The sequence below is a fragment of the Amycolatopsis nalaikhensis genome (assembly GCF_030264295.1).
GTDB classification, from domain to species: Bacteria; Actinomycetota; Actinomycetes; order Mycobacteriales; family Pseudonocardiaceae; genus Amycolatopsis; species Amycolatopsis nalaikhensis.
Genome location: NZ_CP127173.1, coordinates 5,269,155 through 5,495,700, shown reverse-complemented (window position 1 = coordinate 5,495,700; position 226,546 = coordinate 5,269,155). Strand labels below are relative to the sequence as shown.

The following is a 226,546-nucleotide window of genomic DNA, read 5'->3' as shown; positions in this document are numbered from 1 at the left end:
GCTGCTCGGCGCCGGTCTTGTCCACGGTCGCGGCCGCGTTCCGGAACGCGCGGACGCGGTAGGTCGGCTCCCCCGCGCGCTCGAGCTGGAACGCGATCTCCCGCAACGCCCATGCCGGATCCATGGGACCTGTCTACCCCCTCCGGGGCAGTTCGTGCAGCTCGACGCCGGTCAGCTCGCCGTTCTCGACGCGCGCGGTCTGGTAGGTGCAGAACGGCTGGCGCCGCCGGTCGGTCGGCGAACCCGGGTTGAGCAGCCGCATCCCGGCGGGCGTCGTCGTGTCCCAGGGGATGTGGCTGTGCCCGAAGACCAGCACGTCGGTGTCCGGGAAGAGCGCGTCGCACCGCTGTTCACGGCCCTGCTTCGCGCCGGTCTCGTGGATCACGGCCAGCCGGACGCCGTCGAGGTCCGCCCGAGCGATCTCCGGCAGCCGCGCGCGCAACGCCGGGCCGTCGTTGTTGCCGTAGACGCCGATCAGCCGCTTGCTGCGCACCTCCAGCTCGTCGAGCAGGGCGACCTCGACCCAGTCGCCCGCGTGCACGACGACGTCCGCGGCGTCGACCTCGGCCCACACCTGCTCCGGCAGCGCGCGGGCGCGGGCGGGCAGGTGGGTGTCCGAGATCAGCAGCAGCCTCATCCGATGGCCTTGAGCACCCGGTCCAGGAACCCGCCGATGTGGTCGCGCAGCAGGGTCGCGGCGCCCTCGGCGTCCCCCTTCTTCGCCGCCGCCAGCACCGCCTTGTGCTCGGTCCACTCCTTCTTCCAGCTGGGGTTGGCCTCCCAGCCGACGACGCTGATCAGGGCCGCGCGGTCCTTGAGGTCGTCGAGGATGGTGACCATGAGCGGGTTGCCGCAGCCGCGGTAGAGGGCGCGGTGGAAGCGGCGGTTGAGCAAGCTCAGCGCGGCCTGGTCCTTGTCCGCGATCGCCGTCGACGCCTCCTTGAGCGCCTCCGCCGCGTCTTCGAGCAGGGCCGGGTCGCGCTGCTCGACCGTCCGGCGGACGGCTTCCGGTTCCAGGACCATCCGCACGTCGTAGACGGACTTCGCGAGTTCGGCGTCGACTGTGACCACCGAAGCGCCCTTGTACGGGCTGAACGTCACCAGGCCGGAGTTGGAGAGCACCTTGAGCGCTTCGCGGACCGGCGTCTTCGACACGCCGAGCCGCGCGGCCAGCTCCGCCTCGACCAGCGGCTGGCCGGGCACCAGCTCCCGGGTCAGGATGCCGCGGCGGATCTCCTCCAGGACCACCTCGGTCCGGGAGGCGGGCAGGCTGAACGTCCCGGTCATGGCGCGCTCCCTCGTCGTGTCGGAGCCCATTCAACCAGGACCGCGAGATCATATATCAGATGCCATACTGGATCGCATGAGGAACCCAGAGGAGCTCCGCAGCCACCGGTGGTTCGGCGGCGACGATCTGCGCGATTTCAGCCACCGCGCCCGGAGCCGTCAGCTCGGCTACAACCCGGAGGAGCACCTCGGCAAACCCGTCATCGGCATCCTCAACACGTGGTCGGACATCAACCCGTGCCACATGCACCTGCGCGAACGCGCCGAGCAGGTCAAACGCGGGGTCTGGCAGGCGGGCGGCTTCCCGCTCGAGTTCCCGGTGGCGACGCTGTCGGAGACCTACCAGAAGCCGACGCCGATGCTCTACCGCAACCTCCTGGCCATGGAGACCGAGGAGATCCTGCGGTCCTACCCGATCGACGGCGCCGTCCTGATGGGCGGCTGCGACAAGACGACCCCGGCGTTGCTGATGGGCGCGGCGAGCGCGGGGCTGCCCGCGATCTTCGTCCCGGCCGGGCCGATGCTGCGCGGGCACTGGCGCGACGAAGTCCTCGGCAGCGGCACCGACATGTGGAAGTACTGGGACGACAAGCGCGCCGGGCTGATCGGCGACGCCGAACTGTCCGAACTGGAACGCGGCCTCGCCCGCTCGCCGGGCCACTGCATGACCATGGGGACGGCGTCGACCATGACGTCGGCCGCGGAGGTGCTCGGCATGACGCTGCCGGGCGCGGCGTCGATCCCGGCCGTCGACTCGGCGCACCACCGGATGGCGGCGGCGAGCGGCGCGCGGATCGTCGGCATGGTCTGGGAGGACCTGACGATCACGCGGGTCCTGGACAAGCGCGCGTACGCCGACGCGATCACGACGGTGCTGGCGCTGGGCGGGTCGACCAACGCCGTGATCCACCTGATCGCGATGGCCGGGCGCAGCGGGATCCCGGTGTCACTGGCCGATTTCGACGTGCTCGCCCGGCGCGTGCCGGTGCTGGCGAACATCCGCCCCGGCGGCGACTGGCTGATGGAGGACTTCTACTACGCGGGCGGGCTGCCGGGGCTGCTGTCGCGGCTGACCGACCTGCTGCACCCCGAGCGCCTCACGGTCACCGGGCGCACCCTCGGCGAGAACCTCGCTTCGGCGCGCGTGCACAACGACGACGTCATCCGGCCGCGGGCGAACCCGGTGGCGGCCGAGGGCGGGGTCGCCGTGCTGCACGGCAACCTGGCGCCGTCGGGCGCGGTGATCAAGCACATCGCGGCCGAGCCGCACCTGCTGGCGCACACCGGCCCGGCGGTCGTGTTCGAGAACTACGCGGACCTCAAGAAGCGGATCGACGACCCGACGATCACGGCGGATTCGGTGCTGGTGCTGCGCGGTTCCGGCCCGCTGGGTGGGCCGGGGATGCCCGAGTACGGGATGCTGCCGATCCCCGCGCACCTGCTCGCCACCGGGGTGCGCGACATGGTCCGCATCTCCGACGCGCGGATGAGCGGCACGAGCTACGGCGCGTGCGTGCTGCACGTGGCCCCGGAGTCGCACGTGGGCGGTCCCCTGGCCCTGGTCCGCGACGGCGACCTGATCACCCTGGACGTGCCTGCGCGGGTGCTGCGGCTCGAGGTGTCCGATGAGGAGCTGGCGCGGCGGCGTGAGTCTTGGGTGGCACCCGCGCCGCGGTTCGAGCGGGGGTACGGCGCGCTCTACAGCGAACACATCACGCAAGCGGACGAAGGCTGCGACTTCGACTTCCTGGCCCGCGCGGGCCACAACCCGGAACCCGACGCCCGCTGAGGCCGGTCCCGAGCGCCCCAATGTGGCCTTGGGTGCGTCTGACGCACCCAAGGCGGCCTTCGGTGCGTCTGACGCAACCAAGGCCGCCTTGGGGCGCTTGAAGCCGGAGCCCGACGCCCGCTGAGGTTGCTTCGGTTAACCGTTCCGTGACCGGTTCATCCCCCGATAGGGCGAGTCGTACGGCATGTCCGGGTGCCCCGTACCCTGATCCCGTCACCGGCGGGATCCGGTGCCGCGTTGAAGGGGTGGAGAGTTGCCGTACGAACCGCGTTGGCCCGAGTCACACGGTGAGCAGACGGACGTCCTGCCGGTCGTCCGGCCCGAACCGGACCCGGAACCCCCGAAGAAGCGCTCCTTCCGCAAGGCCGGCTGGATCGCGGGCGGGGTCTTCGGCCTGCTCGTCGTGATCTACGGGGTCGACCTGCTGGTCAGCCAGGGCAGCGTCCCGCGCGGCGTGACCGTCGCGGGCGTCGACGTCGGCGGCATGGACCGCGACGCCGCCGAGCAGGAGCTGCGCGGCAAGATCGAGCCGCGCCTCACGCGTCCGCTCGCCGTCACCGCAGGCGACGTCCAAGGCACCCTGTCGCCGACCCTCGCCGGGCTGCACCTCGACTGGCCGCAGACCCTCGACCAGGCCGGCGAGCAGCCGCTGAACCCGTTCACGCGGCTCGCGTCGCTGTTCTCCAGCCGCGAGGTCGGCGTCGTCAGCCACGCCGAGGACGCGAAGCTCGCCGGCGCGCTGGAGACCCTGCGCGGCCAGGTCGACCGCGACCCCGTCGAAGGCACCGTGAAGTTCGAGGGCACCACCCCGGTCGCCGTCCCGCCGAAGCCCGGGCAGAAGCTCGACGTCCCGGCCGCGTCCGCCGCCGTCGTCGAGAAGTGGGCGCGCGGGGAGACACTGGCGCTGCCGGTCACGAGCACGCCCGTGCGCACCACCCCCGAAGGCGTCCAGGCCGCGCTCGACCTGATCGCGCGCCCCGCCGTCGCCGGCCCGCTGGTCGTCAAGGGCGAGGGCAAGAACGCGACGGTCAAGCCGGAGGCGATCGCCGCCGCGCTGAGCTTCGAGCCCGCCGACGGCGGCGGCCTCACCCCGAAGATCGACAACGCCAAGATCGTCGAAGCCGCCGGGCCGCAGCTGAAGTCCACCGAGAAGGAGGGCAAGGAGGCGACCATCGTCTTCGAAGGCGGCAAGCCCACGGTCGACCCCTCGACCGACGGCCGGACCATCGACTGGGACCCGAGCCTCAAGCCGCTGCCCGAGGTGCTGAAGAAGACCGACGGCCGCGAGGTGGCCGCCGTTTACAAGGACGCCCCGGCGAAGGTGACCACCGAGCAGGCGAACCAGCTGGGCGTCAAGGAGGTCGTCGGCGAGTTCACCACCGGCGGCTTCGCGCCCGACTCCGGCACCAACATCCGCGTCGTCGCGCAGAAGGTGAACGGCGCCATCGTCAAGCCGGGGGAAACCTTCAGCCTCAACGGGTTCACCGGCCCGCGCGGCAAGGCGCAGGGCTACGTCGAGGCGGGCGTGATCAAGGACGGCGCCCCGGGCCGCGAGGTCGGCGGCGGCATCTCGCAGTTCGCGACCACGCTGTACAACGCGTCGTACTTCGCGGGCATGAAGGACGCCGGCCACAAGGAGCACAGCTACTACATCAGCCGCTACCCGGCCGCCCGCGAGGCGACGGTGTTCCAGAACCCGAACGGGTCGAGCGTGATCGACCTCAAGTTCACCAACGACTCGCCGAACGGCATCGCGATCCAGGCGATCTGGACGCCGTCGTCGATCACGGTGAAGCTGTGGGGCACCAAGCGCTACACGGTCGAGTCGATCCCCGGCGGCCGCTCCAACCCGAGCGACCCGCAGGCCAAGCCGGGCCCGGCGGAGAACTGCCACGCCTCCAACGGCGCGCCCGGCTTCACGACGACGGACACGCGCGTGCTGAAGGACGCCGCCACCGGCCGCGAGGTCAGCCGCTCGACCCGGACGGTCCACTACAACCCGCAGCCGAAAATCACCTGCGGACCCTCCTAACGGCTGTTCACGCTGGGCGCTCGCGGACGTACCGTGAGTGTTCATGACGACGCGCGCGGCCGGGTTCCGGGACGTCCTCGGCGTGACCGAGTTCCGCGCGCTGTTCTCGGCCCAGCTCGTCTCGGTCACCGGTGACCAGCTGGCCAGGGTCGCGTTGTCGATCCTGGTGTACGACCGCACGAACTCGCCGGGCTGGGCGGCGCTGGCGTACGCGCTGACGTTCCTGCCGGACCTGGTCGGCGGGCCGCTGCTGGCCGGGCTGGCCGACCGCCACCCACCGCGGACGGTGATGGTCGTGGCGGACGCCGGACGCGCGCTCGCGGTGGCGGTGATGGCGTTGCCGGGGCTGCCGTTGACGGCGGTGGCGTGCCTGCTCGTGGGGGTCCAGCTGGTCAACCCGGTGTGGAGCTCGGCGCGGGCGGCGTTGCTGCCGCAGGTGCTGCCGGGCGACACGTTCGTGCCGGGGATGGGCTTGCTGATGATGCTGGTCCAGGCGGGCCAGGTGGCGGGGTTCGCGCTCGGCGGGCTGCTGGTGGCGTCGATCGGCACCGGCGGGGCGTTGCTGGCGGACGCGCTGAGTTTCGCGGTGTCGGCGGTGTTCCTGATGACCGGGGTGCGGTCCCGGCCGCCGCGCGAGTCTTCCGGCGTCCGGTGGTGGCGGCACGTCCGAGCGGGCTGGACGGTGGTGGTCGGCGACCGCCGTCGGCTCGCTCTCGTGGCTCTTGGGTGTATTTCGGGGATTTACATCGCTGGTGAGGCGATTGCCGCGCCGTACGCCGCGGAGCTCGGCGGGGGTGCCGTGGTGGTCGGGTTGCTGCTCGGGGCTTACGCGCTGGGGAACGTGCTCGGGATGGCGGCTTTGTCGCGGATCCCGCCTGCGCGACGGGGGCGGTTGCTGGGGCCGCTCGCGGTGCTCGCTTGCGCCGCGCTGGTCGGGTGCGCGCTGCGGCCGGATCTCGAGGGGACGCTGGCGTTGCTGACGTTGTCCGGGGTGGCCAGTTCGTACAACTTGATCGCCAACACGACCTTTGTGCAGTTCACGCCGGAGGCTCAGCGGGCTCAGGCGTTCGGGTTCGCGTTGACGGCGTTGCGGGTGTCGCAGGGGGTCGGAGTCGTGCTGGCGGGGGTCGCGGCCGAGCGGGTGGCGCCGCACGGGGTGGTCGCGGCGGCCGGGGTGATCGGCGTGGTGGCGGCCCTGGGCGCGGCGGCCCTGTGGCGGCGGGCGCAGGCGGAGTGATCCGGCTTGCGGTGGAGGGCGCGCGGCGGCGCCCACAGCCGAACCGCGGCCGCCGCGGGCAGCCGACCGCGACCGGGATTCCCGGTGACCGGCCCCACCCTCGAGGCCGGTCACCGGGGGCTGGTCAGGACCGCGTCCAGTCCGTCGGGATGCGGCGCGGGGTCCAGTCCGTCGGGCACTCGGGCAGCGGTGCCGCGCCGGGGCGGGCCCAGTCGGTCGGCGTGCGGCGGACCGTCCAGTCCGTCGGCAGCTCGCGGGCGGTCCAGTCCGTCGGCAGCTGCCGCGTGGTCCAGTCCGTCGGGATCGCGCGGGTCCAGTCCGTCGGGAGCTGGCGGGTCCAGTCGGTCGGCCGCTGCGCGCGGCGGCGGGACGGGACGATGTTCGCGTTGGGCAGGAAGTGCGTCATGACTTCTCCTGTTCGTGAGGGATCTTGCACGGTGGGTAACCGAACGGTAGCCTGACCGGCCTAGTGACACACCGCGTTCATTCGATTACAGTGACGATTTCCGCGAAGAGTTCCGTCCTGAGAAGAGGGGCGTTTCGTGGGATTGTCCGGGTCCCAAGGGCGAAAGCCCAGCTCAGAACGTCCACGATCAGGTCTCCGTACGTGGGCGATGTGGAAGCTGGCCACTCCGGTGCTCGGCTACGTCCTCGTCGTCGACGCGCTGGCCCTGGTCGCGGTCGTCGCCACGGCCGCGCTGGTGCCCGTCACCACGCAGTCGGTGCTCTGGTGTGGACTGATCCTCGCGGGCGAGGTCGTGCACCTCGAAGCGGCGCAACGCATCGAGCGCATCCGCGAGCTCGCCGCGGACGGCCGTCCGCACATGCACCTGCAGTCGATCTGGATCTTCGCCGGGCTGCTCCTGCTCCCGCCGCCGCTGGCCACCCTCGTCATCGTCGTCAGCTACGCCCATTCGTGGGTGCGCGTCTACAAGCGACGCGGGGTCATTCACCGGAAGGTGTTCTCCGGCGCCACCGTCATCCTCGCCTGCTTCGCCGCGGGCGCGGTGCTGACGGCGGGCACCGGCCACCTCGCGCCGTACGTGCCCTACCTGGACGGCTTCGGCGGGATGACCGCGCTGCTGCTGTCCGGCATCGTCTACTTCGGACTCAACTACGTGCTCGTGATCGTCGCGATCCTGATGAGCAACCCCGGAAAGCCGCCGCGGCAGGCGTTCGGCAACCCGTCGGACGTGCTGATCGTGCTGGCCGCCGTCGGGGTCGGCTGCGGGATCGCACTGGTGATGACCGTCCGGCCGTGGCTGCTGCCGGTGCTCATGGTGACGCCGGTGGCGCTGCACATCGGCCTGCTGCTGCCGCAGTTCCAGGCCGCCGCGCGGACGGACTCGAAGACCGCGCTGCTCGCCCCGGAGTTCTGGGTACAGCTGGCCCGCAACGAGCTGGCGCGCGCCGCCGAACTGTCCTCGACGGCGGGCGTCCTGATGATCGACATCGACCACTTCAAGGCCATCGACGACGGCAACGGCCACCTGGCCGGCGACGAGGTCCTGCGCGCGATCGCGGCGGCGATCCAGCACTCGGTCCGCGGCGGCGACTACGTGGGCCGCTTCGGCGGCGACGAGTTCGTGGTGCTGCTCCCGGGCGCGACGAGCACGGAGATCGCGGCCATCGCCGACCGCATCCGCGCGGCGATCGCCCGGATCGAGGTGCCGGTGCCGGTGGTCCGCCCGGGCAAGCCCGAGGTGATCAGCGGGCTGACGGCCTCGATCGGCGCGGCGGTCTACCCGGAGACGGCCACGGAGTACACGATCCTCCTGCAGGCCGCGGACGACGCGGTGTTCGCGGCGAAGGCGGCGGGCCGCGACCGCGTGGTCCTCGCGACCGCCCGCGCCGAGCTGACCCGCCCCGAAATCCCCGACGTGCTCTGACCCCGCCCCGAACGCCCCAATGTGGCCTTGGGTGCGTCTGACGCACCCAAGGCCGCCTTGGTTGCGTCTCACGCACCGAAGGCCACATTGGGGCGCTTGGTGCTACGGCAGGCCGGCGAGCGAGGCCTCGAGCGTGGCCGCGGACAGCTCGTTGTCCACCATGTCGCCTGCCAGGTACGCGCCGTAGGCGGGCAGGTCCAGGTGCGCGTGGCCGCACAGGGCCGTGAGGATCACCTTCTCCTCGCCGGTTTCCTTGCAGCGCAACGCTTCCTGGATGCACGCCGCCAGCGCGTGGGTCGGCTCCGGCGCCGGGATGATCCCCTCCGAGCGCGCGAACCGCACGCCCGCCGCGAAGCACTCCTGCTGCCCGATCGCGATCGCCTCGATCAGGCCGAGCTCGTAGATGTGCGAGATCAGCGGCGACATCCCGTGGTAGCGCAGGCCGCCGGCGTGGATCGGGTCCGGGATGAACTCGTGGCCGAGCGTGTGCATCTTGAGCAACGGCGTGAGCCCGGCCGTGTCGCCGAAGTCGTAGGCGTACTTGCCGCGCGTCAGCGACGGGCACGCCGCCGGCTCGACCGCGCGGATCACCGGGTCCATCCGGCCCGCCAGCTTCTCGCGCAGGAACGGGAACGCGAGCCCGCCGAAGTTCGAGCCGCCGCCCGTGCAGCCGACCAGCACGTCCGGGGTGTCGCCGGCCAGCTCGAACTGCTTGAGCGCTTCCTCGCCGATGATCGTCTGGTGCAGCAGCACATGGTTGAGCACGCTGCCCAGCGCGTACCGCGCGTTCGGGTCCTGGGCGGCCTGCTCGACCGCCTCGCTGATCGCGATGCCGAGGCTGCCCGTCGAATCCGGGTGCTCGGCGAGGATCGCCTTGCCGGACTCGGTCAGCTCGGACGGGCTCGGGTGCACCGTCGCGCCGAACGTCTCCATCATCAGCTTGCGGTAGGGCTTCTGGTCGTAGGACGCCCGCACCTGCCAGACCTCGCACTCCAGCCCGAACTGGGCGCAGGCGAACGCGAGCGCGCTCCCCCACTGGCCGGCGCCGGTCTCGGTGGTCAGCCGGGTGACGCCCTCGGCCGCGTTGTAGAACGCCTGCGGCACCGCGGTGTTCGGCTTGTGCGAGCCGACCGGGCTGACGCCCTCGTACTTGTAGTAGATCCGCGCCGGGGTGCCCAGCGCCTTCTCCAGCCGCCGCGCGCGGAACAGCGGCGACGGGCGCCAGAGCCGGTAGACCTCCCGGACCTCCTCCGGGATGTCGACATAGCGCTCCGCCGTCACCTCCTGCTCGATCAGCGCCTGCGGGAACAGCGGCGCCAGGTCGGCCGGGCCGACCGGCTCGCGGGTCCCGGGGTGCAACGGCGGTGGCGGCGGCTCCGGCAGGTCGGGGATGACGTTGTACCACTGGGTCGGCAGCTCGTCTTCGTCCAGGATGTACTTGGTCTTCTCAGCCATCGAGCCTCCTTGGTCGGCACCTCAACTTAGGACGCCACCGGCCGCGGAGCCAGTACGGTGATCGGGTGGTGAAGCCCGTCCTGATCGACGCACCGTCCAACCTGGGCCTGCGCCCGCCCGCCGAGGGCGCGGTGCCCGGCTGCTACAAGACGCCCGGCGTGCTGCGCGACCTCGGCATCCTCCGGCGGCTCGGCGCGGCCGACGGCGGGGTCGTGACGCCCGGGCGCTACGTCGGCACGTGGCGACCGGGTGACGGCGTCCGCAACTCGGCCGCCATCGCGGCCTACACGCGCGCGCTCGCCGAACGGGTGACGTCGGTCCGCGCGTCGGGCGGCTTCCCGGTGGTGCTCGGCGGCGACTGCTCGATCTCGCTGGGCGCGATGCTGGCGCTGCGCCGCTCCGGCCGGTACGGGATCGCCTACCTCGACGGCCACGACGACTTCCGCCACCTGGGCGTCGCCGAGCACGTCGGCGCGGCCGCGGGCGAGGACCTGGCGATCATGACCGGCCGCGGCGCGGACGAGCTGGCCGACATCGACGGCCTGCGCCCGTACGTCCGCGACGAAGACGTCGTCGTGCTGGGCGTCCGCGAGGCGGAGACAGCGCGGCTGCGCGCGGCGGGGATCTCGTTCGTCCCGTCGGAGCGGATGGTCGTCGCCGACGCCGTGGCCGCCGCGTCGAGCGCGTTCGCGGGCCTGGACGGGTTCTGGGTGCACGTGGACATCGACGTCCTCGACCCGGCCTACGTGTCCGCAGTGGACAGTCCGGATCCCGGTGGCCTCGACCCGGACACCCTGGTTTCCTTGCTGCGCGGGCTCTTCGCGCTCCCCGGCGCGGCGGGCTTCGAGCTGACCGTGTTCGACCCGGACCTCGACCCGGACGGCCACCAGGCCGCCTCGGTCGCCGACATCGTGGAAAGGGCGTTGCGATGAACCGCCTCGTGCTCGACGACGGAACGGTCGACCTGCCCGTGTGGCGGCCGCCGTCCGGCCGCGGTCCCGGCCTGGTGCTGATCCAGGAGATCTTCGGCCTGGACGACTACCTGCGATCGGTCGCGGCGGACCTGGCCGCCGCGGGGTACGTGGTGGCCGTCCCGGAACTGTTCTGGCGCACGGCTCCCGGCTGGTCGTCGACGCACGACGAAGCGGGGGTCGCGGCCTCGATGGAGGTGGCGGCCACGTTCCACCCGGGACTGGGGCTGTCGGACGTGCTGGCGACGGTCGCGCACCTGCGCGAGTCGCCCGAGGTGCGCGGCGGCGTGGGCGTGCTCGGCTTCTGCCTGGGCGGCTCGCTGGCGTTCTCGGCGGCGGCCGCGGGCGACCCCGACGTCGCGGTGTCGTTCTACGGCTCGACGGTGGCGGCGCAGATCGCGGAGCTGGCCAAGGTGACGTGCCCGATCCAGTTCCACTTCGGCGGGCAGGACCCGTTCATCCCGCGCTCGGACGTCCGCGTCGTCGAGGAGGCCGTGGCCGCGCACCCGGGCGCGGAGATCCACGTGCAGGAGGACGCCGGGCACGCGTTCCACAACAACGTGGCGCCGATGTTCCACCACCCCGAGGCGGCGGCGCGGGCGTGGGCGCTGACGACGGAGTTCCTGCGGCGCACGATGCCCGCCTGAGCCGCGGGCCGGGGCCGCCACCCGGTGTGCACCGGGCGGCGGCCTCGCGCACTAGGTGCGGTACCGGAACAGGATCCGGCCGCGGTCGAGGTCGTACGGGCTCAGCTCCACCAGTACCCGGTCGTACGGCAGGATCTTGATGTAGTTCCGCCGGATCTTCCCGCTGATGTGCGCCAGCACCTTGTGCCCGTTTTCGAGCTCGACCCGGAACGTGGCGTCGCGCAGGCACTCGACGACGGTGCCTTCCACCTCGATCCCGCCTGAGGACTTGGCCATCAGCGCACCACCAGCTCGAGGGCGCTGCCCGCGCGCCGGGCCCCGATGCCGTCGAACAGCGCGAGCGCGGCCTCGTTGGATTCCTTCACCTCGGCCGACGCCGTCGGGATGCCCCGGTCGTGGAAGCCGCCCAGCACATGGGCGAGCAGGGCACGGCCGATGCCCCGACGACGACGCCCGGCGCGGACCGCGACCAGGCCGAGCCGCGGCCGCCGCAGCGGCGCCACCCGGACCAGCCCGACGGCCCGGCCGGACTCCGCCGCGACGGTGAACCTCGGCAGGTCCGCCGCGGTCGGCCCGTCGGGGCGGGCCACCACCTCGGCGGGCATATCGGGCCAGTCGACCTCGGCGCGGAGCGCGTCGTCCAGTTCGCGCAGCGGCCCGAGGACGGCCGGGCCGACCGTCACGCCCGGCGGCGGGACGACGTCCCCCAGCCCGGTGACGGCCGGGTCGGTGGGCACGAGGTACTCCCACTCGCGGCGGCGGACGGTGAGCCCGGCGCGCAGCCACTGGGCCGTGAGTTCAGCGTCGGCCTCGTCGACCACTGTGTACAACGGCTTCGGCAGGCCGGGAAGCATCGCCTGGGCTAGCCGGTCGAAGACTTCGCCGTGCCAGGAGTCGATGCTGAGGAAGAGCCGCCCGTCGGGCCGGGGCGACGCTTCGCCGCGGCCGACCACGCGGTCGTCGTCCAGTGCGTGCCATTGCCGCTCGGAAACCCGCGTGATCACCACCGCGGGTCGTGCTTTCGAAGAGTTCATGGGATCGCCTTTCGGAGAGTGCCTTGTCCAGCGGCGCTCCCGGCAACCCCTACGTCAGTCGCCCGACCGTGACGACGAGGGGAGCACCCACATCGAAACAGCGTTCATGGGGCTCACCTCCTCGGGTGGAGTCACGGTCGGCGGGACGCTATCCCCGCCGGCTCCCGGCCGTCCACCGAATTAGCGCGGCAGACCGATCAGGAATCGAGAAGCGCTGGTCACCGGCCCGCGCCTAGCGTTACCGGCATGACATCGATCGACACCATCACCCTCGAGGTGGCCGACCCCGCCGCCGCCGAACGCTTCTACACCACCGCCTTCGGGCTCGGCTCGCAGCTGCGGTTCCGCGCCTCGGACGCCCCCAGCACCGGCTTCCGCGGGTTCACGCTGTCCCTGACCGTCGCCCAGCCCGCCGACGTCGATTCGCTGATCGGCACGGCGCTCGAAGCGGGCGCGACGACGCTCAAGGCGCCCGCGAAGTCCATGTGGGGCTACGGCGGCGTCGTGCAGGCGCCGGACGGGGCCATCTGGAAGGTCGCGACCTCGGCGAAGAAGAACACCGGACCGGCTACCCGCGAGTTCGACGCCGTCGTGCTCCTGCTGGGCGTCGCGGACGTGGCCGCGAGCAAGAAGTTCTACGCGAGCCACGGCTTCACCGTCGGCAAGAGCTTCGGCCGCGTGTACGTCGAGTTCGAGGCCGGGTCGAGCCCGGTCAAGCTGGCGCTGTACCGGCGCAAGGCACTCGCGAAGGACGCCGGCGTCGCGCCCGAAGGCACGGGCTCGCACCGGATCGCGGTCGCCGGCGCGGCCGAGGCGTTCACCGACCCGGACGGGTTCGCGTGGGAGACGACCACGGCGGCCGCCCGCTCCTGACCCGGCTTTCCCGGGACGGGCTCGGTCGCGGGCCTGCCCGGCTAACGGCAGACTGGCCGAGTGCCGGAACTGCCCGAAGTGGAGCTCGCCCGCCAGGTCCTCGCCGGCGCGCTCGGTCGTGAGATCCGCGACGTCGACGACCACGACGACTGGGTCTGCCGCCCGCACGCGCCCGGCGACATCGCCGCGGCGCTGCGAGGCGGACGGCTCACCGAGGCGCACCGCCGCGGCAAGACTCTCTGGTGCGAAACCGAAGGCGCCGACGGAGAACCCGGCCCGCACCTCGGCCTCCATCTGGGCATGGCCGGCCAGCTCCGGTTCGGTGGCGTGAAAGGGCCACCGGGCCGGTCGTACGACCGCGTCGAGAAGCCGGAGTGGTTCCGGTTCGGCATCACGTTCGCCGACGGCGAAGAGCTGCGGCTGTTCGACACCCGCCGCCTCAGCCGGGTCCGGCTCGACCCCGACCTCGACGCCCTGGGCCCGGATGCCGGGGAGGTGTCGCGCCGGGAGTTCGCCGAGCGCGTGGGGCGCGGCCGGGCGCCGGTGAAGGCGCGGCTGCTGGACCAGTCCGTGGTGGCCGGGATCGGGAACCTGCTCGCCGACGAAATCCTGTGGCAGGCCGGGGTGAACCCGGGCCGGCCGGTGCACGAGCTGACCGACGAGGAGCTGGCCGGGCTGCACAAGGCCCTGCGGAAGGCGTTGCGGGCCGCGATCCGGCGCGGCGGGGTACACACGGGCGAGATCATCGGGCACCGGCGGGCCGGTGAGCACTGCCCGCGGTGCGGAGCGGAGATGGTGCACGGGACGGTCGGCGGGCGGTCAACGTGGTGGTGTTCGAAGGAGCAGGCGGGGTGACCAACCCAACAAAGGAGCGGGGTGGTCATCCCGTCGCCTGAGGCCGTCAAAATCACTTTGAGCCAGGCCCGCAACTAACTACGCAGCGCGAGTGAGCTACGGAGGCTTGCGGGCCTGGCTCAAAGTGATAGGCCTCAATCAGGCGACGGGATGACCACACAGCGGCCCACCTCGAGAACGCGAGAGGACTACGAGGCCCCGGCCATCCCGGAGCCTGCCCGTCCGGCGAGGACATTCTTTTGATCTTTGAACCTGCGCCATCGAAAAAATGGCGGGCCCGACATCCCCCACCCCTCCTCGCGGAGTGTTCAGTCGACGGTTGAGCTTGTCAAGGCGGGAAAGCGTGCCTTGACAAGCTCAACCGTCGACTGAAGAGCGGCGAGGACGAGGGGCGGGGGAGGTCTGGTGATCTCGTGCCTGGCTTGCGTTGCCGGCCGCCGGTTCGCGACGAAGACGAGGGGGTGGCTTCGCGTTGCCGGCTGCCCGTTTGCCTCCCCCGTCGCGGCCACCGATCCGCTGCCCGAGGGTGCTCCATCGGCAGGTGCGCACCTTCGCGGGCGGTTTTTGTCGGTCCCTCCCGGTAACGTCGCGGACATGGCAACACTGGTCACCTTCCACGCCCACCCGGACGACGAGTGCCTCCGCACCGCGGGCGTCATGCGCAAAGCCGTCGAAGACGGGCACCGGGTCGTGCTCGTCGTCGCCACCAAGGGCGAGGTCGGCGAGGTGCCCGAGGGCTTTCTCGCCGAGGGCGAACAACTCTGGGAGCGGCGCGTCAAGGAATCGCACGCCGCCGCCGAAATCCTGGGGGTCGAACGCGTCGAGTTCCTCGGCTACCGGGACTCCGGGATGATGGGCGAGCCGACGAACGACGACCCCGAGTGCTTCTGGCGCGCCGACGTCGAGAAGGCCGCCGAGCAGCTCGCCGCGATCCTGCGCGAGGAATCGGCCGACGTCCTCACTGTCTACGACGACAACGGCGACTACGGGCACCCCGACCACATCCAGGTCCACCGCGTCGGCATGCGCGCCGCCGAGCTGGCCGGCACCGGGCGCGTCTTCCAGGCCACCTTCAACCGCGAGTTCATGCAACGCGGCTTCGAAGCGGCCGTCGAGCAGGGCCTCATGCCGGCCGAGGCCGCCCCGAAACCGCCGGAAAACGTCGAGTTCGGCAAGCCCGAAGCCGAGATCACCGCGGCCGTCGACGTCGCGAAGTACGCGCCCGTCAAGCGCGCGGCCATGCGGGCGCACCCGAGCCAGATCAGCGAGGACATGTTCATGCTCGCCATGCCGGACGACGCCTTCGCGTTCGCCTTCGGCACCGAGTGGTTCATCCGCGCGGGCCAGGGGCCGGGGATCACGGAGACGGACCTGATGGCCGGGCTCTGATCAGGCGAGCGCGGCGGTCACGTCCAGCTCGACCAGCTGGCCCGGGTACCCCAGCCGGGCCACGCCCAGCAGCGTGCTCGCCGACGTGAACGCCGCGCCGATCCCGGACGCCGTCAGCCGGTCCCACACGGCCGAAAGCGTCTCGCGGTCGTCGGTGGCCACGTAGATCACCGTGCGGACCACGTCGGCGGGCCCCGCGCCGGCGAAGGCGAGCGCGGCCGCCGTGTTGGCGACGACCTGGTCGGTCTGGGCGAGCACGTCGCCTTCGACGACCGTGCCGTCCGCGGTGAGCGGGCACTGGCCGGCCAGGTACACCGTGCGGCGTGCCTCGACCGACGTCACGTGGTGGTAGCCGGGTGGCGTGTGCAGGCCGGGCGGGTTCTGCCGTTCAATGGTCACAGCGGCATCATCGCCGGGCGGGCAACCGGATTTCGGGGAGGGCACGTGCGCAGGACCATCGACTGGGCGGACGGCGCGATCGTCATCATCGACCAGACGGCGCTGCCCGCCGAGTTCCGGCTGCTGGAGCTGCGGACCGTCGGCGAGCTGGTCGACGCCATCAAGCGGCTCGCCGTCCGCGGCGCCCCGGCGCTCGGGGCCGCGGGCGCGCTGGGGGTCGCGCTGGCCGCCCGCCTGGGCGGGGACGTCCGGGCCGACGCCGAGCTGATCGCCCATGCCCGGCCGACCGCGGTGAACCTCGCCTGGGGTGTCGGGCGCGCGCTGGCGAAGCTGGATGAGGGCGAAGACGCGGTCTTGGCCGAAGCGCTGGCCGTGCTCGACGAAGACGAACGGCTCAACAAGACGGCGTCCGCGCACGCCGCCGAGGTGGTGCTGGCCGAGTGTCCGCGCCGTCCGCTGCGGCTGCTCAGCCACTGCAACGCCGGGCGCTTGGCGACCGTCGGCTGGGGCAGCGCCCTCGGCGTCGTCTGGCACCTGCACGAACGCGGGCTGGTCGAAGAGGTCCTGGTCGACGAGACGCGACCGCTGCTGCAAGGCGCCCGGCTCACGGCGTGGGAGCTGGCCCAGGCCGGCGTCCCGTACCGCGTCCAGCCGGACGGCGCGGCGGCTGCCGCGATGGCGCGCGGGCTGGTCGACTGCGTGCTGGTCGGCGCCGACCGGATCGCCGCGAATGGCGACGTCGCCAACAAGATCGGCACGTACGGCCTGGCCATCGCGGCCCGCCACCACGGCGTGCCGTTCGTCGTCGTGGCACCATCGTCCACTGTGGACGGGAAGCTCGCGGACGGCGCGGAGATCGTCATCGAGGAACGCGACGCCCGCGAGCTCACCGAATACGCCGGAGTGCCGGTCACACCGCCGGACGCGCGGGTCTTCAACCCGGCGTTCGACGTCACGCCGCACTCCCTGGTCACGGCCGTGGTCACCGAGCACGGCCGCCTGACTCCCTAGGAGCGGGCTGAAGGGGACGTTCAGTGCATGTGACGCGAGGAAAGTCCCCTTCAGCTCATCTGATGCCAGCAAAGTCCCCTTCAGCGCGCCTTCGACCGGGTCACCAACCTAGGGGCGCGGGCCGATCTCGCGGCCGCCGTCGGTGACCGTGATCGCCATCGCCGGGCACGAGTCCGCCGCGTCCAGGACCGTTTCGTCCGCCTCCACCTCGGGCGTCGCCGGGTGCGCTACCGCGCCGTCCAGGATGAACACCTCCGGCATCAGCGCCGCGCACATGCCCGACCCGATGCAGGTGTCCTTGTCGACTTCCACTTGCCAGCTCATCGTCACCATCCGATCGGCATCGACCGCGGGCCGCGGACGAGCATCTGCGTCTTCCACACGATATCGCCGGCCAGGTGCAGGCCCGGCATCTCGGTGACCAACGCGCGCAACGCCTCCTGCAGCTCCAGGCGGGCCAGCGGCGCGCCGAGGCAGTGGTGGACGCCGTGGCCGAAGCCGAGGTGGTGGTTGTCCTCGCGGTCGAAGCGCAGCTCGTCCGCGTCGGCGAAGCGCAGCCGGTCGCGGTTGGCCGCGCCGACCGCCACCAGCACCGGCTCGCCCGCGCGTACCAGCACCCCGCCGACCTCGACGTCTTCCGTGGCGTAGCGGGCGAAACCGGCGCCCGCGCCCAGCGGCACGAACCGCAGCAGTTCCTCCACCGCCGCCGGGATCAGGTCCGGGTCGGCGACCAGCCGGTCCCAGTGCTCGTGCTGGTCCTGCAACGCGTAGACGAAGTTCGGGATCTGGCTGGCGGTCGTCTCGTGCCCGGCGACCAGAATGCCGACGCACAGGTCGACCAGCTCCAGCTCGGTCAGCCGGTCGCGGGTGTCGCGGGCCTCGATCAACGCCGTCATCAGGTCGTCCTGCGGCTGCGCGCGGTGTTCGGCGATCAGGCCGCGCATGTAGTCGCGCAGCTCTTCGCGGTTGCGCTCGAATTCCTCGGGCGTCAGGCCGCTGGTGGACAGCGCCGCGTCGCTCCAGACGCGGAACTTCGGCCGGTCGGCGACCGGGACGCCGAGCAGCTCGCAGATCACCGCGACCGGGATCGGCAGGGCATACCGATCGACGAGGTCGGCGGGCGGGCCGGCCGCCTTCATGTCCGCGATCAGCTCCGCGGCCAGCGAAGCGACGCGCGGCCGGAGCTGCTCGACGCGGCGCATGGTGAACGCCTTCGCGACGAGCGTCCGCAGCCGCGTGTGGTCGGGCGGGTCCATCTGCAGGATGCCGCCGTCCCGCTGGACCGGCGAGCGGCGCGGCGCGTCCTTCTCCTTCTCCATCGCCCGCGAGAACCGGCGGTCGCCGAGCACCAGCCGGGCGTCGGCGTACCGGGTGGCCAGCCACGCCGGCTCGCCGTAGGTCATCTTGACCCGGACCAAGCCCTCGGCCTCCCGGGCGGCGGCGTACGCCTCGTTGAGGTCGAGCCCCGCCTCCTCGTTGAACGGGTAGGCGAGCGGTTCGGTGTGGGTGACGGTCATGCGGAACCCCCGTGTCCGATGTGTTAAGCAATCCGCTTACCAACGCTAGCCTTCTCCGTGCCTCACGTCGAGCAGCAGCGCGATCACTGAACGTCACCGTCGTAACGGAAAGTTTCCGTCCGGATATCACCGTGCGCCATTGCCGGGTCACGAAGACCTAGGTTACGGTGACCTAGGTGTGGATCGAGATCCTCTTGCTGGCGAAGCTGGCCCGCGAACCGATGCACGGCTATGAGCTGCGCAAAGAGGTGGAGGCCTCGACCGGCCACACCTTGTCCAACAACTCGCTGTACCCGACGCTGCGGCGCTTCGTCGACGCGGGCGCGGTGAGCCGCAGCGCGGAGGAGCAGGAGGCCAAACCGCCGCGGCACGTCTACACGATCACCGACGTCGGGCGGGAGCTGCTGCACGACCTGCTCGCGGACTTCCCGGCCGAGCTGGCGCTCAACGAACCGGAGTTCCTGGCCAGGGTGGGGAACTTCGGCTGGCTGAGACCGGACGAACGGGCCCGGGTGCTCGACGTGCGGAAGCAGGCGCTGGTCGGCGAACACGCCCGGCTGACGGAGCTCGCGGCCGGGCAGGCCGACCCGTGGAGCCGCGCCGCGCTGCACCACGTGCTCGGCAAGTTCGACGCCGAGCTTCGCTGGCTTTCCGATCTGCAAACCGATCCGAGGAGAGACGCATGACCACCACCGAAGCGACGCCGCGCCTCCCCTTCGGCCGCGCGAACGCGCTCGAAATCGCCCCGGACTACGCGGCCCTCCGTCGCCAGGCGCCGGTGAGCCGGGTGCTGACGCCGGCGGGCGACCCGGCGTGGCTGGTGACGGCCTACGAAGAGGCCAAGGAAGTCTTCCGCGACAAGCGCTTCGGCCGGTCGCACCCGGCGCCCGAACAGGCGTCGCGGATCTCCTACGCCGCCGTCCAGGACGGGCCGAGCGGCGACTTCGAAAACGAAGAGCGCGAGCACAAGCGGCTGCGCCGGATGCTGGCACCCGCCTTCTCCGCGCCGCGCATGCGCGCCCTCGGCGACCGGATCGCCGAGCTGACCGACCGCTGCCTCGACGACCTGGCGGCCGCGCGGGCGGCGAACCCGGACGAGCCGGTCGACCTGACCGACTTCCTCGCCTTTCCCTTGCCGGTGCTGGTGATCTGCGAGCTGCTCGGCGTGCCGTACGCCGACCGCGAGCACTTCCGCGGCCTGTCCGAGCGGATCGCGATGATGGACGGCGGCGAAGACGCGCAGGCGGCGATGACCGAGTTCAAGGCCTACATGACGAAGCTGGCCGACGCCAAGCGCGCGAACCCGCAGCCGGACGTCATCTCCGACATGGTCGCGGTCCAGGCCGAGGACCCGACGTTCACCGACGACGACCTCGCCCGGATGGGCGCCGGCCTGCTGTTCGCCGGCCACGAGACGACGTCGACGCGGATCGCGATGGGCACCCTGTTCCTGCTCAGCGACACCGCCCGCCGCGACCGCTTCGCCGCCGACCCCGACGGCGAGGTCAACCAGACCGTCGAGGAGATCCTGCGGCTGACCGCCACCAGCGGCACCGGCCTGCTGCGGTACGCGCACGAGGACGTCGAGATCGGCGGGGTCCGGATCGCGCGCGGCGACGCGGTGCTCATCTCCAGCGACGCGGCCAACCGCGACGCGTCGGTGTTCGCCGACCCGGACGAGTTCGACCCCGGCCGCACGCCGAACGTCCACCTCGCCTTCGGCACCGGCGCGCACGTCTGCATCGGCGCCAACCTGGCCCGCACCGAGCTGCGGACGGTGTTCCCGAAGCTGTTCCGCCGCTTCCCCGGCCTGCGGCTGGCGGTGGGCATCGAGGAGATCCCCGTGCGCACCAACCGCGTCGCCGGTGGCGTCGACCGCGTCCCGGTGGAGTGGTGAGCCGTGAAGATCAGCGTCGACACCGAAAGCTGCGTCTCGTCCGGCCAGTGCGTGCTGCTCGCGCCGGAGACCTTCGACCAGAACGAGGAGGACGGCAAGGTCGTGGTCCTCGCGCCCGAGCCACCGGAGGGTGAGCGGGAGGCGGTCCGCCAGGCCGAGCTGACCTGCCCGGCCGCCGCGATCCGGCTGACCTAGGGAAAACCGCTGGACGGCGGGCCTAGCGTGGTGATCATGGCGACCTTCCCGGCCGCGTTCGACGCGCTCACCCGCGAAGCCCTGCTGCCCGCGGTCACCGCCTTGCTCGGCCGCACGGACGTCGTGCCGTTCACGGAGGGTTCGCTGCCGGTCTACGCCGTCGGCGACGAATCGGTCCTCAAGCTGTACCCACCGGTGTACCTCGACGAACTGCACACCGAGCGCACCGTGCTCGAGGTGCTGCACGGCACCCTGCCGACGCCGAAGGTGGCGGACTCCGGCGAGCGCGACGGCTGGGGCTGGCTGCTGATGGAACGTCTTCCCGGCCGGACGCTCAAGGAGCTGTGGCCGTCGATGTCCACAGAGGACAAGCGACGGCTGATGCCGGAGCTCGGCGAGCTGCTGGCCACGCTCCACGCGGTCGACGACCCGCGGCTGGCCGTCCTCGCGCCCGCCGACCGGACGGAGTTCGTCGCCGCCCAGCGCGACAAGGTCGTCGAACACCACCGGCGGAAGAAGTTGCCCGAGGCGTGGGTGGCGCGGATCCCGGCTTTCCTCGAAAGCGTCGATCTCGGCGCGCCGCCGGTGGTCCCGCTGCACACGGAGTTCATGCGCGACCACGTGATGATCGACGACGGCCGCATCACCGGGTTGTTCGACTTCGAGCCCGCGATGCGCGGCGCGGCGGAGTACGACTTCGTGGCGGTCGGCCTCTTCATCACCAGCGGCGACGGCGACCTGATGCGCCGCTTCCTCGACGGGTACGGGCAGCCGGTCGACCCGCGCCGCTGCCTGGCGTACGCGTTGCTGCACGTCTACAGCAACTTCTCCTGGTACTTCGAGGAACTCCCCGCGCCGCCCGAGCCGACGCTCGACGCCCTGGCTGAGTCGTGGTGGGGAACGGGCTCGTGAGTGAATAACAGTGTTCTAACACTGCTATTCACTCACGACCGGGGTAGGGCGCGGCGCAGGAGTTCCGCCAGGTGCACCGGCTTGCGGCCCGACTCCTGCTCGATCTGGGTCCGGCAGCTGAAACCGTCGGTGACCACGACCGTCTCCGGGGCGGCCGCGCGGATCGCCGGGAGCATCCGGTCCTCCGCCACCGCCTTCGAGACGTCGTAGTGGCCGCGCTCGAAGCCGAAGTTACCTGCCAGGCCGCAGCAGCCCGAGTCCAGCGTCGTGTTGCGGACGCCCGCCGCGGCGAGGGCCGACTCGTCCGCGTCGAAGCCGAGTACCGCGTGCTGGTGGCAGTGCACCTGCGTGATCGCGTCGACGTCGAGGGCCGCGAACGGGATCGGGGCCCGCGCCAGGAGTTCCGCGAACGTGAACGTCCGCGAAGCCAGCAGCGCGGCACGCGCGTCGCCCGGCATGAGCGCGGGGAGGTCGCCGCGGAACAGGGCCGTGCAGCTCGGCTCCAGCCCGGCCACCTCGTAGCCGTCTTCCAGGTACGGCGCCAGAACGGAAAGCGTCCGGTCCAGCACGCGGCGCGCGACGCCGAGCTGACCCGTCGACACCCACGTCAGTCCACAACAGACTCCGCGGTCCGGGAGCACGACGTCGTAGCCCGCCGCGGTGAGGACTTCGTACGCGGCGTCCAGCACGCCGGGCGTCAGGTAGTTGTTGAACGAGTCCGGCCACAACACCACGCGACGCTCCCCTGAGGCCTTCCGCCGCAGGTCCGCTCGCGACGACGTGAACGGCGAAGGCGCGAAGGACGGCAACGCGCGTTCCGGTGCGATCCCGCCCAGCCGCTTCACCAGCCGGGCCAACGAAGACTGGCCGACGGCGTTGGCCAGCCGTGGCATCCGGGAGCTGAGCCGCAGCCACATCGGCAGCCAGCCCATCGAGTAGTGCGACGCCGGACGCAGCCGCCGCCGGTAGTGCTGGTGCAGGAACTCGGCCTTGTACGTCGCCATGTCGACGTCGACCGGGCAGTCGGACAGGCATCCCTTGCACGACAGGCACAAGTCCAGCGCGTCCCGCACTTCCGTGGACCGCCAGCCGTCAGTGACGACCTCGCCGTTCAGCATCTCCGCGAGCAGGTGCGCCCGCCCGCGCGTCGAATGCTGTTCCTCGCGGGTGGCCCGGTAGCTCGGGCACATCACGCCGCCACCGCTGGTGTTGCGGCACTTGCCGACACCGACGCAGCGCCGCATCGCCTGGCCGAAACTGCCGCGGTCCTCCGGGTAGCCGAGGAACACACTGTCCTCAAAGGACGGCGAAGTGGCCCGGACGCGCAGGTCCGCGTCGACCTTCCGCGGCGCCACCAGGATGCCGGGGTTCATCCGCCCGGCCGGGTCGAAGATCGCCTTGAACCGCGCGAAGACGTCCAGCATTTCGGGGCTGTACATCCGGGACAGCAGCTCCGAACGCGCTTGACCGTCACCGTGTTCGCCGGACAGGGACCCGCCGTGCGCGGCGACGAGGTCCGCGGCCTCCTCCAGGAACCGCCGGAACCCCGCGACCCCGGACGCCGACAGCAGGTCGAAGTCCAGCCGCAGGTGCAGGCAGCCTTCACCGTAGTGGCCGTAGACGACGCTGCGCCGCCCGTGCGCGCGCATCAGCTCCTTGAACTCGCGCAGGTACGCACCGAGCCGCTCCGGCGGGACGGCGGCGTCCTCCCAGCCGGGCCACGCCTCCGAACCGTCGGCGAGCCGCGTCGCCAGCCCCGCGCCTTCCTCGCGGATGCGCCACAACCGGCGTTGCGCGGCCGGGTCGTCGAGGATGGTGAACCCGGTGAGGTCCAGGGATGCCGCCAGCTCCCGGGCCCGCGCGGCCGGGTCGTCCCCGGCCAGCTCGACGAACAGCCACGCGCCGCCCGGTGGCAGGTCACCGGCCCGGCCGGGCAGCATCGCGACCAGCTCGGCGTCCACGCCTTCGACCGTCAGCGGCGACCACGGCAGGATCGACGGCACCGCGTCCGCGGCGGCGATGTCCGAGGGGAACCCCAGCACCGCCAGCACCCGCCGCTCGGGCAGCCGGGCCAGCTCGACCGTCGCTTCGAGCACGGTCACGCAGGTGCCTTCGGAGCCGACGAGCGCCTTGGCGACGTCGAAGCCGTTCTCCGGCAACAGGTGCTCCAGCCCGTAGCCGGAGACGCGCCGCGGCCACGTCGAAAGTTCCTTGCGCAGCAACGCCAGGTTGTCGCGCACCAGCGCGCGCAGCTCGTCGAAGATCCGGCCTTCGGTCGGAACGTCCCGCCCGACGCGCAGCCGCGTCCCGTCGTAGAGCAGCACGTCCAGCTCGCGCACGACGTCGACCGTGCGCCCCCAGGCCACCGAATGCGACCCGCACGCGTTGTTGCCGATCATCCCGCCGAGCGTGCAGCGGCTGTGCGTCGACGGGTCCGGCCCGAACCGCAGCCCGTGCGGCGCCGCGACCGCCTGCAGGTCGTCCAGCACCGTCCCGGGCAGCACGCGGGCCAGGCGCGTCTCCGGGTCCAGCGACAGCACGCCGCCGACGTGGCGTGAAGTGTCGATCACCAGGCCCGGCCCGCACGCGTTCCCGGCGACGCTCGTGCCGCCGCCGCGCGCGATCACCGGCAGGTCACGATCGCGGGCGGCCGCGACCGCGGCGACGACGTCGTCGACCGTCCTCGGCAGCACGACCCCGCGGGGCACGTGGCGGTAGTTGGAGGCGTCGGTGGTGTACAGCGCGAGCGTGGCGGCGTCGGTGAGGATCTCCACGCCCCCATTCAAGTCGACGGGACGCCCGCGTACCTCTCCAGCCGGGTATGTCCGAAACCACACTCCGTGTGCGATCGTGGGCTCGTGACGGCAAAGGAGCACGTCGCCGAGTACAGCGCGGTGCTGGGCGAGCTGCTGCGCGAGCGCGAAAAGCTGCTCGGCACGCTCGACCGCGTCGCCGCCCTGCACGGGACCGCGCGCCTGATCCGCGAGACGGTCGGCGCGAAGGCCGGGTTCGTCGCCGAGCTCGACCGGCCCGAGCTGGCCGTGATCCGCTGGATGTCCGGCACCCGGACCGACGCGCTGCAGGACCTCGAAGTGCCCGTCGGCCAGGGCATCGGCGGGCGGGTCCTGGCGCTGGGCCAGCCGGTGCGGGTCGCCGACTACGTCAGCTCGCCCGCCATCACCCACCAGTTCGACGCGCAGGTGCGCGGTGAGGGCCTGGCCGCGATGCTCGCCGTGCCGATCGTCGCGCGCGGCGAGACCGTGGCCATCGCCTACGCGGCCATGCGCGAACCCGCCGACTTCGGCGACGACGCCGTGCTGCGGATGGTGGAGGTCGCGCGCGAGGCCGGGACGGCGTTGCACCTGGCGAAGGTCGCCGAGACCGACCGCACGGCCGCGGTCGCGGGCGAGCGGCTGCGGATGCAGAGCGCCCTGCACGACTCCGTCGGCGCGCTGCTGTTCTCCATCGGCGTCCAGGTGCGGGACCTGCACGCCGACCTGCACGAGATGCCCGGCCTGGAAGCGCGGCTGCGCCGGCTGGAGGGCGACGTCTCGGCGGCGGCCGGCGCGCTGCGGGAGTCGCTGCTCGCGCTCTCGGAGTCCAGCCCGGAGCGGGCGCTGCCGGTCGAGCTGGCCGAGCACTGCCGCTCGTTCCAGGCGCGCTGCGGCGTCCCGGCGCGGTTCGTGCAGCTCGCGGCCGTCCCGCCGCTCGACGCCGAACGCACCGCCCTGCTGGTGGCCGCGGTCCGGGAGGGACTGCTCAACGTCGAGAAGCACGCGCGGGCGTCCTCGGTGATCGTCAGCCTGCTGCCCAGCGACGACGGCGTCCAGGTGGTCGTCGCCGACGACGGCACCGGCGCCGAAGCCGTCCCCGGCAGCGGCATGGGCCTGCGGACGCTGGCCGAACGCGCCGCGCGGCTCGGCGGCCGGGTCAGCCTGGTCCGCGACGAGGACGACGGCTCCACGCTGCGCGCGTGGGTCCCGCTGGTGCGGCCGTGACCGCCGCGACCGTGTTCGTCGTCGACGACCACCCGGTGGTCCGCGACGGCGTGAGCCTGCTGCTGCGCTCGGACCCGTGCCTGAGCGTGGTCGGCTCGGCGGAGTCGGGACGGCTGGCCATCGAGCGGGTGGCGTCGCTGGCGCCGGACCTGATCCTGCTCGACCTGCGGCTGCCGGACATGCTCGCGCCGGAGGTCGTCACGGAGCTGCGGCGGGTGCACCCCGACGGCAAGATCGTCGTGTTCACCGCCCACGGCGACCACCAGGGCGTGCTGGCCGCGCTCGAGTCGGGCGCGCACGGCTGCCTGCTCAAGGACGCCGCGGGCGCGCAGCTGGTGACCGAGCTGCGCCGCGTGCTGCGCGGCGAGCGCGTGGTCGACCCCCGGATCCTGCCCGACGAAGGGCAGCGCTCGGACGCGCTCGCCCGCAGTGGCCTGACCCGCCGGGAGTACGAGGTGCTGCGGCTGGCCGCGCAGGGCCAGACGAACCCGGAGATCGCCGAATCGACGGGCTTGGCGCGCAACACGGTCAAGACGTACCTGCAGTCGGCCCTGCACAAGCTGGGCGCGCGCAACCGGGTGGAGGCGATCGGCAAGGCCAGCGAGGCCGGGCTGCTGTGAGATCCTCCGCCGGGTGACGATCGACCTGCACACGCACAGCACGGCCTCCGACGGGACGACACCGCCCGCCCTGCTGCCGCGGCTGGCCGCCGAAGCCGGGCTGACGGTGTTCGCCCTCACCGACCACGACACCTTTGCGGGCCTGGCGGAGGCGTCGGCCGCCCCTTCCGACATCGAGCTGATCCCCGGGGTCGAGATCTCCTGCCGCCTCGACGACGCCGAAGTGCACCTGCTCGGCTACTTCGTCGATCCCGGGCACGCGCCGCTGGCCGCCGAGCTGGAGCTGATCCGGTCCGACCGCGAGCGCCGCGCGGTGCGGATGGTCGAACGCTGCCGTGAGCTGGGTGCGCCGATCACGCTGGCGCAGGTGCGGACGATCGCGGGCGGCGCGCCGCTCGGGCGGCCGCACGTCGCCGCCGCGCTGGTGGCGTCCGGGGTCACGGCCGACGCGTTCACCCTCGACTGGATCGCCGACGGCGGCCGCGCCGACGTGCCGAAGCACGTGCTGTCCACGGTGGACGCGATCGGCCTGGTCCGCGCCGCCGGGGGCGCGGCCGTGCTGGCGCACCCGCGGTCAGTCAAACGCCGCGCTTCCGTTTCCGACGCGCAACTGGCGGCCCTGGCCGAAGCCGGGCTGGCCGGGATCGAGACGGACCACCCGGAGCAACCGCCGGAGGTGCGGGACCGGCTACGCACGGTGGCCGCGGACCTGAACCTGCTCACGACGGGATCGAGCGACTTCCACGGCGACCGCAAGCCGGTCCGCCTCGGCGAGTGCACGACGTCACCGGAAGTGTTGGCCGCACTACGCTCCCGCCGGTCGTGAGTGTTTAGGGCGGTTCTAACCGCCCTGAACACTCACGAGGGGCCGCGCCGTGTCCGTTTTGTGTCCGTCGGGGTCTCCAGGTGGGGGTGTCCGAGAGCCGCGCCTGATCGCAGGATGACCGCCACCGACCGTGACTCAGGTCACACGAGTGGAGGAGGCGTTTTGCGGCCTGGAGTGAGTTCGTGCTGACCGTCCGTGGTCTGCGGGTGCGGTACGGCCGGTCGACGGCCGCCCTGCACGGCATCGACCTCGACGTCCCCGCCGACGGCGTGCTGGCCGTGCTCGGCAGCAACGGCGCCGGGAAGTCCACTTTGCTCAGAGCCGTCTCGGGTACGCTCCGCATGCACCGCGGCGCGATCTCCGGTGGGGAGATCCACTATGACGGCCACGCGCTCGGCAAGCTCGACCCCGCCCGGATCGTCCGGCTCGGCGTCGTCGGCGTGCCCGAAGGACGGCAGGTCTTCGCCCGGATGACCGTCGAGGAGAACCTGCGTGCCGGCGGCATCGGCGCGCGGACCGCGGCCGACCGCACGGCCGCGCGCAAGCGGGTCGACGAGCTGTTCCCCGTGCTCGCCGAACGCGCCAAGCAGCGCGCCGGGCTGCTGTCCGGCGGCGAGCAGCAGATGCTCGCGATCGGCCGGGCCCTGATGTCCGCGCCGAAGCTGCTGCTGCTCGACGAACCGTCGCTGGGGCTGGCGCCGAAGATCGTCGAACAGATCGGCCGGACCATCCGGGAGATCCACGACCAGGGCACCGCGGTGGTGCTGGTCGAGCAGAACGCCGTGATGGCCCTCGACGTCGCCGACCACGCCGTCGTGCTGGAGGTCGGCCGGGTCGCGCTGGCCGGGACCGCCGCCGAGCTCGCCGCCAGCCAGGACGTCCAGCGGCTGTACCTGGGCGGGCACGCCGAGTCGGAGGAGACCGCGATGGCCGAAGCCGAAACCGCGCGCGAACGCCTCGCGGGCCGGACCCTGTCGAGGTGGGCCGGATGACGCCGCCCGAGTCGCCGACGTCGACCGAGGCTTCGGCCGGAGGCTTCGCCACCCGGACCCCCCAAGAGCTGCGCGTCGAGAACGTCGCCCTGCGGTTCGGCGGGATCCGGGCCCTCGACGACGTGAGCTTCACCGTCGCGTCCGGTTCGCTGCACGCGCTGATCGGGCCGAACGGCGCCGGGAAGTCCAGCTGCTTCAACGTGATCAGCGGGCTCTACCGGGCCAACGCCGGCCGCGTCCTGCTCGGCGGGACCGACCTCACCGGGCTCGCGCCGCACAAGCTCGCCGGGCTCGGCGTCGGGCGGTCGTTCCAGAACGCCGCCCTCTCCCCCGGCTCGACCGTGCTGGACAACGTCATGCTGGGCAGGCACGCGCTGACCCGCGGCGGGTTCCTCGAAGTCGGGCTGCGGCTGCCGTGGACGGTCCGCGCCGAACGGCGGCATTCGGCCAGGGCCAGGGAGATCTGCGACTTCCTCGGGCTCGGCCCGGTCGCCGACGTACCCGTGGGCGCGTTGCCCTACGGCGCCGTCAAGCGCGTCGACCTGGCCCGCGCGCTCGCCGTCGAACCCGTGCTGCTGCTGCTCGACGAGCCCGCGGCCGGGATGAACGCGTCGGAGACCGCGGAGCTGGCCGGCACCATCAGCGGGATCCGCGCCGAGCTCGGCATCTCGATCCTGCTCGTCGAGCACGACATGGGACTGGTGATGGGCATCGCCGACCGGGTCACCGTGCTCGACTTCGGCCGCCGCATCGCCGACGGCACCCCCGCGGAAGTCCAGTCCGACCCGGACGTCATCAAGGCCTACCTGGGCACGGAGGCGGCGTGAACACATTCCTGCAGCTCGTGGTGAACGGCCTCGGCAAGGGCGCGGTGTTCGCGTTGCTGGCGCTGGGGTTCGTGATCATCTTCAAGGCCACCGAGGTGGTCAACTTCGCGCACGGCTCGCTCGTGCTCTTCGGCGGCTACCTCGTCGTGGTGACGCGGGACGCGCTCGGCTGGGTCGGCGCGTCGCTGGTCGGCATCGTCTCCGCCGGGCTGCTCGGCCTGCTCGTGGAACGGCTGCTGCTGTCGCGGTCCCGGCACGCCGACGCGAACAGCCTGGCCCTGCTGACGATCGGCGTCGACGTCATCGTCACCGAGGAGATCGTGCGCCGCCTCGGCGTCACGCTGCCCTTCCTCGGCGGCGCCTGGGACGCGAAGCCGTTCCAGATCGGCGGGATCACGCTGTTCCGCACGCACCTGGTCGCCCTCGGCGTGGCCGCGCTGCTGATCACGGCGTTCTGGCTGGCCTTCAAGTACTCGAACTGGGGCGTGGCCATGCGGGCCCAAGCGGAGAACCGCGAAGCCGCCGCGCTGATGGGCATCCGCAGCTCCCGGGTCACCGCGACCGCGTGGCTGGTCGCCGGGCTGCTGGCCGGGGTGGCGGTGCTGTTCATCGCCACGCAGGACTTCTCCGGCGCCGGGCTGTCCCGCGGGACGCACTCGATCGCGCTGGCCGCGTTCCCCGCGGCGATCCTCGGCGGGCTCGACTCGACGGCGGGCGCGGTGGTCGGCGGGCTCGTCGTCGGCATCGTCGAGGCCCTGTCCGCGCAGTACGTCTCGTTCGACTTTTCCAAGAGCGCGGTCTTCCTGGTGATGCTGGTGGTCCTGGTGGTGCGGCCGTCCGGGCTCTTCGGGACGAGGGAGCGCACCCGTGTCTGAGAGTGCTGTGTCCGAAGTGGACAGCCCACCCGCGGTCGGCGCACCGGCCCCGCGGCCGCACCGCGACCCGGCGAAGCTGGTGCGCACCGCGGGCTGGCTCGTGCTCCTGGTCGTCCTGCTGGCCCTGCCGCTCTACCTCGACTCGGCCTGGCTGAAAGCCGGGCAGTACATGATGATCGGCGCGGTCGGCGCGATCGGGCTGACCCTGGTCGTCGGGCAGGCCGGGCAGCTTTCCCTGGCCCACGCGTTCTTCCTGCTCGCGGGCGGCACCGCCTACACCGTCCTGTCCGGACCGACCGGCGACGAGCGCGTGGTCGGCTTCGGCCTCGACCCCGGCCTGTCGCTGGTCGGCGCGGTGGTCGTCACCGCCCTGCTCGGGCTGGCCTTCGCCCCGGTCGCCGGCCGGCTGCGCGGCATCTACCTCGGCGTCGCCTCGCTCGCCCTGGTGTTCCTCGGGCTCTACTTCGGACAGTCGGCCGAAGAGCTCACCGGCGGCACGTCCACCGGGCGCACCCCGGCGTCGTTCTCGCTGTTCGGCTTCCCGTTCACCAACGACGGCCCCGAAATCACCCTGCTCGGCGTGCCGATCCAGCAGGCCGAACGGATGTGGTACCTGTTCCTGCTGCTCACCGTGCTCGCGTTCGTGATCGCGCGCGGCGCGGTCCGCGGCCGGGTCGGGCGGTCGTGGCGGGCCGTGCGCGACCACGAGGCCGCGGCCGCGGTGATGGGCGTCAGCGTGCTGCGCGCCAAGGCGGGCGCGTTCGCCGTTTCGTCGGCCTACGGCGGTCTCGCCGGCGCGATGACCGTGCTGTGGTTCGACATCCTCAAGCCCGACGAAAGCGAGTTCGGCACCTACGGCATCAACGTGTCCATCGCCTACCTCGCGATGGTCATCATCGGCGGGCTCGGCTCGGTGCCCGGCGCGCTGGTCGGCGCGCTGATCGTCAACGGGCTGCCGCAGGTGCTCGCCCTCTACTCGGCCGACCTCGGCTGGTTCACCGGCACCGGCGACGGCGCGCTGACCCCCATCCTCGTCAGCTCGTTCGTCTACGGTGCCGCGATCATCCTCGTCGTGCTGTTCGAGCCGGGCGGGCTCGCCGCGATCGGCCGCCGGATCACCCAGAGACGTCATCGCCGTCAACCCCCGGAGGAATCATGAAACGCACACACGCGGCGGCGGCGCTGGCGGCCGTCCTCGTCCTGTCCGCCTGCAGCACCAAAGCCGGTGACTCGGGCTCGTCGGGCTCGGACAGCTCCGGCGTCAAGACCGGCAAGGGGGTGACGGCCACCGAGGTCACGCTCGGCGTGATGACCGACAAGTCCGGCGTGTTCAAGAACCTCGGCCTCGGCATCACCCAGGGCAACGAGCTGTGGGCCAAGGACTTCAACGCGGCCGGCGGCGTCTGCGGGCGGCAGGTGAAGCTCGAGCAGGTCGACCACGGCTACAAGGCCGACACGGCGAAGACGCTGTACCCGCAGGTCGAGCCGAAGGTGCTCGGGTTCGTGCAGCTGCTCGGCTCGCCCGTGGTGGCCGCGCTGAAGCAGAACCTGGCCACCGACAAGACCGTCGCCGCGCCCGCGTCGTGGTCGTCGGAGCTGCTCGACAACCCGTACGTGATGATCGTCGGCACCACCTACGACCTGGAGATCATCGACGGCCTGTCGTACCTGCAGGAGCAGGGGCTGATCAAGGATGGCGACACGATCGGGCACGTCTACATCGACGGCGAGTACGGCAAGAACGGCCTGCGCGGGTCGCAGTTCTACGCGAAGAAGCACAACCTGACGGTCAAGGAAGTGAAGATCACCTCGACCGACAGCGACCTGACCAACGTCGTCACCGGGCTGAAGGGCGCGGGCGTCAAGGCGATCGTGCTGACCACCACGCCGACGCAGACCGGCTCGACGGTCGGGGCGAACAAGGCGCTCGGCCTGAACGTGCCGGTGCTGGGCAACAACCCGACGTTCGACCCGGCGCTGCTGAAGAGCCCCGCCGCCGGGGCGCTGGACAAGCTGACCATCGTCGCCAGCAGCGTACCGTTCTCGGCCGACCTGCCGAAGGCCAAGGACGTCGCGGCCAAGTACAAGGCGGCCTACAAGGAGACGCCGAACGGCGGGGTTCCCTACGGCTACGCGGTCGGCGAGGTGTGGGGCGCGGTGCTGAAGAAGGCCTGCGAGAACAAGGACCTCACCCGCGACGGCATCGCCGCGGCGCTCAAGCAGACGACGTCGGCGAGCACGGACGACCTGGTCGCGGCGCTCGACTTCTCCAAGCCGGGGACGCCGGCGACGCGCCAGGTCTACGCGGCCACCCCGGACGCCTCCGCCGAGGGCGGCGTCAAGTACGTCAAGCCGCTGTTCGAAGCGCCCGAGGCTAAGGAGTACGTGGCCCCGCACCAGAAGTGAGCCGGCGCCGGGCCAGCGCGGCCGCCTCGTGCAGCGGGGTGGTCGCGTTGGCCTTCGCGGCGTCCAGGAGGTCCGTGACGGTCTGTCCGATCGTCTCGACGCGGGCGAGCGCGGCCTCGTGGTCCAGCCCTTCGGCCTCCCGCGAAAGCGTGTACAGGATCCCGCCCGCGCTGGCGACGTAGTCCGGGATCCACAAGACACCGCGCGCGGCGAGGAGGTCGGCGACACCGTCGTCGGTCAGCTGGTTGTTGGCCGGGCCGACGACGAGCGGCGTGTCGAGCCGCGCCACCGTCTCGGGGCTCAGCACCCCGCCGACCGCCGCCGGGACGACGACGTCGGCGGTCAGGGTGAGCGCCTTCTCCGGCTCGACCCAGGTCAGGCCCTGGTGCACGGCGTCGGCGCGCTTGGCCGGGTCGAGATCGGAGACGACGACGTCGGCCCCGGCCGCCTGCAGGCTCGCCGCGAGGTGGGCGCCCACCGAGCCGTAGCCGCTGATCACCACCCGGCGGCCCGCCAGGTCCGCCGAACCGACCGCCGCCCGCAGCGCGGCGAGCACGCCGACGGCCGTCGGGCCGCTGGAGGACCCGGTGCCGCCCGCCGACTCCGGCGTGCAGTACGCGTACGGCGAGGCCTCGCGCAGGACGAGCATGTCGGCCGGGCCGGTGCCGACGTCCGGGCCCGCCCGGTAGGCGCCGCCGAACTCGGCGACCAGGTCGGCGTGGTCGAGCAGGACGGCCCGGCGCTCCTCGGGCGAGAGCACCCGCCCGGGCTCGGGCGCGATGACGCTCTTGCCGCCCCCGAACGCGAGCCCGGCGACGGCGCACTTGGCCGTCATGGCCGCCGACAGGCGGAGGACGTCGCCGATGGCTTCTTCGAGCGTGGCGTACGGCTTGAAGCGGCAGCCGCCGACGGCGGGGCCGAGCGCGGTCGAGTGGATCGCGACCATGGTGGGAATGCCGGATCGACGGCCGTTCCGGACTACGAGCTGCTCATGTGCGGTCATACCGTCAGAAGTTAGAGTGATCATCGGCCTTGTCGACTTGTCGCCGAACTAAATTCGGTGACGCGGAGGTGATCACGGTGCTCGACGAACTTGATTCGGCGATCGTGCGGCACTTGCAGGAAGACGCCCGGCAGACGAACCGCGACATCGCCCGCAAGGTCGGCATCGCGCCCTCGACGTGCCTCGAGCGGATCCGGCTGCTGCGCGAACGCGGCGTGATCCGCGGCTACCACGCCGACGTCGACCTGGCGAGCCTCAACCGCGGCGTCCGGGCGCTCGTCACGGCGCAGGTGCGGCCGTTGAGCCGGGCGGTCATCGACTCCTTCCAGCGGTCGATCGCCGAGCTGCCGGAGGTGCTGTCGGTGTACGTGACCGCGGGCAGCGACGATTTCCTGATCGAAGTGACCACCCCGGACATCGACGCGCTGCACGCATTCCTCACCGACCGGCTGGCGTTGCGCCGGGAGATCGTCGGGTTCCGGACGTCGATCGTTTTCCGCCACCTGCGCAAGACGACGCTTGAACCCCTTCCCTAGGGGTATCCGGGGATCACCCGGAAAGCCGCGACACGCCACCCCTACGTGCACCCCTGAAATACCCGGATTCGCACGCTGGGAGGCGGAAACTGTCGGTGGTGGGGCGTCTAATGAGCACGACGGGAAGGAGGCGCCGCCATGATCACCGAACTGAACCACCGTGAGCGGGCCACGTTGAGAGCCGTGGCCGGGGGCCACGCCGAGATCAGCTGCAGCTGCGAGCCCGACCTGTTCATCGACGGCCTGAGCTGCTGCGACCAGACCACCGTGCACCGGCTCGCGCGGCTCGGCCTGATCGCGCCGGCCCACCCCGGCAAGTGCGGCGAGCGCGTGCCCGCGCTGCTCACCGAGGCCGGTTCGCTGGCGCTGGGCGAGGTCCTCGCCACCGCCGCGTAATAGCGTTGCCACGCACCGGGGGCGCTGCCAGCATCACCCGATGCACGTATTCCTCGAAACCGAGCGGTTGATCCTCCGCCGGTTCACCGAGAACGACGCCGACGCGTTGTTCGAGCTGTACGACGACCCGGCCGTGATGAAGTACCTCAATGGGGGCGCACCGGCCAACCGGACGGAGATCGTCACCCTCGACCTCCCCGCGTTCCTCGGTTACTACGAGCGTTTCCCCGGTTACGGGTTCTGGGCGGCGATCGAGAAGAGCACCGGCGATTTCCTGGGGTGGTTCCATTTCCGCCCGCGGCCGCAAGACCCGGTGGACGAGCCGGAGCTGGGGTACCGGCTGCACCAGAAGGCGTGGGGCAAGGGCTACGGGACCGAAGGCTCGGCGGCGCTGCTCGCCAAGGGTTTCACCGAACTGGGGGTCAAGCGCGTCACGGCGTTCACCATGACGGTGAACCAGCGCTCCCGGCGCGTGATGGAAAAGCTGGGGATGCGGTTCGTCCGCACGTACTTCGAGGAGTTCCCCGAGCACGAGCGAGCCCCGGGCAGCGAACACGGCGAAGTCGAGTACGCCATCACCCGCGACGAATGGGCCGCCGCCCGCCGCTCGTGAGTGTTTAGGGCGGTTCTAATACTCCAGCTGTAGTTCGTGATCGGGTGCTGGGTTTTCGTGTCGTCGCTGGTAGTGGCTTTGCCGGGCGTGATGTTGGTGTCGTCGGCGCCAGGTGGACCAGGCCAGGATGTCGGCGACGCGGCGGGCTGGCTTGAGGATGAGCTGGGCGTAGAGGTGCCTGATCTCGTTGCGTGTCAACGGGATCAGGCCCTCATGCGGTTTTGTGTGGCGGGCATGGGCGGCGGCGATGGCGAGGAAGGCGTGGGCCAGCATGACCAGCGTGGTCCAGCGATACCAGGAGGTCCAGGTGCGGACCTGGTGCTCGTCCAGGCCGGTGAGTTCTTTGCCGGTCTGGAAGGTTTCCTCGATCGTCCAGCGACGCCCGGCAACGCGGGCGAGCTTGGCCAGCGAGACGCGGCGGGGGCTGTAACAGCGGTAGAACGCAGTCTCCCCGGTGCGCCGGTTGCGGCGCATCAGGATCCAGTGATAACCGGTGGTGCCCGCGGGGTGCAGCCGGATGCGGGCCCACAGGTAGTAGCGCCGGCCTTTCGCGCCCGCTCCGGCGGAGAGCTTCTGCCAGGCCCGTTTCGGCAGCGCGGCCGCCCGCTCATCAGCTCGCACGCTCTGCCTGCCGGGCCCGGGAATGCGATGGTCGCAGGCCACGGCCAGCACATAGGCCTGTCCGCGTTGTTCGAGCGGATCACGCAGGCCGGCAGCGTCTTTGCCGTAAGCCTCGTCCCCGGTCACCCACCCCACCCGCACGCCCGCGTCCAGCGCCCGGGTGATCATGGCCAACGCGAGCCGGGATTTCGTGGTGAACCGGGTCCCGGCGGGCACTCCGGCCCGGTCCCGGCGCCGGGGGTCCTCGGCCCAGCTTTCAGGCAGGTAGAGCTCACGGTCGATGAACGTATGCCCGGCCGGGGTGGAATACGTCAGGAACACCGACATCTGCGAGTTCTCGATCCGGCCCGCCGTGCCCGTGTACTGCCGCTGGACTCCGACCGACTCGGTGCCCTTCTTCAGGTCGCCGGTCTCGTCGATGACCAGCATCGCATCCTGATCACCCAGCTGCTCGACCACGACCTCGCGCAGGTCGTCACGAACCCCGTCCACGTCCCAGCTCGCGCGCGAGAGCAGGTTCTGCATCCCATGCGGGGTCGTGTCCCCGACAGCCTCGGCGATGGTCCAGCAGTTCACCCGAACCAGCCCGGCCAGCAGCCCCTGCACGAACCGCCCCGCGCGGCGACGCGACTCCACCCGCGCGAACCGGTGCCCCACCCGCACGAACATCTCACCCAGCAGCGACTGCCACCCCGCAGGGTCTACGCTGGCAGCCGCGGCCACCACATGATCTTGAGTTGTCTTCACAAACACCATGATCACGTGGTGGCCGCACCCATCTCACCGGCCCCCTCCAGCAAGATCACGAACTACAGCTGGAGTACTAACCGCCCTAAACACTCACGACGGGGTCAGCGGTAGACCTCGAACTCGTAGATGCGGGCCGCGCCGTTGCCGTCGTTGGCCGGGGTGGTGAGGTTCAGCTTCACGTACCGGGCCGACCGCGTCGTGATCGGGTGGTACGTGCGGCTGGCCCGCGACCCGGTCACCGACGCGACCGTCGTCCACGTGCTGCCGTCGGCCGAGGTCTGGATCGTGAACGCGCCGGTGTTCCAGCCCGTGGTCTCGCCGCCGAGCCCGGCGTGCTTGACCACGAACGCCGACACGTTCTGCGCGGACCCGAGGTCGACCTGCAGGAACTTCGTCGCGGCGAGCGTGCAGAACTTGCTGTTGTTCGCCAGGCTGCCGTCGAAGGCGTTGCCCGCGCCTTCGGCCGAGTTGCACGGCGTCGAGCCGGTGGCGGCCTTGCCCTGCGCCAGGTTCGTGCCGAGGTTCGGCGCGGCGGGCGGGGGCGTGAACCCGTCGTTGTACGACGGCGGGACGTCCGAGGCGTTCGTGCCCCACGCGCTCGGCGACGAGCCCATCGAGTAGTTCAGCGTCGACGCGCCCGCGATGTCGCCGTAGCGGATCCACGACTTGGTCGTCGCGGTCCCGTTGACGCTCAAGCTCTGCACGTACTGCGCGCCCTGACCCGCGCTGGTGCCGGTGATCTGGATCGTCCCGCTCGGGCGGATGATCGAGGCCGACGGGAACAGCGGGCCGTGCAGGGCCAGGACGTCCGCACCCGGTGTCGCCGGGTACATGCCCAGCGCGGCGAAGACGTACCACGCCGACGTCGCGCCGAGGTCGTCGTTGCCGGGCAGGCCGCCCGGGCCGGTGGTGAACGACTCGGTCATCACACGCCGCACCGCCGAACTCGTGCCCTGCGGGTAAGCCGCGTAGTTGTACGCCCACGGCACGCCGTGCTCGGGCTCGTTGCCGATGTAGAAGTACGGCTGGGTCAGGCCGCCGTTGAGCTGGGTGAAGTGGTGGTCGAGCCGCTGGACCGCCGTCTTCGGGCCGCCCATCAGGTTGATCAGGCCCTGGTAGTTGTAGGGCACCATCCACGTGTACTGCGAGGGGTTGCCCTCGGTGTACCCGCTGTTGCTCGACGGCACGACCGGCCACGCCCACGTGCCCGTGCTGCCGCGCGGCTGGATGTAGCCCGAGTCGGTGCCGAAGACGTTCTGCCACCACTGGGCGCGCTGCATGTAGGTGTTGTACTTCGTGGTGTCACCCACCGACTTCGCGAACTGCGCGATCGCGAAGTCCGACGCCGAGTACTCGAGCGAGTCCGACGGGTCTTCGTAGATGTAGTGGCGGCTGAGGTAGCCGCTTTCCCGGCCGCGGATCGACTGCCCCTGCGTCGTGCCGCCGTTGGAACTCTTGTCCATCAAGGTCAACGCGGCCGCCGTGTCGAAGCCGCGGACGCCGAACGCGTACATGCTGCCGACCACGATCGGGCCGGGGTCACCGGTCATCACGAAGTGCTCGTTGCTGTTGTGCGACCACTTGGGCAGCAGCCCGCCCTGCTGGCCGTCCAGCACCATCGACTTCGCGATGTCGCTCGCCTCGTTCGGGGCCACGAGCCCGATCAACGCGGCCCACGAGCGGTAGATGTCCCAGCCGGAGTAGTTCTGGTAGACCGGGTGCGACGCCGTGTGCACCGCCTGGTCGAACCCGCGGTACTGGCCGTTGGTGTCGCTGGCGATGTTCGGGTTCTGGAACACGTGGTAGAGCGCCGTGTAGAACTTCTGCAGGTCCGCGGCCGCGCCGCCGGTCACCTGCACGCGGTTGAGCACGCTGTTCCAGCTCGTGTCGGCCGCGCTTCTGATCCCGGCGAAGTCGAAGCCGGGGTTCTCGGCGGCGAGGTTCGCCTGCGCGTTGGCCAGGCTGACGAAGGAGATGCCGACCTTCGCCTGCACGGTGGTGTTGCTCGAGGTGTCGAAAGTGACGTAGCCGCCGGAGTTCGTGCCGCTGGTGCTCGCCGACCCGGCGCTCACGGTGCCGCCGAGCCAGGTGCCGAACCCGCTGGGCGCGCGGTCGAACTGGATGACGTAGAAGATCTGGTACGTCTTCGAGGAACCGCAGAAGCCGCCGCCGGTCACCGAGCCGGTGACCTGGCTGCCGCTGATGCTGATCGACCCGCTGCGGCTGCCCGTGGCGCTGCGGCTGGTGTTGACCAAGAGCCGCGCGGACGTCGTGTTCGGGTAGGTCAGCTTCATGAAGCCGGACCGCTTCGTGGCCGACAGCTCGACGGTGGTGTTGTAGGTGTCGAGCTTGTTCTTGTAGTAGCCGGGCGCGGCCGACTCGTTCGCCTTCGTGTAGCGGCCCGCGTAGCCGGTCCAGCCGGTGCCGGGCGACGTCCCGATCGCGCCGGTGATCGGCAGCAGGCCGAGGTCCTCGTTGTTGGGGCAGCCCGCGCCGTTGAAGTGGGTGAGGCTGAACTCTTCGACGCTGGTGTCGCTGTAGCGGTAGCCCGACGGCGAGGCGGTCGGGGTGTCCGGGCTGAACTGCACCATCCCGAACGGCACGGCCGCACCCGGGTAGGTGCTGCCGCCGGCACCGCCGGGCACCGGGTTCGGCGAGTTGCTGTTGTCGGTGCCGATGAAGGGGTTCACGTACTGCGTGAGGGCGAGCGTCGCGGCTTCGGCGGTCGCCGTGGTCGCGGCGAGCCCCGCGCCCACGACGGCGGCCGCGAGCACGGCGGCGCGCAGCCGTCTGGCGAGTGGTCCGGACATGGAACCTGTCCTCTCCTTGTCGCCCGACAACGTTGTCGGACACGGTGACAACGTTGTCAGCGCGCATGATGCGCCGACAACGTCCAGGGATCGAAGTGGTACCGGAACTCGGTGGCAGGACATGGTGCCACGAAAGGACCCTGACGCGGAAGCACCGAAAGTCCGTTGCGCGCCAAGCGGTTCCGGACCGGACCAGTCAGCCCCGGTGGACCACCCGCCCGCGCGGGCTGAAGGGGACGTTGCTGGCATCTGATGCGAGGAAAGTCCCCTTCAGCTCATCAGATGCGATGAACGTCCCCTTCAGCCCGTCACCCAGTGCTCGCCGAGTTCGGTCGTCGACGCCTCGCCGTTCGTCAAGTCCGCCAGCCAACTCGCGAACGTCTCCGCCTCGCCCGGCGCCAGCCCGATCTCGAACCGCGCCCGCTCGTCGAACCGCGTCGCGTGCACCAAGTACGGCGACGCGCGCAAGTCGTTCTCGAGACGGCCCGCGCGGTCGTAGCTCACCGAGACTTCCACCAGACTGAGACGCCGGTGTTCTAGTACACCAACAACTTCCACGGCGTCCGAAACGGACTGTCCGTACGCGCGGATGAGTCCGCCCGCACCCAGCAGCACCCCGCCGAAGTAGCGCGTCACCACCGCGACGGTGTCCGTGAGCTCCCGGCGGCGCAACACCTCCAGCATCGGCGTCCCCGCGGTCCCGGCGGGCTCACCGTCGTCACTGGACCGTTGCGTCCGCCCGTCCGGCCCCAGCACGAAGGCGTGGCAGTGGTGCCGCGCACCCGGATCGGCCCGGCGGCGGGCCGCGATGAACTCCCGCGCGGCCTCCTCCGACGTCACCGGAGCGAGCGCGCAGAGGAACCGGGAGCGCTTGATCTCGAGCTCGTGCACCCCGGAACGAGCCACGGAGAGATAACGATCAGTCATCGGACAAGTCCGCCATGCACTCAGCTTCTCACCCCGGAACCGGGCCGCGACACGTGCCCCAGGCCACTTGAGACAGACGTTTTCGCAGGTCAACGAGCATAAGGCCCGACCTTCGGGAGCCCCAGTCCGACATATGGGACTACCCTCGGGGACGTCAACGCAACCGTGGCATTTCCCACGCGGGGGCAACGACGTATGTCGATAACAGCGAATTCACACTATCGTCATAAGACCCGGCGAACCCGGGAGTAACACCGCGCGCTCACGTCGGCCCCCACCACAGTGGCCGGTTCGAGCGCGTGCGCAGGACCCGACATGTTCGGCTGCCCAGCGTTGTGCGGCCTCCCAGATGACCCGCGTCCGGTTTCCGAGCATCGACGCTCGGCCGGCGCAGCGCGGGCATCTTGCACTGCGACACACCAACGCCGACAACAGCAACTGTTCTCGACTGACCATCGCGGTACCGGACCACTTCGTTAACCGGTTCAGCTCGAACCACTCGATGGAGTGAGTACCGGTCGCGCCAACGCCTTGGGAGGCGGCCAGCCGTGACCCACCGTGCCAGTTCCCTGCCCCCGTCCCGGGAGCAGCTCAGCAACGCCGAGGCCGAGGGCCTCTACCGGAGCGACTACGAACACGACGCCTGCGGTGTCGCCTTCGTCGCCGACCTGACCGGACGTCGGGACCATTCGATCGTCGCCAAGGCCTTGGTCGCGTTGCGCAACCTGGAACACCGCGGGGCGCGGGGCGCCGAACCCGACACCGGTGACGGTGCCGGCCTGCTGATCCAGATCCCGCACGAGTTCTACCGCGACGTCGTCGACTTCGACCTGCCCGAACCGGGCATGTACGCCGTCGGCACCGCGTTCCTGCCGCAGGACGAAAAGCGCCGCGGCCGGGCCATGACGACCATCGAGCGCATCGCCGCCGAAGAGGACATGCGCGTCCTCGGCTGGCGCGAGCTGCCCGTGCACACCGAGCACTGCGGGCCGACCGCGGCCGAGACGATGCCGCACTTCACGCAGCTGTTCCTCGCCGCGCGCCGCCCGAAGCCGGAGCACGCGGACCCGCTCGCCATCGAGCGCAGCGCCTTCTGCGTCCGCAAGCGCGCCGAGCACGAGCTCGTCGAGGACGACGTGTACTTCCCGTCACTGTCCTCGCGCACGATCGTCTACAAAGGAATGCTCACCGAGCCGCAGGTCGAGCGCTTCTTCGCCGACCTGACCGACGAGCGCGTCACCAGCGCCATCGGCCTGGTGCACTCCCGCTTCTCCACCAACACGTTCCCGTCGTGGCCGCTGGCGCACCCGTACCGGTACGTCGCGCACAACGGGGAGATCAACACCCTGCGCGGCAACCGCAACTGGATGGACGCCCGCGAGGCACTGCTGGAGACCGACCTGATCCCGGGCGACCTCAAGCGGATCTACCCGGTCATCACCCGCGGCGCCAGCGACTCGGCGTCCTTCGACGAGGTGCTGGAGCTGCTCCACCTCGGCGGCCGCTCGCTGCCGCACGCCGTCCTGATGATGATCCCGGAGGCCTGGGAGAACCACCAGGAGATGGACCCCGCGCGGCGCGCGTTCTACGAGTTCCACTCGACGCTGATGGAGCCGTGGGACGGCCCGGCCCTCGTCGCCTTCACCGACGGCGCCCAGATCGGTGCCGTGCTCGACCGCAACGGCCTGCGCCCCGGCCGATACTGGGTGACCGACGACGGCCTCGTCGTGCTCGCCTCCGAGGTCGGCGTGCTCGACATCGACCCGGCGACGATCGTCCGCAAGGGCCGCCTCGAGCCCGGCCGGATGTTCCTGGTCGACACCGCGGCGGGCAAGATCGTCGAGGACGAGGAGATCAAGGGCGAGCTGGCCACCGCGCACCCGTACGACGAGTGGGTCGAGGCCGGTCTCCTGCACCTGGAGGACCTGCCCGAACGCGACCGCGAGATCCCGCTGCACGCCGCGCTCGTCCGCCGTCAGCAGGCGTTCGGCTACACCGAGGAGGAGCTCGAGGCCATCCTCGAGCCGATGGCCCGCACCGGCGCGGAGCCGATCGGCTCGATGGGCAACGACTCGCCGATCGCGACGCTGTCCAGCCGGCCGCGGCTGCTGTTCGACTACTTCATCCAGCTGTTCGCCCAGGTGACGAACCCGCCGCTGGACGCCATCCGCGAGGAGCTCGTCACCGCGCTCGGCACGCAGATCGGCGCCGAGCCGAACCTCCTCGAGGGCGACGCGTCGTCGTGCCGCCGGATCGTGCTGCCCTTCCCGGTGCTCGACAACGACCAGCTCGCCAAGCTGGTGCACGTCAACGACGACGGCGACCTGCCGGAGTTCCAGGCGGTCACCGTGCTCGGCCGGTACAACGTCCACGGCGGCGGCGAGGCGCTGGTCCAGCGGCTCGACGAGATCCGCGCCGAGGTTTCGGAGGCGATCGAGGACGGCGCGCGGCTGATCGTGCTGTCCGACCGCGGGGTCGACGAGAACCACGCGCCGATCCCCTCGCTGCTGCTGACCGGCGCGGTGCACCACCACCTCGTCCGCGAGAAGACGCGCACGCAGGTCGGCCTCATCGTCGAGGCGGGCGACGCGCGCGAGGTGCACCACATCGCGCTGCTGATCGGCTACGGCGTCGCCGCGGTGAACCCGTACCTGGCGATGGCGACCGTCGAGGAGATGGCCCACCAGGGCCTGATCCCGGGCGTGACGCCGAAGCAGGCGACGCAGAACCTGATCAAGGCGCTCGGCAAGGGCGTCCGCAAGACGATGTCCAAGATGGGCGTTTCGACCGTCGCGTCCTACACCGGCGCGCAGATCTTCGAAGCGATCGGGCTCGGCGAAGAGGTCATCGACACCTGCTTCGCCGGCACGACGTCCCGCCTCGGCGGCGTCGGCTTCGAGACCCTCGCCGACGAGGTCGCGAAGCGGCACAAGTACGCGTTCCCGGCCGACGGCGTCCGGGCGTCGCACCGCGAGCTCGAGACCGGCGCGGACTACCAGTGGCGCCGCGAGGGCGAGCCGCACCTGTTCAACCCGCAGACGGTGTTCAAGCTCCAGCACTCCACGCGCTCCGGGAAGTACGAGATCTTCAAGGAGTACACGAAGGCCGTCGACGACCAGGCCGAGAAGCTGCTGACGCTGCGCGGGCTGTTCGACTTCAAGTACGGCAAGCGCGCGCCGGTGCCGATCGAAGAGGTCGAGCCGGTCTCCGAGATCGTCAAGCGGTTCGCCACCGGCGCCATCTCCTACGGCTCGATCTCGATGGAGATGCACCAGACGCTGGCCATCGCGATGAACCGCCTCGGTGGCAAGTCGAACACCGGTGAGGGCGGCGAGGACGCGGAGCGCCTGTACGACCCTGAGCGTCGCTCCGCGGTCAAGCAGGTCGCTTCGGGCCGCTTCGGCGTCACGAGCGAGTACCTCGTCAACGCCGACGACATCCAGATCAAGATGGCGCAGGGCGCGAAGCCCGGCGAGGGCGGGCAGCTGCCCGGCGCGAAGGTGTACCCGTGGATCGCGAAGACGCGGTTCTCGACGCCGGGCGTCGGCCTCATCTCGCCGCCGCCGCACCACGACATCTACTCGATCGAGGACCTGGCCCAGCTGATCCACGACCTGAAGAACGCCAACCCGAACGCGCGCATCCACGTGAAGCTCGTGTCCGAGGTCGGCGTCGGCACGGTCGCCGCGGGTGTGTCCAAGGCGCACGCGGACGTCGTGCTCATCTCGGGTCACGACGGCGGGACGGGCGCGTCGCCGCTGTCGTCGATCAAGCACGCGGGTGGCCCGTGGGAGCTGGGCCTGGCCGAGACGCAGCAGACGCTGCTGGCCAACCGGCTGCGCGACCGCATCGTCGTGCAGACCGACGGCCAGCTCAAGACCGGTCGCGACGTCGTCGTCGCCGCGCTGCTCGGCGCCGAGGAGTTCGGCTTCGCGACCGCGCCGCTGGTGGTGTCGGGCTGCATCATGATGCGCGTCTGCCACCTCGACACGTGTCCGGTCGGTGTCGCGACGCAGAACCCCAAGCTGCGCGAGAAGTTCAGCGGCAAGGCCGAGTACGTCGTCAACTTCTTCGAGTTCATCGCCCAGGAAGTGCGCGAGTACCTGGCGGAGCTGGGCTTCCGGTCGATCGCCGAGGCGGTCGGGCACGCCGAGTTCCTCGACAAGCGCAAGGCGATCGAGCACTGGAAGGCTTCGGGGCTGGACCTGTCGCCGATCTTCCACGTGCCCGACATGGCCCCGGCCGGCCTGCGCCTGCAGCAGACCAAGCAGGACCACGGCCTGGAGAAGGCGCTCGACAACACGCTGATCCAGCTGGCCGAGGGCGCGCTGAACTCCGGTGACAAGGTGCGGCTGGAACTGCCGGTGCGCAACGTGAACCGGACCGTCGGCACCATGCTCGGCTCCGAGCTGACCAAGCGGTGGGGCGGCGAAGGCCTGCCCGACGACACCATCGACGTCACCTTCACCGGGACCGCGGGCCAGTCGTTCGGCGCGTTCGTGCCGAAGGGCATCACGCTGCGGCTGTTCGGCGACGGCAACGACTACGTCGGCAAGGGTCTCTCCGGCGGACGGCTGATCGTGCGGCCGCCGAAGGAAGCGCGGATCGCCGCCGAGGACCACATCATCGCCGGCAACGTCATCGCCTACGGCGCCACGAGCGGTGAGATCTTCATCCGCGGCAAGGTCGGCGAGCGGTTCTGCGTGCGCAACTCGGGCGCGCTGGCCGTCGTCGAGGGCGTCGGCGACCACGGCGGCGAGTACATGACCGGCGGCCGCATGGTCGTGCTCGGCCCGATCGGGCGCAACTTCGCGGCCGGCATGTCCGGCGGCGTCGCGTACGTGCTGGACCTGCCCGCGCACCGCGTCAACCCGGAGATGGTCGACCTCGACCCGCTCGACTCCGAGGACGCGGACTTCCTCCGCGAGACGCTGGAAAAGCACTACAACGAAACGGAATCCGCGGTCGCGCGGGAGCTGCTGGCCGACTGGGACGCGGGAGTCGACCGCTTCGGGAAGGTCATGCCGAAGGACTACAAGCGCGTGCTCGCCGCCCAGGCGCGGGCCGAGCGCGACGGGCGCGACGTGAACGAGGCGATCATGGAGGCCGCACATGGCTGACCCCAAGGGCTTTCTGACCACCACCCGCGAAGAGCCGAAGCGCCGCCCGGTCGACCTGCGGCTGATGGACTGGCGAGAGGTCTACGAAGACTTCGCCACGACGAAGCTGCAGAAGCAGGCGGGCCGCTGCATGGACTGCGGCATCCCGTTCTGCCACCAGGGCTGCCCGCTCGGGAACCTCATCCCGGAGTGGAACACGCTGACCTGGCGGGAAGACTGGCGGCAGGCGATCGACCGGCTGCACGCGACGAACAACTTCCCGGAGTTCACCGGCACGCTGTGCCCGGCGCCGTGCGAAACCGCGTGCGTGCTCGGCATCAACGACGACCCGGTGACGATCAAGCGGGTCGAGATCTCGATCATCGACCGCGCCTTCGACGAGGGCTGGGTGACGCCCGAGATCCCGGCGGTGCGCACGGGCAAGAAGGTCGCGGTCGTCGGGTCCGGCCCGTCGGGACTCGCCGCGGCGCAGCAGCTCACGCGCGCGGGCCACAGCGTCGTGGTCCTCGAGCGGGCCGACAAGATCGGCGGGCTGCTGCGCTACGGCATCCCCGAGTTCAAGATGGAGAAGCGCCGCCTGGACCGCCGTCTCGCGCAGATGGAGGCGGAGGGCACCGAGTTCCGGACGTCGGTGAACGTCGGCGTGGACATGCCGGTTTCGGAGCTGCTGGCCCACGACGCCGTGGTCCTGGCCGGTGGCGCGACCGACTGGCGCGACCTGCCGATCCCGGGCCGCGAGCTGGACGGCATCCACCAGGCGATGGAGATCCTGCCGCCGGCCAACCGGGTCGCGTCCGGGGACCTGGAGTCGTCGCCGTTCGACGCATCGGGGCTGGACGTGGTCGTGATCGGCGGCGGCGACACGGGCGCCGACTGCGTCGGAACGTCGCACCGCCAGGGCGCGCGGTCGGTGACGCAGCTGGAGATCATGCCCCGGCCACCGCAGTCCCGTTCGGACGCGCACCCGTGGCCGACGTACCCGATGATCTACCGGGTGTCCTCGGCGCACGAAGAGGGCGGCGAGCGGCTGTACTCGGTGAACACGCAGGAGTTCCTGGGCGACGACAACGGCCGGGTGCGGGCGCTGAAGCTGGTCGAGGTCCGCAACGAGGGCGGCAAGTTCGTGCCGGTGCCCGGCACGGAACGCGAGCTGCCCGCGCAGCTCGTACTGCTGGCGATGGGCTTCCTCGGGCCGCAGAAGAAGGGGCTGATCGAGGAGCTCGGCGTCGAGCTGGACGCGCGCGGCAACGTGGCCCGCGACAAGGCGTTCAAGACGAGCTTGGACAACGTGTTCGTGGCCGGCGACATGGGCCGGGGCCAATCGCTGATCGTGTGGGCGATCGCGGAGGGCCGCAGCGCGGCGGCGGGCGTGGACGCGTACCTGACCGGCCGGGACATCCTCCCGGCCCCGATCGCGCCGACGGACCGGCCGATCGCGTAAAGCCCGGCGTCGGCGGAGGTGTCAAAGTCGCCACCTCCGTCGGCGCTGTCCCACCTTTTCCTCGCCGAGCGACCTTCGCCCTTCTCCGCCGCGTCAGAACCGCGGCGGCTTGCGATGCAGCCGCCGGCGCCCGGTCGCCTCCGCGGCGAGGTCGATCGTCCGCTGGTGCCGGACCTTGTCGCGGGCTCGATCGAGGCATGAGCGCACCGTGCTCTCACTGATGCCGAGGCGGGCCGTGATGGCGTAGTGCGAGTGCCCCGCGGCCACCAGCCGCAACACCTCCACTTCCGACGACGAGAGTTCGTCGTCGCGGTGCCGTCCCGGGTGCCGGACGGCGTCGTAGTCGATCATCACCTCGGCAGCGGATGCCGAGAGGTACGTTTCACCCGCGGACACCGTCTTGATGGCGCCCAGCACGTCGGCCCGGGACGGGAGTTCAGCGAGGACACCCTTGGCTCCGGCGGCGATCGCGTCCAGTACCTGCGTCGGCGTGGCGGCGGTCGTCAACGCCAGCGCCACCGGGCGGTGGCCGAGCTCCGCGACTTCCCGGATCGTGGCCGAGCGCTCGATGTCCAGCAGGACGACGACGCGATCGGGCCAGCCACCGCCCTTCAGCCTGTCGGCGTACTTGACCAGCCCGGCGACGTCGCGGGAAACCTGGCTGTCGACCTCGATGCCGTGGCCGGCGTTCGAGCGCAGCCAGTGGTGCAGGGAACTCTCCGGCTTCCACCGGGGATCCTCGATCACCACCACCCGGATCGTTTCCCACGAGTACGCGGGAATCACCGGTGGCTTGGCCGCCGATCCGCCTTTGCCGAGCAGCTCGTCGGTCCGGGCGAGGATGTCGGCGACGACGTGCGGAGAGGGAGATTGGCGAATCCGCTGCGAGGCCGGGGTGCCGAGTGAGGACCGCTCGAGCAGCCGGAGGAATTCGGCGATGTCGGCGAGCTCGTCCGAACCCGCTCGCGCCGCGCCGGTGTCGGCGAGGCGCGCGCGCAGCTGCCGCAACGCATCGAGACCGGGCAACTCGTCGCGCCGGAAGCGGCCGCTTTCCGCCAGCCGTTCCAGCACCTTGGCGAGGCGCGCCGCCGTCGCCTGCAGCTGGAGCCGGTCCTCGATCTCGTCGCGCCGCTTGTCCATGTCGTTCATGCCTCACCTCGCCCCCGGTCACGGCGTCGCGCTTCTTTGCGATGCCGGTAGACGTGCCCTTCCGCCGCCCGCTCGGAAATCCCCAGTGCTTCGGCGGCTTCTTTCCGCGTTTCGGCGAGCAACGCGATTCTCGCGGCGATGCCCCGGGTCGTCGGCGTCATGCCGTCCAGGTAGTCCTACACCCGCAGCAGGTTCACGACCTCGTCCGCGGGATCGTCGTCCGCACGGAGTTCGGACTGGTACGCCGAAGGGAACCGCAGGGCGCGGGCGTCCGGGTCGTAATCGGCGGCCCAGCCTTTGAACGCGGTCGGGAACGAGCGCACGCAGGCGCCGATGAAGTAGGTCTTCAGCGACGCTCCACCTTCGGGTGACCAGCCGCCGCCGTGAAGGGCGTAGCGCTCGAACAACCGCAGGCCGTGGGCGATGGTCTCGCAGGCCAGCTCGAGCTGGTCATCGACGTGGCGGGTCAGGTACTCCCGGACCCGGCCCGAGGCGGCCACCGGCCGACCCGCACGCGCGCACATCGTGTAGATCATCTTGCGCCGGATGAAGGACTGGATGACCGGCACGGCGTAGGCGGCCAGTTCGGAGCGGAACACCTCGTACTCGACGCCGGCGAAGCCGCGCTCGGCCAGGAGCCGGTAGAGGTCGGCGTCAGCGCCGAGACGAGCCAGCCGGGTTCGGGCACGATCGGCCTCTTCCTTCTCTTCGGCGATCGTCTCGCCGCCGGTGTCGATCTGCTCCAGCAGGCCTTCCACGAAGCTGAACAGCTCGGCCGTGCCCGTCTCGGGTTGCAGGCGCCGCGGCGGCTGACCGCCGGCCGACCCCCCAGCCTTCGGCACCCCCGCCTCCCTCCTCCGCCGGATCCTGTGCGGCACGGACATGAACCTTCTAAGTCCCCGCGCGGCCGGCACCCCACGACTTTCCGCCGAACGAATTCTCGTGGGCTGACCAGCGGTTTCACCCCTACACCCAGATCATGGACAACCCTCAGTCTCCCACGCCGGGCCCGGCGGCACCCGACACCGTTCGGGGGTTGTCACGGTCCGACGCCGACTCGCCGACGCTGTGGAGCGGCGTCGTCGACGGCTGGGTCCGCGATCGCACGATCCGCCGGGACGCCCTGATCGCGTTGACGCTGGTGCTGATCGCGACCGTCGTGATCGCCTGCGCGCTCACGGGCGCGCTCGCCCCGCTGGTCAAGCAAGCGGTGCACGACACCGTCGTCCGCGTCGTGGCGGGCAGCCTGCTCACCGGGGCAACGCTCGGCTACGGCGCTCTTCGGCTGCGTCGCCGCCGGGGACGCGGCGACGAGCCGGGGGCCGGCGCCGGAACGGACAACCGAAATTGAGTGTCGGTGGCCAGGACGGGTGCCGTTCTGCGGATTCCGTTGACGATTCCACGTTCAACTTAATCTTTCGTGTGAATCCCGGAAACCGGTGGCACGGCGGCCACGCGACGCGGCACTCTGGATCCAGGGGGCACGGCCGGCGAAGGGGGCTTCGGCCGGCCGTGCACCGCCTTCGAGGCGGTTTACACGGAAGGGGACCCGAAATGAGTGTCGATCTGTCCACCACGCTGTCCTGGACCACGGCCACCGGCGATGCCGCGACCATGCTCGGCGAACTGCAGCCGAACATCCTCAAGGCCCACGTCCGCGACCACCTTTCCGCGTTGTTCCTCGCGTTCGGGGACGCCGCGGAGGCGCGGACTTTCCTGGTTTCGCTCACCGGGAAGATGAAGTCCGCCAAGGCGCACCTCGACGAGGTCGGTGCGTTCAAGGCCGAAGGCGCCGCGGGCACGCCGTACGTCGGCGCGGGGCTCACCGCCGCCGGTTACCGCGTTCTCGGGGTCGAGAACTTCCCGCAGGACGAGGCCTTCCTGCGGGGGATGGCCGCGGCCGAGACGCGGCGGAAGCTGAACGACCCGCCGCACTCGACGTTCGATCCCGGTTATCGCGGGGAAATCCACGCCGTCGTGCTGGTCGGGGACGCCACCGACAAGGCGATGACCGCGCGGCGCAACGAAATCCTCGGCCTGCTGCCGGATTCGGTCACCGTGCTGGCCGAAGAAACCGGGCTCGGCCGGGTCAACGCGCGCGGCGAGGGCATCGAGCACTTCGGGTACGTCGACGGCCGGAGCCAGCCGCTTTTCCTCACCGAGGACGTCGACGCCGAAAAGAACAACACCGACGGCATCAACGTGTGGAACCCGGCCGCCCCGCTTTCTCAGGTGCTGGTGCCGGACACGGCCGCGCCGGATCCCGGGGTGCACTTCGGCAGCTACTTCGTTTTCCGCAAGCTCGAACAGAACGTGCGGCGGTTCAAGCAGGCCGAGGCGGACCTGGCCGACACGCTCGGGCTGACCGGCGACGACCGCGAGCGCGCCGGGGCGATGCTCATCGGCCGGTTCGAGGACGGCACCCCGCTCACGACCCAGCGCGAGGACGGCGCGGAAAGCCCGGTGTCGAACAACTTCACCTACGACAGCGACCGCGCGGCGCTCAAGTGCCCGTTCCAGGCGCACATCCGGAAGACGAACCCGCGCGGCTCCGGCGGCGCGGAGGAACCCGCCGACGAGCGGCTGCACTTGATGGCCCGCCGCGGCGTCACCTACGGCGAGCGGCCGGACGACCCGAACGCCGACGTCCCACCGGCGGCGCGCCCGAGCGGCGGGGTCGGGCTGCTGTTCATGGCTTTCAATTCGGTGCTGGGCAACCAGTTCGAGTTCACGCAGGCGATCTGGGCGGACAACCCGGGCTTCCCGATCGTCGAGGGCGTGACACCGGGCCTGGACCCGGTGATCGGACAGGGCACGCGCGGCCCATCGGACTACACGGTGGACTGGGGCGGGTCGGCACAGCGCACGGCCGACCCGGTCCCGCAATCGGTGACCCTCCGGGGCGGCGACTACTTCTTCATGCCATCGCTGGCGTTCCTCCGCTCGCTCTGACTACCTTGGATCGTCCGGGAAAAGGGCGGCGAAGGGGGCGGGGTTGGACCGGCACGAACGGCTCAGCGCACTGCTGGACATGGTGGGGCAGCGGGAAAAGATCGACGTCGAGGAATCGGCGGAGGAGCTCGACGTCTCCCCGGCGACGATCCGCCGCGACCTGGACCACCTGGCGGGCCGCCAGCTGCTGACCCGCACCCGCGGAGGGGCGGTAGCCGGCAACGTGGCGTACGACCTCCCGTTGCGCCACAAGGCAGCACGCAAGGCACCGGAGAAGCAGCGCATCAGCGCAGCGGCGGCCGGCCTGGTCGAGCGCGGCATGGTGATCGGGCTCAACGGCGGCACAACGAGCACGGAGGTGGCGCGCGCGCTGGCGTTGAGCCCGGAGCTGGCGGGCAGCACGCAGGCGTTGACGGTGGTGACGAACGCGCTGAACATCGCCCACGAGCTGGCGGTGAGGCCGAACATCAAGATCGTGGTGACGGGAGGCGTGGCCCGCCAGCACTCGTTCGAGCTGACCGGGCCACTGGCCAGCCTGTTCCTCGACCAGATAACGCTGGACCTGACGTTCTTGGGAGTGGACGCATTCGACGCGGAGCGAGGGGCGTACGCACACCACGAGGGAGAGGCAAGCATCAACAGGTTGCTGGCGAGCCAGGCACGCCACGTGGCGGTGATAGCGGACGGAGGCAAACTGGGCGGCCACGCATTCGCCCGCATCTGCGACACGGCGATGGTCGATCAGCTGATCACGGATGCGGGCGCGGATCCGGAGCAGGTGGCGGCTTTCGAGGCGGCGGGGGTCGAGGTGCTGCTGGCCTGACCGGGCCCGGCTTCGTCGCGAACCGGCGGCCGGCAAAGCAAGTCAGGCACCAGATCACCGGCCCCGTCTTCGTCGCCAACCGCAGGCCGGCAACGTAACCAGGCACGAGATCACCGGCCCCGTCTTTGGCGTGAACCGGCGGCCGGCAACGCAAGCCAGGCACGAGATCACCAGGCCTCCCCCGCCCCTCGCCAACCGGCGGCCGGCAACGCAAGCCAGGCACGAGATCACCAGACCTCCCCCGCCCCTCGTCCTCGCCGCACTTCAGTCGACGGTTGAGCTTGTCAAGGCACGCTTTCCCGCCTTGACAAGCTCAACCGGCGGCTGAACACTCCGCGAAGAGGGGCGGGGGATGTCGGGCCCGTTCTCCCTCTTCGGGACGTTCAAAGACAAAGAATGTCCTCGCCGGACGGGCAGGCTCTGGGATGGCCGGGGCCTCGTAGTTCTCTCGCGTTCTCGTGGGGGCCGCTGTGTGGTCATCCCGTCGCCTGATTGAGGCCTATCACTTTGAGCCAGGCCCGCAAGCCTCCGTACTTCGGCTGCAGTAGACGAGGTAGTTGCGGGCCTGGCTCAAAGTGATTTTGACGGCCTCAGGCGACGGGATGACCACCCAGCTCCTTTGTCAGGGTTGGCTCATCGCCGCTGCGCGGCTCATAACTCCGCCAACCTGTCCATTGCCAGCAAGCCCGCCCCCAGCCTCCCCGCCTCGTCCCCCAGCTTCGCGATCCTCAGCTCCGGCATCTTCTGGAACGTCAGGTGCGCGGCCAGCCACTCCCGGACCGGCTCCAGCACGTAGTCCGCCGCCGTGAACAGCCCGCCGCCCAGCACGATCACCTCTGGACCCAGCAGCGTCAGCAACGTGCGGATTCCGTGGCCCAGCCCGTCCAATGCGTCCTGGACCACCGCCACCGCTACCTCGTCGCCTCGCCTTGCCTGCTCCACCACCTCGCGGGCTCCGTCCGCCGGGCGGCCCGTGCGCTCCGTGTAGCGCCTTGCTATCGCCGCCGCCGATGAGATTGCCTCCAAGCAGCCCACCGCTCCGCAGCCGCACTTCAGCGCGTGTCCCACGTCTATGTGCCCCACCTCGCCCGCCTGGCCGTGCGCTCGGTGGATGCGGCCGTCGAGCAGCAACGCCGCCGCGATTCCCGTGCCCACCGGGATGAACGCCGCGTTCGTCGCCCCCTGGCCCGCTCCCACCCGGAACTCGGCTATCCCGCCCGCCGTCACGTCGTGGCCGAACGCCACCGGGAGCCCCAGCTTGTCCTCCAGCAGCTCGCCGAAGTGGACCTCTCGCCAGTCCAGGTTGGCCGAGAAGTGGCAGATGCGGGTCTGCTCGTCGACGATCCCCGGCACCACCACGCCGACCGCCGCCGGCAGCTCCGTGCCCGCCTGCTCCGCCAGCGACGCCACGATCTCCGCCACCTGCGCGGCCAGCGCCGTCCCGTCCGCGCTGCGGGCCGTTTCCGCCCGCAATGCCGCCTTGGCCTGCAGCTGCTCGTCCAGCAACGCCGCCTTGACCGTCGTCCCGCCCACATCGAGGGCCGCCACCATTCGAGTCACCGCGGCATTGTCACATTGACGAGCCCGGAACGGCGGACCTACGCTCAACCGGCCAGACGAGGAGATTCCGGAACGCGGTGCAAGTCCGCGCGGTCGCGCCACTGTGACCCCCGCCAGGGGGAAGCCAGACCCGGACCCTCGTGACCGACCCCGATGAGGCCGCGAAAGCCCGAGGAGGCCACGCCCATGTCCCACACGGCAGCTCCCGCCGTCCCGCTCCCGATCCGCATCCCGATCCGTGAGATCGTGCCGTGGGCGGTGTTCGTGGTGCTCCTCGCCCTGATCGCCCTCTACTTCGTGAGCGCCGAACAGGGCGCCACCGCGGTCTTCGCGAACACCTACGTCCACGAGTTCGTGCACGACGGCCGGCACCTGCTGGCCTTCCCCTGCCACTGATCGGCGGGCACGCGCTCCCATGATGAAGACCCTGCTGGTCCGCGGCATGCTCGCGGGCCTGATCGCCGGCGTGCTCGCGTTCGGGTTCGCCTACGCCTTCGGCGAGCCGTCGGTGAACACCGCCATCGGGCTCGAGGAGTCCGGCGGCCACTCCCATTCGCACGACGCCGGCGCCGCGCCCGCCGAAGCGCACGACCACGAAGAGGAGCTCGTCCCCCGGGACGTCCAGAGCACCGTCGGGCTGCTCACCGGCGTGCTCGTCTACGGCGTCGCGATCGGCGGCCTGCTCTCGCTCGCCTTCGCGTTCGCCCAAGGACGGCTCGGCAACCTCCGCCCGCGCGTGACCGCGGTGCTGCTCACCGCGGGCGCGTTCGCCGTGGTGTTCCTCGTGCCGTTCCTCAAGTACCCGGCCAACCCGCCCGCCGTGGGCCAGCCGGGCACGATCGGCTCCCGCACCGAGCTGTACTTCGGGTTCGTCGCGGTGTCACTGTTGGCGGGCATCCTCGCGACGGTGTTCGGCCGCAAGCTCGCGGACCGCTTCGGGGCGTGGAACGGCTTCCTGCTGGCCGCGGCGGGCTACCTCGTCGTGATCGGCGTGGTCGCCTGGCTGATGCCGGCGGTCGACGAGGTCCCGGCCGAGTTCCCGGCGTCGACGCTGTGGAGCTTCCGGACGGCGTCCGTCGGCACGCAGGTGACGCTGTGGCTGGCGCTGGGCCTGACGTTCGGCGCCTTCGCGGAAAAGGCACTGACGAACAAGGCGGCCGTCGCCGCGTGAGCGAGCCGCCGGTCAAGCGGGACAGCCTGGCGCTGCCGTCGCTGATCACCGGCGTGCTGGGCTTCTTCGGCGTCACCGCGGTGCTCGGGGTGGTCTTCGGCGTCGTGACGCTGGTCCGCACGCGGCGGACCGGCGAACGCGGCCGGGGCCTGGCCATCGGCGGGATCGTCGCGAGCGTCGCCTGGATGGTCGCGATCCCGGTGGCGTCGATCCTGCTGCTGAGCGTCGCGCTGAAGGCGTCGAACACGCCGATCCTCTCGATGCGGCCCGACGACTGCTACAACGCGGCGCGCCCGGGCATCGACGCGGTGAAGGTGCCCTGCGCCGCCGAACACGACGGCGTCGTGCTCGACTCCTTCACCATGGCCGGGCCGCAGGTGCCCTACCCCGGCGACCGGAAGGTCCACGACACCGCGCTCAGCGTGTGCACGGACCGGCTGAAGAGCGCGCTCGGCGAGTCGGGCGTGTCCCCGGCCGAGCCGGTGATCGTCGGGTACGGCCCGGACGAAACGGCCTGGGCGGCGGGGATACGCGTCGCCGTGTGCGGGTTCGAGTCGCGCCAGGGGCCCTGGCGCGGCTGAGTCAGGGCGCGCCGGGCGGGACGAACGGGAGTCCCGCGGGTGCGCCCTGCTCCAGCACCCTCAGCAGCGTCGCCGTGTCGAGGTGGTCGTCGACGGCGTCGGCCAGCTTGTCCAGCATCTCTTCGCGCAGGTCGGCGAAGCCGGGGGCGCCGTGCGAAGGTGCCCAGGAGACACCGGCCTGGGCGGCGGCTTCGGTGAGCCAGGCGCGGCGGAAGGCGTCGTTTTCGAAGGCGCCGTGCCACATCGTGCCCCAGACGGCACCGTCGCGCATGCCGTCCAAAAAGGACTCACTCGGGGTCGTGGCGGTCGTCGTGCCGTGGTGGATCTCGTAGGCCTCGACCCGGGCGCCGCGCCACTCGCCGACCGGGCGGGCCAGGACCTTCTCGGCGGCGAACGACACCCGGGCGGGCAGCAAGCCGAGGCCTTCGACCTCGCCCGCGCCGGACTCGACATCGTCCACAATGGACTCGGCGAGCATCTGGTAGCCGCCGCAGATGCCGAGCACCGGGCGTCCGGCGGCGGCCCGGGCCGCGACGGCGGTGTCGAGACCCCGCTCGCGCAGCCAGCCGAGATCGCCGACGGTGGCCCGCGACCCGGGCAGCACGACGACGTCCGCCGCGGCGACCGTGTCGGGGTCGGCGGTCAGGGTCACGGTGACGCCGGGTTCGGCGGCGAGGGCGTCGACGTCGGTGGCGTTGGACGCGCGCGGGAACCGGACGACCGCCACGTGCAGGCCGCCGCCCTGGGCCTCGCGCCGCCAACCCGCCGCGGCGAGGGCGTCTTCCGAGTCGATCCAGACGCGGTCCAGCCACGGCAGCACCCCGAGCACCGGGCGGCCGGTCACCTTCTCGAGGCTGTCCAGGCCGGGGCGCAGCAGGCCGACGTCGCCGCGGAACTTGTTGACGACCCAGCCCGCGACGAGCGCCTGGTCTTCGGCCGACAGCAGGGCGAGGGTGCCGAACATGGCGGCCAGGACACCGCCGCGGTCGATGTCGCCGACGACGAGCACGGGCAGCCCGAAGCGCCGCGCGAGGCCCATGTTGACGTAGTCGCCGTCGCGGAGGTTGATCTCCGCGGGGCTGCCCGCGCCCTCGCAGACGACGACGTCGTAGCGGGCGCTGAGGTCTTCGAAGGCCCCGAAGGCGATTTGGGCGAGCCCGGCGCGGCCGGTGGCGTACTCCCCGGCTTCGAGGGTGCCGAAGGGCTTCCCGAGCGCGACGACGTGGCTGCGCCGGTCGCTGCCGGGCTTGAGCAGCACCGGGTTCATCGCGGCTTCGGGTTCGACGCGGGCGGCGCGGGCCTGCAGCCACTGGGCGCGGCCGATCTCGGCGCCGTCGGCGCAGACCATGGAGTTGTTGGACATGTTCTGGGCCTTGAAGGGCGCGACGCGCACCCCGCGGCGCGCGAGCCACCGGCAGAGCCCGGCGGTGACGAGGCTCTTCCCGGCATCGGACGTCGTCCCGGCGACGAGCAGGCCGCTCATCGGGCCACCCCCGCCGCCACCGCGGCCGCGGCCGCCCCGACCAGCCGCGACAGGCGCACGGCCCGCCGCAGGTCGGCCGGCTTTGGATCGCGTCCTTCGCCGAGGCGTGCCCGGCTCTCGACTTCGCCGCCGTAGCTGTTGGTCCCGCCGAGGCGGATGTCCAGCGCTCCCGCGAACGCCGCCTCGACCTGGCCCGCGTTCGGGCTCGGGTGCGCTTCGCCGTCGCGGCGCCAGACCCGCCACGCGTCCCGCGCCCGGCCGCCGGAGCACAGCACCGTGAGCACCGCGCCGAGGCGCGACGGCACCAGGTTCACCACGTCGTCGGCGCGGGCCGCGGCCCAGCCGAACCGGCGGTAGCGCGGCGACTTGTACCCGACCATCGCGTCGAGCGTATTCAGCGCGCGGTAGCCGAGCAGGCCGGGGATCCCCGCCACCGCGCCCCAGAACAGTGGCGCGACGACGGCGTCGGAGGTGTTCTCCGCGATCGACTCGGTGGCCGCGCGGGTCAGCTCGGCGGAGTCGAGCGTCGTCGCGTCGCGCGCACAGAGGTGCGAAAGCCGCTGACGCGCTTCGGGTACTTCGCCCGCTTCGAGCAGCCTGGCCATTTCGGTCCCTTCGGCGGCGAGGCCGCATCCGCCGAGGACAACCCACGTAGACGCAGCTATGAGTGCGAAGCGCGCGAAGGGGCTTCGCCGCGTCGCGGCTTGAAGCGCCACGCCCAGGCCTACGGCACTGAAGGTGCACAACCCCGCGTACACGGCTCCGCGCGGCTTTGAATCCGCCCAAATCCGGCGTTCGAGGTGAGCCGCGGCCGTCCCGAACAGGGCGACCGGATGCCCCCGACGAGGGTCGCCGAAGAGGGTGTCAGCGACGTATCCGGTAACGAGTCCGGCCGCGGTTGTCCCTAGACGGAGTGGCACGTGGCGCACGGTAGCGCGTGCACCACAATGCCGGGTATGACTGTGCCGAACGCCTCCGCGGGGAAGAAAACGTCGGCGGGCCTGACCTACCGGCTCGCCGGGTACCTCGAGACCCTGGCGCGCGCACTGCGCCGGTACGGCCGCGACGAAGGCAAGGTGCTGGTCCTCGGCGGCGTCCGCTCGGGGAAGTCGCGGCACGCCGAACGGCTCGTCGCCCACCACCCGCACCTCGTCTACGTCGCGCCCGGCCTGCCCGCGAGCGACGACGACCCCGAGTGGGCCGCGCGCGTCGCCGCCCACCAGGCGCGGCGGCCGGCGCACTGGAAGACCGTCGAGACCACCGACCTCGCCGGCGCCCTCCGGAAGGCGACCGAGCCGCTGCTCATCGACTGCCTCGGCACCTGGCTGTCGCGCGTGCTGGACGACGTCGGCGCGTGGAAGCAGAAGCCCGGGTGGGAGCACCGGCTGGACGACCGGCTCGAGGACTTCCTGGCCGCGTGGGCCGCGGCGCGGGTGCCGGTGGTCGCGGTCAGCAACGAGGTCGGCAGCGGTGTGGTGCCCGCAACGTCGTCCGGACGGCTGTTCCGTGATGTGCTGGGCGCACTCAACAACCGGGTGTCCGCCGACGCCGACCGGGTCGTGCTGGTCGTCGCGGGCCGGGCGCTCGACCTGTAGCCAGGAGGCGCCCGTGTTCGACGTACCCGTGCCCGACCCCGCCGCCCGCGCCGCCGCGCTGGAGCGGCTCGACGGCCTGGTCAAGCCGCTCGGCGCGCTCGGCAGGCTCGAGGAGATCGCCGCCTGGCTGGCCGCGGCGCACGGGAGCGTGCCGCCGCGGCCGCTGGACGACGTCCGCGTGGTCGTGTTCGCGGGCGACCACGGCGTATCGGCGCTCTCGGCGTATCCGCGCGAGGTCACCGCGGCGATGGTGCGGGTGTTCCTTGCGGGCAAGAGCGGCGTGAACGTGCTGGCCGCGCAGGTCGGGGCGAAGGTGCGGGTGGCCGACCTCGGCGTCGACTGGGACGGCGCGGACGTCCCGCCCGAAGTGACGGCCCACAAGATCCGCCGCGGCTCGGGCTCGATCGACGTCGAGGACGCCCTGGCGCCGGGCGAGGCGCGGGCGGCGTTCGACGCGGGCCGCGCGATCGCACGCGAGGAAGCCGGCGCGGACGTGCTGATCCCGGGCGACATGGGGATCGGCAACACGGCGATGTGCGCGGCGCTGGTGGCGGCCTCGCTGGGCCTGCCCGCGGCCGAGGTCGTCGGCACGGGCACGGGCGTGGACGCGGCGGGCCTGGAGCGCAAGACGGCGGCGGTCTCGGCGGCACTGACCAGGGCGGCGGGCCGCACGGAGGACCCGTTCGAGCGCCTGACGGCGTTGGGCAGCGCGTGCGTCGCGGCGACGGCGGGCTTCCTGGTCGAGGCGGCGGTCAGCAGGACACCGGTGCTGCTCGACGGCGTGTTCTCAGGCGCGGCGGCCCTGGTGGCGCGGGACATCGCACCGGGGGCCGAGCAGTGGTGGCTGGCCGGGCACCGCTCGACGGAGCCGTCGCAGGCGTTCGCGTTGAAGGCGCTGGGGCTGGAGCCGATCCTGGACTTCGGGCTCAGGCTGGGCGAGGGAAGCGGAGCGGTCCAGGCGGTGCCGACGCTGAGGGCGGCCCGCGCGATCCTGGCCGACATGGGCCTGCTGGCCGACTTGACGTGAGCCGCTGGGGTGACGCCGCACGGATGGCCGTCGGCACCCTGACGACCGTGCCCGTCCCGGCGCCGAAGGTCATCGACCCGGTGGTGGCGGGGCGGGCGATGGTGCTCGCGCCCCTCGCCGCAGTGCCGCTCGCCGCGCTCGCCGGGCTGGTCGTCTTCGCCGGGCAGGCGGTGCACCTCCCCGCGCTGGCCGTTGCGGCGCTGGCGCTCGGCGCGGTGGCGCTCGGCAGCCGCGGCCTGCACCTCGACGGGCTCGCCGACACCGCCGACGGCTTGGGTGCTTCGTACGACCGCGCCAAGGCCCTCGAGGTCATGCGCCGCGGCGACTCCGGGCCGACGGGGGTCGCGACGCTCGTGTTCGTGCTGCTTGTGCAGGTCGGTGCGCTGAGTGTCGTCGGCCCGGTGTCCGCGGCGGCGGGAGTGCTGGTCGGCCGGTGCACGCTCTCGATGGCCTGTGCGCGCGGGGTGCCGTCGGCCCGGCCCGAGGGGCTCGGGGCGACGGTCGCGAGGTCGGTCCCGCGTGCCGCCGCGATCGCCGTTGGCGTCGTCGCGGGCGGACTTGCCGTGTTGCTGCCCGGGCTGGCTTGGTGGCGCGGGCCGCTGGCTGTCTTGCTGGGCTACGCCGTGGCGGCCGCGCTGCTGGTCCGCTGCACGCGGCGGCTCGGCGGGGTTACGGGGGACGTCCTCGGCGGCTGCGTCGAAGTCGCCGTGGCCGCTGCGCTGCTCGCTCTCGTCTGAACATCTAAAGCCTCCGCAGAGGAACGAAATCCGTCGTTTCAACCTCCATCAAACGTGGAGATCGCACCCTCGAAACATCCACGGACACGAATCAGCATTCGAGCCGTCATACCCGAACAAACGAACCACCCTCCCTCACACGCGATATCGCGGGAGAATATTATTCGCTCATGAGTTCCGCTATCACAGAAGAAGATGATGTAGCTGAACTGAGCCTGAAGCTCGCCACACTGCAAGCACTTCTTCGACGTCATCGCAGTCGCCGCCAACGGGGCATCTTGGGGATCGTCCTGGGACTGACTTTCTTTGCTGGAGCATACACAATATGGCAACTGCTTCCCCCAGGCGACAGGTTAACACTGACGCTGACCTGCCTAGCAGGCGGCACAGCGTTGATTGCATATGGAATCTACGTCAAACGTTACCCAGATCTACAAATCAGCGACCGAGAATCTTTATTCTTAGATTTAAATAAGCATTGCTCGCAAGCCGACCTCGAACTCCAGTTTCAAAAAATCCGAAATCAGCGCCGTCGGACGTGGATCGCAACACCCGCAGACCATCAAAGCAGCTACGAGGACGACCTCGAATTCTACGTCGCAGAGCTACGCCGCAATAGTATCAGAAGCAGGCGCGCGAATCACGTCACGCAGATGACAACAATCATCGGGTCACTCGCCGCCACAGGGATATCCAGCCTCTCACTGTCAGTGACGGCACTACAATGGATATCGCCGATTATTACGTTCATCGTCGGGGCCGCGTCTGGTATTGCTGCATACTTCAAGTTCCGTGACCGCGGCTTCTACTCTCAACAGACTGCCAATGCGATCGATCAAGAAGTTGCCGCCTATCGATTGAAGATAAGGCGATACAAGGAAATTGACGATACGGAACGCGCACGCGAGATGTTCCTTGAAGAGGTACACCGATTGCGGGTCGAGCAAGAGAACCGCGAGCAAGATCTCGATCAACCCGTCAAAGTGAAGGGAGACGGCGAGTGAGGCTCCTAAAATGTGTCCCCATGACCTGCATTCTTACACTCGCCGGCTTAATTGCGTCGGGATGCGCAGCTGACTACGATGAACGCATTGAATACCTCCACAAAGTGGCCCTCAGGGGCGTCGAGGTGCATATTCTTCTGCAGAATCAGGGCGACAAAGTCAACGAAGACAACTGCAAGACAGCAAACAAGGCGCTGAACGATGACGCACCAGATACTACCGGTGGTCCGGACCCGAAAGTGTCGGAGGAATGGAAGCAGTTGGTCGAGCAGACGTTTCTGACTGCCTGCGTTTCCGGCAAGTACTGATGCTGATGTGCACGGCGATCAGTCGAGGCTCCGTCTGGCGCTAGTCCGTCGTCACTCGGTCGAGGGTCGCCAGGATGTTGGTCACCATACCTTTGGAGGTTTCCTGCAAAGGTGGCGACATCCCACAGCCTGGCTGCCCGAACCGCGCCTCGCTCCGCTAGCTGATACATCGGTTTCGCCCCAGTTCCACTGGCTCTCATCGGTAGCGGCTGCCACCCTTCCGGCGTTTACGAAACCCGGCGTAACGCGGCCAGGAAAGCGTCGGTGACCGCGCGGTCCCGGACGGCCAGGCGCAGGTGGTCCGGACCGAGCCCGGGAAACGTGTCACCGCGGCGGACGGCGTAACCCGCGTCGCGCAGCCGCGAGCGGAGTTCGGCGCCGCCGGGAACCCGGACGAGCACGAACGGGCCCCGCGGGTCGCCCAGGACGTCGACGCCTGCCGCCGTCAGGCCGGACACCAGGTACTCGCGGTCCGCTTCCGCCGCCACCGCAAGCTTTTCCGCTTCCTCCAAAGCGGACGGACGGCAGCACGCCACCGTTGCGACTCCGGCCAATGTGGACACCGACCACGGCACCTGGACCGCCCGCAGCCACGCGATGACGTCCGGCTCGGCCAGCACGTACCCCGCGCGCAACCCGGCCAGACCCCAGGTTTTCGTCAGGCTGCGCAGCACGACGACGCCGGGCGCGCCGGAAGCCAGGCTCTCCACCTCGCCCGGCACCGCGTCGAGGAACGCCTCGTCGACCACGAGCACCCGCCCGGGGCGGGCCAGGGAAAGCAACGAAGCCGCCGGGTGCAGTACCGACGTCGGGTTCGTCGGGTTGCCGACGAACACCAGGTCCGCGTCGTCCGGCACCAGCGCCGGGTCGAGCACGAAACCGTCCGCTTCGGACAGGACGACGCGCGAGACGGCGTGCCCGGCGGCCCGCAGCGCGGCCTCCGGCTCGGTGAACTGCGGGTGCACCACGACCGCCCGGCGCGGCCGCAACGCCGAAGCCAGCAACGTGAACGCCTCCGCGGCGCCCGCCGTGACCAGCACCTCCGACACCGGCCGCCCGTGCCGCTCGGCGACGGCCGCCTCGGCGTCCACAGGGGACGGATAAGCCGCCAGGGAGTCCAAAGCGGACGCCAGTTCCCGCCGCAGCCACGCGGGCGGGCGCGGCAGGCGGACGTTCACCGCGAGATCGATCAGCCCCGGCCCGACCTCGCGGTCGCCGTGGTGGTGCAGGTCGTAGTCAGCCATGTGCGAAGTCCCGGACCCGCGCCGCGAACCGCCGGGCCAGCTCCGGATACCCGGCCCAGTGGACGTGCAGGTAGGACGCGTGCAGGGTGGGCGTCGCGAAGCCGTCCAGCTGCCGGTCCCAGCCCCAGGCCGCCGAGGCGCCGTGCGACGGCGTCACCTCGGTGCGGTGGAACTCGTGCCCGGTGACGCGCTGCCCGGCCGTGGCCAGGAGGTTGTCCTCGACGGCGACCGCGCGCCGGTAGCCGAGCTTGCCGCGGGCGGTCATCTTCGCGTCGGCGGGCACCGCGCCGACCATCGGCACGCCGTCCAGGGACTGGCACAGGTACAGCAGGCCCGCGCATTCGGCGCTCACCGGCATCCCGCGTTCGATCGCGGAAGCCACTTCGCCGCGCAACGCCGTGTTCGCCGACAGCTCGGCCGCGTGCACCTCCGGGAACCCGCCACCGAAGTACAGTCCGGCGCACCCGGGCGGCAAAACACGGTCCCGCAAGGGATCGACGTCCACGACGTCGACCCCGCAGGCGGCGAGCAGCTCGACGTTCTCGGTGTAGCGGAAGGTGAACGCCGGGCCGCCCGCGGCCGCTACCGTCACGCGTGGACCGTCCACTCCGGACGGTTCCCACGCCGGTGCCGACAGCGGCGGGGCACCCGAGGCGATCCGGACGATCGCCTCCAGGTCGACGCCGTCCCGCACCCAGGCGGCCAGCGACGGCAGCACGCGCTCCGCCTCCGCGGCCCGCTCGGCCGCCGGGACGAGCCCGAGGTGGCGGCTCGGCGCGTGGATCTCTTCGTTGCGGTACAACGCACCCAGCAGCGGGACGCCGGTGGCCTCCAGCGCGGACGCGATCTCGTCGAGGTGCCGCTGCGAGCCCAGCTTGTTCAGGATGACCCCGGCGAGCCGCACGCGGTTGTCGTAGTGGGCGAACCCGAGCACGGTCGCGGCGACGCTGCGCGAGGCCGCCGACGCGTCCACCACCAGCACCACCGGCGCGTCGAGCAGCCGGGCGACGTGCGCGGTCGAGGCGTAGCCCTCGGTGCCCAGCGCGCCGTCGAACAACCCCATCACGCCCTCGATGACGGCGATGTCCGCGCCGCGGGAACCGTGGCGCAGCAAGGGAACCAGCCGGTCCTCGCCCTGGAGGAACGGGTCCAGGTTGCGCGCGGGCCGCCCGGTGGCGAGGGCGTGGTAGCTCGGGTCGATGAAGTCGGGCCCGACCTTGTGCCCGGACACGCGGTGCCCGGCCGCGCGCAGCGCCGCCATCAGCCCGGCGGCGATCGTCGTCTTGCCGTGCCCGGAACCGGGCGCGGCGACGACCACCCGCGCTACCACTCGATCCCCCGCTGGCCCTTCTGGCCGGCGTCCATCGGGTGCTTGACCTTCGTCATCTCGGCGACCAGGTCGGCGGCCTCGACCAGCTCCGGCGGCGCGTACCGGCCGGTGATGACGACGTGCTGGTGCCCCGGCCGCGAGACCAAAGTGGACACGACGTCGTCGATCTCCAGCCAGCCCCACTTGAGCAGGTAGGAAAACTCGTCGAGGACGTAGAAGTCGTGCGTCTCGGCGGCGAGGCGGCGCTTGATCTCCGCCCAGCCCTCGCGCGCGTTCGCCGCGTGGTCCTCTTCGGTGCCGGACTTGCGGGACCAGCTCCAGCCCTCGCCCATCTTGTGCCATTCGACCGGCCCGCCCTGGCCGGTGTCGTCGTGCAGCTTGCCGAGCGCCTTGAACGCGGCTTCCTCGCCGACACGCCACTTCGCCGACTTGACGAACTGGAACACGCCGATCGACCAGCCCTGGTTCCAGGCCCGCAGCGCCATCCCGAACGCGGCCGTCGACTTGCCCTTCATCTCGCCGGTGTGCACGGCGAGCAGCGGCCGGTTGCGGCGCTGGCGCGTGGTCAGGCCGTCTTCCGGCACCACGGACGGTTTTCCCTGCGGCATCAGGCGGCCTTCCCGGTCCGGGCGCGGACGGCGTTCGCGAGTGATTCGGCGGCGACGTCGGACAGCGGCACGTGCTCCGCGCCGAGGTGGGCGGCGAGATCGGCGGCGAGCCCGAGCCGCATCTTGCCGCTCTCGCAGTCCATGACGACGGTGGTGACACCGGCGAGCAGCCCGGCCGCGGCCTGGGCGCGCGCGACGGCGTTCTCGCCGCTGGTGGCGCGGCCGTCGGTGACGACGACGAGCAGCGGGCGGCGCCGCGGGTCGCGGATTTCCTCGACGCGCAGCACCCGCGCCGCTTCCAGCAGCCCTTCGGCCAGCGGGGTCCGGCCGCCGGTGGGCAGGCTTTCGAGCCGGGACGCGGCGGCGTCGACGCTGATCGTGGGCGGCAGCGCGAGTTCGGCCGCGGTGCCGCGGAAGGTGACCAGGCCGACCTTGTCGCGGCGCTGGTAGGCGTCGAGCAGCAACGAGAGGACCGCGGACTTGACCTCGCGCATCCGCGCCTTCGCACCCATCGAGCCGGACGCGTCCACGCAGAACAGCACGAGGTTGCCCTCGCGGCCTTCGCGCAGCGCGTACCGCAGGTCCTCCGGGCGCAGCTTCAGGCCCGCGCCGTCGCGGCCGCGGGACTTCTGGTGCGGTGCCGCGGCTTTGACGGTCGCGACCAGGTGCGGCCGCCCGTCGCGGACGGACGGCGGCTGGACGCCGATGGTCCGGCCGCTGTCGGTGATCGCGCGCGACCGGCGGCCGCGCTCGCCCTCACCCATGCCCTGGACGCGGAACACGCGCGCCTTGAACGTCTCCCCGGCGCCGACGGTCTTCTGCTGCCCGCCGCCGTTCTGCGGCTGCGGCTGCGGCTGCGGTTGCGGTTCGCTGCCCTGGGGAACGTCTTGCGGGGCTTCCTCCGGTGTCGAACCCGAGCCGGGGCCGTCGTCCTCGGGGCCGGGCTCCGGCGGCTGGGCGTCCTGGAGGGCCTGCTCCAGCTGCTCTTCGGAGATGCCCGGGGCGTCGAAGGGGTTGCGACGGCGCCGGTGCGGCAACGCGAGCCGCGCGGCGACGCGGACGTCGTCGGTGGTCACCTCGTCGCGCCCGGCCCAGGCCGCGTGCGCGACCGCGGTGCGCGCGGTGACGATGTCCGCGCGCATGCCGTCGACCTCGAAGGAGGCGCAGACCTCGGCGATCTGGCGCAGGGCGTCGTCGGGCAGCTTGACGGCGGGCAGAAGCCGTTGCGCCGCTTCGATGTCCGCGGCCAGCTTCGCGTCTTCGTCGGCGTACTGCGCGGCGAAGGCCTCGGGATCCGCTTCGTAGGCGAGACGACGCCGGACGACCTCGACGCGCTGCTCCGGGTCGCGGCTGGACGCGACCTCGACGGTCAGCCCGAACCGGTCCAGCAGCTGCGGCCGCAGCTCGCCTTCCTCGGGGTTCATGGTGCCGATCAGCACGAATCGGGCCGCGTGCGACACCGAGACACCCTCGCGTTCGACGGTCGCGCGGCCCATCGCGGCGGCGTCGAGCAGGGTGTCGACGAGGTGGTCGTGCAGCAGGTTGACCTCGTCGACGTAGAGGAGCCCGCGGTGCGCGGCGGCCAGCAGGCCGGGCTGGAAGTCCGTGACACCCTCGGCGAGCGCGCGTTCGAGGTGCAGCGAGCCGATGACGCGGTCTTCGGCCGCGCCGACGGGGAGTTCGACGAGCTTCGCCGGGCGCCGATGGCTGCTCGCGGCGTCGTGCGGGCCGTCGGGGCAGAGCGGGTCCGGGGCCGCGGGATCGCAGGAGAAGCGGCAGCCGTCGACGACGTCGACGCCGGGCAGGAGATCCGCCAGCGCGCGGACCATGGTCGACTTCGCGGTGCCCTTTTCGCCGCGCACCAGCACCCCGCCGACGGCGGGCGAGATCGAGGAGAGGACGAGCGCGAGGCGCAGGTCCGGCAGCCCGACGACGGCGGTGAACGGGTACGGCTTCAACAGCACTCCTGAGGTCGGCGACCGGCCGATCATCGCACAGCGCGCGCCTCGCTTAGGGTGGGAAATCGTGCGCGAAAAATCACGGTTGACGGTGGTCGGGATCGGGGCCGACGGGTGGCCCGGATTGTCCGAGACCGCCCAGGCCCTGGTGCTCGGCGCCGACGTCGTCATCGGGGCGCCGCGGCAGCTGGCGTACCTGCCGCCGGAGGTCACCGCGGTGGAGTGGCCGTCGCCGTTGCTGCCCGGGCTCGACGCGCTGCTCGCCGAGTACGAAGGCCAGCGCGTCTGCGTCCTGGCCAGCGGCGACCCGTTCCTGTCGGGGGTCGGCACTACCCTCGTGGCGCACGGGTACGAGGTCGACGCGCTTCCCGCGCTCTCGTCGGTGACGCTGGCCAGGGCCCGGCTGGGCTGGTCCGCCGAGGAGACCGAGGTGGTGACGATCGTCGGCCGTTCGTCGGCGCGCGTCGCTCGCGTGCTGGCTCCGCGGCGCCGGGTGCTCGTGCTGGGTGCCGACGCGACCGCGTTGCGTTCGCTGCTGACCGTGCGCGGGTACGGCGAGAGCGAGCTGACCGCGCTGGAGAACCTGGGCGGGCCCGACGAGCGCGTCTCCGACGGCTGGACGGCCGAACCCGGCCCGCTGACAGTGTTCGCGCTGGAGTGTGTGGGCCCGGCGTTGCCGCTGATCGGCATCCCGGACGACGTCTACGCCCACGACGGCCAGCTGACCAAGCGCGACCTGCGAGTATCGGCGCTGGCGAGGCTCGCGCCGAGCCCCGGCGAGCTGCTGTGGGACGTCGGCGCGGGCGCGGGCAGCGTCGGCATCGAGTGGTCGCGGCTGCACGGGCTGAACCGGGCGATCGCGGTCGAGCGCGATCCTGAGCGCGCGGAGCGGATCGGCCGGAACGCGGTTGACCTGGGGGTCCCGGAGCTGGAGGTGGTGACGGGCGAGGCACCGGAGGCGTTGAGCGCGCTGCCGGCGCCGGACGCGGTGTTCATCGGCGGCGGTGTGACGGTGCCGGGAGTGCTGGAGGCTTGCGTGGCGACGGGCGCGCGAGTGGTGGCGCACGGGGTGACGCTGGAGGCGGAGCAGGTTTTGGCGCGGGCGTACGAGCAGCACGGCGGGGAGCTGGTGCGGATCGGTGTCGAACGCGCGGCGCCGTTGGGTGGGTTCACGGGCTGGACCCCGGCTCGGACCGTGACGCAGTGGAGCAGCCGATGACCGGCGGGCTGAAGGGGACTTTGCTCGCATCTCATGCGATGAAGGCGCCCTTCAGCTCATCTGATGCGATGAACGTCCCCTTCAGCCCGACCTCCTGGAGCAGCCGATGACCGTCCACTTCATCGGGGCCGGGCCAGGTGCCGCCGACCTCATCACCGTGCGGGGCCGCGATCTGCTCGCCCGCTGCACCGTCTGCCTCTACCCCGGCAGCATGACCCCCACCGACCTGCTCGCGTACTGCCCGCCCGAAGCCACCCGGATCGACACCGCCGACCTGAGCCTCGAGCAGATCGTCGCGAAACTGGTCGAAGCTCACCAAGCCGGGCACGAAGTGGCGAGGCTCACGTCCGGCGACCCGTCGCTCTACAGCGCCGTCGCCGAGCAGATGCGGCGGCTCGACGCGGCCGGTGTCCCCTACGACGTCGTCCCCGGCGTGCCCGCCTTCGCCGCTTCGGCCGCCGTCTTGAACCGAGAACTCACCGTGCCCGAAGTCGGGCAGAGCCTCGTGATCACCCGCGTTCAGGCGCGGTCCACGAAGATGCCGCCCACGGAAACCCTCGCCGCCTTCGCCGCCACCCGGGCGACGCTCGCCCTGCACCTCGCCATCAACCACGTCGAGCGCGTGACCGGCGAACTCACCCCGCACTACGGCGACGACTGCCCCGTCGCCGTCGTCGCGCTCGCTTCGCAGCCCGGCGAGACCGTTGTGCGCGGGGTGCTCGGGGAACTCCCCGAACTCGTCCGGCGAGCCGGGATGACCCGCGCCGCCACCATCTTCGTCGGGCGGGTGCTCGGCGCCACGAACTTCCCCGACAGCTTCCTCTACTCGAGCGCCCGCGACCGGGCCGACCAACCGGAGTCGTTGTGACCGACCTTCGCTGGGGCCTGCTGGCCGCCGGGACCATCGCCGCCCACTTCGCCGAGGGCGTCGAGGAAAGCAAGCACGGCACGCTCGCCGCCGTCGGCGCCCGCGACGCCGGCCGCGCGCGGGACTTCGCCGCCCGCTTCGACATCCCGAAGGCCTACGGCAGCTACGAAGATCTCCTCGCCGACCCGGACGTCGACGCCGTCTACGTCTCGACGCCGCACGCGATGCACAAGGACTGGGCCATCGCCGCGGCCGAAGCGGGCAAACACGTCCTCTGCGAGAAACCGCTGACGATCACGGCCGCCGACGCCGAAGAGGTCATCGCCGCCGCGCGCGAGAACGACGTCTTCCTGATGGAAGGCTTCATGTACCGGCTGCACCCGCAGACGCGGCGGCTGGTGGAGCTGATCGCGAGCGGCGCGATCGGCGAGGTGCGCGCCGTCGACACGGCGTTCTCCTTCGACAGCAACCCCGAAGAGACCGCGCGCCTGGCCGACCCGGCGCTCGGCGGCGGCGGGATCCTCGACGTCGGCTGCTACTGCACGTCGCTCGCCCGGCTCGTCGCCCAAGCCGCCACCGGCGAAGCAGTCGTCGAGCCGACCGAGGTCAGCGGCATGGCGAGGCTCTCCGCGACCGGCGTCGACGAGTACGCGACCGGCCTGCTGCGCCTGCCCGGCGACATCCTCGCGACGATCTCCTGCGGCATCCGCCTGACCAGGGAAGACGGCATCCGCGTCTACGGCTCCCGCGGCCACCTCCACATCCCGCGCCCCGCGTGGATCCACCCGCTGCGGACGCCGGGCACGTCGCAGATCATCCTGACGCCCGCCGACGGCGAGCCGGAGGTCATCGAGGTCGAAGCGACGCAGGGTGTCTTCGCGCGCGAAGCGGACCACGTCGCCGCGCACGTCGGCGACCGGCAGGCCCCCGAGCTGAGCTGGGCGGAGACGCTGGCCAACCTGCGCACCCTCGACCGGTGGCGCGAGGCCGTCGGCTACGGGCGTCCTTCGTGATCCTCATCCTCGGCGGGACCGGCGAAGCGCGGCAACTCGCCGAAGCGCTCGTCGCGCGCGAAGTGCGCGTTGTCTCTTCGCTCGCGGGACGCGTCGCACGGCCCAGGCTCCCGGTCGGCGAAGTGCGCGTAGGCGGCTTCGGCGGTGTCGACGGCCTCGCCGCGTGGCTGCGCGAGAACGACGTACAGGCTGTCGTGGACGCCACGCACCCCTTCGCCGAGCGCATCGGCGCGAACGCGGCGAAGGCGGCCGAGATGACGGGCGTCCCGCTGCTGCGGCTCGCCCGGCCGGGCTGGCAGCCGGAGCCGGGCGACGTCTGGCACTGGGCCGACGACCTCGAAGACGCCGCGAAAAAGCTCCCCGAGCTGGGAAAACGCGTCTTCCTCACCACCGGCCGCCAAGGCCTTCCCGCTTTCGCGCACCTCGACGACCTGTGGTTCCTCATCCGCTGCGTCGACCCGCCCGAACCGCCGCTGCCGCGGCACCACGAACTGCTCCTCGACCGCGGGCCGTACGAAAAAGCCGCCGAACTCGAGCTGCTCCGGCGGGTCGACGTCCTGGTCACCAAGGACTCCGGTGGCACGCTGACCAGCGCGAAGCTGACGGCGGCCCGGGAACTGGGCAAGCCCGTCCTCGTCGTCCGGCGCCCGCCGCGGCCCGCCACCGAGACCGCCGAGACCGTGCCCGAAGCCGTCGAATGGGTCCTGCACCGATGATCGAAGAGTTCTACGAAGTCCTGCGCAAGCGCCGCGACGTCCGTGGCGAGTTCACCGGCGAGCCGATCCCCGAGGACACGCTGACCCGGATCCTCGAGGCCGCGCACGCCGCGCCGAGCGTCGGGCTCACCCAGCCCTGGGACTTCATCCTCGTCGACGACCACGCAACCCGCGAGAAGTTCGCGAAGCACGTCCACGACGAGCGCGAGATCTTCGCGAACCAGCTCGCCGAAGACCGCGCGAGCACCTTCGCGAACATCAAGATCGAAGGCATCCTCGAGTCGAGCCTCGGCATCGTCGTCACCTACGACCCCGCGCGCGGCGCGCCCGACGTGCTCGGGCGGCACGCCATCGCCGACGCCGGGCTGTACTCCGTGTGCCTGGCGATCCAGAACCTGTGGCTCGCCGCCACCGCGGAAGGCCTCGGCGTCGGCTGGGTCAGCTTCTACCGCGAGCCGTTCCTGAGCGAGCTGCTCGGCGTCCCCGACGGCGTCCGGCCGGTCGCGTGGCTGTGCGCCGGCCCGGTCAGCGGGCTCGAGACCGTGCCCGACCTGGAGCGCCACGGGTGGCGCAGCCGCCGTCCCCTGACCGAGGCGATACACCACGGACGGTTCACCCCGCGTGACCCGGGGGCTGCGTCAGCCGCCGACCTCTGACCCGTTAGCGTTGCGCCGATGCGTCTGATTGCCGTAGCGCTGGGGTTGCTCTCGGCCTTGTGCGCGCTGGCTTTCCCCTTCCTGCCGGTGGTGCAGGACACGGCGGAGGTCGTCTGGCCGACCGGCAGCGACACCCGCTCCGTCAACGCGCCCTTGACCGGGTACTGGGCGCAGGACCTGCGCGCCGAACTGCCGTGCGCGGCCATCCGCTCGGTCGACGCCCGCACCAACGGCCCGGGCCTGCTCTTCGCCACCGTGCCGGACGGGCGCACCGACCCGAAGGCGGGCAACGGCGTCGGCATGCAGCTGCGCGTCGACAACGGCGTGCTGCTCGCCTCCAGCCAGGGCCAGCAGATCGCGCAGCAGCCGCTGCCCGCCGAGAAGTGCGACGTCGAACTCGACGTCGACGCGACGCAGATGACCCTCGCCGTGGCCGGGACGCCGATCTTCCACGCCAACGGCGACGTCCGGCCCCGCGTGGTCGGCATCTACTCCTCGATCAACTCGAGCAAGGACCCGATCGCCGGCCTGCACGTCTCGGTCGTGCCGGACACGCGCTACCAGACGTCGCCGACCGCGCTGAAGATCGGCGTCGGCGTGCTCGCGGTGCTGTCGCTGATCGGCTGCCTGATCGCCACCTGGCGCCGCGACTCCGGCTTCGCCAGACGCGCGCCGCGCTGGGCGCCGGTCGGCTGGTGGCGGCTGACGCTGCGGGACACCACGGTGATCGTCGCGCTCGGCGCGTGGGTCTTCATCGGGCCGGTGACCTCGGACGACGGCTACATCCTCACGATGGCCCGCGTCACCGAGCAGACCGGGTTCCTGACGAACTACCACCGCTGGTTCGGTGTCGCCGAGGCGCCGTTCGGCTGGTTCTACCACGTGTACGAGCTGATGACGCACGTCAGCACGGTGCCGCCGTGGATCCGGCTGCCGTCGTTCCTGCTCGGCGTGCTCAGCTGGCTGCTGATCAGCCGCGAGGTGATGCCGCGGCTGGGCACCCAGATCCGCACCAGCCGCCCGGCCAGCTGGGCCGCCGCGACGGTGTTCCTGATCTGGTGGATGCCCTACAACAACGGCGTCCGCCCGGAACCGGTCGCCGCGCTCGGCTCGCTGCTGGCGATCTGCGCGGTCGAGCGCACGCTCGTGACGCGGCGGCTGCTGCCGCTGTGCCTCGGCCTGACCGCGGCCGGGTTCACCCTGGCCGCGACGCCGACCGGGCTGATCGCGGTGGCGCCGTTCCTGGTCGCCGCGCGGCCGCTGTTCAAGCTGATCCGCCAGCGCGCGAGCGAAAGCGGCTGGCTGCCGGTGCTGGCGCCGGTCGCCGCGGCCGGGCTGCTGGTGCTGGTCGTGGTGTTCGCCGACCAGACGTTCGCGACCGTGCAGGAAGCCACCCGGATCCGCACCCAAGTGGGCCCGAACCTGTCGTGGTTCCAGGAGCTCGCGCGCTACCAGCTGTTGTTCGAGAGCCTGCCGGACGGCTCGGCGCCACGCCGGTTCCCGGTGCTGCTGGTCGGGCTCTGCACCGCGACCTGCCTGGTGATGCTGCTGCGGCGCGGGCGCATCCCCGGCGCGTCGCTCGGCCCGGCGCGCCGCCTGATCGGCACGACGGCGTTGTTCTTCCTGCTGCTGGCCCTGACGCCGACGAAGTGGACGCACCACTTCGGCGCGTTCGCCGCGGTGGGCGCGTCGATGGCGGCGCTGACCGCGCTCGCGACGAGCTCGACAGTGCTGCGGTCCAAACGCAACCGCGCGGCGTTCCTCGCCGGGCTGCTGGTCGTCGCCGCGCTGGCCGCGACCGGCCCGAACACGTACTGGTTCGTCTCCCGCCTCGGCGTGCAGTGGACGAACGTGGCGCCGTCGATCGGCGGGATCCCGCTGTCGACGATCCTGCTGGTCGCGGCGGCGATCGCCGGGGTGTACGCGTTCGTCGAGAACGTCCGCGCGCACCGGCCGGGCGCGCCCGCACCGGTGCAGGAGGGCCGGCTGCGCGCGCTGCGGCTCGGGTCATTGTCGCTGGTGGTGGTGTGCGGCCTGGTGGCGGCGGGCGAGTTCGTCACGATGGCGTGGGCGATCCACAACCAGGCGGGCAGCTACAGCCTGGGCGCGGCGAACATCGGGCACCTGTTCGGCAAGAGCTGCAACCTGTCCGACCACGTGATGGTCGAGCGCGACGCGGCGACGAGCATCCTGCACCCGCAGTCCGAGCAGCGGACGGTGGCGGAGAAGGAGCAGCAGCCGGAGAACTCGCCGTTGCCGAACCCCGAGCAGGACAACGGCCGCGTCCAGACGGGCTTCCACACCCGCCCGGTCGACGACAAGGACCCGCTGGCCGAGCCCCCGCACGGGTTCACGCCGGAGACGGTGCCGATGTGGTCGAGCTTCCTCGACCCGGAGACGCGCGCGGGACGCCTGCGCAGTGACTGGTACGCGCTGACGGAGAAGCCCGCGGACGGCCAGATCGTGGTGGCGACAGCGGGCGCGGCCAGGCGCCCGACGTCGGTCAGCCTCGACTACGGCGTCAACACGCCCGACGGCGTGAAGATCGTCCGCAGCCAGTTCATGCTCCCGCCGGGAGCGGGCACGGGCGGCTGGAACGACACCCGCATCAACCTGCGCGACCTCCCGCCGGAGACGAACGCGGTCCGCGTCAACATCGTGGACAACGACCTGACGGAGGACGGCTGGATCGCGGCTTCGGCCCCGCGCGTCCCGACGTTCACGACGCTGACGGACCGGATCGGGTCCAAGCCGGTGTACGTGGACTGGCCTGCTTCTTTTGTGTACCCGTGTGTTCAGCCGGTGACGTCCCACGACGGGATTTCGCAGGTGCCGGAGTACCGGATCACCGCCGGTGGGCTCGCCGATGAGGCTCAGTGGGCCTCGTCGACGAACGGTGGGCCGATCGGGTGGCTGGAGGAGCTGGCCGAGGAGCCCGAGGTGCCGAGCTATCTGATCGGGCAGCCGAGCCAGTCCTGGGGACAGCTGCTGCAGATCGAGCCGTTCACCGAGGGGATCGCGCCGACGGTGGTGCACGGGGAGAAGACCGTGCCGGGTTGGTGGTCGCCGGGTCCGGGGCCGCGGCAGCCGAACGGCAAGGACCCGACGCGCTGAGTCAGGGCTTGCGCCAGGCCTGACGGCGGTGGAGGCGGAACCCGGCCCGCGCCAAATTGGCCGCACTAGGCGAGTCGGGGCGGGCCGTGGCCACCGCCAACGTGCAGCCCTCCGCGGCCGCCACCGCCAGCCGGCGGTGCAGCAGCTTCACCTGCGCGCCGTGGCCCCGGTGCGCCCGCAGGGTCGTTGCCGCTCCCAGTACGGCGACCTCCTCGTGGATCGTCATGCCCGCCGCCGCGATCGGTTTTTCCCCCTCCACCAGGAGGAACCGCCGGACCGCCGGGAGCCGGTGCTCCGCCGCCATGAACCGGGCCACCACTCCGCGCGTTTCAAAGCCTTCCAGCAGGACACCCACGAAGACCTCGGCGTCGACCACTTCCGAAGGCACCGCCCGACGCCGACGCAGCCGTCGAGTGGCCAAGAGGCGGTCGTCCGCCCGGACGTACCCCGGTATCGGGAGCCCGTCGGTCACCACCGTCGGCTCGACGCCGTTCCACACCGGATCGTCAGCCAGCTCGGCCGCCGCCTTCACCGTCGACGGCGTCACGCCCGACACCGTCGACAGGTAGCCCAGTGCCGGGTCGCTCGCCAGCACCGCGAACAAGCCCGCCCGCTCCCACACCCGGAACCGCCCCGGCACTCCCGCGGCCGGTGCCGCTTCGCAGGCCAACGCCATCCTGCGGTGCAACGCCCGCTCCGCCCGGCTCACGTCGGACGGCACCGCTACCCGCACGGCGGGTCGTACGGCAGGCCCGGGAAGTACGTCCCCCACTCCGCCGGGGTGATCTTCGGCTCCGCCAGGCCGCAGATCTGCCGGGCCACGCGCTCGGGATCCAGTTCCAGCAGCCGGATCGTGCCCGCTCCGACCGCGACCCGCTGCCCGTCGGGCGTCAACGCGACCGAGTACGCCGACTCGCCGAACGCGCTGGTGCCCGCCGTCTCGACCGGGTGGGCCGGGTCCGACACGTCCCACAGCCGCATCGAGCGGTCGTAGCTCGCGGTCGCGACCTGGGTTCCCGACGGGCCGATCGACACGGCCGCGACCGTGTCGGTGTGCCCGCGCAGCGGCGCCAGCAGGCGGGGCTCCCCCGAGATGTCCCACAGGTACGCGTTGGCGTCCGTGCTCCCGCCGGCGAGCAGCCGCCCGTCGCGGCTCATCGCCAGGGACAGGAACGCCCCGGTTCCCGCGGTCAGCGTCGCGGTCAGGCGCGGGTGCCGCCGGTCCGCGACCGCCCACCGGGTCACCGCCGGGGTGGCGCCGCCGCGGGCCGCGTACAGCGTCGAGCCGTCCGGGGTGAACTTCACCGACCACACCGTGCCGTCCGGGCTCGGCAGCGTCACCGGGTCGGCGATGCGGGCCGGGTCGGCGACGTCCCACAGCTCGATCGGCCCGTCGTCGTACCCCGCGGCCAGCGTCCGGTTGTCCGGGCTGAACGCCAGCGAGTACGTCGGTTTCGTCGCCGCCTGCGCCACCAGCTTCGGCTGCTCGGGCCGCGTGACGTCCCAGCGTTGCAGTACCCCGCTCGAGCCGGTCAGGGCCGCGAGCGCGAGGCTGCGGCCGTCGCCGCTCGGGACGATCGCCGTGACCTCTCCCGGGACGCCCGGCAGGCGGGCGGCGAACCGGGGCGGCCGATCGGGCTCGACCGTCCACAGCTGCGCGCCCTTGCCGGTGGTGACCAGCAGCCGTCCGCTGTCGTCGAACCGGACGCAGCAGCCGCCCCGGGCGGCGAGGTCCACCAGCGCCAGGTCCTGCAGCCGCAGCGTGCGGTCGGCGGACGCGGTGAGCAGCATCCCGCCGGTGAAACCCAGCCAGGTCACGGAGTTCGTGTGCCCGCCGAGCGTGATCAACGGGACCGGCGCGCCGGGGTCGGTGACGTCGAACAACCGCGCCGAGGGGTCGCCCGCGGCCGCCAGCGTGCGGCCATCGGGGCTGAACGCGACCACCCAGACGATCCCGGTGCCGGGCACCGTCGACCGCAGCCGCGGCGCGCTCGGCGTGGAGACGTCCCACAGCCGCACGGTCGTGTCCCAGCTCGTCGTCGCGAGCAGCCGCCCGTCCGGGCTGAACGCCGAAGTGTTGACCAGGCCGGTGTGGCCGGTCAGGTCGGCGAGCCGCCGCGGCCGGGCCGGGTCGGCGACGTCCCACAGCACCTCGACGCGGCCCGCGGTGCTCGTGGCGAGCACGCGGCCGTCACCCCGGAACGTCGCCCGCTGCAGGTTCGGCCCGAGCGTCGAGACGGTCTTCGGCCGCGCCGGATCGGTGACGTCGGTGAGCCGGACGGTCCCGTCGTCCGCGCCGGTCGCCAGCAACCGCCCGTCGGGGCCGAACTCCGCGCTGAGCTGCCGGCCCCGCTGGGGCTCGGTCGAGCCCCGTGCCACCGGCGCGCGCGGGTCGCTCAGGTCCCACAGCCGGAACACGGGGTCCGCGGTGCCGGTGACGAGCGTCCGGCCGTCGCGGCTGAGCGCGACCGGGTTGCGGGCCGGCAGGTTCGCGAGCAGGACGGGCTGACGCGTCCCGCGCAACGACCACACCCGCACCTTCCCCAGGTCCGACGCGGTGACGAGCAGGCGCCCGTCGCCGCTGACCGCGACGCCCTGGTCGAAGCCGACGCCTTCCGGCGCCAGGCTCAGCCGGCCGGCGAACGGCGTGCTCATCATGCCGAGCAGGCCGTCGCGCGTCTCCGGCAACGACGCCAGCCGGTAGGCCGCGAGGCTCAGCTGGACCGACAGGGCGGGGTTGGTCTGCCGCAGGTTCGCCGCGTCGCCGACGGCTTTGCGCGCCAGTGCGACGTTCCGCTGGTCGGTCGCCGTCCCCGTGGCGTGGACGGCGAAGCCGGTCGCGACGGCGGCGAGGACCAGCAGCACGCCCAGCAGCGCCGCGAGCTGGCGCAGGCGCCGGGTGCGACGGCGGACCGCCGCGGCCTCGGCCGTCTCCTGGGCCCGCGCGGCGTCGAGGAACGCCTGCTCCCGGGCGGTGAGCGCGCCCGGCGATCGGGCCGCCCACTCGGTCGCGAGGCCGAGCCGGGTGCCGCGGTAGAGGCTGCCCGCGTCGCGGTCCAGTGACTCCCACAGGTCGGTCGCCTCGGCGAGCTGGCGGTGCAGGCGACGGCCTTCGCGGTCCTCGGCCAGCCAGTCCTGCAGCCGCGGCCAGCTGCGGATCAACGCCTCGTGCGCGATCTCGACGCCGTCGCGGTCCAGGGCGAGCAGCCGGGCCGCGGCGAGCCGCTCGAGGACTTCGGCCGTCGCGGGGTCGTCGTCGAGCTCGCGCCGGGGCAGCCGCCGCTTCGTGTCCTCCGTGCCGTCGCCCGGCGCGGTGAGCCGGAGGAAGATCTGCCGGGCCTTGGCCTGGCGGTCCGCGTCGAACTCGCCGTAGACCGCCTCGGCGGTGTGGGCGATCGCGTCGCGGATGCCCCCGGCGGCTTCGTACGCGGCGAGGGTGAGCGTGATGCCCTGACGCCGCCGCCAGGTCTCCAGCAACGCGTGCGACACGAGCGGCAGCGCCGCCGGACGGCCCGCCGCGTCCGCCACCAGCGTCGTGACCAGCGCGGACTCCACCTGGCAGCCCTGCCGGACCGCCGGTTCGACGATCGCGGTCCGCAGCTCGTCCGCGGTCATCGGCCCGACCAGCACCTGCGCGTCCCGCAGCGCGTCGACGAGGCCGGCGTGCCGCCCGCAGTGCCCGTAGAAGTCGGCGCGGACGCCGATGACGACCCGGCTGCCGTGCTCGTCGGCGGCCCTGGCCAGCAGCGCGTCGACGAACCCGGCGCGCTCGGCGTCGTCGCGGCAGAGGGTGAACAGCTCCTCGAACTGGTCGACGACCAGCAGCCCGCCGGTCTCGGCGACGGCCTTCGCGCACCGGGTCATCGGGTGCTCGCCCGGGGTGCAGACGACCGCCGGGCCGTCCCCGGCCAGTCCGGCCCGCAGCAGCGACGACTTCCCGGACCCCGACGCGCCGAACACGCCGACGAACCGGCGTTCGCGCAGTTTCGCGGTCAGCTCGGCGATCAGTTTTTCCCGCCCGAAGAACCGGCTCGCGTCCGTGCGCTGGAAAGCGGTCAGCCCGAGGTACGGCGTTTCGGTCTCCGGTCCGGGCGGCCGGGCGGCGGCGACGTCCGCGGCGACCGCCCGCCAGCGCGTCTCCCATTCCTCGACGTCCCCGCCGCACGCGGAGACGTAGGCCGTGGTGAGCGCGAGCCCCGGCAGCTTGCGCCCGCCCGCGGCCTCGGACAGCGCCGCCGCCGAATAGCCGGCGCGCGTGGCCAGCGTCCGGTAGGTCGGCCCGCCCGCCTCCGCCCGCAGCCGCCGCAGCCCGGCGGCGAACTCGACGACGGCGTCGTCACCCGGCCCGAGCGGCCGTTCGCGTCCCGCCACCCCTGCCCCCCGTTCTGTCTTGGTCATTGTTCACCGGAAGCGGCCCGACACTGGACAAGATTTCCGCGCTAGAACCGTCCGTGTGATGACGCGCAGCCTGGGGAAACTGCTCACAGTCGTCGCCGCCGGCGTGCCGGTGGTGCCCGTGCCGGGCGACGGTATCGAGGTGGTCGGGCCGGTGTCGCCGGACCCGGGCGCGGTCCTTCGCGCCCTTTCGGCCGCCCGTCCGGACGTCCTGCTGCTGCGGCCGGCCGATCGGGCCGGGCTCGCCGTGGTCCGCCACGCGCGGCCGACGCCGGTGCTCGTGCTGACCGCGCCGGACGCGGGCGAGCTGGTGGTCGCGGCGATGCGGGCCGGCGCCCGCGGGCTGCTGCACGAGGACGCGGGCCCGGCCGACCTGGCCCGGGCGATCCGGGTCGTCGCGGGCGGCGCCGCGGTGTTCGGGGAGGACGCCGCCGCCCGGCTGTACGCGCGGCTCACCGGTCCCCCGCCGTCCCTGCCGGACCTGACCGCCCGCGAGCGCGAGGTGCTCGGCCTGCTCGCCGACGACCTCGGGAACCTCGCGATCGCCGCGCGGCTGAACCTCGCGCCCAAGACCGTCCGCAACGTCGTCTGCGGCATCCTGGCGAAGTTCGGTACCGCCGACCGGGCGATCGTCGGCGCCCGTGCGCGCGAAGCCGGGCTACCCTGAGTGGCGGTATCCGCGCGGCAACAATTCTTTTCCGGTTAACGGATTTTATTCGCCAAGAATGTTCCGCCCGAAATATCCGTTACCCGCATCGACTCGATCACGAACCTTTTCAGGTCCCATTCACGGAACTAGTTTTCTCCTCGCCCTTCCACCGTCGCAGGGGCACCTTTTCGCGAGGAGGACCAGCGATGCGCACACCCGCGTCCCGGTTGGCCGCACTGGCCGTCACGGCCGTGACGACCGCCGGGCTCCTGATCGGAGCCGCCGCGGCCTCGGCGAGCGACCGGACCACTCTGCCGGGCAGTGTCCCGGCCTGGGCCACGTCGTCCGCCCGTGCCGGAGCCGCCGATACGGCGGACAACGTCGCGTTCCGCGTCTACCTCGGCTGGGCCGGTGACGCCGCCGCGTTGGCGAGCCGCGTTTCGACGCCGGGTTCGGCCGACTACGGCCGGTTCCTGACCGCCGCGCAGTTCCGGCAGCGGTTCGCGCCGTCGCAGAACGACGTGAGCGCGGTGCAGCAGTGGCTGCGCAAGGCCGGGTTCAACGTCGGCTACACGCCGGGCAACCACCGGTACGTGCAGGCCGAAGGCACGGTCGCGCAGGCCGCGGCGGCGTTCGGCACCACCTTCGGCGAGTTCAAGGTCGCGGGCAAGACGCTGCGCGCGCCGGAGAAGGAACTGTCGCTGCCCGCCGGGCTGCCCGCGGGCATCACCGCGGTGGTCGGGCTCGACGAGTCGTCCGCGCTGATCCAGCCGTCGGCCGGACCGGCCGCGACGCCGTCGCCCGCCTTCGTCAACGCCCCGCCGTGCTCGGTCTACTACGGCGAGAAGACGACCGCGACCACGCTGACCCCCGACGGCATCAAGGTGCCGGACGCCTACGGCCACCCGAACCCGTGGGCGCCGTGCGGGTACACGCCTTCGCAGCTGCAGAGCGCGTACGGCGTCCAGCAGGCCATCGCCGCCGGGAACAACGGCGCGGGCCAGACCGTCGCGATCATCGACGCCTACGCGTCCCCGACGATCCTCTCCGACGTCAACACCTACTCGCGCCTGCACGGGCTGCCGCAGCTGTCGGGCAACCAGTTCACCCAGGTGGCGCCGCCCGGCGTGTACAAGCGGCCGCAGAACCCGGCGCAGGACCCGCAGGGCTGGTACGGCGAGGAGACCCTGGACGTCGAGGCGGTGCACAGCATCGCGCCGGGCGCGAACATCGTGTACGTCGGTTCGCCGAACAACTACCAGGACCTCGACGCGGCGATGAACCACGTCGTCGACCAGCACCTGGCCTCGATCGTGACGAACTCCTACGGGTTCTCGACCGAGCTGCTGCCGCCGGGGTACGTCAAGCCGTTCAACGACACGCTCATCGAGGCGGCGGCGACCGGCATCGGCGTCTACTTCTCCAGCGGGGACAACGCCGACGAGACCGATGGCATCGCCGCGAACTTCCCGAACGCGACGCCGGACTGGCCCGCGGTGAGCCCGTGGGTGACCGCGGTCGGCGGGACGTCGCTGGGTGTCGGCGCGGGCGGCGAGTACCTGTTCGAGACCGGCTGGGAGACCGGGCGCTCGACGCTGACCAACGGCACCTGGGTGCCGACCCCGCCGGGTGAGTTCTTCGGCGGCGCCGGCGGCGGCACGAGCCGGCTGTTCACCCAGCCCGCGTACCAGGCCGGGGTGGTGCCGAACAGCATCGCGACGGCGAACGGCGCGCGGCCGCGGCCGATGCGCGCGGTGCCGGACGTGGCCGCGCTGGCCGACCCGAACACCGGTTTCCTCATCGGGCAGACGCAGGCGTTCCCGGACGGCTCGGTGAAGTACAGCGAGTACCGCATCGGCGGCACGAGCCTCGCCTCACCGCTGTTCGCCGCCTTCGTCGCGCTCGCGCAGCAGCAGGCGGGCCGCACGTTCGGCTTCGCCAACCCGCTGCTGTACGCGAAGGCGGGCACGTCCGCGTTCCACGACGTGCGGCAGCCGCCCGCGCCGATGGCGGTCGCCCGGGTCAACTACAACAACTCGGTGGACGCCTCGGCCGGGTACTCGGCGGCGAGCCTGCGCTCGCTCGACGCCGACGCCGTGCTGACCATCCACGTCCGCGACGGCTACGACGACGTCACCGGCGTCGGCACCCCGAACGGAGCCGCGTTCCTGACCGGCCTCGGCTAGCGGGCTGAAGGGGACGTTCGTCTCATCTGATGAGCTGAAGGGGACTTTCCTCGCATCTGATGCCAGGAAAGTCCCCTTCAGCCCGTCCTAGTAGCTGCGTGGGGTCCAGACGACGCCGCCGTCCACGCGGGTGCGGCTGGACCCCACGATCAGCAGGCAGCGCATGTCCACTGTGGACGGGTCGAGGTCGCCCAGCGTGGTGGTCCGGATGTCCTCTTCCGGCCCGCCGACGTCCCGCGCCACCACCACCGGCGTCTCCGGCGCCCGGTGGCGGAGCAGCACGGCGCGGGCGTCGGCGAGCTGGGTCGTCCGGGACCGCGACGCCGGGTTGTACAGCGCCAGCACCAGGTCCGCCGCGCCCGCCGCGTCGAGCCGCTTCTCGATGATCTCCCACGGCTTGAGCCGGTCGGAGAGGGAAAGCACGCAGTAGTCGTGCCCGAGCGGCGCGCCGACGCGGGACGCGGCCGCCTGCGCCGCCGTCACGCCCGGCACGATCCGGACCCGGACGCCCGCGCCGTGCCCGGCGGCGACCTGCTCCAGCACCGCCGACGCCATGGCGAACACCCCGGGGTCGCCGGAGGAGACCACCGCGACCCGCGCGCCGGAAGCCGCCAGGTTCAAGGCTTCGACCGCCCGGTCCGCTTCGACGCGGTTGCCGGACGCGTGCCGCTGCTGCCCGGCCTTCTGCGGGACCCGGGCGACGTACGGGCCGTACCCGACGACGTGCTCGGCCGCGGCCAGCTCCGCCGACGCTTCCGGCGTCAGCCATTCCGGTCCCGCCGGGCCGAGGCCGACGACGACCACTTCGCCGCCTTCTCCGTTTTCGTGAGCCGGAGCCGGAGCCGCCGGAGGAGCCTGCCGCGACGCGTACGCCGGGCTCGGCAGCAACGCGAGCGAGAAGTACGGGACGGTCGACGGGTCGACGTCGCCGAACGGCTCGATCCGCTGCTGACCCCAGGTCGCGCGTTCGACGTAGACGGCGTCGTCGAGCTTTCCGGCCTCCGCCAAGGCTTCCCGAACCGCGCCGAAGGTGCGGCCCAGCTTCAGCACGGCCGCCGCGTCGGTGTCCGCGAGGCGTCGCGCCAGCTCGGGCGCGGGGAGCGTGCCGGGGAGCACGGTCAGCACTTCGTCGCGCTGGACCAGCGGGCGGCCGAGCATCGACGACGCCGCGCTCACCGACGTCACACCGGGCACGACGATCGCCTCGAACCGCCCGGCGAGCCGTTCGTGCATGTACATGTAGGAGCCGTAGAAGAAGGGGTCGCCTTCGCAGAGCAGGACGACGTCGCGGCCCGCGTCGAGGTGCTCGGCGAGCCGTTTCGCGCTCAGCTCGTAGAAGTCGGCGATCGCGCCTTCGTAGCCGCCGGGGTGGTCGGTCGTCTCCGTGGTCACCGGGTAGACGAGCTTCTCCTCGATCTGCCCCTCGCGCAGGTACGGTTCGGCGACCGAGCGCGCGATGCTGCGGCCGTGCCGCGCGCAGTGGTAGGCGATCACCTGCGCCTCGGAGATCAGCCGGGCCGCCTTGACCGTCATCAGTTCCGGGTCGCCGGGGCCGAGCCCGACGCCGTACAGCTTGCCCAGGCTCATTCTTCGGCGCTCGCGAGGGCATTGATCGCCGCGACGGCCATCGCGCTGCCGCCGCGCCGCCCGTGCACCACCAGGTACGGCGCGGGCGCGCGCTTGGCCAGCTCCACTTTGGACTCCACCGCGCCGACGAACCCGACCGGGACGCCGATGATCGCCGCGGGCACGCCGACACCTTCGTCGAGGATCTCCAGCAGGCGGAACAGCGCGGTCGGCGCGTTGCCGATCGCCACGACCGAGCCGGGCAGCTTGTCGCGCCACAGTTCCAGCGCCGCGGCCGACCGCGTGGTGCCCATCCGCTCGGCGAGCCCGGGCACGCTCGGGTCCGACAGCGTGCACAGCACTTCGTTGCCCGCGGGCAGGCGGCGCCGGGTGACGCCGCTGGCGATCATCTGCGCGTCACACAGGATCGGCGCCCCGGCTTCGAGCGCGGCCCGGCCGGACTCGACGACGTCGAGCGTGTAGCGCAGGTCGTCGACCAGATCGACCATGCCGCAGGCGTGGATCATCCGGACCGCCAGGCCCGCCACGTCGTCGGGCAGGATCGCCAGGTCCGCCTCTTCGCGGATCGTGGCGAACGAGTGCCGGTAGATCTCGGCACCGTCCCGCAGGTAGTCGATCACAGCTTCCCTTCCATCTCGTCGAGCGGCACCCAGCGGCCGTCGATGCGGTAGCCCCCCGCTTCGGCGACAACGTCCACATGGGACTGCGACGGCTTCCCGCACCGCCGTTCGCAACCCGAGAAGTGCGCGCGCAGGCCCGGCCGGAACACCGCGTCGGCCCGGACGTCGGCGCGCGACTTCGCGCAGCCCGGCCGTCCGATGCAGGCGGTGGTGCCGAGCGGCTCGCCGCCGAAGCCCAGCCGGTCGAAGACGTCGGCGGGCACGTCCGGCAGGACCAGCGACTTCCACGGCGTCACGAGCGCCGGGCCGAAGTCCGCCAACGCGCGAGTTTGCGACGCGCTCAGCTGACCGAACCGCGGCACGACACCGGCCGCGAGACCGCCGTCGCGCTCGATCAGGCCGACCGGCACTTCTCCGGGCACCCGCGGCACCGGCGTGCCGCGCCAGGCCGGGTCGTCGAGTTCGGCTACGCGCCAGGCGGAGCCGCGGACCCGGCCGAACTCCAGCGCGATCTCGACGAGCGTCGCCACGGCGTCGGCGCGCGCCACCCGACGTCCGGTGTCGCCGCCCGCGAGCAGCACGGTTCCTGCCGCGGGTCCGGTCGCCCGCCAGCAGACGTCGGCGCCTTCCCCGGCCACGTCCCCGCGGCCGTCGTCGAAGGCGAAGAGGAAGCGGCCGGGCAGTTCGGCCAGCTCCGGGGTCGCGCAGAGCACGGCGTCGAGCGCGGCGGCCAAGCCCCGGACGTCGGCGAGACCGCCACGGATCCCGCTCAACGGCGACGCGAGGACGTTGCGGACCCGCTCGTGCGACGGCGACGGCAGCAGGCCCGCGTCGGTCAGCCGGGCGGCGAGGCCGGGCCGGGTGACCGCGCGCAGCTGGATGTTGCCGCGGGAGGTGAGGTGGAGGTCGCCGTCGCCGCACGCTTCGGCGGCGTCGGCGAGCGCGTGCAACTGCGCTGCGGAAACCGCGCCGCCGGGCAGCCGCACCCGCGCCAACGGCCCGTCGGCGGCGTCGTGGGGTGCGAAAACACCAGGGCACGCGTCGGCTCGCACGCGTGCTGGGGTCGGCATGGGGTCACTGTAGCTGGCGGTTTTCCGGCTCCGGCGGGTCCGCGCGGGGCCGGATCCGGGCGATCCCGGCCTCGATGTCCACGTCACGCAGGGGTGGCGCGCCCTCGGCGTCCTGCTCGACGAGCATCGACATGGTTTCCCGGTGTTCCAGCTCACGCCGTTTGGTGCCGTAGAGGAACGCCGTCGTCTCTTCGAGGTAGGTCGCGGACAGCCGTGCCTTGAAGCGCGAGCCGTTCTTGCGCGGCCGCAGCTCGATCGCGGCCAGGACCAGCAGGATCACGACGCCGCCCGGAAGGGCCAGGCCCAGCCAAGTTCCCATGCCCGGCGAACCGGGTGACCACCGGTCAAGTTCCCGGGAGAGCAGAAGTCCGATCGGATGTAGTAGGTGTGCTACATTCGATCGCACCAGTCAGATGGGGGTGACTCGTGATGAGAGATGCGGCGGATCCCGTCGTCCGCGTGCGCGGGCTGCGGATGCGCTACGGCGCGAACGACGTGCTCCACGGCGTCGAGTTCGAGGCCTGCCGGGGTGAGGTCGTCTGCCTGCTCGGCCCGAACGGCGCGGGCAAGACGACCACGATCGAGATCCTCGAAGGCTTCCGGATGCGGTCGGCGGGCGAGGTGAGCGTGCTGGGCACGGACCCGGCGCGCGGCGGCGAAGACTGGCGGGCGCGGCTGGGGGTCGTGCTCCAGTCGTGGCGCGACCACGGGAAGTGGCGCGTCCGCGAGCTGCTCGCGCACCTCGGCCGGTACTACGCGCCGTACTCGACGGCGGCGCACCCGCGGCCGTGGGACGCCGACGAGCTCATCGCGGCGGTCGGGCTGACCGAGCACGCGCACAAGAAGCTCAAGCAGCTCTCCGGCGGCCAGCGGCGGCGGCTCGACGTCGCGATCGGCATCGTCGGCCGTCCCGAGCTGCTGTTCCTCGACGAGCCGACCGCGGGCTTCGACCCGGAGGCGCGGCGCGAGTTCCACGACCTGGTGCACCGGCTGTCCGACGAGCTGGACACCACGATCCTGCTGACCACGCACGACCTCGACGAGGCCGAGAAGCTGGCCGACCGGATCCTCATCCTCAACGGCGGCCGCATCATCGCCGACGGCTCGGCCGATGCGCTGTCGCGGCAGATCTCGGGAGAGGCCGAGGTCCGCTGGACGGTCGACGGCCAGCGGTTCGTGCACCTGACGACCGAAGCGACGAAGTACGTGTACGACTTGTTCAAGCAGCACGGCGAGGCGGTCGCGGACCTCGAGGTCCGGCGGGCGTCGCTCGAAGACACCTACATGACGCTGGTCCGCCGCGCCGAGACCGGCGGCGAGACGGAGCTCGGCCTCCAGGAAGCGGGTGCGCGGTGAACGCGAAGACGGCGGCCCTGCGGTCCGGGCTCCTGCGCGGCTGGATCGAGTTCAAGCAGACCTGGACGAACTCCGAGGACCTGATCGGCCAGGTCGTGTTCACGCTGCTCCTGCTGGGCACGGTGTTCTTCATGCGGAACGCGACCCTGCCGGGCACGACGTTCTCCCTCGGCGCGGCGACGGTACCGGGCCTGCTCGGCGCGGGCATCGTGTTCAACGGCCTGACCGGCGCGGCGGGCTACCTGGCGATGGACCGCGAAGACGGCACGCTGCTGCGGGCGAAGGCGACCCCGAACGGCATGCTCGGCTACCTGACCGGCAAGACGGTGGCCGTGTCGCTCGGCCAGTTCAGCGGTGTGCTGGTGACGCTCATCCCGTGCGTGATCCTGTACCGCTCGACGCTCGCGCCCGACGGCGTCTGGTCGTACCTGCACCTGCTGGGCATCCTGGTGATCGGGCTGGTGGCGACGATGCCGATCGGGGCGGCACTGGGATCACTGACGACGAGCGCCCGCTCGACGGGGCTGATCGTGCTGCCGGTGCTGGGGCTGGGCGCGATCTCGGGGATCTTCTACCCGATCACGGCGTTGCCGGAGTGGGTCCAGGGCATCGCGCAGGCGTTCCCGATGTACTGGCTGGGCCTGGGGATGCGCTCGGCCCTGCTGCCGGACGGCGCGGTCGTCGCCGAGATAGCCCAGTCGTGGCGGCCGCTGCCGACCCTCGCCGTGCTGCTGGCGTGGTCCGTGATCGGATTGGCCCTGGCCCCGGTCCTGCTGCGCCGCATGGCACGGCGCGAGGCGGGTTCGTCGGTGGCACAGCGACGGGAGAAGGCCATGCAGCGTGTGGGGTAGTGATGAGTGAGGTCGTCTACAACCGGATCGCGATGCTGCGCGCGGAGCGGTCGATTTCGAGACGCCAGCTGGCGGAGGCGCTCGGGGTGCACTACCAGACGATCGGCTACCTCGAGCGCGGCGAGTACAGCCCGAGCTTGTACCTGGCGCTGCGGATCGCGGAGTTCTTCGAGGTCTCGGTGGAGGTCCTGTTCTCGACGAAGCCGTTCCCCCGCTTGGGAGAGCGCTCCGCTTGAGACGCGAACGTCGCGAATGACTCATTCGGGACGCTGGTGGTCCCGAATGAGTCATTGGCGACACCCGGCCGCGGCGCACCAGCGTTGCCCGGCCGCGGCAGCCCACTCCGGCCGCCCGGCGCACGCCACCCCGGCGGGGCCGCAGGCCGCCAACCACCCCGGCCGCGCCAACCCACCCCGACCGCCCGGCGCACACCACCCCCCGCAAGGCCACAGGCCGCCAACCACCCCGGCCGCGCCAACCCACCCCGACCGCGTCTTGAATGAGTCATTCAGGGCGCCGGAGGTCCTGAATGACTCATTCAAGACCCCCGGCCGCGGGGCGCCTACCACCCGGGCCGCGCCAGGCCCCCACCCCGGCAACGTCGCCAATGACTCATTCGCGACGCCAGCGGTCCCCAATGAGTCTCGCCGACCATGCTCAGCGAGCACGGCGTCCGCGTCACGCGCTCGGCCGACACGCTGCGCCGCAGCCTCGCCGAGGGCCTCACCGACCTGCAGTCCGTCGCCCGGCTCGGCAAGGGCAAGGAGCCCGACCAGCTGCGCGGCATGCTCGACCGCCTGGCCGGCACGGAGAGCCGGTTCCGCAGCGTCTACGTCGCCGACGCCGACGGCGCGGTGCGGCTGCTGGCGGGCCGCGAGTCGCTGCGCGACCCCGGCAAGCTGCCGGAAGGCGAAGGCCTCCGCCAGCACAACACGAGCGGCCGCGTCCCGGTCGTCTACGCCTTCACGCCGCTGCCGGACTCGAAGAACGTCCTGGTCGGCGAGTTCGACGTGCCGCGGATGGCCGAGCTGCTCGGGTCGGCGGGCGGCCGCGTCCGCGTCGTCGACGAGGGCAAGCGCACGATCGCCGACACCGAGGGCTACCTGGCCTTCTCGGCGCTCACGGACCCGGTGCTGATCAAGAACGTCGACGCCGCGCAGTCCGGCAAGGACGCCCGGGAGACGACCCCGGCGTCGCTCGTCGCGGCTCAGCGGCTGGCCGACAAGGGCAACGCCGCCGCGCTGAAGTGGGTCGTCGTCGCCGAGCAGCCGATCGGCTCGCTGGGGGTCGCGGACAACACCGTCCGCTCGGGGGCGCGGGTGGCCGCACTGCTCACCGCGGTCGTCGCGCTGATGCTGTTCGCCTGGCACTTCCTGGTGGTCATCCGGCCGCTGCGGCGGGTCGGCGAGGAGGCACGGCGGATCGCGGGCGGCGACACCGGCGCCGTCGTCTACCCGCAGCGCCAGGACGAGATCGGCACCATCGCCTCCTGCGTCGAGATCTGCCGCCAGGCGCTGACCGAGGGCCGCGACCGGCTCGGCGAGGCCCGCCGCCCGGCCGGCGCGGCGACCGACGAAACCGAGCTGCTCCAGAAGATCGTCGACGAGCCGGCGCCCCGGCGCCGGCGTGAGCCCGAAGCCCCGCGCCGCCGCGTCGCCGAGCCGGAGGCACCCCCGCGTCGCCCGGCCGAGCAGCGGAAACCGGCGGGACGGCCCCGGCCGCAGACGCCGCCGCGGATCCCCGCCCGCACGCCCGAGGAGAAGGCCAAGAGCGACTACCTCAGCTGGCTGGACGGAGCCGGGGTCTGACGTGACGTTCCTCTACGTCGTGCTGGTCCTGGCCTCGGCGACGATGCTGGCCGCCGGGATCGCCGAGCAGCGCCAGCACTACAAGCACCTGCACAGCATCCCGACCCGCGTGCTGGTCAACGGTATCCGCGGCAAGTCGTCGATCACCCGGCTGTGCGCGGGTGCCCTGCGCGGCGGCGGGCTGGTCACCACGGCGAAGACCACCGGCACCGCGGCCCGGTTCATCCACCCTGACGGCAGCGAGGAGCCGGTCTACCGCAAGTTCGGCATCGCCAACGTCGTCGAGCAGATCGGCATCGTCCGCCGCGCCGCCGCCTACCGGCCGGACGCGCTGGTCATCGAGTGCATGGCCGTGATGCCGGACCTGCAGGAGATCAACCAGAGCAAGCTGATCCGCTCGACGATCGGCGTGCTGTGCAACGTCCGCGAGGACCACCTCGCCGAGATGGGCCCGACCCTCGACGACGTCGCGCGCTCGCTGTCCCGCTCGATGCCGGTCGGCGGGATCTGCCTGACCGCTGAGAAGGACCGGCTGCACATCCTCCAGGAGGAGGCGGCCAAGCGGAACTGCGAGCTCATCGCCGTCGACCCCGAGTCCGTCACCGACGCGGAGATGCGCGGCTTCAGCTGGATCACGTTCAAGGAGAACGTCGCGATCGCGCTGGCCGTCGCGGACCTGCTCAACGTCAACCGGCAGCTGGCGCTGGAAGGCATGTGGGCCGCGCCGCCGGACCCGGGCGTGCTGCAGGTCCACCGCTACCGCGCCGGGCGCCGTCACCTGCGTTTCGCCAACGTCTTCGCGGCGAACGACCCCGAATCGACGTTGCTGAACATCGACCAGCTCCGCCGCCAGGGCGCGATCACCGACCCGGTGCACGTGATCATCAACTGCCGCCCCGACCGCGTCGAGCGCAACGGCCAGATGGGCGCGCTCATCCCGAAGATCGCGCCGGAGCGCGTGGTGCTGATCGGCGAGCCGACGCGCAGCGCCCGCGCCACCATCCCGAGCGAGTGGCACGACCGCGTCGTCGACCTCGGCGGCTCGCGCTCCCCGCGGGAGCTGCTGCGCGGGATCATCGGCGGCGTCGGGCGCCAGGCGTCGCTGATCGCCATCGGCAACATCCACGGCCAGGGGGAACTGCTCATCGAGGAACTCGCCAAACTGGAACCGGTCGCCTGATGCTCACCACGTCCCTCGCCCCCGAGGTCGCCACCGTCGGGCTCGCCATCGGCCTGCTGCTGTCGCTGGTCTGCTACCTGACGACGAACCTCTCCCCCGGCGGCATGATCACGCCCGGCTGGATCGCGCTGACCATGGTCGAGGACTACCGGCGCGCGGCGATCATCGTGCTGATGACGGCGCTGACCTTCGGCGGCACGAAGCTGCTGCAGCGCATGGTGATCCTCTACGGCAAGCGGCTCTTCGCCGCGGTCGTGCTGCTCGGCGTCGTGCTGCAGACGACGTTGCTGCTGTTCCTCCAGGCCGACTTCCCGCTCCTGTTCGTGCACCAGACGCTCGGGTTCGTGGTGCCCGGCCTGGTCGCCTACCAGCTGGTGCGGCAGAAGCCGGTGGCCACCATGCTCGCCACCGGCGGAGTGAGCCTGGCCAGTTACGCGGTCCTGATCAGCGGCGTGCTGGTCGGGCTGGTCCCGACGGTGTGAGGTGACGATGCGCAAGGCGGTCAAGGTCGGCGTCCTGGTCGCGGTCATCGGCGTGTCCGGCACGGCCGCCGTGTACGCCGCCACGCAGGACCGGCAGGAGATCACGGCCATCTCGGCGTCGGCCGCCCCGACCGGCGCGGCGGTGACCGGCGCTTACACGTACGAGCGGCTGGAGAACCCGGCCCGGACGGTGGTCCGCGACGCCGCCGGCGCCCAGCTCGCGTCCTTCACCGACGGCTCCCGCACGGTGATGCTGACGGGCAAGTCGCGGACCTTCACCGAGCCGCGGTTCACCAAGGTCAGCATCACGTCGAACGCCTGGATCCGGCTCGCCCCGCAGGCCTGGCAGCCGGGCGCGGAGAAGGAGAAGTGGTTCACCGACTGGCTGCCGAAGGCCATCGGCGACACCGACCCCGACGTCCTGGCGATCGCCCTGCAGTACACCGACGGCGCGGCCGACCAGATCTCGAAGAAGCTGCGCGTCGGCGGCGACGCCAACTTCGGCCCGGACAGCGCCGAAGGCCGCCTCGAGAAGTCCGACTTCTACGACTACCTGGGCATCGGCTGGGACTTCCCGGGCGGCGTCCACGAGGCGGCCGAGCCGGCGCGGGCGCGGTCGCTGGACTGCTCGGGCTTCGTCCGGATGGTCTACGGCTACCGGTCCGGGTTCCCGCTGCTCGGGACCAACACGAAGGGCCCCGGCCTGCCACGGCGGGCGTGGGCGCTCTCGGAGCTGGGCCCCGGCACCGAGGTCATCCACGACGAGAAGAAGCAGGCGACGGACTTCAGCGCCCTCCAGCCGGGTGACGTGCTGTTCTTCAACCTCGAGCCGCAGCTCGGCCCGCAGGTCTCCCACACCGGCATCTACCTGGGCATCGACAGCGACGGGCACCACCGCGTGCTGTCCAGCCGCAAGGTCGCCAACGGGCCGACCTTCGGTGACGCGGGCGGCGTCTCGCTGATCGACGGGTCCGGGACCTACGCGAAGGCGTTCCGCGCGGCCAAGCGGCTCTGAGCGGCGCCGCGCACGTCACCTTGACGCCGTCGCGCCCGCACCGGAGAGTGAGGGCGATACCCACGCGTCGGCAGGTGGAGGAACCCGGTGGAAGTCCGGGGCGGTCCCGCCACTGTCACCGGAGCTCGCTCCGGGAGCCAGGAACTCCGGCCGGCGCGCCCGTCTACCCGGGGCGCGGACCCCGAGGAGGAACCTCGTGATCCTGCTTCTGTCCACTTCGGACACCGACCTGCTCAGCGCGCGTGCGGCCGAGGCCGAGTACCGGCTCGGCAACCCAGCCCGGCTCGACGTCGCCGAGCTGCCGGAGCTGCTGGACGGCGTGAAGATCGTCGTCGCGCGGATCCTCGGCACCCCGCGGACCTGGCAGGAAGGTCTCGACACGCTGCGGGCGTCCGGCGCGCACGTCGTCGTCCTGGGCGGGGAGCAGACGCCGGACGCCGAGCTGATGAAGCTCTCGACCGTCCCGGCGGGCATCGCCGCCGAGGCCCACGCGTACCTCGCGCAGGGCGGCCCGGCGAACCTCACGCAGTTGCACCGGTTCCTCTCCGACACGCTGCTGCTCACCGGCGACGGCTTCGAGCCGCCCGCGGAACAACCCGCGTGGGGGATCCTCGACCGGCCTTCGCGGGCTGAGGGCCCGGTCATCGGCATCCTGTACTACCGCGCGCACCACCTGTCCGGGAACACCGCGTTCGTGCACGCCCTCGCCGACGAGATCGAGGCCGCGGGCGGGCGCGCGCTGCCGATCTACTGCGCGTCGCTGCGCACGCGCGAGCCGGAGATGATGGCCGAGCTGGCGTCCGTGGACGCGCTGCTGGTCACCGTCCTCGCGGCGGGCGGCACGCGGCCGTCGGAGGTGGGCGCCGGTGGCGACGACGAGGCGTGGGACGTCGCCGAGATGGCCGCGCTCGACGTCCCGATCCTGCAGGCGTTGTGCTTGACCAGCGACCGCGAGACGTGGGCGGCCAACGACGACGGCCTCTCGCCGCTGGACGCGGGCAACCAGATGGCCGTGCCCGAGTTCGACGGGCGGCTGATCACGGTGCCGTTCTCGTTCAAGGAGCTGGACGCCGACGGCCTCCCCCGCTACGTCCCGGACGCCGAGCGCGCGTCCCGCGTCGCCCGCATCGCGCTGGCGCACGCGCGGCTGCGCCACACGCCTCCTTCAGAACGTCGCATCGCGCTGATGCTGTCCGCATACCCGACGAAGCACTCTCGCGTGGGCAACGCGGTCGGGCTGGACACGCCCGCGTCCGCGATCGAACTGCTGCGGCGGATGCGCGACCTGGGCTACGACCTCGGTCCGGACGCGTTCCCGGGTGTCGTGCCGACCGGCACCGACCAGCCCGACGGCGACGCGCTCATCCACGCGCTCATCGCCGCGGGCGGGCAGGACCCGGAGTGGCTGACCGAGGAGCAGCTGGCCGGGAACCCGATCCGCGTCCCGGCCGCGCGCTACCGGACCTGGTTCGAGGCGCTGCCCGCCGAGCTGCGTGAAGCCATGGAGGAGCACTGGGGTCCGGCGCCAGGCGAGCTGTACGTCGACAACGGCGATATCGTGCTCGCGTCGCTGCGGAGCGGCAACGTGATCATCATGATCCAGCCGCCGCGCGGGTTCGGCGAGAACCCCGTCGCGATCTACCACAACCCCGACCTGCCGCCGAGCCACCACTACCTGGCCGCCTACCGCTGGCTGGAGGAGGAGTTCGGCGCGCACGCCGTCGTCCACCTGGGCAAGCACGGGTCGCTGGAGTGGCTGCCGGGCAAGACGGCGGGGCTTTCGGCGTCGTGCGCGCCGGACGCCGTGCTCGGGAACCTGCCGTTGGTGTACCCGTTCCTGATCAACGACCCCGGCGAAGGCGCGCAGGCGAAACGGCGGGCGCACGCGACGATCGTCGACCACCTGATCCCGCCGATGGCGCGCGCGGAGTCCTACGGCGACCTGGCGCGGCTGGAGCAGCTGCTCGACGAGCACGCGAACATCGCGGCGATGGACCCGGCGAAGCTGCCCGCGATCCGCGCCCAGATCTGGACGCTCATCCAGGCGGCCAAGCTGGATCACGACCTCGGCATCGAGGAACGCCCGCACGACGCGGAGTTCGACGACTTCCTGCTGCACATCGACGGCTGGCTGTGCGAGGTCAAGGACGCCCAGATCCGCGACGGGCTGCACGTTCTCGGCGCCGCCCCGACCGGCGAAGCGCGCGTCAACCTGGTGCTGGCGATGCTGCGCGCGTCGCAGATGTGGGGCGGCAAGCAAGGTGCGGTCCCGGGCCTGCGCTCGGCGCTGGGCCTCAAGGAAGACGCGCCGATGTCCGAAGTGGACGCCGTCGAGAAGACCGCGCGGCAACTCGTGCAGACGATGGAGATGCGCGGCTGGGACGCGACCGCCGTCGCGTCGGTCGCGCCCGACGAGGATGTCGCCCGGGTGCTTTCGTTCGCGGCGGAGGAGATCGTGCCGCGCCTGGCGGGCACGACGGGCGAGCTGGACGCGGTGCTGCACGCCCTCGACGGCGGTTACATCCCGGCCGGGCCGAGCGGGTCGCCGTTGCGCGGGCTCGTGAACGTGCTGCCGACGGGCCGGAACTTCTACACGGTGGACCCGAAGGCGATCCCGAGCCGCCTCGCGTGGGAGACCGGGCAGGCGCTGGCGGATTCGCTGCTGCGCCGCTACCGGGAGGACACCGGCGACTGGCCGCGTTCGGTCGGGCTGTCGGTGTGGGGGACGTCGGCGATGCGGACGTCCGGCGACGACGCCGCGGAAGTCCTGTCGCTGCTGGGGGTCCAGCCGGTGTGGGACGAGGCGTCGCGGCGCGTGACGGGGATCGAGGCGATCCCGCTGGCCGAGCTGGGCCGTCCCCGCATCGACGTCACCGTCCGGATCAGCGGCTTCTTCCGCGACGCGTTCCCGCACGTGATCGCGCTGATGGACGACGCGGTCCGCTTGGTGGCCTCATTGGACGAACCGCTCGACAAGAACTTCGTCCGCGCGCACGTTTCCGCGGATCTGGCCGAACACGGCGACGCCCGCCGGGCGACGACGCGGATCTTCGGCTCGAAGCCGGGCGCGTACGGCGCGGGCCTGCTGCCGTTGATGGACAGCGGGAACTGGCGTGACGACAAGGACTTGGCGGAGGTGTACGCGGTGTGGGGCGGCTTCGCGTACGGCCGCGACCTGGACGGCCGCCCGGCGCGCGAAGACATGGAAAGCTCGTACAAGCGCATCGTGGTGGCGGCGAAGAACACGGACACGCGCGAGCACGACATCGCGGACTCGGACGACTACTTCCAGTACCACGGCGGGATGATCGCGACGGTCCGCGCGCTGACGGGCACGGCCCCGGCGTCCTATGTGGGCGACAGCACGTCGCCGGACACGGTCCGCACGCGGACGTTGTCCGAAGAGACGGCCCGCGTGTTCCGCGCCCGCGTGGTGAACCCGCGTTGGCTGGCGGCGATGCGGCGGCACGGCTACAAGGGCGCGTTCGAGCTGGCGGCCACAGTGGACTACCTGTTCGGCTTCGACGCGACGGCCGGCGTGGTCGGCGACTGGATGTACGAGAAGCTGACCGAGTCGTACGTGCTGGACGAGGTGAACCAGGAGTTCCTGCGCCAGGCGAACCCGTGGGCGTTGCGCGGGATCGTCGAGCGGCTGAACGAGGCGGCGGACCGCGGGCTGTGGGAGGAGCCGGACCCCTCGCTGCTGGAAAAGATGCGCGAGGTCTACCTGTCCCTGGAGGGCGACCTCGAGGCGGAGTAGGCCGGAAACGCCCGGGAAACGCGGTTCCCGGTTGGGTGGCGGTCATGATCACCGCCGCACCTGCGAGAACCCGTTCCTGGGCGCTGCCGCTCGTCTGCCTCGGCGCCGCCGTGCTCTACGGCTGGCAGATCGGCCACGGGCAGCTCGGCAACACCTACTACTCAGCGGCCGTCAAGTCGATGACGGGCGGCTTCACGAACTTCCTGTTCGGCTCGTTCGACCCGTACGGCGTCGTGACGGTCGACAAACCACCGATGGCGCTGTGGCCGCAGGCGCTTTCGGTGCTGGTCTTCGGTTTCCACGGTTGGGCGTTGCTGCTGCCCCAGGTCGTCGAAGGCGTCGCGGCGGTGTTCCTGCTGCACCGGACGGTCCGGCGGTGGGCCGGGGAGAACGTCGCGCTGCTGGCTGCGGCGATCCTCGCGCTGACGCCGGTGACAGTGATCATCAACCGTGACAACAACCCCGACACGCTCCTGGTGCTGTTCCTGGTCGCGGCCGCGTACGCGCTGACGCGGTCGTTCGAGGACGGCCGGAAGTGGTTGTGGTGGTGCGCGTTCTTCGTCGGCTGCGGGTTCCTCACCAAGATGCTGCAGGCGTGGATCATCGTGCCGGCGCTGGCGGTGGCGTATTTGGCCGGAGCCGCGGTGCCGTGGCGACGGCGGCTGCTGGACGTGCTCGGCGCGGGGGTGGTGCTGGTGGCGTCGTCGTTCTGGTGGATCGCGCTGTACGACTGGTGGCCGGGGGCAAAGCCGTACATGGGCGGCAGCGCGGACGGATCGGCATGGGACCTGGTGTTCGGCTACAACGGTTTCGGCCGCCTGTCGGGCAACGGCGAGGGCGGCGGCATGATGATCATGCGCGGCGGCGAGCAGACGGTCTCGTCCTTCGGCGGCGACCCGGGAGTCGGCCGGATGTTCAACGACCTGGTCGGCGGGCAGATTTCGTGGCTGCTGCCGTTGTCGTTGCTGGTGCTGGCGGTGGTGGTGGTCTTCCGGCCTTCGGACCGGCGGGAACGCGCGGGCTGGCTCCTGTGGGGAGGCTGGCTCCTGGTGACAACGGTGGTGTTCAGCTTCGCGGGCGGAATCTGGCACCCGTATTACACGACGGCATTGGCACCCGCGGAGGCGGCGGTCTCGGCGGCGGGTCTGGCGCTGTTGTGGCGACGGTCCCGCCGAGTGGGTCTGCCGGTGGCGATCGGACTGAGTGCGGCATGGGCGTTCGCGTTGACGTCCCGGGACACGACGTTCTACGGCTGGACACGCTGGGTGGTACTGGGGACGGCGGCGGTCGCGGTGGTGTGGCTGGCGGTGGCGCCGAGCCGTCGCGCGGTGGTGGCGGGGCTGGTGCCGGTGCTGCTGACGCCCGCGGTGTGGTCCTACGCCGCGGCGCAGAGCACTACCGCTGGGACGTTGCCCGCTGCCGGACCGGCCGCGCCTGGCACGCCGGGTGGGCCGGTCGGGCCTGGCATGGTCGGTGGGCCCGGCGGACCTGGGGCTTCCGGCGGTACCCCCAACGGCCCAGGCTTCCCCGGCGGCCAGCCTCGAATCATGGTCGGCGGCGGCAGCGACGGCACCACCACCCTGTCCGCCGAGCAGCGCCGGATCCTCGACTACACCCTCGCGCACGGCACGGAAATCACCCTCGCCATCAACGCCGAAGCCACCTCGGTCGCGCCGTGGATCATCGATTCCGATGCCACCGTCGTCGGCATGGGCGGCTTCGGCGGCCGCGATGATGCGCCGTCCGTCGAGCAGCTCGGGCGGTGGCTCGCCGAAGGGAAGCTGCGGTTCGTGCTGAGTGGTGCCGCCAGTCCCGTCGGGCCCGCGCGGAGCCCCGCCCAGGATGCCCGCCGTCGCTGGATCGAGCAGCACTGCGCGGTCGTCGACCCCGCGGCCTACGGCGGCCGGTCCGCTCCCGCGCCGGACGGCGGACCCGTGCGGATCGGCGGCGCGGACACCCTCTACCGGTGCCGCTAACGGCGAGGAAACACCGCCGCGGCGATCATGGCCGCATGCGGGTGCTGGTGGTGGAAGACGAGCCGATGCTCGCGGACGCGATCGCGGAGTGGCTGCGCGACGAGTCCCACGCCGTCGACATCGCCCACGACGGTGGCGCGGCGCTCGACCGGATCGCCGTCCACGACTACGACGTCGTCGTGCTCGACCGGGACCTGCCGGTCGTGCACGGCGACGACGTCTGCCGCCGGGTCGTGGCCTCCGGGGCGGCCACGCGGGTGCTGATGCTCACCGCGGCCGCCGAGGTCACCGACCGCGTCGACGGGCTCTCCCTCGGCGCCGACGACTACCTCACCAAGCCGTTCGCCTTCCCGGAGCTCGCCGCCCGGATCCACTCGCTGGGGCGGCGGTGCCGTCCGGCCGCGCCGCCGGTGCTGCGCCGCTCCGGCGTCACCCTCGACCCGGCGCGGCACGAGGTGTTCCGCGACGGGCGCTACCTGCCACTGTCCAAAAAGGAATTCGCGGTGCTCGCCGAGCTGCTGCGGGCCGACGGCGCGACCGTCTCCGCCGAACACCTGCTGGAGAAGGCGTGGGACGAGCACGCGGACCCGTTCACCGGCGCGGTCCGGCTCACCATCCTCAAGCTGCGCCGCAAGCTCGGTGACCCACCACTGGTGGAGACGGTCACCGGCGTCGGCTACCGGCTCCGGTGAGCCTCCGGCTGCGGCTGACCGTCCTCTACGGCGGCCTGTTCCTGCTGGCGGGCGGCGTGCTGCTGGGCGTGACGTACCTGCTGTTCACCCAGCAGGTCGGGCGGCGGGTCACGTTCATCATGGGCACGGCTCCGCCCGGACTGCCTCCAATGCCGTCCCCGGAGTCCCTCGACGAGCAGGCCCGGCTGGTGCGCGAAGCGGCGGCGACGTCGTTGCTGACGCAGGGCGCGATCGCCCTCGGCGCGGTGGCGGTGCTGGCCGCCGGGATGGGCTGGCTGGTGGCGGGGCGCGCGCTGGCGCCGTTGCGGCAGGTGACGGACACCGCGCGCCGCATCGCCGCGGCGGCCGACCCGGGCGGGCACGATCGCATCGCGTTGCGCGGCCCGGACGACGAGGTGAAGAGCCTCGCCGACGCGTTCGACGTGATGGTCGAGCGCCTCGACCGCTCCTTCGACGCGCAACGCCGGTTCGTCGCGAACGCGTCCCACGAGCTGCGCACCCCGCTGACGCTGAACCGGTCGTTGGTCGAGGTGGCGATGCACCGGAAGACGGCGTCCGACGACGTCCGCCAGCTCGGCACCAAGCTCCTGCGGATCAACTCGCGGCACGAAAAGCTGATCACCGGGCTGCTGCTGTTGGCCCGGTCCGAGAGCGCGCTGACCGAGCGGCGCCCGGTGGACCTGGCCGCGGTGGTCGCGCACGTGGTCCCGCCGGGGGTCGAGGAGGACTTGGGCGAGGCGGTGGCGTTGGGTGACGCGCTGATGCTGGAGCGGCTGGCTCACAACCTGGTGGAGAACGCACTGCGCCACAACGTCGAGGACGGCTGGGTCCGCGTGACCACCCGCACGCGCCCGGACCGGGTCGAGCTCGAGGTGGCCAACACCGGCCCGGTGATCCCGCCGTCGGAGGTCCCGGCGTTGTTCGACCCGTTCCACCGGAGGGCGCGGGTGGCCGACGACGGCGGCGCGGGACTGGGGCTGTCGATCGTGCGCTCGGTGGCGCACGCGCACGGCGGCGAGGTCGTGGCGACAGCCCGGCCCGAGGGCGGCTTGGTGGTGCTCGTGTCCCTTCCGGCGGGGTGAAATGGCGGACGCATTTCGGATATTCCGGCGCGTTTCGCCCTCGGTCGGAAAATGTCCGGCGTTCGTACCTTGACTTCGTCAATGGTCTAGTCCAATGATCTGTCCACTCGATCCCCACCGGGAGGACAGCTCATGCGCAGGAGCAGACTGGCCGCCATCGGGCTCGCCGCCGCCACTTTCGCCGCCACCGCCGTGAGCCTCGTGCTCGGCGCGCCCTCGGCGACCGCGGCGTTGAGCAACAACTGGTACGCCGCGGCGCCGTACCTGATGCCCCAGAGCAACAACCCGCCCGACCCGATCACCGTGATGAACGCGACCGGGCTCAAGGCGTTCCAGCTCGCGTTCATCCTGGCGCCCAACGGCGGCGGCTGCAGCCCGACCTGGGACGGCACCTCGGCCGTTTCGTCCGACACCGCCGTCGCGAACGTGATCTCGCGGATCCGCGGCGCGGGCGGCGACGTCTCGGTGTCCGTCGGCGGCTACGGCGGCACGAAGCTCGGCCAGACCTGCGGCACGGTCGCCGCGACGGCCGCCGCCTACCAGCAGGTCATCACGAAGTACTCGCTCAAGGCGATCGACTTCGACCTCGAAGAACCCGAGTACGAGAACTCCGCGGCCATCGCGAACGAGCTCGGCGCGGCGAAGACGTTGCAGGCCAACAACCCCGGCCTCTTCGTATCGGTCACCATGCCGGGCACCGCCGCCGGCACCGGCTGGTTCGGCACCCAGCTGATCGACCAGGCGAAGGCGATCGGCTTCACGCCCAACAACTTCTCGATCATGCCGTTCGACGGCGGCTTCAACGGCGGCTCGTCACAGGTGTCGGCCCTGGAAGCGCTGCACGGCCTGCTGATGTCACACCTCGGCTGGGACAGCGCGACGGCGTACTCGCACGAAGGCTTCTCCGGCATGAACGGCAAGTCGGACGCGGCCGAGATGTTCTACCAGGCCGACTTCCAGACCGTGTACGACTACGCGACCAGCCACGGCCTCGGCCGGTTCACGTTCTGGTCGGTCAACCGCGACCGCGCCTGCGTCGGCACGACCGACAACGGCGTCTGCAGCAACGTCCCGCAGAACGACTGGGACTTCACGAAGTTCAGCGTCCGCTTCGCGGGGGCGACCCCGCCGCAGACGACGCCGACGGTGACCACGACCCCGACCACCCCCGGCGGCGGCTCCTGCACGGCGGCCGAATGGGACCGGACGAAGGTCTACGTCAAGGACGACGCCGTTTCCCACAACGGCCACAAGTGGACGGCCAAGTGGTGGACGCAGGGCGAAGAGCCCGGCACCACCGGCGAATGGGGTGTCTGGGCGGACAACGGCGCCTGCTGAGGCCTTGTTCAGAACTCGAGGTGGGTGTTCTCGCGCTGGACCTCCGGGGTCAGCGCGGGAACCTCGACCACGTGCCGCCCGGCTTCCCGCAGCAGCTCGGTGCCCCGGGCGTCGACGAAGACGGGCGGCTCCCGCCAGGCGAAGACGACGCGCGGGATCCCGGCGTCGAGGATCAATTGCGTGCAGCTGAGCGGGTGGGAACTGCGGTGGCTGCACGGTTCCAGTGAGCTGTACATCGTCGCCCCGGCCAGCCGCGGGTCGCCGGCGCATTTGGCGAGGGCGGCCTCCTCGGCGTGGTTCAAGGGGTCGCCCTCACCGGAGTGCCCAGTGGCGATGACCTCGTCGTCGGCGTCGGTGATCACGGCCCCGACCCGGAACGTGTGGCTCGGCGGGCACTCGGCGGCGAGCGCGATGGCCTCCCGCAGCCGCCGGACGTCCCGGCCCGTCGGCTCATCGGCGGCCCGGTACTCGAGGATGGCCATCCCCTGCAGCTCGCGGACGCCGGTGAGGACGAGCGGCCGCGGGTAGAGGCCGGGTCCGACGAACCGCGGCGCACCCGCCTGCCCGACGAAGAACGGCGCGATCGCCAGCCGCAGCTCGTCGGCGAGCCCCTCGGTGAGGAACCGCGTGTGGATCCCGCCGCCGCCCTCCACCAGCAGGTGCCGGATGCCGCGGTTCCCCAGGTCGTCGAGGACGTGCCCGAAGTCCGGCGGGTTCCCGGCGTCGACGACGGTCGCGACGTCCTTGAGCGCGTCCGCGGCTCCCGGCGGCGCGTAGACGATCTTTTCGGTGTCCCCCACGGTGAAGAACTGCGCCGCCGGGTCGAGCCCGCGCGTGGTCACGGTGACCTTGACGGGCTGCTCGGGTTTCCCCTGGTCCAGCCGCCACTTCCGCAGCTCCGGCGACCGGACGAGCAGCCGCGGGTTGTCGGCCCGCACGGTTCCGGCCCCGACGAAGATCGCGTCGGCCTCGGCCCGCAGCCGGTCGACGACGGCGAAGTCGTCCTCTGTGGACAGGACGAGCCGGTCGGGCGAGGTGTCGTCGAGGTAGCCGTCGAGCGACTGCGCGGCGGAGAGCAGGACGTGCGGCCGGGAGATCACCCGGCGAATTATGCCGTAACGCCTTCGGCGATCCGGGCGTCCTACGACGTATCCCCGTCGATCCCCACCCCTGGAGCTGCCGGACATGACCACGCGAGGCTGGTACGAGGAGCGGACGCTCACCACGGTCGACACCGTCGGCCGGGAGGTGTCGGTGACGACCGGTCTCACCCGCGACCCGGAAGGCCGCCTCGTCGCGGCGATCGCCATCAGCGACAGCCCGAGCGCGATCTTCCGCTACGCGAGCGACACCGGCGACCGGACCGAGCTGCTCACCAACGCGACGTCCACGGTCGAGGAACTCCGGCGGCGCGCGAACACCCCGCCCAGGTAGGCCTCAGGCGGGCAGGACCGCGTACTGGCGGACGTAGAGGTCCGTGTAGGTCACCGGGCCGCGCGGCCCGGGGACCTTGTCGAGGTTGATGCCGGTTTCCGGGACCGCGAGCAGCTTGAAGCCGTCGAGGAGCCGGGTCGGGGCGTTCCAGAAGACGCCCGTGCCGGTGTAGCCGTCGAAGAAGGCGTCGGCGGCCGACTCGTCCTCGGTGGCAATGCCCGCCGCCAGGCCCGACGTCCGCTCGTTCGCGATCTCGACGGCGTCGGCGAGCGCCCCGACCTTGGCGACCGTGACGGTCGCCTCCCGCTCCGAGTCCAGCGCCCACTCGTAGCCGATCGCGTGCTCGTGCGGCGCGAGCGAGGGCGTGACCCCGCGCTCGGCCAGCGCGTCGGAGATCGCGGGCCAGGCCTCGTCGTGGATGTCCTCGTGGATGAGCAGCAGGTTCAGCCGGTTGCAGACCCCCAGCCGATCGAGGCTGGCGTGGACCAGGTCGCGCGCCTTGGTGACGTCCGCCCCGCGGTCGACGTACAGGACGCCGCCGCCGTCGGCGTGGGCCAGCGTACGCACGCCGTGGACGGCCGCCTCGGTGGCCAGCGCCCGGGTGCTGGCCCCGCTGCCGCGCAAGATCACCAGCGGCACCAGGTTCGGCAGCCGCACCAGCGCGGACGCGGCTTCGCGTTCGACCCGCGGCACGAGCTGGACGCAGTCGGCGTCGATCCCGGCGTCGGCGAGGGCGGGCGCGATGACGACCTCCCGCAGCCGCTGGGCCGAGCCGAGCGCGGCCGAGCCCGTGCGCAGCACACCGGCGTTGCGCGACTTGACCAGCTGCGACGCCACGTCGACGGTCACGTTCGGGCGAGCCTCGTAGTTCGCGCCGATGACGCCGACCGGCCGCCGCCGTTCGACCAGCCGCAGCCCGCCGTCCAGGGTGGACACCTCGACGGTGCGCTCCTGGTGCGGGGCGCCGGCGAGCAGCCGCAGCTGCTCGGCCATGCCGGTGAGCCGCTCCGGGGTGATGGTGAGCCGGTCGAGCAGGCCGGCGCTCATCCCCTCGGCCTTCGCGCGCTCGACGTCGGCCTGGTTCGCCTCCAGGACCTCGTCGCGGTGCGCGAGCAGCCGCTCCGCCATCCCGGTCAGGGCGGCGTCGACGGCCTCGGCGGACGCGGCGGCGAGCGACGGCGCGGCCAGCTTCGCCGCCCGTGCGCACTCCTCGACGGCCTTGGCGACCTCGTCCATCGTTCGTCTCCCTCCGGGCGGACCAGCGAGAGTCCAGTTTGCCGCATGGGCCCGGCCGGGTGACCAGGGGCTCCACCGCGGCGCCGCCCTAGGTGGCGACGGGCTCCAGCAGCCACAGGCCCCCGGCGAACAGGCAGCTGACGGTCGCCACGGCGAACACCAGCACCCACAGCACCGGCGGCACCGCGGTGAGCCGGCCCAGCTGGTCGGCGTCGGAGTCGCGAGCCTGCCCGCGTCGCCGCTTGACCTGCAGCTCCGCCACCGGCCGCACCCCGCCGAACAGCAGGAACCACGTCACGAGGTAGCTGAAGGGCGCCTGCACCTCGACCGGCGCGACGAAGGCGACCAGCGCGAGCACGACGGCACTGGCGACGACCGTGAACACGCCGTAGGCGTTGCGCACCATCACCAGCACGCCGAGCAGCAGCAGGGCGATCAGGACGAGCACCGTGCCGACCAGGTCGGCACCCAGCAGGCTGGCGAACAGCAGCCCCAGCACTGAAGGCGCGAGGTACCCGGCCATCGCGGTGAACGCCATGCCCGGCCCCTCGGGCTTCCCCCGCGAGACGGTGACGCCCGAGGTGTCCGAGTGCAGCTTGATGCCCTGCAGGCGCCGCCCGACGAGCACGGCGGCCAGGGCGTGCCCGGCCTCGTGCACGATGGTGACGACGTTGCGAGCCAGCCGCCACGGCCGCCCGCCGGCCAGCACGACCAGCAGCGCCACCCCACCGGCGACCAGGGTGATCACCGCGGGAGTCTGGGCCTGTTCGAGCAGCGAACCGGCCGGAGAGGTGTCGGTGGCGGCCGCGCGGAGGGCTGACAGGGCGTCACCGGCGGGACCGCCGAGCGCGAGAGGAACGGGCGAACTCACCCGGACACCTCACCACAGGCGACATCTGGCTACGGTGAGTCCCCACCCTTCGCCGTTTCCCGGCTTCCGGTATCGGCTCGTGGTGATTCTCCTCTCCTGTGTCGGGAGTTCGGACGCGTTCGGTGGCACCTCGACCGGTGAGCGATGACCGCGATACGTACCGCTGGCCAGAGCCGCGGGCCCGCCGGGCACATTCGGAGGCACCCTGCCGTGGGCGAGCGGGCGGCGCGGACCTGAGCCAGCCGGGCGCGGGCCGCCCCTCGATGCGGGGCGAACCAAGCACGGTCGACGGTCTGCAGCACGTCGACCGCGGCCCAGGCACACCCGCCCCCGGCGTCAGGTCATCGCGACTCCCGCATCCGGGCCTCACCTTCCACGCGGAACAGGAACGACACCCAGCTCCGGAACGGCGCCCACGCCTCCGCGATCTCCGCCAGCTCCGGCACGTCCGCGTCCGGCAGGTGGTACGCGTCGCGCATGATCTCGTGCAGGCGGCTCTCCCCTCGGGGGAACACGTCCGGATGGCCCGCGCCGCGGATCAGGATCAGCTCCGCGCTGAACCGGCCGATGCCCGGCAGCAACTGCAGCTGCTTCAGCGCCTCCTCCGGCGACATCGCCCGCAACGCCGCCGCGTCCAGCATTCCGGCGGCCGCCGCCTCGGCGATCGCGCGCAGGCGCCGCATCTTCGGGCCCGACAGCCCCGGCAGGTACTCCAGCTTCGCCAGTGCCGCGGGCTCCGGGAACGATCTCAGCGTATGCCCGCCGACGTCGACCTCGCTGCCGTGGCGCTCGGTCAAGCCACGGCGCAGCCGCACCGCCTGCGTCATCCAGATCCGGTGGCTCAGCACCGCCCAGCACGCCGCCTCGTACGGCGACGCGAACAGCACCGGCCGCAACCCGGGGTGCAGGCCCTGCAGCAGGGAAGCCACCGGGTCGCGGTCGGCGACGGCCGGGAAACCCGTGGCGTCGATGTCCAGCGAGCACATCCGCCGCACCTGCTCGACCACCGCCTCGGCGTGCTCCGGCGGGCCGTGGACCTCGACCGCCACCTCGCCCGGCGATCTCTGGCGCAAGACCGCTCCCACCGGTGTCCACGCGCCCTCGAGCGCGAAGGCCACCCGGAGCACGCCCGGTTCGGCTTCCGGCTGCCCGGCGGGGCCGAAACCGGTCAGGAACCGGGCCGCCGCGGCCAGGTCGAACCCGCCGCGCACCTCGATCTCGCCGCACGGCACGGAAATCTCCGCTGTCGTCATCTCTCCTCCTCGGATCGGGAACCTCGGCTGCGACGTTAGGAACGGGCACCGACAATTCCGGGCCTCGAACGTCTGATCCCGGCTTTCTTCACTCGAACGAGTGAGCATGCCGATCCGGCACAGATTTGGCATACTGCCGGTATCCGAACCCCGGGAGCGCCGATGGCGACCAGCCGCACCGCCCTTGACCAGCTCGAAAAGCTGCTCGACCGACCAGCTGGGCACGGCCCCGGCTTCCTCGACCTGCTCGGTGCCGAGCCCCAGGCCGGCCCGCCGACCGGGCTCACGCAACGCCTGATGCGCACCACCCTGCTGCCGCGCGTCTACGAGCGGTACTGGCGCCCTGCCCTCGGCCGCGCACTCAAGGGCCCGTTCGGGCCGAGCATGGCGGGCGAAGTCCGGCTCGCCACCGAACTGCTCGCTCTGCGGCCCGGGCACACCGCGCTCGACGTCGCCTGCGGTACCGGCCGGTTCACGCGCGCGTTCGGCGCTGCCGTCGGCCCCGACGGGCTCGCAGTCGGGCTGGACGGCGCGCGCACGATGCTCACCAAAGCCGTCGCGGAAGACAATCCGGACACGGTCGCGTACCTGCGCGCGGACGCCGTGCGCCTGCCGCTCCGCGAGTCCACTGTGGACGGCGTCTGCTGCTTCGCCGCGCTCCACATGTTCGCCGAGCCGGAGATCGCGTTGGGCTCCTTCGCGCGCGTCCTGAAGCCGGGCGGCCGGATCGTGCTGCTCACCAGCGCGCGCCGCGGCTGGCAACCCGCGCGACTGCTCGACTCGGCGGGCGGGATCGTCAGCGGCCAGCGGATGTTCGACCGCGGCGAGATCGCGGCGAGCCTGCGCGCCCGCGGCTTCACCGGAATCACCGAGCGATACGCCGGTGTCACGCAGATCGTGGCGGGCCGGCTGGGCTGAGCACCGCGGATTGTCGGACCCTGCGGTTAGCATCGCCCCATGACCCACCACGAACCCGTCCCGCCCGACGACAGCTACCTGCGTTCCCTGGTCGAGGCCACCGCCCACGCCGTCGCGGCCGCCGAACCACTGTCCTCCCCGCACATCGGCGCGGACGAGGCGACCCGGGCCGAAGTGACCGCGGCGGTCGAGCGCTGTTCACCCGATCTGGTGGCGTTGAGCCAAGATCTCCACGCGCACCCGGAGGAGGGGTTCGCCGAGCACCGCTCGGTCCGCGCCCTCGCGGACCTGCTTCGCCGCCACGGTCACGAGGCCACCGTCGGCGTCGGCGGGCTCGACACCGCGTTGCGCGTCGGCACCAAGGAGCAAGATGGCCCGCACATCGCCGTCCTCGCCGAGTACGACGCGCTGCCCGGCCTCGGCCACGCGTGCGGCCACAACATCATCTGCACCACCGCCGCGGGCGGCTTCCTCGGCGCCGCCACCGTCGCCGAGCGGCTGGGCGGCCGGGTCAGCCTGATCGGCACACCCGCCGAAGAAGGCGGTGGGGGCAAGGAGATCCTCGCCCGCGCCGGCGTGTTCGACGACGTCGACGCGGTGATCATGCTGCACCCGTTCAGCCACGACGTCGCACTGCACCCGTTCCTCGGCCGCCGCCAGCTGGAGATGGTCTTCCACGGCGTCGGCGCGCACGCGTCGGCCCAGCCGTTCATGGGCCGCAACGCCCTGGACGCCGCGGTCGCCGCCTACCAAGGCGTCTCGGCCCTGCGCCAGCAGCTCCCGCAGAGCGACCGCGTCCACGGCGTCTTCACCGACGGCGGCGCCCGGCCGAACGTCATCCCGGCCCGCGCCGCGCTGCTGTTCTACCTCCGCTCCCAGAACCCGGAGACGCTGCGCGACCTCGCCGCGCGCATGACGTCGATCGCGGAGGGCGCGGCGGCGATGACCGGTTGCGGCGTCGAGCTGATCTGGGACGCCCAGGCCGCGTACCTGCCGATCCGGTTCAACACCGCGCTCGCCGGACGCTGGTCGGCCAACCAGGTGATCACCGGGCGCAAGCCGTTGCCGCCGGGCATCGTGCCGGAGTCGCTCACCGGGTCGACGGACCTGGGCAACCTGTCGTACCGGATGCCCGCGCTGCACCCGATGCTGGCCGTCTCGGGTCCGACGGTCGCGTTGCACACCAAGGAGTTCGCGGCCGCGGCCGGATCGTCCACGGGGGACACCGCGGTCCACGACGGCGCGCTGGGCCTGGCCCTGACGGCGGCGGACTACCTCGGCGACGCCGAGCTGCGCAAGGCCGTGCACGACGAGTTCGAGGCGGCGGGAGGTGCCCTGGACGTCCCTTCCTTCTTCGGCTGACACTGAGGAACGGCTGAGTTTTCTCAGCTGATTCTTCTCAGCAAAGGCTGAGGTGTTTCCACAGGCTGCTCACAAGCACGGGCGCGAATCTGGTCCCATGACCGAGAACGAGAGTCGGCCCGGCCCCGCCTCACCCGGTGGGCACCAGCCGCACCAGACCACTCCGCAGTACGGGCCGTACCCCCAGTACGGCTACCAGCAGCAGGCCGCGCCGAACCCGCTCTTCACCCCGCAGGCGCAGGCGACCTTGCCCAAGCCGCGCAAGGGAAACCGCGTCGCGCTGCTCGTCAGCGCGACCGCGCTCGGCGCGGCGTTGGTCGGCGGCGTCGGCGGCGCCGCGATCGTCGGGCTCACCACGAGTTCCGCGAGCGGCACGACGACGTCGGTGAGCACGCCGGCGGCCACGGGGCAGACGGTCTCGAACTCGACCGCCACCGGTGACGTCAGCGCCGTCGCGGCGAAGGTGACGCCGAGCGTGGTCCAGATCAACGTGACCACGGCACAGGGCGAGGCCATCGGCTCCGGCGTCATCCTGACCTCCGACGGCCGGATCCTGACCAACGCGCACGTCGTCGACGGCGCCCAGAACGTCGTCATCACCACGTCCGACGGCAAGAAGTACCAGGCCAGCGTGGTCGGCGCGGACACGAAGGCCGACATCGCGGTGGTCCAGGCGCAGAACGCCAGCGGCCTGACGGCGGCGACCCTGGGCGACTCGAGCAAGCTCGTCGTCGGCCAGGAAGTGGTCGCCATCGGCTCGCCGGGCGGGCTGCAGAACACCGTGACCACCGGCATCGTCAGCGCGCTGAACCGCAACCTGTCCGACATCGGCCAGGGCCAGGAACAGCAGCAGTCGCCGTTCAACCGGACGTCGAACCGGACCGAGGACTCGCCCAGCTACACCGCGATCCAGACGGACGCCTCGATCAACCAGGGCAACTCCGGCGGCGCGCTCGTGGACGCCCAGGGCAACGTGATCGGCATCAACTCGGCGCTCTACAGCCCCACGGCGTCGGCGAACGGCGCGGCGGGCAGCGTCGGGATCGGCTTCGCCATCCCGATCAACGACGCCAAGAAGATCGTCGACCAGATCGTGAACAGCTAGCCGCGGACGGGCCGTGGCCGGGGCGGCCCGTCCACCCGCTTCGGGGAGCGGGGAACACACGAAGGCCGTTTCGAGAGTCAATCGGGGGCTCTCGAAACGGCCTTCGTGCTCGTCAGAAACTGTAGGTCAGGGTCAAGCGGTGGTCCTCGCCGTCGATCTCGATGTCCGCCTTCCCGGTGATGCCGGTCAGCTCGCCCGTCCCGGATCCGGGGAGGATCGTCACCGTCATGCCGGACTCCTCGTCGGCTGTGTGGTGCAGGACGAAGCTGCCCTTGCGGCCGTCGATCGAGACTTCGAGCCGTTCGAAGCCGACGTACGCGCGCGAAGTCGCGTTGTTCGCCGTCAGGAGTTCGACCGTGCTGGCGCCTTCGACCGCCCCGGTGAACGTCTTGGCGATCGCCACCCGGCCGAATTCGGTGCCCGCGAACTCGTCGGTCGCCTGCGGCTCCCACTGATCGACGGTGAACGACGCGGTGGCGGTGCTGGTCATGGTGTTCCCTTCCTCGGTGTGGGCACCAGCATCGCAGCGATACCTGACAGGCCGCGTCAGGTATTCCTCACCGCCGCCGGTTGCCGAACAGCCCGCGCGTGATCTCGCGGCCGAGCGCGCTCGCCGCGGACCGCATGAACGACTTCACCGCCGGGTTCTTCATCGCCGACTCGATGAAGCCGGGCTCGTCTTTCTGCTGCTCAGGGGCGGGAGCGGGCGCCTCGTCGGGGACGGGCGGCGGAGCGGCGGCGACCTTCGCGGCCAGCTTCTCGTACGCCGACTCCCGGTCGATCGTCTCGGCGTACTTCGCGTGCAGGTCCGACGAAGACACCGCGGCGGCGACGGCGTCCGCACCGATCGAGCCCATCCTCGACCGCGGCGCCCGCAGCCGCGTCCAGGCCACCGGCGTCGGCGCGCCCCGCTCCGACAGCACCGTGACGATCGCCTCGCCGATGCCCAGCGACGTCAACGCCGTGTCGAGCTCGTAGTGCTTCGTCTTCGGGTAGGTCTTGACGGTCTTGGCCAGCGCCGCCTGGTCGTCCGGCGTGAACGCGCGCAGCGCGTGCTGGATGCGGGCGCCGAGCTGCGAAAGCACGGCGTTCGGGATGTCCGTCGGCAGCTGCGTGCAGAAGAACACGCCCACGCCCTTCGACCGGATCAGCTTGACGGTCTGCTCGATGCGCTCGAGGAACGCCTTCGACGCGTCGTTGAACAGCAGGTGGGCCTCGTCGAAGAAGAAGACGAGCTTCGGCTTGTCGAGGTCGCCCTCCTCCGGCAGCTCCTCGAACAGCTCGGCCAGCAGCCACATCAGGAACGTCGAGAACAACGCCGGCTTCGACTGGAGGTTGTCCAGCTCCAGCAGGGTGACGACGCCCTTGCCGTCGGTCTGGCGCATCAGGTCGTGGACGTCCAGCTCGGGCTCGCCGAAGAAGTCCTCCCCGCCCTGCGCCTCCAGGTTCGACAAGGCGCGCAGGATCACCCCGGCCGTCGCCGCCGAGACCCCGCCGATGCCCTTGAGGTCCTCCTTGCCCTCGTCGCTGGTCAGGTGCGTGATCACCGACCGCAGGTCCTTCGTGTCCAGCAGCGCCAGACCCCGCTGGTCCGCCCAGTGGAAGATCAGCCCGAGCGTCGACTCCTGCGTCTCGTTCAGCCCGAGCACCTTCGACAGCAGAATCGGCCCGAAGCTGGTGATCGTCGCCCGGATCGGCGACCCCTTCCCGCCGGTCCCCAACGACAGGAACTGCACCGGGAACGCGGTGCCCGCCCAGTCGTCGCCGAGCTCCTCGGACCGCTTCGCGACCTTGTCGTTCGCCTCCCCGGCCGCGGCGAGCCCGGACAAATCACCCTTCACGTCCGCCAGCACCACCGGCACCCCCGCCGCCGACAACTGCTCGGCGACCAGCTGCAACGTCTTCGTCTTCCCGGTACCGGTCGCCCCGGCGACCAGACCGTGCCGGTTCAGCGTCGCCAAGGGCAAGCGCACCGCGGCGGCCGCGTCCACCCGCCCGTCCAGCACCACCGCCCCCAGCTCCAGAGCGGCACCCTCACTCGCATAACCAGCGGCGATCTCGCTCGCCGGCGACTCCTGCACGGTCACTGTCCCGATCCCCGATCTGTGTCCGACACCACATTCCCATTCCGGCTCCGCGAGCGTAACGCGCCGTACGCGCAGGTAACGCCCCTCGCATCCCCGTGTCGGGTTAGGGTCACCAGGTGACCGACCGCCTAGTCTGGATCGACTGCGAGATGACGGGGCTCGACCTCGGCAAGGAAGCGTTGATCGAAATCGCCGCCCTCGTCACCGACGCGGAGCTGAACGTGCTCGGCGAAGGAGTCGACATCGTCATCCACGCCGACGAGGAAAAGCTCGCCGGGATGCCCGAAGTCGTCCGCGAGATGCACGCCCACTCCGGCCTCACCGAAGAAGTCCGCGCCTCCACCGTCACCCTCGAAGAGGCCGAACGCCGCGTCCTCGAGTACATACGCGAGCACGTCCCCGAATCCGGCACCGCACCGCTGGCGGGCAACTCCATCGCCACCGACCGCGGCTTCATCGCCCGCGACATGCCCGAGCTCGACGCCTACCTGCACTACCGCATGGTCGACGTCTCCTCCGTCAAAGAGCTCGTCCGCCGCTGGTACCCCCGCATCTACTACGCCAAGCCGGAAAAAGGCCTCGCCCACCGAGCCCTCGCCGACATCAAGGAATCCATCGGCGAACTCGACTACTACCGGCGCGTCGCCTTCGTCCCCCAGCCCGGCCCCACCAGCGAAGAAGCCAAGGCAGCCGCCGCTGAAGTGCAGGAACGCCACCAGAGGTAACCCCCTGCGAACCCCGCGAGGGCACCCGCTACGATTACAGCCAACGAAGTGATCGCACGCGGTCCCCTCGTAGATGGTGGGCGTAGCTCAGCTGGTAGAGCACCTGGTTGTGGTCCAGGAGGTCGCGGGTTCGAAACCCGTCGCTCACCCCATCACCCCAGTATGGTCGGTCCCTTGCGGGACCTCCCCCATGCTGGGGTTTCGCCTTTTTGTGGGGGTCGAACCCCCACACCCCCGCCGGGGGCTTGCCCCCGGACCCCCGTCCCGCCTGGTTGCGTTGGGATGGTGGGGGTCGGGGGCGAGGGCGGGGGTGGTTAGTTGGCTGCTGTTCGCCACTCTTCCCATGTCAGCTGCCATACGCTCCAGCCGTCCGTTGGCTCCAGCTTGGGGCCTCCGCTGTTCTGGACCGTTACTATGTCGCCCTTTTTTGATGTGTCCATCAGCCACTTCGTGTTCTCGGTCGAGAGGTTCAGGCAGCCGTGGCTCACGTTGCTGCGGCCCTGCTGGCGGACCGACCACGGTGCCGAGTGGTAGAAGATTCCGCTGTAGGACAGGCGGACCGCGTACTGGACGAACGTGCGGTAGCCGCCGGGCGCGTCCTCGGGGACGCCGTAGGTGCCCGAGTCCATCGTGTAGCCCGTGTGCTCGCTCATGACCGTGTACGTGCCCTGCGGCGTGTTGTGGCCGGGCTTGCCCATGGAGGTCGGCATGGTCTTGACCTCCTTGTCGTTGATCGTGACCGTCATCTGGTGGGTGCCGCCGTCGGCGACCGCGACCAGCTTGTCGCCCACCGTGCCGGTGATCGTCTTGTCCTCGCGGCCGTAGCTGCCCTTGCCGAGGTGCTTGCCGTAGACGGCCGCCTCGACCTTGATCTTCGTGCCGCTCTTCCAGTAGTCCTTCGGCCGCCAGGTGACCTGCTTGTCACCGGACCAGCGGAAAGCGCCTTCGGTGGCCGGCTCGGCGGTGACCTTCAACGCCTTCTCGGCGGCGGCCTTGTCGGCGACGCTCCCGGTGAAGGTGAAGATCAGCGGCAACCCGACGCCGACGGTCTCGCCTTCGACGAGGTTCACCGAGACTCCCAGCTGCCGCGCGGGCTTCACGGTGGTGAACGACGACTCCGAGGTGACGGGCTTGCCATCGGTGCCGGTCGCGGTCGCGGTGAGCCGGTAGGCCTTGCCGTACCCGAGCGGCTCGGCGGAGTCCCACCCCGAGCCGTCAGCGCGAGCCTTCCCGGCGACGACCTTGCCATCGGCCCCGGTCAGCTTCACGTCGCCGACTTTCCCGTCGGCAACGGTGACGGAGACGGGCTCCCCGGGAGCGACGTCCTTGGCATCCTTCGCCGGGGTGAGCGTGAGCACGGCTGGCTTCGGCGCGGGCTGCTCCTTCGCCGCCGACGACGGCGTCGAGGGCGCCGGGTCACCCGAAGGACTACTGCTGCAGCCTGCCACCGTGAGGCCGATCACCGCCGCGGCCACGAGCAGCCGCACCCCCATACCGGTCGAACCCCGCATGCCCACCCGCCTGTTTCGCCGTCGATGTCCGACTACAGTGTGCCCGACCAGCCCCGACACCGGGGCGGCAATGCCGGAACCCGGTTAAGGGACCCCCCTGAAACGGCCCCGGAGACGGGTGCTAATCTTTTCCACGTCGCCGAGGGAAACCCCGGCAGACACCGGCGCCATTAGCTCAATTGGCAGAGCAGCTGGCTCTTAACCAGCGGGTTCGGGGTTCGAGTCCCTGATGGCGCACCCCCACTCCCCAGGTTGAAGATCTCTTCAACCTGGGGATTTGTGGTATCTGGAACCATTTCGTCCACTTCCTCTCTGTCCTTTGTGGTCTCCTGCGAGCCCGAGGGGAGCCCGAGAGCGCACTCCGGGTGCAGCACCTTCCGCGGGATCGCCCTGGCCACCTTCCTGGCCGCGTCGGCAGCTACCTCTTCGGCGACGTTGGTGTAGAGATCCATCGTTACCTTGATCGACGAGTGCCGAAGCATGTGCTGGATCACCTTCATGTCCACTCCGGCGCTCAACGCCAGGGTCGCCGCACCGTGGCGGAGACCATGCAGAGTGATCGGCGGCAGGCCCGCCAGCCTGATCAGCCGAGCGAACTCGTCCGCGACATCAGCCGGGTGCAGCGGACTGCCATCGGGCTCGGTGAACATCAGGTCCGACTCGACCCAATCGGCACCAAGCCGCGCCTTCGCTTCATCCTGGCGAGCCAGGTGGGTGGGGTTGCCCCGTTTTGACGGACAGGGTCGTTGAGCTGTGGTCAGGCTACGTGACGTGTGGTCGTTTCGTAGCTGGCGGGGCTGAGGTAGCCGAGGCTGGAGTGCAGGCGGCGGGTGTTGTACCAGCCTTCGATGTACTCGAAGATCGCCTTGTGCGCGGCGGTGCGGGTGGGCCAGGCCTGCCGGTGATGGCGCTCTCCGAGATGGGCCAGCCATGCTCTCCGAAATGGGCCAGCTGAGGAGTGCAGCGTAACCGGTGTCAGCGGCGGAGCGGGATCACTCCGTCGGGTGCCGCGACGGGCATCTGCGGCCGGGCCGCTTCGGGCGTGGTGAGCAGCGCGACGATGGTGACCGGGCCGCCGCAGTGCGGGCAGTCCCGCTGGGCCGCAATGTGCGGCAGCGGCGCCGCAGGTGCCGGCGGGGTCGCCGCCGGAGGCGGTGTCCCGAAGGGCCTGGCGGTGCTGGAGGCAGGAGTGGTGCGCTCGACCTCCCGGCGGGCGGCCGCGGTGCGTTTGCACTGGCGCGAGCAGTAGAGCCGGGTCTTGGCTTGTCGGCCGGTCGCGACGAACGCTTCCCAGCAGATCGGGCAGGTCTTGCGGGTCGCGTTGTAGTCCGGGTCGTGCGGGTCAGGAGACATGTGCGTTCACCGCCTTGCGCAGCTTGTCCGATGTGGACTGATGCGAGCGGAGCCGATAGGACGGGCCGTCGATGCCGACCACGGTCGCGCGGTGCAGCAACCGGTCCAGCATCGCCGCCGCGACGGTCGCGTCCCCGAAAGCCGTTGCCCAGTCAGCAATCCCGACGTTCGTCGTCAAAATCGTGGACGACTTCAGGTAACGCTGGTTGATCACCTGAAACAACGCCGAGGCCCCGTCGCCGGGCAACGGGAGATAGCCGAGCTCGTCGATCACGAGCAGCTTCGGGCCGGCGAAGAACCGCATGCAGGTCTGCCAGCGCCCTTCGACCGCGGCCTTGTGGCAGCGGGCGGCGAGGTCGGCCGCGGTGGTGAAGTAGACCCGGTTCCCGGCCTCGGCCGTCCCGCGGGCGAGCGCGGTGGCCAGCATCGTCTTGCCGACCCCGGGCGGCCCGACGAACAACACGTTGGACGCGTCGTCGAGGAACCGCAACGTCGCCAGGTCGCGGATCAGCTTCTCGTCGACCCCAGGCTGGGCGGCGAAGTCGAAGTCCGCCAGGGTCCAGGGATCCGGGAGGCAGGCGAACCGCAACCGGCCGGCCAGGCGGCGTTCTTCGGTGGCGTTGACCTCGATCTCCAGCAGCCGCTCCAGCGCCGCGGTCATCGACAGGTTCTCCGCGCGAGCTTGGTCGAGGATTCGGGGCAGGGCTTCGGCGGCGTTGTCCAGCTTCAGGTAGGAGAAGTGTGAACGGAGTTGCTGATAGCGGCGGGCCTCGCTCATCTGTGGCCCTGAACGGTTTCCGGACAAGTGATCAGTCCTCCTCGGACTCATAGGTCTCATGGGTGGGTGCGCTGGCCAGCTTCGCCGCGGTGGCGGCGTAGGTGGCCAGGTCGATCACGACGTGGGCCGCGGGCCCCGTCGCGGGCAGACCGCGCAGCTTCGCTGCCTCGGCCAACGCCGCCGCCGACGGCGGCCGGCGCGTCTTGTGGGTGCAGGGCCGGTCGGTGCTGAACGCGCCCATCGCGGCGTGTTCGAGCGCGATCACGTGCCCGTCGTCGCGGACGACCCGCCCGGCCCCGTCCGAGGCCCGGTGGTGAACCGCGACGGTCGCGCCGCGGTCGGTGACGATCCGCAGCACGTCCGCGCCGAGCCGGTGGCGGACCTGAACCTGCGCGCCGCCCAGCCCGGGTGGGACGGAGTAGGAGTTGCCGCGGAAGGACACCAGCGCCTGCGGCGTGACGATCCGGGGCAGGTCGAACTCGGCCGGGAACGCGACCAGCGGCGGCGCGTGCAGCCGCTCGGCCGCGGCCAGACCAGCGACAGTGGTGCGCTCGCCATCGAGGACCCGGCGACGGCTGTCAAGCTTGGCCGCGAGCCGGTCCAGCCCGGCCTGGGCCTCGGCGATCGTGACGTCGTCGCCAAGGGTGCGCCACCAGCGTTGCGCGGCCGAGTGGTTGGCCTTCTCGACCACGCCCTTGCGGTTCCCGCGCCGCGGCGGACACGTCACCGACCGGACCCCATAATGCTTCGCGACCTGCGCGAACGCCGGGGTGATCCGGCCGGAGGCGGGGTAGCAGACCGTGGCCATCCGGTCGAAGCGCCAGACCTGGGTCACCCCGCCGAGCCGGCGGACCACCGCGTCGAGGGCCTCGACCAGGTGTGGGAAGTCCCTCGGCATCGGCCAGGATGCCGCGCCACTTGCTCGAGTGCGCCAGCGCCCCGACCAGCAGATGTGCCTGCTTCCCGGCGCCCCAGCTCGCCGGTGGGTCCGGCAGCTCGAGCCAGTCCCACTGGGTTTCCTCGCCCGACGGGTGGGTGATGATCGCGACGTCTCGGCCGCGGGAAACCTGACACGGCTCGCAGTGCGGGCGCAGCTGATAGCGGCGCAGCGCCCTGGTGAACGTCGAGTAGCCGCCCTCGTAGCCGAGCTCGGTGACCTCGTCCAGCAGCGTCGCCGCCCACAGATGCGGGTCGTCGGCCAGTCGGGCGCGGCAGTAGCCGACGAACGGTTCGAACGGGTCAGCCACAGCCGACCGGCGCTTGCCCGGCACCACCTCGCCGGCCAGGTAGCGGCGGATGGTCTTGCGGTCACGCCCGAGATGTCGCGCGATCGCCGAGACCGACCAGCCTTGAGCACGCAGCGCCTGCGCCTCCACGTCTTCCTCCAGAGTGAGCATCCACGCCTCCGGCCACGGTCACGGTGATCAACACCGAAACCGTCACCCGGAGGCCGCTGACCAGCGCAAACGACGCGCCGACAGGACACCCCAACTGGGGAATTTCAGAGAGCAGGACTGGCCCTATTCAGAGAGCACCATCACCGGTCGAGTAATTCGGCCTTAATGGTCGCGAAGAACGACTCGGCGACCGCGTTGTCCCAGCATTGTCCCTTACGTCCCACCGATAACCGCACGCCTTGCTCGTCAGCGAGCGCGTTGAACTGGGCGGAGGTGTACTGGCAGCCGCGGTCGGAGTGGAAGATTACTCCGGGCTCGGGGCGGCGCCGAGCGACAGCGTTGCGTAGGGCGTCGGCGACCAGATCGGTGCGCAGGTGATCCGCGGTGGCCCAGCCGACGACGCGGCGGGAGTCCAGGTCGATGACGGTGGCCAGATACAGCCAGCCTTCCCAGGTGTGGATGTAGGTGATATCCCCGCACCAGCGGGTGTTGATGTTCGTTGCGGTGCAGGAGAAATCCCGCTTGAGCAGGTCGGTGGGCATGGTCGCTGCCGGGTCGGGAGTGGTTGTGGTCCGCCACCGTTTCGGGGTCCGTCCGGCCAGGCCCGCGGTGTGCAGGAGCCGGGCGATCCGCTTGCGGGAATGCCGCCGGCCGCGGGCGCGGAGTTCGGCGTGGACCCGGGGTGTTCCGTAGGTGCCGTTCGACTCGTTGTGGATCGCGACGATCTCGGCTGTCAGCTCCGCGTCGTCGCGTTCGTGTTGGGAGGGGGTGGCGGCGCGGTGGGTGTAGTAGGCGGCTCGGGAGACCTTGAGCAGTTCGCAGGCACGTTTGACGTTGCCGCTACCGCTGGCGTTCTCCGCCTCGATGAACGGGTACACGTTCACCGGGTCTCCTTCGCGAAGAAAGCCGTCGCTCGTTTGAGGATCTCCACGTCCTCGGACAGGCGGCGGTTCTCCCGCCGCAGCCGGGCCAGCTCTTCCCGCTCGTCGCTGGTCAACCCGCCGTCGGTGCGGGTCCCGGCGTCGCGTTCGGCCTGCTTGACCCACTCGCGCACGCCGGTCTCGGTCAAGTCGAAGTCCTTCGCGACCTGACCGATCGAGCGGTCGCCCCGCTGGCACAGCTCGACGATCTCGGCCTTGAACTCAGGCGTGAACGAACGACGAGGCCGAGGCTTCTTCCTGCCCATGGTCTCCATGATGGAACATCCTTCCCGAGGGCGTCAGCCCTGATCGTGGATGTCCGTCAAAACGGGTCAGGCCCAGGACCCAGCTGGTGTCCGAACCGCCGCAGTCAACGGAACACGCGCATCGCATGATTCGTTCAGCTCAACCAACCGAGCGCTTCGTAGCACACAGGTTCGAGAACCTGACTCACCTGATCGCCGCAGTAGAGGGTGCCCTCGTCGGCGACGATCCCGCGCTCGATTCGGCCGCGGAGGCCGTCGCGTCCGCGCGCCTGGAGGCAACCATGCTTGAGCTGGTAGCCGACTGTTCGGACGTGCCGTCGGCTCAGGCCACCAGCCTATGCGCCACCGGCCTGGTCCACCTCGCGCAGATAAGAGTGGACGAAGCCGCAGGAGACAGCGCCACAACCCACGAGGTCTCGGCAGCGCGCGACGCGTTCACGTCCTGCATGGCAGATCAGGCGGCAACCCCGAGCATTCGATGCACCGCAGCGGCCAACCTCGCATGGCTGGCGGCCAGGGACGATCCATCGAAGGTCGACACCTACTTCGACATGGCCGAGCAGATTCTCACTGATTCACGAAAGAACACGTTCGACAACCTCACGCGTATTCGGCGGGAACGTGCGAAATGGGCCAGCGACAGATCCGATCCCGTCACCGCTCTCGACTGCTACGAGCGCAACATCGCCGAGTTGGAGCGTCAACTTGCCAGTACGGTGTCGATCAACCGCGCCGCCCGCCTCGTTCGCGACTTCCAGACCGACTACGGAGAGGCAGTCTTCCTCGCCTTGTCACTGGGAAGACCTGAGCGGGCATTAGAACTCGCTGAAGCAGCGAAGGCGCGAGCGTTCGTCCATGGACTGCAACTCCACGGCGATGGGGAGGTGAACTCGGACTGGCTGCGCGCCCGGCGCGATCGGATCGAAGAGCAACTGCATGCGGTGGGTGCGCGTGCGCGAGACCTGCCCGAGGTGGAACGGAAGGCAGCCGAGCACCGGGTCGAGGTCCTTATCCTGCAGCTCGCGGAGACTGAAGAGCGGCTTCTTGCCGAACGTCAGAAAGTCAGCTCGACCAGCCGAGGCATGTGCACGGCCGCCGACATCGCGGCGTTGGCACCACCCGACGGCGTTATCGTCTCCTACTTTTGGACACCGGGTCGGCTCGCGATCTTCGTCGTCGACCGGTCCGGTCTGGTCGGTACACCCGTCGTCACGGACGTCCCCCTTGACGAAGGCCCTGACGACAGCCACTTCCCCGATGTGCTCGTGCGGCTGGTCTTCAACGTCCGGATGACTCTCGGTCTTCGCGGGGACTTCCGCGCGCTGGACCAACTACAGCGGTCCCTGGACCTGCACATGGACATCTTCTGGCCCGACGGGTTCCTGCGGGGTCTCCACGATCTCCTGATCGCGCCGGTCAAAGAGTTCCTGGCCGGCCACGACACGGTCGTCGTGCTGCCGCACGCGTACCTTCGAGGTCTGCCGTTCCACGCCCTGATCGACGACGCCGGTGGGGCCCTTGTGGACCAGCACGCATTGTCGTACTCCCCCAGCGCGGCCGTCCTCGCGATGTGCCGCGCCCGCCCTCGCACCGATCTGACCGCCGTGTTCGCCGCTGGCACGCGAGAATTCTTCGACGGCCCGGCCACGGCAGCCCAAGAAGCCGAGATCGTCGCAGCCACGTTCGGCCAGGCCTCCGCCTCCGCCACCCTCACCGACTTCCAGCGCAATGCCACCAAAGCCTCGATCGTCCATCTCGCTTGCCACCACGACTACACCAACCTGATCACCGCGCACCAGGGACTGGCGCTCGAGGACGGGACCCTCAGTCCTCGGCAGATTGTCACGACCTCGCTGAATGCGAACCTGGTGACGTTGTCGGCGTGCGCCACCGCCATGGCGGACATGAACCCGTTCAACGCATCCGAGATGGCCGGCTTGCTCGCGGCGTTCATGAAAGCCGGCGTTCCACTGGTCGCTGCCACGCTGTGGCCGCTGTCCGATCGAGTGGCGACGCTCATGATGAAGACGTTCTACGAGCGGATTCGGGCAGGTGCCACACCGGCGAATGCGGTCCAGGCCGCACAGCGCGCGATCAAGGAAGTACCGCGTTTCGCGCACCCATACTTCTGGGCGCCGCTCACGCTATGGGGCGACGCCACCCGATGACGAAAGGATAAGCGTGTCGTACCAGGGAATTCCCGAAGAGGATCTGATCGAGGATGAGCGCAGCATGTTGCCGGCCGGACGGACGGTAGCAGCGACGGACGCCTTGCTCGCAAAACTTCCTGATGTGGCGATTTACGGATTCCTTCTGTGCGCGGACCCGCAACACCCACTCAACACGGTGGTCAGCGAACGGTGGTCGGAACTCGACCACCGCAGCGGTGAACGTGTCGCGATCGTCGCGTTCGAACCCCCGAAGGAATGGGCAGAAGGTATCGTCGAACGATGGCGCCTCACCTTCGGCGACAAATTCGACGAGACCTGGGCGGACTGGGAGCGCGGCCGAGGGCTGGAACCGGGAGCGGCGTTCGACTACCTGGGATCGTTCAAGACCGACCCTCCGCTGCGCCCGGCCGACCTGCCCTGCCTCGTCCTGTTCAGTGACCTGAACGACCGCCGCGCCGTGGTGCGCCCCCTTCCCGCATGGCCACCTCAAGACCTTTTCGCGCTCCTGAACGGGCTCATCGACCAGATCACGGAATGCGCGCAACTGCCCGCACCCGATCGACTCGAGGCGTTGGCGACGGCCCTCACCACACCGAGCGCGAAGATGAAGACCTCGTTCGGGCGCTTGGCCAGCCGCAGTGTGGACTACCTACGCAGCCACCCGGCGACGGTCGTCATCACCGCGATCAGCGTGGTGCTAGCCCTCGGCAGCGCGAGCGTGCTCCCCCTCTCGATCGGCATGATCGCCGCGCTGAAGGAGGTCCGCGACATCTTTCGTCGCAGCTGATAACTGGCACACGGCCAACGAAGGTGCCGCGGCTCGCTGAGCGCCGCCGGTGATCAGCCGCCGCACTCTCTCCATGCACGGACGGGCTCCTGTCGTGCGGCTGCATGCGGTCATCGACGAAGCTTCCCCGCCGCCCCGTTTGTACTCACCCGCTGAACTCCGCGCACCCGGCGTGGATACACCGCGGGCCCGCTCGGCGCATGGCGATCCGAGCGCGGAACGACTGCGCCACCGGGCCGTCCGGCAGCGGAGCCGTCCACCGGAAAGACGGCGCCCGGGCAACCGCGGCCGCTACGAGCGTGCGACCGAACCCGAGGCGGCGGTACTCGGCCGTGACGTGCACGTAGTCGAGGGTAGCCGCTCGGCAGCCGACGCACAGGCTGGCGGTCACGGCACCGACCTCGACGCCGTCGAGACGGAGTTCGATCCGACCGGCCAGCGACCCGGCGGCCGGCGGATGGGCCACGAGGACGAGCCCTTCGGCCGGCCCCGTGGCCGGGGTGCGCTGGACCTCGACGTCCAGGTGTGCCCATTCGGCGAGACGCCGAGTTGCCGGATCGTAGCGTTCCTGCACTCGGCAGACCTCGCAGAGCGTGCCCTGCAACCGGTAGCGGTGACTGTAAGGCTTCAGCTTGCCGTACAGGTCGAGGTGATGGCCACGCAAGCAGGTGACGAGTGTGCCGGTCTGCGGCCGGACCGGAACGAGCGCACCGAACTCGCCGCGCGCACCAGACCGGACGGCATCGCCGAGCTGGCCGGTCATCGAGCACCTCGCCACGGTCGCCGCCGTTCCGGAAGCCAGTGCCACGGCGTGCCGTTCATCCGGCGACCTCGCTCAGCCCGCGACAGACGGACGCCTCGACAGCGGAGATGCCACCGCTACGGCCCGGCAGCCGCAGCGCGACGGTGCGCCGACGAGCCGCGGCTCCGCGACCGCAGCCGGTCGCGACGACGTCGCGGAACTCCAGGCGGCCGAAGCCGTCGTCGGTGAGACCGCGCCACCGGGGATTCGCCACGCGCAGTTCGAGGTCGGCGCCGGGCCACGGGCCCGTGGCGAGCACGACCGCGCCGCGGTTACGGACGCGTCCGGCCAATCGCCGGGCCAGCTGAGGCTGGATATCGCGGATAACAGCCGAGCCGAGCACGACCAGGTCGAACCCGTCGATCAGGGCCGACAGGACCGCAGTGACCTCGACCCCGGGTTCGGGAACGAGAGCGACCCGGTCGAGATCGACACCCAGCTCGGCGGCTGCCACCACGCCGACGTCCGGCATCCCGGCGATCGCCGCCCACGACCCTTCCCGCGTCGCCTCGGCGAGCAACGCCAGGACCAAGGCGGTCGAGCCCGCGACCGACATCGTGCTGCCGCGCCGCAGACCGCCCGGCACCAGCCCGGCCAGCGCCGGGGCTACGGGCAGGGAGCATGCGGACGGCGCAGTGTCCGGGCTTGGCTGGCCGAGCTGAGCCGCCATGCGGACACCGGGGATCGCGGCGAGCCCGGCCACCGCTTGAGGCACCGCCACCGCGCACCTCCAGCACCACGAACACGCACCGGAGACACCCGCGCGAGGAAGCCACGAGCGAACCCGACCACTCATAGAACACTTGTTCGAATACTGCGAGATGGAAGCAGCTTCTGTCAAGCCGACTCTGGGCAGCAGACTGCCCAGCTGAGCTGGACAACTTCAAAATCCACGACAACCAGCCAACGCGGTGGCTGCCCCGACACGCCTCGCACCGTGGAGCCTTCAGACCCACTGCAGGCACTCCTCGACGACCGCTTCCCACTCGCTCCCCAGCACTCACCGCGTGAGGTGGACCGCGCCGGCTGGCTCCAGTTCGTGCGGAGCACTCGCGATCACTTCGTCCTGGCCGCCCGGCTCGTCCTCGCCTACCTGGTGCGTCGCCTGCCGACCAGCACCAAGGTCGGGCTGTATAAGTGGGCAGGGCCTGAAGCGGCGATCGGGGTGATCTGGCTGCTGGTTCTGGTCGCGCGGGCACGCCGGGAGAGGCGGGGCACGCCACCGGCACGGCCTACCTCGTGGCGACTCCCGGCGTCCGGCTCCTCCGCTCTGACCCGCCTGTTGGCCCCCGGTAGCCGGGCTCGGTACCGGGCCGGGTGGTTTGGCCGGTACCCCTCGGGGAAACCGGCGGCTGCCGACGAACGAGGTGAAACCACATGAACGCGCCACGCCAGGTGGCCGTCGGAGTGCTGGCCGACGAAGGACTGCCGGAACAGGTGATCACGACGATCGCCGACGATCTGCCCGGAATCTTCGCCGCCCGGGTGAGCGGGCAGACTCGGTGGCGGGTGGAGCACGAGGTCGATCAGCTGCCGCTGGACGAAGACGGGGACATCCCGATGCGCACGCTGGCGCAGCGGCACCGGCGGGACCGGGGCTGGGACCTGCTGGTCCTGGTCACCGATCTGCCCCGACGCGCGGGGACGAAGCCCGTCGTCGCGGGGGTCGATGTCGAACACGGGGTCGCGATGATCTCGCTGCCCGCCCTCGGTGCCGTCCTGGTGCGGCACCGGGCACGGGCGTTGCTGGTCCGCGTGGTGCGGCAGCTGGTGTCCCGGCGGCTCGGAATCGACGGAGACCATCGTGACCGAGGACCGATGGCACGGTTGCGTGAGGCGCTGGCCCCGACCCAGCGCATGTCCGCCGGACGCCAGTCGGCCGCGACTCACCTCGCTCTGGTAGGGCTGCGTGGCCGGCTGCGGCTGCTGGCCGGAATGGTCCGGGACAACCGTCCGTGGGGGCTCGTCCCGCACCTCGCGGGCGCCACCGCGGCCGCGGCGGGGACTGCCGCCTACGGCATCATCACCAGTTCGTTCTGGAAGCTCGCGGACGCGCTGTCGCCGCTGCGGCTGGCGGGGATCACGGTGGTCACCGTCCTGGTCATGACGGTGTGGCTGACGGTGTACAACCACCTGTGGGACCGACCTTCCGAGACCGCCGAGCGACGCAAGGCCCTGCTGTACAACGTTTCCACCGCGACCACGCTGGCGATCGGGGTGGCGTGCATGTACGCGATCCTGTTCGTGCTCGCGCTGCTCGCGGCGGCCGTCCTGATCGACAGCGGCTATTTCGCGCAGGCGCTGGGGCACCCGGTCGGGGTGGGTTCGTACCTGAACCTGGTGTGGTTGTGCAGCTCGGTCGGGATCGTCGCCGGTGCACTCGGCTCCAGCCTCGAGGACGAAGAAACCGTCCGCAACGCGACCTACAGCCGCCGCGAGCGGGAACGCCAAGAACGCAACCGGCGCCGACGGGAAGCCCGGACGTCCCCGGCCCGGGAACACTAGATCACCCCCGGCGGGCGGCCGCGAGGTCGAGAGCGACGTCGGTGATCATGTCCTCCTGGCCGCCGACCATGCCGCGGCGGCCGACCTCCACGAGGATCGCCCGCGTGTCGAGGCCGTACCGCGTCGCGGCGGCCTCCGCATGGCGCAGGAAACTCGAGTAGACACCGGCGTAGCCGAGGCTGAGGGTTTCCCGGTCCACGCGGACCTCACGGTCCTGTAAGGGGCGCACGAGGTCGTCGGCCGCGTCCATCAGCGGAAACAGGTCGCAGCCGTGCTCGTGGCCCAGCAGATCGGCGACCGCGATGAAGGCTTCCAGGGGGCAGTTCCCGGCGCCCGCGCCCTGCCCGGCCAGGGACGCGTCCACCCGGGTCGCGCCGTTCTCCACCGCGACCACGCTGTTCGCGACGCCCAGAGCAAGATTGTGGTGGGCGTGGATCCCCAGTTCCGTGGAGGAGTCCAGGACGTCGCGGTAGGCGCGGAAGCGGTCGCGCACGCCGTCCATGGTCAGCCGCCCGCCGGAATCGGTGACGTACACACAATGCGCGCCGTAGGACTCCATCAGTTTCGCCTGGCGGGCCAGCTCGGCGGGTTCGGCCATGTGGGACATCATCAGGAAGCCCGCGACGTCCATGCCCAATTCGCGGGCGGCGCCGATGTGCTGGGCGGAGATGTCGGCTTCGGTGCAGTGGGTGGCGATCCGCACCGATCGGATGCCCAGCGCGTGGGCCTGCCGCAGGTCGTGCAGCGTGCCGATGCCGGGCAGCAGCAACGTGGTCGGTACGGCCCGGTGCGCGACGTCGCACACGGCCTCGATCCACTCCCAGTCGGTGTGGGCGCCCACGCCGTAGTTGATGCTCGAGCCGGACAGCCCGTCGCCGTGCGCGATCTCGATCGCGGCGACGCCCGCGGTGTCCAATGCGGACGCGATCGCCCTGGCCTGCTCGACGGTGTAGCGGTGCCGGACGGCATGCATGCCGTCCCGCAGGGTCACGTCCTGGACGTACAGCCGGGTCATCGGGCCCTCCCCTCGCCCGCGCGGCGGGCGGCGATGCGTTCGGCGGTGCCCAGCGCCGCCGAGGTCATGATGTCGAGGTTCCCGGCGTAGGCAGGGAGGTAATGGGCGGCGCCTTCGACCTCGAGGAAGACCGACACCTTCACCGGCGCAGCCCCGGGCGGGACCAGCGCGCGCAGCGGGTCGTCCGCCGCGACCGCGTCGAACTGCACCTTCTGCTTGAGGCGGTAGCCGGGAACGTAAGCCTGCACCCGGCCCACCATCCTCTCGACCGACGCCGTGATCGCCTCGGTGTCGGACTCCGAAACCAGACAGTAGACCGTGTCGCGCATGATCAGTGGTGGCTCGGCGGGATTCAGCACGATGATCGCCTTTCCACGCGCCGCTCCGCCCACCTGCTCGATCGCCGCGGCCGTGGTCTCGGTGAATTCATCGATGTTGGCACGGGTACCGGGCCCGGCGGACCGCGACGAGATCGAGGCGACGATCTCGCCGTAGTGCACCGGAGTGACCTCCGCGACCGCCGCCACGATGGGGATCGTGGCCTGGCCGCCACAGGTCACCATGTTGACGTTCGGTGCGTCGAGGTGGACGTCCAGGTTCACCGGCGGGACCACGTAGGGGCCCACGGCGGCCGGAGTGAGGTCGATGACGGTCCGGCCGAGCTCGCGCAGCACCTTGTCGTGGTAGCGGTGCGCGCCGGCGGAGGTCGCGTCGAAGACGTACCGGACATCGGTGAACTCGTCCAGCCGCACGAGCCCGTCGACGCCTTCGTGGGTCGTCGCGACCTTCAACCGGCGGGCCCGGGCGAGGCCGTCGGAGTCCGGGTCGATCCCGGCCATCGCGGCGATTTCGAGGGTTTCGGACAGTCGCAGCACCTTGATCATCAGATCGGTACCGATGTTGCCCGACCCGATGACGGCGACTTTCGCTTTGCTCACCGCGATTCTCCTTCTGTCGCGAAGCCGACCCGCACCGAACCGAGGCCGGAGATTTCGCCGAGGAAGACGTCTCCCGGCGCGACGGGGACCATCGGTCCGAGTGCGCCGGTCAGCACGACATCCCCCGCCCGCAGAGGATCGCCCCGGCGAGCCAATGTGGACGCCAGCCACCGCGCGGCGGCGAGCGGACTGCCGAGGCAGTCCGCACCGCTGCCCTTCGAAACCACCGAACCGTTGCGGGACAACGTCATCTGTACGGTTCTCAGGTCCACGCGGTCGAGCGGCACCCGGGTGCTGCCGAGCACGAACAGGCCCGACGACGCATTGTCCGCGACCGTGTCCACAATGGAAATGTCCCAGTCGGTGATCCGGCTGTCCACGATCTCCAAGGCGGGCACCGCGAAACCGGTGGCGAGCACCACGTCCGCCGCGGTGCAGTCCGGATCCGGCAGGTCGTCGGCCAGCACGAGCGCGACCTCGGCCTCGACCTTGGGCTGCAGCAGCCGGCGGGCGGGCACGGTGCCGCCGTCGGCCACGGTCATGTCGGCGAAGAGCGCACCGAAATCGGGCTGAGCTACACCCAGCTGGCGCTGGACCGCGGGGCGAGGTCAGGCCGATCTTGCGGCCGGCCAGCCGCCGTCCCGCGGCCAGCGCGCGCTCGGTGCTCAGCCGTTGCACCGCGTAGGCCGCCTCGATGTCGCCGAAGGTGAACAGATCGCGGATCGGCGGGCACGGTTTGCCGGCGTCGGCGGCGTTCCGCAGCAGCTCCGCGGCTTCGCGGACGGCAGTGTTCACGGCAGCCACCGGATGGGGCGTGCAGGCATGGGTTACCTCCGAATTCAGGCGCCGGAAGAGGGACCGAACGGATCCAGGCAGAAGCCGGACCAGGCGTCGGAGTACTCCGAGTCCGCCGCGGGACTGAGCAGGTGGCGATACCGGCCGGCGTGGAACACCAGCGGCTCGCCCGGGGCGTCGGCGAGGTAGCGCACCTCACCGACGAACAGCGTGTGGTCACCGGCGGGGTGGGCCTCGACGATCTCCGCGGCCACCTGCGCCAGCGCCCCGGCCACGAGGGGAACCCCGCTGTGGTCGTCGATCCGCGGGCGCAGATCCGGGTCCGGACGGCCGCTGAAGTGCTTGCTGACGGGTTCCTGGTCCGCAGCGAGGACGCTGACGCCGTAGACGCCGCTGGCCAGGAGGAAGTCGTGCATCTTGGCGCGGTGCGCGATGGACACCACGACGAGGGCGGGCTCGAGGGACACCGACATGAAGCCGTTCGCGGTCATGTGGTGCGGTCCCGCCGGGGTCGGTGTGCTGATGATCGTGATGCCGGTGGCGAACCGGCCCATGGCGTCGCGAAACCGCCGAGGGTCGACGCTCGCCGCCGGCGCGGCGGTACTCATGGGTCCTCCTTGGGATTCCGGTGCTCAGCTTGCGACCGCACCCGCCGTCGCGAGCAGCAGGTCCAAGAGGACCCCCTCGACGTTCGCGGTGACGACGGTGTCGACAAGACCGGTGAAGGCGTCGAGCCAGGCGCCCGGGTCGACGACGACGATCCGGCCGGCGGCCTTGACCGCCTGGAGCGTGCCGAGGTCGTGCCGCCCGAACCCGAGGTAGACCGCGGGCGCGATGCTGCGGCTCAGTGGCCCGATCTCGAGCTGCGGGGGCGCCTCCCCCGCGGCGACCGCGGCCGACGTCGCGACGAGCGCGATGCCCGGTGTCTCGGCGACGCGTTCGGCGACGCGGCGGGCCCCGGTGCCCAGGCCCGGCCCGAGCCCGATGACCAGCCGGGCCGCGGCGAGCCGCGGACCGTCCGGACGTTCGATCCGGCGCTCGACCGCAGTGCACGAAGCGTCACCGCCCGCGGTGCCACCGGCGAACTCGACGTCCGGCTCCCGCTGGTCGCGAACCGCTCGCGCGGTGAAGGAACCGGGCCGCAACGTGCCCATCGACGGCGTGGAGTGCGCGATCACCGGCGCGACCACGTCCGCCGACAGTGCTGGCTTGAGCCAGAGCAGGTCGGGCTCGTCGGTGTCCGCGTCACGGACTTCCAGGGCGGTGAAGTCCCCGGTCAGACCGAGCCCGAGCCGAGCCGCGACGCGCGGGGCGTAGTCGCGGCCACGGGCGCTGAAGGGCGCGATCACAGCGAACGGCGTATGCGCGGCGATCGCCGTGCTCAGTGCATGGGTGAACAGATCCGTGCGGTAGTCCGCCGGCTCGGTGCCCCGCAGTACCAGCACCCGGTCGGCCCCGTGCGCGTAGAGCACGCGCGGGAGGTCGTGCGGCTGGTCACACGGCAGCACCGCCACGATCGTGGCCTGCAGCTCGCCTGCGACCGAGCGGGCGCAGGCGAGCGCCTCGAGACTCGTCGGGTGGAGACCACCGCCGGGCAGCGGCTCGGCGACCGTCCAGATCTCGCGCGACGGGGCGGGCACGACCACCTCGGCCTCGGACTCGAGCGGCGCGAAGGCCGCCTCCAGCAGCTCCGCGGTGTCGAACCCGGCCCCGACGTATTCGGCCCGGCGTTCGCGGACGTCGTGCCGGATCTCGGCCACGAAGGTCGGTGAACCACGGGTGCCGAAGTCCCGCGGTCCGCCCCCGAGGTCCTCGGCGGTGATCGTTTCGACGGCCGAGGGGTTGGCCTCGGTCACCCACGGTGGTTCGGTACCCCGCCCGACGGCGACCACCGCGGGCAACGCGACCGTCCAGGCTTCGCGGCCGACGTCGGTCTCGACGTCCGCGGCGAGCACACCGTCGCCGATCCGCAGGTTCGTGGCCTGCGTCAGTTGCCGGAGCCCGGCCAGTTCCGCGAGCTGGGGGCCGACCTGGGCGGTGCCGCCATCGAGCGTCCACCGGCCGGTGAGGACCAGGTCCGGACGCTCCCGTTCGACGAGCCGGGCGAGCGTGCGGGCCGTCGCCAGCGTGTCGGCGCCGGCGAAGCGGCGGTCGACCAGGTGCACGGCCCGGTCGGCGCCCCGGCTGAGCGCGTCGAGCAGGGTCGACGCGGCGGCCGGCGGCCCCATCGTCACGGCCACCACCTCCCAGCCGGTCGCCGCCCGCAGGGCCAGCGCCTGCTCCAGCGCGTGCAGGTCCGGCGGGTTGGTGACGACCTGGTCGTCGTCCCGGCGGATCCGTTTCGTGCGTTCGTCGAAGACGCCCCGCCCCGGCACCGGGACCTGCTTGAGGCAGACGAGGACGCGGCCCGGCGTGTTCACCCCTGCGCTCCCGCGTAAGCGTCGTCCTCGACGTCGTACTCGTCGCCCGGCGCGAGCATCCGGAACTCCTTCTTGCGCGCCCCGCACACCGGGCAGACCCAGTCGTCCGGAATGTCGGCGAACGGCGTGCCGGGCTCGATCCCGCCTTCCGGGTCGCCGAGGCGGGGGTCGTACACGTCCTGGCAGACATCACAGATCCAGAGCGCGGTGGCCGGATCGGCCTGCGTTTCTTCGGTAGCCACCAGCGTCTTCATCGACGCCTCCTTTCGAGGGTGGAAAGGAGACGACCCCGGAGCTCGGGGTTTCCGAGGCCGTCTCCCCGCTTGGTGCGGCGGCGGATCAGGGCTCGAGCCCTGCCATGCGCGTCAGCCCGCGCACGCCCAGTCCGCCGTCGCTGTGGATGATCGTGCCGGTCACCGCGGGCACGCGTTCCTTCGCGGCGAGGAACGCGTACGCCCAGGAGTGGTCCTCCGGCTGGGCGACGACTCCCAGGGGGTTGATCCCCTTGATCAGCCCTTCGATGTCCGGGACTTCCTTGAGGGACTGAGCTTCGTTGGCCAGTGCGGGAATCCCCCGCAAGTCCGTGATCGTGCCGCCGGGAGCCACGCCGTTGACTCGCACGTGCGGTGAAAGTTCGTACGCCAGCTCGGTCACCAGACCGCGGACGGCGAACTTCGACGACACGTAGAGCGGACCGCCGCCACCGGGGTAGAACCCGGCGTTGGAAATGGTGAGGATGATCTGCCCGCGGTTCTCGATCAGCTGATCCAGCGCCGCCTTCACGGTGAGCAGATTGCTCTTCACGTTGACAGCGAAGAGCTGGTCGAACGCCTCGCCGATCTTGTCCTTCGGCAGCTGCGGGATCTCGGTGAAGTAGTCGAACACCCCGACCGCGCAGACCACGGTGGTCAGCGAGCCGAACGCTTCCGTCACATCCGCGACGGCACGTTCGTTGTCCCACATGGAAGTCGCGTCGCCCTGCGTCACGACCACAGCGTCCGCGGGCAATTTCTCCTGCAGGTCCCGCGCCTTCTCCGGCGAGATCTCGAGGATGCCGACCTTCGCCCCCTCTTGCACGTAGAGGTCGACCACGGCGCGGCCGATGCCCGATCCCCCACCAGTGACCAGTGCGACCTTCCCGTCCAGGAAACCCATGGGAATCAGTCCTTTCCGAACAGAGCCGACAGGGGGCGCGCGTTGAGCTCGTCCCGGGGCCGTACGGGGTGTCGAGCAGCTTCGAGAACATTTCGGGTGGCTGCCAGGTGAGGCTTTCCAGCTGCAGCGGGTCGAGCAGGGTCTGGAACCCGAGCCGGGGGGAGTTGATGAGGAGGCGTTCACGCTGGCCGGTGCTGGTGTAGCTGACCTGGATCACCGTGAACTCGTTCGCGATCTGGATGATCGGGTCCCGGCCCTCGTTGTGGATGATGGTCACCGAACTGCCTCCGTCACATGATCAGGGCGAGGTTGTGCGTCATGACGGTGGTCTGGTCGAGCACCACCACCCGCTTGGCGAGCCGGTAGCCACCGGCCACCCGGCGGAGCACGTCGTGGCGCTCGCCGGAGAGGATGTCGAACGTCGCGACGTCACCGCGGGTGCGGTACAGCAGCAGGTTCGACTTGACGGCCACCTCGTCCGCCGTCTCGCCGGCGGCGACCCGGACGTTGGTCACGAAGTGCCGTGACCGCGACGGCGGGTCCTCCGCCCACGCGTACTCGGTTTCCAGGCGCAGGACACGCATTTCCATCGAGTCCCAGTCGTCGTCCATCAGGGTCATCCCCTCGACGATGTCCGTGTCGGCCTCACGCTCGCGCGTGACCCGCAACGGCACGACGTACGACAGGTCCTCGGCCACCAGGTCGAGCCACTCGCGATACTTGCCCGCGTCGAGCAGTTCGGCTTCGGTGAAGAGCCACTCGGTGACTTCACGCACCGTGGCGTCGGTGATCTCCATTGCTGTGGTCATCGGTCCTAGGCCTCCGCCCGCGCGAGCGCCTCGGTCGCGGCCTCGTCGGAGACCTTGCCGTTCCCGGTGTGCGACGCCGGGTCGGTGACCATCAGCTGCATCCAGTACTCCATGAAGTTGCGCTGGTTGGCTTCGGCGTAGTCCATCGGGAACGCCTTGCCGGGACCGGGCCAGTCGGGGTCGGGCTCGTAGACGCCGCGGCCCATCTGGTAGTTGAGCTCCATCTTCTTGGCGTACTGGGCACCCAGCACCCGGGTGATGCTGCGCCAGTTCTCGGCGTCGTCCTGCTCGAAGGCCCCGGAAATCCCGAACGTGCGCACGTAGGCCTGATAGCTCTCTTCCTTGTACCAGTCCGGCGCTTCCTTCTCGACGAGGAAGAAGGACATGATCTCCATCTTGTCCGGGCCGAGCGGGTGCCACAGCCGGAGCGTGAGGAACGACGTCGGCGGCGAGACGTGGTCCTTCGACATCAGGAAGTTGCCGATCGACAGGTTCGGGAACACGGTGCCGTGGATGAACGCGACCGGCCGGAACACCTCGACCTGCTCCGGCGAAAGCCGGCGCTGCAACTGCTCGACGATGTTCTCCGGCATACCCAGGAACTCGGGCAGCGGGATGCCCGGCGGCGGGCCGATGATGCCGAGGCCGTGGCCGTGCTCGGTGTGCACGTGCTCGCCGTAGAGCGCGAACTTCGGGTCCGGCGGGGCCAGCCCGAGTTCCACCATGGACCGGTGGGTCATCATCGTGTGGTAGGCGTCGCCGATGAAGTTGTCGGCGCCGAGCTTCCAGTTCGCGTCGACGACCCACCGCTGAGGAGCGCCGACGACCTCCAGGCCGGCGTCACTGCGGTCCAGCACGATGTCGAGGTAGAACTTCATGTCCCCGAGGTAGTCGTCGAGGGACTGGGCGTCCGGGTCGAGGCAGCCGAAGATCAATCCCTTGTAGGTGTCCAGTTTCGGGATCGGCTTGAGCTGCCACAGGGACTTGTCCAGTTTGTTGCCGTACGCCTCGCGCCCGGCCGGCACGCCGACGAGGCTGCCTTTGTTGTTGTAGGTCCAGCCGTGGTAGGGGCAGCGGAAGTGGGACGCGTTCCCCATTTCCGCGCGGCACACCTGCATGCCGCGGTGGCGGCAGCTGTTCAGGTGTCCGCGGACCTGACCGTCTTCGTCCCGGCAGACGATGAACTGGTCCTCCGAGATGTACCGGACGACGTAGTCGCCGGGCTCCGGGATTTCGCTTTCGTGGGCGAGGAAAACCCAAGAGCGGCCGAAGACGCGCTCACGCTCGGCGTCGTGCATCTCGGGGTCGTTGATGATCGCGGCCGGAACGGTCCAGTCGGCCTCTACGTCGTGTAAACCCTGCTCGAGGATCTGCCGGAGTTCGTTCCTCAACATGTGACCGCCTTGGTATCAGACATCTTTGTCTCCTCCGAAGAATCGCGGTCCCAATGAGTCAGGGCCGCGACGACAGCTTGACTGGCTTTCTAAGATACTAGTATCTTCAGCTTCGTTGTCAAACCCCAGTTGTCCGCCGCGGAGGCGAACCGAAGGAGAGCGCACCATGGGTACACCCGTCCTGTCGCCGGAGTGGATGAAGGCCTACGCCGAGCTTCTGGAACACCACGGACGCAACACGCGAGGGCCTCAAGAAGCTGAGCATGGTCGTCGAATACCGGCTCGCGGAGAACGAGAGCCGCGCAGGCCAGATCGAGGTGAAGTCCGGCGAGGTCGTGCGCGCCGGCGCGCCGGCCGAAGGCGTGAAGCCGGACTTCGTACTGACGGCCAAGGTGGAGACCTGGCAGCGCCTCGGCGAAGGCGAACTGCCCGCCGCCAAAGCGATGGTCACCCGGAAGGTCAAGTTCCGCGGCTCCATGTCGGTGGCCCTCGCCAACCTGCCCGGCCTCGAAGCCGCCATGAAGATGTTCGGCCAGATCGACGACACCGACTGGTCGGTGAACTGACCGGGATCGCCAGCGGCGGCCTCGGCCTGCCGGGAGCCGGAGCGGGAGCCCGCTCCGGCTCCCGGCACTGCCATCGGACGGCGCGAACCCCTGCTCCACCCGGCCCAATGAGCCGGCCTCCACACCACGGCTTTCGCTTCGGCGCACCCCCACTCGTCATTGACACGCTAGAATCTCGGTGTGATCGACAGTTCTCCAGCGCCGACCTTCCCGCACCGAAGGGCCGGATAGTCCCATGCCCATGACCGCGTCAGTCACCAAGACGGACCAGATCTACCAGGCACTCCTCGCCCAGCTGCTCGAAGGACGCCACCAGTTCGGCGAGATCCTCAGCACCTACGACCTCGCCACCGAGTTCGGCGTGAGCCGCAGGCCGGTGATGGACGCGGTGATGCGGCTGGCCGCGGCCGGATTCATCTCGGTCATTCCGCAGGTCGGGTGCCAGGTGGCGGTGCCGGACGAACGCAAGGTGCGCGACCACTTCGCCGTGGCGGGCATCCTCGAGGGAGCGGGCGCCCGGCTCGCGGCGCTCAGCGCCACCGACGCCCAGCTGGCCGAGATCGACGACATGCTGGTGCGCGGCACGGGCCCGGCCAAGCGGAACGACGCACTCGCCTTCGCCGGGGCCAACCGTGACTTCCACTCGGCCGTACTGGCCGCCTCCGGCAACCGACGGCTGGCCGAACTGGCCATGGACACCTGGGACCTCAACGACTTCTACCTCCAGAAGAACCGATTGAGCACGGATCTGGCGCAAGCACAGCGCGAGCACACCGAGATCGCGGAAGCGATCGAGCGCCGGGACGCGGACCGAGCCGGCAAGCTGATGGAGGAACACGTATCGCGGTTCTGGAAGTTCGTGGAAGTGTAACCACCTTCACCTGAACGGGTGTCATGCCGGCGGCATGACACCCGTTTCCTTTCTCCGCCGGACTCCTTCCCCATACTGGGGTTGTTTCATCCTGGTTGTGGCTGGTCGGGGCGCTGGGTGGTGGGTGGTTGTCTGTGGTGGCAAGGGAGTGGGGTCGGGACCCGGCGTGGCGGCCCTGGAGACGGGTGAAGCCCTCGGCAAGATCGAGATGTGAGTCAACAACCCGCCGAGGGCTTCGAGCCCATTTCCTACCAGGTTGTCCTTCCGCTCTCGCAGTCGACCCTGCAGATGCTGGCCGGGCTGATCCGCACCCATCGGCGTCGGCTGCGTTCGCGCTGGCGCAAAGCCGGTCCCGCCGACCAGGCACTCGTGGTGCTCGCCGTGCTGCGTGACGACCAGCGCTTGGCTCACCTCGGCGGCGGTATGGGCGTATCGGCGTCCACGGTGCGGCGATGGGTGCTGGAAGCGATCACCCTGCTCGCCGCCCGCGCCACCCGCCTGAACCGGGTCTTGCGTCGCCAGGCCGCCCGGGGTGCGGAGGTGGTGCTGGTGGACGGCACCCTGATCCGGACCCGCCGCCGCACCGGAAAAGCGAACCGGGCCAACTACAACGGCAAACACAAACACCACGGGCTGGTCGTGCTCGCCTTGACCGACGAAAACGGCCGGTTGCTGTGGGTGTCGGCGGCGTTGCCGGGCAAGACCGCCGACATCACCGCCGCTCGCCGGTTACGGATCCGGGAACGCCTGCACACCTATGGCTTGTCCCCGGCCGGGGACAAGGGCTTCCACGGCTGGCACAAAGACGTCCGCGACAGCTCAGCCTGCGACACCTGCGGCGGAGCATGTGAACACGTCGTGCTCACTCCCTACAAGGCCGAGACCCGGCGGCCGTTGAGCAAGGCCCAGAAGCAGGCGAACGCCGTGTTCGCGGCGATGCGGTGCGCGGTGGAGGGCGGCTTCGCCGCCCTCAAGGCCTGGCGGATCCTGGGCAAGCTCCGCCTCGACACCCGCCACGCCACCACATTGCTGCGGGCTCTGCTCGTGCTGACCCAGCACGAGCAGAGCATCCGCGACGCCGCCCGGCCAGACCCGGCCTGAGCATTACCACACACCACCAACCCGACCTGACCAGCACAAACCACGATGAAACAACCCCACTGAAGCCGCCTTGCGTCTGAGATTCTAGTATGCCAACATGGGAAGGCGACGCGGGAGGAAAGGATTGCGGTGGAACAGCACATAAGCATCTGGGGCGATTTGGCGGGCGTCGACCTGCGCCAGCGGACTGTCGACGCGGCCGGCGTCGCCACCCGGGTGGTGGAAGCGGGCACCGGTCCGGCACTGGTCATGGTGCACGGCACGGGCGGGCACCTCGAGGCCTATTCCCGAAACATCCGCGACCTGGCGAAAGAATTCCGGATCGTCGTCTACGACATGGCGGGTCACGGACATTCGGCCAAGCCCGACCGGCCTTATACGATCGATTACCTCAGCGACCACCTGATCGCGGTCCTGGACGCGCTGGACATCGAAAAAGCCCACCTCTCCGGCGAGTCGCTCGGTGGCTGGGTGGCGGCGTGGACCGCGGCGCACCACCCCGGCCGGGTCGACCGGCTGGTGCTCAACACCCCCGGCAACATCACGAACAAGCCGGAGGTGATGGCCGGGCTGAAGGAATCGAGCATGAAGGCGGTTCGCGAGGCGAACCGGCAGAGCGTGCGCACCAGGGTCGAGTGGCTCTTCCACGACAAGAGCCTCGTCACCGACGAACTCGTCGACCTGCGGCTGCGGATCTACACCCAGCCGGGGTTCGAAAACGCGATGCGCAACATCCTCGCGGTGCAGGACTGGGAACACCGGCGGCCGTACGTCTGGTCGTCGCAGTGGTGCAGCCGCATCGTCTCGCCGACCCTGCTGCTGTGGACCGACCACGACCCGACGGCTTCGGTCGAAGAAGCCGCGCTGCTGGAGGAGCTGATCCCCGGGAGCCGCCTCGAGGTCATCGAGGGCGCGGGCCACTGGCCGCAGTGGGAGAAGCCGGACCAGTTCAACGAGACCCACATCAGGTTCTTGAAAGGAAAGTGATGACCGCACGAAACGGCGCCGCGTACCTCGACCGGCTGCGCACCCACAGCCCTGAGCTGTGGGTCGGGGCCGAGAAGATCACCGACGTGGCCGGGCACAAGGCGACGTCCGGCGCCGCGGCCGAAATCGCCCGCCTCTACGACCTGCAGTCCGAGAACGACAGCATGCTCTTCTCGCCCGGAGACGGTGGCGGCAAGGCGGGAGTGCAGTTCCTGATGCCACGCACGATCGAAGACCTCGAGCTCCGCCGCGTCATGCACAAGCAGTGGGCGGACTCCAGCCTCGGCATGATGGGGCGCAGCACCGACTTCGTCAGCGCGATGCTGGTGGCGTGGAACGCCAACGCCGAGTTCTTCGGTGAAGGCGCCGACCGGGTGCGCGCGTACTACAAGTACGTGCGGGACAACGACCTCTTCCTGTCCCACGCCTTGGCGGACCCGCCCGTCGACCGTTCGAAGCCGCCGTCGCAACAGCCCGACCCGTACACCTACCTCGGCGTGAAGCGCGAGACCCCGGACGGCATCATCGTGAGCGGTGCGAAGATGCTGGCCACGGCCGCGCCCTACTCCGACGAGATCCTCGTCTGGCCCTTCTCGCTCCGCAAGTACGCGGCCGAGGAGAAGCCCTACGCCATCGCGTTCGCCATCCCGGCCGACGCCCCGGGTGTCCGGCTGATCTGCCGCGAACCGTTCGGCGGCGGGAACGGCTTCGACCACCCGCTCTCCAGCCGGTTCGACGAGATGGACGCCGTGGTCGTGTTCGACGACGTGCTCGTCCCCTGGGACCGGGTCTTCATCAACCAGGACTTCGAGCGGGTCAACAACATCTGGGCGATCAACTCCAACGCCTTCACCGGCGTCCAGACCTCGGTCCGGCTGCTGGCGAAGCTCCAGTTCGTCGCGGGCATCGCCAAGCGGGCGACCGAGATCGTCAAGACCGACCAGTTCCCCCAGGTCCGCGACGCGCTCGGCGAGATCACCACCTACATCGAGCTGACCCGGGCCGCCGTGCTCGCCGCCGAAGCCGGCGCGCAGCGCAACGACGACGGCATCCTGTTCCCCGACGTCCGGCCGCTGTACGCGGTCCGCAACTCCGCGAACCGGTGGTACCCGCGCGTCCGCGAGATCCTGCAGCAGATCCTCGCCGGCGGCCTGCTCTACCAGCCGGCCGACGTGAGCGCGTTCGACTCGCCGATCGCGGCGGACATCGCCCGGTTCTACCGCGGGCCCGACACGAACAGCCTGGACCGCGTCGCGATCTACAAGGTCGCCGCCGATCTCGCGGTCTCCGCCTTCGGTGGCCGCCACGAGCTCTACGAGCGGTTCTACGCGGGCGATCCGCTGTTCCTCCGCATCAACACCCAGTTCAACCAGTACGACTGGACCGAGCCGCTGGGCCTGATCGACGGGCTGCTGGCCACCTCGATCAAGGAATCCGGGCTCCTGCCCGGCAGTACCGGGGAGGGTGCGGCGGCATGACGGTGCACGGCCGCCGGGCCCTGGTGACCGCCGGGTCGAGCGGGCTCGGCACGGCGATCGCGAAGTCGCTGCGAGCGGACGGGGCCGAGGTGTTCATCACGGGAACCGGACCGCACACCGGTGAGGTCGCCCGGAAGATCGGCGCGGCGGGCTGGGCGGTCGCGGACTTCACCCAGCCCGGCGCCGCGGCCGCGGCGGCCGACGCCGCGCGCGAAACCCTCGGCGACATCGACATCCTCGTGTCCAACACGGGTGGCACCCGCGCGGCGAAGGCCGCCGAACTCTCGGCGGACGATTGGCAATCGGCCTACCGGCTCCTGCTCGACAGCGCGATCTCGCTGACGAACGCGGTGTTGCCGGGGATGTCCGCGGCCGGGTGGGGACGGCTGATCTACGTCACCTCGGTCGGCGTCGTCAAACCGTTGCCCCTGCTGCACCTGTCCAACGTGATGCGGGCGGGGGTGGCCGCGCTCGCCCGCTCCCTGGCCGCCGAAGTGGCGCCACACGGCGTCACCACGCACGTCATCGCCCCCGCGCACATCGACACGCCACGGCGGCGTTCGCTCGCCGCGGCGCGCGCGGCCGCCGCGGGCGTCCCGGTCGAAGAGCTGGAACAGCGGCAGCTCGCGACCGAGCTCCCCGTCGGCCGGTGGGGACGGCCTGAGGAAATCGCCGACCTGGTCTGCCACCTCTGCTCGGACTTCGCCGGCTTCCAGACCGGGCAGACCCACGTCGTCGACGGCGGGATGACCTCGACCTGACGGGAAGGACCATGACGAATTTCGACCAGTGGATGCACAAGCTCCACGAGATGAAGGACTACGACCCGGAGCGGTCGATGCCGGAGCACCTCGTCACCCGCTCGGCGAGTGCCCGGTGGCTCGAGGAGGACGTGACCGGCAACCCCAGCCGGGTCGGCGTCCTCGCGGACGTCCCGGCGAAGTCGATGGAGTTCTACCTGCAGGAGATCCCCGCCGGTACGGCGACGGACCTCCAGCGCCACGTGCACGAGTCCGTGCACTGCGTCGTCGAGGGCAGCGGCTACTCCGAAATCGGGCCGCGGACGCTGCGGTGGTCGGCCGGGGACTTCGTCTACACCCCGCCGTGGGTCTGGCACCGGCACTACAACGACGGCACCGGCCCCGTCCGCATGATCCTCGTCGAAAACTCGCGACAGCTCGACGCCCTCGGCATCAACCGGCGGGAAAGCGCCGGGAACATCCCTTACGACAAGATGGACAGGAGCTGATCCACCGATGGGTATTTCACAGGTGGCCCACGCCGAACTCGCCGTCGTCGACCTCGACGCGGCCGTCGGCTTCCACACCGACGTGCTGGGCATGCGGGAGATCGGCCGCGCAGATGGCGCGGTGCGGTTCTCCGTCGGCATCGACGGCGGCTGCGACCTCGTGCTGACCGCCGGCGGGACCGGGGTCCGGAGGTTCGCCCTGCGCGTCGACGACGTCGCGGATCTCGACCGCTACGCGAAGCGGCTCGCCGAAGCCGGCGTCGCCACCGAGACCCGCACCGACGAACACCCCGGTGTGGTCCAGGCGCTGCGGTTCCAGGCGCCGTCGGGACACGCGATGGAACTCGCGGTGCTCTCGACCGGGCCGCAGTACGTCCACCCGGCCAAGGCCCCGTACCGCGACGGGATCCGCGCGCTGGACTTCGACCACATCACCGTGCAGGCGCAGGATCCCAAGCCGCTGGTCGACTTCCTGGTCGAGCTGCTGGACTTCCAGGTGTCCGACATCTTCGCCCCGGCACCCGGGGTGATCGGCGCGGCGTGGTGCCGGGCCAGCACGCTGCACCACGACATCGCGATCATCTCCACCCCGGAGGCCGGGAAGTCGCTGCACCACTACGCGCTCGGGATGGAGTCGTTCGACCACCTCAAGCTGGCCGCCGACGAGCTGCGGTCGGCACGGCGTGCCGATCGAGGTCGGACCGGGCCGGCACGGCGTGGGCGGCAACGTCTACACCTACTTCTGGGCCGCGGGCAACCGCTACGAACTGTCGGCTGAGATGCCGCGGGTGCGCCGCAACGACCCGGTCGTGTGGGACGACTTCCCGAAGGCGTTCAGCCCGTGGGGCCTGCAGCCGCCCGAATCGTTCGGCCACGCTTCCTGAATTCCCCCGAAACCCGGTCCGCCCGGCAGGCAAGGCAGCCCCCCACTCGACCTGCCGGGCGGACCGCCCATTTCTCGACAACGCGAGGAGACCGTGGTGCAGAAGTTCGGTGTGGACGACCTGCGCGGCGTCATCGCCGTCACGCCCACCCCGGCACTGCCCGGCGCGGCCGCGCTCACCGCACGGGACACCGTGGACCTCGACGAATCCGATCGGATGATCCGCGCCCTGGTCGCCGACGGCGTCGACGGGATCATCACCAACGGGACCCTCGGCGAGATGGCAACTCTGACGCCGGCCGAGTGGCGGGCCTTCGCGGCGTGCGTCGCCGACGCGGTTTCGGACACCGCGCCGGATCTCCCGTTGTTCGTCGGCGCGACCGCCCCCAACACGCGGGACACGGTCGACCGGATCCGCTTCTTGCGGGACCTCGGCGTGCGCGGCGTCATCCTCGGCCGTCCGATGTGGAGCGAACTCGGCGCCGACACGCTGCTCGCGTTCTACCGCGACGTCGCCGGCCTTTTCCCGGACATGGCGATCGTCCTCTACGACAACCCCGAGGCGTTCAAGGGCCCGATCCCGTCGGCCGCCTACGCCGAGCTGTCGCAGGTGCCCCAGATCATCGGTGCGAAGTACATCGCGATCACGCCGAAGTTCGGCGCGGACATGGCGGCGGTCGGCGACCGGCTCCGGTTGCTCCCCCTGGAGAGCGACTGGCTCGCGGCGCACACGCTGTACCCGGAAACGGCGCTCGGCTGCTGGAGCAGCAGCGCCCTGTGCGGCCCGGAGCCCGTGCTCGCGCTGCGTGACGCGATCCGGGCCGGAGATGTCGGTGCGGCGCGGCATCTCACCCGGCGCATCGAGTGGACGTACGAGCCGTTCCTCGCCAGGACGAACTTCCGCGAGTTCTCCAAGTACAACATCACCCTCGAGAAGATCCGCTTCGACGAGGCCGGCTACGTCACCGCCGGGCCCGCCCGGCCGCCCTACCACGTCGTTCCCGGCGCCTACGCCGACGGCGCGCGCGAAAACGGGCGGCGTTGGCGCACGCTCGTCGGCGAAGTCCGTGGCCGGAACTCCTGAGGCCCGCCCGGCACCGTGCTTGTGTGTGGCACGTCCGGGCCCGCGGGAAACTGATGGCGCCGCCCCAGCCAGCCGGGGCGGCGCCATCAGTCAGTCGTCACCGGGTTCAGTGCGTGCCGAGCGGGCCGAGCAGCCCACCCACCACCTGCCCCGCGGTCGTGACGACGCCGTCCAGCGGTGCGGGCACGCTGATCGGCACCCCGGCGATCGGCTCCGGCGCAGGTGCGGGCGCAGGCGCCGGTCGTGTCGGCGGATCGGCCGGCGCGGGGGCCGGCTTGGCCGGCGCGGGCGCGGCCGGCACGGCACCCGTGGCCGGCGGGCGCGGCGCCACCGGCGGGGCCGGAACGGACGCCACGCTGTCGTCGTAGGTCGGCTCTTCTCCGGGGCTCCCGGGTTCGTCCGGCACGGCGAACGAACCCGCGGAATAGGTTCGCATCCACGCCATGACCTTGTTCAGGTAATCTTCGGAATTGTTGTAACTGAGAATGGCACTCCGCAGTCCGGCGCCGGTGTTCAGATCGCGATCGGCGGCACAGAGATACCGGCCGGCGGACTCGGCGGAATCGTAGACGTTCTGCACGTCCGCCTGGCCGTCACCGGATCCGTCCACACCCCATTTCTGCCAGGTCGCGGGGATGAACTGCATCGGGCCGGCGGCACGCGCCCATTGCCCGCTCCTCGCGTCGACCATCCTGGCGAAGCCGGGCGAACCGTCCAAGGCGGGACCGTAGACCGGCCGGACCATCGTTCCCCGCGCGTCCACGTCGCCGTGACGGGCGTGGTTCGACTCGATCTTGCCGATCCCCGCGAGCAACGCCCAGGTCAGGTGACACCCAGGGTTGGCGCGACCGAGCGAGCCCTCGGCGCGGCGGTAGGCGTCGAGCACCGTCGCCGGAATGCCCGTGCTCGCACCGGATCCGGCGGCGGCACCGAGCGGGTAGCCGGCCGGGACCGCGAGCGGCGGCAGCACCGGCACGCTGGGCAGTGCCGCGGGAAGCTCCACCCGCGGCACTGCCGGCGAGACCGGTTTCCCTTGCGCCGGCGACCTGGTCGCGGCGGTCGCGGGAAAGGGCCGCCCGTCGGCCACGGGTTCGACCAGCAGCACCCCACCACCGACCACGAGCGCACTCGTGATAGCGACCGCGGTACGGGCCCGGTGACGTTTCCCCATCCTCCTTCGCGCTGCGCGATGACTGCCTTCCCTGCGATTGCCGATCGGCACTGTCATGCCAGGTCCCTTTCCGTTGCGTCATCGAAACCGAGGACTGGTATGCTAAGATTCTAGCATGTTTCTTACCGGAAGAACGACCGCAAAGAAAGGGTGGTGGGTCGATGCCCGTTGCCGTGTGCGCCCTGTCCCATTCGCCACTGATCGGGTTCAACCAACCGGCGAAAGCCGTTGAGGAGCGGGTCGAGAAGGCTTTCGACCACGCGCGGCGCTTCATCGCCGGATTCGAGCCCGACCTCGTGGTGCTCTTCGCGCCCGACCACTACAACGGTTTCTTCTACGACATGATGCCGCCGTTCTGCATCGGGACACGGGCCACCGCGCTCGGGGACTACGACACCCCGGCCGGCGAGCTCTCGGTCGCCGGTTCCGCGCGGACGCTGGCCAAGGACGTCCTGGCGGCCGGGATCGACGTCGCGCTGTCCGAACGGATGTACGTCGACCACGGGTTCTCCCAGCCGCTGCAGCTCCTGTTCGGCGGGCTCGACCGCGTTCCCGTCGTCCCCGTCTTCATCAACTCGGTCGCCGCGCCGCTCTGTCCCGTCGGCCGCGTCCGGCAGCTCGGCACGGCGATCGGCCACGCGAGCGCCCACCTCGACGAGCAGCGCGTGCTGTTCCTCGGTTCCGGCGGGCTCTCGCACGACCCGCCGGTGCCCCAGCTGGAAAACGCGACCGAGGAGGTCGCCGCGCGGCTGATCGACGGTCGCAACCCGACGCCCGAAGAGCGCGCCCGGCGACAGGCCCGCGTGATCGCCTCGGGCCTCGACCTGGCCGCGGGCACGTCGTCGATGCAGCCGATCAACCCGGAGTGGGACCAGCAGTTCCTCGATGTGGTTTCGGCGGGCGAACTCCGGCTCGTCGACGGCTGGAGCACCGAGTGGTTCGCCGAGCAGGCCGGGCACTCCTCCCACGAGGTGCGGACCTGGGTAGCCGCGTACGCGGCGATGGCGGCACGCGGGAAGTACGTGATGAACTACCGGTTCTACGAGCCGGTGCCCGAGTGGGTGGCGGGGTTCGCCGTCACCACCGCCGTTTCCGCCGACGCCTGATCCTCCGGGTGCAGCGCCGGACCCTCCGACGAGCGGGTCCGGCGCCCCGCGTTCCCGCCCGGCTTGAGAGGAAACCATGAAGTCAACGTTGACTCCGCCCCGGAACGGCCGCGGGCACCCTGTTCCCCATGCCGTCCTGCGCGAGGTCCGCGCCGTCACCGCCCGGGCCCGGTCCGCGCTCGGCGACGACCCCGGCCCGGACGTGCCCGACGACTTCCCAGCCGCGGAAGGGGCGCTGGCCGAACTCGCCGAGCGGATCGGTGAACTCGCCGCCGCCGGCCGCGGCGGCGCCGTCCTCGGTCTGTTCATCGAGGTTTCCGACGTCCGCGAACGGCTGCGCCAGGCGCGGCTCGACCTCCGGGTGCGGGTTCACGCGCAGGTCCAGGAGGCGTTGACCCGGCTGCAGGACGCGCGCTCGGTGGTCCGGCTCGCCGAGTGCGTGCCGGAGGCGGTGTGCCGGCTCGGGTTCGACCGCGCGCTGTACTCGGAGATCCGGGAGTCGGTGTGGGTTCCCCAGTCGTGCACCGTGCTGGGCGATCCCGCCTGGGCGGCGGAGATCCTGCGGATCGGCCGCGCGGAGTCACCGGTCCTGGACCGCACCGTCGTCGAGACCGAGGCTGTCCGCAGGCGGCGAGCGCTGCTCGTCACGGACGCGCAGCGTGAAGCGCGTGGGCTCGCCTGCCTGGTCGAGGCGGCCCGTCTGGAGTCCTATGTGGTCGCTCCCGTGGTCGGCGACGACGGCGTGCTCGGCCTGGTGCACGCGGACCGGTACGTCCAGGGGCGGCAAGTCGACGAGTTCGACCGCGAGGTGTTCGGCGCCTTCGCCCAGGGGCTGGGCATCGCGTTCCGGCGGACCCTGCTGGTCGAACGCCTGCAGTCGCTGCGTACCGAAGTCGGCCGGTTCACGATGAACATCGCCGACGCCATGGACCGGATCCTGGACAGCGACCACCCGGCGGCCCCGGTCATCGGCGATCCGGTGGTCCCGCCGCCCGGGCCGGTGCCGGCCCGGTCCTTCGTGGAGTCGGCACTGACCCCGCGGCAGCTGGAGGTGCTCCGGCTCATGGGCGAGGGCCGGACCAACGCCGCGATCGCCACCCGGCTGACGATTTCGGAGGACACGGCCAAGTCGCACGTCAAGCAGATCCTGCGCAAGCTCGGCGCCGCGAACCGCGCGGAAGCGGTCTCGCTGTTCCTGCGGACCCAGCAGGGCCGGGCCGCCCCCGAGCCCGCCTGACTCCTCACCAGAGGCTCCACACCGCAGCCAGCGCGAACACGACGCCCACGACCTGGAGCGCGTGTCCGCTCCCCCGCAGCTTCCCGATGCGGCGCAGACGCTCGGGTTCCGGCAGGGCCGGGCTGACCCGCCCGGCCGCCGCGCGGCAGCCCCACCGTCCGATCGCGACCAGCGCGGCGCCCGCCACTGCGAGCGCCGCGAAGTCCGCGATCACCGCGACGGCCGGGGCTGCCCGGGCACCTGGCCCGGCGCCGGGGACCACCCCGGCGCCTCCTGCGGCGGTGCGGCCGGGTCGGCCGGCCGGTAGCTGTCGACGTACCGCACGTTCGCGTTCGCCAGCTGCGCCCCGAGCCACCCGCGCCACGTCGCGAGCGCCTTCTCCAGGGTCAGCTGCTGCTTGAGCTGGTCCTTGACCTGGTCGAACACGGCCGGTTGCGGGGGCAGGACCTGGCGGACCCGGCCGACGTTCCAACCGTGCGCGGTCTGCACGGGCCCGAACAGCCCGCCCACGGGTGCCGCGAAGGCCGCCTTGGCGTAGCCGTCCTCGAGCTGGGCCGCGGTCACCTGGCCGAGGTCGCCGCCCTTGTCCCGCGTCGCGCCGTCCAGGCTCCGCTGGGCCACCACGGTTTCGAACGGCGTCCCGGCCTTGAGGTCAGTGAGCGCCTGGTCGGCCTCCTCCTTCGTCTTGACCACGATGTTGCCGAGTTGCCGTCGTTCCGGTGTGTCCAGCTGGGCCTTCCGCTTCGCGAACGCGTCCGTGACCTCGCCGTCGCCGACCGAGCTGCCCCGGGTGACCGAGTCGAACAGCTGCGAGACCGCGAGCTGGCGCTTGATCTCCTCCAGCACCGCGTCCTCGGACGTACCCGTGGTGCCGAGCGCCTGGACGAACTTGCTCCGGGCCTCCGGCCCTTCCCCGATCTGCTGGGAAATGAACCGGGTCAGCACATCACGCGCCGCCTTGTCGGCAATGACGATCCCGCGGTCGTGAGCCGCCTGGTCGAGCACCATCCCGACGGCGACGGCCTTCGCGGTGTCCCGGCGGAACGCGTCGGACTTGGCCGTGTCCTGCGCATCCGGTGGCTGCACGCCGTAGAGTGCCTTCAGGGTCTGGATCCGCTCCTGCAGCTGGGCCACGGTCTCGATTCGGCCGCCGTAGGCGAAAACCGCGTCGTCGGGCAGGTCGTCGGCACGCGCCGACCACCAGGCGAGGCCGGTTCCGCCGAGCAGGACAACCAGGACGAGCACGGTGAGGATCCGGCCACGGCGGCCGCGGGGCAGCCGGACCTTGCCGGGCAGGGCGGTGATCTTCATGAGGAGACTCCCACGAGGGTGTCGGATGCCGGGCTGGTTTCCGGAGCGGTGCTGGGCCGGCCCGGCACGAGCCAGACGACGAACCGGGCGGCGGCCATCGAGAGCACGACCGCCGCGGCGAGCAGCAGGCCGAACTGCCGGATGGCGTCGAGCCGCGAAAGTGCCAGTGCGAGGTAGCCGACGGTGGAAACCGCACCGACCAGCAGGACGGATCTGCGCAACGCGTGATCGCGGCCGCGGCCGGCTTCCGCCAGAAGTACCGCGAACTCGCAGCCGACGGCCGCGATGAGGGATCCGAGCGCCATGGTGATCGGCGTCAGCGAGATTCCGGTCAGCCGGATGGCGAGCAGGCCGGTCCCGGTGGCGATCACGGCGGTGGCGACCGCGCGGAGCGCGTCCCTGCGCCGGGCGAGCACGACGGCGAGCACGAGCCCGGCCACGGCGATGCCGAGCCCGTTGGTCCAGAACCGGTTACCGGAGACGAGTTCGTACCCGCGTGCCGCAACGATCGGCAGCCCGGTCAGCTCGGCGTGGTACCCCGGCGGTGCCGGGGGCAGCTGGTTCAGCAGGTCGTCGCGCAGGCCGACCAGGCTCTCGACGTCGTCCAGCCGCACGCCGAACGAGAGCACGGACTCCTGCCCGTCGGCGCGCAGAACAGAACCGGTCAGGTAGGGCGGCAACAGGCGCACCGCCGCGGCGATCTCGTCCTTCGTGGGCGCGGAGCCGAGGAAGTTCAGCAGCGTCGGGAGCGACACGACCGGACGGAGACGATCGCCGTGCCGGGAGATGGTGACGTCCTGGGCTTGCCGCGACCACGCCAGCGCCTGGGGAGAAGTGACATCCGGGCCGCGCAGGACGACGTCGACCTCGCCGGAGGAGCCGATGACCTGCTCGACGTGCTTCGCGTCGTCGAACGCGGGCAGTCCGTGCGCGAAGCTCTCGACGTCACTCTGCAGCGGAAGCCCGGGCAGCGCCGCCCAGCCGCCGGCCGCCAGCGCCGCCACGGCCAGTCCCACTCCGAGCCGCACCGGCAGGCTCGCCGTGTGTCCACTGTAGGCCTTCACGGGGGCGGGCTCCGCCACGGCCGGCCGGAACAGCAGGCCGACGGCGAAGGCGACCAGCACCCCGATCCCGAGCGCGATCCCGAGGTCCCGCACGAACGGCAACGGCGCGAAGGCCAGCGCGCCGAACGCGGCCGCGGTGGCGGCGGCGACCGCGAACACGACCCGCCGGTCCGCCCGGCGCGCCAGGTAGGTCGGGAAGTCACTGCCGACGCCGAGCAGCACCGGCAGGAAGGCCACCACCCCCAGCGACAGCGGGCGGCCCAGCCAGCCGAACAGGGCGACCGTCACCGCCGTGGCCACGAGCGAGCCCGCTAGCGGCAGCAGCCGGTGCCGGCGGCGGTGCCACGGCACCAGCAGGAAACAGAGGGCCACCGCGGCCAACGCGGCGCCGCCGAGCAGGGGAAGTTCCGCGCGGACCTCGTCGGCGAGGGCACCCGCGATCGCGGGGACGCCGGACACGGTCACCTTCGCCCCGTCGACGGCGGCCGCGTCGACCGCACCCCGCACGTCCCGGACGAGCCGCTCGGTGGCGGCCTGGTCGAGGTTCTGCCTCGGGCGGACCAGGATCGCGACCGCGTTCGCCGACGGCACGACGAAGTGCCACTGCGGCCGGGGAGCTCCGTCCGCACCGAAGACGACCGCGTTGACGAACGCCTGGTTCTTCAGCGTCGGCAGACCCGCCGGCAGGGCCTGCACGAGCAGCTTGCCGTACCGCTGGTCGAACGCGGCCACTGCGGAGTCGGCGGCCTGGCCGGCCGCCCGGTCGGACGCGCCACGCTGCTTGGCCTCGGCCTGGGCCTGCGCGCGCAGGCGGTCGCGGCGGCCGGACAGCTCAGCCATCAGGTCCTGTGCCCGGCCGGCGGCCTGATTCAACACGGTGCCCGGCCCGTACACGGCGGCGACATCAGGCAGCTTCGCGAACTCGCCCTCCAGCTTGACCAGCGACGGCAGGTGGGGCTGGTCGAGTAGCAGCCCGGGTTTCGCCGATTCGAGCAGCACGACGACGGGGTCACCGCCGAACGACCGGCTCAGCTCGTCGAAGCGCGCCACCGCGGGATCATCGCCCGGCAGGAACGAGCCGACGCCGGTCTCGATGCGGGTCTTCACGATGCCGGTCCCGACGAACCCGGCCAGCACGACGACGACGGCCGTCATTCCCAGCGTCCGGCGGGACAGCCGCCACAGCTTCAAGCGCCTCATTTCGGCGGGTCCTGTTCGACCCGCGGGTAGGACCCGGTGAACGCTCCCGGGTTCGCGGACTGCCCGGGCGCCGGATAGGGGTTGTTCTTCTTCAGCGGACCGACGTCGATGTTGGCCGGCAGGCCCTTCACGCTCTGCTCGTTGAAGACCATGAACAACCGGATCGCGTTGCCGTTGGCGTCACCCCGCGCCGTCACCTGCCCGATGTTGGTGAAGAAGGCGGCGACGTCACGGCCGTAGGGCACCAGGTAGGACAGCATGGGGTTCACGTCGCCCAGCGCCACGTTCAGCGTCGGCAGGAACTTCGACGCGTCCGCGGCCACTGCCGGCACCCGCTGCAGCGTGCCGGGTGCCGCGTCGAGCACGCCGTTCAACGACGGCAGCAGGCCACGCAGATCGGCCGAGGTGGCCGGCAGTTCCCGCAGGGCCGCGTCGAGGTCGGGCGCGGCCGCGTTCAGGCCGCCGGCGACCGGTCCCAGCGCGGGCGAAAGCCGGCTCAGCCCGCCGCTGGCGTTCTTGGCGGTGTCCATCAGGCCGGGCAGCCGCCGCAGGACCTCCCGGAGTTCGGTGTCGCTGCCCGCGGTCGCCTGGGTGAGCTTGTCGGCGTCGGTCACCAGGTCGGCGATCTGCCCCTGCCGGGTGTCGAGCGCCGCGAGCAGCTTCGCCGTGTTGCCGGTCAGCTGCTGCAGGTCCCCGGACTGGGCCGAGAGGGCCGCCAGCGCGCCGTGCCCCTCCCGGCCTAGGTCACCGAGTCCTTGCAGGGCCTGCGAAACTCCCTGTTTGGTGTCCTTGGTCCCGGCGCCGAGCGAGCGGACGAGCGTGCCCAGCGACTCCTTCGTCGGCTTGTCGAGGCTCGTGAGCACGTCGTCGAGCTCGACGGCCTCCTTGCCCGCCGACGGCGGCAGCACGGTGCCGCTGGGCAGCGCCGGGCCGTGGCCGTCGGTGATTTCGAGGTAGGTCTCTTCGATCAGGGTCTTGTTCCGGACCTGGACGGTCGCTCCCTCGTGCAGCAGCGCGTTCTCGTCGAGGCGCATCGTGACGTGCGCGAGGTCGCCTTCCGTGCGCAGCGCCTGGACCTTGCCGACCTTGACCCCGGCGATGGTGATGTCCGAGTCGTAGACCAGGTTCGACGCGGTGCGGAACTGCACTTCGGCGGTGTAGCCCGCCTGGGAGATACCAGGCAGCCGGCCGCCGGAGTTCAGCCACAGGTACCCGAACAGGCCGGCGCAGGCGGCGATGAACACGGCCAGCACCAAGGTCCGGATGTGCGGGACGAGCCCACTGGGAATCCTCATTGGACACTCCCTCTATCGCGCGGCGGCGGCTTGCAGGGCGGGCAGCAGCGGCAGCAGGCCCGTGACGCTTTCCGGCGAGAGCTGGGCGATGGCGCGGTACGCCCCACCGGTTCCGTCGCGCAGGCTCGTGATCGACCGCGAGTTCGTGACGAACGCGGCCAGGTCGTTCAGGTACGGCAGCACCGCGGTGGTGATCGGGCCCAGCCGTCCGGTCACGTCGTGCAGGTCGCCGAGGGAGGCGTTGAGATCGCCGACGAACGGACGCAGGTCGTGCACCACGGGGACGGCCTTGCCCACCACCGGCCGGGCGGTGTCGACGGTCTCCCCGAGCTTGTCGACCGTGCCGGTGAACTTCTCCAGCGAGCCGGGCAGGGTCCCGCTCGCCTCGCGCAGCTTGTCCAGGACCGGGTCCAGCTGGGCGCTCAGCGCGCCGATGCTGCCGGTGGCCTGCTCGAGCTGGTGGGTGAAGTCCGGCAGCTGCGCGAGCGCGGCGTCGAAGTCGCCGTTGCGCTGCCCCACTGTCTCCAGGGTCTTCTGCAGGGAGCCTGCAAGCTCGCTGAGCCGCCGGTCGTCGTCGCCGGTCGCCGAGGCGATCTGCCCCAGCGCGGTGACGAGCTTCTGCAGCGTTTCCTTGCGGGTCTGCAGAGCCGTCGCGACGGGGCGGAGATCCCGCACGACCTGGTCGGTCGCCTCGAGTCCCTTGGGTAGGTTCCCTGGCGCTCCGGCCAGCGCGACGTCCGATTCGGACAGCAGTGTGGTCAGCGCGGCCCGGGTGTTGGTGTCCAGGTGCCCGAGTGCTTCGTCGACCTGCACCGGCCGCACCGAGTTGGCGACCGGCAGGACGCCGTCCTCGGGCAGCGGCTTTCCGGGCGGGCCGCCGGGGTTCAGCTCGACGTACATCTCGTTCAGCGGGCTCTTGGGGCGCAGCAGGACACGGGCGTTGTCGTAGACCTGGTGTCCTTTGTCGATCGCCAGCTCGAGCCGCGCGTGCCCGCGGTCGTCGACGCTCGCCGCGCGGATGTCGCCGACCGCCACGCCCGCGATCCGCACTTCCTGCCTGCTCGACGGGTTGATCGCGGGCGCGGACTCGAAGGTGACGGAGAAGTGGGTCTTGCCGTCCCAAGGCACGCGGACCTGCTGCATCGTCAGGATGTAGCCACCGGCCACCAGTCCCGCGGTCACCAGCGCGGCCACGGCGAGGACGTTGCGCTTGAGCCGCGGTTCGCTGGAGATCCGCTGCCAGGCCCGCCGGACCCGGCCCGGGTGCGCGTTCATCGGCCGCTCCTGTTCTCCGGGGTGGCGCCCTGCAGGTGGGCGAGGGTGTTCATCAGCTGCTCGAAGTTGATCGGGGTGCCGGCGATGCTGCCGCCGCCGAAGCCCGGCTGGAGACCCACGGCCACGCCGTTCGCGTCGGTGAGCGAGGACGCGCGGTCCATGGTCGCGAACATGTAGCCGACCTCTTTGTAGAACGGCTGGTCCGAGCCACCGCCGGCGTAGATGCCGGTGCCCTTGAAGGGCGACAGCACCATGTTCATGATCGGGCCGTTGACGCGGTCCAGCACCGGCCCGCGGACGTCGTCGAAGACCTTCGTGGTGCCCTGCGCGGCCGGGACGAGCTGCTCGACCAGCGGCTGCGCGTCGGTGAGCAGGCCGCGCACGTCGGTCAGCAGCGGCCGGGTCCTGGCCAGCACCGGTTCGGCGTGCGCCAGGAACGCGTCCAGCTCGCGCGCGACCGGCCTCGCGGGGTCCGCGGTGTCCCGCAGCTTGCCGAGCGTGACACCGAGGTGGGTCAGTCCGTCGTCCGCGTTGTCCAGGGTCCGGGGCAGGCCGGCGATCGCGGTGGCGACGTCGGCTCGCCGGTGGTCGAGCGTCGAGGTGACTCGCTGCAGGTTCTGCACGATCGAATCGAGCTGCCCCGGCTGCTCGGTCAGCACGCGCGCGGTCGACTCGAACCCGTGCACGAGGTTCGGCAGGTCGGTGCGCGGGTCCTCCCCCTGCAGGCCCTGCAGGACCGGGGTCGTCGCGTCGAGGGTGTCCGGCGCGTCGGCGAGCAGATCCTCGATCGCGGACTTGCCACCGGCGCGGAGGGTGTCGTCGAGGTTCCGCGTCGCGGAACGGATGCCTTGCACCGCGTCGGGCTGCAGGGCGTCCGCGAGCTGCTGCAATTCCACCGGGGTCTTGGTCCGCTCGACCGGGATGGTGCCGGCGAAGGTGGTCCGGCCGCCGCCCGGGACGAGCTCCACGTAGTACTTGCCGCCGAGGATCGTGGTCGGGCGCAGGGCGGCGCTCGGGGCGGCACCGAGCTTGTCCGTGACGCCGTCGTCCACCTTCAGCTCGACCAGTGCCGAGCCGTCATCGGACCGGTCGACCGAGGAAACCACGCCCACCGGGACCCCGGCGATCTTGACCTGGGAGACGAACGGCTGCAGGTGGTAGTCCTGGGCGAGCTGGACGCGGACGAGGTCACCGGGCCGCAGGGCCGTCGCGACCCGGTCCTTCTCCAGCAGCGCGTAGCCGGCGAGCAACGTCACCACCAACACGACGACGCCGAGCTTGAACGCGGACACCGGCCGCCGGTGCCCGGAGCGGGGTCGAAGCGCCTTCACCGGTTGCCTCCTGGGATCTTCCGGGCGTCCGTTGCCGCCTCACCCGGTGCGGGATAGGGGTTCCTGGCGACCAGCGGATCCCGCAGGCCGCCCTGCCCGAGCACGGACTCCTCACTGAACAGCAGGTAGAGCCGCAGGAAGTGGCCGTTGGCGTCACCGTGGGAGAGCGCGGCGGCCCAGTTCGTGAACCACCCGCTGACTTCCGGGGCGTACGGCGCCAGCACCCGTAGGAACTGGTCGGCACTGGCGAACGTCTGCGTCAACCGCGGCGCCAGCGGCCGGGCGTCGTCGACGGTCTTGGTCAGGTCCGTCAGCGCGGGCTCGGCCTGTTTGCCGACACCGGGCACCTTTCCCAGTGGCGGTACCGCTTCCCGTAGCACGCCGCGGAGGTCCGGGGTCGCCTGGCCGAGCGCACGCGCGCCGGGCCCGAGCTGAGCCATGCCGGCGTGCAGGTCCTTGAGCGGCGCCTGCAGCGACTGCAGGCCGGCACGCGCGGCCTGCAGCGTGCCGGGCGCGCGCTGGACGACGTCGTCGAGCGGTTTTCCGTCGTCCACCGCGACGGCTCGCATCGTCGTGTCCAGCCGGCCGAGCAGTTCCGACAGCTGTTCCTGGCGCCCGGTGAACCGGGCCGAGAGCCGGTCGGCCGTGGTCAGCAGTGCGGTAAGGTCGGCTCCGTCGTTCGCCGACAGGGCGTTCGAGACGGTCGCGAGGTCGGGCAGCATCCGCGGCGCGGCCTTGAGGGCGTCCTGCAGGTCCTGCGCGTGCCCGCCGGCCCCGCCGCCCACTTCCCGGACGGTCGAGCCGAGCGCCTTCCGCGTCGGCGCGTCGAGCACGTCCAGCAGGTCGCTCAGCTCCTGCGAGCCCGCGGTCCGCTTCTGCCGGACCACCTCCGCCGGGCCGAGCTTCCCCGCCCCGGGCGTGCCCGGGGTCAGCGCGATGTACTTCTGCCCCAGCGCGGACCGGGACGCCACCGTGACGGTCTTGGCCTCCGCGGCCGCGTCCCGGTAGATCTCCCGGGTGCCGTCGAGCTGGAGCGTCACCCGCGGGCTCCCGCCGACCAGCCGGATGTCCTTGACGCGGCCGACCCGGACGCTGGCGACCCGGACGTCGTCTCCGGGGCGGAGCGCACCGACGTCCGAGACGTCGGCGTCGACGAGGGTGTAGGTCGCCCCGGGCAACCCCTTGTCCGCGGTGAGCGCGAGCTGCAGCGCGAGCGCGAACACCACCAGCACCACCGCGCCCGTGGACACCGAGCGGAACTTGCGCGACCGGCGCTTGGCCATCAGGAACCTCCGAGCAGGAACTGGAGAACGCCGCTTTCCTGGCGCTCGTTGAGCCCGGTCACGCCGCCGTCCGGCGCGGCGAGCGAGTTCGTGTCGAGCAGGCCCGACGAGCCGAGCGCGCCGGGGAGCCCGGGGATCGGCGAACGAGGGGATTGCTTGTCGCCGCCCGGAATCGTCGGCGGGGGCGGCGTCCCGGTCAGGGACGGCAGCAGCCCGGTGATCTCCTCGGGGTGGATGATCGCCTGGCCGCGGAAGTAGTGCGAAAGCCCGTCCCAGCCGTTGGTCGACATCGCCCAGAACCGGAAGAAGTTCAGGACGTTTTCGATGTTGCCGGTCAGCTGCGCGGTGAGCGGGTTCGCTCCGGCGGCGGTGCCACGCAGGCCGGGGCCTGCCTTCCGGAGCTCCTCGACGACCGGGCGCGCCGCGTCCATCAGCTTCTCGGCGCGTTCGAGGACGGGTTTCGCGCTCGTCAGCGCCGGGTCCGCCGACTCGCTGAACTTGCGCAGTTCGTCGCTGACGGCGGAGAGGTTGTCGGTCGTCGGCCGCATCCCCTCGAGCACGGGCGTGGTGGCCTTGGCCGTTCCGGTGAGCTCGGCGAGGGTGTCCCGCGCGGCGGAGAGGGTTCCCGGCAGTTCGGCGAGCGAGGCGGCGAGGCCCTCCTGGTTCTTGGCCGTGACGCCGAGCACCTGCCGGGTGGAATCCACGAGGTCGCCCAAGGTCTTTCCGTTGTCGGCGGCCAGTGCGCTCGCGACCGGCTGGACGTGGTCGACGAGATCGGTGAGCACCTGGTTCTGCTGGCCGAGCAGCTTCACCAGCCCGTCGGTGTCCTGCATGGACGACGCGAGCGCCTTGATCGAGGCCTGCGCGTTGGCGCCGTTGCCCTGCATGCCCTGGCCCAGCATCGTGACCAGCGCGGCGAGCGACTGACCGGTCGGGTCGTCGATCGTGTTGAGCACCTGGTCGAGGTCGGTCGCCTGGCCGGTCTGCTTGATGGGCAGCACGTCACCGTCGTTCAGCAGCGGCGCGGAGGCGGTGCCGCGATCGAGGTCGACAAAACGCTCGCCCAGCAGGCTGACCGGCTTCACGGTCGCCCTGGCGTCCTTGTGCAGTGGCAGCGCCGACCCGTCGAGCTTGAGGGTGACGATCGCCTTGGCGTCGCGCACGCTCATGCCGGCCACCTCGCCGACGGTGACGCCCTTGACCTTCACGTCGTTGCCGACGACCAGCGGGCTCGCGTCGGCGAACTCCGCGGCGATGGTCAGCTTGTCCGGCTGCGCGCCGGAGTCGGTGTTCGTGACCGCGGCACCCGCCACGGCCGCCGTCACGGCGGCCGTGGCCAGCACGGCCTGGATCTTCCTCTGTGGCCTCATCGGACTCCGCTCCCGAAGGCGTCGGTCCACGGCTGCCCGGCGATCGCGCCGGGCGCCGGGAAGGGATCACTGGCCATCCCGGGTGGCATGACGCCAGGGTTGTTGTCGAAGCTGGAGATGCCGGCCGGGATGTTGACCCGCATGTAGTGGCCGTTGCTGTCGTAGTTGGCGGCCGAGGAGCCCCAGTTCGACAACCACCCGACTACTTCGGGGGTGTAGGGCCGCAAGAAGCTCAGCGCGGGCTTCAGCGACATCACCGCCGAGTCCGTGCCCGGAAGCGCACCGTGGGCACTGTCGAGCAGGCCCGGTGTGAACTGCAGCAGCGTGCCGAGCGACCCCAGGGTGGGCCGCAGCTGCGCCACGGTCGGGCGGAGGTCCGCGAGCACCGGGCGCAGGGTCCGGGCCACGGCGGGCAGGCGGTCGGTCGCCGGGCGGAGGTCGTTCAGCAGTGGCACCGCTTTGTCGACCGTGCCGGGCACGTCGGCCAGCGTCCGGTCCGCGGTCCCGAGGGTGCCGGGCAGTTTCCGCAGCGCCGCGCGGAGCTGTTCGCGCTGCTGCGCGGCCGCCGCGGTCGCGCCGGACAGCCCGGAAACGATGGCGCGCACCTGCTGATCCCGGTTCACCAGCGTGGTGACCATGCCGTTCAGCTGCCCGGCGAGTTCCTTGATCGCGGGCCCGTCCGAGCCGACCGCGCGCAGTACCCCACCGAGCGCTTCCACCGTCGGGCCCGCCTTCTGAAGGGTCTTCCGCAGATCGGTTTCGTTGCCCCCGACGGTGCGGTCCAGTCCCTGGACCAGCGAACTGAGGTGGCCGCGGGTAGCAGGGTCGAGCGCGGCCAGCACCTTGTCCATCTCCACCGGATCGGACACCTTGCCGTCCAGCATGCCGCCCGGTGGGATGACCGGGTTCGTCTTCGGACCGTCCCGGACGTCGAGCTGCCGCTCACCGAGCACGGCCTTCCACACGATGCCCGCCGACGCACCGGAGTGCAGCGGCGCGAAGTCCTTGGTCAACCGCACGGTGACCTGCGCCCGTCCGTCCTTGATGGACACGTCGTCGACTTCCCCCGCGTCGAAACCATCCACGAGGACCTTGCTGCCGGCGATCAGGCCGGTCGCCGACGGCAGCACGACGTTCGCCGGGTACTCCTCGTCGCCCGGGGCGATCAGCAGCGCGGCGGCGGCCACCGCGGCCACCCCCAGCACGAACAGCGGAATTCTGCGCATCGTTTCAGTCCATTCCCAGCGGTCCGGCGGAGTCGCCGGAGAGGAACTGGCGGACGAACGGATCCGGGGAGTTGAAGGCCTCCTCGGTGGGTCCGTAGTGGACGACCTGGCCCTTCCAGATGACCCCGACGTAGTCGCTGACCTTGCGCGCGGTGCGGATGTCGTGGGTTACCAGAAGGTAGGTCCCGCGGTACTCCTGGTGCATGTCGAGGATCAGGTCGTTGAGCAGGCTGGTACGGACCGGGTCGAGGCCCGAGTCGGGCTCGTCGAACAGGACGATATCGGGGTTCATCACCAGCGCCCGCGCGAAGCCGGCCCGTTTGCGCATGCCGCCGGAGACCTCGTTGGGGTACTTGTAGGACGACCGCTCCAGGCCGACCTCCTTGAGCCGCTGGTTGACGATCGCCTCGATCTCGTCCTCACCCATGTCGGTGTGCTTGCGCAGCGGGAACGCGGTGTTGTCGAAGATGTTCATCGACCCGAACAGCGCGCCGTCCTGGAACAGAACGCCGAACCGCTTGCGCAGTTCGTAGCGCTCCCGTTCGCCGATCTTCCAGATGTCGCGCCCGAAGATCATCACCTCGCCCTGGTCCGGCTCGAGCAGGCCGACGAGGTGCTTGATGAGCACGCTCTTCCCGGTGCCGGACGGGCCGAGAATGGTGGTGATCGCATTGTCGGCGAATTCCAGGTTGAGCCCCTTCAGCACGTCGAAGCTGCCGAAGGACTTGTGGACGTTCCGCACCTCCATCGTGTGCACCCGCTCCGGTGAGCCGATCGCGGCGGCCGTCCCGTTCATCCCGGTGACCATGAGTTCTCCTTGTTCAGTTGCCGATCGGCATGTTCGGGTAGGAGCCCCAGAAGAACCACGTGCCGAGCAACCCGACGACGTGGATGAGCACCATGTTGAGCATCATCGATTTCGCCGTGTTTCTCCCGACCCCGACCGGACCGCCGGAGGCGTTGTACCCGTAGTAACAGCCGACGAAGATGATGATCGTGCCCATCGCGATCATCTTCGAGATGGCGGCCATCAGGTCGTAGGGGTTCTGGAACAGCCAGAAGACGAACGAATATCCGCCACTCGAAACAGTGCCCAGCTGGTAGACCGTGACCAGGCGCATCGAGATGAACATCAGGCCCAGCCCGACGATATACAGGAAAGGCATGCAGAGCCAGGCGGCGGCGATCCGGGTGCCGACGAGGTAGCTGCGCGATTTGATGCCCAGGACTTCCAGCGCGTCGATCTCCTCGGCGATGCGCATCGATCCGATTTCCGCGACCAGCCCGCACCCCACCTTCGCCGCGAAGATGTAGGCCCACATGTAGACCGACATTTCGCGGAGGCCGCACACGTCGTTGAACACCGCGGAATAGATCGGGGCACCGACCTGCTTGAGGGTGTAGCTGGCCTCGGTCGCGCACATCGTGCCGACCACGAACTGCATCAGCCAGACGATGATTCCGCTCGACAGGATCAGGATTCCCGCCTGGGCGAACACCTCTGTGACGTGGTGGCGCAGATCCGGCAGGCTGCGCACCGTTCGGCCGGCGAACTTCATGATGTCACCGCCGACCGCGACGGCGTCGCGCAGCTTCCCCGCCATCCCGCCGAACGTGATGACGACGTCAGGTGTCTTGGTACGGCCCGTCGGTGTGGTCATTCCGCATCCCTCACTTGAAGACCTGCATGTCGGGGTTCAGTCCGAGGAGCGCGGACGTGTAGACGTAGTTGAAGATCCAGATCGAGGCGAACGAGATGACCACCGCCTGGTTGACGGCACGGCCGACTCCGATCGGGCCGCCTTGGGCGTTCAGCCCCTTGTAGCAGCAGACGACCGACAGGATCAGCCCGAAGGCGAGGGTCTTCACGATGCTGCCCCACATGTCCGTGGTCGTCGCGTTGGACCAGAAGTTGCCGATGAAGGCCGCACCGGTGGCACCGAAGATCGGCACCGCCGCGATGTAGCCACCGATCACCCCGCACACCAGCGCGAACACCTCGAGCAGGCCGGTCATCAGGGTGACCGCGACGATCCGCGGCAACACGAGGGTCCGGACGGGATCGACGCCGAGGACCTCCATGGCGTCGATCTCCTCGCGGATCCGCCGCGCGCCGAGGTCGGCGGCGATGGCCGTGCCCATCACCCCGGCGACGATCATCGCGTCGATCCACGGCGCGAACTCGCGAACGCTGGCCATCAACAGGAAGGAGCCGAGCCGGTCGGGAATACCGAGCACGCTGTAAAGGCTGCCACCCTGCATGCCGGGGCCGGCGAAGCCGAGCGCGGTCGTGGAAATGATGACCGGGAGCCAGCACCGTCGCAGCGTCTCGAACATCAGGTCGCGGACTTCGCCCCAGTACCCGAACGGGTGGCGGATCGCGAGCCAGAGCACCCGGCCGAGCAGGTGGACGATTTCGCCGGCTTCGACCAGCGGCCGCTGCACCCCGGCGATCCACCGGCGCGCGGGGACGGGTTTCGTTGCGGTCACGCCTGTTCGCCTCGCTTCCGGCGAGAGCGGATGACGTCACCGGCCAAACCGGCCAGCCCACCGACGGTGACGGCGACGGCCGCGGTGGCCAGCACCTGCCGCGGCTCGACCGCCCCCGAGGCGAGGAAAGTCAGTGGCAGCACGAAAACATAGCTGCCGATCGCGGTCACGGCTCCCTGGACGATCGGCCGGTCTGTCTCACCCGTGCGAAAACCGGCGAAGGTGAACGCGATGACGGCGGTGATCAGCAGGAAACTCGCCCCGACCGCCGGCGCGACAGCCGCGGCGATCGGCTGGAGCAGGGCGCCGATCACCAAAACCACGAAACCACGCCAGATGCCACGGCCGCACGCCTTGGTGTCGATGCCCCGGGACATCGTCACCCGCGTGCCGGACCGCGCGACCGGCCCGACTCGTGATCGGCTCACCATTCCACCCAACTCCTTCTCCGGGCACGACCGTGCATCCGGTCAAGCCGCGTCGCGGGACTGCGATGGTCGGTAATGATGCGGCGCGCGGAACCGCGCGCGCATCACCACCCGGCGGCAAAAGGATGACTCGTTGGGGTAGCTACGCCCCGTCGTCCACAACGGTCTGTCAACGTTGTCGGCGTGGCGGCGCGCCGTCCAAGCCAGACTATCTACTGTGGACGGTCCGCGGGGTCGTGGTCGAGCAGACCGTAGGCACCGGCCAACCCGGCGGCTTCGACCCGGTTGGCGGCGCCGATCCGGTTCAGCAACGACGCGACCATGCGCTTGGCCGTGCGCTCGGAGACGAGCATCCGGTTCGCGATGTCCTGGGTCTCCAGGCCGCGGGCGAGCAGCGCCCACAGCCGCAAGTCCTGGGAGTCGAGTGTGTCCAGCAGCGTTTCCGGCGGCTTGCGGGTCGTAGTCAGCAGCACGTCGAGCAGCTCGCCTTCGAGGACCCGAAACCCGGCGGCCACGGTCAGCAACGGCGCGACGAGGACCTCCGGGTCCGCCGACTTGGTGAGGTAGCCGTCCGCGCCGGCGCGCAGGGCTTGCTCGGCGAGTTCCAGATCGTCCGATCCGGACAGTGCGAGCACGCGGGTGGCCGGCCGGCGCCGCTTGATCTGGCGGATCGCGGCCGCCCCGCCCAGCGGCGGCATGGCCAGATCGACGAGCGCGAGATCGGCGCCGCAGGACTCGACCAGCGCGGGCGCCTCCTCGACGTGCGTGGTGGTGCCGCCCACCTCGAAGCGGTCACCGGCGTTGGTCGTCAGCAGCAGCGCCAGCCCTCGGGCGAACAGCTCGTGATCGTCCACGACCACGACCACCAGGCGCCGATCATTCACGGGCCTAGTATGGCAGGTACGTTCCGCCACCAAATCGGCCGCGGCGATCACAGTGAGTCACAAGGAGGGCTGACGTGCCAACCGTGCCGGGTGCGCTGTCGGTCGCCCGAGTGATGGTCACCGTGCGGCTCGCGGTCGCCCTGTCGATGGTGCTGCTGCTGGTCACCGGCGGCGACGACGTCCGGCGGCACCTGCCGTGGGTCGTCGTGACCCTTTCCGTCGCGTCCGGCTACGCCGCCGTCGTCGCGGTGAACCCGCGCTGGGAGCTGTACACCCGGCCGGCCGCCTGGCTGCTCACCGTCCTCGACGCGACTTTCACCCTGCTCACCATCGCCATGACCGGCGCGGCGACCAGCCCGGCGGTCGCGATCCTCGTGCTCGTCATCACCGCCGCGGCCATCCGCCTGCCCCTCGGCCCGACCATGGCCCTCGCCCTAGGACTCGGCGTCGCCTACCTGGCCGTGGTGCTCTTCGTCGACCCGGAGTTCACGTCGTGGCGGGAACGCTGGTTCCAAGGCCTCTGGTGGACGGGCTACCTGCTGCTCACCGGCCTGCTCGGCGCGAGCCTGTCCCGGCTGGTCGACCGCGAGCGGGAGGCCGGGATCGCCGCCCGGGTCGAGGCGATGGCCGAGCACGCCGCGGCCGAGGAGGAACGCGACCTGCGGCGGCGACTCCTCGAGTCCTACCAGTCCCAGCAGGGCGGCCTCGCTGTCGTACTGCACGAGTTCCGCACCCCGGTGATCTCGCTCCGCGCGCTGGCCCGGGGGCTCGCCGAGGACGGCGCGCTCACCCCGGCCGACCGCGAAACGGGCAACCGGCTGATCGCCGAGCACGCGAACCACCTCTCCGACATGCTCGACGCCCTGGGCGACGTCGCGGCGAGCCGCCGCCCGGCGTTCGGCACCGGCCGGCCCCGGCCGGTGGAGCTGCGGGCCCTGGTACTGGCCTCCGCCGACGCGGCCGGACTCCAGCCACCCCGGCTGCGGTTGTCCTTCGACGACGCTCTGACCGTCAAAACCGACCCCCAGCGGTTCCGGCGCGTGCTCACGAACCTGCTCGAGAACGCGGCCCGCCACGGCGAAGGCAAGCCCGTCGACGTCGAGGCCGAAGTCACCGGCGGCCTGCTGCGGCTGCGGGTGCTCGACCGCGGCTCCGGGGTGGACGCCGGCAACCTCGCGAAGCTGACCGGCAAGTTCACCGCGGCCGGGTCGAACCGCGGCACGGCCGGCCTCGGCCTCTGGATCGTCGACCAGATCGTGCAGGCCCTCGGCGGCCGGGTCGGCTTCCGGAACCGCCCCGGCGGCGGCCTTGTCGCCGAGGTGGAGATCCCGGCCGACTGAGCGGGCCGGAAGTTTGGCCCTCGCGGGCCAGCCGTGGCGCGCGCGGACCATTCCTACACCGCCCCGGACAGGTGATCCTGGCGGCCAGAGCACCCGGACACCTGGAGTGGCCATGTCCCTCACCCGCGCCATCGAGCCCAGCCGCCACCCCGGGTTCGGCGGCGAAGCCCGCACCGGGCGGCGGCCAGACCCAGTCCCCCGGCAGCTGTTCCGCGACGGCAACGCGACGTTCTGGAACCCCGACGACATCGACCTCGCCGACGATGCAGCCGACTTCGCCACGCTGTCCCCCCGCGAGCGGCGCCTGACCTGCCTGTTCGTGGCGAACCTCATCTCGATCGGCGAGTCGGCGCCCCAGGACCTGCAGCCGCTCGTGACGGCGATGGCCACCGAGAACCGGCGGGACGACGCGACGTACCTGACGCAGCTCGTGTTCGAAGAGGCGCAGCACACCCAGGCGCTCCGCACGTGGTTCGACGCGGTCGGGATGAGCGACTCCCTGCCGTGGTTCACCGAGACCGGGGACGTCCGCCGCCGGACCTTCCTGGAAGAGCTTCTCCTGGTCGCTGTACGCCCTCACCGACGACCACTCGCCCACCGCGCAGATCCGGGCCGCGGTGACCCACAACCACATCGTCGAAGGCTGCCTCGCCCTGACCTGCTACACCGCCGCAGCACGGATCTGCCGCAGCCGCGCCATCTTCCCCGGCCTCATCCGCATCGTCGAGCACATCGCCGCCGACGAACGCCGTCACATCGCGTGGGGCACGTTCACCTGCCGCCGGCACGTCGCGGCCGACGACGCGAACTGGGCGATCGTCCTGCAACGCACGCAGGAGCTGCTGCCGCTCGTCACCGAGATGATCGGCGAACTGCTGGCGCCGTTCGGCCCGGGAGCGCCGTTCGGGATCAGCATGCAAGGACTGATGGGTTCGGCGCTGAGCGACGTCGGCCGCCGCCTCGACTCGGTCTCGCGGGCGCGTGGCCGCCGCGTGGAGGAGATCGACCACGACCACGCGCCGATGCGCCTGGAGCGCGAGATCGAGCGGGAAGGGAGCCGTTCGCACGGGGAGGACGACCACCGGGCCGTCGTCGCGTTCAAGCGTCCGGTGTGAAACCGCGGGGCGACCGTCTCGCTGCCCGGCGAGGTCCACCTCGTCGGGCAGCGAGCTGTGCGCCAGCCGGCAGGTCGCCGGGAGCGAGCGGGCGGATGGACCGGGCGATCGGCGCCCTGACCACGATCCGCGCCAGGACGCAGAAGTCGGCCAGGTCGGCGATCACCCGGCACTTCGCGCAGCCGGAGTCGCTCACGTCGAGCCGCGCCGCGACGGCCGCGGTCGAGGCGAAGGCTTCGGGACAGCAGCCGCGGTTTCGCTGCGGTACACAGCACAGAGCAGCTCGGGCACACGAAAGTGCCCGAGCTGCCCGCGGCGGCGCCGTACCGGAGCCTGCTGTTCTAGCCGACGAAGCCGCCAGAGCCGACCAGCCGCCGTTCAAGCGCGGGTGGCGTCGTCCGCGACGGTGCGGGTGCCGCGGTCGCGATCGAGCGCGCCCCGGGTTTCCGGGCTGGCCAAAAGCGCGATGACGAACACCAAAGTCGCACCCACCAAGAAGATCGCGAGCCGCGAAGGAACGTCCGACAGCTCCGGGCTGAGCAAGCTGAACAGGGTCGGCATCAGTCCGCCGAGCATGAAACCGAGGTTCCAGCTCACCGCCGTGCCCCGGGCGCGCAGCTCGGTTGGGTACTGCTCGTTGAGGAAGATCATCAGCGGCGCGTACGCGACATTCGACAGCATCACCATGACCACGCACAGCAGCGCCACGACGGCGCCGCGACCTCCCCCGGCCGAGGCGATGCCCCAGGTGAGCAAGGGCAACGCGACGAGGTTGCCCACGCCGAACCCGAGCATGGTCCGGCGGCGGCCGAGCCGTTCACTCAGGTGACCCGCGGCGATCGCGGCCCCGATAACCAGGACGCTGCTGACCAGCAAGATGGTGCCGCGCTGCCCGGCCGGGACCCCGACCACCTCGCTGAGCAGCGTCGGCAGGTACCCGGACGTCAGGTAGTACTGCGCACCACCACCGGCGGCCACCGCTGGCCGACGACATGGCTACCTCCTTGCACCTTCTGCCCTGAGGACCAGATCCGACGCGTAGCACCCTGTCACTCTCAGTGCCCACTCGCAGCTCGCCACCCGCGGCCGAAAAGCCGCGAGTTTTCGGCCCCTTGGGGAGTAGCCTCCGCTGGATGTCCAGCACGACACCGCAAGAGTCGGATTTCGATCTTTCTCCAGGGAGGATCACAGAACTCGCCGCGCTCGCAGATACCGCTGCCACGGACGCGAAGCGCGGCTGGTACGAAATCTCCTCCGCGCTCACGGACAAGCGCGCCGCCGCGGACGTCGACGCTATCGCGATCGCCTTCGACTTCCGCCTGCAGGACCGCGTCGACGGGAACAGCAACCCCGTGTTCCACGCCGCACAGCTGACGCCCGTCGCGGAGCTGCCGACGTCCGTCGCGGACCTGTGGGCGAACGTCGTGGGTGCCACCGCATCCGCGCCGGTTCGCGCGCGCCTGCACGATCTCCTCTTCACCCTCGGCAGGCAGCCCAAGCACAAGCACGCCGAGCAAGCCTGCCGAGGGTACGTGGAGGTGGGCGCGGGGAACTGGGGGTCGCTGTACCGCGTACGCGCCTTGGCCCGCGCACTCGACATCGCCCGGCAGATGAACCGCAACGACCTCGCGGACGACGCGGTGAAGCAGATCATCGCCAATGCGCGCGAGTCCCTGGACAGCGCTGATTGGCAGCCCGGCGTGTTCCTTCGCCTGATCGGCCGCCTCGTCGAGGAGAAGAACCCACCGACCGGCGTCGACGACCTCCTGACGGAGGCACGAGCACGCTACGCCGGCGACCCTTACGTCGAGGTCGACACGGCGATGGTGCAGCGCCGCCTCGCGAAGGGCGACAAGGACGCGTTGGAGCGGATCGACCGGGAGATCGTCGGGATTTGGACCAAGGCCGCAGAGGCGTCGGCCGGGCTGCAGAAGCTGGGATATCTCACCAAGGCCGTCGACTACGCCAGAGACCACGGGCAGATCGACCTGCTCGCCACGGCCACCACCGCCATGCAGGCGATCGGTATCGAGGACCTGGAGATGCAGACTTTCCGTGTCCCCATTGAGATACCCGGCGAGGAGATCAGCAAGTGGATCGGCTACTTCACCCAGGGGGATGACTGGCGCGTGTGTCTCGCGCGCTTCGCGGACGGCGAGCAGGGAACGCCTCCGACCGGCCGAATCGACGAGAGCCGCGCTCAGGTGGAGACCCTCAAGAAGGACGCATCGCTGTACTCGATGATTCCGCACTCGAAGATCGGCGGCGACGGGCTACCGCGGTGGGAACCGCAGAACGAGGACGACCAGGAAGAGCAGCGTCTGGCCGACGTAGAACTCTTCAGGATGCAGCTGTACGCGCCACTGTTCGCCAAGGCGTTGTACGAGATCGGGTTCGTCCACCAACCGATCCGCGAGGAAGTCGAGGAGTTCTTCGCGGAACGGACCTTCCTGCCACCGGACATGCCCCGGGTCTTGGCCGACGCATTGACGAGGTACTGGCGACAAGACTACGAAGCCTGCGCTTACCTCCTTGCACCGAAGATCGAGACGATGCTTCGCGCCCTCGCCAGGGCGATTGACGAGCCGGTCTACCTGACCCAGCGGAAGAACACACCGGGGAAGTACGTCGGACTCGGGACTCTGATCTCAACGCTCGGCAAGCACGGCTTGGACGAGTCCTGGGGCAGGTACCTCTCAACACTGCTCGCCGGTCCGACGGGGTGGAATCTGCGGAACGAGCTGGCGCACGGGTTCGTCGACGAGGTTTCCGCGCCCATGGCCGCACTGCTGATCCAGGCGGCGCTCTACGTCGCCAACCTCGTCCCACGCGCGGACGAGCCGCCGGCTCCAGAGGTCGAATAAGCACTGTCCCAGGCCGTGCATGCGGACCGACCGCGGCCTTCGCTCCGTCGCGGGCAGCGGCCACCGCTCGCCGCCACGGAGGCGCAGGAGACGGCCGACCAAAGCGAGCAGCGCCGAGTCCGCCTCGTCGTGCGGATAACGCAGCGAGTCGGTGAACCGCTCATCCAAGAGTTTGTACTTGCCGAGGACGACGTCGTCCTGCTGCCGAAGAAGTGGAAGAACCTGCCACCCGTCGGGGCCGGGGACGGATTCAGCCTTTGAGCACCCCGTACCGCGTAGGAAGCGTCACAGAACGTCGTACGGACCGGACCCCGCTTAGCCGGGGTTCGGCATGGCCACGTCGCTGAGTGGCACGCCGTGGGGTCTGCTGGTGCACGCTGTCGGCAGCGTGGCGCCCGGTGTTGGACGACGGTCAAGATAGACACTAAATCACCCCTACTCAGGGGGTAGCAAAAAAAGCCCAGGTCGTCGACCTGGGCTTTGCTCTCCCGCTTGGACTCGAACCAAGAAACCTCCGGATTATGGCTTGCCTCTAGTCCGAGCACTCTCAAATTCGTCACCACCCGCCGGGCGATCCCGCGTCCGGCGTGCTGCGGCGCCGGTCATTCCGACTTGCGCGGACGGCCTCCGCCCGCTCCTTGGCCGGGCCGGGTCGCTTCCCACAGTTCGATCTCGGCCCTGCGCTCGCGGGACCAGCCGGGCGTCCGGCCGATCACCACGTCAGGCTCGGGGAAGGGATGCGAGTCCGCGTAACGCGAGCGCCAAGTCGCGACAGCACGATGGCCGACGTCGAACCAGGTCCCGATTTCGACCATGTCGACGTAGCGGAAGGTCGTGCCCGGCGGTGCGGCCGGGCCGTCGGCGATCCTCCGCTCAGCGTGCTCCACGCCCGAAAGCTAGCAGGGAAGACCAGCTGGTGGCAGCATTCGGCGTCGCGGCGCGTCGGCGACGCCGCCGCGCTCAGAGGTTCTTGAGGAAGTCCAAGGCAGCCATCCCAGCGTTCAGGCGTTCGATCTGGCCGAGGAACACCGCTCGGCGCCGGGACGCCTTGTCGGCCCAGTTCGGATCGGCGAGGATCTCTCCGACGTGAAGGAAGACCCGCGGACCGAGCCCCCAGATCAGGCCGTTGACCGCGGTCGCTGCCACGGCGAGTTCGTCGACGTCGGCACCGAACCACAGCATGTCGGCCGGGTCGACGCCGCGGCTGCGGACGACTTGGGCTGCGACTCGGAAGAGTCCACCGGTGCCGACGGTGTCGTCACAGAACGTCTGGCCTGGCTTGAGGTCGCCGAGCGTGACCGCGATCAGGGCACTGGCGATGTCGCCCGGGGTGTACATCTGTGCGTTCACCCGCGTCTCGGTCCGTGACCGCAACGCGCCGAGGACTGGACCGAGGAGATCGCAGTCGAATCGGCGTTCGGTGGCGGTCAATTCGAGCTGCCCCGCGTTCAGGGCGGCGTCCGCGGTCCGCTTGACCTGCTCGCGCCCTCGAGCCCCGATGTCGGTGAACAGCCAGTACAGCAGTGGATGCACCCACTGGGCCACGTCAGGGCGACGCATGATCGTCGCCGCCCAGACCTGGCGCGCGATGTCGACAAAACCCTCCGGCGTCGCCGATTTCATTCCGGCAGCCAGCCGCTCCGGGCGATCAACAAGCAGCCCGGCCGTCGCGATCGTGGCGACAGTGCCGAGCGCTACCTCCGGGCCATCGATACCTCTGCCCTTGTACCAGGCCGAGGCGACCTCGACAGCGATCTTCAGGGCGTGCACCTCCGCGTTGATCGGCGTGTTGCCTGAAGATCCGACGCCTCCGTGGTTCCGCTCACTCATCATGCCTCCCGAAAAACCTTGTTGACTTAGTGCTCGATGTTTGCTTACCGTAAACCGCGAGTACGAAGTTCGCAAGGTTTGATTCCGAGGAGTCGTTCATGGCCTCGAAGCCCACTCCAGCCCACTGGCAGCCACCACTCCCCCGCGAGCTACCGGGCGTGCGCGAGCACCTGACCGACTATCTGCAGAGCGAACCCGCCTACGTGTTCACCATGGACGCGTTGCTGAGGGGCCGCGGTACCCTCCGGCCGGATGCCGCTCCCGAGGTCGGTGCCGCGCTCCTCCTGGCTGACGAATACAAGCGGCTCTGCCATGCGCGGCTGTTCTACGTCACGACCGACATCACGAAGCTTGTCCGGCAGGCGGCACCAAGTTTGCGGGACAAGTGGGACATCCAGCCGCAGGACCTGCCCGCGCCGACGGGGTTCATGTTGTTCGCCGAGCCGATGACCGAGTACACCCGCGCGGACGGCAAGCGGATCGACATCGTGGCGGCTTCGTGGGGCGGAACCGGTCTGGTCACCAGCCGGACCGGCGGGCTATGGGTGAGTTTCTGGAGTGCCACGGACTTCGCGGCGGCCATGAAGGGAATCCGCGACGACGAGGGTGTCTCGCAGCGCGAAGCCGAGATCCTGGCACGGCTGCGGTACGCCGAATTGACGTGGGACAACGAGATCTATCTTCCGTGGGGCGCGACGCCGCCGACGATCGACAAGTCGGCCCCCCGCGTCCGGACGATCAGCCCTGACACCATCGCGGCCGCCGAAACCACGCTGACGTGGCTGCAGACCATCCACGCTGGCTGGATCTTCTGCTCGCCCAACACCCTCACCGAGGCCACAGAGGAACACCTCCCCCGCGCTCAACGCCACCGCGCCGAGCGCGCGGGGCACGCCGCATCACCAGTCCGCGTGGTTTCGGTGCGACACCGAGCCGCGTCGAAGTCCGCAACGCGCGAAGAGCCCTCCGGACGCACGGTGAGCGTCCGCTTCCCCGTTGCCCCGTTCATCCGGCGCCAGGCCTACGGACCCGGCCGCCAGTTGCGGAAGCTGACGCCCGTGGCCGGTCACTGGCGCGGCCCGATCGACGCACCGGTCCGGATCACCAAGAAGGTCAATCTCGTCGACACACCCGTCGATCGTCCGCGGGGCTGATCGGTTCAGCATGTTCGATCCCTCGCCAGGCGCCGTCGATACGCAGGTCATTGCGCGCCGCGGCCACGAACGCTGCGATCGCGTGATCGAGGCGCTGCCGCGCGGCATCATCGTCAGCGCGATGCTGGTCGTGCACGGTGCCTCCGAAGCCAGGACGGCTCGTGTCCTGAATGGTCCGGACGCCGTCCACTAGAGATCGCGCCGCGCCGAACACGGCTTCCAGCGCGGCATTGAGGGCCTCGTTGCAGAAGAACGTGGCCTGGACAACGGCGTCCTCGATCGCGTCGAACAGCGGGGCCGGATCGATCGGTGCTCGGTCACGCCAGACGGGCAGGCGGCGCAGCCGGTGGGCAGCGACGGTGATCGCCGGGAAAAGCTGCCCCTTGCGTTGCAAGATCAGGTAGTTCTCCGCCCAGGCGCCCGGACCGGTCGTCATGGCAGGTCGTAGCCGAGATCCGTCGCGACACCGTCGACGAAGTCCTGGCCGTCGATGCCCGGGTCGCGGTCCTGCACGTCCCAGGCGGCATCGTCGACCGCTTCGCCGCCGTCGCCGAGTGCGCCGGCGACCAATTCGACCATCTCGCGTGCCTCATCGATGTCGAGGTCGTAGCGCTGGGCGGCACAGCCGGCGGCGTAGTCGAGGTCGTTCTCGGTGTACTCGTCCATGTCGTCTCCCGGCGTCGATGGCTCTCGCGTCGGAGACACGGTGGCCGCGGTGTTCGTTGATTCAGGCTCGTCCGGACGCGGGGAGCCGCAGAGTGAGCCGGACTTCCGCGCCTCGCCAGGCACCGGCATCGGTCGCCGCGGCCGGGCGGTAGTGCCACCGGGGGTGGTTCGAGCTGGCGAGGGTCGGTCGGCGGCGACACGGTTCCGTGCGCCACCAGCCGAGGTGGATCTTCAGACGGGTCTGTCCGGCTCCGACCGCCGTCTTCGCGAGCGCGACGATCTCGTCGATGGTCCGGCCGTGGACGAGCAGGTGGCCGTGGGCTTCGTCGTGGTGGGTGACCCATTCGACGGCTCGGAGTTCCGGTACCGCATTGCCGACTTGTCGCATGTGGCCTCACCGCCTCGTCGGTGAAGACACGGCGAAACCCGGCGTGCGAGATTCAGTCGCTGTCGAGCGCAGACGCCTCGGATCGTTGTTCGGCCGTCAGCGTGGTCGTCCAGGTGTCGAAGTCCTGCAGCACGGCGAGTTGAGCACCACGAGCGGGCTGGATGCGTGCGTGCTGCCCGGTGGTCAGATCGAGGTCCAGGCCACCGTCGGTGACGCGCGCCGCCGTGACGTGCAGCGCACGCCGACGAGCGATCGACAGGTCGAACACCGACAAGCCGTGCTGGAAGACGCCGGAAGCGACGAGCGGGCGAACCCAGATCACCGCAGGGTCGGCGTCATCACGACGAGCGTGGCGCGCGAGCGCCGCGCGGAACACCTCGCGACCTGCCTCGGACACGACCAGTTCAGCGCCCGGTAGATCATCGTCATCCTCTTCTCCTCGCCCGACGAGCAGATCGTCCAGCAACGCCCAGACCTGGTCGGCGCTCAACTCTTCCATACCGCGACGACCTCCTCGATCGGCTTGCCGGCGATGGTGGACACGCCCTTGGCCTGCAGCATGTTCCGCAGCTCGTCGCACTGGGTCCCGTTCGCGCAGAAGATGCGGCTGGGCCCCTCGTCACCGAGCAGGTCGATGCCGTCGGCGAACATCACCTCGTTGCTCGAACTGGTGAACTTCGCGATCTTGTAGGGGTTCCTGGTCGACTTGGCACCGTACTGGTCGACCTTGACCGGGTTGACCGCACCGAAAGTATCGCCGTTGGCGCCGTAGTAGTCGGCGCGCGCTAGGAGCCGTTCGGGCTGGTCCCAGACCAGCCCGAACGGCTCCGAGGGCGCCGAATTGGACGGCCAGACACGCAGGAACACCGAACTCGCCCCGCCGGTCAGCTTGTCCACGGATTCGCTCGTGCCCACGTCCTGGTGGATCCCCATCGTCGTGCGGCGCTCGGTGGAAGCGAGGACGCCGGTGGCCAGCATCGCCTTGAGCCCGTTGAACGAAGTCCGGTGCACCAGCGACTGACTGCCGAACGCCTTGGTGAGCTTGCCGAGCGAGTTGCCGACGTCGAATCGTGTCCAGGTGAGCCAGCCCGCGGATCGCCGGGGCACCGGGCTGTAGCCAGGGCTCGCGGCGAGGGCAGCACCATCGGCGAAACCCGTGGCCTTGGCGACCGCGTCGCGCAGAACCTGCACCTTCGCGGGCAGCGCGCGGGTGTGGGCTTCCAGTTGGATGTCCTTGGCGAACCGGACCAGCTGTGGTTCGGTCATGCCGATGGCTTCGTGAGCGCGCTCGTGGAAGATTTCCTGCCTGACTGGACCGCCCCGGTGATGTTGGAGGCCGGTTGAGTTGGTTCTAGACCACTGCGCCAGACTCAGTGGCCGTGGCGCGGAACGTCTCCTCGTACTCAGCCGGAGGGGTGTTCCCGCAGAAAGAATGTAGCCGTTCCCTGTTGTACCAGGCAACCCATTCCATGGTGGCCAGCGTCACGTCCGTGGTGTTCTCCCAGTCGCCTCGGTAGTCGATGAGCTCCTTCTTGTAGAGACTGTTGAGCGATTCGGCTGCGGCATTGTCATAGGAATCTCCTGTGCTGCCCACCGAACGCGCCGCGCCGATCTGATCAAGCCGCTCGGCGTAGCGAATGGAGGTATATTGAACGCCTCTATCGGAATGGTGAACAAGACCGTCAATACCGCCTCCGGAACTGCCTCCACGTGCCCAGATTGCCATCTCCAGAGCGTCGAGCGCGAGGTCGGCACCCAGGTGATCGGCGACCTGCCAGCCGAGGATCCGCCGGGAGTACAGGTCCTGGACGAACGCGGTGTACGCCCAGCCGGCCGCGGTGGCGACGTAGGTGATGTCGGCGACCCACCGCTGGTCCGGCGCGTCCGCGGTGAAGTCACGTTCAAGCAGGTCACCTGGCCTGTCCGCAGCCGGGATGGTGGTCCGTGGCCGCTTACGGGGCGCAGTCACCCCGCTGATACCCAGCTCGCGCATCAGCCGCTCGACCGTGCACCGCGCCACCTCGACACCGTCCCGACCGAGCTGGCGCCATACCTTCCGTGCCCCGTACAGGCCACGCCCCGGCCCATGCCACACCCGCAGAATCTCCTTCTTCAGCCATTCGTCCCGGACCGCGCGAGCAGACGGGGCCGACTCCCGTTTCTTCGCCGCCCAATACGTCGACGGCGACACCTCCAGCACGGCACAGATCGGCTCGACACCGAACTGATCCCGGTGGGTATCGATGAACTCGACTAGCGCGGCGGTTTCGGGTCGAGTTCCCGGGCGAAAAACGCCGACGCGGCCTTCAGGATCTCGTTCGCCCGTCGCAGTTCACGATTCTCCCGCTCCAGCTCAGCGATCCGCTGGATATCACTTGTCGACGTACCGGGCCGCTTCCCACCATCGACCTCGGCCTGCCGCACCCAGGTCCGCAACGCCTCCCGATGCACACCAAGCTGGTCAGCGACCCGAGCGATCACACCCGTCCGCTCGCCCTGCTCACGTAGCTCAAAGACCATCCGGACCGCACGTTCCCGCAGCTCAGACGAGTATTTCCTCGGTGGTGCCATAGCTCCTCACCTTTCCAGGTATCAGAGCCTCCAACCAACCCGGGGCGGTCCATGTCAGGATCAGGGCCGTCTGAGGTGTACACCGCCACGATCCCCGTCGACCACTCCCAATTCACCATCTTCGACCTGTTCGGCGACGACCATTACAGCAACCTGGAAATCCCGGATGCTCCGGATTGGCTGGTCGTCGCCGGGCAGGGTGGCGCCCTGTTTCACGCGTCCGACCGGGCGCTCTCGGCAGAAGTCACCCTCGAGATCTGGCCCGATGAGCCCGACGAGGACTCGGCGGGAGCCGCGGCGACGCACGCCTTCAGTACGCCCAACGGGCGGGTCATGATCGCATGCATCACCGCGTCGCCCAGCGACAAGAACGTTCCTCTGCCTGGGCCTGGCGACTACCACCTCCGTGCACGCCGAACAGCCTCCCGCAACATCGCGGAAGAGGGCGATCCTGACGTCTACCAGGAGGTCTGGAACGTGAAGGTCTGGCCGCGCACCTGAGTACGCGGAACGAGGGGTGCGGCGCCGGGTTACGAAGTTCCCGCCGGTCTCGAAGCGCCGAGGACTCTCCCGATGGGGTCAATACGGACCGGCTTCCCGAAGTCTGGCGCGTTGATCATCGACGCTGTCGCGAGTACCAGTCCGACATGCGTGATGTGACCGGTACTCGTGCCGAAGAAGACGACATCTCCAGGTTGAATCCGGCCAGCGTCGACGCGCGGCCCAGCGATGTACTGGGTCTGCGCATTGCGTGGTAGGGCGATCCCGGCCGCGGCGTAAGCCGCCTTCGTGAGGCCAGAGCAGTCGAACCCGCGGTCGCCGCCGGCCGGGCCGTTGCCACCCCACACGTAGGGCAATCCGAGCTGGTCACAGGCGAACCGGATCGCCGTCTGCGCCGCGGTGTTCGGTGCCTGCACTGCGGAGCAGCTGTATCGCTCGGCTTGGGCTAGAACCTTCTTGACGTACCACTCGGCGTGGTTGTAGGCGAAGATCGCGGCGTGTAGGTCGCGGCCGTCGCGGGCGCCGGAGTCGCACAGGTATGCCGCGGCAGCGAAGATCGCATCGTGCGGGTTGTATCGGGACGGCGGATGCGCGCCGCCCGGCGGGATCGGGTGGCGCGCGACGACGCTGTCGAAGGTCGTTTGGAGGAACTGCATCGGGCCACCCGCACCGGCGCTGTTGCTGCCGGAGTGCACGCCGGGCAGGTTTGCGCGGCCGTGGTCGGTTTCGATCTTGCCGATGGCCGCGAGGATCGACCAGTCGAGTCCGGGGCAGGTTTCCGCGGCTTGGTGGTAGAGGATCAGGTAGTCGTCCGGGATGTCGCCGACCGCGGCTGATTTTGGTCCGGCCGCCGAACTGGTGTCGCCGGTGCCGGTGAGGGCGGCGAGCAGTACGACGACGATCAGCAAGCAGACCGCGGGCGGCCCGAACACGAGCAACGCGGCGAGGCAGCCCCAGCGACCGGGGTGTTCGCGGACCTGCGCTCGGGCGATCTCCGCGGCGCGAACGGCGAGCAGGGGGTTCATCGCCCGTGCCCGGAGTTGCCCAGCCGGTCGCGCAGCCGGTCCACCCACGGATTCGGCGGTGGGAGCGTCGCGGGTGGCAGCGGCGCCTCCGTCGGCGGCTTCGCGACCGACCTGCGGTCCGCAGCCTTGGCCGCCAGGTCGGTGCCGGTGAACTCGGGCGTCTGTCCGGACGTCCGCGGTGTTGCGGCGGCGATCTCGCGGCCGAGGTAGGTCGGCGCCGTCTGCTTCGCGCGGTCGGGACGGTCACCGAGTGCGGTGAGCACGGTGGTGGCGGCGCGCCATGCCGGGACCGCCCCGGTCGCGGTCCCGAGGTTGCTCGCGTAGGCGCTGGTGTAGGCCTTCGCAACCTCAGCGCGGCGAGCCAGCGAAGCCTTCGCCGCCCCCGCTTTCGTGGTCAGCGCGGTGGCGCCCCTGTGCGCGACCTCCGGCCATGAAACCGGGGCGCCGACGGTGTACTTCAGGGCCGCGCCGCCCGTCCGCGCTCCGGTGCGGCCCGCGGTGACCAGCCGCTCCTTCAGCCGGCCGACCGGGGCGAATGTTTCGGTGAACGCCGAGGTCCCGGCCTTGAATGTGCGGCCGAGCCGGTCCGGGCCCGGCGGGACGATCGGGGCGGGCAGCGGCTTGACGGCGCCGCGAGGCCGGGCCAGTCGCTGCAACCGGGTGTTGACCAGCGAGCGGACGCGCTGGAGGTTGGCGATGAGGCGCTTGCGGAACAGGAAGCCGGAGAAGACGACGAGGTCGATGACGGCGAACCGGACGAGCTGCGGACCGAGGTCGGCCAGCATGAGCGTGCGCAGGAGCACGGTCATCACAGCCAGGAACACCATGCCGGCCAGCAGCTTCGCGATGGTGACAGCGATCGAGCCGACCCGGTACGTGAGCTGGTGCCGCATCGAGGGCACCAGCGCCGCGACCAGGGCTAGAACCAAGAGCAACCCTTCGAACAGCAGCAGGTAGGGAGCGAGGACCTGGATGGCGTTCAGGCAGATGGTCAGGATCGCGAACAGGATCATCGCGATCGCGTACAGCCACGCGCCAAGTGCGCGGTCGCCGTCGGCGACCTCGTTGTACTTGCCGTAGTCGCCGGGGCAGCCGTCGAGTTCGCGGGCCTTGGTGCTGTCGTCCTTGCCGGACCACGGACCGTCGTCGAGGACCTTCTTCACCGAGTATTGGCAGGCACCGTCGATACCGTGGACGCGGCTGATCGGTGTGCCGTAGTTCAGCGCCTCCCACGGGGTGATCAACAGGTTGTCGATCAGCGCCTGCCCGATCGGCGCGGCGGGATTCCCGGTCCCGCCGGGCTTCTGCCCCATGACGACGCTCGAGACCTCGGCGCCGAGGTCCCGGCTGAGCGAGAGCACGCCGTCGTCGCCGATGAGGAAGTCGACCGGGTGCGTGATGATCGCGACGGCGAGGACGTTGATCGCGATGGTCGACGCCGTTTCCCGCCACGCCCGCGTGGTCAGTCCGCGGGCGAACAGCAATCCGAGGTAGCAGGTGGTGATGAGCATCGCGATCTCACGCAGTCGCAACCCGCCGATGACCGTGGTGGTCCAGATGCCTTCGAGGTCGCGCGCCGGCGCCTTGATCCAGTCGAAAACCTGAGTCGAGGCGGCCCATTCGGTGAACCAGACCGAGAACCCGACTGCGTACTTGCCGACGGCGAAGCCGATGTTGCCCAGCCAGAGCCAGATCGTCGGCATCGGGTTGTCGATCAGCCACGGCAAATTGGCGAAGAGGTCGTAGTTGTGCAGGTCGCGGCCGTAGCCGTCGTCGATGCTGAAGATCCCGCCGAGGTGCACATGGTGCCCCGGGTCGTCCTGCAAGGGCAAGGGCGGCGCATCCGGATCAGGCTGCGGCGGCGTCGGCTGATTTCCCGGCACCCACAGGCAAGTCGGGTACGGCTCACACGGGTTGGGCGGCAGCGGCAACGTCTGGCCGCGCGCGACCTGCGGCGTGAGCAGTCCGATGAGGACGATCACAGCCGAGATCGCGAACCCACGAGTTCTGCCTGCACCCAGGTTCATCGACAACCACCTCCAGCCCGTTGAGACACGGACTGGGGCGCGATGTTCAATGCGACTGCTGGCCTCGGGTGATGACCGGCGTCGTCAGGACGGCATCGGGCAGAGTGCGGTACGGCTGGGTGACGACCTTGACCTTGCCGACGCGACCGGCGTGGTCGCGCACGAGGAACTCCCCCGCCCGAGCCCGGCGCTCACTTTCACCACCTACCGGGTTCAGCGGCGACAGGTCCTTGGTGACGATCTCGTGGTAGCGGGCGTCCGCGGGGTCGATGCCGAGCCACGCCAGGCCGTTGCGAGCAAGACCGTTGTCACGGTGGCGGCCGAGGAACCGCACCGCGATCAGACCGCGCAGGACGTCGTCGCCGAGGTCGGCCGGGGCGTGCGAGCCGAAGGCGGCATCAGCGCCGTGTTTCCGGCCGTCGCGAACGAATTCGAGAGCGATCTGCTGTCCCTCAGGGGTTCCGGTGACGTTGTAGGCCTCATCGCAGATGAACTCGCCCCAGCGGCCGGGAGCGAAGCAGATCTCCTTGGCGATCGCGGCGATCAGCAGGTGGAAGGCGCGGCCGAACAGCTTGCGCGGCGGGATCCGCGCGGCCATCCGTTCGTTGCTCATCTCCAGCGTGCTGGGCAACGGGATTTCGTTGGTGCAGAACACGACCATGTCCGCGCCGAACAGATCGACCGGCGCCAGATCGGGGTCGAAGATCGGGCGGGTGATCGGGTCACGCCGGAGTCGTTCGAGCCGGTCTGCCAGTGCTCGCGCGGCGGGGTCACGTCCGCCGTGGCGGCGGAGCGTGTCGACAAGTCGGTTGCTGGATGCGTCCGGGTGGCCGCTGACGTCGTCGAGGCCACGGCCGAGAGCGTCCCGCTCGGCGGAGTTGGACTCCAGATCAAGCCAGGAGGCGAAGAACGTCTCGGCGATACCGGTGCTGGACTTGCCCGCGGTGCGGAAGACCCGCAGTGGATCGCAGGAGTGCCGTAGTTCGGCCGCGGCGGGCCGCTCGTCGAGGTTAGGATCGATGATGTCGACGATCTGCGCGTTCCCGGGCAGAGCGGCGGCGACAGGTGCCCATTCGCGGCTGCGGGTCCGGTCGATGACGATCACGCGGCCGTCGAGCATCAGCCGGACGACCGCGGCGACGTTCTTCAGGATCACCGACTTCCCGGCGCCGAGCTCACCGATGACCGCGATGCCACCGGAGGAGTCGTGGGTCGGGCCGTAGGTCGGATCGAGCAGGAACGGGGTGATGGCGCCGCCGTCGACGGTCAGTCCGAACAGCGCGCCGGCGGGATCGCCGAAGTCGGTTGCCGACACCGGCAGCAGCATGGCCGCGTCGGTCGCGAGGAGGTTCTGGCTGCACTCTCGCACCACCATCGGCGTCCGGCTGCCCGGCAACATCGCCTGATACAGCTGCCGCTGGCCGCCGAGCGGCCGTTCCCACCGGTATTCCCCGCCCAGGAACGCCTGTCGGAGCGCCTTGGCGCGCGCGTCGGCGTCGCGAGCCGTGGCTCCCCAGACACAAGCGATCACGCCGACTTCGAGGTCGATCTCGGTCGAGCTGGCACCGAGGCGAGCGTTCTTGTGCTGAATCTCCTCTTGTGCCGAGACCACGTCGGCCGGGACGCCCGCGCTGTCACCGGCATGCTCCTCGTCCTGACTCATCAGGTCCCGGGTCCGGCGCCGGTTAGCCGCGCGGGCGTCTTCGTTCGAGCGGGCAGTGATCCGCAGCGCGTAGTCGACGCCGAAGCCGATGTCGGCGAGCCGGGCCAGGATCTCGTGCCCGGGGAACGTGAAGGCCCGAGGCATCTCGGCCAGAACGAGATAGGCCTGGTAGCTGGCGATCGCGCCGTCATCGTGCGGGGTCACGCATTTGACGAACCGGCGGTTCAACAGCCCGAGCGGGCCCCAGCCCCGCCGGTCTTCGGCCGGATCGGTGCGGCCACCCTCGTCGAACACGCAGCTGCGCAGCATCGCCAGCCGAGCGCGTCCGCTGCCCCGCCGCACGCTGATCCCGGTGTTGTGGACCGCCGCAGTCCGTTCCAGCTGGGGTTCGTTGACTCCACGGACCGGCGCACGGCAGAGCCACCACAGCAGTTCCGCCTCCGTCGCCGGCCGGAACGGGATCGCACCACCAAGCTCCTGCGCCGCCACCCGCGCCCGCTCCCGCCCAGCCGCCACGGCGGCCGCCGACGCAGGTCGCGCCGGAAGACCAAGCTGCTCGCTCAGCGCCGCGCTCGTCGCCCGCAGCAGGGCCTGGGCCGACTCTTTCCATCCGTGCCCGGCCAGCGGTTTGGCGAGCCAGAAACTGCGGCCAAGGACGTCGAGGGTGTCGAGCTGGTCCCAGGCGTTGTGGACGGTCTCCGCCCAATGCGGGTTCGCGTCCAGGTCGATGCCCTCGAGGCAGCGCTGAACGATCGCGTGGGCCTGGACCTGCTCGCACAGCGACGCGATCATGACTTCGCTCCGCAGGGACTTCATCAGCGTCACCGTGCGGTCGTAGAGCTCCCGCAGCTGACGTCCGGTCGAGCGGGCGCTCTCGTGCGGCAGCACCCGCCACACCGCCCAGATCGAGCCGTCGACGCAGAACAGCAAGTTGCCCGCAACGTCGGTCACAGGACTGTCCATCACCGCTCCCGGCTCCGAGCGAGCATCAACTGCAGCGGCGACACCGGCTCCGGCGGTTCCTCGACCTCGTCACGCAGGTGCACGTAGAGCGCGCTTCGTATCCGCTCCGGTCGCGAAGGCCGGTACGGGCGTCGGCCGAACGTGCCGGAGGTCGGGGCGACCAGGTGCGTGCCGAAGCCGACCAGCCAGCCCAACGGTGTGCGCGACTCGATCCGTGCGCGCCGGACGAACACAGCAGACAGCGGCAGACCCCAGCGTGCCGGGCCGAGCCAGTCCAGCAGCGGCAGCTTCCAGACCGCGACCAGCAGTACTAGGAACAAAGCGCCCTGGGTGACGGTGTACGGGCCGCCGGGCAGGTAGCCGCCGTCTCGGCCGGGCAGCCGCCCGAACATCCGCGGGAACCGACGCGAGCGGGTGTAGGAGCGGCCGACCAGGACGTCGCCGCAGCTCTTCGGCGCGGTCAATGCGTGAACCAGGCGCCGAACATGCCGGCCACCCCGTCGAGGTTGAGCAGGATGCCGAGGAAGATCGCGGCGATCACGCCGTACTTGATCGCCCGGGTGAAGTTCCCGCGGGTGCCGACCAGCAACCCGATCCCGCCGACGATCGCGGCGAGCAGGATCAGCCGTCGGACGGACTGGTCACCCCAGGCCAGGTTGGTGTCGATCCAGGACTTCACGTCCGCGGCAAGCACGATCATCGGCTTTCTCCTCGCCTACCGGCCCGCCAGCAGCGGCGCCGGATCGATGCGGTTGATCTCCCACCGGCCGGCCCGCGCGACCAGGGTCAGCGCATAGTCGACCGGCGTGCTCTGCCCGGCGGCACCCCAGGCTGAAGCCCGCACCAGACCATGGACGGCGGTCCCGTCGAGCGGCCTCGCGGCTTGCCCCGGCTCGAACTTCTCGTGTGTCCGCACCTCGACTACCTGCACCGCGGCGAACGGCGGCGCCAGTTTCGGCAGCCCGAGGCTTGCCCCGGGGCTGACGAACCGGTCGAGCTGGCCTTGCCCTGCCAGGTAGGCGACCAGAAACCCCGCGACGGACTGCCCGATCGGACCAGCAGGATCGGTGACCTCGTCGTAGGCAAGTTCGACGCCGCCGAGCGTGCTGGGGCACGCGACCGGCGAGGGCAGCGAAGTGGCGGTGTAGGCGTCCCCGGTCCCAGCCATCGCGACCTGCGCGCACAGAAGGTACGCCGTGCGTTTGCCGTCCGGTCGGAGCACCAGCACGTCTGCCACCACGACGATTGACCACACACCGGGCGCCGACGACGTCGCTGCCACGACCGCGGTGTCGACCGGGACCTGCGTGCCAGCAGTTCGCTGGGGCGTCATTCCCGGCGGGTAGAAGACCTCGATCTCGGCGGAGTCGTCCCGGGTCGCCGAGAGCCAGGAGCGTACGTACATCTCCGCCCAGCCCTCGGGAGAGGCGGAGGGCGCGGGTGCGCCACCGTCCCGCAGCGGCGGCGCACCCGCTGGTTGGAGAAGCACCAGTCCAGCGATGGTCAGCAGCGGGCTGGCCAGCACGGCCAGCCACGCCGCCACCCGGCCGGCTCGGCGATTCACGCCTCGGAGCCCGGACTGGACATCCGCATCCGGCAGCACCTCGGCCAGCAGTCCTCGTCCTGGGTGGCCGCGACGACCAAGCACGACACGACCTCCTCGGTCGGTTCCGGTTTCCTGCTCGAAGGCACGTACGCCGGGCCGCGGTCTGATTCAGCTGGCCCGACGAAGCTCGTGGCCTGGGAACTCCGCTGCCGCTTCGGCCAGCTGCTCGAAGGCGCGGCGGCGGTGACGGGTGATCGTCGGCTGGCTCAGCCCGATCAGCGCGCCGATCTGGCGGTCGGTGGCCACGCCGTCGCGACCGACCGGATCACCGAAGTACCGGGTGATCAGGATGGTGGCGGATTGCTCGTCGAGCCGGTCGTGCTCGACCGCCCACGACAGCAGCTCAAGCAGTTCCTCCGAGGCGTCCATCTCCTCCGGCGGAGCGGCCAACGGCCGGCGCACCTCGTCATCGTCGATACTGACGACGTCCGCGGCAGCCTGTCCGTGATCGACACCAAAGTCCCGCTGAGCAGCTCGCTGGGTCTCCCGCACGAGGTTCGCCGCGACGTGATGCCTCCGCCGCAACGGGTAGCAGCGCGTCTGCTCCCACAGGTGTCCAATCACGGCGGCCTGGATATCGCGGATGTCTTCCGAGGCCGACACGCCTCCGCCAGTTACACCGCGTCGGGCACCGACCCGATGACCGGTCGCGCGTGCTACACGAACAACGCGAGCGACAATGCCCGGCACAGCCGGCAGCATCGCGTTCACCACCATCTCCGTTGCGGTCATGCCCTCGTCATCCGACTCCGCCGCGCGCACCAATAGGGCATACAGCACTTCGTCGTGCCGGGCGTAGTCCCGGGTGGCCAGGGCGTCAGCCAGCTCCCTGTGAGAAGAAATCGCAGCCAACGGCGGGTCCTGGGAGGACCAAGTCTGCAGAGCCTCGTCGAGCCGCATCACGACGCAGGGATGCTGGAAGTGGATCTGCAGGGTCGTCAGCGGACTATTCGCGGTGGATCGACTGGTCATGGCGCCGGCCCCTTCGCTCGGATGACAAGATCCGAGCCAGCGTCTGACCAGGCGTTCGCGCTGTTCCTGGCCCCCGAGCTTGCCCCGGCTGAGGAGCAAGTCGCGGTTCACACGGACGGGCGACGGCTCTACCTCAGCACGATAAAATCGACAGGCGCAGCTTGTCAGTGTGTCGTTCTCAACCTTGGGCTGGGCGGCCCAGCCCGAAAACGGTTTCGGGCGAGCAGACGAACTCTCGGCCGTTTTGGTCATCGCACAAAGCGGGTCACGAACGCGGTCGACGATGCCGGAGCCATAACTCCAACCGAAGCGAATACGACACTTCCGCTGGTCAACATCCACCGTTTGGCCGTCCACCTGGAAGTGCGGCCTGCGCATGAGGCGCTTGCTCGCCGGAACCTCTCGGTCGTCCGGCATCGCGATGATGACCGACTCAGCTTGTCGCCGCCACGCGATGTTTTGCTACTCGGTAGACCCGCCGGGTCTCTAGCGCGTGCCGACCTCCCGGGCCGGTCGCGTCAACCAGCTTCGTCGACGCACACGCACAAAACGACCGTGCGAGTTCCGCAGCCGACGACGAGCCCTCCTGATCGCCAGCCCGACACTTCTCACCAGCGGAGACTCGGCCGTGGTGATCGAGGTAGGCCCACGCTTCGAAGTCCCGAGCCGGCAGCCGGAACCAACTCCGTCCATCTGCGGGCAGGTAGGGTCGTACCCTGGCGCGATGTGGTTCAAGCGAGATCGTGTCAGCTTCGACGAAGCCTTCCACGCTGGCGCGCAGATGGCTACCGAGCGCGCGGCATCACTGGGGCTTAGCGATGCTGACGCCGAGCGGTTCGTCAACGAGGTGCGAGACAAGGCGCTCGACGCACACGCGCAGGTTGTTGTAGCTGCCCTGAGAAAGAATATGCCGTCGATGCTGCGGCGAAAACGTCGCCAGTATCGCCGGTTTAGGCGTTGGCTTCGTCGACACTGGGGGCCAGCCCTCGACATCTTCTACTCGATTGCGGTTAGCGCCGAGGAGATTGGCCGCAAGCTCGTCAACGACGACGCGGAGGGAACTCAAGGTGCAGGCGATCCTGTGTTTTCAGCCATAGCTGGCTTACATGCACGCGCATGCCGAACATCGCTCGAAGTCCACCGTCTACTCTCCGGCGGTTTCTCTATGGGAGCACTTGCACGATGTCGGACACTTCATGAGCTAGCCGTGGTTTCAACTATTCTGGTCGACCACGCCCGCATACCTGATTACGATAACTTAGCCGAGAAGTATCTTCGACACGATTCAATCCTCGCTTACAAGGATCTTCTTGCATATCAGACAGTCGCGAGCAACAACGGAGACGATGACCAGTTCTCGGATGAGGAAATCGCTTCAATGAAAGAGGAAAGAGATCGACTCGTTGGCCAGTACGGCCAATCATATCTTCGCGACAACGGCTGGGCCGCTAGCCTGTTCAATGACAGAGCGCCGACCTTTTCCGACCTCGAGAAGCTCGCCGAACTGGACCATCTTCGCGTCCACTATAAATGGGCAAGTCATGAAGTCCACGCAGACGCGAGCGGCTGGCGTCTCAACCAGATAGACGACGGCGACTACACCTTTATGTCCACGGGGTACACTCACGACGGAATCTCAGGGCCGGGCACAATGGCGCTCAGTTCACTGCTCACTACCACGCTCTCCCTAATCTTCTGCAGAGAGAATATTTACCCACTTGACGTCCTGTCCGCCCAGACCATCGCAGGCCTGGTCGGCGAAGCAGAGTCAGCGTTCGACCGCGGCGCCAAGTCGATCGACAAACTGAGAAAGGAAAATTAGTCCACAGAAATCCATTGAAGCAGGCCGGGTTTCACCAATCATGCAAACGCCCGACTCAACGCATGACAGTCGAGAGACTAGGGCAACCAAGGCGACGACCTCGGCAAACCGACGTCGGCCAGCCAGGCGGGGTCGACCTCGCCGGGACGGGCATCTGAGCCGCGCTCCCCCATCCGGGTTTTACCCGACGAACGGTGTTACATCGATAACATCTCCGACGACATGGTCGCTATGAGTATCGATCGACGCGACGAATCCGAGGTTGACAGGACGACCAGCGAGCCCGCGGAGCCGTCCTCATATACAGATGCACGAAGCGTCACGAACGTCATGCGAGTTTTACTTGCAGTACTTGCGCTCTACCAGCCGTGGATCACAACCATGGAGCTACTACTGGGCCCCGCAGGAAGCAGCGAACGTCGCTACCTATACGATCTCGGCGTGACCGCACGTCATCTCCGGCAAATAACTCGTGCGAGCTACTACCAGACTGCCAGTATGGTCGCGTGCTATTTCACCTTTAGCGGCGTGCTAGTAGCCGTGACACTTGGGATACCTTTCAAGACTAACGTCGTTATCGCCGCCGTCGTTGTCACGCCCTTTCTCGCACTTGCCCGTTTAGTGTGGGCCTCGCTGACGACACAGAACCGCATCCTAGCCTCAGTTGTACGCTGCGTTCGCCTGCTAATTCTCCTTCATCTCCCCGTAGCACCTGGGACAGAGCGCGGCCGACGTATCTACATCGCACCTCAGCTGACCGACGAGCGTGCTTTGCGAAATCAAGCCTATGTACGACGACGTATGCAAGGAGTTGCATGGGCGCTCACGCGCGACTCCGCCCGACTCACTGGCCGCCCAGTCGCCGCCGGCGGCACGGTTGGCGAAGTACTGCTTTGGTTCGCCGACAACCCGGCCGACAGGCGCCGTCGCAATATTGTCAGCCCCTACCTGGTAGAACTTGTCACGGCAGTCGCCGATGGCGCACCCATTCCCGAGGCACAGTTCGCACCGGCAGCGCGGTTTCGCACCCGCTCACCGCGTGCCCGAATACTCCAACAGCTTCGCTCCACCTTAAGTGGCGCCCTAGCTACGGGCGTAGTCGTCGCGGTCCTCACCGCATTGCTGAAGATCTGGTTCAGGTAGCCGCCAGAGGCCCTCGGCAATCTGAACTAAATCGCGCACGCGTACTCCGGCGTTGTCTGCGTCGATCTTGACGATCACAGTCGTCGAGAAACCTAACGCAGGTGCCGAATTCGGTCTACAACCGCAGCCGTTCATGTGCAGGACTCCAGCGATCGCCGACACATGAACTGACATTGACAGGTCGATCAACACCGCGTCCAACGGTCAAATTATTTGATTCACAGCCTCGCCGTCGTCGAACAAAAATTCAGTCCGCCCATATGCACGACGGGACCATGGCCACAAACTCAGCGTACATCCTCAATTCGAAAGATGGCATCTTCTGGATTCTCAACGGCAGACCTGATGTTATCGGCAACCTTATCGATGAGCTTTTCACCCCAGAACGGATCAGTCTGGTCATAAACGATTACACGAATGTGCCGAAGGTCAAACGGGACGTCCTCCTCATTGGACGACACGAGCACTACTGGCTTATGCAGCGCATGAGCCAGTCCGAGCTCATAGAAGACGTTCGGATTCTTGCTGGTGAGCTCTGCGACAAGCACAGTTGAATCTCTGATCCCACGCCAAATCTGATCCATAATTTTACCAGTGGCGAAGATATCAGCGTCCGCACGTATCGGCACGAGCCCAGCCTGAGTAATTGCGGGCTTAAAAATCGAATCGTAGTAGCTCCCGAGCGCACCCGAGAATGGCTGCATTACGAAGCAGCTCGCACCTGTCGCAGACTTTGGCCTGCCTGATATCGACTGCTTCGCACGACCGCCAGCGCCTCCGCCCACTTCTGTCCGACCAACGTCCAGCACGCGAGCTTGCGGACCCGTTTGATCGAGAAGACCTGCATATTTCAACGATTCATGAAATATCTGCTGAAATTCCGGAACTTTGTCTGCCGGTATTTTGAAGCGGTCTTTCAAGGCGTTCGCGTAGTACGGCTCGTCAGGAAGGGCTTCGCCACGAAAGTAGTTGTATACACCAGAGAAGTCTGGTGCATCGAGGATGGCCTCACGAAGTGCCGATTGACGATCAGCCTCGGACTGAGGGGAGATTACACTGCGCGCCCGATCCGTAAGCGAGACGGTTCCGCTGTCGGAGACCAGAAATCCGTATTTTTGGCCAGAACTGATCTCTACACTCCACGGACCATTCAGTCCCGTGCCACCAGCGAACCGCACCGCTTCATCGCGCGTCGCAGGCTTGCCTGCGTTTTGTTCAATTAGCGCCCGAGGAATCCGCAAAGCCTTCTCAAGCGAGTGCCGGGGGTACTTGGGTGCAGGGCCTCGGGTCGCAGCGCCGGATCCCTTCTTCGCAGGCTTCTTGGCCGACGCCTTCCTGCGAGAAGGCTTCATGGTCCGCGCTTTCGTCGCAGAAGTTCAGGCAGTCGGCGTCGAGTCGCTCGAGGGCCGCGCTGCGTCTGCGGTAGCGGACGGCTCGCCTGCCGACTCCGCCGTCGTTTCAGTCGTGTCTGTCATCACCGCTCTCCTGCCGCCAGTTGACTACTCTGAGAAGATACCGCAATCAGGGCGGCGTCCGTGAACACGAAAGGCTGATACCAGCGCCACTGAAACACCGTCTCCTTGGGCACTAGCACGCCGAAGCTGCAGGTGACAAACACCAAGTGGCTGTTTGATCCCGCAGCCATCAAGGCTGGAAAGGGCAGATTGTTTGATCGTCACGGAACGGCATAGGATGACCGAATCTTGGACTCAATGCCGCGTCGTGCGCTCGGCTACGACGTGCCTCCTCACAGCTCGATTCGCAGATCTGGCCAACCTCGACGTCAGTGTGGGGTTAGTCGCGGCTGACCCGATCCTTGTTACGCGTTCAGCTACTTTCCGCAGACGGACTCTCGTGCCGCGACGTGGTCTCTTGTCGCGACGTGGACACACCTGCCGTCGCACCGTGCCGACGGGGTCAATATCACTAAATGCCGCTCTACTCCTCGGTATTGCATACCCGGCAGGTGCGGAGGCGACGCCATACATCCTGAGGACGCAGCGACCTCGACCGGACCGCGACACGCCAGCGCGGCAGCACGCGACGTCCATAGTTGTGCATAAAACTGTACCCAGAGTGAGCGACCGACTCTCTTAGTTATCGAAGCGCTCATGAGCGGTCACCGCGTCGATGCCGCTCAACATCGACTACTCCGACAACTGCAGCTCAGAGGCCTTTTCGAGCCGTTGGGTTCTAGTTGGAGCCCGCCCTAGCGGCACATCAGTGTCACGACGGAGGACCCGAGTAGACGACTGCCCTCGCGGACGACGTCATCGCGTCCGTCGCCTCGAAGCGCCCGGAGCTGTTGACCTGCCGGTCCTGTTCGGTCCTCCACTTTCGGAGAATCCTCCGGCCGTAGTTATGTGTTCCGACCGCTCGATCCAGGTCGGCGCCAGTCGGCGTGCGGCCGCGAGCTCGCTCGCCGACGTAGTATTCCCACATCCGCTGCTCAGCCGTTCGCCCGCAGTCCTCCATGCTCGACGCCGAGATCATGACTGGCTGATCCGACATCGAAGTCTCGCCGTCGGCCTCTGTCTCGAGAGCTCGACCGGACGTCTCACCACCAGCGCCGGCGGTCTCGGAGCCAGTCTCGCGAGACCGCCGCTTCAACGCTCCGTTCAACAGCTCGACCGCCAGCAGCAAGACCAGCGGAGGACACGCCGCCACCGTGACCTGCAACAAGCTCAACGCTGGCGCCGAGCAGATGTTCGCAACCAACGACAGACAGATACCGAACACGAACGCCAACCATGCCGCCCATCGACCCGATGGGCGGCCGCTGCGATGCGTCTTCCACAACTCGACCGTTGCAATCGTCAGCAAGCCGTCGACCAGCAATGGCCAGATTGAGGCGGTCACGCCGTCCGCACCGAACCGGAGCGCGAACTCACGTCCGTGACGGTACGAGGCATACGCTGCTCCAAGGGCGACCAAACCGGTGCAGATGCACTGGATGGACAGAGCAAGGTCCTGAGCAAACCACTCCATGAGTCGCCTCACAGCCGCACCGCCACGTCAACCTGTTCGGGGTAGCCGCCAGGTTCTCGGTGAATCAGTCGCCGAAGGTGGCCTGGACAAGGCGACACGGCCCGGCATTTGCGAGCCCGAGGGGAGCCCGAGAGCGCACGGACACGACGACAGACAGCGTCATGGGCCGACACCACTGCCACCCCACGACCGAGGAAAACGCCCTTGCCCGGCATCACTCGACACCTTCCGAAACCTCAAGATCACCACTCTTAACCAGCGGGTTCGGGGTTCGAGTCCCTGATGGCGCACCCCCACTCCCCAGGCTGAAGATCTCTTCAGCCTGGGGTTTTGTGGTTTCCGGAAGACTTTCTTCCGCTTGTGCACTGTCCACTGTGGTCTCCCGCGAGCCCGGGAGCGCAAGCCGGGTGCAACGCCTTCCGCGGGATGGCCCCGGCCGGCTTCACCGCGTCGGCAGCCAACTCTCAACGCCAACGTGGCCGCTCCGTGCCGGAGACCGTGCAGGGTGATCAGGACGGTGTCCGGGTCGAGGGAGACGATGCGCTGGTAGTGGCGCCGTCCACCGGTAGCGATCGCTGGTCAAGGACCTTGCCTCTCCTAGCTGCGTGACCTGGAACGGGGACGCACGAGCAGGAACAAGTTGATGCCTGCCACCAGCATCAGTCCTGCGAGTGTCAGCCAGAAGCCCCATCCGGTGCTCACCACTTCATCCGCTCTCCCCACCACGTCGATACCTCGGGTCGAGGGGAGGTAGATCAGAAATCGCGCGGTGTCCTCAGCCACCGAAACCAGCTGGCCGACCAGCGTGAACTCGGTGATCACCACCAGCACGGCCGCCACCGACGCGACCACCGCCGTGACGACCGCACGCAGGCGCCGAACCCGGATGAGCGCGGTCAGCAGACCCAGCCCCATGATGGCCACCGTCGCGATGCCGAACCCTCTCACCGCGGGCCGCGGCGACACCTCGTCCGCCATGCCGGCGTTCCCCCCGGGAGACAGTTCGAACGCCCCGCTGGACTGGTAGCCGGGATCACCGCCGACGACCAGATCGACACCCGTCACCGACACGCTGACGGACCCAGCGCCGTCCGGATTGCCCGCGGGCGCCGAACACGACGCCGTGGCCACGGGCAAGACCAAGAACAGCAACAGCAACAGCAACAAGCCGGCGGGCCCCGCATACACCTGAACCCGCTTGACCTCGTCGGACGGCTCTTCCGCCACAGCCAGGTATCCCCTCTCCCTCGGCGCTCGCTCAGCCAGGCGCGGTGAATGCCTTGTCCAGCACGCCTTGCCCACGCATCCGGCGTATCACTTCCGTGCCGACCTTCTTGACGCGGTCGCACGCGTGGTCGGCCGTGGCCGGAGGTCGATCACCGGAAACGACCTCGATGACGGTTCCCCGTTCTGCGGGGAACGCCATGCCGCAGGCCGGAATGGTGTTGCTCTTCTGCAGGAAGACCGCCACGCCATCGATTACTGCTTCTCCGGCCGGTAACGGATAGGCTTGGCTGAAATTGACCAGGACCTGTGGATCCCAGTTGATGTAGACCCCCACCGAGAATGTCTCGGCGGGCCACATGCAGCTGCGGACCACCTCTCCCTTGTGCAACAGCCCAGGGTGCAGCCCGTACGGCGCGGTCGAGGATTCCGGCAGAAACGAACAGGGATCGGCTTCCCGCAGGCTCGCCGGCCGCAGTGGTTCGGCGCTTGCCGGAGCTGCTTGCTCGTTCCCGGAATTATCGCAGCTGCTCAGCAGAGCGGCAGCGATCAGCGTTACCACGGCCGTTGTCCATTTCATTGCTCCAGCGTAGAGATGCGGTATGCGCGAAAGCGGTGAATGGACACAACCGGCCACACCGGAAATCAACGCAGCCGCCGCAGCGCTTCCAGTCCCAGCGTCTTGTTGAGCCCGGCTCCGCCCGCGATGTCCTTGGCGGTGTCCAAGCCCTCGTCGTCGACCGCCAGGTCCGCCATTCCCGGTACCTGCAGCCCGACGTCGACAACGCTGCTGGCGACCTCCGCGGCTCTCTCGACTCCCGTGGCCGCCGGGGCGAGCTCCGCCAGCTCCCACACCGCGCGCCCGGCCGGGATGAGCCCGACGGCGTCGCCGCCGAGGCCGATCCAGGCGTTCGGGTCGTCATAGCTCTCGGTGGCGATCATGTCGACGCCGTGGGCCGCCAGGGCCGTCGCCCCCGCCAGCAGCGCCACCGGCGCCGCGAACGGCGCCAGCACCGGGATCAGCGCGAGCCCGCCGGCGACCGCGGACACCGCGCCCGCGATGTCGCCGACCTGGCCCAGCGTGGTGTCGGTGTCCGGCGCGGCCGGTGGCGCGTGCATTCCCTGCGTCTGGGCGGCCACCAGGGCCTGCAGCTGCGCGGCGACCTGCCGGGCGAACTCCTGCTGTTTGGCCTGCCCGGCCGCGCCGTACATCGGGTTGCCCAGCTGCAAGTAGGCCGGCAGATTCGCGTTGACCGCCTGGACGATCGCGTTCTTCACGCTCGTCAACGCCTGCGCGTAGCGGTCGGCCATCGCCGCCTGCTGCTCGGCGCCCTGACGCTGGCTTTCGAGCGTCACGGCTCCCTCGCCGATGTTCTGCCCCATCGCCTGCCCGGCCTGATCGCGCCACGCTTGCTGCGCGGCCTGGCGCTGGTCGGACAGCTCGGTGCCGGCCAGGTTCGCTGTCTCACCGGCCTTGCGCCAGTCGTCGGCGAGGTCGGCTACCTGGTCCTCGTCGTCCGGGGGCCAGGGGTTCGCGATCGCCTTGACGGCGGTCCACAGCTCGTTGGCGGGTTCCGCGACGGCCATCAGCGGCCGCCGAGCGCTTCGCCGCCGCTGGCGTCCGCGGCCCGGTAGTCACCCGCCGAGCCGTGTCCGGACGCGGCGGTGTCCCGGATCCCGCGGGCGATCCGCGCGGCGGCGTCACCGAGGGCTTCCGCGCCGGGCCGGAAACTAGCCAGGAAGGCAGCGCCCATCGGTCCCTGACCCAGCCCGCCCGTGCCGGCCGCGGTCGCGTTGCTCCACCCCGTGTGGAACGCGGTACCGGTCTGCTCGAGTCCAGTCATAGCGTTGGTGACGCCGTCCACGTCCATGTCGGCACCGTCGGTCATGGTGCGGTCCTCCTGTTCAGAGTTCGAGCTGGCGCACGGTCAGTTCGAACGCGCGCGCGTCGGCCGCTTCCCGCGCGGCGCGGTGGGTTTCGGCGATCGCATCGGCGAGGCGGCGCGAGTCGGGGTCGCGGTAGATCCGCGGGTCGAGCACGAGCTCCAGCAGGTCACCGCGGGCGTCGACGGTCACGGAAATCAGGCCGTCGGATGAGAAAGCGGTTTCCCGGACGGCCGCGAGCTCCCGTTGGATGCCGCGGATCTCCCCGGCCAGTTGTTCGAACCGCACGGGCTCGTAGGTCAGGACCATCCGCTGGGTTTCCACCGCGCCTCCCCGGGTTCGTGCGTCTACGGGGAGTCTGCCGGTCCGACAGGGGCACGACGGCGGGCTGGCCGCTTCCGGCCACGGGCGTTCAGCGGGTGCAGGTGGCGCCGCGAATGGCCTTCGGCAGGCTTTCGTAGACCCCGCGCGCGGTGGCGGCGCGGACGAGGAAGCAGTAACGCCGCCCGGGCTCGACGGGAACGGTGAGGCTGAGCTGCCGCCCGGCGGGGAAAACCCGCGCCTGATCTCCTTCGGCGGCAACGACGACCGCGTAGTCCATGGGCGCCGAGCTCCGCCAGGTGAGTTCGACGCTGTCGCTGGAGTCCCGCGGCGGCAGCAGTTCGAGCGCGGTGGCCGGCGCGGCAACCGGCGAGGAGGGCGGCGGGGCGGCGGGTTGGGTTTCGGGGGGTTGCGCCATCTCGACGGACCCATTGCCGAGCACGACGATCAGCCCACCGACAACGGCCGCGGTGGCGAGAGTGGCCCCGCCGGCGACGAGGATCTTGCGGCGGCTGCGGCCTTTTCCGGGTTTGCCGCCGCGGAAGTCGAACGAGGCCACGGGAACGCGGGCGGGTGCGGGAATCTGCGGCGCGCGCGGCGACGCGGCGGCGCTCGGGGGCAGCGCGGCGACGACGGGGCTCGGCGGCGTGGCGTACTCGGTGGGCACGCGCGGCGGTCCTGCCGGCGCCGGCGGTGCGGAGGCCAGCCCGGACACCGGCGCGACCATCCCGTACCCGCCGCCCGGCATCGCGGCGGACGCCGGTCCCGAAGCGAAGTCGTCGAAGCCCGGCGGTACCGAACCCACCGTCGCCAGCCGCCGGGCCACGTCCGCCGCGTCCGTCAGCCGATGGGCCGGGTCCGCCGCCAGCAACCGGCCGATCGTCGTGGACAGGGCCACCGGGACGTCCTCGCGGTGGATCGCCGGCACCGGCTCGCGCAGCACCCGCAGCACCCGCTCGCCCTGCCGCTCCCCCAGCTTGCCCGGATGCGGCGAACTGCCCGTCAGCGCGAAGTGCACCACCGCGCCCAAGCCGCACAAATCGTTCGCCTCGTCGAGCACCTCCGTGCGCGCGGCCTCGGGCGCGCGGAACTCGATGGCGTGCAGCGGATCGCGCGGGAACGTGTGCCGCAGCACCAGGCCACCGTCGGCCAGGACCGGCTCACCCGAGGCGCGGAACAGCACGTTGTGCGGGCTCACCCCGCCGTGGACGACGCCCGCCGCGTGCATCCCGGCCAGCGCCGTGGCCAGCGTCCGCCCCAGGACGACCGCGTCCGCCGCGGACAACGGGCCGCCTTGGGCGACCAGCCCGGCCAGCGACTGCGGGCACTGCTCGCGGCGCAGCACCTGGCTGCCGTCCAGCCGCGTCTCGACCGCGTCGATCGCCAGCACGGACGGGACGTGCCGCAGCGCGGCCTGCTCACGTTCGAACGCCGCCTTGGTGCGCTTGTCGAACTTCGAAGGCAGCGGCCGGTAGGCGAAGGGCACTCGCGACGAACCCCCCGGGTACGTGTCTCCGGCCGTCGTTCCCGTCATGACCCCCGCCTGTCCGCAACCTGCCGCCACACCCTCCGCGTGGCCCCGCCGATCCATAGTAGGTCCGCCCGCGCCCGTCCGCGGGTGCTCGCGGCAGCTACCTGCCGCGAGCCGAACCGAGGAAGGCCACCATGACCACGACCGGCCTGGTCCGCGTGACTGTCGCGACGCCACACCGCCGCATCGACCTCGCGCTGCCCGAACGAGCGCCGCTCGCCGAGCTGCTGCCGGGCCTGCTCCGCCACGCCGGCGCGGCCGACGAGCCGCCCGGCGGGTGGCTGCTGCGCCGCGGCGACGGCGGCCGGCTCGACCCCGCCCGCACGGCCGCCGCGCAGCGCGTGGGCGACGGCGAGGTCCTGCACCTCGCGCCGGCCCACGTCGACTGGCCCGAGCTGGAGTACGACGACCTGGCCGACGTGATCGCCGACGGGTCGGCCCGTCTCGGCGGCACCTGGCAGGCCCGCCACACCCGGGCGGCGGGCCTGGCGGCCGGCTCGCTCGCGGCGCTGCTGGCCCTGGCCGTGCTCGGCACCGCGGGTCCGTCCTGGACTCCTCCGGCGGTCGGGGCACTGCTCGCGGCGATCGCGCTGGTGGCGGGCGGGACGGCCCTCGCCCGGGCGTTCGGGGACAGCGGGGCCGGCACGGTGCTGGCGGTGACGGCGTGGCCGTTCGCCTTCGTGGGGGGCGCCCTCCTGCTCGCGGCCGGCAAGCCGCTGGGCGCGCCCCAGCTGCTCGCCGGGTGCGGGGCGGTGCTGGTCGCCGCCGTCGCCGGGCTGGTGGGCGTGGCCGACCGGGCAGCCGTCTTCACGGCCGCGGCGGTCGCCGGGCTGGCCGGGACGCTCGGGGCGTGGCTCGCCACGGCCCGTGTCGTGCCCGGGCCGCAGGCCGCGGCGATCGTCGCGGCCGCGGCCCTGGTCGGTTCGCCGGCTTTGCCCGCGCTGGCCGTCCGGCTGGGCAGGCTGCCGCTGCCGGTGCTTCCGCGCGGCACGGCCGACCTGCTGCGCGACACCCCGCACCCGGCGCGGCGCGCGGTCTACGCGTCCGTCGTGCGCGCCGACGGTTTCCTCACCGGATTCCTCTGGGCGATCGCCGTGGCCGCCGTGCCGGCGCTGCTGTGGTGGGCCGGTCACGGCGGTACCGCGGGCCTGGTCTTCACGGCGGTGCTGACCGCCGGGTTCCTGCTGCGGGCGCGGCTGCACCCGATCGTGCGGCACCGCCTGCCGCTGCTGCTGGCCGGTGCGACGGGCTTGGCCGGCCTCGCCTTGCTCGGCGGCGGGCCCCCGTGGACGATCACCGCGGTGTGCGCGGCCGCCGCGGTCGCCGCGGTACCCGCCGGCCTGCGCTACGCGGCGAAGACGCCGACGCCCTACCTCGCGCGGTGGGGCGAGGTCGTCGAAGTGCTCGTCGTCGTGGCCGTGGTCCCGCTGCTGTGCTGGGTGCTCGGCCTCTACGCCGTGCTGCGCGGGCTGGCGGGCTGACGTGGCTTCCCCTCGCGACCAGCTGCACGCGCACCAGTTCCTCGTCCAGCGCACCGTTTCCGCGCTGACCGCCCGCGAAACCGACCCGGAGCGGCCGCGGTTCCGGCGGCCGGCCACCGCGGCGTTCGCCGGGATCGGGCTGTCCCTGGTCCTGCTCGCCGGGTTCGGCGTCTTCGGGCTCCTCGTCCCGGGCGGCAACACGTCCTGGCGGGCCGGCGACGCCGTCATCGTCGAAAAGGAGACCGGGACGCGGTTCGTCTACCTCGCCGGCCGCCTGCACCCGGCGGCGAACTACACGTCGGCGGTGCTCGCCGCGGGTAGCGCGAAAACCGTTCAGGTGTCCCGGAACTCGCTCGACGGCGTCCCACGCGGACCGGTGATCGGCATCGCCGACGCGCCCGACGCCCTTCCCGCGGCCGATCACCTGCTCGGGCCGGAGTGGTCCCTGTGCTCGCGGCCCGAGACCGGCACCGACGGCAGCGCGGTGAGCCGTTCGGTGCTGCTCGCCGGACGCGTGCCGCCGGGCGGAACGCCGCTGGGCGACCGTGCGCTGCTGGCCGAGTCCGCGGACACCGGCGAGCGATACGTGGTGGCAGGCGGCTTCCGGCACCGGATCGCGGCGGCCGACGCGGTGACGGTCGGGCTGGCGTTGCGCTCGGCGTCCCCGGTTCGGGTGAGCCCGGCGGCCGGCGATCTGCTGCCAGCCGGAGCGGCGATCGCGCCGATCCCCGTGCCGGACGCGGGGAAGCCGTCGACGGCGGTGCCCCGACGGCCGCAGCTGCGCGCGGGTCAGCTGCTGGCCGTCCGGACGAGCGGCGCGACGGAGTACTACCTGGCGGAAGCCGAGCGCCTGCGCCCGATCACCCCGGTGCAGTACGACATCCAGCGCGCCTACCCGCCGACCGCGGCCGCTTATCCGGACGCCCAGCCGGACGCCGTTTCGCTGAGTCCGCTCGATCTGGCGGAGGCCCGCCAGGCCCCGGCGCCGCCACGGCAGCCGGGCGACGTTCCGGCGCAGCTGCCCGGATTCGCCACGGGTGCCGTGGTGTGCCTCGGCTTCACCCCGGACGCGGAAGCGCCTTCGGTCCTGATCGATCCCGCACTCGACCCACCGGACCCGATGACCGCGACGCCCGGCCGCACCGCGGCGGGCACGGTCCTGGCCGACCGCGTGGTGGTGCCCCCGGGCACGGCGGCGCTGGTGGAGGCGATGCCGAGCCGGACGGCGCCGGCGGGAACGCTCGCCTTGGTGACGGACGCGGGACGGGCATACCCGGTGGCGAGCCGGCGGACCCTCGAGGTACTGGGATACGGCGCGGTGACCCCGGTACGGATCCCGGCGGCGTTGCTCGCCCGGGTGCCGCAGGGGCCGGGCCTGGCGGAGAACTCGGCCCTGAGCCGCTGACCGGCGGCCGTTCTGCCGCGGCTGGTCGTGAGTGTTCAGGGCGGTTCTAACCGCCCTGAACACTCACGACAAACCTGCGGCAGACGCCAAAAAGCGGCACTTTCACGGGAAAGTGCCGCTTCTGGGGTCTGGTCGGGTCAGGCGCGGTCGGAGCGCAGCACGGACGGCGGCGGTGCGACCTCCCACAGCTCGTCGTCGAGGCGGGGCGCGCCGGGTGACCAGCGGGGCTCCTCCGCCGGAACCGCGCGATGGTCACCGCGCGCCCGGCCGCCGAGTCGCTCGGGTACTCCCGGTGGCTGCCGCCGGGCCGGGCCGCGACCGGTGAACGGGTGCTCCGCGCGGCCCGGTCCCGGGCGCTGGCCCGATCCCGTGAGCGCGCCCGACATCGGGGGCATCATGCCCGGGAAGCCGCCCGAGGCCGGACGCGCGGACGTCGCCTGGGCCGGCCCGGAGACAGTCGGTTCGACGGGGGCGGCCGCCGTTGCCGGGGTGACCGCCGTCGCCCGGGGCGCCGCCACCTGCGGGATCGCTGCCGCGCCCGGCAGGCGGACGGAGCCGGCCAGTCCGGCGAGGCCGCCCAGTGCCGTGCCCGGCACCGCGGACGCTCCCGCCGCCGACGGCAGTGTCGACGCGACCGGAGTCACCGAGGGTGGCACCGGCGGGGCGACGCTCTCCAGCCCCGCCAACGTCGGTGCGACCGGCGACGGCAAGTCCGGCACCCGCGGCGCTTCGGGAGCCGGGACCGCGCCGGGATCGGCACCACCGGACTCGGCACCGCCCGCGGCAGCCGCGCCACCGGAAGCGCCCCCGGCGTCAGCCGAAGCACCGCCTCCACCACCAGCTCCGGATGCAGCACCGCCACCATCCGCGCCACTCGAAGCACCCCCAGCATCAGCCGAAGCACGGCTCGAGGCGCTCTGGCTACCACCGCTCGCGCCGTTTTCGCCCGCCGCCGCGCGCAGCCGCTGGGCCGCCGCGACGTACAGCCGGCCCAGCTCGTCCATCTTCGCGCCGGCCGCTTCCTGCAGCTGCTTCACCTGCGATTCCGTCGGCGCACCGCTCGCCTGCGCGGCCGCGGCCTGGATCCGCCGCGCCTGCTCGAGACACTGCGCGACGTACTGCGCCACCATCGGCACCGCTTGGGCGGCCGCGTCGAGCGCCGTCCACGGGGCCGCCGCGGCGATCCGCTGCGCGTGCGTGCGCAAGGACGTCGTGCCGTCGGTGGTCCGGCGGACGAAGCTCTTGCCGGCGTCGTCCTGCCACGCGCCGGAGATCCGGTTCGCGTGCTCGGTCAGCTGCCCTTCCGCGGTCTCCAGGGCGGCCCGCGCGGCCTGCCACTTGCGGCCGATCTCGCCGAACGCGCCGATGTTGCCCTGCTCCACCTGCACCATCGCGAGCTGCTGCTCCAGCGGCAGCGATCCGTACCCCATGGCTCAGTCCCCCAGTCCGGTGCCGGCCGCGGCCAGGGCCCGGGCCCCGGCCGCGTTGCCCGCGAGGTAGTCCTGTGCCGAGCCGCGGGCGATTCGCGCCAGCGCGACGAACTCGTCGTGCGCGCGCCGGACGTACGAGGCGAGCGCGGTCGCGGATGCCGTGTCCGCGGCCGCCAGGTCGGCCGTTTCGCGCAGGCCGCCGCCGGCGATGCCCGGGCGTGCGGCCGCGACGGCCGGGTCGGGCGGTTGCGGGGCGAACTGTTCCAGGCCGTCGGTCAGGCCGTGGATGTCTTCTCCCATCAGGGTTTCCCTTCGTCCACTGTGGTCATTTCACCGGGTGGCAGCCAGGCCAGCTGCAGCAGCTTGGGCGCCTCGCGGCGGCCGATCAGCCGGCCGCGCCCCGCCGGCAGCGGCTCGGCCTTGACCCCGCCGAGCAGCGGTCCTTCTTCCTTGTCGCCGGACAGCAGCAACCCGGGCGTGCCGACGTCGCGCAGCCGCGTGAGGAACGGCTCGAACAGCGCGCGCCCGGCCCCGCCGGTCCGCCGCGTCACGATGACGTGCAGGCCGATGTCACGGCCCTGGGCCAAGTGGTCCAGCAGCGGCAGGAACGGATTCGCCGCGGGGTTCACGACGAGGTCGTAGTCGTCGGCCAGCACGAACAGTTCCGGCCCGCGCCACCACGACCGCGTCCGCAGCTGGGCGGGGGTGACGTCGGGGCCGGGCAGCCGTTCGGCGACCCCGCGGGCGGCCTCGGCCAGGAGGTTCGCCGTCGACGCCGGGTCGGTGCCGTAGCCGAGCAGGTGCGGCTCGGACAGGTCCCCGAGCAGCCCGCGCCGGTGGTCGACGACGATGAGCCGCGCCTGCTCCGGCCGGTACGCCCGGGCGATGCGATGGGCCAGCAGACGCAGGAACGCCGTCTTCCCGGACTCGCCGTCGCCAAGCAGCAGCAGGTGCGGGTCGGCGGCGAAGTCCAGCCGCACCGGCCCCAGGTCCTGCTCGGCGATCCCCACCGCGAGCCGGTGCGTGGCCGGGTCGTCCACCACGGGCAGTTCCGCATACGGCAGCACGCCCGGCAGCAGCCGCACACTCGGCGCGGGCTTCCCCGGCCAAGCCCGCGCGACGGCTTCGACGAGCGCCGCGGACCCGGCCGGCAGGTCGTCGGCGGTGGCCCGCCCGTCGATCCGGGGCAGCGCGGTCAGCATCTGGTGGCGCCCGGTCGTGACGCCGCGACCGGGCGCGTTCTCCGGGACGAGCAGCTGGCTGGCCCGGTCGACCATGGTGTCGACCGGATCGCCGAGCCGCAGCTCCAGCCGCCCGCCGAACAGGTCGCGCACGGCCGGGCGCAGGTCGAACGACCGCGAGCAGGCCACCAGCAGGTGCACGCCGTAGGCGAGCCCGCGCGCGGCGATCCCCGCGACGACTTCCTCGAGGTCTTCGAAGTCCTTGCGCAGCGTCAGCCAGCCGTCCACCACGAGGAAGACGTCGCCGTACGGATCTTCGGCGAACTCGCCCGCGGCACGGCGGCGCCGGTACTCCGGCATGCCGTCGAGCTCCAGCTCGGCGAACCGGCGTTCACGGGCCGCGAGCACGCCGGCCACCTCGGCGACCGTGCGCCGGACCGCGCCGGCGTTCTGCCGCGCGGCGACGCTCCCGACGTGAGGCAGGCCCCGCAGCGTGGCGAGCGTGCCACCGCCGAAGTCGAGGCAGTAGAACTGCGTCTCGCGCGGCGTGTGCGTCAGCGCCAGGCTCGTGATGATCGCCCGCAGCGCGACGCTCTTGCCCGACCGCGGCGCGCCGACGACCACGGCGTGCCCGGCCGCGCCGGAGAAGTCCAGCTCCAGGAGGTCTCGGCGCTGGTCGAGCGGCCGATCGACGATCCCGGCGACGGCGCGCAGCTTCCCCTGCGGCCCGGGCCCGCCTGCGGTGAGCCCGCGCACCGGATCCACGACCGGTACCCCGAGCAGGCCGTCCATCGTGGACGGCTCGCGCAGCGGTGGGAGCCAAACCTGGTGCGCCGGCGTGCCCTTGCCGGTGAACCGGTCGACGAGGATGTCGAGCAGGCTCTCGCCGACGGCTTCGTCGAGGTCTTCCTCGGCTTCGGTTTCTTCGGTGACTTCCGGTGCGACGTAGGCGGTCGTGTACTCGCGCATCGCCGCCTGGTGCTCGCGGGGACCCGCGCCGGTCGTGCCCGGGCGGTGGACGCCGGAGACGTAGGCGGACCGGAACCGCGTCATGACCTCGGTGCCGAACTTGAGGAAGCCGTGGCCGGGCGCGCGCGGCAGCGTGAACGCCGCGGTGACGCCCAGCACCGCGCGGCTTTCCATGTCGGAGAACGTGCGCAAGCCGATCCGGTAGGACAGGTGGCCGTCGAGCCCGCGCAACCTGCCTTCCTCCAGGCGCTGACTGGCCAGCAGCAGGTGCACGCCGAGCGACCGCCCGACCCGTCCGATTTGGACGAACATGTCGATGAAATCCGGCCGGGCCGAAAGCAGCTCGCTGAACTCGTCGCAGACCACCAGCAGCGTCGGCACTTCGGCCAGCGGTGCGCCGGCGAGCCGGGCTTTCTCGTAGTCGCGCAGCGACGCGAAGTTCCCGGCCGCGCGCAGCAATTCCTGACGGCGGATCAGCTCGCCGTTGATCGCGTCGGCCATCCGGTCGACCAGCGGCAACTCGTCGGCGAGGTTGGTGATCACGGCGCTGGTGTGCGGGAGCCCGTCGAGGCGGGTGAAGGTCGCGCCACCCTTGAAGTCGATGAGCGCGAAGTTGAGCTGGTTCGGCGGGTGCGTGATCGCCAACGCGAGCACGAGGGTGCGAAGCAGCTCGCTCTTGCCGGACCCGGTGGCGCCGATCAGCAGGCCGTGCGGGCCCATGCCGTCCTGCGCGGACTCCTTGAGGTCCAGCTCGACCGGCGTACCGTCGGGGGTGATCCCGAACCGCACGCGAAGCCGGTCGCGGCTGGGCCGTGGCCGCCAGGTGTCGGCCGGGTCGAACGCGAAGGGGTCGCCGAGGTCGAGCAGGTCCTCCAGGCCCAGTTCGCCGCTGAGCGGCTGCTCCCCCCGCGGCCCGCCGGGCAGCCGCAGCGGCGCCAGCGTCCGCGCGAGCGCTTCGGCGGCGCTGAGCGCCATTTCGTCGGCGCGGCCGAGCTCCTCGGTGCCACCGGCGGTGCGGGCCCCGAGGGTTCCGTCGGGACCGACGGAAAGCTCGGCCGTGCCGCGGTCGAGCGCGCGGGGCACCGGTGAGCTGAGGTCGAGCACGGTGACGCCTTCGACGCCGCCGCCGGTCATCAGGTGGTCGGAGCCCAGGACGTCGCCGCCGTCGAGGACGACCAGCAGGTGCGGGGCCGGGGCGCGCCCGGCGCCGTCGGGGTCGAACCGCGGCCGGCCGGCGAGCAGGTCGTCGAGCATCGCCTCGAGCCCGGTCGCGGTCGGCGCGACCAGCCGCAGCGGGCCGACGGCGTCGGTGCGTTCCGGGTGCAGCGCGTGCGGCAGCCACTTGACCCAGTCCCATTCCGGAAGCCGGCCGGGCGCGGCGCAGACGGCGATCCGGACGTCGTCGGGTGCGTGCAGGACAGCCAGCTGGGCCAGCAGGGACCGGGCGAGCGCGGTGCGGCGGTCGCGGTCGCCGGTGAGGTGGAGGCGGGCGAACCCGTTGATCGAGACGGCGAGCGGGAGCCCGCCGACCGTGGTGTACGCCGTGACGAACCGGCGCAGCGCGAGCGCGGAAAGCGGCTCCAGCCGTTCGAGGGGCAGGGTGTCCGGCGGGACGATCGGGGTGGCCAGGGCCTGCGGACCCAGGCCGATCCGGGCGACCAGGAAGTCGGGGTCGGCGGCCCGTCGTTCCCACAGCCGCGGCCCGGCGGCCAGCGACCACAGCGTCGCCGGCTCGGGGTGCAGGTGGGCCAGCGCCGCGCGTTGCCGATCGATGGTGCGGAGCACGCGCATCCGGTGCTGGGCCAAACCGCGCAGGTACAGCCGCCGGGCGTGCGCCATCTCGCGCTTGCTCACCCCGCCGCCGTTGAGGAAGGCCGCGCAGAGCATGCCGAGGATCGCGACGCCGAACAGGCCGAGCACGACGTAGCGCAGCGCGCTCGCCGTCCCGCCGAAGCCGAGCAGCGTGCCGCCCATGATCGCCACCATCGGCAGGACCATCAGGGCCTGGGTCCACGTCCGCCCCGACGGCAGCGGGATCTCGGGCGGTGCCTCCAGCACCACCTCGCCGGACGGCATCGCCGGCCCGGCCGTCCGATCGCCGCGGTGCACCAAGGTTGTCGCCACCCGGCCATCGTCGGGCCTCGCGCGGCGGTGTGGGGCGGTGTGGCAGGAACGTGCCGTGACCGGGCCACGCGGGCCGCGCGGCACCTAGCGTCGACGCGGAAACGGTTACTCCGGTGAGAAAAGGAGCCGCGCGTGGCGAGCATGCAGGATCAGCTACACGGCGAAATGGACGTCCTCCAGCAATCGGCGAAGACCGCCGGTTCGGTGGCGGACAGCATCAACGGGCACCGGGCTTCGCTGCTGCCGGTGGTCGGCGCGATGCACGGGCAGTGGGTCGGGACGTCCTACGAAGCGTTCGTGCGCGCGCACGAACAATGGGATCAGGGCATCACCCGGCTGACCGCGGCATTGGGCAACCTCGGTGAGAACACGCAGTTCTCGGCCAACACCTACCTCAGCGCCGAAGACGCGGCGCGCGCCGGCATCGAATCCGCTCAGGGGCACAGCCCCTTCGGCGGCGCGCTGCGGGCCTGACTCCGGAAGGGGATTCTCGTGCTGATCAAGGGAAACTTCAGCGAGCTGCACCGGCTCACCGATCAGATCCGCAGCACCATCGGGCGGGTCGACCAGGAGATGAGCACCTGGCAGACGATGTCCGGCCAGACCGCCGAGGGCTGGCAGGACCAGGCGGGCGGGCAGTTCTCCGAGGTGAGTGCCGCCTGGCAGCAGGTTTCGCAGGCGCAGCAGCAGATGCTGGAGGCGCTGCGCGGCGGCGTCGACAACACCAACACCGAGTTGCAGCAGGCGCTGGCGTCGGCGAGGGCGCGGGTCGGGAGCACGTCGATCTGAGGCTGCTGACGAGGGGCGGTCCCGAGGTTCGGGACCGCCCCTTCTCAGTGCCCGCCGGGCAGCAGGAACGGCTCCGCGGCGACCGGTTCGCGGTCGGGACGCGGCGGCAGCGGCCGGGTCCGGGCCGGTGTCCACCGCCGGCGTTTCCCCCGGCGAAGGACGACGATCAGGGCGGTGCCCAGCAGAGTCGCGGCCAGCGCGACGGCGACTCCGGCCCGCGCCGCGCTGCCCTGCCGCGCCCACCACGCCGCGACGCTTTCGGCTTCGTGGTCGCGCGTGGTGGGCACCACGGACGGCAGCGGGGCCGCCGGGCGGGTGGTCAGCCCTTCGGTCACCGCCCGGTAGGGGTCGACCAGGCCGGCGCCGTACTCGAGGCTGCCCGCGCCGCCGGGCATCGGGGTCGCCGTCGCGATCAGCCGGTCGGCGACCTCGGCGGCGCTGAGGTTCGGCGCGGCCGCGCGGACGAGCGCGGCGGTGGCGGTGACGAAGGGGGCGGCGAAACTGGTGCCGTCAAAGTAGTCGTGGCCGCCCGCGCGGGTCGTGCTCAGCACGCCGGCCCCGGGCGCCACTATGTCCACATAGGACCCTACCTGTGAGCCCTGCGCCCGGTGGCCGCCGATGTCGATCGAGCCGACACCGAGGACGCCGTCGTACATCGCGGGGTAGGACGGGCCGGAGCCGCGGTTCCCGACGGCCGCGACGACGAGGACGTCGTTCTGCTGGGCGTGCCGAATCGCGTCGTGCACCATGGGGTCGTCGGCGTACCCGGAGAGGGAGAGGTTGAGCACCTTCGCCCCGGAATCCGCGGCGTACCAGATCCCCCGGGCGAGCACGACGGGGTCGATCGGGGTCGGGCGGCCGTCGTCGGCGAGGTCGCGGTCGGTGATCCGCACGGGCAGCACGGTGGCTCCGGGGGCGAGCCCTTGGAAGCCGACACCAGCCTGGGGCGCGGCGGCGATGATCCCGGCGACGGCCGTGCCGTGGGAGGCGCAGTCGAAGTCGCCGGGGAGATCGCCGGCGAGGAAGAAGTCCTTGCCGGGAAGGACTTTCCCGGCGAGCTGCGGATGGCCGGCGTCGACCCCGGAGTCGACGACGGCGACGGTGACCCCGGCTCCCGTGCTGTGGGTCCACACGCGACGGGGGTCGAGGGTGCGCTGAGCCCAAGGGAGTTCGGCGACGACGGGGTGCGCGCCTTCGGCGGTGGCACAGGCCCCGGCGGGCGGTGCGGCGGCCGCGGGCGGGGCGAGGGAGAGGAGCACCGTGGCGACGATCCCCGCCAACGCGGGCATGCTTCGGCTCATCACCCCATCGTCACGGCCGCGCTCGACGCCCGGGGCGCGCTGGCCGGAACCGGTCAAGCCCGAGTTCGAAGCCATGACGAGCACTCTCATGGCAGGGCCGGTTCGCCGCCACGGCCGGGGTCGTGAGTGTGAAACCGGGTTCTAACCCTGTTTCACACTCACGACCAGCCGCGGGAGGGACGCAAGGCGCGTGGGTCGAACCAGGCCAGGATGCGGCGGCCCGGGCGGGCTTTGGCCAGGCCGCGCCGCAGTTTCCGGACGGCCGACCACGCCCGATCGCGTTCACCGCCCGCCGCGGAAGGGGCCCACATCGCCGCGTCGAAGGCGTCGGCCAGTTCCGACAACCCCTCCCGCACTTCCGGCGGTGCCGAAGGTCCGACCGCGGAAAGCGCGTCCCGCACCGTCATCCCGGCCGTCAGCACCACGCCGTGCGCGCGCAGCCGATCGCGCGCTTCCGCCCACGCGCCCGCCACCGACTCGTAGCCTGGCCGGCGCCGCCGTCGCCACCCGCGGACCAGCCCCGCCACCGGCACTCCCGCCAGCCACAGCACCAGCAGCACCGCCGCCGGCACGGCGAACACCGGCCCCGGCACCGAAAAACCGGCGTCCGGGCCCGAGGTGCCGCCGGGTCCGGTGGCCGGCAGGCGGGGCGGGGCCACCTGGTCCGGTGGGGGCAGCGCCGCCCGGGCGCGCGCCGTCGTGTCGCCGAGGCCGCCTGACGGCGCCGCGGCCCCGGTCGGGTCCAGGGCTACCCAGCCGACACCGTCGACCGCGACTTCCGGCCACGCCAGCACGTCCGCGTTGCGCACCACCACGTCCCGGCCCGCGCCCGCCGGCGACCGGAAGCCGACCGCGAGGCGGGCCGGTATGCCGAGGAGCTTCGCCATCGCCACGTACGCCGCCGCGAACTGCTCGCTCGTCCCGGCTCGCGTCTCCAGCAGGAACCGCTTCAGCTGCGGCCAGCCGCTGCCGGTCGGCAACCGCTCCCCCGCGCGCACCACGCGGTAGTGGTCGCTGAAGTACTTCTCCAGCAGCAACGCCGTCTGGAACGACGGCCGCAGGTCGCGGACGGCGGCCCGCGCCAGCGCCGTGACCTCCGGTGGGACCGCGCCGACGTCACCGACGTCCCGGGCCGCGGCCGGGTCGACCCCGCGTCCCAGCAGCCCGGACTGGCCGCCCGGTTCCCACCACCGCAACCGGTACGCGGCGCCGTCGGCCGGGCCCGGCAGCCGCAGCTGGCCGGACGCGGCGTCGACGAACGGTGCCACTCCGTCCACTCCGGACACCAGCGGCTGGCTCGGCAGCCACGGGCCGAGCGAGCCGAACACCGTGACGTCGGCGGTCCGCAGGTCCGACGGTGGCGCCGCCGGGGCGGGCAGCGGTGCGCCGAGCCGCCGCGGTTCACCGCCCGGTGACCACGTGACGCCGTTGAAGCGGTCGAGGACGGCCAAGCGCCACCGGTCGACCGGCGTGCCGCTCGAGTACCGGAACACCGGCACCTCGGGGTGCAGCAGCCGTCCCGCGATCTCGGTCAGCGGGTTGGCCACGCGGCCCGGCGGCAGCGGCGCGGGCTGGTTCTCCTGCAACGAAAACGCCGGCGTCCCGGCCGGGTTCGCGACGCTGCCGGCGACGACTCCGGCGCAGCCGAGCGCGACCGCGGGCACCGCGGCGAGCAGCAGGGTCCCCACGCGCGGCAGTGGCGACGGGGTCGCCGGCCGGTCGGGCCCGGTCAGCACCAGCAGCAGCACCACCAGTGCGACGTAACCGGCCCCGACCACCAGCGCGGTCACCCCGGTCAGAGCGCCGTATGCCTGGCTGAGCACCAGAATCGGCAGCGAAGGCAGCAACGCGAGCAGCGGCCGTCGCCCGAGCAGCTCGACGGCCAGGACCGACGCGGCCAGCACGAGCAGCGGCACGAACAGCACCAGCGCCGGGTCCGCCGGCGCGGGCCACGTCGTCTGCAGGGTGAGCCGCCAGGAGTCGGTCACCCCGGCAGTGAGGACGCGCAGCGCCGCACCGGGTGAAGCGGTTCCGCCCACCACGATCTCGACCACGGCGGTCAGTCCGAGCACGACCGCGAGGACCGGACGCCAGGGCAGCAGCACCGGCCGCCGGGCGCACAGCTCCGCGACGCCGAAGCACACGACCCCAGCCGCGAGCACCGGCAGGCACAGCGCCCAGAACCCGAACACCGGCGCGAACAACAGGCCGGGCAGCACGGTCAGGAGCAGGACCACGGCCCGCGTCACGACGCCACCACCTCGGTCCACCGCCGCAACGCGGTGACAGCGTCCGGCGCGAGCAGCACGCGGATCGCGCCCGCGGGCGGCGCCGACGACCCCAGGACGACGGCGACCGTGCTCGCGTAGCGCAGTCGGACCGCCGCCACGGGCGCCAGGTCCGGCGCGCCGGTGGCCACGACGGTCAGGATGCCGCCGCGGTCGCGGCTCTCCGGCAGCAGAGGCGCGTCCGGCGGGGCGCCCGCGGTCAGCACGCACAGCTCGTCCAGCAGGCGCCGCACCGCTTGCGGGCCGGACGGCGTCGCGACGTCGACGCCGCCCGAGGTCACCAGCCGGCAGCGCTGCCCGGCCGCGGCGGCCGCCGCCAGCAGCGAGGCGGCGACGTCGACGGCTTCCTCGAACAGCGGGCCCGGCGGGCACCGGGTGTCCAGCACGACGGTGAACCGCGGCTGCTCCGGGTCGACGAAGTCGCGCACCATCAGCCGCCCGGTCCGGGCCGTCGCTCGCCAGTGCAGGTGCCGGACCTCGTCGCCGGGCACGTACTCGCGGACGTCGCGGAGGTCGTGCGAACCGTGCGGGGACAGCTCGGTGGTGACGCCCTCGTGGTGGTGGCGCGGGTGCCCGCCGACCGGCAGCCGCACCGGCCGCACCGTCGGGTGCACCCACAGCGTCGCGGTGTCCCCGGTGGTGAGCCGGACCCGGCCGAGTCCGAGCGGGTCACGGCGTTCCAGGGTCAGCGGCCCGACCTGGTGCCGGCCGCGGACTGCGGTGGGCAGCTCGTAGTGCTGCACCGACTCCGTTCCCGGCGGCAGCGCGCGGACGCGCACCTCGCGTGTCCCGGCGCCTACGCGGTCGCCCGCGGTGAACGGGCTCTGGCGCCGGCTCCCGGCGTTGCGGACCCGCAGCTGCGCGAACGCCGGACGGCCGCGGCCGACGCGGTCCGGGTAGACGTCCCGGGACACCGAGACGCGCACGCGGCGGGCGCCGGCGAGCAGGGCGCCGAGGACGGCCAGCAGCCCGGCCGCGCCGAGCGCGCGCGGCAGCGGCCAGCCTCCGGCCAGGCCGGTGGCGAGCAGGGCCACCGAGGTCACCGCCAGTCCGGTGCCCCGCGCGGTCGGGCGCGTCATCAGCCGACCGGGGTCCCGGCGGCCGGGGTGCGCATGGTCGGGGCCGGGGTGGCGGCCAGCACCTCGTCGAGGATGTCCGCGGGTTCGCGCTGGGCCAGCTCGGCGTCGGAGGTCAGGATCAGCCGGTGGGCCAGGACCGGCCGCGCGACCTCCTTGACGTCGTCCGGGGTCACGTACCCGCGGCCGTGGGTGGCGGCGATCGCCTGCGCGGTCCGGATCAGCGCGATGCTGCCACGCGGGCTCGCGCCGTGCCGAAGCGCGACGTGCGTGCGCGTCGCGGCGGCGATGCGGGCGGCGTACTCGCAGACCGCGGTGTCCACGTGGATCGCCCGCACCTGCGCGATCGCGGCGCGCAGCGTCTCCAGGTCGACGACCGGCGACAGCTCGTCGGGCCCGATCCCGGCCCGGTCGCTCATGATCACCAGTACTTCGGTCGCCAGGTCGGGATAGCCGACGGTCAGGCGCATGAGGAACCGGTCGAGCTGGGCTTCGGGCAGCCGGTAGGTGCCCTCCATCTCGATCGGGTTCTGGGTGGCGACGACGACGAACGGCGCCGGCACCTCGTGCCGTTCCGAGTCGACGGTGACGGTGCGCTCGGACATCACCTCCAGCAGCGCCGACTGGGTCTTCGGCGTGCCCCGGTTGATCTCGTCGGCCACCACGACGTTGGCGAAAATGCCGCCGGGGTGGAAGCGGAACGCCTCTTCCCCCTGGTGGTAGATCTGGACGCCGGTGATGTCGCCGGGCAGCAGGTCCGGGGTGAACTGGATCCGGTGGTAGCTGCCGCCGATGCTGCGCGCCAGGCACCGGGCCAGCGTCGTCTTGCCGAGCCCGGGCACGTCCTCGACCAGCAGGTGGCCCTCGGCGAGCACCGCGGCGACGGCCAGCCGCACCACCTGCGGCTTCCCGCGCAGCACCGTCTGCACGTTCGCCGCGATCCGCTCGTACACCTCGGCCGGTGTCGGCACGCTCATCCCCCTGTCCACTTGAGACGGTTCGACGTGATCGTCGCGCCGTCGCTGGTCGTGGTGACCCACACGGTGTGGCCGACCCCGAAGTAGTCGAACGCGCTGAACGACGCGCGCCCGCTCGAGTCGGTTTCCACCCCGTGACCTTCGTTGTCGTAGCCGGAATCCGTCGAGTGCGGATAAATGTCGAAGTGCGCGTTGGGCGCGAACCCGCTGAGCACCACGTGCATCTTCGCGCAGCCTTCGCGGTCCCACTGGGCGTCGCACTTCCCGCCGCGCGAGAGCGTCAGCTTCTCCGTGCCGACCGGCGTCACCGAGCCCGACGACGCGCCGGGCCCGTCGCCGACCTCGTTGACCGCCTTCACGGTGAACGTGTACGCCTTCCGGTTCGCCAGGCCCCGCACGGTGGTCGAGCGCGCCGAAGCGATCATCGTCACCGAGCCGCTGCTGCCCCCGCTCCACGTGACCTTGTACGCGGTCACCGGTGAGCCGTTGGCCGCGGCCGCGCCCCAGCTGACCGTCGCGGATCCGTCACCCGCCTTCGCGGAGACCTGCGTGGGCGCGCTCGGCGGGCTCGCCGCGACCGTGGGCGGCGGCGCGGGCGGCGGTTTCGGCGTCGACTTCGGAGTCGGCGCGGGCTTCGGCCGTTCCGTGCGCACCACCGTCCGCTCCGGCTGCTGCGGCGGCGCCGGCGGCGAGCTGCCGACGACCGGGGTTTCCGGCGGCGGCGGGCTGGGCGGCGGGCTCGTCGCCGCCGGGCGGCCCGCGGCCGGGACGTCGGACACCCTCCCGTCGTGGTCGAGCACCAGGACGTGCCGGCCCTGGTCGCCTTCGACGTAGACGCGGGCGTCGCCGCCCTGCACCAGTCTCGGCGTGCCGGGCTCGGGCGGGATCGGCTTGGCGTCGCGGGCCGCACCGGTGTGGTCGTAGGTCAGCAGCTTGTCGCCCGCCTTGTCGACCAGGGCGACGACGTCGCCGGTCGAGGCCGGGCCGTCGTAGTCGCCCGGCGGCAGCTGCGCGGAGATCGGCCGTTCCCGCTGTTTCGCCGGGTCGAACCCGGCCGGGTCCACCAGGTACAGGCGTTTGCTCTCCGGATCGAACAGCGCGATCCGGCCGCGCACGTCGGCCGCGGCCGGGCGGGTCGCGGCCGAGACCGGGACGTCCAGCGGCACCGCGGCGCCCTCGCCGTCGTCACCGACGGTGCGCAGCGTGCGGTCGTGGGTGTTGACGAAGACGGGTTTGCCGCCGACGAGGGTCATGCCGCCGGTGTCGCCGGGCTGGGCCGAGGCCGGGCAGGAGACCGACGAGTCGTCCTTGCGCAGCCGGCACAGCTGCCCGGTGTCGGTGCGGTTGAGCCAAAGTGTGCCGTCGGCGGTCGCGACCGGGTCGCCGAAGGGCCCCTCGACGTCGATCAGCTGGACCGCACCGCCGAGCCGCGCGATCTTGCCCGCGTTGCGGTAGGCGAGGTACGGGCCGCCCGCGGCTTCGATCGCGAGCCCGCGCTCGTCGTCGGGAGCCGGCTGCGGCGGCTGCGCGGCGAGGGTGGACTGGTCGAACATCGTGATGCCGCCGTCCTGTCCGACGACGTAGCCGCTGGTGTCGCCCTGCAGCACCTGGCTGCCGGGACGCCCGGGCACCTGGCCCGCGGAGTCGATCTGCGCGGTCGAGCCGTCGATGTGCAGCGCGGACTGCGTCTCCGAGTCGTAGAACCAGTGCCCGGCGGGCACGAAGTCGGTCCCGGCCGACGGTGTCTTGCCCGACAGCGCGACGACGGCGCCTCCGGCGCACAACGCCACGACGAGCACCAGCGGGATCCGGGAACGCAGCTTCTTGCCCCCCGGCAACCGCACTTTGATCCCCAGCTTCACGTGACGGAGTGTACGACACCGGATACATTCCCGGTCCATTTCCGCACCCCAGCAGTGTGATCACGCGCGAGAGCAGGCGAAAGATCCGGTGACGCTCAGTGGCGCTCGGGGGCCGGCGGCAGTTCCAGCTCGAAGATCGCGCCGCCCTCGTCGGCGTTGTACAGGTTGAGGCGGCCGCCGTGGGCCTGCGCGACCCAGCGCACGATCGACAGGCCCAGGCCGGACGAGCCGCTGCCGGTCCGGAACCGGTCGAACAGCTCCTCCGCCGTCGTGCTGTCGACGCCGGGGCCGTGGTCGGCCACGGTGACCCGGCCGCCGGCGACGGTGATGTGCACGACGGCCTGCTCCCCCGGCCGGCGTCCGTAGCGCAGCGCGTTGTCCAGGAGGTTGCCGATCGCGCGGCGGACCAGCACCGGGTCGACGAGCACGGTGCACGGCGCGGCGGTGAGCGTGACGCGGGCGCCCTCGGCCGGGGTGTCCTCGACCAGCCCGGCGACCAGCTGGTCGAGCCAGACCGGCTGCACGGTGAGCCGGTCGACCCCGGCCGCGAGCCGGGCGCGCACGAGCAGGCCGTCGATGATCTCGCCCATCTGGGCGGACAGTGCCACCGTGCGGGGCAGCAGCTCGGCGGACTCGGCCGGGTGCCGCTGCGCCGTCTCGGCGAGGGCGCGCAACGCGGCCACCGGGGTGCGCAGGTCGTGCGCGGTCTCGGCGAGCAGCTGTTCCTGCTGCTCGAGGGCGCTCGCCGCGGGCCGGATCGCGCGGCCGGACAGCAGCCAGCCGGCCAGGCCGAGCACCCCGGCGAGCACCACGGCGCCGCCGACCACCCAGAGCACCTGGCGCTCGTGGGCGTCGGCCTCGGCGCGGGCATCGGCCACCGCGACGACGGCCCCGGCGTAGCGGCCGGACTGGGCGCGGACGGGGTCGACGCGCATCCGCAGCGGGCTGCCGTCCGGGGCGTCGATCTCGCCGTAGAGGAACTTGCCCTGCTCGACGGCCTGCTGCGCGTAGCCGTTGAGCACGTTGACGTCGACCGCCACACACGAGCGGCCGCTCAGCTTCGCCGGGAACGTCCCGGACCCGCCGGGCAGCACGGCGAACTGCGGGCAGGCGTCGTTGACCTCGTCGCGGTCGACGCCGGCGGTGCTGATGCCGTCCGGGCCGTCGGCGCGCAGCAGCCGCTTGACCACGGACGTGACGCGGTAGAGCTCGTCGTCGAGGTGCTCGTCGCGCTGGCGGGAGTCGGCCGCGAGGACGAGCCAGGCGACCACGACCAGGCCGATCGTGTTCATCGCGGTGAACAGGATGGTGAGCAGCACGCGCAGGCGGCGCAGGCCGTCGGCCGAGGAGCGCGTCACTCCGCCGCCAGCCGGTAGCCGGCGCCGCGCACCGAGTGGATCAGGCCGGGTGCGCGCAGCTTGGCGCGCAGCCGCTTGACGACGGCGTCGACGACGTTGGCGACCGGGTCGGCCGAGCCGTCCCAGCAGTGTTCGAGCAGGTCTTCGCGGCTCACCACCTGCCCGGCGCGGATCAGCAGCACCTCGAGCACGGCGAACTCCTTGTCCGACAACGTCAGCAGCACCCCGCTCCGGCGGACCTCGCGGCGGGCACTGTCCAGCTCCAGGTCGGCGAGGCTCAGCACGGACGGCCGGAGCGTGCCGCCGCGCCGGCACAGGACGTGCACCCGAGCTGCCAGCTCGGCCGGGGAGAACGGCTTGACGAGGTAGTCGTCGCCACCGTGGGCGAAGCCGTCGACGCGGTCCTGGGTGCTGTCGCGGGCGGTGAGGAACAGGACCGGCACGGCCCAGCCGCGTCGGCGCCGGCGTTCGACGAAGTGCAGCGAGTCGCCGTCGGGCAGCATCCGGTCGAAGACGACACAGGCGACGTCGCCCGCACGCAGGGCGGCGTCCGCGCCGGCCAGGTCGGCGGCGGTCACGACGGCGAGGCCCCCGGCGGTGAGCTCGGTGGCCACCGCGAAGCGCAGGTTCTCGTCGTCCTCGACGACCAGCACCCGGGTCGTTGTCATCGAATCCTCATGTCCGGTCGCGCAGGCTGAGCACAGCAGACCACGAGGGGGGTGCCAGCGATGCCGGCGACCACGCTGCCCGAGGTGTCCACCGGGCCATTGTCCACAGTGTCCCTTCCCGCGTTGTTCTCCGTGCTCGGACCGGTCCGGGTGCGCGGGGTCCGCGGCGCCCGGAAGCCACTGGCGGTGCTGACCGCACTGCTGCTCCACGCTAACGAATGGGTGGACGTCGAGCAGCTGATCGCGGCGACTTGGCAGGAACAGGACGCGCCGGCGTCCGCCGAGGCGAACCTCAAGACCTACATCTGGCACTGGCGCCGGACACTCCCGGACGCCCTCGGCGGCCCCCGCATCGAGCGCGGCGAACACGCCTACCGGCTTCGGGTGGAGCCGGGCGACCTCGACGTCGACCACGTCGAGCTGCTGGCCGGGCAGGGCCGTCGCGCACGGGACGAGGGCTCTCGTGCGCGGGCCGCGGCCCTGTTCGGCTCGGCGTTGAAGCTGTGGCGCGGCAGGCCGTTCGACGGGCTCCGCGCGGACTCCGGCCTGGGCACGGTGACGTGGCTGGAGGGCGTACACCGCAACCTGCGGCTGGAACTGGCGGAGCTGTCCGGCTCGCTCGGGCGGTTTCGCGAAGCCGAGACGCTGCTGAGGGGGCTGGTGGACGAGGACCCGTGGTGGGAGCAGCCGTGGGTCTGCTGGATGGGGCTGCTGTGCGACCGGGGCCGGCCGGGTGACGCGATAGCGCTGTACCGCCGGGCCCGCGCGGCGCTCCGGAGCGACCTGGGGGTCGAGCCGGGGCCCGAGCTGACGACGGCGTTCCGGAAGGCGGTCGAAGGCGAGGTGCGCGATGGCCGGCGCTGAGTCCGGGGAGCGGCCGACGGTCCTGGCGGCGATCAACCCGGCGGTGGCCGGTCCGGTGGCCCCGGCCGCCACCCACACCCCGGCCACCCCGCCGCCGGTGGTCGCGGCCGCCGTCCGCGGTCCCCTGCCGCATTCCGCGCCGCTGTCGCTGCCCGCGAACAGGCCCGCACCACCGGCCGCCGTCGCCCGACCGCCCGCCGAACCTCCGCGACCGCTTCCCCGCCCCGGCGCCTTCGTCCGCTGGGAATGCGCCGCCGCGCTGGTCGCCGCATCCCTCACCCAGCCCTGGCCCGTCACCGCGGCCGCGACACTCGCCGCCGCCGGGCTCGGCGGTAGCACCATCCGCGTCCGGAACCGCGGCCTCGCCGAACTCGCCGCACGCGGTCTCGGCTACTGGGCCCGCCCCCGCGACCTCACCCTGCCACCGCACGAACGGGCCGCCGCGCTGCTGAGCCACCTGCTGCCCGCCGTCAGCTTCGGGGCCACCGAACTCGCCGGTGTCCCCGTCCTGGTGATCCGGCATGCGGGCGGCGTCGCGGCCGTCACCGAACCCACCACCACCGGGCCGCGGTGGGTTTCGCCCGCCGTCCTGCTGCCCGAGGCCGGACCCGACGGGCCTTACCCCGGTGTGCAGGGGATCTTCCACGCGGGCGGGGAGCCCGGCTCGCCGCCGCGGCGGTGGTTCGGCGTGCACGCCGTCCGCACCGCCGAGCACGCCGACGACGAGCTGCTCACCCTCGTTCTGCGCAACACCCTGCGCCGCGTGCTGCGTGGCCTCGCCCAGCACGGCGTGCCCGCCGAACCGCTCGGCCGCGAAGCCGGGCTCGCCACCATCGCCGCGCTCGCGCACGTCACCGGCGGCCGGACCGAGCTGCGCGAAGAGTGGCGCCGCTGGCGCACCGGAGGAGTCTCCCAGGTGTGCTTCCGGCTCGACGGCTGGAACGCCGTGCCCGGGCCGGTCACCGAACGCCTGGTGGCCGGTCTGCTCAGCCGGCCGGCCGGCGTCGCCGTCACCTTGGCGGCGCAGGCCCGGCGCACGCCGCGCGGCAGCACGACCAGCGCCGCCCTGCGCCTGGCCGCCCGCTCCCCCACCGCGCTCGACGCCGCGCTGCCCGGGCTCGCCCGCTGGTGCGCGGGCCACGGCCTGCGGCTCCACCGCCTCGACGGCCACCACCTCACGGGCGTCACCACCACGCTCCCGATCGGAGGGACCTCAGAATGACCACGCCCCGCGACGATCTGCTGGCGGACGCCCGCCGCGAAGTCCTCGTCATGAGCACCTCGGGCCCGGCGGCCCGCGCGCCGCTCGGCGCCGTCCGGCCGAACGACCACGTCCACCTGGGCCGCGGCGTCAGCTACCGGATCCTGGTGCCCGACACGGCCCGGACGGCTCCGGCGCTGAGCCGGCGGCTCGGCACCCTCGCGCTGGCCGGGGCGTCCGTGCGCACCCTGCCCACGGTCCCGACCGACGCGCTCGTGCTCGACCGCTCGCTCGTCGTCCTGCCCGCCGACCGCGCGATCAGCTCTTCCGGCGTGCTCGCGTTCCGGCTGCCCGGCGTGGTGACGACGACGGTCGAGCTGTTCGACCGGCTCTGGCCGGCGGCGACCCCGCTGATCGAGGGCGGCCACGACGAAGAGCTCGACCAGCGCCAGGCCCGGCTGCTGGAGCTGCTCACCACCGGCCACACGGACGAGTCCGCCGCGGCCGAACTCGGTGTGTCGGTCCGCACCGTGCGCCGCATGGTCGCCGACATCATGCGGCGCCTCGGCGCGCGCAGCCGGTTCCAGGCCGGGGTCAAGGCCGCTGACCGTGGCTGGCTGCTGGCCGAAGTGGGCTGACCGGGTGCCGGGTATTACTGTCCGGACGTGTGCGTGTGCTGATCGTCGAAGACGACCCCGACCTCCGGCTCGCGGTAGGCGCCGCGCTGCGCGGGGCCGGATTCGCCGTCGACGCGGTCGACGACCTGCCCGCCGCCGACGAGGCGCTCTGGGTGAACAGCTACGACTGCGCGGTCCTGGACCGGATGCTGCCCAGCGGCGACTCCGTCGGATTCCTCGCGGCGAAGCGCACGGCCGGCCTGCTGACGCCGGTCCTGTTCCTCACCGCGCGCGACGCCGTCGCCGACCGCATCGCCGGGCTCGCCCACGGGGACGACTACCTCGTGAAACCCTTCGCGGTGGACGAGCTCGTGGCCCGCGTCCGCAGCCTGTGCCGCCGGGCGCCGCGGGCCGCCGAGCCGGTGGTGCTGCGCTGCGGCGACCTCGAAATGGACCTCGGCAGCCGGCAAGTGCGCCGCGGCGGCGTGCTGCTGACGTTGACGCGCACCGAGTTCGCGGTTCTGGAGCTGCTGGCGCGGCGCGCGGGCGAGGCGGTCCCGAGGGCCGAGCTGCTCGCGCACGGCTGGGACGAGATGGCCGCCCCGGCGACCAACGTCCTCGACGTCGTCATCGCGCAGCTGCGGCGCAAGCTCCGGCCGCCGTCGCTCATCCACACCGAGCACCGCGTGGGCTACCGGCTGGCGCCGTGAGCTCGTGCGCGGTGGCGAAGTTGCGACGCTCGACCGCCTTCGCCGCCTGCCGCACGGTAGCGGCGATCGCCGCCGCCAGCGCTTTCGAGTCGTGGCAGGCGCGTGGGCTCACCGCGAGGTCCGCGAGCCGGCCGTCGCCGGTCACGGTGGCGCTGATCAGGCCGTCGTCCGAGATCGCCGTCTCCCGGACACCCGGCAGTTCGTCGCGGAACCGCGCCAGGCTGTCGCGCAGCGCGGGAAAGCCGGCGAGCCCCTCGAGCACGGGCTCGAAATCGAACTCGGCTTCCGAGGCCAGCGTGTCGAGCACCCTCGCGGCCAGCCGGTCCGGCGCCCGCAGGACGCGGGGATCGAGCCACAGCCGCACCAGTTCGCCCCGTTCGCCGAAGGCGGCGCGGACAGTGCCGTCGGGAGACATCTTTTCGGTCACCGACCGGCCGCCATCGTGGCCCGGGCCCGCTGGTCGGCCGCCGCGTAGTCCGCGGCGGACGCCCGGCCGGCTTCGGCGGTCGCGGCGAAGTCCGGCGCGATGAGCCCGGCGGCCTGGCGCACCGCGTCGCTCGTTTTCGTGTAGCCGTCGCGGAAGGCCGCGCCCAGCACCCCGGTGCCGATCGCCGGCTCCCCCGCCGTGATGGCCGCATCGCCGGCACGCCAAGCGGTCCGCAGAGCCGTGCCGCTGTCGGCGAGGGCCTTTGCGCCGCGGTCGACGGTGTCGGTGTCCATACCCATCTGATCGCCCGCTGCTGTGGTCACCCGCCCAGTTTCCGGGGTGCGCGCGGCGCTGAACCGGCGGTGGCCGCTTTCGGCCACCGCGCGTGCTTCCGTTCGCACGAACGGAATCCTGGAGCCATGCCCATCGCCGAACCCACCGACGCCCTGTGGAGCGCGGTGAAAGCCAAGGTCCCGTGGCCCGACACGAACGAAGACTCCGTGCGCACGCTCGCCGGCTCCTGGGAGTCGGCGGCCGGGGCGTTCGACCGGGCCGCGGCGACGAACACCGCCGACCTGACGACCTCGTGGACCGACACCGCCGGTGTCGCGATGTTCACCCGCGCTCACCGGGTGCTGACCCAGGCCGGGGACAACGGCCAGGCGATGCGGCAGGTCGCGGCCCGGGTGACGGCGTTCGCCGACGAGGTCGCCGCCGCGAAACAGTCCCTTGTGGACCTGATCGCGAAGAACGCGCCCACTTACCAGAATCTCGCCAAGCTGCCCGCCGGGGCCGCCGATTCCTACCGGGCGCAGTTCGCGAGCCAGGTCGCCGTGCTGGCGCAACGAGTGCTGGCGGACAGCGCGGGCCGGATTTCGAAGGGCGTCGGGGCTCCGCTGCCGGCGCCCGACCACGGCCCGCCACCGGCGGCGCCACCGCCCGGCGACCCGGCGGCGGTCAAAGCCTGGTGGGACGGGCTGTCCGACGCCGACCGGGCGAAGGTCATGCAGGACGCCCCGGACTCGATCCGCAACCGCGACGGCATCCCCGCGACCGTCCGAGACTCGCTCAACCGGGCCGCGCTCGACCGGGAGATCGACACCGCGAACGCCGCGCTCAAAGCCGACCGGAACCAGGGCTACAACCCCTACACCGGTGGCGGAGGCGGCGTTCCGGACGGCGGCGACAGCGCTCTGCGGGAGCGGGTGCGCGGCCTGACCGCCCTGCGCGACCGGCTGAACGGGGGCGGGCCACCGGCATTCCTGCTGGAGCTCGACACGACCGCGGACGGCAAGGGTGTCGTCGCGACCGGGAACCCCGACACCGCGGCGAACGTCACCACCTACGTCCCGGGGACGATGGCCGACCTGAACAGCATCGCCGCGGACATCCACCGCGCCGACGCGATGTACGACGCCGCGCAGGCCGCGGGCTCACCGTCCACTTCGGTCATCACGTGGGTCGGCTACGACGCGCCGGACGAACTCTACAACGCAGCGAGCGAATCCTACGCCGACGGCGGGAAGGCCGACCTGCAAACGTTCCAGGACGGCCTGCGCGCCACGCACGCGGGCCCCGCTTCGCACAACACCGTGCTGGGCCACAGCTACGGCACCACCACGATCGGGCACGCCGCCCGCGACGGCGGCCTGAACGCCGACGACGTGGTCTTCGTGGCCAGCCCGGGCGTCGGTGTCGACCACGCGGACCAGCTGCACCTCGACGGCGTCGACCAAGCGCACGTCGCCGAGCACGTCCACTCGACGACCGCGGCGAACGACATGATCCACATCACGAACATCAAGGTGAACACCGAACCCTCCGTGGCGGGTGGCCCGCTCGACCCCGGCCAGGACATCGCGCTGGGCCCGGACCCGGCGGACCCGGCCTTCGGTGGCGAGGTCTTCGAGTCGGCGCCGGGCACCCCGGGCTGGTTCGGCGGCTTGAGCGGCGCGGCACACAGCGAATACTGGGACCCGGGAAACCCGTCCTTGCCGACGATCGGCGACATCATCGCCGGCCGGCGGACTTGACCGGCAGGAACCGGACAAGTGCCGTCACCGCTGGGAAATGGGTGTTATCACTGTTCCATGCGTCGAAACATTCCCGTTCTGGCAGTGGTTTCCGTCGGACTGGCCGGTTGTGGCAGCGCACCGGTGGCACAGGCACCGTCCGCGCCTTCGGTATCGACGACCAGACCGGCGACGACATCTTCGGCCGTCCCGTCGACCACGGCCACACCCACGACGACTTCCAGTTCCCGCAACCCGAATCCGCCCGCGCCGCCCAGCACCAAGGTGCGAGACTGCTTCGACGGCGACTGCACGCTGCCGCTCTCCAAGCCCACCACGATTCCCCTGGATGCCGCCAAGTTCCACTACTCCTCGCTGCGGGTGACGGCGATCAGCGCCGACAGCCTCACGTTCAGCGTCGCCTACCCGCAGGGCGGGGGCGCCGAGTCGAGCATCGGCCCGGGTCTCGGTGGGGCGAGCTTCGGGTTCCGCGGCTCCCCGTCGATCGAGGTCGGCTTGACGCAAGCAGGCGGCAAGCCGGCGTTGGTGCTTCAGCCCGGGGCGATCACGTGATCCGGGCCGCGGCCCCCACCGGCGCGGCGCCGGCAACGGTGAAACGAGGAATCTGTGTCGTTCCCTTGGTGGTTCTGACCGCCGGGTGCGGCGGCGAGGCACCGCCGGCCGAGGTGCCGACGCCGGCCGTCACTTCGTCGTCGTCCGCGGCACCGACCGCCGCCGACGGCAGTGACTACGCCGCATGCGCCGACGGCACCTGTGAGGTGCGGGTAAGGGGCCCGGCGGACATCCCGCTGACCGGTCAGGGCGGGCTACACCGGATCTCCGTCGACTCCGTGACCGCCGACGGGATCGGCTTCGCCACCGACAGCGGCGCCACCGGCACCCTCACACCCGGATGCGTGCTGACCTTGTACGAGAACGGGAGTGGCTCCAGCTGCAGCAGCGGTGCACCCCAGAAGCCGAAACCCGTGGACGGCGTGCTGGCCTTGCAGATCGCCGACCTGCGAGACGGCACCGCGATCCTCCGGCTCATCTCAGGCAAGGTCGGGCCACCGCCCGCCTCACTGCGGCCGCCGCTCCCCCCGCCGCCGTGGACCCGATGATCCGAGGGCTGGACGAGACGAAGAACCCTCAGTACCAGCTGCTTCTCCGCCACGCCCGGGCAACCGGACGTGTGAGACATCGTGGATGTCGCTCCACCCGGCGAAACTCGCGCAGTTCCGCGGCCACCGGCTTCGTTCACACGCGAGGAGGGCGCCGCCTCGACCAACGGGGCGCCGACGCAGAGCATGACGTTCGCGCCCACCCGTTCGACGGGTTCTTGCCGAGCTTGCGGATCACTTGAGCGACCGCGCAGAAGAGGCTGCTCGTCGGCCGCAACGCCATCCGTGCCCTTCGCGACGCGGAGGCGGTGACCGCTCGCCTGCGGGGTGAGCGCCGTCCGTCACGCAGGGCCCTGACCGCTGTGACGCGAACGCGTCGCCACCTGATCGGTCACGACGCCGGTGGGCGTTGGTGATTCGCGGCCTCGATGCCGCTGGTCCGACGGCAATCGTCGACGGGGCCGCCACACGACAGATATGGACGGTGCGGAACCTCGTCGCGGAACGCCGCCACCGCGCACTCGGCCGCGCTGTTCGCCGTTTCCGGGGCGACGACGACGCTGCCGGCGATCATCGTCGCCGGGTCGAGCGGAATCGCGCGAATCCGGGTCGAGCGCACCTCGGCGACCTGGTCGGCGGGCAGCACCGTCCAGCTCCGCGGCTCCGAACCCACTTCGACGATCGTGTCCTGAAGCGTGCCGGTCGGCCGGCCCGCCTTCGGGTGCAGCCCGGTGTCGCGCAGAGCCGAGACCACCGCGTCGTGCAGCGGTGGGTCGTACTCGCGGGCCGGGACGCGCAGCGTGTCGTCCGCCAGCTCGGCCAAGCCGACGGCCTCCCGGTCCGCGGCCGGGTGGTGCCGGGACACCACCGCGAACAGCCGCTCGCTCCACGTCGGCAGCACCTCGAGCCCGGGCGCGGAACGCACGCCCCGGGCCAGCGCCAGGTCGAGATCACCCTGCCGGAGCGCGGCGAGCCGGGCCTCGACCGGCAGATCGACCAGCACCACGTCGAACTCCGGCGCCCGCTCGCGCAGCGCGTCGATACCGCGTTCCAGCCGGGCAGTCATCCCCGCGGCCGTGCCGATGCGCACGGTCGTCGGGACCTGCTTCGCCGCTATCTGCACTTGGCCGGCCGCGGCGAGCGTGTTGCGCGCCGCGTCGAGCACCCGCCGCCCCGCCGGGGTGAGCCGGACCCGCCTGGGAGACCGGTCGAGCAGCCGGACCCCGAGCTCGCGCTCCAGCCGGGCGATCTGCTGGCTGACGGCCGGTTGCGCAACACGCAGCCGCTCGGCCGCCCGGCCGAAGTGCAGCTCGTCGGCGACGGCGACGAAGTAACGCAGTGCCCGCAACTCCACAGTCCCCATCCCGCCTGACCTCGACGATAAGGCAACCTTATCGCAGCACGTACCGATTGAGGCTGGTTCGCGCCGCCGACCGGTGCTGAAGTCGTGATCATGACAATCGAACTGGGACGGCTCGGCGCGTACCTGATCACTGCCGAAGCGGCCACAGAGGATGCCGTCGCGCTGGAGGAAGCCGGCTACGGCGCGATCTGGCTGGCCGCGTCGCCGACCGCGGATCTCCTCCCGGCGGAGCGGCTGCTCGACGCCACCAACCGGATCGTGGTCGGCACCAGCGTGATCAACGTGTGGCAGGAAAACGCGGAAGAGGTAGCGGACTCCTACCACCGGATCGCGGGCAAGCACCCCGGCCGGCTCCTGATCGGCATCGGCGCCGGCCACCGCGAAGTCAACGCCGACTACGCGTCACCGGTAGCGAAGATCGCGAGCTATCTGGACGCGCTGACCGCGGCGGGCGTCCCCGCCGAGCGCGTGCTGCTGGCCGCGCTCGGCCCCAAGATGCTCCGCCTGGCGGGTGATCGCGCCGCGGGCACGATCACGCTGCAGGTGACGCCCGAACACACCCGCCTCGCCCGGCAGGCGCTCGGTCCGGGCAAGCTGGTGGTGCCCGGCCACGGCGTCGTGCTGGACACCGATGCCGAACGCGCTCGAGAGGCCGGCCGGGCCGTCGTCCGGCCCATCTTGGGCATCGCCAACTACGCCAACAACCTCCGAAGGATCGGCTACACCGACGAGGATCTCACCGACCCGTACAGCGACCGGTTGATCGACGCGCTCGTGCTGCACGGCGACGCGACGGCCATCGCGGCGGGCATCGACGCGGAACTGGCGGCGGGGGCGAACCACGTCGGCGTGTACGCGGCGGGTGAGGACGTGATCGGCGTTCTGCAGGCGATCGCCGAGGCAGCTCGCGTTGAGAAGGCGCTGCGGACGTAACCGCAGCTCTGGGTGCACTTGGTGGGTGGTCGGCACGACGGCAATGGCGCAGCAAACCGACGCTGCCTGGTTCCAGGCCGGCGCGGCTGGGCTGGGCGTCGCGGCTATTGCGGCGCGGAAAGGCGTTCGCTTTGCGCGCTCTCCACACGCAACATCATCAATTTCCCGATGTTTAGATGTCTGCCTACGGTCACCTGCACCTGACGGAAACCTCGGACGACGTCATGGCGCCAGTCCGGCGAGACCTTCCGCCGGACTGGCGTGAACGTCAAGAAGAAGCTCTCGAACGGCTCAAGCCCGAGCCCGGTACCGGTCGGGTCACCTTGGTGGCACCTGGACATCGGCGGCCCTGGTCGGCCGTCTGGAGCAAAGGTGCCGATGTCGAACCCGGTGAATACCTTGATGCCGAGACCTTTCGCGAAGTCGTCGAGTGGGCCTTCGCGCGGACCGCCGACGTCTATCTTCGCGAGCGCACCGGCGAACTCACCCGGCTCGCGCCGCTTCCCGAAGCCTGACGACTATCCCGCCGCCCGCGTGCGGTGGTTGGCGATGAAGCGTGCCTTCTTCTGACGGTTGCCGCACGTGTTCATGTCGCACCACCTGCGCGTGCGGCTTTGGCTCGTGTCGAAGAACGCTGCCTGGCACGTCGGTGACGCGCACAACGCCAACCGTCCGTCTCTCTCGCCCGCGATGATGCTGATCGCGTCCTCCGCGATCACGCCCAGGGCGTCCTCTACGCACGTGAGTTGCCACCGCCGCTTGCCTTCGGGCGTCAGAACAGCCGCGGCTTGCCCCGCAGCGCTGCGGGAATTGATGACGTGCACAGCAGCAGACGGGAGCGGGGCCTCAGTAGCAGCCGCGGTCGCAGCCGCGTGGATTGCTTCCCTCAGCTCGCGTGCGAGTTCGAGCTGCGCGGAAGTGCACGACTCCACCGCCAAGCCGCTCACCGACAGCCAATCGAGCAGCCGCTGCGGTGTCGGGATGCGCTCCACCGCGTTTCCGTGCCGCTCCGACAGCGTCCCCGTGAAGCTCGTCGCCAGCACCGTGCCCAGGCGGAACTCGGGGAACCCAGCGCGCATGGAACCAGCTTAGCAGGTTGCCTCTCCCCGGAGACGCGTGTTAGAACCGTCTTAGGTGGTTCACGCGATGACCAGGGAGGTCTCATGATCACGCGATTCGAAGCCCACGCCCCCGACGCCGACCTCGACGACCTGCGTGCGCGGCTTGCCGCCGCTCGGCTTCCGGAAGCCGAAACCGCCGGGGACCAAGGCGTTCCTCTCGCCGATCTCGCCGAGGTCGTCGACTACTGGCGCACGGAGTACGACTGGCGCGCCTTCGAAACGCGCCTCAACCGGGTCGGGCAGTTCCGGACCACCATCGACGGCCTCGGCATCCACTTCCTGCACCGGCGATCCACACGCGCCGACGCCACTCCGCTGATCCTGACGCACGGCTGGCCCGGCAGCGTGGCCGAATTCATCGACGTCATCGACGAAATCGCGGATCCGGCCGACGCCGACGCCCCCGCCTTCCACGTCGTCGCCCCGTCCTTGCCCGGCTTCGGGTACAGCGACAAGCCGACCGCGCCCGGGTGGGGTACCGAAAAGATCGCCGCCGCCTGGGTCGAACTCATGGGCCGGCTCGGCTACCAGCGGTTCCTGGCCCACGGCGGTGACTGGGGCGGCGTCATCACCACCATCCTCGGTGGCCTCTTCCCGGAGCAGGTTCTCGGCATCCACACCCTGACCCCGCAAGCGCCGCCCGGGTTGAGCAGCGACAACCTGACCGCGTCCGAACGGGAATGGGCCGAGGAAACCCGCGATTTCTGGCTCCACCGCGCGGCTTACGCGAAGCAGCAGGCGGCCCGGCCGCAGACCATCGGCTACTCCCTCGTCGACTCGCCCGTCGGTTTGCTCGCCTGGATCCTCGACAAGTTCACCGAGTGGACCGACGTGACCGTTCCCCGAGACCGCGTTCTCGACGACGTCACGCTCTATTGGCTGACGCGGACCGGCGCGTCAGCCGCCCGGATCTACTACGAAAGCCACGACTCGCTCGATCCCGATCTCCGGGTCGACGTTCCCGCGGCGATCAGCGTGTACCCCCGCGACATCGAGAAGTGCCCGCGACCCTGGGCACAGGAACGGTTCCGGCGGATCGTCCGGTGGACCACCCCCGAAACCGGCGGCCACTTCCCGTCGCTCGAGGTTCCCGGGTATTTCGTCAACGACCTGCGCGCGAGTCTCGCGGCCGTGCAGCGCTGCTGAGCCGCCGGTGGAACGCGCGGATGTGCGCTTCGCTGCGGTCGGCCGCCAGCGCCGCGTCGCCCGCCGCGATCGCTTCGACTATTCCGCGGTGCTCCGCGCGCAGCTGCTCTCGTAACGACGGCCAGTCCGGCTCGGCGCGCATCCCGCTCAGCAGCGCGCCGCGCAGGGATTCGCGGATCGCCGCTGTCAGCTCGCCCACCAGGCGGTTGCCGCCCGATTCGGCGATCGCCAGGTGGAACGCCGTGTCCAGCGGGTTGAACTCCTCGCGGTCGAGGTCCTGCTCCATCTCCTCGAGCAGTTCGTGCAGCCGGGTCAGGTCCGCCGGGTGGCCGGCGGCCGCCGCCGCGCTCGTCCGCTCCACCATCACCCGGGCTTCCGTCAGGTCCTCCACCGGGAACGACGCCGCCGCGAGGTGCAGCTTCAGCAAGCGGGACAACGCCTTCGCCGGCGCCGGGACGATCACTGTGCCGGAATCGGCCCCGGTGCCCTGTTGTGAGCGGACCACGCCCTGCGCCTGCAGCACGCGCAGCGCCTCCCGCACCGCCTGGCGGCTCGCGCCCAGCATCGCGGCCAGTTCCCGCTCCGGCGGCAGCCGGTCGCCCGGCCCGAGCGCGCCGGAAACCAGCTGCTCCTCGATCCGGTCGATGATCAGCTCGTAGGTGGGGACCCGCGGGAGCGGACCCCAGCTCGGTGTCGCCAACGTGCACCCCTCCCGTTGCCTGGATCGTAGCGGGTGGCTATGGTTCGACCATAGCCACCCACCCGCTGTTGGAGGCGCACCGTGCCTGTCGGCTTGCTCGTGACCTGCATCAACGACGCCTTGTACCCGGACACCGGACGCGCCGTGGTCACCTTGCTGCGCCGGCTCGGCGTCGACGTGACCTTCCCCGCCGCGCAAACCTGCTGCGGCCAGCCGATGGTGAACACCGGCTACCTCGACGAAGCGGTCCCGCTCCTGCGCAACCACCTCGACGCCTTCGCCGGGTGCGAGGCGATCGTCGTGCCCTCGGGCTCGTGCGCGGGGTCGGTGCGCCACCAGCACCGGCTCGTCGCGGAGCGGTCCGGGGATCCGGGGCTGATCCGCGCGGTCGAAGAAGCGCCGCCGACCTACGAGCTTTCCGAGTACCTGATCGACGTCCTGGGCGTGGTCGACGTCGGCGCGTACTTCCCGCACCAGGTCACCTACCACCCGACCTGCCACTCGCTGCGGATGCTCGGGGTGGGCGACCGGCCCCTCCGGCTGCTGCGCGCGGTGCGCGGGCTTCGCCTGCGGGAGCTGCCGTCGGCGACCGAATGCTGCGGCTTCGGCGGGACGTTCGCCGTGAAGAACTCCGAGACGTCGGTGGCGATGGGCTCCGACAAAGCACGCCACGTGCGGGAGTCCGGCGCCGAAGTCCTCGTGGCCGGGGACAACTCGTGCCTCATGCACATCGGCGGCCTGCTCTCCCGCCAGCGGGCCGGGGTGCGCGTGATGCACCTCGCCGAGATCCTCGCCGCCACCGAGCACGTCGTCGCCGGAGCCGCCCGATGAGCACCACGTTCCTGGGCACGCCCGCCTTCCCGACCGCCGCCAGGAAAGCGCTCGCGGACACCCAGCTGCGCCGCAACCTCGCCCACGCCACCGGCACCATCCGGGCCAAGCGCGCCGCCGTCGTCGGCGAAGTCGCCGAGTGGGAACGGCTGCGGCTGGCCGGTGCGGCCCTGAAGGACCGCACCCTGCGCCACCTCGACACCTACCTCGTCCAGCTCGAAGAGTCGCTGACCGCGGCCGGTGCCACCGTGCACTGGGCCCGCGACGCCGCCGAGGCCAACCGGATCGTCGTCGACATCGCGCGGCGCCACGGCACCGACGAGGTCGTCAAGGTGAAGTCGATGGCGACCGCCGAGATCGAGCTGAACGACGCGCTCGAGGCCGCCGGTATCCACGCCTGGGAAACGGACTTGGCCGAGCTGATCGTCCAGCTCGGCGAGGACCTGCCGAGCCACATCCTGGTGCCCGCCATCCACCGCAACCGGTCCGAGGTCCGCGAGATCTTCCTGCGGGAGATGGGCCGCCACGGCCGTCCGGCGCCGGACGGGCTCACCGACGCGCCCGCCGACCTCGCCGCCGCCGCGCGCGCCCACCTGCGCGAGAAGTTCCTGCGGGCGAAGGTCGCCGTGTCCGGCGTGAACTTCGCCGTCGCGGAAACCGGGACGCTCGCCGTCGTCGAGAGCGAGGGCAACGGCCGGATGTGCCTGACGCTGCCGGAGGTGCTGGTCAGTGTCGTCGGCATCGAGAAGCTGGTGCCGACCTGGGCCGACCTCGACGTCTTCCTGCAACTGCTGCCCCGCTGCTCCACCGGCGAGCGGATGAACCCGTACACGTCGATGTGGACCGGCGTGACGCCCGGCGACGGTCCGCAGGAAGTCCACGTGGTGCTGCTCGACAACGGCCGCACCGACGTCCTCGCCGACGAGGTGGGCCGCCAGGCGTTGCGGTGCATCCGCTGCTCGGCCTGCCTCAACGTCTGCCCGGTCTACGAACGCACCGGTGGCCACAGCTACGGCTCGGTCTACCCGGGCCCGATCGGCGCGATCCTCACGCCGATGCTGCGGGGCACCGGGCACGACGAACAGGTCGACTCGCTGCCCTACGCGTCGAGTCTTTGCGGGGCGTGCTTCGACGTCTGCCCGGTGCGGATCGACATCCCGGAGGTGCTGGTCCACCTGCGCACCCAGGTCGTCGACGCGCACCGGAACCAGCCGAAGGTGCAGAACCTGGCGATGAAGGCGGCGGCGTGGGCACTCGGCGACGCGCGGCGCACCGCGGCGGTCGAGAAGGTCTCCGGCGTCGTCGGCCGCGTGCTGGGCCGGACGAAACGCCGGGCCCCCGGCGGCCGCGGCGCGCTCGGCGCCCTCCCGTGGCCGGCGTCGGCGTGGTCCGACGCCCGGGACGTGCCGGTGCCGCCGCGGGAGTCGTTCCGCGCGTGGTGGGACCGCACCGAAGGCGGCACCCGGGAAGAGCAGGAGGACGGCCGGTGAACGCGCGCGACGCCATCCTCGGCCGCGTGCGCGCGGCCCTGCGCGACGTCCCCGCCGGCGAGTCGGCCGCCGACATCGCCGTCGACAAACCGGCGCCGGTCGCCGCCACCCCCGAGCACCTCGCGCTCTTCGCCGAGCGCGTCGCCGACTACCGGGCGACGGTCGTGCGGTGCACGGAGGCCGAACTCCCGGCCGAGATCGCCACGGCGTGCGCGGGCACGGAACGGATCGTGGTGCCCGCGGACCTGCCGGACGCCCTGCGCCCCGCGAACGCCGTGCCGGACGCGGCGACCCCGGTCGCCGACCTCGACGCGGTCGACGGCGTGGTCACCACGGCCACCCTCGGCATCGCCGAAACCGGCACCATCGTGCTCGACCACGGGCCGGGCCAGGGCCGCCGGGCCGTCACCCTCATCCCTGACCTGCACGTCTGCGTCGTGCGGGCCGACCAGGTGGTGCCCGACGTCCCGGCTGCGGTCGCGCGCCTCGACCCGAGACGGCCGCAGACGTGGATCAGCGGCCCGAGCGCGACGTCCGACATCGAACTCGACCGCGTCGAAGGCGTGCACGGCCCGCGCCGCCTCGTCGTGCTCGTCGTGTCCTGACGCCGGGTTCAGTGCCAGTCGGTGCTGACTGCGACGTCGAAGCCGCGGCTCGGGAAGACCCGCGCCACGAAGAAGTCGTGCACGGCCGAGCCGGTCGCGGCGACCATCGCGCTCGTCGCCACCCCGGCAAGGGTCACCGAGTCGACGCCCCGGGCCCGGAGGACGAGGTCCAGGTCCGTGCCGCCGCTCCTGGTGAGCCGGTGGCGTTTCACACAAACGTGTCACTAACTCCTGGTCAAAGCGTCGAAATTTCCGGAAAACGCCCCGGCGCCGACCCGCGGTCACCTATGCTCCGGCCGATCTTCCCGACTTGAAAGGGTGTTCCATGTCCGCTCGCGCACTGCCCGTCCTGGCCACGGGCGTGGCCCTGCTGATCGCCGGTTGCTCGGGCGGGGGAGGCGACAGCGCGGCGGGGTCGAACACCGCTCCGCCGCCTGCCTCGACTTCGGCCGTGACCTCGGCGACGCCCACCTCCACGCCGCCCGCGACCACCGCGACGTCGGCTCCGGCGAAGGCCGCCGGGGCGGTCGAGCGGTTCGAAACCTATCTGCACGCCGTCGGCAACGAGGACGTCACCACCGCCTGCGAGATCGCCGCGCCCGCCGCCAAGCAGGCGGAAGACCAGGGCTTCGGGCCGTGCGAGCAGACGCTGCCGATCTCGTTCAAGATGTTCAGCGCGGCGCAGCGGCGCGCGCTGCAGAGCGCCACCGTCGACCGGAGCCGGATCACCGAGGGCGCGAAGAAGGTCGAAATCCCGGCCAAGGCCGTACAGTCCAGCGTGAAGTTCACCGACGGCGACCTCGGTGACACGGTGCTGGAGCTGCGCGGCGGGCAGTGGTACATCACGGACTGACCGGCGTCCTCATCGGACGGTCACGGGCCGCGGCGCCGTGTCAGCGCGGTGGCCGCGGCGTGTCAGGACGCCCGGCGATCGTGGTTCCCATCAGCGGCGGCCCCACCAGCGGGGCCGCCGGGAGGACCACAGGAGTCACGATGCAGACCTTCGCCACCCCCGCCCCGATCACCGCCGTTCTCGCCCTGACCGCGGGCCGCGTCCGGCTGGTCGCCGCCGACCGCGCGGACACGACGGTCGAGGTCCGGCCCGCCGACCCCGCCAAGAGCCGCGACGTCAAGACGGCCGAGCAGACGACGATCACGTACGCCGACGGCGTCCTGCGGGTCCAGACCCCACCTCCCGGGACGCTCGGCCGCGCCGGTTCGGTGGCGGTCACGCTCGAGCTGCCGTCGGGATCGCGCGTCGAGGCCGAGTCGGCCAGCTCGGAGCTGCGCGGCACCGGCCGCCTCGGCGACGTCCGGTTCGACGGCGCGTACCGCCACATCAAGCTCGACGAAGCGGAGAGCGTCCACCTGACGGCCACGGACGGCGACGTCGAGATCGGCCGACTGGGCGGCCCCGCGGAGATCAGCACGGCCCGCGGAGACATCCGCATCACCGAGGCGGTGCGCGGCAAGGTGGTGCTGCGGACGCAGTCGGGCGCGATCACGATCGGCGCCGCGGCCGGGGTTTCGGCCACTTTGGACGCCGGGACGTCTTACGGGCGCGTCAGCAACAGCCTGAAGAACAATGGGGGCGCGGAGTTGGCCATCCACGCGACCACCTCCCACGGCGACATCACGGCGGCGAGCCGCTGACCGGTTCGGCGGCGGCCCGGGTTGCCGGGCCGCCGCCCGTAGCGGTCATCGATCCGCGGTCTCCGGCACCAGCCGGATCCACGCCTGGGCGGTGGTTTCCTTGTTCGTGACGACGGATCGCCGGTACGCGGCCGCGCTGCTGTGCTCGCTGTGGCGGATCACCTCGTCGAAAAACCACGCCGAACTGATCACGGCCAGCGGCGCGGCGTTCCCGGCGAGGACCGCTCTGATCGCGGGAGAGTCCAGCAGCCGGCAGGCGTGGATCACCGACGCCCCGGTGAACCCGTGCCGGTCGTAGTTGATCTCACCCGCGTGGATCGCGACGCGCAGCCGGATCCGCTCCTCCGGCGGGTGCGTGGCGTTGTACCGGCACAGCTCGCCGGCCAGCGCGTCCGGGAGGCCGTCCGCGCACCGGATCTTGGGGACCTCGGCGGAGACGAGGACGATGACGCCGTCGCCGCGGTCGCCGCTCCGGCAGTTCGTCCAGGGGATTCCGGCCACGCCGAAAGCGCGCTCGACCGCCTCGTAGAGGCCGTCTCTCATGCGCACGCGGTTGGGGTTGCTGCGGTGGTGCTGCCCGAAGCCTTCGATGTCCAGCCCGACGATGGTGCAGTGCGCCGTGGTGAGCTCGGCCGCGTGCGGCCGTACGCCACAATCCGGTTGCGACGCCATGGTTCCTCCCCGTTGACTCGCATCGCCGCGCTGAGGCCGAGACCGGGTGTACTAGTACACCTTGAAGCTTGACCATAGGCCGCCGCTACACTCCGCAGCCACGGGAACCGAGGTATCGTTTGGTTACCGTAACCATGCACGTGCACCGGGTGATCATCGCGCCTCGGGGCACGGTCGTCGACGTCGGGAGGAGTGTCGTGGCACCCCATACCTCCCCTGTCGTCGCCACATGGGAACTCGCTCTACGGCTCCGCGACTGCCGCGAGCGCCGCGGCATCGACGTCTCGACGATCACGCGGGAGTTGGGCTTCACGCGCAACTACTGGTCCGCCGTCGAGAACGAGCGCAAGGTGCTCACCGTCG

214 protein-coding genes, 2 tRNA genes, 3 pseudogenes and 1 riboswitch (2 of these 220 only partly in view) are annotated in these 226,546 nt (G+C 71.0%); of the genes and pseudogenes, 105 read left to right on the top strand and 114 right to left on the bottom strand.

The features are described from left to right. The 3 genes in view from QP939_RS27130 to QP939_RS27120 are tightly spaced (at most 9 nt apart) and all read right to left on the bottom strand, a layout consistent with a single transcriptional unit that may run on beyond the window. A protein-coding gene (locus tag QP939_RS27130; protein WP_285449011.1) for a PHP domain-containing protein crosses the window boundary here: on the bottom strand, positions 1-124 show its start. 863 nt of this gene lie to the left of the window's left edge; only the first 124 of its 987 coding nucleotides appear in the window; its start codon is at positions 122-124; its stop codon lies beyond the left edge, outside the window. A gap of 9 nt (positions 125-133) precedes the next feature. Further along, the gene (locus tag QP939_RS27125; protein WP_285449009.1) at positions 134-637 is read right to left on the bottom strand and encodes a metallophosphoesterase family protein; all 504 of its coding nucleotides are present in this window, start codon (positions 635-637) and stop codon (positions 134-136) included. After that, positions 634-1,287: a GntR family transcriptional regulator gene (locus QP939_RS27120; RefSeq protein ID WP_285449007.1), complete on the bottom strand. Its 654-nt coding sequence runs from the start codon at positions 1,285-1,287 to the stop codon at positions 634-636. The genes QP939_RS27125 and QP939_RS27120 overlap by 4 nt, the downstream gene beginning before the upstream one ends. A 76-nt stretch (positions 1,288-1,363) precedes the next feature. Between QP939_RS27120 and araD the strand changes: the two genes are divergently transcribed. The 3 genes from araD to QP939_RS27105 all read left to right on the top strand — a co-directional run bounded on the left by araD (position 1,364) and on the right by QP939_RS27105 (position 6,345). Then, entirely contained in the window at positions 1,364-3,076 is a 1,713-nt protein-coding gene (gene araD, locus QP939_RS27115) for an L-arabinonate dehydratase (RefSeq protein ID WP_285449006.1), read from the top strand. Between the two features lie 253 nt (positions 3,077-3,329). Continuing rightward, positions 3,330-5,108 carry a VanW family protein gene (locus QP939_RS27110; protein WP_285449004.1) on the top strand — a complete coding sequence of 593 codons (1,779 nt, stop codon included), beginning with the start codon at positions 3,330-3,332 and terminating at the stop codon, positions 5,106-5,108. 43 nt (positions 5,109-5,151) lie between these two features. Beyond that, positions 5,152-6,345 (top strand): MFS transporter, encoded by a 1,194-nt coding sequence (locus QP939_RS27105; RefSeq protein WP_285449002.1) that lies wholly within the window; start codon positions 5,152-5,154, stop codon positions 6,343-6,345. A 124-nt stretch (positions 6,346-6,469) separates the two neighbouring features. Here QP939_RS27105 and QP939_RS27100 read toward each other — a convergent pair whose 3' ends face one another. Further along, positions 6,470-6,751, bottom strand: coding sequence for a hypothetical protein (locus tag QP939_RS27100; RefSeq protein WP_285449000.1), 282 nt, complete (start codon positions 6,749-6,751; stop codon positions 6,470-6,472). 208 nt (positions 6,752-6,959) lie between these two features. Between QP939_RS27100 and QP939_RS27095 the strand changes: the two genes are divergently transcribed. Beyond that, a complete protein-coding gene (locus tag QP939_RS27095; RefSeq protein WP_285448999.1) occupies positions 6,960-8,234 on the top strand; it encodes a diguanylate cyclase in 1,275 nt (424 codons plus the stop codon). Between the two features lie 102 nt (positions 8,235-8,336). On the opposite strand, the gene QP939_RS27090 is transcribed toward QP939_RS27095, so the two are convergent. Further along, positions 8,337-9,689: a TrpB-like pyridoxal phosphate-dependent enzyme gene (locus QP939_RS27090; protein WP_285448997.1), complete on the bottom strand. Its 1,353-nt coding sequence runs from the start codon at positions 9,687-9,689 to the stop codon at positions 8,337-8,339. Between the two features lie 65 nt (positions 9,690-9,754). On the opposite strand from QP939_RS27090, the gene QP939_RS27085 reads away from it, so the two are divergent. Together QP939_RS27085 and QP939_RS27080 are read left to right on the top strand one after the other, a co-directional pair. Beyond that, complete coding sequence (locus QP939_RS27085) at positions 9,755-10,621, top strand: arginase family protein (protein ID WP_285448995.1); 867 nt, start codon at positions 9,755-9,757, stop codon at positions 10,619-10,621. Next, entirely contained in the window at positions 10,618-11,307 is a 690-nt protein-coding gene (locus QP939_RS27080) for a dienelactone hydrolase family protein (RefSeq protein WP_285448994.1), read from the top strand. Before QP939_RS27085 ends, QP939_RS27080 begins: the two co-directional genes overlap by 4 nt. A gap of 51 nt (positions 11,308-11,358) precedes the next feature. Here QP939_RS27080 and infA read toward each other — a convergent pair whose 3' ends face one another. Both infA and QP939_RS27070 read right to left on the bottom strand, forming a co-directional pair. Continuing rightward, a complete protein-coding gene (infA, locus tag QP939_RS27075; protein ID WP_285448992.1) occupies positions 11,359-11,583 on the bottom strand; it encodes a translation initiation factor IF-1 in 225 nt (74 codons plus the stop codon). Further along, a complete protein-coding gene (locus QP939_RS27070; RefSeq protein ID WP_285448990.1) occupies positions 11,583-12,341 on the bottom strand; it encodes a GNAT family N-acetyltransferase in 759 nt (252 codons plus the stop codon). The genes infA and QP939_RS27070 overlap by 1 nt, the downstream gene beginning before the upstream one ends. A gap of 246 nt (positions 12,342-12,587) precedes the next feature. Here QP939_RS27070 and QP939_RS27065 point away from each other — a divergent pair, with 246 nt between their 5' ends. The 3 genes from QP939_RS27065 (at position 12,588) to QP939_RS27055 (ending at position 15,458) form a co-directional block, all read left to right on the top strand. Continuing rightward, the gene (locus tag QP939_RS27065; protein WP_285448988.1) at positions 12,588-13,214 is read left to right on the top strand and encodes a VOC family protein; all 627 of its coding nucleotides are present in this window, start codon (positions 12,588-12,590) and stop codon (positions 13,212-13,214) included. Positions 13,215-13,274: 60 nt separating this feature from the next. Further along, on the top strand, positions 13,275-14,069 hold the full coding sequence (locus QP939_RS27060; protein ID WP_285448986.1) for an Fpg/Nei family DNA glycosylase: 795 nt from the start codon (positions 13,275-13,277) through the stop codon (positions 14,067-14,069). Positions 14,070-14,663: 594 nt separating this feature from the next. Then, a complete protein-coding gene (locus QP939_RS27055) occupies positions 14,664-15,458 on the top strand; it encodes a PIG-L family deacetylase (protein WP_285448984.1) in 795 nt (264 codons plus the stop codon). Here QP939_RS27055 and QP939_RS27050 read toward each other — a convergent pair whose 3' ends face one another. Continuing rightward, complete coding sequence (locus QP939_RS27050; RefSeq protein ID WP_285448982.1) at positions 15,459-15,857, bottom strand: RidA family protein; 399 nt, start codon at positions 15,855-15,857, stop codon at positions 15,459-15,461. 45 nt (positions 15,858-15,902) lie between these two features. Here QP939_RS27050 and mtnA point away from each other — a divergent pair, with 45 nt between their 5' ends. Next, positions 15,903-16,868, top strand: coding sequence for an S-methyl-5-thioribose-1-phosphate isomerase (gene mtnA, locus QP939_RS27045; protein ID WP_285448981.1), 966 nt, complete (start codon positions 15,903-15,905; stop codon positions 16,866-16,868). A gap of 108 nt (positions 16,869-16,976) precedes the next feature. Here mtnA and QP939_RS27040 read toward each other — a convergent pair whose 3' ends face one another. After that, a complete protein-coding gene (locus QP939_RS27040; protein ID WP_285448980.1) occupies positions 16,977-17,192 on the bottom strand; it encodes a ferredoxin in 216 nt (71 codons plus the stop codon). A 2-nt stretch (positions 17,193-17,194) separates the two neighbouring features. Next, a complete protein-coding gene (locus QP939_RS27035) occupies positions 17,195-18,385 on the bottom strand; it encodes a cytochrome P450 (RefSeq protein WP_285448978.1) in 1,191 nt (396 codons plus the stop codon). Positions 18,386-18,561: 176 nt separating this feature from the next. Between QP939_RS27035 and QP939_RS27030 the strand changes: the two genes are divergently transcribed. From QP939_RS27030 to QP939_RS27015, 4 genes are read left to right on the top strand one after another with little or no spacing between them, the layout of a single operon-like run. Next, a complete protein-coding gene (locus tag QP939_RS27030; RefSeq protein WP_285448976.1) occupies positions 18,562-19,071 on the top strand; it encodes a PadR family transcriptional regulator in 510 nt (169 codons plus the stop codon). Beyond that, positions 19,068-20,282: a cytochrome P450 gene (locus tag QP939_RS27025; protein WP_285448974.1), complete on the top strand. Its 1,215-nt coding sequence runs from the start codon at positions 19,068-19,070 to the stop codon at positions 20,280-20,282. Before QP939_RS27030 ends, QP939_RS27025 begins: the two co-directional genes overlap by 4 nt. A 3-nt stretch (positions 20,283-20,285) precedes the next feature. Continuing rightward, entirely contained in the window at positions 20,286-20,477 is a 192-nt protein-coding gene (locus tag QP939_RS27020) for a ferredoxin (protein ID WP_285448972.1), read from the top strand. A 36-nt stretch (positions 20,478-20,513) separates the two neighbouring features. After that, on the top strand, positions 20,514-21,389 hold the full coding sequence (locus tag QP939_RS27015; protein WP_285448969.1) for a phosphotransferase family protein: 876 nt from the start codon (positions 20,514-20,516) through the stop codon (positions 21,387-21,389). 32 nt (positions 21,390-21,421) lie between these two features. Here QP939_RS27015 and QP939_RS27010 read toward each other — a convergent pair whose 3' ends face one another. After that, on the bottom strand, positions 21,422-24,163 hold the full coding sequence (locus QP939_RS27010) for an FAD-binding and (Fe-S)-binding domain-containing protein (RefSeq protein WP_285448968.1): 2,742 nt from the start codon (positions 24,161-24,163) through the stop codon (positions 21,422-21,424). An 84-nt stretch (positions 24,164-24,247) separates the two neighbouring features. Here QP939_RS27010 and QP939_RS27005 point away from each other — a divergent pair, with 84 nt between their 5' ends. From QP939_RS27005 to QP939_RS26970, 8 genes are all read left to right on the top strand, one after another. Then, positions 24,248-25,387 carry a GAF domain-containing sensor histidine kinase gene (locus tag QP939_RS27005; RefSeq protein WP_285448967.1) on the top strand — a complete coding sequence of 380 codons (1,140 nt, stop codon included), beginning with the start codon at positions 24,248-24,250 and terminating at the stop codon, positions 25,385-25,387. Continuing rightward, positions 25,384-26,007 (top strand): response regulator, encoded by a 624-nt coding sequence (locus QP939_RS27000; RefSeq protein ID WP_285448966.1) that lies wholly within the window; start codon positions 25,384-25,386, stop codon positions 26,005-26,007. The genes QP939_RS27005 and QP939_RS27000 overlap by 4 nt, the downstream gene beginning before the upstream one ends. A gap of 13 nt (positions 26,008-26,020) precedes the next feature. Next, positions 26,021-26,833: a PHP domain-containing protein gene (locus tag QP939_RS26995; protein WP_285448964.1), complete on the top strand. Its 813-nt coding sequence runs from the start codon at positions 26,021-26,023 to the stop codon at positions 26,831-26,833. A 182-nt stretch (positions 26,834-27,015) separates the two neighbouring features. After that, the gene (locus QP939_RS26990; RefSeq protein WP_285448962.1) at positions 27,016-27,825 is read left to right on the top strand and encodes an ABC transporter ATP-binding protein; all 810 of its coding nucleotides are present in this window, start codon (positions 27,016-27,018) and stop codon (positions 27,823-27,825) included. Continuing rightward, positions 27,822-28,652, top strand: a complete 831-nt coding sequence (locus QP939_RS26985) for an ABC transporter ATP-binding protein (RefSeq protein WP_414641707.1) — start codon at positions 27,822-27,824, stop codon at positions 28,650-28,652. The genes QP939_RS26990 and QP939_RS26985 overlap by 4 nt, the downstream gene beginning before the upstream one ends. After that, positions 28,649-29,527, top strand: a complete 879-nt coding sequence (locus QP939_RS26980) for a branched-chain amino acid ABC transporter permease (protein ID WP_285448959.1) — start codon at positions 28,649-28,651, stop codon at positions 29,525-29,527. The genes QP939_RS26985 and QP939_RS26980 overlap by 4 nt, the downstream gene beginning before the upstream one ends. Next, a complete protein-coding gene (locus QP939_RS26975) occupies positions 29,520-30,686 on the top strand; it encodes a branched-chain amino acid ABC transporter permease (RefSeq protein ID WP_434219578.1) in 1,167 nt (388 codons plus the stop codon). Before QP939_RS26980 ends, QP939_RS26975 begins: the two co-directional genes overlap by 8 nt. After that, positions 30,683-31,933 (top strand): ABC transporter substrate-binding protein, encoded by a 1,251-nt coding sequence (locus QP939_RS26970; protein WP_285448957.1) that lies wholly within the window; start codon positions 30,683-30,685, stop codon positions 31,931-31,933. Before QP939_RS26975 ends, QP939_RS26970 begins: the two co-directional genes overlap by 4 nt. Here the strand turns inward: QP939_RS26970 and QP939_RS26965 are convergent. Continuing rightward, a complete protein-coding gene (locus tag QP939_RS26965; protein ID WP_285448956.1) occupies positions 31,902-32,936 on the bottom strand; it encodes a Glu/Leu/Phe/Val dehydrogenase dimerization domain-containing protein in 1,035 nt (344 codons plus the stop codon). The genes QP939_RS26970 and QP939_RS26965 overlap by 32 nt on opposite strands. Before the next feature lie 77 nt (positions 32,937-33,013). Between QP939_RS26965 and QP939_RS26960 the strand changes: the two genes are divergently transcribed. From QP939_RS26960 to QP939_RS26950, 3 genes are all read left to right on the top strand, one after another. Next, positions 33,014-33,472: an Lrp/AsnC family transcriptional regulator gene (locus QP939_RS26960; protein ID WP_285448954.1), complete on the top strand. Its 459-nt coding sequence runs from the start codon at positions 33,014-33,016 to the stop codon at positions 33,470-33,472. Between the two features lie 138 nt (positions 33,473-33,610). Further along, a complete protein-coding gene (locus tag QP939_RS26955; RefSeq protein WP_285448953.1) occupies positions 33,611-33,868 on the top strand; it encodes a hypothetical protein in 258 nt (85 codons plus the stop codon). Between the two features lie 40 nt (positions 33,869-33,908). Beyond that, positions 33,909-34,481 (top strand): GNAT family N-acetyltransferase, encoded by a 573-nt coding sequence (locus tag QP939_RS26950; RefSeq protein ID WP_285448951.1) that lies wholly within the window; start codon positions 33,909-33,911, stop codon positions 34,479-34,481. A gap of 15 nt (positions 34,482-34,496) precedes the next feature. Here the strand turns inward: QP939_RS26950 and QP939_RS26945 are convergent, their stop codons facing one another. The 3 genes from QP939_RS26945 to QP939_RS26935 all read right to left on the bottom strand — a co-directional run bounded on the left by QP939_RS26945 (position 34,497) and on the right by QP939_RS26935 (position 39,589). After that, positions 34,497-35,771 (bottom strand): IS701 family transposase, encoded by a 1,275-nt coding sequence (locus QP939_RS26945; RefSeq protein ID WP_285459667.1) that lies wholly within the window; start codon positions 35,769-35,771, stop codon positions 34,497-34,499. 182 nt (positions 35,772-35,953) lie between these two features. Beyond that, positions 35,954-38,662: a GH92 family glycosyl hydrolase gene (locus QP939_RS26940; RefSeq protein ID WP_285448950.1), complete on the bottom strand. Its 2,709-nt coding sequence runs from the start codon at positions 38,660-38,662 to the stop codon at positions 35,954-35,956. A 300-nt stretch (positions 38,663-38,962) separates the two neighbouring features. Further along, complete coding sequence (locus QP939_RS26935) at positions 38,963-39,589, bottom strand: YigZ family protein (RefSeq protein WP_285448948.1); 627 nt, start codon at positions 39,587-39,589, stop codon at positions 38,963-38,965. Between the two features lie 548 nt (positions 39,590-40,137). On the opposite strand from QP939_RS26935, the gene gltB reads away from it, so the two are divergent. Further along, complete coding sequence (gene gltB / locus QP939_RS26930; RefSeq protein ID WP_285448946.1) at positions 40,138-44,709, top strand: glutamate synthase large subunit; 4,572 nt, start codon at positions 40,138-40,140, stop codon at positions 44,707-44,709. Continuing rightward, positions 44,702-46,150, top strand: a complete 1,449-nt coding sequence (locus QP939_RS26925) for a glutamate synthase subunit beta (RefSeq protein WP_285448944.1) — start codon at positions 44,702-44,704, stop codon at positions 46,148-46,150. The genes gltB and QP939_RS26925 overlap by 8 nt, the downstream gene beginning before the upstream one ends. A gap of 93 nt (positions 46,151-46,243) precedes the next feature. Here the strand turns inward: QP939_RS26925 and QP939_RS26920 are convergent, their stop codons facing one another. Both QP939_RS26920 and QP939_RS26915 read right to left on the bottom strand, forming a co-directional pair. Continuing rightward, positions 46,244-47,299, bottom strand: coding sequence for a LuxR C-terminal-related transcriptional regulator (locus QP939_RS26920; protein WP_285448942.1), 1,056 nt, complete (start codon positions 47,297-47,299; stop codon positions 46,244-46,246). Positions 47,300-47,475: 176 nt separating this feature from the next. Next, positions 47,476-48,141: a hypothetical protein gene (locus tag QP939_RS26915; RefSeq protein ID WP_285448941.1), complete on the bottom strand. Its 666-nt coding sequence runs from the start codon at positions 48,139-48,141 to the stop codon at positions 47,476-47,478. A gap of 194 nt (positions 48,142-48,335) precedes the next feature. On the opposite strand from QP939_RS26915, the gene QP939_RS26910 reads away from it, so the two are divergent. From QP939_RS26910 to QP939_RS26900, 3 genes are all read left to right on the top strand, one after another. After that, complete coding sequence (locus tag QP939_RS26910) at positions 48,336-48,650, top strand: hypothetical protein (protein ID WP_285448939.1); 315 nt, start codon at positions 48,336-48,338, stop codon at positions 48,648-48,650. Between the two features lie 203 nt (positions 48,651-48,853). Beyond that, positions 48,854-50,251, top strand: a complete 1,398-nt coding sequence (locus QP939_RS26905; RefSeq protein WP_285448937.1) for a Dyp-type peroxidase — start codon at positions 48,854-48,856, stop codon at positions 50,249-50,251. Positions 50,252-50,294: 43 nt separating this feature from the next. Next, the gene (locus QP939_RS26900) at positions 50,295-51,074 is read left to right on the top strand and encodes a DeoR/GlpR family DNA-binding transcription regulator (protein ID WP_285448936.1); all 780 of its coding nucleotides are present in this window, start codon (positions 50,295-50,297) and stop codon (positions 51,072-51,074) included. Between the two features lie 651 nt (positions 51,075-51,725). On the opposite strand, the gene QP939_RS26895 is transcribed toward QP939_RS26900, so the two are convergent. Beyond that, positions 51,726-52,625, bottom strand: coding sequence for an ROK family protein (locus QP939_RS26895; RefSeq protein ID WP_285448935.1), 900 nt, complete (start codon positions 52,623-52,625; stop codon positions 51,726-51,728). A gap of 195 nt (positions 52,626-52,820) precedes the next feature. Between QP939_RS26895 and QP939_RS26890 the strand changes: the two genes are divergently transcribed. From QP939_RS26890 to QP939_RS26880, 3 genes are read left to right on the top strand one after another with little or no spacing between them, the layout of a single operon-like run. Next, a complete protein-coding gene (locus QP939_RS26890) occupies positions 52,821-53,030 on the top strand; it encodes a CbtB domain-containing protein (RefSeq protein WP_285448934.1) in 210 nt (69 codons plus the stop codon). A 19-nt stretch (positions 53,031-53,049) separates the two neighbouring features. Beyond that, positions 53,050-53,805 (top strand): CbtA family protein, encoded by a 756-nt coding sequence (locus QP939_RS26885; RefSeq protein ID WP_285448932.1) that lies wholly within the window; start codon positions 53,050-53,052, stop codon positions 53,803-53,805. After that, positions 53,802-54,386 carry a DUF4190 domain-containing protein gene (locus tag QP939_RS26880; RefSeq protein WP_285448930.1) on the top strand — a complete coding sequence of 195 codons (585 nt, stop codon included), beginning with the start codon at positions 53,802-53,804 and terminating at the stop codon, positions 54,384-54,386. The genes QP939_RS26885 and QP939_RS26880 overlap by 4 nt, the downstream gene beginning before the upstream one ends. Position 54,387: 1 nt before the next feature. Here QP939_RS26880 and QP939_RS26875 read toward each other — a convergent pair whose 3' ends face one another. After that, positions 54,388-55,869, bottom strand: coding sequence for a cobyric acid synthase (locus QP939_RS26875; protein WP_285448929.1), 1,482 nt, complete (start codon positions 55,867-55,869; stop codon positions 54,388-54,390). Next, on the bottom strand, positions 55,866-56,789 hold the full coding sequence (locus QP939_RS26870; RefSeq protein ID WP_285448928.1) for a cobalamin biosynthesis protein: 924 nt from the start codon (positions 56,787-56,789) through the stop codon (positions 55,866-55,868). The genes QP939_RS26875 and QP939_RS26870 overlap by 4 nt, the downstream gene beginning before the upstream one ends. Positions 56,790-56,825: 36 nt before the next feature. Between QP939_RS26870 and QP939_RS26865 the strand changes: the two genes are divergently transcribed. The 5 genes from QP939_RS26865 (at position 56,826) to QP939_RS26845 (ending at position 60,540) form a co-directional block, all read left to right on the top strand. Beyond that, the gene (locus QP939_RS26865) at positions 56,826-57,464 is read left to right on the top strand and encodes a bifunctional adenosylcobinamide kinase/adenosylcobinamide-phosphate guanylyltransferase (RefSeq protein ID WP_285448926.1); all 639 of its coding nucleotides are present in this window, start codon (positions 56,826-56,828) and stop codon (positions 57,462-57,464) included. Positions 57,465-57,477: 13 nt separating this feature from the next. After that, a complete protein-coding gene (gene cobT, locus QP939_RS26860; RefSeq protein ID WP_285448925.1) occupies positions 57,478-58,491 on the top strand; it encodes a nicotinate-nucleotide--dimethylbenzimidazole phosphoribosyltransferase in 1,014 nt (337 codons plus the stop codon). 23 nt (positions 58,492-58,514) lie between these two features. Continuing rightward, the gene (locus QP939_RS26855; RefSeq protein WP_285448924.1) at positions 58,515-59,228 is read left to right on the top strand and encodes an adenosylcobinamide-GDP ribazoletransferase; all 714 of its coding nucleotides are present in this window, start codon (positions 58,515-58,517) and stop codon (positions 59,226-59,228) included. 170 nt (positions 59,229-59,398) lie between these two features. Continuing rightward, on the top strand, positions 59,399-60,232 hold the full coding sequence (locus QP939_RS26850; RefSeq protein ID WP_285448923.1) for an SLATT domain-containing protein: 834 nt from the start codon (positions 59,399-59,401) through the stop codon (positions 60,230-60,232). A gap of 20 nt (positions 60,233-60,252) precedes the next feature. Further along, complete coding sequence (locus QP939_RS26845) at positions 60,253-60,540, top strand: hypothetical protein (RefSeq protein WP_285448922.1); 288 nt, start codon at positions 60,253-60,255, stop codon at positions 60,538-60,540. A gap of 227 nt (positions 60,541-60,767) precedes the next feature. Here QP939_RS26845 and cobC read toward each other — a convergent pair whose 3' ends face one another. From cobC to QP939_RS26825, 4 genes are read right to left on the bottom strand one after another with little or no spacing between them, the layout of a single operon-like run. Continuing rightward, positions 60,768-61,784 carry an Rv2231c family histidinol phosphate aminotransferase CobC gene (gene cobC / locus QP939_RS26840; protein ID WP_285448920.1) on the bottom strand — a complete coding sequence of 339 codons (1,017 nt, stop codon included), beginning with the start codon at positions 61,782-61,784 and terminating at the stop codon, positions 60,768-60,770. Further along, positions 61,777-63,114, bottom strand: a complete 1,338-nt coding sequence (locus QP939_RS26835; RefSeq protein ID WP_434219577.1) for a cobyrinic acid a,c-diamide synthase CobB — start codon at positions 63,112-63,114, stop codon at positions 61,777-61,779. Before QP939_RS26835 ends, cobC begins: the two co-directional genes overlap by 8 nt. Next, positions 63,108-63,722: a cob(I)yrinic acid a,c-diamide adenosyltransferase gene (gene cobO, locus QP939_RS26830; RefSeq protein ID WP_285448916.1), complete on the bottom strand. Its 615-nt coding sequence runs from the start codon at positions 63,720-63,722 to the stop codon at positions 63,108-63,110. The genes QP939_RS26835 and cobO overlap by 7 nt, the downstream gene beginning before the upstream one ends. Further along, entirely contained in the window at positions 63,722-65,680 is a 1,959-nt protein-coding gene (locus tag QP939_RS26825) for a putative cobaltochelatase (RefSeq protein WP_285448914.1), read from the bottom strand. Before QP939_RS26825 ends, cobO begins: the two co-directional genes overlap by 1 nt. Before the next feature lie 67 nt (positions 65,681-65,747). Between QP939_RS26825 and cbiE the strand changes: the two genes are divergently transcribed. The 6 genes from cbiE (at position 65,748) to QP939_RS26795 (ending at position 73,266) form a co-directional block, all read left to right on the top strand. Beyond that, entirely contained in the window at positions 65,748-66,899 is a 1,152-nt protein-coding gene (cbiE, locus tag QP939_RS26820) for a precorrin-6y C5,15-methyltransferase (decarboxylating) subunit CbiE (RefSeq protein ID WP_285448913.1), read from the top strand. 106 nt (positions 66,900-67,005) lie between these two features. After that, positions 67,006-67,767, top strand: coding sequence for a precorrin-4 C(11)-methyltransferase (gene cobM / locus QP939_RS26815; RefSeq protein WP_285448912.1), 762 nt, complete (start codon positions 67,006-67,008; stop codon positions 67,765-67,767). After that, complete coding sequence (locus tag QP939_RS26810) at positions 67,764-68,780, top strand: Gfo/Idh/MocA family protein (RefSeq protein ID WP_285448911.1); 1,017 nt, start codon at positions 67,764-67,766, stop codon at positions 68,778-68,780. The genes cobM and QP939_RS26810 overlap by 4 nt, the downstream gene beginning before the upstream one ends. Beyond that, positions 68,777-69,496 carry a cobalt-precorrin-6A reductase gene (locus QP939_RS26805; RefSeq protein WP_285459856.1) on the top strand — a complete coding sequence of 240 codons (720 nt, stop codon included), beginning with the start codon at positions 68,777-68,779 and terminating at the stop codon, positions 69,494-69,496. Before QP939_RS26810 ends, QP939_RS26805 begins: the two co-directional genes overlap by 4 nt. Continuing rightward, positions 69,493-70,152 (top strand): 5,6-dimethylbenzimidazole synthase, encoded by a 660-nt coding sequence (gene bluB, locus QP939_RS26800; RefSeq protein WP_285448910.1) that lies wholly within the window; start codon positions 69,493-69,495, stop codon positions 70,150-70,152. Before QP939_RS26805 ends, bluB begins: the two co-directional genes overlap by 4 nt. Positions 70,153-70,170: 18 nt before the next feature. Continuing rightward, positions 70,171-73,266, top strand: coding sequence for an arabinosyltransferase domain-containing protein (locus QP939_RS26795; protein ID WP_285448909.1), 3,096 nt, complete (start codon positions 70,171-70,173; stop codon positions 73,264-73,266). Position 73,267: 1 nt separating this feature from the next. Here the strand turns inward: QP939_RS26795 and QP939_RS26790 are convergent, their stop codons facing one another. Together QP939_RS26790 and QP939_RS26785 are read right to left on the bottom strand one after the other, a co-directional pair. Then, the gene (locus QP939_RS26790) at positions 73,268-73,954 is read right to left on the bottom strand and encodes a GNAT family N-acetyltransferase (RefSeq protein ID WP_285448907.1); all 687 of its coding nucleotides are present in this window, start codon (positions 73,952-73,954) and stop codon (positions 73,268-73,270) included. A gap of 35 nt (positions 73,955-73,989) precedes the next feature. Beyond that, positions 73,990-77,637 (bottom strand): nSTAND1 domain-containing NTPase, encoded by a 3,648-nt coding sequence (locus tag QP939_RS26785; RefSeq protein ID WP_285448905.1) that lies wholly within the window; start codon positions 77,635-77,637, stop codon positions 73,990-73,992. 85 nt (positions 77,638-77,722) lie between these two features. Here QP939_RS26785 and QP939_RS26780 point away from each other — a divergent pair, with 85 nt between their 5' ends. Together QP939_RS26780 and QP939_RS26775 are read left to right on the top strand one after the other, a co-directional pair. Further along, a complete protein-coding gene (locus QP939_RS26780) occupies positions 77,723-78,328 on the top strand; it encodes a LuxR C-terminal-related transcriptional regulator (RefSeq protein WP_285448903.1) in 606 nt (201 codons plus the stop codon). Positions 78,329-78,516: 188 nt separating this feature from the next. Continuing rightward, positions 78,517-80,496: a S53 family peptidase gene (locus QP939_RS26775; protein WP_285448901.1), complete on the top strand. Its 1,980-nt coding sequence runs from the start codon at positions 78,517-78,519 to the stop codon at positions 80,494-80,496. 87 nt (positions 80,497-80,583) lie between these two features. Here the strand turns inward: QP939_RS26775 and QP939_RS26770 are convergent, their stop codons facing one another. The 4 genes from QP939_RS26770 to QP939_RS26755 are packed head-to-tail and all read right to left on the bottom strand — an operon-like array spanning position 80,584 to position 84,092. Beyond that, entirely contained in the window at positions 80,584-82,083 is a 1,500-nt protein-coding gene (locus QP939_RS26770; protein ID WP_285448899.1) for a precorrin-2 C(20)-methyltransferase, read from the bottom strand. After that, positions 82,080-82,703 (bottom strand): precorrin-8X methylmutase, encoded by a 624-nt coding sequence (locus tag QP939_RS26765; RefSeq protein WP_285448898.1) that lies wholly within the window; start codon positions 82,701-82,703, stop codon positions 82,080-82,082. The genes QP939_RS26770 and QP939_RS26765 overlap by 4 nt, the downstream gene beginning before the upstream one ends. Further along, the gene (locus QP939_RS26760) at positions 82,700-83,773 is read right to left on the bottom strand and encodes a ferredoxin-like domain-containing protein (RefSeq protein WP_285448897.1); all 1,074 of its coding nucleotides are present in this window, start codon (positions 83,771-83,773) and stop codon (positions 82,700-82,702) included. Before QP939_RS26760 ends, QP939_RS26765 begins: the two co-directional genes overlap by 4 nt. Before the next feature lie 4 nt (positions 83,774-83,777). After that, positions 83,778-84,092 carry a DUF6191 domain-containing protein gene (locus tag QP939_RS26755; RefSeq protein WP_285448896.1) on the bottom strand — a complete coding sequence of 105 codons (315 nt, stop codon included), beginning with the start codon at positions 84,090-84,092 and terminating at the stop codon, positions 83,778-83,780. 110 nt (positions 84,093-84,202) lie between these two features. Between QP939_RS26755 and QP939_RS26750 the strand changes: the two genes are divergently transcribed. The 12 genes from QP939_RS26750 (at position 84,203) to QP939_RS26695 (ending at position 99,313) form a co-directional block, all read left to right on the top strand. After that, positions 84,203-85,129, top strand: coding sequence for an ABC transporter ATP-binding protein (locus tag QP939_RS26750; RefSeq protein ID WP_285448895.1), 927 nt, complete (start codon positions 84,203-84,205; stop codon positions 85,127-85,129). Next, positions 85,126-85,980 (top strand): ABC transporter permease, encoded by an 855-nt coding sequence (locus QP939_RS26745; protein WP_285448894.1) that lies wholly within the window; start codon positions 85,126-85,128, stop codon positions 85,978-85,980. Before QP939_RS26750 ends, QP939_RS26745 begins: the two co-directional genes overlap by 4 nt. A gap of 2 nt (positions 85,981-85,982) precedes the next feature. Continuing rightward, positions 85,983-86,216 carry a helix-turn-helix transcriptional regulator gene (locus QP939_RS26740; RefSeq protein WP_043784651.1) on the top strand — a complete coding sequence of 78 codons (234 nt, stop codon included), beginning with the start codon at positions 85,983-85,985 and terminating at the stop codon, positions 86,214-86,216. 417 nt (positions 86,217-86,633) lie between these two features. Then, on the top strand, positions 86,634-87,788 hold the full coding sequence (locus QP939_RS26735) for a HAMP domain-containing protein (protein WP_285448890.1): 1,155 nt from the start codon (positions 86,634-86,636) through the stop codon (positions 87,786-87,788). A gap of 1 nt (position 87,789) precedes the next feature. Then, complete coding sequence (gene pgsB, locus QP939_RS26730) at positions 87,790-88,968, top strand: poly-gamma-glutamate synthase PgsB (protein WP_285448889.1); 1,179 nt, start codon at positions 87,790-87,792, stop codon at positions 88,966-88,968. Further along, complete coding sequence (locus tag QP939_RS26725) at positions 88,968-89,450, top strand: poly-gamma-glutamate biosynthesis protein PgsC/CapC (protein ID WP_125313442.1); 483 nt, start codon at positions 88,968-88,970, stop codon at positions 89,448-89,450. Before pgsB ends, QP939_RS26725 begins: the two co-directional genes overlap by 1 nt. Before the next feature lie 7 nt (positions 89,451-89,457). After that, complete coding sequence (locus tag QP939_RS26720) at positions 89,458-90,465, top strand: NlpC/P60 family protein (protein WP_285459855.1); 1,008 nt, start codon at positions 89,458-89,460, stop codon at positions 90,463-90,465. A gap of 77 nt (positions 90,466-90,542) precedes the next feature. Continuing rightward, a riboswitch (cobalamin riboswitch) is annotated at positions 90,543-90,612 on the top strand. Between the two features lie 49 nt (positions 90,613-90,661). Further along, the gene (gene cobN, locus QP939_RS26715) at positions 90,662-94,225 is read left to right on the top strand and encodes a cobaltochelatase subunit CobN (RefSeq protein ID WP_285448882.1); all 3,564 of its coding nucleotides are present in this window, start codon (positions 90,662-90,664) and stop codon (positions 94,223-94,225) included. 44 nt (positions 94,226-94,269) lie between these two features. Continuing rightward, on the top strand, positions 94,270-96,201 hold the full coding sequence (locus QP939_RS26710) for an ArnT family glycosyltransferase (RefSeq protein WP_285448880.1): 1,932 nt from the start codon (positions 94,270-94,272) through the stop codon (positions 96,199-96,201). A gap of 35 nt (positions 96,202-96,236) precedes the next feature. Next, positions 96,237-96,893 (top strand): response regulator transcription factor, encoded by a 657-nt coding sequence (locus tag QP939_RS26705; RefSeq protein WP_285448878.1) that lies wholly within the window; start codon positions 96,237-96,239, stop codon positions 96,891-96,893. Then, positions 96,890-97,975: a sensor histidine kinase gene (locus QP939_RS26700; RefSeq protein ID WP_285448876.1), complete on the top strand. Its 1,086-nt coding sequence runs from the start codon at positions 96,890-96,892 to the stop codon at positions 97,973-97,975. The genes QP939_RS26705 and QP939_RS26700 overlap by 4 nt, the downstream gene beginning before the upstream one ends. Before the next feature lie 132 nt (positions 97,976-98,107). Then, complete coding sequence (locus tag QP939_RS26695) at positions 98,108-99,313, top strand: chitinase (protein WP_285448875.1); 1,206 nt, start codon at positions 98,108-98,110, stop codon at positions 99,311-99,313. 8 nt (positions 99,314-99,321) lie between these two features. Here QP939_RS26695 and QP939_RS26690 read toward each other — a convergent pair whose 3' ends face one another. Continuing rightward, complete coding sequence (locus tag QP939_RS26690; protein ID WP_285448874.1) at positions 99,322-100,413, bottom strand: dihydrofolate reductase family protein; 1,092 nt, start codon at positions 100,411-100,413, stop codon at positions 99,322-99,324. A gap of 85 nt (positions 100,414-100,498) precedes the next feature. Here QP939_RS26690 and QP939_RS26685 point away from each other — a divergent pair, with 85 nt between their 5' ends. Continuing rightward, positions 100,499-100,747, top strand: coding sequence for a hypothetical protein (locus tag QP939_RS26685; protein WP_285448873.1), 249 nt, complete (start codon positions 100,499-100,501; stop codon positions 100,745-100,747). 3 nt (positions 100,748-100,750) lie between these two features. On the opposite strand, the gene QP939_RS26680 is transcribed toward QP939_RS26685, so the two are convergent. The 3 genes from QP939_RS26680 to QP939_RS26670 form a co-directional block, all read right to left on the bottom strand. Beyond that, the gene (locus QP939_RS26680; RefSeq protein ID WP_285448871.1) at positions 100,751-101,983 is read right to left on the bottom strand and encodes an aldehyde dehydrogenase family protein; all 1,233 of its coding nucleotides are present in this window, start codon (positions 101,981-101,983) and stop codon (positions 100,751-100,753) included. Positions 101,984-102,071: 88 nt separating this feature from the next. Beyond that, a complete protein-coding gene (locus QP939_RS26675; protein ID WP_285448869.1) occupies positions 102,072-102,854 on the bottom strand; it encodes a M50 family metallopeptidase in 783 nt (260 codons plus the stop codon). Between the two features lie 341 nt (positions 102,855-103,195). Continuing rightward, positions 103,196-104,107 (bottom strand): DNA-3-methyladenine glycosylase family protein, encoded by a 912-nt coding sequence (locus tag QP939_RS26670; RefSeq protein ID WP_285448867.1) that lies wholly within the window; start codon positions 104,105-104,107, stop codon positions 103,196-103,198. 162 nt (positions 104,108-104,269) lie between these two features. Here QP939_RS26670 and QP939_RS26665 point away from each other — a divergent pair, with 162 nt between their 5' ends. From QP939_RS26665 to QP939_RS26655, 3 genes are all read left to right on the top strand, one after another. Further along, a complete protein-coding gene (locus QP939_RS26665) occupies positions 104,270-105,025 on the top strand; it encodes a class I SAM-dependent methyltransferase (RefSeq protein WP_285448866.1) in 756 nt (251 codons plus the stop codon). 39 nt (positions 105,026-105,064) lie between these two features. Beyond that, a complete protein-coding gene (locus tag QP939_RS26660) occupies positions 105,065-106,387 on the top strand; it encodes a M20 family metallopeptidase (RefSeq protein WP_285448865.1) in 1,323 nt (440 codons plus the stop codon). Between the two features lie 97 nt (positions 106,388-106,484). Next, complete coding sequence (locus tag QP939_RS26655; RefSeq protein WP_285448864.1) at positions 106,485-107,492, top strand: S1C family serine protease; 1,008 nt, start codon at positions 106,485-106,487, stop codon at positions 107,490-107,492. A gap of 112 nt (positions 107,493-107,604) precedes the next feature. On the opposite strand, the gene QP939_RS26650 is transcribed toward QP939_RS26655, so the two are convergent. Both QP939_RS26650 and QP939_RS26645 read right to left on the bottom strand, forming a co-directional pair. Further along, positions 107,605-107,982, bottom strand: coding sequence for a DUF3224 domain-containing protein (locus QP939_RS26650; protein ID WP_285448863.1), 378 nt, complete (start codon positions 107,980-107,982; stop codon positions 107,605-107,607). A gap of 67 nt (positions 107,983-108,049) precedes the next feature. Beyond that, positions 108,050-109,579: a helicase HerA-like domain-containing protein gene (locus QP939_RS26645; protein WP_285448862.1), complete on the bottom strand. Its 1,530-nt coding sequence runs from the start codon at positions 109,577-109,579 to the stop codon at positions 108,050-108,052. Between the two features lie 116 nt (positions 109,580-109,695). Between QP939_RS26645 and orn the strand changes: the two genes are divergently transcribed. Beyond that, positions 109,696-110,304, top strand: coding sequence for an oligoribonuclease (gene orn / locus QP939_RS26640; protein WP_285448860.1), 609 nt, complete (start codon positions 109,696-109,698; stop codon positions 110,302-110,304). A 76-nt stretch (positions 110,305-110,380) separates the two neighbouring features. After that, positions 110,381-110,456 (top strand) — tRNA-His (locus tag QP939_RS26635). A gap of 162 nt (positions 110,457-110,618) precedes the next feature. Here QP939_RS26635 and QP939_RS26630 read toward each other — a convergent pair. Then, the gene (locus QP939_RS26630) at positions 110,619-111,797 is read right to left on the bottom strand and encodes a L,D-transpeptidase (protein WP_285448859.1); all 1,179 of its coding nucleotides are present in this window, start codon (positions 111,795-111,797) and stop codon (positions 110,619-110,621) included. Positions 111,798-111,979: 182 nt separating this feature from the next. Here QP939_RS26630 and QP939_RS26625 point away from each other — a divergent pair. After that, positions 111,980-112,052, top strand: a tRNA-Lys gene (locus QP939_RS26625). A gap of 248 nt (positions 112,053-112,300) precedes the next feature. On the opposite strand, the pseudogene QP939_RS51870 reads toward QP939_RS26625, so the two are convergent. The 8 genes and pseudogenes from QP939_RS51870 to QP939_RS26585 all read right to left on the bottom strand — a co-directional run. Further along, positions 112,301-112,465: pseudogene (locus tag QP939_RS51870) on the bottom strand (tyrosine-type recombinase/integrase); the annotation flags it as partial. A 107-nt stretch (positions 112,466-112,572) separates the two neighbouring features. After that, positions 112,573-112,728: pseudogene (locus tag QP939_RS26615) on the bottom strand (IS3 family transposase); the annotation flags it as partial. Between the two features lie 62 nt (positions 112,729-112,790). Further along, entirely contained in the window at positions 112,791-113,168 is a 378-nt protein-coding gene (locus QP939_RS26610; RefSeq protein WP_285448856.1) for a hypothetical protein, read from the bottom strand. Further along, positions 113,158-113,946 (bottom strand): IS21-like element helper ATPase IstB, encoded by a 789-nt coding sequence (istB, locus tag QP939_RS26605; protein WP_285448855.1) that lies wholly within the window; start codon positions 113,944-113,946, stop codon positions 113,158-113,160. The genes QP939_RS26610 and istB overlap by 11 nt, the downstream gene beginning before the upstream one ends. A gap of 31 nt (positions 113,947-113,977) precedes the next feature. Next, positions 113,978-114,844: a Mu transposase domain-containing protein gene (locus QP939_RS26600; protein WP_285460044.1), complete on the bottom strand. Its 867-nt coding sequence runs from the start codon at positions 114,842-114,844 to the stop codon at positions 113,978-113,980. A gap of 424 nt (positions 114,845-115,268) precedes the next feature. Then, positions 115,269-115,343, bottom strand: a pseudogene (locus QP939_RS26595) (hypothetical protein); the annotation flags it as partial. Between the two features lie 140 nt (positions 115,344-115,483). After that, positions 115,484-116,227 (bottom strand): IS3 family transposase, encoded by a 744-nt coding sequence (locus QP939_RS26590; RefSeq protein ID WP_285448853.1) that lies wholly within the window; start codon positions 116,225-116,227, stop codon positions 115,484-115,486. Then, the gene (locus QP939_RS26585; RefSeq protein ID WP_434219576.1) at positions 116,224-116,529 is read right to left on the bottom strand and encodes a transposase; all 306 of its coding nucleotides are present in this window, start codon (positions 116,527-116,529) and stop codon (positions 116,224-116,226) included. Before QP939_RS26585 ends, QP939_RS26590 begins: the two co-directional genes overlap by 4 nt. A gap of 86 nt (positions 116,530-116,615) precedes the next feature. Here QP939_RS26585 and QP939_RS26580 point away from each other — a divergent pair, with 86 nt between their 5' ends. Both QP939_RS26580 and QP939_RS26575 read left to right on the top strand, forming a co-directional pair. Beyond that, complete coding sequence (locus QP939_RS26580; protein WP_285448852.1) at positions 116,616-118,697, top strand: CHAT domain-containing protein; 2,082 nt, start codon at positions 116,616-116,618, stop codon at positions 118,695-118,697. A 13-nt stretch (positions 118,698-118,710) separates the two neighbouring features. Further along, positions 118,711-119,487 (top strand): hypothetical protein, encoded by a 777-nt coding sequence (locus tag QP939_RS26575; protein WP_285448851.1) that lies wholly within the window; start codon positions 118,711-118,713, stop codon positions 119,485-119,487. A 145-nt stretch (positions 119,488-119,632) separates the two neighbouring features. Here QP939_RS26575 and QP939_RS26570 read toward each other — a convergent pair whose 3' ends face one another. Both QP939_RS26570 and imuA' read right to left on the bottom strand, forming a co-directional pair. Further along, the gene (locus QP939_RS26570) at positions 119,633-120,250 is read right to left on the bottom strand and encodes a GNAT family N-acetyltransferase (protein ID WP_285448850.1); all 618 of its coding nucleotides are present in this window, start codon (positions 120,248-120,250) and stop codon (positions 119,633-119,635) included. A 55-nt stretch (positions 120,251-120,305) separates the two neighbouring features. Beyond that, positions 120,306-121,010 (bottom strand): DnaE2-dependent mutagenesis accessory factor ImuA', encoded by a 705-nt coding sequence (gene imuA', locus QP939_RS26565; protein ID WP_491624950.1) that lies wholly within the window; start codon positions 121,008-121,010, stop codon positions 120,306-120,308. 656 nt (positions 121,011-121,666) lie between these two features. Here imuA' and QP939_RS26560 point away from each other — a divergent pair. Continuing rightward, positions 121,667-122,794, top strand: a complete 1,128-nt coding sequence (locus QP939_RS26560) for a hypothetical protein (RefSeq protein WP_285448848.1) — start codon at positions 121,667-121,669, stop codon at positions 122,792-122,794. 1 nt (position 122,795) lies between these two features. Here the strand turns inward: QP939_RS26560 and dmpG are convergent, their stop codons facing one another. The 9 genes from dmpG to QP939_RS26515 form a co-directional block, all read right to left on the bottom strand. Continuing rightward, positions 122,796-123,809, bottom strand: a complete 1,014-nt coding sequence (gene dmpG / locus QP939_RS26555) for a 4-hydroxy-2-oxovalerate aldolase (protein ID WP_285448847.1) — start codon at positions 123,807-123,809, stop codon at positions 122,796-122,798. Continuing rightward, positions 123,806-124,753 carry an acetaldehyde dehydrogenase (acetylating) gene (locus QP939_RS26550; protein WP_285459853.1) on the bottom strand — a complete coding sequence of 316 codons (948 nt, stop codon included), beginning with the start codon at positions 124,751-124,753 and terminating at the stop codon, positions 123,806-123,808. Before QP939_RS26550 ends, dmpG begins: the two co-directional genes overlap by 4 nt. Then, a complete protein-coding gene (locus QP939_RS26545) occupies positions 124,744-125,289 on the bottom strand; it encodes a 2-keto-4-pentenoate hydratase (RefSeq protein ID WP_285448845.1) in 546 nt (181 codons plus the stop codon). Before QP939_RS26545 ends, QP939_RS26550 begins: the two co-directional genes overlap by 10 nt. Positions 125,290-125,586: 297 nt before the next feature. Further along, entirely contained in the window at positions 125,587-126,150 is a 564-nt protein-coding gene (locus QP939_RS26540) for a flavin reductase family protein (protein WP_285448843.1), read from the bottom strand. Positions 126,151-126,174: 24 nt separating this feature from the next. Beyond that, positions 126,175-127,962: an electron transfer flavoprotein gene (locus QP939_RS26535; protein WP_285448841.1), complete on the bottom strand. Its 1,788-nt coding sequence runs from the start codon at positions 127,960-127,962 to the stop codon at positions 126,175-126,177. Then, positions 127,959-128,216: a rubredoxin gene (locus tag QP939_RS26530; RefSeq protein WP_017981169.1), complete on the bottom strand. Its 258-nt coding sequence runs from the start codon at positions 128,214-128,216 to the stop codon at positions 127,959-127,961. The genes QP939_RS26535 and QP939_RS26530 overlap by 4 nt, the downstream gene beginning before the upstream one ends. 85 nt (positions 128,217-128,301) lie before the next feature. Beyond that, a complete protein-coding gene (hcaB, locus tag QP939_RS26525) occupies positions 128,302-129,117 on the bottom strand; it encodes a 3-(cis-5,6-dihydroxycyclohexa-1,3-dien-1-yl)propanoate dehydrogenase (protein ID WP_285448840.1) in 816 nt (271 codons plus the stop codon). 290 nt (positions 129,118-129,407) lie between these two features. Next, positions 129,408-129,926, bottom strand: coding sequence for an aromatic-ring-hydroxylating dioxygenase subunit beta (locus tag QP939_RS26520; RefSeq protein WP_285448839.1), 519 nt, complete (start codon positions 129,924-129,926; stop codon positions 129,408-129,410). A gap of 5 nt (positions 129,927-129,931) precedes the next feature. Then, positions 129,932-131,224 carry an aromatic ring-hydroxylating dioxygenase subunit alpha gene (locus tag QP939_RS26515; RefSeq protein ID WP_285448838.1) on the bottom strand — a complete coding sequence of 431 codons (1,293 nt, stop codon included), beginning with the start codon at positions 131,222-131,224 and terminating at the stop codon, positions 129,932-129,934. 359 nt (positions 131,225-131,583) lie between these two features. Here QP939_RS26515 and QP939_RS26510 point away from each other — a divergent pair, with 359 nt between their 5' ends. The 9 genes from QP939_RS26510 to QP939_RS26470 all read left to right on the top strand — a co-directional run bounded on the left by QP939_RS26510 (position 131,584) and on the right by QP939_RS26470 (position 139,539). After that, on the top strand, positions 131,584-131,886 hold the full coding sequence (locus QP939_RS26510; RefSeq protein ID WP_285448837.1) for an SCP2 sterol-binding domain-containing protein: 303 nt from the start codon (positions 131,584-131,586) through the stop codon (positions 131,884-131,886). A gap of 241 nt (positions 131,887-132,127) precedes the next feature. Further along, positions 132,128-132,757, top strand: a complete 630-nt coding sequence (locus QP939_RS26505) for a GntR family transcriptional regulator (protein ID WP_285448836.1) — start codon at positions 132,128-132,130, stop codon at positions 132,755-132,757. Positions 132,758-132,967: 210 nt separating this feature from the next. Next, on the top strand, positions 132,968-133,858 hold the full coding sequence (locus tag QP939_RS26500; RefSeq protein WP_285448834.1) for a transposase family protein: 891 nt from the start codon (positions 132,968-132,970) through the stop codon (positions 133,856-133,858). A gap of 129 nt (positions 133,859-133,987) precedes the next feature. Then, entirely contained in the window at positions 133,988-134,845 is an 858-nt protein-coding gene (locus tag QP939_RS26495; RefSeq protein WP_195005673.1) for an alpha/beta fold hydrolase, read from the top strand. Beyond that, entirely contained in the window at positions 134,845-136,323 is a 1,479-nt protein-coding gene (locus QP939_RS26490) for a 4-hydroxyphenylacetate 3-hydroxylase family protein (protein ID WP_285448830.1), read from the top strand. The genes QP939_RS26495 and QP939_RS26490 overlap by 1 nt, the downstream gene beginning before the upstream one ends. Further along, complete coding sequence (locus tag QP939_RS26485) at positions 136,320-137,084, top strand: SDR family oxidoreductase (RefSeq protein ID WP_285448828.1); 765 nt, start codon at positions 136,320-136,322, stop codon at positions 137,082-137,084. The genes QP939_RS26490 and QP939_RS26485 overlap by 4 nt, the downstream gene beginning before the upstream one ends. A gap of 11 nt (positions 137,085-137,095) precedes the next feature. Beyond that, positions 137,096-137,572: a cupin domain-containing protein gene (locus QP939_RS26480; protein ID WP_285448826.1), complete on the top strand. Its 477-nt coding sequence runs from the start codon at positions 137,096-137,098 to the stop codon at positions 137,570-137,572. Between the two features lie 7 nt (positions 137,573-137,579). Next, complete coding sequence (locus QP939_RS26475; protein ID WP_285448825.1) at positions 137,580-138,350, top strand: VOC family protein; 771 nt, start codon at positions 137,580-137,582, stop codon at positions 138,348-138,350. Positions 138,351-138,552: 202 nt separating this feature from the next. Next, entirely contained in the window at positions 138,553-139,539 is a 987-nt protein-coding gene (locus tag QP939_RS26470; RefSeq protein WP_285448823.1) for a dihydrodipicolinate synthase family protein, read from the top strand. Between the two features lie 106 nt (positions 139,540-139,645). Here QP939_RS26470 and QP939_RS26465 read toward each other — a convergent pair whose 3' ends face one another. Next, the gene (locus QP939_RS26465; RefSeq protein WP_285448822.1) at positions 139,646-140,767 is read right to left on the bottom strand and encodes a lytic transglycosylase domain-containing protein; all 1,122 of its coding nucleotides are present in this window, start codon (positions 140,765-140,767) and stop codon (positions 139,646-139,648) included. Positions 140,768-140,871: 104 nt separating this feature from the next. Here QP939_RS26465 and QP939_RS26460 point away from each other — a divergent pair, with 104 nt between their 5' ends. Both QP939_RS26460 and QP939_RS26455 read left to right on the top strand, forming a co-directional pair. Further along, positions 140,872-141,816, top strand: coding sequence for a 3-carboxyethylcatechol 2,3-dioxygenase (locus QP939_RS26460; RefSeq protein ID WP_285448821.1), 945 nt, complete (start codon positions 140,872-140,874; stop codon positions 141,814-141,816). Between the two features lie 88 nt (positions 141,817-141,904). Then, positions 141,905-143,053 (top strand): helix-turn-helix transcriptional regulator, encoded by a 1,149-nt coding sequence (locus QP939_RS26455; protein ID WP_285448820.1) that lies wholly within the window; start codon positions 141,905-141,907, stop codon positions 143,051-143,053. Between the two features lie 4 nt (positions 143,054-143,057). Here the strand turns inward: QP939_RS26455 and QP939_RS26450 are convergent, their stop codons facing one another. The 14 genes from QP939_RS26450 to QP939_RS26385 all read right to left on the bottom strand — a co-directional run bounded on the left by QP939_RS26450 (position 143,058) and on the right by QP939_RS26385 (position 158,210). Next, on the bottom strand, positions 143,058-143,267 hold the full coding sequence (locus QP939_RS26450) for a hypothetical protein (protein WP_195007574.1): 210 nt from the start codon (positions 143,265-143,267) through the stop codon (positions 143,058-143,060). Further along, entirely contained in the window at positions 143,264-144,364 is a 1,101-nt protein-coding gene (locus tag QP939_RS26445) for a peptidylprolyl isomerase (protein WP_285448816.1), read from the bottom strand. Before QP939_RS26445 ends, QP939_RS26450 begins: the two co-directional genes overlap by 4 nt. Continuing rightward, positions 144,361-146,628 carry an MMPL family transporter gene (locus QP939_RS26440; protein ID WP_285448815.1) on the bottom strand — a complete coding sequence of 756 codons (2,268 nt, stop codon included), beginning with the start codon at positions 146,626-146,628 and terminating at the stop codon, positions 144,361-144,363. The genes QP939_RS26445 and QP939_RS26440 overlap by 4 nt, the downstream gene beginning before the upstream one ends. Further along, on the bottom strand, positions 146,625-147,923 hold the full coding sequence (locus QP939_RS26435; RefSeq protein WP_285448814.1) for an MlaD family protein: 1,299 nt from the start codon (positions 147,921-147,923) through the stop codon (positions 146,625-146,627). The genes QP939_RS26440 and QP939_RS26435 overlap by 4 nt, the downstream gene beginning before the upstream one ends. Before the next feature lie 12 nt (positions 147,924-147,935). Then, positions 147,936-149,198, bottom strand: a complete 1,263-nt coding sequence (locus QP939_RS26430; RefSeq protein WP_285448813.1) for an MlaD family protein — start codon at positions 149,196-149,198, stop codon at positions 147,936-147,938. Then, positions 149,195-150,529 (bottom strand): MlaD family protein, encoded by a 1,335-nt coding sequence (locus tag QP939_RS26425; protein ID WP_285448812.1) that lies wholly within the window; start codon positions 150,527-150,529, stop codon positions 149,195-149,197. Before QP939_RS26425 ends, QP939_RS26430 begins: the two co-directional genes overlap by 4 nt. Further along, positions 150,526-151,812, bottom strand: coding sequence for an MlaD family protein (locus QP939_RS26420; RefSeq protein ID WP_285448811.1), 1,287 nt, complete (start codon positions 151,810-151,812; stop codon positions 150,526-150,528). The genes QP939_RS26425 and QP939_RS26420 overlap by 4 nt, the downstream gene beginning before the upstream one ends. After that, positions 151,812-153,182 (bottom strand): MlaD family protein, encoded by a 1,371-nt coding sequence (locus QP939_RS26415; RefSeq protein ID WP_285448810.1) that lies wholly within the window; start codon positions 153,180-153,182, stop codon positions 151,812-151,814. The genes QP939_RS26420 and QP939_RS26415 overlap by 1 nt, the downstream gene beginning before the upstream one ends. Further along, positions 153,179-154,408 carry an MlaD family protein gene (locus QP939_RS26410; protein ID WP_285448809.1) on the bottom strand — a complete coding sequence of 410 codons (1,230 nt, stop codon included), beginning with the start codon at positions 154,406-154,408 and terminating at the stop codon, positions 153,179-153,181. The genes QP939_RS26415 and QP939_RS26410 overlap by 4 nt, the downstream gene beginning before the upstream one ends. A 4-nt stretch (positions 154,409-154,412) precedes the next feature. Further along, positions 154,413-155,216, bottom strand: a complete 804-nt coding sequence (locus QP939_RS26405; protein ID WP_285448808.1) for an ABC transporter ATP-binding protein — start codon at positions 155,214-155,216, stop codon at positions 154,413-154,415. Between the two features lie 13 nt (positions 155,217-155,229). Beyond that, on the bottom strand, positions 155,230-156,069 hold the full coding sequence (locus QP939_RS26400; RefSeq protein ID WP_285448807.1) for an ABC transporter permease: 840 nt from the start codon (positions 156,067-156,069) through the stop codon (positions 155,230-155,232). Positions 156,070-156,079: 10 nt separating this feature from the next. Then, positions 156,080-156,898: an MlaE family ABC transporter permease gene (locus QP939_RS26395; protein ID WP_285448806.1), complete on the bottom strand. Its 819-nt coding sequence runs from the start codon at positions 156,896-156,898 to the stop codon at positions 156,080-156,082. Beyond that, on the bottom strand, positions 156,895-157,275 hold the full coding sequence (locus tag QP939_RS26390; RefSeq protein ID WP_285448805.1) for a hypothetical protein: 381 nt from the start codon (positions 157,273-157,275) through the stop codon (positions 156,895-156,897). The genes QP939_RS26395 and QP939_RS26390 overlap by 4 nt, the downstream gene beginning before the upstream one ends. Positions 157,276-157,538: 263 nt before the next feature. Further along, positions 157,539-158,210, bottom strand: coding sequence for a response regulator transcription factor (locus tag QP939_RS26385; RefSeq protein ID WP_285448803.1), 672 nt, complete (start codon positions 158,208-158,210; stop codon positions 157,539-157,541). 74 nt (positions 158,211-158,284) lie between these two features. Here QP939_RS26385 and QP939_RS26380 point away from each other — a divergent pair, with 74 nt between their 5' ends. Beyond that, a complete protein-coding gene (locus QP939_RS26380) occupies positions 158,285-159,550 on the top strand; it encodes a sensor histidine kinase (RefSeq protein WP_285448801.1) in 1,266 nt (421 codons plus the stop codon). Between the two features lie 617 nt (positions 159,551-160,167). Continuing rightward, complete coding sequence (locus QP939_RS26375; protein WP_285448800.1) at positions 160,168-160,665, top strand: ferritin family protein; 498 nt, start codon at positions 160,168-160,170, stop codon at positions 160,663-160,665. Positions 160,666-161,043: 378 nt separating this feature from the next. Here the strand turns inward: QP939_RS26375 and QP939_RS26370 are convergent, their stop codons facing one another. Next, a complete protein-coding gene (locus QP939_RS26370) occupies positions 161,044-161,643 on the bottom strand; it encodes an MFS transporter (protein WP_285448799.1) in 600 nt (199 codons plus the stop codon). 155 nt (positions 161,644-161,798) lie between these two features. Between QP939_RS26370 and QP939_RS26365 the strand changes: the two genes are divergently transcribed. Next, on the top strand, positions 161,799-163,529 hold the full coding sequence (locus QP939_RS26365; RefSeq protein ID WP_285459586.1) for a DUF4209 domain-containing protein: 1,731 nt from the start codon (positions 161,799-161,801) through the stop codon (positions 163,527-163,529). A 602-nt stretch (positions 163,530-164,131) separates the two neighbouring features. Here QP939_RS26365 and QP939_RS26360 read toward each other — a convergent pair. Both QP939_RS26360 and QP939_RS26355 read right to left on the bottom strand, forming a co-directional pair. Then, on the bottom strand, positions 164,132-164,416 hold the full coding sequence (locus QP939_RS26360) for a hypothetical protein (RefSeq protein WP_285459584.1): 285 nt from the start codon (positions 164,414-164,416) through the stop codon (positions 164,132-164,134). Positions 164,417-164,489: 73 nt separating this feature from the next. After that, on the bottom strand, positions 164,490-165,359 hold the full coding sequence (locus QP939_RS26355) for an N-6 DNA methylase (RefSeq protein ID WP_285459582.1): 870 nt from the start codon (positions 165,357-165,359) through the stop codon (positions 164,490-164,492). Between the two features lie 158 nt (positions 165,360-165,517). Here QP939_RS26355 and QP939_RS26350 point away from each other — a divergent pair, with 158 nt between their 5' ends. Further along, positions 165,518-166,513: a hypothetical protein gene (locus tag QP939_RS26350; protein WP_285459580.1), complete on the top strand. Its 996-nt coding sequence runs from the start codon at positions 165,518-165,520 to the stop codon at positions 166,511-166,513. Here QP939_RS26350 and QP939_RS26345 read toward each other — a convergent pair. The 6 genes from QP939_RS26345 to QP939_RS26320 form a co-directional block, all read right to left on the bottom strand. Further along, complete coding sequence (locus QP939_RS26345) at positions 166,473-166,949, bottom strand: hypothetical protein (RefSeq protein ID WP_285459579.1); 477 nt, start codon at positions 166,947-166,949, stop codon at positions 166,473-166,475. The two genes, QP939_RS26350 and QP939_RS26345, sit on opposite strands and share 41 nt — an antisense overlap. Next, positions 166,946-167,179 (bottom strand): hypothetical protein, encoded by a 234-nt coding sequence (locus tag QP939_RS26340; protein ID WP_285459577.1) that lies wholly within the window; start codon positions 167,177-167,179, stop codon positions 166,946-166,948. Before QP939_RS26340 ends, QP939_RS26345 begins: the two co-directional genes overlap by 4 nt. A gap of 61 nt (positions 167,180-167,240) precedes the next feature. Then, the gene (locus QP939_RS26335) at positions 167,241-167,567 is read right to left on the bottom strand and encodes a hypothetical protein (protein WP_285459575.1); all 327 of its coding nucleotides are present in this window, start codon (positions 167,565-167,567) and stop codon (positions 167,241-167,243) included. 52 nt (positions 167,568-167,619) lie between these two features. Then, entirely contained in the window at positions 167,620-168,066 is a 447-nt protein-coding gene (locus tag QP939_RS26330; protein WP_285459573.1) for a hypothetical protein, read from the bottom strand. Then, positions 168,054-168,833, bottom strand: a complete 780-nt coding sequence (locus QP939_RS26325) for a hypothetical protein (RefSeq protein ID WP_285459572.1) — start codon at positions 168,831-168,833, stop codon at positions 168,054-168,056. The genes QP939_RS26330 and QP939_RS26325 overlap by 13 nt, the downstream gene beginning before the upstream one ends. A gap of 85 nt (positions 168,834-168,918) precedes the next feature. Beyond that, positions 168,919-170,138 (bottom strand): IS3 family transposase gene (locus QP939_RS26320; protein ID WP_434219583.1). Its coding sequence is split into 2 segments (ribosomal slippage): positions 168,919-169,856 and positions 169,856-170,138, totalling 1,221 coding nucleotides; the frame shifts between segments, so codons are not numbered across the junction. A gap of 75 nt (positions 170,139-170,213) precedes the next feature. Between QP939_RS26320 and QP939_RS26315 the strand changes: the two genes are divergently transcribed. Beyond that, positions 170,214-170,639 (top strand): hypothetical protein, encoded by a 426-nt coding sequence (locus tag QP939_RS26315; RefSeq protein ID WP_285459570.1) that lies wholly within the window; start codon positions 170,214-170,216, stop codon positions 170,637-170,639. A 29-nt stretch (positions 170,640-170,668) separates the two neighbouring features. On the opposite strand, the gene QP939_RS26310 is transcribed toward QP939_RS26315, so the two are convergent. From QP939_RS26310 to QP939_RS26280, 7 genes are all read right to left on the bottom strand, one after another. After that, positions 170,669-171,664 carry a C40 family peptidase gene (locus QP939_RS26310; protein ID WP_285459569.1) on the bottom strand — a complete coding sequence of 332 codons (996 nt, stop codon included), beginning with the start codon at positions 171,662-171,664 and terminating at the stop codon, positions 170,669-170,671. Further along, the gene (locus QP939_RS26305; RefSeq protein WP_285459567.1) at positions 171,661-173,691 is read right to left on the bottom strand and encodes a hypothetical protein; all 2,031 of its coding nucleotides are present in this window, start codon (positions 173,689-173,691) and stop codon (positions 171,661-171,663) included. The genes QP939_RS26310 and QP939_RS26305 overlap by 4 nt, the downstream gene beginning before the upstream one ends. A gap of 46 nt (positions 173,692-173,737) precedes the next feature. After that, a complete protein-coding gene (locus QP939_RS26300) occupies positions 173,738-176,146 on the bottom strand; it encodes an ATP-binding protein (protein WP_285459566.1) in 2,409 nt (802 codons plus the stop codon). Positions 176,147-176,316: 170 nt separating this feature from the next. Further along, positions 176,317-176,781: a hypothetical protein gene (locus tag QP939_RS26295; RefSeq protein WP_285459564.1), complete on the bottom strand. Its 465-nt coding sequence runs from the start codon at positions 176,779-176,781 to the stop codon at positions 176,317-176,319. Further along, positions 176,778-177,017 carry a hypothetical protein gene (locus QP939_RS26290; RefSeq protein ID WP_285459563.1) on the bottom strand — a complete coding sequence of 80 codons (240 nt, stop codon included), beginning with the start codon at positions 177,015-177,017 and terminating at the stop codon, positions 176,778-176,780. The genes QP939_RS26295 and QP939_RS26290 overlap by 4 nt, the downstream gene beginning before the upstream one ends. 15 nt (positions 177,018-177,032) lie before the next feature. Further along, positions 177,033-177,860, bottom strand: coding sequence for a conjugal transfer protein (locus tag QP939_RS26285; RefSeq protein ID WP_285459561.1), 828 nt, complete (start codon positions 177,858-177,860; stop codon positions 177,033-177,035). A 171-nt stretch (positions 177,861-178,031) separates the two neighbouring features. Further along, positions 178,032-179,312, bottom strand: a complete 1,281-nt coding sequence (locus tag QP939_RS26280; protein ID WP_285459559.1) for a sigma-70 RNA polymerase sigma factor region 4 domain-containing protein — start codon at positions 179,310-179,312, stop codon at positions 178,032-178,034. 307 nt (positions 179,313-179,619) lie between these two features. Between QP939_RS26280 and QP939_RS26275 the strand changes: the two genes are divergently transcribed. Continuing rightward, positions 179,620-180,717, top strand: coding sequence for a DUF5677 domain-containing protein (locus QP939_RS26275; RefSeq protein WP_285459558.1), 1,098 nt, complete (start codon positions 179,620-179,622; stop codon positions 180,715-180,717). 1,083 nt (positions 180,718-181,800) lie between these two features. Here QP939_RS26275 and QP939_RS26270 read toward each other — a convergent pair. The 9 genes from QP939_RS26270 to QP939_RS26230 all read right to left on the bottom strand — a co-directional run bounded on the left by QP939_RS26270 (position 181,801) and on the right by QP939_RS26230 (position 189,811). Next, entirely contained in the window at positions 181,801-182,061 is a 261-nt protein-coding gene (locus tag QP939_RS26270) for a hypothetical protein (RefSeq protein ID WP_285459556.1), read from the bottom strand. 86 nt (positions 182,062-182,147) lie between these two features. Next, positions 182,148-183,212 carry a TIR domain-containing protein gene (locus tag QP939_RS26265; protein ID WP_285459554.1) on the bottom strand — a complete coding sequence of 355 codons (1,065 nt, stop codon included), beginning with the start codon at positions 183,210-183,212 and terminating at the stop codon, positions 182,148-182,150. Positions 183,213-184,086: 874 nt separating this feature from the next. Further along, positions 184,087-184,848, bottom strand: a complete 762-nt coding sequence (locus QP939_RS26260; protein ID WP_285459553.1) for a DUF2637 domain-containing protein — start codon at positions 184,846-184,848, stop codon at positions 184,087-184,089. Positions 184,849-185,445: 597 nt separating this feature from the next. Then, on the bottom strand, positions 185,446-186,075 hold the full coding sequence (locus QP939_RS26255) for a hypothetical protein (protein WP_285459552.1): 630 nt from the start codon (positions 186,073-186,075) through the stop codon (positions 185,446-185,448). A gap of 31 nt (positions 186,076-186,106) precedes the next feature. Continuing rightward, complete coding sequence (locus QP939_RS26250; RefSeq protein ID WP_285459551.1) at positions 186,107-186,652, bottom strand: DUF3558 family protein; 546 nt, start codon at positions 186,650-186,652, stop codon at positions 186,107-186,109. Positions 186,653-186,717: 65 nt separating this feature from the next. Continuing rightward, positions 186,718-187,659, bottom strand: a complete 942-nt coding sequence (locus QP939_RS26245; RefSeq protein ID WP_285459549.1) for a WXG100-like domain-containing protein — start codon at positions 187,657-187,659, stop codon at positions 186,718-186,720. Beyond that, positions 187,659-187,961 carry a hypothetical protein gene (locus QP939_RS26240; RefSeq protein ID WP_285459547.1) on the bottom strand — a complete coding sequence of 101 codons (303 nt, stop codon included), beginning with the start codon at positions 187,959-187,961 and terminating at the stop codon, positions 187,659-187,661. The genes QP939_RS26245 and QP939_RS26240 overlap by 1 nt, the downstream gene beginning before the upstream one ends. 16 nt (positions 187,962-187,977) lie before the next feature. Beyond that, positions 187,978-188,280, bottom strand: coding sequence for a YbaB/EbfC family nucleoid-associated protein (locus QP939_RS26235; protein WP_285459546.1), 303 nt, complete (start codon positions 188,278-188,280; stop codon positions 187,978-187,980). An 88-nt stretch (positions 188,281-188,368) separates the two neighbouring features. Continuing rightward, entirely contained in the window at positions 188,369-189,811 is a 1,443-nt protein-coding gene (locus QP939_RS26230) for a serine/threonine protein kinase (protein WP_285459544.1), read from the bottom strand. Between the two features lie 131 nt (positions 189,812-189,942). Between QP939_RS26230 and eccD the strand changes: the two genes are divergently transcribed. Together eccD and eccB are read left to right on the top strand one after the other, a co-directional pair. Next, positions 189,943-191,289, top strand: a complete 1,347-nt coding sequence (gene eccD, locus QP939_RS26225) for a type VII secretion integral membrane protein EccD (protein WP_285459543.1) — start codon at positions 189,943-189,945, stop codon at positions 191,287-191,289. Between the two features lies 1 nt (position 191,290). Then, entirely contained in the window at positions 191,291-192,694 is a 1,404-nt protein-coding gene (gene eccB / locus QP939_RS26220; RefSeq protein ID WP_285459541.1) for a type VII secretion protein EccB, read from the top strand. Between the two features lie 137 nt (positions 192,695-192,831). Here the strand turns inward: eccB and QP939_RS26215 are convergent, their stop codons facing one another. From QP939_RS26215 to eccCa, 3 genes are read right to left on the bottom strand one after another with little or no spacing between them, the layout of a single operon-like run. Then, the gene (locus tag QP939_RS26215) at positions 192,832-194,124 is read right to left on the bottom strand and encodes a hypothetical protein (RefSeq protein ID WP_285459540.1); all 1,293 of its coding nucleotides are present in this window, start codon (positions 194,122-194,124) and stop codon (positions 192,832-192,834) included. A gap of 3 nt (positions 194,125-194,127) precedes the next feature. Next, positions 194,128-194,424 carry a hypothetical protein gene (locus QP939_RS26210; protein ID WP_285459539.1) on the bottom strand — a complete coding sequence of 99 codons (297 nt, stop codon included), beginning with the start codon at positions 194,422-194,424 and terminating at the stop codon, positions 194,128-194,130. After that, the gene (gene eccCa / locus QP939_RS26205) at positions 194,424-198,398 is read right to left on the bottom strand and encodes a type VII secretion protein EccCa (protein ID WP_434219664.1); all 3,975 of its coding nucleotides are present in this window, start codon (positions 198,396-198,398) and stop codon (positions 194,424-194,426) included. The genes QP939_RS26210 and eccCa overlap by 1 nt, the downstream gene beginning before the upstream one ends. Positions 198,399-198,539: 141 nt before the next feature. Between eccCa and QP939_RS26200 the strand changes: the two genes are divergently transcribed. Further along, positions 198,540-198,872 (top strand): WXG100 family type VII secretion target, encoded by a 333-nt coding sequence (locus QP939_RS26200; RefSeq protein ID WP_244180950.1) that lies wholly within the window; start codon positions 198,540-198,542, stop codon positions 198,870-198,872. 18 nt (positions 198,873-198,890) lie between these two features. After that, positions 198,891-199,187, top strand: a complete 297-nt coding sequence (locus QP939_RS26195) for a WXG100 family type VII secretion target (RefSeq protein WP_285459537.1) — start codon at positions 198,891-198,893, stop codon at positions 199,185-199,187. 44 nt (positions 199,188-199,231) lie between these two features. Here the strand turns inward: QP939_RS26195 and mycP are convergent, their stop codons facing one another. The 7 genes from mycP to QP939_RS26160 form a co-directional block, all read right to left on the bottom strand. Then, positions 199,232-200,563, bottom strand: coding sequence for a type VII secretion-associated serine protease mycosin (gene mycP / locus QP939_RS26190; RefSeq protein ID WP_285459536.1), 1,332 nt, complete (start codon positions 200,561-200,563; stop codon positions 199,232-199,234). A gap of 83 nt (positions 200,564-200,646) precedes the next feature. Further along, entirely contained in the window at positions 200,647-202,737 is a 2,091-nt protein-coding gene (locus tag QP939_RS26185) for a transglutaminase TgpA family protein (RefSeq protein ID WP_285459534.1), read from the bottom strand. Then, entirely contained in the window at positions 202,734-203,855 is a 1,122-nt protein-coding gene (locus tag QP939_RS26180) for a DUF58 domain-containing protein (RefSeq protein WP_285459532.1), read from the bottom strand. Before QP939_RS26180 ends, QP939_RS26185 begins: the two co-directional genes overlap by 4 nt. Continuing rightward, a complete protein-coding gene (locus QP939_RS26175; protein WP_285459530.1) occupies positions 203,855-204,829 on the bottom strand; it encodes an AAA family ATPase in 975 nt (324 codons plus the stop codon). The genes QP939_RS26180 and QP939_RS26175 overlap by 1 nt, the downstream gene beginning before the upstream one ends. Beyond that, entirely contained in the window at positions 204,826-206,691 is a 1,866-nt protein-coding gene (locus QP939_RS26170) for a fibronectin type III domain-containing protein (RefSeq protein WP_285459528.1), read from the bottom strand. The genes QP939_RS26175 and QP939_RS26170 overlap by 4 nt, the downstream gene beginning before the upstream one ends. A gap of 95 nt (positions 206,692-206,786) precedes the next feature. After that, the gene (locus QP939_RS26165; RefSeq protein ID WP_285459527.1) at positions 206,787-208,049 is read right to left on the bottom strand and encodes a sensor histidine kinase; all 1,263 of its coding nucleotides are present in this window, start codon (positions 208,047-208,049) and stop codon (positions 206,787-206,789) included. Beyond that, positions 208,046-208,717 carry a response regulator transcription factor gene (locus QP939_RS26160; protein WP_285459525.1) on the bottom strand — a complete coding sequence of 224 codons (672 nt, stop codon included), beginning with the start codon at positions 208,715-208,717 and terminating at the stop codon, positions 208,046-208,048. The genes QP939_RS26165 and QP939_RS26160 overlap by 4 nt, the downstream gene beginning before the upstream one ends. 60 nt (positions 208,718-208,777) lie before the next feature. Here QP939_RS26160 and QP939_RS26155 point away from each other — a divergent pair, with 60 nt between their 5' ends. The 4 genes from QP939_RS26155 to QP939_RS26140 are packed head-to-tail and all read left to right on the top strand — an operon-like array spanning position 208,778 to position 212,109. Beyond that, positions 208,778-209,581 (top strand): AfsR/SARP family transcriptional regulator, encoded by an 804-nt coding sequence (locus tag QP939_RS26155; RefSeq protein ID WP_285459524.1) that lies wholly within the window; start codon positions 208,778-208,780, stop codon positions 209,579-209,581. Continuing rightward, entirely contained in the window at positions 209,568-210,803 is a 1,236-nt protein-coding gene (locus QP939_RS26150) for a type VII secretion protein EccE (RefSeq protein ID WP_285459522.1), read from the top strand. Before QP939_RS26155 ends, QP939_RS26150 begins: the two co-directional genes overlap by 14 nt. Further along, positions 210,800-211,420, top strand: coding sequence for a helix-turn-helix transcriptional regulator (locus QP939_RS26145; RefSeq protein WP_285459520.1), 621 nt, complete (start codon positions 210,800-210,802; stop codon positions 211,418-211,420). The genes QP939_RS26150 and QP939_RS26145 overlap by 4 nt, the downstream gene beginning before the upstream one ends. A 29-nt stretch (positions 211,421-211,449) precedes the next feature. Continuing rightward, positions 211,450-212,109, top strand: coding sequence for a response regulator transcription factor (locus QP939_RS26140; protein WP_285459519.1), 660 nt, complete (start codon positions 211,450-211,452; stop codon positions 212,107-212,109). Here the strand turns inward: QP939_RS26140 and QP939_RS26135 are convergent. Beyond that, on the bottom strand, positions 212,066-212,536 hold the full coding sequence (locus QP939_RS26135) for a YbaB/EbfC family nucleoid-associated protein (RefSeq protein ID WP_285459517.1): 471 nt from the start codon (positions 212,534-212,536) through the stop codon (positions 212,066-212,068). The two genes, QP939_RS26140 and QP939_RS26135, sit on opposite strands and share 44 nt — an antisense overlap. Further along, the gene (locus tag QP939_RS26130) at positions 212,533-212,937 is read right to left on the bottom strand and encodes a hypothetical protein (protein ID WP_285459515.1); all 405 of its coding nucleotides are present in this window, start codon (positions 212,935-212,937) and stop codon (positions 212,533-212,535) included. Before QP939_RS26130 ends, QP939_RS26135 begins: the two co-directional genes overlap by 4 nt. 18 nt (positions 212,938-212,955) lie before the next feature. On the opposite strand from QP939_RS26130, the gene QP939_RS26125 reads away from it, so the two are divergent. Further along, positions 212,956-214,569 (top strand): alpha/beta hydrolase, encoded by a 1,614-nt coding sequence (locus tag QP939_RS26125; protein ID WP_285459514.1) that lies wholly within the window; start codon positions 212,956-212,958, stop codon positions 214,567-214,569. Between the two features lie 47 nt (positions 214,570-214,616). On the opposite strand, the gene QP939_RS26120 is transcribed toward QP939_RS26125, so the two are convergent. Then, positions 214,617-214,832 (bottom strand): hypothetical protein, encoded by a 216-nt coding sequence (locus tag QP939_RS26120; RefSeq protein WP_285459513.1) that lies wholly within the window; start codon positions 214,830-214,832, stop codon positions 214,617-214,619. Position 214,833: 1 nt separating this feature from the next. On the opposite strand from QP939_RS26120, the gene QP939_RS26115 reads away from it, so the two are divergent. Together QP939_RS26115 and QP939_RS26110 are read left to right on the top strand one after the other, a co-directional pair. After that, positions 214,834-215,121, top strand: coding sequence for a hypothetical protein (locus tag QP939_RS26115; RefSeq protein ID WP_285459512.1), 288 nt, complete (start codon positions 214,834-214,836; stop codon positions 215,119-215,121). Further along, complete coding sequence (locus QP939_RS26110; protein ID WP_285459511.1) at positions 215,118-215,669, top strand: hypothetical protein; 552 nt, start codon at positions 215,118-215,120, stop codon at positions 215,667-215,669. The genes QP939_RS26115 and QP939_RS26110 overlap by 4 nt, the downstream gene beginning before the upstream one ends. A gap of 391 nt (positions 215,670-216,060) precedes the next feature. On the opposite strand, the gene QP939_RS26105 is transcribed toward QP939_RS26110, so the two are convergent. Continuing rightward, positions 216,061-217,032: a LysR family transcriptional regulator gene (locus QP939_RS26105; protein WP_285459510.1), complete on the bottom strand. Its 972-nt coding sequence runs from the start codon at positions 217,030-217,032 to the stop codon at positions 216,061-216,063. Between the two features lie 90 nt (positions 217,033-217,122). Here QP939_RS26105 and QP939_RS26100 point away from each other — a divergent pair, with 90 nt between their 5' ends. Both QP939_RS26100 and QP939_RS26095 read left to right on the top strand, forming a co-directional pair. Then, positions 217,123-217,965: a TIGR03620 family F420-dependent LLM class oxidoreductase gene (locus tag QP939_RS26100; protein WP_285459509.1), complete on the top strand. Its 843-nt coding sequence runs from the start codon at positions 217,123-217,125 to the stop codon at positions 217,963-217,965. Between the two features lie 176 nt (positions 217,966-218,141). Further along, positions 218,142-218,480, top strand: a complete 339-nt coding sequence (locus QP939_RS26095; RefSeq protein WP_285459507.1) for a hypothetical protein — start codon at positions 218,142-218,144, stop codon at positions 218,478-218,480. 3 nt (positions 218,481-218,483) lie between these two features. Here the strand turns inward: QP939_RS26095 and QP939_RS26090 are convergent, their stop codons facing one another. Next, positions 218,484-219,044 carry a CGNR zinc finger domain-containing protein gene (locus tag QP939_RS26090; protein ID WP_285459505.1) on the bottom strand — a complete coding sequence of 187 codons (561 nt, stop codon included), beginning with the start codon at positions 219,042-219,044 and terminating at the stop codon, positions 218,484-218,486. Between the two features lie 84 nt (positions 219,045-219,128). On the opposite strand from QP939_RS26090, the gene QP939_RS26085 reads away from it, so the two are divergent. After that, positions 219,129-220,232 (top strand): epoxide hydrolase family protein, encoded by a 1,104-nt coding sequence (locus QP939_RS26085; RefSeq protein WP_285459504.1) that lies wholly within the window; start codon positions 219,129-219,131, stop codon positions 220,230-220,232. Here QP939_RS26085 and QP939_RS26080 read toward each other — a convergent pair. Next, on the bottom strand, positions 220,189-220,932 hold the full coding sequence (locus tag QP939_RS26080; RefSeq protein ID WP_285459502.1) for a FadR/GntR family transcriptional regulator: 744 nt from the start codon (positions 220,930-220,932) through the stop codon (positions 220,189-220,191). The genes QP939_RS26085 and QP939_RS26080 overlap by 44 nt on opposite strands. An 81-nt stretch (positions 220,933-221,013) precedes the next feature. On the opposite strand from QP939_RS26080, the gene QP939_RS26075 reads away from it, so the two are divergent. Genes QP939_RS26075 through QP939_RS26065 form a run of 3 tightly spaced genes read left to right on the top strand, consistent with a single transcriptional unit; the run spans position 221,014 to position 223,858 of the window. Beyond that, the gene (locus tag QP939_RS26075; RefSeq protein WP_285459500.1) at positions 221,014-221,763 is read left to right on the top strand and encodes a (Fe-S)-binding protein; all 750 of its coding nucleotides are present in this window, start codon (positions 221,014-221,016) and stop codon (positions 221,761-221,763) included. Next, complete coding sequence (locus QP939_RS26070) at positions 221,760-223,253, top strand: lactate utilization protein B (RefSeq protein ID WP_285459499.1); 1,494 nt, start codon at positions 221,760-221,762, stop codon at positions 223,251-223,253. The genes QP939_RS26075 and QP939_RS26070 overlap by 4 nt, the downstream gene beginning before the upstream one ends. Continuing rightward, complete coding sequence (locus QP939_RS26065; RefSeq protein WP_285459497.1) at positions 223,250-223,858, top strand: LutC/YkgG family protein; 609 nt, start codon at positions 223,250-223,252, stop codon at positions 223,856-223,858. Before QP939_RS26070 ends, QP939_RS26065 begins: the two co-directional genes overlap by 4 nt. A gap of 8 nt (positions 223,859-223,866) precedes the next feature. On the opposite strand, the gene QP939_RS26060 is transcribed toward QP939_RS26065, so the two are convergent. Then, on the bottom strand, positions 223,867-224,070 hold the full coding sequence (locus QP939_RS26060; RefSeq protein WP_434219663.1) for a hypothetical protein: 204 nt from the start codon (positions 224,068-224,070) through the stop codon (positions 223,867-223,869). Positions 224,071-224,183: 113 nt separating this feature from the next. On the opposite strand from QP939_RS26060, the gene QP939_RS26055 reads away from it, so the two are divergent. Continuing rightward, positions 224,184-224,711 carry a hypothetical protein gene (locus QP939_RS26055; protein ID WP_285459496.1) on the top strand — a complete coding sequence of 176 codons (528 nt, stop codon included), beginning with the start codon at positions 224,184-224,186 and terminating at the stop codon, positions 224,709-224,711. A gap of 140 nt (positions 224,712-224,851) precedes the next feature. Continuing rightward, on the top strand, positions 224,852-225,511 hold the full coding sequence (locus QP939_RS26050; protein WP_285459495.1) for a DUF4097 family beta strand repeat-containing protein: 660 nt from the start codon (positions 224,852-224,854) through the stop codon (positions 225,509-225,511). 45 nt (positions 225,512-225,556) lie between these two features. Here QP939_RS26050 and QP939_RS26045 read toward each other — a convergent pair whose 3' ends face one another. After that, positions 225,557-226,183, bottom strand: coding sequence for a hypothetical protein (locus QP939_RS26045; RefSeq protein WP_285459493.1), 627 nt, complete (start codon positions 226,181-226,183; stop codon positions 225,557-225,559). A gap of 140 nt (positions 226,184-226,323) precedes the next feature. On the opposite strand from QP939_RS26045, the gene QP939_RS26040 reads away from it, so the two are divergent. Continuing rightward, positions 226,324-226,546, top strand: the 5' portion of a protein-coding gene (locus QP939_RS26040; protein WP_285459491.1) for a Scr1 family TA system antitoxin-like transcriptional regulator. 710 nt of this gene lie beyond the right edge of the window; the window shows 223 of its 933 coding nt (coding positions 1-223); the start codon lies at positions 226,324-226,326; its stop codon lies beyond the right edge, outside the window.

Bases quoted from the DNA above. Each gene is read 5' to 3' on its own strand.
- QP939_RS27125 (WP_285449009.1), bottom strand. From the start codon at position 637: ATGAGGCTGCTGCTGATCTCGGACACCCACCTGCCCGCCCGCGCCCGC.
- QP939_RS27120 (WP_285449007.1), bottom strand. From the start codon at position 1,287: ATGACCGGGACGTTCAGCCTGCCCGCCTCCCGGACCGAGGTGGTCCTG.
- araD (WP_285449006.1), top strand. From the start codon at position 1,364: ATGAGGAACCCAGAGGAGCTCCGCAGCCACCGGTGGTTCGGCGGCGAC.
- QP939_RS27105 (WP_285449002.1), top strand. From the start codon at position 5,152: ATGACGACGCGCGCGGCCGGGTTCCGGGACGTCCTCGGCGTGACCGAG.
- QP939_RS27100 (WP_285449000.1), bottom strand. From the start codon at position 6,751: ATGACGCACTTCCTGCCCAACGCGAACATCGTCCCGTCCCGCCGCCGC.
- QP939_RS27095 (WP_285448999.1), top strand. From the start codon at position 6,960: ATGTGGAAGCTGGCCACTCCGGTGCTCGGCTACGTCCTCGTCGTCGAC.
- QP939_RS27090 (WP_285448997.1), bottom strand. From the start codon at position 9,689: ATGGCTGAGAAGACCAAGTACATCCTGGACGAAGACGAGCTGCCGACC.
- QP939_RS27080 (WP_285448994.1), top strand. From the start codon at position 10,618: ATGAACCGCCTCGTGCTCGACGACGGAACGGTCGACCTGCCCGTGTGG.
- infA (WP_285448992.1), bottom strand. From the start codon at position 11,583: ATGGCCAAGTCCTCAGGCGGGATCGAGGTGGAAGGCACCGTCGTCGAG.
- QP939_RS27070 (WP_285448990.1), bottom strand. From the start codon at position 12,341: ATGAACTCTTCGAAAGCACGACCCGCGGTGGTGATCACGCGGGTTTCC.
- QP939_RS27065 (WP_285448988.1), top strand. From the start codon at position 12,588: ATGACATCGATCGACACCATCACCCTCGAGGTGGCCGACCCCGCCGCC.
- QP939_RS27055 (WP_285448984.1), top strand. From the start codon at position 14,664: ATGGCAACACTGGTCACCTTCCACGCCCACCCGGACGACGAGTGCCTC.
- QP939_RS27040 (WP_285448980.1), bottom strand. From the start codon at position 17,192: ATGAGCTGGCAAGTGGAAGTCGACAAGGACACCTGCATCGGGTCGGGC.
- QP939_RS27035 (WP_285448978.1), bottom strand. From the start codon at position 18,385: ATGACCGTCACCCACACCGAACCGCTCGCCTACCCGTTCAACGAGGAG.
- QP939_RS27025 (WP_285448974.1), top strand. From the start codon at position 19,068: ATGACCACCACCGAAGCGACGCCGCGCCTCCCCTTCGGCCGCGCGAAC.
- QP939_RS27015 (WP_285448969.1), top strand. From the start codon at position 20,514: ATGGCGACCTTCCCGGCCGCGTTCGACGCGCTCACCCGCGAAGCCCTG.
- QP939_RS26985 (WP_414641707.1), top strand. From the start codon at position 27,822: ATGACGCCGCCCGAGTCGCCGACGTCGACCGAGGCTTCGGCCGGAGGC.
- QP939_RS26970 (WP_285448957.1), top strand. From the start codon at position 30,683: ATGAAACGCACACACGCGGCGGCGGCGCTGGCGGCCGTCCTCGTCCTG.
- QP939_RS26965 (WP_285448956.1), bottom strand. From the start codon at position 32,936: ATGACCGCACATGAGCAGCTCGTAGTCCGGAACGGCCGTCGATCCGGC.
- QP939_RS26955 (WP_285448953.1), top strand. From the start codon at position 33,611: ATGATCACCGAACTGAACCACCGTGAGCGGGCCACGTTGAGAGCCGTG.
- QP939_RS26950 (WP_285448951.1), top strand. From the start codon at position 33,909: ATGCACGTATTCCTCGAAACCGAGCGGTTGATCCTCCGCCGGTTCACC.
- QP939_RS26945 (WP_285459667.1), bottom strand. From the start codon at position 35,771: ATGTTCGTGCGGGTGGGGCACCGGTTCGCGCGGGTGGAGTCGCGTCGC.
- QP939_RS26940 (WP_285448950.1), bottom strand. From the start codon at position 38,662: ATGTCCGGACCACTCGCCAGACGGCTGCGCGCCGCCGTGCTCGCGGCC.
- QP939_RS26935 (WP_285448948.1), bottom strand. From the start codon at position 39,589: ATGACTGATCGTTATCTCTCCGTGGCTCGTTCCGGGGTGCACGAGCTC.
- QP939_RS26925 (WP_285448944.1), top strand. From the start codon at position 44,702: ATGGCTGACCCCAAGGGCTTTCTGACCACCACCCGCGAAGAGCCGAAG.
- QP939_RS26920 (WP_285448942.1), bottom strand. From the start codon at position 47,299: ATGAACGACATGGACAAGCGGCGCGACGAGATCGAGGACCGGCTCCAG.
- QP939_RS26905 (WP_285448937.1), top strand. From the start codon at position 48,854: ATGAGTGTCGATCTGTCCACCACGCTGTCCTGGACCACGGCCACCGGC.
- QP939_RS26895 (WP_285448935.1), bottom strand. From the start codon at position 52,625: ATGGTGGCGGCCCTCGATGTGGGCGGGACGACGGTCAAGGCGGCGTTG.
- QP939_RS26890 (WP_285448934.1), top strand. From the start codon at position 52,821: ATGTCCCACACGGCAGCTCCCGCCGTCCCGCTCCCGATCCGCATCCCG.
- QP939_RS26885 (WP_285448932.1), top strand. From the start codon at position 53,050: ATGATGAAGACCCTGCTGGTCCGCGGCATGCTCGCGGGCCTGATCGCC.
- QP939_RS26875 (WP_285448929.1), bottom strand. From the start codon at position 55,869: ATGAGCGGCCTGCTCGTCGCCGGGACGACGTCCGATGCCGGGAAGAGC.
- QP939_RS26865 (WP_285448926.1), top strand. From the start codon at position 56,826: ATGACTGTGCCGAACGCCTCCGCGGGGAAGAAAACGTCGGCGGGCCTG.
- QP939_RS26855 (WP_285448924.1), top strand. From the start codon at position 58,515: ATGGCCGTCGGCACCCTGACGACCGTGCCCGTCCCGGCGCCGAAGGTC.
- QP939_RS26850 (WP_285448923.1), top strand. From the start codon at position 59,399: ATGAGTTCCGCTATCACAGAAGAAGATGATGTAGCTGAACTGAGCCTG.
- QP939_RS26845 (WP_285448922.1), top strand. From the start codon at position 60,253: ATGACCTGCATTCTTACACTCGCCGGCTTAATTGCGTCGGGATGCGCA.
- cobC (WP_285448920.1), bottom strand. From the start codon at position 61,784: ATGGCTGACTACGACCTGCACCACCACGGCGACCGCGAGGTCGGGCCG.
- cobO (WP_285448916.1), bottom strand. From the start codon at position 63,722: ATGCCGCAGGGAAAACCGTCCGTGGTGCCGGAAGACGGCCTGACCACG.
- cobM (WP_285448912.1), top strand. From the start codon at position 67,006: ATGACCGTCCACTTCATCGGGGCCGGGCCAGGTGCCGCCGACCTCATC.
- bluB (WP_285448910.1), top strand. From the start codon at position 69,493: ATGATCGAAGAGTTCTACGAAGTCCTGCGCAAGCGCCGCGACGTCCGT.
- QP939_RS26795 (WP_285448909.1), top strand. From the start codon at position 70,171: ATGCGTCTGATTGCCGTAGCGCTGGGGTTGCTCTCGGCCTTGTGCGCG.
- QP939_RS26780 (WP_285448903.1), top strand. From the start codon at position 77,723: ATGACGCGCAGCCTGGGGAAACTGCTCACAGTCGTCGCCGCCGGCGTG.
- QP939_RS26775 (WP_285448901.1), top strand. From the start codon at position 78,517: ATGCGCACACCCGCGTCCCGGTTGGCCGCACTGGCCGTCACGGCCGTG.
- QP939_RS26770 (WP_285448899.1), bottom strand. From the start codon at position 82,083: ATGAGCCTGGGCAAGCTGTACGGCGTCGGGCTCGGCCCCGGCGACCCG.
- QP939_RS26760 (WP_285448897.1), bottom strand. From the start codon at position 83,773: ATGCCGACCCCAGCACGCGTGCGAGCCGACGCGTGCCCTGGTGTTTTC.
- QP939_RS26755 (WP_285448896.1), bottom strand. From the start codon at position 84,092: ATGGGAACTTGGCTGGGCCTGGCCCTTCCGGGCGGCGTCGTGATCCTG.
- QP939_RS26750 (WP_285448895.1), top strand. From the start codon at position 84,203: ATGAGAGATGCGGCGGATCCCGTCGTCCGCGTGCGCGGGCTGCGGATG.
- QP939_RS26740 (WP_043784651.1), top strand. From the start codon at position 85,983: ATGAGTGAGGTCGTCTACAACCGGATCGCGATGCTGCGCGCGGAGCGG.
- QP939_RS26735 (WP_285448890.1), top strand. From the start codon at position 86,634: ATGCTCAGCGAGCACGGCGTCCGCGTCACGCGCTCGGCCGACACGCTG.
- QP939_RS26725 (WP_125313442.1), top strand. From the start codon at position 88,968: ATGCTCACCACGTCCCTCGCCCCCGAGGTCGCCACCGTCGGGCTCGCC.
- QP939_RS26720 (WP_285459855.1), top strand. From the start codon at position 89,458: ATGCGCAAGGCGGTCAAGGTCGGCGTCCTGGTCGCGGTCATCGGCGTG.
- QP939_RS26710 (WP_285448880.1), top strand. From the start codon at position 94,270: ATGATCACCGCCGCACCTGCGAGAACCCGTTCCTGGGCGCTGCCGCTC.
- QP939_RS26705 (WP_285448878.1), top strand. From the start codon at position 96,237: ATGCGGGTGCTGGTGGTGGAAGACGAGCCGATGCTCGCGGACGCGATC.
- QP939_RS26695 (WP_285448875.1), top strand. From the start codon at position 98,108: ATGCGCAGGAGCAGACTGGCCGCCATCGGGCTCGCCGCCGCCACTTTC.
- QP939_RS26685 (WP_285448873.1), top strand. From the start codon at position 100,499: ATGACCACGCGAGGCTGGTACGAGGAGCGGACGCTCACCACGGTCGAC.
- QP939_RS26680 (WP_285448871.1), bottom strand. From the start codon at position 101,983: ATGGACGAGGTCGCCAAGGCCGTCGAGGAGTGCGCACGGGCGGCGAAG.
- QP939_RS26670 (WP_285448867.1), bottom strand. From the start codon at position 104,107: ATGACGACAGCGGAGATTTCCGTGCCGTGCGGCGAGATCGAGGTGCGC.
- QP939_RS26665 (WP_285448866.1), top strand. From the start codon at position 104,270: ATGGCGACCAGCCGCACCGCCCTTGACCAGCTCGAAAAGCTGCTCGAC.
- QP939_RS26660 (WP_285448865.1), top strand. From the start codon at position 105,065: ATGACCCACCACGAACCCGTCCCGCCCGACGACAGCTACCTGCGTTCC.
- QP939_RS26655 (WP_285448864.1), top strand. From the start codon at position 106,485: ATGACCGAGAACGAGAGTCGGCCCGGCCCCGCCTCACCCGGTGGGCAC.
- QP939_RS26650 (WP_285448863.1), bottom strand. From the start codon at position 107,982: ATGACCAGCACCGCCACCGCGTCGTTCACCGTCGATCAGTGGGAGCCG.
- QP939_RS26630 (WP_285448859.1), bottom strand. From the start codon at position 111,797: ATGGGGGTGCGGCTGCTCGTGGCCGCGGCGGTGATCGGCCTCACGGTG.
- QP939_RS26610 (WP_285448856.1), bottom strand. From the start codon at position 113,168: ATGTCTCCTGACCCGCACGACCCGGACTACAACGCGACCCGCAAGACC.
- istB (WP_285448855.1), bottom strand. From the start codon at position 113,946: ATGAGCGAGGCCCGCCGCTATCAGCAACTCCGTTCACACTTCTCCTAC.
- QP939_RS26600 (WP_285460044.1), bottom strand. From the start codon at position 114,844: ATGCCGAGGGACTTCCCACACCTGGTCGAGGCCCTCGACGCGGTGGTC.
- QP939_RS26585 (WP_434219576.1), bottom strand. From the start codon at position 116,529: ATGGGCAGGAAGAAGCCTCGGCCTCGTCGTTCGTTCACGCCTGAGTTC.
- QP939_RS26570 (WP_285448850.1), bottom strand. From the start codon at position 120,250: ATGACCGGCCAGCTCGGCGATGCCGTCCGGTCTGGTGCGCGCGGCGAG.
- QP939_RS26560 (WP_285448848.1), top strand. From the start codon at position 121,667: ATGAACGCGCCACGCCAGGTGGCCGTCGGAGTGCTGGCCGACGAAGGA.
- dmpG (WP_285448847.1), bottom strand. From the start codon at position 123,809: ATGACCCGGCTGTACGTCCAGGACGTGACCCTGCGGGACGGCATGCAT.
- QP939_RS26545 (WP_285448845.1), bottom strand. From the start codon at position 125,289: ATGACCGTGGCCGACGGCGGCACCGTGCCCGCCCGCCGGCTGCTGCAG.
- QP939_RS26540 (WP_285448843.1), bottom strand. From the start codon at position 126,150: ATGAGTACCGCCGCGCCGGCGGCGAGCGTCGACCCTCGGCGGTTTCGC.
- QP939_RS26530 (WP_017981169.1), bottom strand. From the start codon at position 128,216: ATGAAGACGCTGGTGGCTACCGAAGAAACGCAGGCCGATCCGGCCACC.
- hcaB (WP_285448840.1), bottom strand. From the start codon at position 129,117: ATGGGTTTCCTGGACGGGAAGGTCGCACTGGTCACTGGTGGGGGATCG.
- QP939_RS26520 (WP_285448839.1), bottom strand. From the start codon at position 129,926: ATGACCACAGCAATGGAGATCACCGACGCCACGGTGCGTGAAGTCACC.
- QP939_RS26515 (WP_285448838.1), bottom strand. From the start codon at position 131,224: ATGCACGACGCCGAGCGTGAGCGCGTCTTCGGCCGCTCTTGGGTTTTC.
- QP939_RS26510 (WP_285448837.1), top strand. From the start codon at position 131,584: ATGGTCGTCGAATACCGGCTCGCGGAGAACGAGAGCCGCGCAGGCCAG.
- QP939_RS26505 (WP_285448836.1), top strand. From the start codon at position 132,128: ATGACCGCGTCAGTCACCAAGACGGACCAGATCTACCAGGCACTCCTC.
- QP939_RS26490 (WP_285448830.1), top strand. From the start codon at position 134,845: ATGACCGCACGAAACGGCGCCGCGTACCTCGACCGGCTGCGCACCCAC.
- QP939_RS26485 (WP_285448828.1), top strand. From the start codon at position 136,320: ATGACGGTGCACGGCCGCCGGGCCCTGGTGACCGCCGGGTCGAGCGGG.
- QP939_RS26480 (WP_285448826.1), top strand. From the start codon at position 137,096: ATGACGAATTTCGACCAGTGGATGCACAAGCTCCACGAGATGAAGGAC.
- QP939_RS26475 (WP_285448825.1), top strand. From the start codon at position 137,580: ATGGGTATTTCACAGGTGGCCCACGCCGAACTCGCCGTCGTCGACCTC.
- QP939_RS26465 (WP_285448822.1), bottom strand. From the start codon at position 140,767: ATGACAGTGCCGATCGGCAATCGCAGGGAAGGCAGTCATCGCGCAGCG.
- QP939_RS26460 (WP_285448821.1), top strand. From the start codon at position 140,872: ATGCCCGTTGCCGTGTGCGCCCTGTCCCATTCGCCACTGATCGGGTTC.
- QP939_RS26445 (WP_285448816.1), bottom strand. From the start codon at position 144,364: ATGAAGATCACCGCCCTGCCCGGCAAGGTCCGGCTGCCCCGCGGCCGC.
- QP939_RS26440 (WP_285448815.1), bottom strand. From the start codon at position 146,628: ATGAGGCGCTTGAAGCTGTGGCGGCTGTCCCGCCGGACGCTGGGAATG.
- QP939_RS26435 (WP_285448814.1), bottom strand. From the start codon at position 147,923: ATGAGGATTCCCAGTGGGCTCGTCCCGCACATCCGGACCTTGGTGCTG.
- QP939_RS26430 (WP_285448813.1), bottom strand. From the start codon at position 149,198: ATGAACGCGCACCCGGGCCGGGTCCGGCGGGCCTGGCAGCGGATCTCC.
- QP939_RS26420 (WP_285448811.1), bottom strand. From the start codon at position 151,812: ATGGCCAAGCGCCGGTCGCGCAAGTTCCGCTCGGTGTCCACGGGCGCG.
- QP939_RS26415 (WP_285448810.1), bottom strand. From the start codon at position 153,182: ATGAGGCCACAGAGGAAGATCCAGGCCGTGCTGGCCACGGCCGCCGTG.
- QP939_RS26410 (WP_285448809.1), bottom strand. From the start codon at position 154,408: ATGCGCAGAATTCCGCTGTTCGTGCTGGGGGTGGCCGCGGTGGCCGCC.
- QP939_RS26405 (WP_285448808.1), bottom strand. From the start codon at position 155,216: ATGGTCACCGGGATGAACGGGACGGCCGCCGCGATCGGCTCACCGGAG.
- QP939_RS26400 (WP_285448807.1), bottom strand. From the start codon at position 156,069: ATGACCACACCGACGGGCCGTACCAAGACACCTGACGTCGTCATCACG.
- QP939_RS26390 (WP_285448805.1), bottom strand. From the start codon at position 157,275: ATGTCCCGGGGCATCGACACCAAGGCGTGCGGCCGTGGCATCTGGCGT.
- QP939_RS26365 (WP_285459586.1), top strand. From the start codon at position 161,799: ATGTCCAGCACGACACCGCAAGAGTCGGATTTCGATCTTTCTCCAGGG.
- QP939_RS26355 (WP_285459582.1), bottom strand. From the start codon at position 165,359: ATGAGTGAGCGGAACCACGGAGGCGTCGGATCTTCAGGCAACACGCCG.
- QP939_RS26345 (WP_285459579.1), bottom strand. From the start codon at position 166,949: ATGACGACCGGTCCGGGCGCCTGGGCGGAGAACTACCTGATCTTGCAA.
- QP939_RS26340 (WP_285459577.1), bottom strand. From the start codon at position 167,179: ATGGACGAGTACACCGAGAACGACCTCGACTACGCCGCCGGCTGTGCC.
- QP939_RS26335 (WP_285459575.1), bottom strand. From the start codon at position 167,567: ATGCGACAAGTCGGCAATGCGGTACCGGAACTCCGAGCCGTCGAATGG.
- QP939_RS26330 (WP_285459573.1), bottom strand. From the start codon at position 168,066: ATGGAAGAGTTGAGCGCCGACCAGGTCTGGGCGTTGCTGGACGATCTG.
- QP939_RS26325 (WP_285459572.1), bottom strand. From the start codon at position 168,833: ATGACCGAACCACAGCTGGTCCGGTTCGCCAAGGACATCCAACTGGAA.
- QP939_RS26310 (WP_285459569.1), bottom strand. From the start codon at position 171,664: ATGAACCCCCTGCTCGCCGTTCGCGCCGCGGAGATCGCCCGAGCGCAG.
- QP939_RS26305 (WP_285459567.1), bottom strand. From the start codon at position 173,691: ATGAACCTGGGTGCAGGCAGAACTCGTGGGTTCGCGATCTCGGCTGTG.
- QP939_RS26300 (WP_285459566.1), bottom strand. From the start codon at position 176,146: ATGATCGCGTCGCTGTGCGAGCAGGTCCAGGCCCACGCGATCGTTCAG.
- QP939_RS26290 (WP_285459563.1), bottom strand. From the start codon at position 177,017: ATGATCGTGCTTGCCGCGGACGTGAAGTCCTGGATCGACACCAACCTG.
- QP939_RS26280 (WP_285459559.1), bottom strand. From the start codon at position 179,312: ATGCCGGACGACCGAGAGGTTCCGGCGAGCAAGCGCCTCATGCGCAGG.
- QP939_RS26275 (WP_285459558.1), top strand. From the start codon at position 179,620: ATGTGGTTCAAGCGAGATCGTGTCAGCTTCGACGAAGCCTTCCACGCT.
- QP939_RS26265 (WP_285459554.1), bottom strand. From the start codon at position 183,212: ATGAAGCCTTCTCGCAGGAAGGCGTCGGCCAAGAAGCCTGCGAAGAAG.
- QP939_RS26260 (WP_285459553.1), bottom strand. From the start codon at position 184,848: ATGGAGTGGTTTGCTCAGGACCTTGCTCTGTCCATCCAGTGCATCTGC.
- QP939_RS26250 (WP_285459551.1), bottom strand. From the start codon at position 186,652: ATGAAATGGACAACGGCCGTGGTAACGCTGATCGCTGCCGCTCTGCTG.
- QP939_RS26245 (WP_285459549.1), bottom strand. From the start codon at position 187,659: ATGGCCGTCGCGGAACCCGCCAACGAGCTGTGGACCGCCGTCAAGGCG.
- QP939_RS26240 (WP_285459547.1), bottom strand. From the start codon at position 187,961: ATGACCGACGGTGCCGACATGGACGTGGACGGCGTCACCAACGCTATG.
- QP939_RS26230 (WP_285459544.1), bottom strand. From the start codon at position 189,811: ATGACGGGAACGACGGCCGGAGACACGTACCCGGGGGGTTCGTCGCGA.
- eccD (WP_285459543.1), top strand. From the start codon at position 189,943: ATGACCACGACCGGCCTGGTCCGCGTGACTGTCGCGACGCCACACCGC.
- QP939_RS26215 (WP_285459540.1), bottom strand. From the start codon at position 194,124: ATGGGGTACGGATCGCTGCCGCTGGAGCAGCAGCTCGCGATGGTGCAG.
- QP939_RS26210 (WP_285459539.1), bottom strand. From the start codon at position 194,424: ATGGGAGAAGACATCCACGGCCTGACCGACGGCCTGGAACAGTTCGCC.
- QP939_RS26200 (WP_244180950.1), top strand. From the start codon at position 198,540: ATGCAGGATCAGCTACACGGCGAAATGGACGTCCTCCAGCAATCGGCG.
- mycP (WP_285459536.1), bottom strand. From the start codon at position 200,563: ATGGCTTCGAACTCGGGCTTGACCGGTTCCGGCCAGCGCGCCCCGGGC.
- QP939_RS26180 (WP_285459532.1), bottom strand. From the start codon at position 203,855: ATGACGCGCCCGACCGCGCGGGGCACCGGACTGGCGGTGACCTCGGTG.
- QP939_RS26175 (WP_285459530.1), bottom strand. From the start codon at position 204,829: ATGAGCGTGCCGACACCGGCCGAGGTGTACGAGCGGATCGCGGCGAAC.
- QP939_RS26160 (WP_285459525.1), bottom strand. From the start codon at position 208,717: ATGACAACGACCCGGGTGCTGGTCGTCGAGGACGACGAGAACCTGCGC.
- QP939_RS26155 (WP_285459524.1), top strand. From the start codon at position 208,778: ATGCCGGCGACCACGCTGCCCGAGGTGTCCACCGGGCCATTGTCCACA.
- QP939_RS26150 (WP_285459522.1), top strand. From the start codon at position 209,568: ATGGCCGGCGCTGAGTCCGGGGAGCGGCCGACGGTCCTGGCGGCGATC.
- QP939_RS26145 (WP_285459520.1), top strand. From the start codon at position 210,800: ATGACCACGCCCCGCGACGATCTGCTGGCGGACGCCCGCCGCGAAGTC.
- QP939_RS26125 (WP_285459514.1), top strand. From the start codon at position 212,956: ATGCCCATCGCCGAACCCACCGACGCCCTGTGGAGCGCGGTGAAAGCC.
- QP939_RS26105 (WP_285459510.1), bottom strand. From the start codon at position 217,032: ATGGGGACTGTGGAGTTGCGGGCACTGCGTTACTTCGTCGCCGTCGCC.
- QP939_RS26100 (WP_285459509.1), top strand. From the start codon at position 217,123: ATGACAATCGAACTGGGACGGCTCGGCGCGTACCTGATCACTGCCGAA.
- QP939_RS26095 (WP_285459507.1), top strand. From the start codon at position 218,142: ATGTCTGCCTACGGTCACCTGCACCTGACGGAAACCTCGGACGACGTC.
- QP939_RS26090 (WP_285459505.1), bottom strand. From the start codon at position 219,044: ATGCGCGCTGGGTTCCCCGAGTTCCGCCTGGGCACGGTGCTGGCGACG.
- QP939_RS26085 (WP_285459504.1), top strand. From the start codon at position 219,129: ATGATCACGCGATTCGAAGCCCACGCCCCCGACGCCGACCTCGACGAC.
- QP939_RS26070 (WP_285459499.1), top strand. From the start codon at position 221,760: ATGAGCACCACGTTCCTGGGCACGCCCGCCTTCCCGACCGCCGCCAGG.
- QP939_RS26055 (WP_285459496.1), top strand. From the start codon at position 224,184: ATGTCCGCTCGCGCACTGCCCGTCCTGGCCACGGGCGTGGCCCTGCTG.
- QP939_RS26050 (WP_285459495.1), top strand. From the start codon at position 224,852: ATGCAGACCTTCGCCACCCCCGCCCCGATCACCGCCGTTCTCGCCCTG.
- QP939_RS26045 (WP_285459493.1), bottom strand. From the start codon at position 226,183: ATGGCGTCGCAACCGGATTGTGGCGTACGGCCGCACGCGGCCGAGCTC.